At 63.9% G+C, this 223,309-nt stretch carries 230 protein-coding genes and 2 tRNA genes (2 of these 232 running past the window's edge); 115 read left to right on the forward strand and 117 right to left on the reverse strand.

The window, feature by feature from the left end; genetic code table 11:
* The 4 genes from radA to htpX all read right to left on the reverse strand — a co-directional run.
* Positions 1-525, reverse strand: partial view of a DNA repair and recombination protein RadA gene (gene radA / locus G9C82_RS08335; protein ID WP_007187908.1) — the 5' end (the start) only. 525 nt of this gene lie to the left of the window's left edge; 525 of the gene's 1,050 nt are visible here — the first part of the coding sequence; the start codon lies at positions 523-525; its stop codon lies beyond the left edge, outside the window.
* A gap of 141 nt (positions 526-666) precedes the next feature.
* A complete protein-coding gene (locus tag G9C82_RS08340) occupies positions 667-1,125 on the reverse strand; it encodes a hypothetical protein (RefSeq protein ID WP_127013864.1) in 459 nt (152 codons plus the stop codon).
* Between the two features lies 1 nt (position 1,126).
* Positions 1,127-1,744, reverse strand: a complete 618-nt coding sequence (locus G9C82_RS08345) for a hypothetical protein (RefSeq protein WP_004960279.1) — start codon at positions 1,742-1,744, stop codon at positions 1,127-1,129.
* A 417-nt stretch (positions 1,745-2,161) separates the two neighbouring features.
* Complete coding sequence (gene htpX, locus G9C82_RS08350; RefSeq protein WP_007187906.1) at positions 2,162-3,040, reverse strand: zinc metalloprotease HtpX; 879 nt, start codon at positions 3,038-3,040, stop codon at positions 2,162-2,164.
* A 126-nt stretch (positions 3,041-3,166) separates the two neighbouring features.
* Between htpX and G9C82_RS08355 the strand changes: the two genes are divergently transcribed.
* The 3 genes from G9C82_RS08355 (at position 3,167) to G9C82_RS08365 (ending at position 6,373) form a co-directional block, all read left to right on the forward strand.
* Complete coding sequence (locus G9C82_RS08355; protein ID WP_127013865.1) at positions 3,167-4,060, forward strand: NAD(P)-dependent oxidoreductase; 894 nt, start codon at positions 3,167-3,169, stop codon at positions 4,058-4,060.
* An 86-nt stretch (positions 4,061-4,146) separates the two neighbouring features.
* A complete protein-coding gene (locus G9C82_RS08360; protein WP_127013866.1) occupies positions 4,147-5,286 on the forward strand; it encodes a 60S ribosomal export protein NMD3 in 1,140 nt (379 codons plus the stop codon).
* Positions 5,279-6,373: a class I SAM-dependent methyltransferase family protein gene (locus tag G9C82_RS08365; RefSeq protein WP_127013867.1), complete on the forward strand. Its 1,095-nt coding sequence runs from the start codon at positions 5,279-5,281 to the stop codon at positions 6,371-6,373. The genes G9C82_RS08360 and G9C82_RS08365 overlap by 8 nt, the downstream gene beginning before the upstream one ends.
* A gap of 173 nt (positions 6,374-6,546) precedes the next feature.
* Here the strand turns inward: G9C82_RS08365 and G9C82_RS08370 are convergent, their stop codons facing one another.
* Positions 6,547-8,274 carry an ATP-dependent DNA helicase gene (locus tag G9C82_RS08370; RefSeq protein WP_127013868.1) on the reverse strand — a complete coding sequence of 576 codons (1,728 nt, stop codon included), beginning with the start codon at positions 8,272-8,274 and terminating at the stop codon, positions 6,547-6,549.
* Positions 8,275-8,435: 161 nt separating this feature from the next.
* Here G9C82_RS08370 and G9C82_RS08375 point away from each other — a divergent pair, with 161 nt between their 5' ends.
* The gene (locus G9C82_RS08375) at positions 8,436-8,630 is read left to right on the forward strand and encodes a cold-shock protein (protein WP_004516469.1); all 195 of its coding nucleotides are present in this window, start codon (positions 8,436-8,438) and stop codon (positions 8,628-8,630) included.
* 108 nt (positions 8,631-8,738) lie between these two features.
* Here the strand turns inward: G9C82_RS08375 and G9C82_RS08380 are convergent, their stop codons facing one another.
* Positions 8,739-8,960, reverse strand: coding sequence for a hypothetical protein (locus G9C82_RS08380; RefSeq protein WP_007187901.1), 222 nt, complete (start codon positions 8,958-8,960; stop codon positions 8,739-8,741).
* Between the two features lie 109 nt (positions 8,961-9,069).
* Between G9C82_RS08380 and G9C82_RS08385 the strand changes: the two genes are divergently transcribed.
* The 3 genes from G9C82_RS08385 to G9C82_RS08395 all read left to right on the forward strand — a co-directional run bounded on the left by G9C82_RS08385 (position 9,070) and on the right by G9C82_RS08395 (position 11,801).
* Complete coding sequence (locus tag G9C82_RS08385) at positions 9,070-10,056, forward strand: SDR family oxidoreductase (protein WP_007187900.1); 987 nt, start codon at positions 9,070-9,072, stop codon at positions 10,054-10,056.
* A 75-nt stretch (positions 10,057-10,131) separates the two neighbouring features.
* Entirely contained in the window at positions 10,132-11,070 is a 939-nt protein-coding gene (locus G9C82_RS08390) for an NAD(P)H-binding protein (RefSeq protein ID WP_004960295.1), read from the forward strand.
* Positions 11,067-11,801 carry a hypothetical protein gene (locus G9C82_RS08395; protein ID WP_004960298.1) on the forward strand — a complete coding sequence of 245 codons (735 nt, stop codon included), beginning with the start codon at positions 11,067-11,069 and terminating at the stop codon, positions 11,799-11,801. Before G9C82_RS08390 ends, G9C82_RS08395 begins: the two co-directional genes overlap by 4 nt.
* Here the strand turns inward: G9C82_RS08395 and G9C82_RS08400 are convergent.
* A complete protein-coding gene (locus G9C82_RS08400; RefSeq protein ID WP_004960301.1) occupies positions 11,788-11,961 on the reverse strand; it encodes a DUF5786 family protein in 174 nt (57 codons plus the stop codon). The two genes, G9C82_RS08395 and G9C82_RS08400, sit on opposite strands and share 14 nt — an antisense overlap.
* Before the next feature lie 154 nt (positions 11,962-12,115).
* On the opposite strand from G9C82_RS08400, the gene G9C82_RS08405 reads away from it, so the two are divergent.
* The 4 genes from G9C82_RS08405 (at position 12,116) to G9C82_RS08420 (ending at position 16,590) form a co-directional block, all read left to right on the forward strand.
* A complete protein-coding gene (locus tag G9C82_RS08405; RefSeq protein WP_127013869.1) occupies positions 12,116-13,090 on the forward strand; it encodes a DUF5784 family protein in 975 nt (324 codons plus the stop codon).
* A 146-nt stretch (positions 13,091-13,236) separates the two neighbouring features.
* Complete coding sequence (locus G9C82_RS08410; RefSeq protein WP_127013870.1) at positions 13,237-14,232, forward strand: ATP-binding protein; 996 nt, start codon at positions 13,237-13,239, stop codon at positions 14,230-14,232.
* A 146-nt stretch (positions 14,233-14,378) separates the two neighbouring features.
* Positions 14,379-16,061, forward strand: a complete 1,683-nt coding sequence (thsA, locus tag G9C82_RS08415; RefSeq protein WP_004960308.1) for a thermosome subunit alpha — start codon at positions 14,379-14,381, stop codon at positions 16,059-16,061.
* A 304-nt stretch (positions 16,062-16,365) separates the two neighbouring features.
* Complete coding sequence (locus G9C82_RS08420) at positions 16,366-16,590, forward strand: hypothetical protein (protein WP_004960310.1); 225 nt, start codon at positions 16,366-16,368, stop codon at positions 16,588-16,590.
* Positions 16,591-16,598: 8 nt separating this feature from the next.
* Here G9C82_RS08420 and G9C82_RS08425 read toward each other — a convergent pair whose 3' ends face one another.
* The 5 genes from G9C82_RS08425 to G9C82_RS08445 are packed head-to-tail and all read right to left on the reverse strand — an operon-like array spanning position 16,599 to position 19,988.
* The gene (locus G9C82_RS08425; protein WP_004960312.1) at positions 16,599-17,057 is read right to left on the reverse strand and encodes a TIGR00725 family protein; all 459 of its coding nucleotides are present in this window, start codon (positions 17,055-17,057) and stop codon (positions 16,599-16,601) included.
* Between the two features lie 39 nt (positions 17,058-17,096).
* On the reverse strand, positions 17,097-18,530 hold the full coding sequence (phaC, locus tag G9C82_RS08430) for a poly(3-hydroxyalkanoate) polymerase subunit PhaC (protein WP_127013871.1): 1,434 nt from the start codon (positions 18,528-18,530) through the stop codon (positions 17,097-17,099).
* 2 nt (positions 18,531-18,532) lie between these two features.
* Positions 18,533-19,078: a poly(R)-hydroxyalkanoic acid synthase subunit PhaE gene (locus G9C82_RS08435; protein ID WP_004960317.1), complete on the reverse strand. Its 546-nt coding sequence runs from the start codon at positions 19,076-19,078 to the stop codon at positions 18,533-18,535.
* Between the two features lie 45 nt (positions 19,079-19,123).
* On the reverse strand, positions 19,124-19,681 hold the full coding sequence (locus G9C82_RS08440) for a hypothetical protein (RefSeq protein ID WP_007187894.1): 558 nt from the start codon (positions 19,679-19,681) through the stop codon (positions 19,124-19,126).
* A gap of 7 nt (positions 19,682-19,688) precedes the next feature.
* On the reverse strand, positions 19,689-19,988 hold the full coding sequence (locus G9C82_RS08445) for an AbrB/MazE/SpoVT family DNA-binding domain-containing protein (protein WP_004960320.1): 300 nt from the start codon (positions 19,986-19,988) through the stop codon (positions 19,689-19,691).
* A gap of 300 nt (positions 19,989-20,288) precedes the next feature.
* Here G9C82_RS08445 and G9C82_RS08450 point away from each other — a divergent pair, with 300 nt between their 5' ends.
* Positions 20,289-20,834 (forward strand): MaoC family dehydratase, encoded by a 546-nt coding sequence (locus tag G9C82_RS08450; RefSeq protein ID WP_004960322.1) that lies wholly within the window; start codon positions 20,289-20,291, stop codon positions 20,832-20,834.
* Here the strand turns inward: G9C82_RS08450 and G9C82_RS08455 are convergent, their stop codons facing one another.
* The 5 genes from G9C82_RS08455 to G9C82_RS08475 form a co-directional block, all read right to left on the reverse strand.
* Positions 20,835-21,677: an alpha/beta fold hydrolase gene (locus tag G9C82_RS08455; RefSeq protein ID WP_121303876.1), complete on the reverse strand. Its 843-nt coding sequence runs from the start codon at positions 21,675-21,677 to the stop codon at positions 20,835-20,837.
* A gap of 75 nt (positions 21,678-21,752) precedes the next feature.
* Entirely contained in the window at positions 21,753-23,057 is a 1,305-nt protein-coding gene (locus tag G9C82_RS08460; protein ID WP_127013872.1) for an NADH:flavin oxidoreductase, read from the reverse strand.
* Positions 23,054-23,341, reverse strand: coding sequence for a hypothetical protein (locus G9C82_RS08465; RefSeq protein WP_127013873.1), 288 nt, complete (start codon positions 23,339-23,341; stop codon positions 23,054-23,056). Before G9C82_RS08465 ends, G9C82_RS08460 begins: the two co-directional genes overlap by 4 nt.
* 38 nt (positions 23,342-23,379) lie before the next feature.
* A complete protein-coding gene (gene cgi121, locus G9C82_RS08470) occupies positions 23,380-23,907 on the reverse strand; it encodes a KEOPS complex subunit Cgi121 (protein WP_127013874.1) in 528 nt (175 codons plus the stop codon).
* Positions 23,907-26,306: an ATP-dependent DNA helicase gene (locus G9C82_RS08475; protein ID WP_011224485.1), complete on the reverse strand. Its 2,400-nt coding sequence runs from the start codon at positions 26,304-26,306 to the stop codon at positions 23,907-23,909. The genes cgi121 and G9C82_RS08475 overlap by 1 nt, the downstream gene beginning before the upstream one ends.
* Before the next feature lie 115 nt (positions 26,307-26,421).
* Here G9C82_RS08475 and G9C82_RS08480 point away from each other — a divergent pair, with 115 nt between their 5' ends.
* A complete protein-coding gene (locus tag G9C82_RS08480; RefSeq protein WP_004960333.1) occupies positions 26,422-26,667 on the forward strand; it encodes a ferredoxin in 246 nt (81 codons plus the stop codon).
* Here the strand turns inward: G9C82_RS08480 and G9C82_RS08485 are convergent.
* From G9C82_RS08485 to G9C82_RS08505, 5 genes are all read right to left on the reverse strand, one after another.
* On the reverse strand, positions 26,657-27,103 hold the full coding sequence (locus G9C82_RS08485) for a MaoC/PaaZ C-terminal domain-containing protein (RefSeq protein WP_007187889.1): 447 nt from the start codon (positions 27,101-27,103) through the stop codon (positions 26,657-26,659). The two genes, G9C82_RS08480 and G9C82_RS08485, sit on opposite strands and share 11 nt — an antisense overlap.
* 72 nt (positions 27,104-27,175) lie before the next feature.
* Entirely contained in the window at positions 27,176-27,982 is an 807-nt protein-coding gene (locus tag G9C82_RS08490; protein ID WP_004960342.1) for an ABC transporter permease, read from the reverse strand.
* Positions 27,976-28,818 carry an ABC transporter permease gene (locus tag G9C82_RS08495; RefSeq protein ID WP_004960347.1) on the reverse strand — a complete coding sequence of 281 codons (843 nt, stop codon included), beginning with the start codon at positions 28,816-28,818 and terminating at the stop codon, positions 27,976-27,978. Before G9C82_RS08495 ends, G9C82_RS08490 begins: the two co-directional genes overlap by 7 nt.
* Entirely contained in the window at positions 28,805-29,896 is a 1,092-nt protein-coding gene (locus tag G9C82_RS08500) for an ABC transporter ATP-binding protein (protein ID WP_127013875.1), read from the reverse strand. Before G9C82_RS08500 ends, G9C82_RS08495 begins: the two co-directional genes overlap by 14 nt.
* Positions 29,896-30,963, reverse strand: coding sequence for a PotD/PotF family extracellular solute-binding protein (locus G9C82_RS08505; protein WP_229380410.1), 1,068 nt, complete (start codon positions 30,961-30,963; stop codon positions 29,896-29,898). The genes G9C82_RS08500 and G9C82_RS08505 overlap by 1 nt, the downstream gene beginning before the upstream one ends.
* A 96-nt stretch (positions 30,964-31,059) precedes the next feature.
* Between G9C82_RS08505 and G9C82_RS08510 the strand changes: the two genes are divergently transcribed.
* Positions 31,060-32,526 (forward strand): MATE family efflux transporter, encoded by a 1,467-nt coding sequence (locus tag G9C82_RS08510; protein ID WP_127013876.1) that lies wholly within the window; start codon positions 31,060-31,062, stop codon positions 32,524-32,526.
* A gap of 24 nt (positions 32,527-32,550) precedes the next feature.
* On the opposite strand, the gene G9C82_RS08515 is transcribed toward G9C82_RS08510, so the two are convergent.
* Positions 32,551-32,937, reverse strand: a complete 387-nt coding sequence (locus G9C82_RS08515) for a Rid family hydrolase (RefSeq protein WP_004960360.1) — start codon at positions 32,935-32,937, stop codon at positions 32,551-32,553.
* A 167-nt stretch (positions 32,938-33,104) separates the two neighbouring features.
* On the opposite strand from G9C82_RS08515, the gene G9C82_RS08520 reads away from it, so the two are divergent.
* Positions 33,105-33,890, forward strand: a complete 786-nt coding sequence (locus G9C82_RS08520) for a hypothetical protein (protein WP_127013877.1) — start codon at positions 33,105-33,107, stop codon at positions 33,888-33,890.
* A gap of 6 nt (positions 33,891-33,896) precedes the next feature.
* On the opposite strand, the gene G9C82_RS08525 is transcribed toward G9C82_RS08520, so the two are convergent.
* From G9C82_RS08525 to G9C82_RS08535, 3 genes are all read right to left on the reverse strand, one after another.
* Entirely contained in the window at positions 33,897-34,754 is an 858-nt protein-coding gene (locus tag G9C82_RS08525; RefSeq protein ID WP_127013878.1) for a hypothetical protein, read from the reverse strand.
* A 168-nt stretch (positions 34,755-34,922) separates the two neighbouring features.
* Positions 34,923-36,050: an ORC1-type DNA replication protein gene (locus tag G9C82_RS08530; RefSeq protein WP_007187883.1), complete on the reverse strand. Its 1,128-nt coding sequence runs from the start codon at positions 36,048-36,050 to the stop codon at positions 34,923-34,925.
* A gap of 83 nt (positions 36,051-36,133) precedes the next feature.
* Positions 36,134-38,200 (reverse strand): helix-hairpin-helix domain-containing protein, encoded by a 2,067-nt coding sequence (locus G9C82_RS08535; protein ID WP_127013879.1) that lies wholly within the window; start codon positions 38,198-38,200, stop codon positions 36,134-36,136.
* Positions 38,201-38,341: 141 nt separating this feature from the next.
* Between G9C82_RS08535 and larE the strand changes: the two genes are divergently transcribed.
* Positions 38,342-39,214: an ATP-dependent sacrificial sulfur transferase LarE gene (gene larE, locus G9C82_RS08540; protein WP_007187881.1), complete on the forward strand. Its 873-nt coding sequence runs from the start codon at positions 38,342-38,344 to the stop codon at positions 39,212-39,214.
* A gap of 11 nt (positions 39,215-39,225) precedes the next feature.
* On the opposite strand, the gene G9C82_RS08545 is transcribed toward larE, so the two are convergent.
* The gene (locus tag G9C82_RS08545) at positions 39,226-39,855 is read right to left on the reverse strand and encodes a histidine phosphatase family protein (protein ID WP_049939064.1); all 630 of its coding nucleotides are present in this window, start codon (positions 39,853-39,855) and stop codon (positions 39,226-39,228) included.
* A gap of 1 nt (position 39,856) precedes the next feature.
* Positions 39,857-41,476, reverse strand: a complete 1,620-nt coding sequence (locus G9C82_RS08550) for a twin-arginine translocase subunit TatC (RefSeq protein WP_127013880.1) — start codon at positions 41,474-41,476, stop codon at positions 39,857-39,859.
* Between the two features lie 104 nt (positions 41,477-41,580).
* Here G9C82_RS08550 and G9C82_RS08555 point away from each other — a divergent pair, with 104 nt between their 5' ends.
* The 3 genes from G9C82_RS08555 (at position 41,581) to G9C82_RS08565 (ending at position 44,907) form a co-directional block, all read left to right on the forward strand.
* Positions 41,581-43,776: a twin-arginine translocase subunit TatC gene (locus tag G9C82_RS08555; RefSeq protein ID WP_127013881.1), complete on the forward strand. Its 2,196-nt coding sequence runs from the start codon at positions 41,581-41,583 to the stop codon at positions 43,774-43,776.
* A 266-nt stretch (positions 43,777-44,042) separates the two neighbouring features.
* Positions 44,043-44,219 carry a ribbon-helix-helix domain-containing protein gene (locus G9C82_RS08560; protein ID WP_004960391.1) on the forward strand — a complete coding sequence of 59 codons (177 nt, stop codon included), beginning with the start codon at positions 44,043-44,045 and terminating at the stop codon, positions 44,217-44,219.
* A complete protein-coding gene (locus tag G9C82_RS08565; RefSeq protein WP_127013882.1) occupies positions 44,209-44,907 on the forward strand; it encodes a queuosine precursor transporter in 699 nt (232 codons plus the stop codon). Before G9C82_RS08560 ends, G9C82_RS08565 begins: the two co-directional genes overlap by 11 nt.
* 17 nt (positions 44,908-44,924) lie before the next feature.
* Here the strand turns inward: G9C82_RS08565 and G9C82_RS08570 are convergent, their stop codons facing one another.
* A complete protein-coding gene (locus G9C82_RS08570; protein WP_011224472.1) occupies positions 44,925-45,716 on the reverse strand; it encodes a 23S rRNA (uridine(2552)-2'-O)-methyltransferase in 792 nt (263 codons plus the stop codon).
* 314 nt (positions 45,717-46,030) lie between these two features.
* On the opposite strand from G9C82_RS08570, the gene nirK reads away from it, so the two are divergent.
* The 4 genes from nirK (at position 46,031) to G9C82_RS08590 (ending at position 49,571) form a co-directional block, all read left to right on the forward strand.
* Positions 46,031-47,116 (forward strand): copper-containing nitrite reductase, encoded by a 1,086-nt coding sequence (gene nirK, locus G9C82_RS08575; protein ID WP_004960400.1) that lies wholly within the window; start codon positions 46,031-46,033, stop codon positions 47,114-47,116.
* Between the two features lie 160 nt (positions 47,117-47,276).
* Complete coding sequence (locus G9C82_RS08580) at positions 47,277-48,020, forward strand: DNA polymerase sliding clamp (RefSeq protein WP_007187874.1); 744 nt, start codon at positions 47,277-47,279, stop codon at positions 48,018-48,020.
* A gap of 6 nt (positions 48,021-48,026) precedes the next feature.
* The gene (locus G9C82_RS08585; protein ID WP_127013883.1) at positions 48,027-48,923 is read left to right on the forward strand and encodes an alpha/beta fold hydrolase; all 897 of its coding nucleotides are present in this window, start codon (positions 48,027-48,029) and stop codon (positions 48,921-48,923) included.
* Positions 48,924-48,959: 36 nt separating this feature from the next.
* A complete protein-coding gene (locus G9C82_RS08590) occupies positions 48,960-49,571 on the forward strand; it encodes a hypothetical protein (protein WP_011224468.1) in 612 nt (203 codons plus the stop codon).
* Positions 49,572-49,574: 3 nt separating this feature from the next.
* On the opposite strand, the gene G9C82_RS08595 is transcribed toward G9C82_RS08590, so the two are convergent.
* A complete protein-coding gene (locus G9C82_RS08595; RefSeq protein ID WP_127013884.1) occupies positions 49,575-50,504 on the reverse strand; it encodes a DUF4382 domain-containing protein in 930 nt (309 codons plus the stop codon).
* Between the two features lie 210 nt (positions 50,505-50,714).
* Here G9C82_RS08595 and hjc point away from each other — a divergent pair, with 210 nt between their 5' ends.
* The gene (gene hjc / locus G9C82_RS08600; RefSeq protein ID WP_127013885.1) at positions 50,715-51,233 is read left to right on the forward strand and encodes a Holliday junction resolvase Hjc; all 519 of its coding nucleotides are present in this window, start codon (positions 50,715-50,717) and stop codon (positions 51,231-51,233) included.
* Between the two features lie 18 nt (positions 51,234-51,251).
* On the opposite strand, the gene G9C82_RS08605 is transcribed toward hjc, so the two are convergent.
* On the reverse strand, positions 51,252-51,899 hold the full coding sequence (locus tag G9C82_RS08605) for an SWIM zinc finger family protein (protein ID WP_127013886.1): 648 nt from the start codon (positions 51,897-51,899) through the stop codon (positions 51,252-51,254).
* A gap of 129 nt (positions 51,900-52,028) precedes the next feature.
* On the opposite strand from G9C82_RS08605, the gene G9C82_RS08610 reads away from it, so the two are divergent.
* Complete coding sequence (locus tag G9C82_RS08610) at positions 52,029-52,238, forward strand: hypothetical protein (RefSeq protein ID WP_004960423.1); 210 nt, start codon at positions 52,029-52,031, stop codon at positions 52,236-52,238.
* Here the strand turns inward: G9C82_RS08610 and priL are convergent.
* Positions 52,235-53,311 (reverse strand): DNA primase regulatory subunit PriL, encoded by a 1,077-nt coding sequence (gene priL / locus G9C82_RS08615; protein WP_011224464.1) that lies wholly within the window; start codon positions 53,309-53,311, stop codon positions 52,235-52,237. The genes G9C82_RS08610 and priL overlap by 4 nt on opposite strands.
* Before the next feature lie 281 nt (positions 53,312-53,592).
* On the opposite strand from priL, the gene G9C82_RS08620 reads away from it, so the two are divergent.
* Positions 53,593-53,745 (forward strand): hypothetical protein, encoded by a 153-nt coding sequence (locus tag G9C82_RS08620; protein ID WP_164734751.1) that lies wholly within the window; start codon positions 53,593-53,595, stop codon positions 53,743-53,745.
* 139 nt (positions 53,746-53,884) lie between these two features.
* Here G9C82_RS08620 and G9C82_RS08625 read toward each other — a convergent pair whose 3' ends face one another.
* The 4 genes from G9C82_RS08625 to G9C82_RS08640 all read right to left on the reverse strand — a co-directional run bounded on the left by G9C82_RS08625 (position 53,885) and on the right by G9C82_RS08640 (position 58,359).
* On the reverse strand, positions 53,885-54,340 hold the full coding sequence (locus tag G9C82_RS08625) for a DapH/DapD/GlmU-related protein (RefSeq protein WP_127013887.1): 456 nt from the start codon (positions 54,338-54,340) through the stop codon (positions 53,885-53,887).
* A gap of 279 nt (positions 54,341-54,619) precedes the next feature.
* Entirely contained in the window at positions 54,620-55,897 is a 1,278-nt protein-coding gene (locus G9C82_RS08630; protein ID WP_127013888.1) for an adenosylhomocysteinase, read from the reverse strand.
* A gap of 44 nt (positions 55,898-55,941) precedes the next feature.
* Positions 55,942-56,922, reverse strand: coding sequence for a hypothetical protein (locus G9C82_RS08635; RefSeq protein ID WP_127013889.1), 981 nt, complete (start codon positions 56,920-56,922; stop codon positions 55,942-55,944).
* A gap of 138 nt (positions 56,923-57,060) precedes the next feature.
* Positions 57,061-58,359, reverse strand: coding sequence for an amidohydrolase (locus tag G9C82_RS08640; protein ID WP_127013890.1), 1,299 nt, complete (start codon positions 58,357-58,359; stop codon positions 57,061-57,063).
* 214 nt (positions 58,360-58,573) lie between these two features.
* Between G9C82_RS08640 and G9C82_RS08645 the strand changes: the two genes are divergently transcribed.
* Positions 58,574-59,716, forward strand: a complete 1,143-nt coding sequence (locus G9C82_RS08645) for an MFS transporter (protein WP_004960439.1) — start codon at positions 58,574-58,576, stop codon at positions 59,714-59,716.
* A 65-nt stretch (positions 59,717-59,781) separates the two neighbouring features.
* A complete protein-coding gene (gene hisG / locus G9C82_RS08650; RefSeq protein WP_004960442.1) occupies positions 59,782-60,630 on the forward strand; it encodes an ATP phosphoribosyltransferase in 849 nt (282 codons plus the stop codon).
* Positions 60,631-60,834: 204 nt separating this feature from the next.
* On the opposite strand, the gene G9C82_RS08655 is transcribed toward hisG, so the two are convergent.
* Positions 60,835-61,224, reverse strand: a complete 390-nt coding sequence (locus G9C82_RS08655; protein ID WP_127013891.1) for a hypothetical protein — start codon at positions 61,222-61,224, stop codon at positions 60,835-60,837.
* An 87-nt stretch (positions 61,225-61,311) separates the two neighbouring features.
* On the opposite strand from G9C82_RS08655, the gene G9C82_RS08660 reads away from it, so the two are divergent.
* Together G9C82_RS08660 and G9C82_RS08665 are read left to right on the forward strand one after the other, a co-directional pair.
* Entirely contained in the window at positions 61,312-62,343 is a 1,032-nt protein-coding gene (locus G9C82_RS08660; protein WP_127013892.1) for a TIGR01177 family methyltransferase, read from the forward strand.
* Positions 62,344-62,432: 89 nt separating this feature from the next.
* On the forward strand, positions 62,433-62,588 hold the full coding sequence (locus G9C82_RS08665; RefSeq protein ID WP_004960444.1) for a rubrerythrin-like domain-containing protein: 156 nt from the start codon (positions 62,433-62,435) through the stop codon (positions 62,586-62,588).
* Between the two features lie 22 nt (positions 62,589-62,610).
* On the opposite strand, the gene G9C82_RS08670 is transcribed toward G9C82_RS08665, so the two are convergent.
* From G9C82_RS08670 to G9C82_RS08690, 5 genes are read right to left on the reverse strand one after another with little or no spacing between them, the layout of a single operon-like run.
* A complete protein-coding gene (locus G9C82_RS08670) occupies positions 62,611-63,150 on the reverse strand; it encodes a GTP-dependent dephospho-CoA kinase family protein (RefSeq protein ID WP_121302114.1) in 540 nt (179 codons plus the stop codon).
* A 1-nt stretch (position 63,151) separates the two neighbouring features.
* Complete coding sequence (gene spt4 / locus G9C82_RS08675) at positions 63,152-63,349, reverse strand: transcription elongation factor subunit Spt4 (RefSeq protein WP_004960449.1); 198 nt, start codon at positions 63,347-63,349, stop codon at positions 63,152-63,154.
* Positions 63,349-63,927, reverse strand: a complete 579-nt coding sequence (locus tag G9C82_RS08680; RefSeq protein ID WP_004516007.1) for a DNA-directed RNA polymerase — start codon at positions 63,925-63,927, stop codon at positions 63,349-63,351. The genes spt4 and G9C82_RS08680 overlap by 1 nt, the downstream gene beginning before the upstream one ends.
* A 3-nt stretch (positions 63,928-63,930) precedes the next feature.
* Positions 63,931-64,308: a hypothetical protein gene (locus tag G9C82_RS08685; protein ID WP_004960452.1), complete on the reverse strand. Its 378-nt coding sequence runs from the start codon at positions 64,306-64,308 to the stop codon at positions 63,931-63,933.
* The gene (locus tag G9C82_RS08690) at positions 64,308-65,537 is read right to left on the reverse strand and encodes a translation initiation factor IF-2 subunit gamma (RefSeq protein ID WP_004960453.1); all 1,230 of its coding nucleotides are present in this window, start codon (positions 65,535-65,537) and stop codon (positions 64,308-64,310) included. Before G9C82_RS08690 ends, G9C82_RS08685 begins: the two co-directional genes overlap by 1 nt.
* 395 nt (positions 65,538-65,932) lie before the next feature.
* On the opposite strand from G9C82_RS08690, the gene G9C82_RS08695 reads away from it, so the two are divergent.
* From G9C82_RS08695 to G9C82_RS08710, 3 genes are all read left to right on the forward strand, one after another.
* Complete coding sequence (locus tag G9C82_RS08695; RefSeq protein ID WP_007187861.1) at positions 65,933-66,820, forward strand: helix-turn-helix domain-containing protein; 888 nt, start codon at positions 65,933-65,935, stop codon at positions 66,818-66,820.
* 138 nt (positions 66,821-66,958) lie between these two features.
* Entirely contained in the window at positions 66,959-67,135 is a 177-nt protein-coding gene (locus G9C82_RS08700; protein WP_174789912.1) for a hypothetical protein, read from the forward strand.
* A gap of 42 nt (positions 67,136-67,177) precedes the next feature.
* Positions 67,178-68,128, forward strand: a complete 951-nt coding sequence (locus G9C82_RS08710) for a DUF5787 family protein (RefSeq protein WP_127013894.1) — start codon at positions 67,178-67,180, stop codon at positions 68,126-68,128.
* 19 nt (positions 68,129-68,147) lie between these two features.
* On the opposite strand, the gene G9C82_RS08715 is transcribed toward G9C82_RS08710, so the two are convergent.
* From G9C82_RS08715 to G9C82_RS08730, 4 genes are all read right to left on the reverse strand, one after another.
* Positions 68,148-68,444 carry a hypothetical protein gene (locus tag G9C82_RS08715; RefSeq protein ID WP_004960466.1) on the reverse strand — a complete coding sequence of 99 codons (297 nt, stop codon included), beginning with the start codon at positions 68,442-68,444 and terminating at the stop codon, positions 68,148-68,150.
* 61 nt (positions 68,445-68,505) lie between these two features.
* A complete protein-coding gene (locus G9C82_RS08720) occupies positions 68,506-69,381 on the reverse strand; it encodes an MBL fold metallo-hydrolase (RefSeq protein WP_127013895.1) in 876 nt (291 codons plus the stop codon).
* Positions 69,382-69,425: 44 nt separating this feature from the next.
* Positions 69,426-69,701 carry a hypothetical protein gene (locus G9C82_RS08725; protein WP_004960471.1) on the reverse strand — a complete coding sequence of 92 codons (276 nt, stop codon included), beginning with the start codon at positions 69,699-69,701 and terminating at the stop codon, positions 69,426-69,428.
* An 82-nt stretch (positions 69,702-69,783) separates the two neighbouring features.
* On the reverse strand, positions 69,784-71,133 hold the full coding sequence (locus G9C82_RS08730; RefSeq protein ID WP_007187857.1) for an ATP-binding protein: 1,350 nt from the start codon (positions 71,131-71,133) through the stop codon (positions 69,784-69,786).
* 91 nt (positions 71,134-71,224) lie between these two features.
* On the opposite strand from G9C82_RS08730, the gene G9C82_RS08735 reads away from it, so the two are divergent.
* From G9C82_RS08735 to G9C82_RS08745, 3 genes are all read left to right on the forward strand, one after another.
* Complete coding sequence (locus G9C82_RS08735; RefSeq protein ID WP_127013896.1) at positions 71,225-72,832, forward strand: DUF1508 domain-containing protein; 1,608 nt, start codon at positions 71,225-71,227, stop codon at positions 72,830-72,832.
* 88 nt (positions 72,833-72,920) lie between these two features.
* Positions 72,921-73,391, forward strand: coding sequence for a pyridoxamine 5'-phosphate oxidase family protein (locus G9C82_RS08740; protein WP_127013897.1), 471 nt, complete (start codon positions 72,921-72,923; stop codon positions 73,389-73,391).
* 99 nt (positions 73,392-73,490) lie between these two features.
* Entirely contained in the window at positions 73,491-74,624 is a 1,134-nt protein-coding gene (locus G9C82_RS08745; RefSeq protein WP_007187854.1) for a thiolase family protein, read from the forward strand.
* Positions 74,625-74,763: 139 nt separating this feature from the next.
* Here the strand turns inward: G9C82_RS08745 and G9C82_RS08750 are convergent, their stop codons facing one another.
* Positions 74,764-75,231, reverse strand: a complete 468-nt coding sequence (locus tag G9C82_RS08750) for an NUDIX domain-containing protein (RefSeq protein ID WP_004960485.1) — start codon at positions 75,229-75,231, stop codon at positions 74,764-74,766.
* A 257-nt stretch (positions 75,232-75,488) separates the two neighbouring features.
* Between G9C82_RS08750 and G9C82_RS08755 the strand changes: the two genes are divergently transcribed.
* The gene (locus tag G9C82_RS08755; RefSeq protein ID WP_004960487.1) at positions 75,489-75,635 is read left to right on the forward strand and encodes a hypothetical protein; all 147 of its coding nucleotides are present in this window, start codon (positions 75,489-75,491) and stop codon (positions 75,633-75,635) included.
* A gap of 88 nt (positions 75,636-75,723) precedes the next feature.
* Entirely contained in the window at positions 75,724-76,176 is a 453-nt protein-coding gene (locus G9C82_RS08760; RefSeq protein WP_004960489.1) for a PaaI family thioesterase, read from the forward strand.
* On the opposite strand, the gene G9C82_RS08765 is transcribed toward G9C82_RS08760, so the two are convergent.
* Together G9C82_RS08765 and G9C82_RS08770 are read right to left on the reverse strand one after the other, a co-directional pair.
* Positions 76,173-78,077 (reverse strand): cation:proton antiporter, encoded by a 1,905-nt coding sequence (locus G9C82_RS08765; protein ID WP_004960491.1) that lies wholly within the window; start codon positions 78,075-78,077, stop codon positions 76,173-76,175. The two genes, G9C82_RS08760 and G9C82_RS08765, sit on opposite strands and share 4 nt — an antisense overlap.
* 111 nt (positions 78,078-78,188) lie before the next feature.
* On the reverse strand, positions 78,189-79,097 hold the full coding sequence (locus G9C82_RS08770) for an MBL fold metallo-hydrolase (RefSeq protein ID WP_127013898.1): 909 nt from the start codon (positions 79,095-79,097) through the stop codon (positions 78,189-78,191).
* 107 nt (positions 79,098-79,204) lie between these two features.
* Between G9C82_RS08770 and G9C82_RS08775 the strand changes: the two genes are divergently transcribed.
* The 3 genes from G9C82_RS08775 to G9C82_RS08785 all read left to right on the forward strand — a co-directional run bounded on the left by G9C82_RS08775 (position 79,205) and on the right by G9C82_RS08785 (position 81,933).
* Entirely contained in the window at positions 79,205-79,648 is a 444-nt protein-coding gene (locus G9C82_RS08775) for a universal stress protein (RefSeq protein ID WP_127013899.1), read from the forward strand.
* 80 nt (positions 79,649-79,728) lie between these two features.
* Entirely contained in the window at positions 79,729-81,111 is a 1,383-nt protein-coding gene (gene serS / locus G9C82_RS08780) for a serine--tRNA ligase (RefSeq protein ID WP_004960496.1), read from the forward strand.
* Positions 81,112-81,222: 111 nt separating this feature from the next.
* Positions 81,223-81,933, forward strand: a complete 711-nt coding sequence (locus G9C82_RS08785) for a class I SAM-dependent methyltransferase (protein ID WP_127013900.1) — start codon at positions 81,223-81,225, stop codon at positions 81,931-81,933.
* 27 nt (positions 81,934-81,960) lie between these two features.
* On the opposite strand, the gene G9C82_RS08790 is transcribed toward G9C82_RS08785, so the two are convergent.
* Complete coding sequence (locus G9C82_RS08790; protein ID WP_127013901.1) at positions 81,961-82,341, reverse strand: nuclear transport factor 2 family protein; 381 nt, start codon at positions 82,339-82,341, stop codon at positions 81,961-81,963.
* On the reverse strand, positions 82,338-84,020 hold the full coding sequence (locus tag G9C82_RS08795) for a redoxin domain-containing protein (protein ID WP_007187849.1): 1,683 nt from the start codon (positions 84,018-84,020) through the stop codon (positions 82,338-82,340). The genes G9C82_RS08790 and G9C82_RS08795 overlap by 4 nt, the downstream gene beginning before the upstream one ends.
* An 87-nt stretch (positions 84,021-84,107) precedes the next feature.
* Between G9C82_RS08795 and G9C82_RS08800 the strand changes: the two genes are divergently transcribed.
* Entirely contained in the window at positions 84,108-84,623 is a 516-nt protein-coding gene (locus G9C82_RS08800) for a DUF367 family protein (protein ID WP_049939057.1), read from the forward strand.
* Between the two features lie 169 nt (positions 84,624-84,792).
* Here the strand turns inward: G9C82_RS08800 and G9C82_RS08805 are convergent, their stop codons facing one another.
* Positions 84,793-85,866, reverse strand: coding sequence for a hypothetical protein (locus G9C82_RS08805; RefSeq protein WP_004960521.1), 1,074 nt, complete (start codon positions 85,864-85,866; stop codon positions 84,793-84,795).
* A gap of 137 nt (positions 85,867-86,003) precedes the next feature.
* Here G9C82_RS08805 and G9C82_RS08810 point away from each other — a divergent pair, with 137 nt between their 5' ends.
* Entirely contained in the window at positions 86,004-86,153 is a 150-nt protein-coding gene (locus tag G9C82_RS08810; protein WP_004960523.1) for a 50S ribosomal protein L40e, read from the forward strand.
* 50 nt (positions 86,154-86,203) lie between these two features.
* Here G9C82_RS08810 and G9C82_RS08815 read toward each other — a convergent pair whose 3' ends face one another.
* Positions 86,204-87,109: a hypothetical protein gene (locus tag G9C82_RS08815; protein ID WP_127013902.1), complete on the reverse strand. Its 906-nt coding sequence runs from the start codon at positions 87,107-87,109 to the stop codon at positions 86,204-86,206.
* Positions 87,110-87,159: 50 nt separating this feature from the next.
* Positions 87,160-87,771, reverse strand: a complete 612-nt coding sequence (locus G9C82_RS08820) for an MBL fold metallo-hydrolase (RefSeq protein ID WP_127013903.1) — start codon at positions 87,769-87,771, stop codon at positions 87,160-87,162.
* 159 nt (positions 87,772-87,930) lie between these two features.
* On the opposite strand from G9C82_RS08820, the gene G9C82_RS08825 reads away from it, so the two are divergent.
* The 4 genes from G9C82_RS08825 to G9C82_RS08840 all read left to right on the forward strand — a co-directional run bounded on the left by G9C82_RS08825 (position 87,931) and on the right by G9C82_RS08840 (position 89,998).
* Positions 87,931-88,116 (forward strand): DUF5786 family protein, encoded by a 186-nt coding sequence (locus tag G9C82_RS08825; protein ID WP_004515979.1) that lies wholly within the window; start codon positions 87,931-87,933, stop codon positions 88,114-88,116.
* Positions 88,113-88,664: a DUF99 family protein gene (locus G9C82_RS08830; protein WP_049939055.1), complete on the forward strand. Its 552-nt coding sequence runs from the start codon at positions 88,113-88,115 to the stop codon at positions 88,662-88,664. The genes G9C82_RS08825 and G9C82_RS08830 overlap by 4 nt, the downstream gene beginning before the upstream one ends.
* A gap of 226 nt (positions 88,665-88,890) precedes the next feature.
* Complete coding sequence (locus tag G9C82_RS08835) at positions 88,891-89,334, forward strand: RidA family protein (protein ID WP_004960539.1); 444 nt, start codon at positions 88,891-88,893, stop codon at positions 89,332-89,334.
* A gap of 76 nt (positions 89,335-89,410) precedes the next feature.
* The gene (locus G9C82_RS08840) at positions 89,411-89,998 is read left to right on the forward strand and encodes a uracil-DNA glycosylase family protein (protein WP_004960548.1); all 588 of its coding nucleotides are present in this window, start codon (positions 89,411-89,413) and stop codon (positions 89,996-89,998) included.
* Between the two features lie 25 nt (positions 89,999-90,023).
* Here G9C82_RS08840 and G9C82_RS08845 read toward each other — a convergent pair whose 3' ends face one another.
* The gene (locus tag G9C82_RS08845) at positions 90,024-90,389 is read right to left on the reverse strand and encodes a hypothetical protein (protein ID WP_004960550.1); all 366 of its coding nucleotides are present in this window, start codon (positions 90,387-90,389) and stop codon (positions 90,024-90,026) included.
* A 170-nt stretch (positions 90,390-90,559) separates the two neighbouring features.
* Here G9C82_RS08845 and hisH point away from each other — a divergent pair, with 170 nt between their 5' ends.
* From hisH to G9C82_RS08860, 3 genes are read left to right on the forward strand one after another with little or no spacing between them, the layout of a single operon-like run.
* On the forward strand, positions 90,560-91,258 hold the full coding sequence (gene hisH / locus G9C82_RS08850; RefSeq protein WP_004960553.1) for an imidazole glycerol phosphate synthase subunit HisH: 699 nt from the start codon (positions 90,560-90,562) through the stop codon (positions 91,256-91,258).
* A 23-nt stretch (positions 91,259-91,281) separates the two neighbouring features.
* A complete protein-coding gene (locus G9C82_RS08855) occupies positions 91,282-92,127 on the forward strand; it encodes an SDR family oxidoreductase (protein WP_127013904.1) in 846 nt (281 codons plus the stop codon).
* A complete protein-coding gene (locus G9C82_RS08860) occupies positions 92,124-92,858 on the forward strand; it encodes an acetoacetate decarboxylase family protein (protein ID WP_007187840.1) in 735 nt (244 codons plus the stop codon). The genes G9C82_RS08855 and G9C82_RS08860 overlap by 4 nt, the downstream gene beginning before the upstream one ends.
* 191 nt (positions 92,859-93,049) lie before the next feature.
* Here G9C82_RS08860 and G9C82_RS08865 read toward each other — a convergent pair whose 3' ends face one another.
* A complete protein-coding gene (locus G9C82_RS08865; protein WP_004960560.1) occupies positions 93,050-93,397 on the reverse strand; it encodes a hypothetical protein in 348 nt (115 codons plus the stop codon).
* Positions 93,398-93,537: 140 nt separating this feature from the next.
* Here G9C82_RS08865 and G9C82_RS08870 point away from each other — a divergent pair, with 140 nt between their 5' ends.
* The 4 genes from G9C82_RS08870 to G9C82_RS08885 all read left to right on the forward strand — a co-directional run bounded on the left by G9C82_RS08870 (position 93,538) and on the right by G9C82_RS08885 (position 97,583).
* Positions 93,538-95,220 (forward strand): histidine kinase N-terminal 7TM domain-containing protein, encoded by a 1,683-nt coding sequence (locus G9C82_RS08870; protein ID WP_127013905.1) that lies wholly within the window; start codon positions 93,538-93,540, stop codon positions 95,218-95,220.
* Positions 95,221-95,509: 289 nt separating this feature from the next.
* On the forward strand, positions 95,510-96,613 hold the full coding sequence (locus G9C82_RS08875) for a tRNA (guanine(26)-N(2))-dimethyltransferase (protein WP_127013906.1): 1,104 nt from the start codon (positions 95,510-95,512) through the stop codon (positions 96,611-96,613).
* 104 nt (positions 96,614-96,717) lie between these two features.
* Entirely contained in the window at positions 96,718-97,176 is a 459-nt protein-coding gene (locus tag G9C82_RS08880; RefSeq protein ID WP_127013907.1) for a hypothetical protein, read from the forward strand.
* On the forward strand, positions 97,173-97,583 hold the full coding sequence (locus tag G9C82_RS08885; RefSeq protein WP_174789915.1) for an SHOCT domain-containing protein: 411 nt from the start codon (positions 97,173-97,175) through the stop codon (positions 97,581-97,583). The genes G9C82_RS08880 and G9C82_RS08885 overlap by 4 nt, the downstream gene beginning before the upstream one ends.
* Positions 97,584-97,596: 13 nt before the next feature.
* Here the strand turns inward: G9C82_RS08885 and G9C82_RS08890 are convergent, their stop codons facing one another.
* Complete coding sequence (locus tag G9C82_RS08890) at positions 97,597-98,283, reverse strand: helix-turn-helix domain-containing protein (protein WP_241244094.1); 687 nt, start codon at positions 98,281-98,283, stop codon at positions 97,597-97,599.
* 75 nt (positions 98,284-98,358) lie between these two features.
* Positions 98,359-98,775: a hypothetical protein gene (locus G9C82_RS08895; RefSeq protein ID WP_127013908.1), complete on the reverse strand. Its 417-nt coding sequence runs from the start codon at positions 98,773-98,775 to the stop codon at positions 98,359-98,361.
* A gap of 94 nt (positions 98,776-98,869) precedes the next feature.
* On the opposite strand from G9C82_RS08895, the gene G9C82_RS08900 reads away from it, so the two are divergent.
* The 3 genes from G9C82_RS08900 (at position 98,870) to G9C82_RS08910 (ending at position 102,502) form a co-directional block, all read left to right on the forward strand.
* Complete coding sequence (locus tag G9C82_RS08900) at positions 98,870-100,306, forward strand: MATE family efflux transporter (RefSeq protein WP_127013909.1); 1,437 nt, start codon at positions 98,870-98,872, stop codon at positions 100,304-100,306.
* 70 nt (positions 100,307-100,376) lie between these two features.
* The gene (locus G9C82_RS08905; RefSeq protein ID WP_004960133.1) at positions 100,377-101,612 is read left to right on the forward strand and encodes a YihY/virulence factor BrkB family protein; all 1,236 of its coding nucleotides are present in this window, start codon (positions 100,377-100,379) and stop codon (positions 101,610-101,612) included.
* The gene (locus G9C82_RS08910; RefSeq protein ID WP_007187833.1) at positions 101,609-102,502 is read left to right on the forward strand and encodes a phosphatase PAP2 family protein; all 894 of its coding nucleotides are present in this window, start codon (positions 101,609-101,611) and stop codon (positions 102,500-102,502) included. The genes G9C82_RS08905 and G9C82_RS08910 overlap by 4 nt, the downstream gene beginning before the upstream one ends.
* A gap of 12 nt (positions 102,503-102,514) precedes the next feature.
* Here the strand turns inward: G9C82_RS08910 and glnA are convergent, their stop codons facing one another.
* Entirely contained in the window at positions 102,515-103,870 is a 1,356-nt protein-coding gene (gene glnA, locus G9C82_RS08915; protein WP_007187832.1) for a type I glutamate--ammonia ligase, read from the reverse strand.
* Positions 103,871-103,996: 126 nt separating this feature from the next.
* Here glnA and lrp point away from each other — a divergent pair, with 126 nt between their 5' ends.
* The 3 genes from lrp (at position 103,997) to G9C82_RS08930 (ending at position 106,676) form a co-directional block, all read left to right on the forward strand.
* Entirely contained in the window at positions 103,997-104,455 is a 459-nt protein-coding gene (gene lrp / locus G9C82_RS08920) for an HTH-type transcriptional regulator Lrp (RefSeq protein WP_004960124.1), read from the forward strand.
* A 140-nt stretch (positions 104,456-104,595) separates the two neighbouring features.
* Positions 104,596-105,192: a TetR/AcrR family transcriptional regulator gene (locus G9C82_RS08925; RefSeq protein ID WP_011224422.1), complete on the forward strand. Its 597-nt coding sequence runs from the start codon at positions 104,596-104,598 to the stop codon at positions 105,190-105,192.
* Positions 105,189-106,676 carry an MATE family efflux transporter gene (locus tag G9C82_RS08930; protein ID WP_004960120.1) on the forward strand — a complete coding sequence of 496 codons (1,488 nt, stop codon included), beginning with the start codon at positions 105,189-105,191 and terminating at the stop codon, positions 106,674-106,676. The genes G9C82_RS08925 and G9C82_RS08930 overlap by 4 nt, the downstream gene beginning before the upstream one ends.
* Positions 106,677-106,721: 45 nt before the next feature.
* Here G9C82_RS08930 and G9C82_RS08935 read toward each other — a convergent pair whose 3' ends face one another.
* The gene (locus G9C82_RS08935) at positions 106,722-107,264 is read right to left on the reverse strand and encodes a Rieske 2Fe-2S domain-containing protein (RefSeq protein ID WP_007187830.1); all 543 of its coding nucleotides are present in this window, start codon (positions 107,262-107,264) and stop codon (positions 106,722-106,724) included.
* Positions 107,265-107,361: 97 nt separating this feature from the next.
* Between G9C82_RS08935 and G9C82_RS08940 the strand changes: the two genes are divergently transcribed.
* Together G9C82_RS08940 and G9C82_RS08945 are read left to right on the forward strand one after the other, a co-directional pair.
* Entirely contained in the window at positions 107,362-107,661 is a 300-nt protein-coding gene (locus G9C82_RS08940) for a hypothetical protein (RefSeq protein ID WP_007187829.1), read from the forward strand.
* A gap of 167 nt (positions 107,662-107,828) precedes the next feature.
* The gene (locus tag G9C82_RS08945) at positions 107,829-108,413 is read left to right on the forward strand and encodes an NADPH-dependent FMN reductase (RefSeq protein WP_127013910.1); all 585 of its coding nucleotides are present in this window, start codon (positions 107,829-107,831) and stop codon (positions 108,411-108,413) included.
* 2 nt (positions 108,414-108,415) lie between these two features.
* Here the strand turns inward: G9C82_RS08945 and G9C82_RS08950 are convergent, their stop codons facing one another.
* Both G9C82_RS08950 and G9C82_RS08955 read right to left on the reverse strand, forming a co-directional pair.
* Positions 108,416-109,936, reverse strand: a complete 1,521-nt coding sequence (locus G9C82_RS08950) for a hypothetical protein (RefSeq protein WP_004960105.1) — start codon at positions 109,934-109,936, stop codon at positions 108,416-108,418.
* A 138-nt stretch (positions 109,937-110,074) separates the two neighbouring features.
* Entirely contained in the window at positions 110,075-110,569 is a 495-nt protein-coding gene (locus G9C82_RS08955; RefSeq protein WP_004960103.1) for a hypothetical protein, read from the reverse strand.
* A gap of 171 nt (positions 110,570-110,740) precedes the next feature.
* Between G9C82_RS08955 and G9C82_RS08960 the strand changes: the two genes are divergently transcribed.
* A complete protein-coding gene (locus tag G9C82_RS08960) occupies positions 110,741-111,601 on the forward strand; it encodes a transcription initiation factor IIB family protein (RefSeq protein ID WP_007187827.1) in 861 nt (286 codons plus the stop codon).
* On the opposite strand, the gene G9C82_RS08965 is transcribed toward G9C82_RS08960, so the two are convergent.
* The 6 genes from G9C82_RS08965 to G9C82_RS08990 form a co-directional block, all read right to left on the reverse strand.
* Positions 111,580-112,296: a P-loop NTPase gene (locus G9C82_RS08965; protein WP_127013911.1), complete on the reverse strand. Its 717-nt coding sequence runs from the start codon at positions 112,294-112,296 to the stop codon at positions 111,580-111,582. The two genes, G9C82_RS08960 and G9C82_RS08965, sit on opposite strands and share 22 nt — an antisense overlap.
* On the reverse strand, positions 112,293-113,060 hold the full coding sequence (locus G9C82_RS08970) for a hypothetical protein (RefSeq protein WP_127013912.1): 768 nt from the start codon (positions 113,058-113,060) through the stop codon (positions 112,293-112,295). Before G9C82_RS08970 ends, G9C82_RS08965 begins: the two co-directional genes overlap by 4 nt.
* Positions 113,061-113,093: 33 nt before the next feature.
* Positions 113,094-113,903: a hypothetical protein gene (locus G9C82_RS08975; RefSeq protein WP_127013913.1), complete on the reverse strand. Its 810-nt coding sequence runs from the start codon at positions 113,901-113,903 to the stop codon at positions 113,094-113,096.
* The gene (locus G9C82_RS08980; protein WP_127013915.1) at positions 113,900-114,235 is read right to left on the reverse strand and encodes a hypothetical protein; all 336 of its coding nucleotides are present in this window, start codon (positions 114,233-114,235) and stop codon (positions 113,900-113,902) included. The genes G9C82_RS08975 and G9C82_RS08980 overlap by 4 nt, the downstream gene beginning before the upstream one ends.
* Positions 114,236-114,401: 166 nt before the next feature.
* Positions 114,402-114,674, reverse strand: a complete 273-nt coding sequence (locus tag G9C82_RS08985; RefSeq protein WP_004960088.1) for a hypothetical protein — start codon at positions 114,672-114,674, stop codon at positions 114,402-114,404.
* A 1-nt stretch (position 114,675) separates the two neighbouring features.
* On the reverse strand, positions 114,676-118,203 hold the full coding sequence (locus G9C82_RS08990; RefSeq protein WP_127013916.1) for an LAGLIDADG family homing endonuclease: 3,528 nt from the start codon (positions 118,201-118,203) through the stop codon (positions 114,676-114,678).
* A gap of 156 nt (positions 118,204-118,359) precedes the next feature.
* Between G9C82_RS08990 and G9C82_RS08995 the strand changes: the two genes are divergently transcribed.
* Together G9C82_RS08995 and G9C82_RS09000 are read left to right on the forward strand one after the other, a co-directional pair.
* Entirely contained in the window at positions 118,360-119,502 is a 1,143-nt protein-coding gene (locus G9C82_RS08995; RefSeq protein ID WP_127013918.1) for a BMP family protein, read from the forward strand.
* Positions 119,502-121,832 carry a methyl-accepting chemotaxis protein gene (locus G9C82_RS09000; protein ID WP_127013919.1) on the forward strand — a complete coding sequence of 777 codons (2,331 nt, stop codon included), beginning with the start codon at positions 119,502-119,504 and terminating at the stop codon, positions 121,830-121,832. Before G9C82_RS08995 ends, G9C82_RS09000 begins: the two co-directional genes overlap by 1 nt.
* 222 nt (positions 121,833-122,054) lie before the next feature.
* On the opposite strand, the gene G9C82_RS09005 is transcribed toward G9C82_RS09000, so the two are convergent.
* Positions 122,055-122,127 (reverse strand) — tRNA-Pro (locus tag G9C82_RS09005).
* Between the two features lie 55 nt (positions 122,128-122,182).
* Positions 122,183-124,057, reverse strand: coding sequence for an SLC13 family permease (locus G9C82_RS09010; RefSeq protein ID WP_127014431.1), 1,875 nt, complete (start codon positions 124,055-124,057; stop codon positions 122,183-122,185).
* Between the two features lie 142 nt (positions 124,058-124,199).
* On the opposite strand from G9C82_RS09010, the gene G9C82_RS09015 reads away from it, so the two are divergent.
* Positions 124,200-124,373, forward strand: coding sequence for a hypothetical protein (locus G9C82_RS09015; RefSeq protein WP_164734752.1), 174 nt, complete (start codon positions 124,200-124,202; stop codon positions 124,371-124,373).
* A gap of 37 nt (positions 124,374-124,410) precedes the next feature.
* Here the strand turns inward: G9C82_RS09015 and G9C82_RS09020 are convergent, their stop codons facing one another.
* The 3 genes from G9C82_RS09020 to G9C82_RS09030 form a co-directional block, all read right to left on the reverse strand.
* Complete coding sequence (locus G9C82_RS09020; RefSeq protein WP_127013921.1) at positions 124,411-126,636, reverse strand: hypothetical protein; 2,226 nt, start codon at positions 126,634-126,636, stop codon at positions 124,411-124,413.
* Positions 126,637-126,715: 79 nt separating this feature from the next.
* Positions 126,716-128,761: a DEAD/DEAH box helicase gene (locus G9C82_RS09025; RefSeq protein ID WP_004960065.1), complete on the reverse strand. Its 2,046-nt coding sequence runs from the start codon at positions 128,759-128,761 to the stop codon at positions 126,716-126,718.
* A gap of 284 nt (positions 128,762-129,045) precedes the next feature.
* Entirely contained in the window at positions 129,046-129,411 is a 366-nt protein-coding gene (locus G9C82_RS09030; protein ID WP_127013922.1) for a cupin domain-containing protein, read from the reverse strand.
* A 100-nt stretch (positions 129,412-129,511) separates the two neighbouring features.
* On the opposite strand from G9C82_RS09030, the gene G9C82_RS09035 reads away from it, so the two are divergent.
* Positions 129,512-130,717, forward strand: coding sequence for a CBS domain-containing protein (locus G9C82_RS09035; RefSeq protein WP_127013923.1), 1,206 nt, complete (start codon positions 129,512-129,514; stop codon positions 130,715-130,717).
* 3 nt (positions 130,718-130,720) lie between these two features.
* Here the strand turns inward: G9C82_RS09035 and G9C82_RS09040 are convergent, their stop codons facing one another.
* The 3 genes from G9C82_RS09040 to G9C82_RS09050 all read right to left on the reverse strand — a co-directional run bounded on the left by G9C82_RS09040 (position 130,721) and on the right by G9C82_RS09050 (position 132,628).
* Positions 130,721-131,368: a phosphoribosyltransferase gene (locus G9C82_RS09040; protein ID WP_127013924.1), complete on the reverse strand. Its 648-nt coding sequence runs from the start codon at positions 131,366-131,368 to the stop codon at positions 130,721-130,723.
* An 89-nt stretch (positions 131,369-131,457) separates the two neighbouring features.
* On the reverse strand, positions 131,458-131,736 hold the full coding sequence (locus tag G9C82_RS09045; RefSeq protein WP_004960054.1) for a hypothetical protein: 279 nt from the start codon (positions 131,734-131,736) through the stop codon (positions 131,458-131,460).
* 43 nt (positions 131,737-131,779) lie between these two features.
* Positions 131,780-132,628: an HNH endonuclease gene (locus G9C82_RS09050; protein WP_004960052.1), complete on the reverse strand. Its 849-nt coding sequence runs from the start codon at positions 132,626-132,628 to the stop codon at positions 131,780-131,782.
* Between the two features lie 351 nt (positions 132,629-132,979).
* Between G9C82_RS09050 and G9C82_RS09055 the strand changes: the two genes are divergently transcribed.
* Positions 132,980-133,432, forward strand: coding sequence for a DUF5814 domain-containing protein (locus tag G9C82_RS09055; RefSeq protein WP_004590290.1), 453 nt, complete (start codon positions 132,980-132,982; stop codon positions 133,430-133,432).
* Here G9C82_RS09055 and G9C82_RS09060 read toward each other — a convergent pair.
* Positions 133,424-133,858, reverse strand: coding sequence for a CopG family transcriptional regulator (locus tag G9C82_RS09060; RefSeq protein ID WP_004515935.1), 435 nt, complete (start codon positions 133,856-133,858; stop codon positions 133,424-133,426). The two genes, G9C82_RS09055 and G9C82_RS09060, sit on opposite strands and share 9 nt — an antisense overlap.
* Before the next feature lie 133 nt (positions 133,859-133,991).
* On the opposite strand from G9C82_RS09060, the gene G9C82_RS09065 reads away from it, so the two are divergent.
* The gene (locus G9C82_RS09065; protein ID WP_007189593.1) at positions 133,992-134,420 is read left to right on the forward strand and encodes a VOC family protein; all 429 of its coding nucleotides are present in this window, start codon (positions 133,992-133,994) and stop codon (positions 134,418-134,420) included.
* A gap of 45 nt (positions 134,421-134,465) precedes the next feature.
* Here the strand turns inward: G9C82_RS09065 and G9C82_RS09070 are convergent, their stop codons facing one another.
* Positions 134,466-135,080 (reverse strand): RPA family protein, encoded by a 615-nt coding sequence (locus G9C82_RS09070; RefSeq protein ID WP_004960047.1) that lies wholly within the window; start codon positions 135,078-135,080, stop codon positions 134,466-134,468.
* The gene (locus tag G9C82_RS09075; RefSeq protein WP_004960045.1) at positions 135,081-136,025 is read right to left on the reverse strand and encodes a replication factor A; all 945 of its coding nucleotides are present in this window, start codon (positions 136,023-136,025) and stop codon (positions 135,081-135,083) included.
* A gap of 172 nt (positions 136,026-136,197) precedes the next feature.
* On the opposite strand from G9C82_RS09075, the gene G9C82_RS09080 reads away from it, so the two are divergent.
* On the forward strand, positions 136,198-136,482 hold the full coding sequence (locus G9C82_RS09080) for a hypothetical protein (RefSeq protein ID WP_004960042.1): 285 nt from the start codon (positions 136,198-136,200) through the stop codon (positions 136,480-136,482).
* An 82-nt stretch (positions 136,483-136,564) separates the two neighbouring features.
* Complete coding sequence (locus G9C82_RS09085) at positions 136,565-137,560, forward strand: mannose-1-phosphate guanylyltransferase (RefSeq protein WP_127013926.1); 996 nt, start codon at positions 136,565-136,567, stop codon at positions 137,558-137,560.
* 21 nt (positions 137,561-137,581) lie between these two features.
* On the opposite strand, the gene G9C82_RS09090 is transcribed toward G9C82_RS09085, so the two are convergent.
* Both G9C82_RS09090 and G9C82_RS09095 read right to left on the reverse strand, forming a co-directional pair.
* Positions 137,582-138,364, reverse strand: coding sequence for an SDR family oxidoreductase (locus G9C82_RS09090; protein WP_007189590.1), 783 nt, complete (start codon positions 138,362-138,364; stop codon positions 137,582-137,584).
* A gap of 63 nt (positions 138,365-138,427) precedes the next feature.
* The gene (locus G9C82_RS09095) at positions 138,428-138,880 is read right to left on the reverse strand and encodes a TRAM domain-containing protein (protein WP_127013928.1); all 453 of its coding nucleotides are present in this window, start codon (positions 138,878-138,880) and stop codon (positions 138,428-138,430) included.
* Between the two features lie 145 nt (positions 138,881-139,025).
* Between G9C82_RS09095 and G9C82_RS09100 the strand changes: the two genes are divergently transcribed.
* Both G9C82_RS09100 and G9C82_RS09105 read left to right on the forward strand, forming a co-directional pair.
* Entirely contained in the window at positions 139,026-140,474 is a 1,449-nt protein-coding gene (locus G9C82_RS09100) for a hypothetical protein (RefSeq protein ID WP_127013929.1), read from the forward strand.
* 125 nt (positions 140,475-140,599) lie between these two features.
* Entirely contained in the window at positions 140,600-140,962 is a 363-nt protein-coding gene (locus G9C82_RS09105) for a group 1 truncated hemoglobin (RefSeq protein ID WP_007189587.1), read from the forward strand.
* A 410-nt stretch (positions 140,963-141,372) separates the two neighbouring features.
* On the opposite strand, the gene G9C82_RS09110 is transcribed toward G9C82_RS09105, so the two are convergent.
* The 5 genes from G9C82_RS09110 to G9C82_RS09130 form a co-directional block, all read right to left on the reverse strand.
* Positions 141,373-141,477: transfer RNA gene (locus tag G9C82_RS09110), tRNA-Arg, on the reverse strand.
* A gap of 54 nt (positions 141,478-141,531) precedes the next feature.
* The gene (locus G9C82_RS09115) at positions 141,532-141,828 is read right to left on the reverse strand and encodes a hypothetical protein (RefSeq protein ID WP_011224395.1); all 297 of its coding nucleotides are present in this window, start codon (positions 141,826-141,828) and stop codon (positions 141,532-141,534) included.
* Positions 141,828-142,925, reverse strand: a complete 1,098-nt coding sequence (locus tag G9C82_RS09120) for a DUF373 family protein (protein ID WP_007189585.1) — start codon at positions 142,923-142,925, stop codon at positions 141,828-141,830. Before G9C82_RS09120 ends, G9C82_RS09115 begins: the two co-directional genes overlap by 1 nt.
* A 44-nt stretch (positions 142,926-142,969) precedes the next feature.
* Positions 142,970-143,470 (reverse strand): phosphate-starvation-inducible PsiE family protein, encoded by a 501-nt coding sequence (locus G9C82_RS09125; RefSeq protein WP_004960019.1) that lies wholly within the window; start codon positions 143,468-143,470, stop codon positions 142,970-142,972.
* A 37-nt stretch (positions 143,471-143,507) separates the two neighbouring features.
* The gene (locus G9C82_RS09130; protein WP_007189584.1) at positions 143,508-144,854 is read right to left on the reverse strand and encodes a tetracycline resistance MFS efflux pump; all 1,347 of its coding nucleotides are present in this window, start codon (positions 144,852-144,854) and stop codon (positions 143,508-143,510) included.
* 129 nt (positions 144,855-144,983) lie between these two features.
* Between G9C82_RS09130 and G9C82_RS09135 the strand changes: the two genes are divergently transcribed.
* Positions 144,984-146,012, forward strand: a complete 1,029-nt coding sequence (locus G9C82_RS09135; RefSeq protein ID WP_007189583.1) for a radical SAM protein — start codon at positions 144,984-144,986, stop codon at positions 146,010-146,012.
* Positions 146,013-146,113: 101 nt separating this feature from the next.
* Positions 146,114-146,953, forward strand: coding sequence for a DUF1109 domain-containing protein (locus G9C82_RS09140; protein WP_121302162.1), 840 nt, complete (start codon positions 146,114-146,116; stop codon positions 146,951-146,953).
* Here G9C82_RS09140 and G9C82_RS09145 read toward each other — a convergent pair.
* Positions 146,945-147,274: a zinc ribbon domain-containing protein gene (locus G9C82_RS09145; RefSeq protein ID WP_004960006.1), complete on the reverse strand. Its 330-nt coding sequence runs from the start codon at positions 147,272-147,274 to the stop codon at positions 146,945-146,947. The genes G9C82_RS09140 and G9C82_RS09145 overlap by 9 nt on opposite strands.
* Before the next feature lie 107 nt (positions 147,275-147,381).
* On the opposite strand from G9C82_RS09145, the gene G9C82_RS09150 reads away from it, so the two are divergent.
* Complete coding sequence (locus G9C82_RS09150) at positions 147,382-147,897, forward strand: CNNM domain-containing protein (protein WP_004960003.1); 516 nt, start codon at positions 147,382-147,384, stop codon at positions 147,895-147,897.
* 3 nt (positions 147,898-147,900) lie between these two features.
* Here the strand turns inward: G9C82_RS09150 and G9C82_RS09155 are convergent, their stop codons facing one another.
* Entirely contained in the window at positions 147,901-148,275 is a 375-nt protein-coding gene (locus G9C82_RS09155; protein WP_004960000.1) for a YccF domain-containing protein, read from the reverse strand.
* A gap of 269 nt (positions 148,276-148,544) precedes the next feature.
* On the opposite strand from G9C82_RS09155, the gene G9C82_RS09160 reads away from it, so the two are divergent.
* The gene (locus tag G9C82_RS09160) at positions 148,545-150,899 is read left to right on the forward strand and encodes a methyl-accepting chemotaxis protein (RefSeq protein WP_127013930.1); all 2,355 of its coding nucleotides are present in this window, start codon (positions 148,545-148,547) and stop codon (positions 150,897-150,899) included.
* A gap of 187 nt (positions 150,900-151,086) precedes the next feature.
* Here G9C82_RS09160 and G9C82_RS09165 read toward each other — a convergent pair whose 3' ends face one another.
* Together G9C82_RS09165 and G9C82_RS20890 are read right to left on the reverse strand one after the other, a co-directional pair.
* Positions 151,087-152,178 carry an aminopeptidase gene (locus G9C82_RS09165; RefSeq protein WP_007189579.1) on the reverse strand — a complete coding sequence of 364 codons (1,092 nt, stop codon included), beginning with the start codon at positions 152,176-152,178 and terminating at the stop codon, positions 151,087-151,089.
* 43 nt (positions 152,179-152,221) lie between these two features.
* Complete coding sequence (locus G9C82_RS20890) at positions 152,222-152,347, reverse strand: hypothetical protein (RefSeq protein ID WP_004959992.1); 126 nt, start codon at positions 152,345-152,347, stop codon at positions 152,222-152,224.
* 159 nt (positions 152,348-152,506) lie between these two features.
* Here G9C82_RS20890 and G9C82_RS09170 point away from each other — a divergent pair, with 159 nt between their 5' ends.
* On the forward strand, positions 152,507-153,190 hold the full coding sequence (locus G9C82_RS09170; protein WP_049919140.1) for a helix-turn-helix domain-containing protein: 684 nt from the start codon (positions 152,507-152,509) through the stop codon (positions 153,188-153,190).
* A 66-nt stretch (positions 153,191-153,256) separates the two neighbouring features.
* Here G9C82_RS09170 and G9C82_RS09175 read toward each other — a convergent pair whose 3' ends face one another.
* Entirely contained in the window at positions 153,257-153,766 is a 510-nt protein-coding gene (locus G9C82_RS09175) for a metallophosphoesterase (RefSeq protein WP_127013931.1), read from the reverse strand.
* A gap of 66 nt (positions 153,767-153,832) precedes the next feature.
* On the opposite strand from G9C82_RS09175, the gene G9C82_RS09180 reads away from it, so the two are divergent.
* Positions 153,833-154,804, forward strand: coding sequence for a cation diffusion facilitator family transporter (locus tag G9C82_RS09180; protein ID WP_004959986.1), 972 nt, complete (start codon positions 153,833-153,835; stop codon positions 154,802-154,804).
* Here G9C82_RS09180 and G9C82_RS09185 read toward each other — a convergent pair.
* Positions 154,783-155,535 (reverse strand): hypothetical protein, encoded by a 753-nt coding sequence (locus tag G9C82_RS09185; protein WP_004959983.1) that lies wholly within the window; start codon positions 155,533-155,535, stop codon positions 154,783-154,785. The genes G9C82_RS09180 and G9C82_RS09185 overlap by 22 nt on opposite strands.
* Positions 155,536-155,611: 76 nt before the next feature.
* Here G9C82_RS09185 and G9C82_RS09190 point away from each other — a divergent pair, with 76 nt between their 5' ends.
* Positions 155,612-157,789: an ATP-dependent DNA helicase gene (locus G9C82_RS09190; protein ID WP_127013932.1), complete on the forward strand. Its 2,178-nt coding sequence runs from the start codon at positions 155,612-155,614 to the stop codon at positions 157,787-157,789.
* A 57-nt stretch (positions 157,790-157,846) separates the two neighbouring features.
* On the opposite strand, the gene G9C82_RS09195 is transcribed toward G9C82_RS09190, so the two are convergent.
* The gene (locus G9C82_RS09195; protein WP_127013933.1) at positions 157,847-158,326 is read right to left on the reverse strand and encodes a cupin domain-containing protein; all 480 of its coding nucleotides are present in this window, start codon (positions 158,324-158,326) and stop codon (positions 157,847-157,849) included.
* A gap of 94 nt (positions 158,327-158,420) precedes the next feature.
* Here G9C82_RS09195 and serB point away from each other — a divergent pair, with 94 nt between their 5' ends.
* Entirely contained in the window at positions 158,421-159,053 is a 633-nt protein-coding gene (gene serB / locus G9C82_RS09200) for a phosphoserine phosphatase SerB (RefSeq protein ID WP_004959975.1), read from the forward strand.
* Between the two features lie 283 nt (positions 159,054-159,336).
* On the opposite strand, the gene G9C82_RS09205 is transcribed toward serB, so the two are convergent.
* A complete protein-coding gene (locus G9C82_RS09205) occupies positions 159,337-160,635 on the reverse strand; it encodes an O-acetylhomoserine aminocarboxypropyltransferase/cysteine synthase family protein (protein WP_127013934.1) in 1,299 nt (432 codons plus the stop codon).
* An 88-nt stretch (positions 160,636-160,723) separates the two neighbouring features.
* Here G9C82_RS09205 and G9C82_RS09210 point away from each other — a divergent pair, with 88 nt between their 5' ends.
* Complete coding sequence (locus G9C82_RS09210; protein ID WP_127013935.1) at positions 160,724-160,930, forward strand: hypothetical protein; 207 nt, start codon at positions 160,724-160,726, stop codon at positions 160,928-160,930.
* Between the two features lie 85 nt (positions 160,931-161,015).
* On the opposite strand, the gene G9C82_RS09215 is transcribed toward G9C82_RS09210, so the two are convergent.
* On the reverse strand, positions 161,016-162,584 hold the full coding sequence (locus G9C82_RS09215; protein ID WP_127013936.1) for a DNA-directed DNA polymerase II small subunit: 1,569 nt from the start codon (positions 162,582-162,584) through the stop codon (positions 161,016-161,018).
* An 88-nt stretch (positions 162,585-162,672) separates the two neighbouring features.
* Here G9C82_RS09215 and G9C82_RS09220 point away from each other — a divergent pair, with 88 nt between their 5' ends.
* A complete protein-coding gene (locus tag G9C82_RS09220) occupies positions 162,673-163,383 on the forward strand; it encodes a S26 family signal peptidase (protein ID WP_011224385.1) in 711 nt (236 codons plus the stop codon).
* 128 nt (positions 163,384-163,511) lie between these two features.
* Positions 163,512-164,165: a S26 family signal peptidase gene (locus G9C82_RS09225; RefSeq protein WP_004959962.1), complete on the forward strand. Its 654-nt coding sequence runs from the start codon at positions 163,512-163,514 to the stop codon at positions 164,163-164,165.
* A 69-nt stretch (positions 164,166-164,234) separates the two neighbouring features.
* Here G9C82_RS09225 and G9C82_RS09230 read toward each other — a convergent pair whose 3' ends face one another.
* A complete protein-coding gene (locus tag G9C82_RS09230; protein ID WP_004959959.1) occupies positions 164,235-165,809 on the reverse strand; it encodes a Cdc6/Cdc18 family protein in 1,575 nt (524 codons plus the stop codon).
* A 944-nt stretch (positions 165,810-166,753) separates the two neighbouring features.
* On the opposite strand from G9C82_RS09230, the gene G9C82_RS09235 reads away from it, so the two are divergent.
* The 4 genes from G9C82_RS09235 (at position 166,754) to G9C82_RS20895 (ending at position 168,728) form a co-directional block, all read left to right on the forward strand.
* Positions 166,754-167,395, forward strand: coding sequence for an Era-like GTP-binding protein (locus G9C82_RS09235; protein WP_004590329.1), 642 nt, complete (start codon positions 166,754-166,756; stop codon positions 167,393-167,395).
* A 4-nt stretch (positions 167,396-167,399) separates the two neighbouring features.
* Entirely contained in the window at positions 167,400-167,783 is a 384-nt protein-coding gene (locus G9C82_RS09240; RefSeq protein ID WP_004517591.1) for a DUF2073 domain-containing protein, read from the forward strand.
* The gene (locus tag G9C82_RS09245; RefSeq protein ID WP_127013937.1) at positions 167,783-168,469 is read left to right on the forward strand and encodes a Zn-ribbon containing protein; all 687 of its coding nucleotides are present in this window, start codon (positions 167,783-167,785) and stop codon (positions 168,467-168,469) included. The genes G9C82_RS09240 and G9C82_RS09245 overlap by 1 nt, the downstream gene beginning before the upstream one ends.
* A 133-nt stretch (positions 168,470-168,602) precedes the next feature.
* Positions 168,603-168,728: a hypothetical protein gene (locus tag G9C82_RS20895; protein ID WP_004959952.1), complete on the forward strand. Its 126-nt coding sequence runs from the start codon at positions 168,603-168,605 to the stop codon at positions 168,726-168,728.
* Positions 168,729-168,851: 123 nt separating this feature from the next.
* Here G9C82_RS20895 and mdh read toward each other — a convergent pair whose 3' ends face one another.
* Positions 168,852-169,766 (reverse strand): malate dehydrogenase, encoded by a 915-nt coding sequence (gene mdh, locus G9C82_RS09250; RefSeq protein WP_004959949.1) that lies wholly within the window; start codon positions 169,764-169,766, stop codon positions 168,852-168,854.
* A 127-nt stretch (positions 169,767-169,893) separates the two neighbouring features.
* Between mdh and G9C82_RS09255 the strand changes: the two genes are divergently transcribed.
* Positions 169,894-170,622 (forward strand): Sjogren's syndrome/scleroderma autoantigen 1 family protein, encoded by a 729-nt coding sequence (locus tag G9C82_RS09255; RefSeq protein WP_127013938.1) that lies wholly within the window; start codon positions 169,894-169,896, stop codon positions 170,620-170,622.
* On the opposite strand, the gene G9C82_RS09260 is transcribed toward G9C82_RS09255, so the two are convergent.
* The 4 genes from G9C82_RS09260 to G9C82_RS09275 form a co-directional block, all read right to left on the reverse strand.
* Positions 170,619-173,204 (reverse strand): DEAD/DEAH box helicase, encoded by a 2,586-nt coding sequence (locus G9C82_RS09260; protein WP_127013939.1) that lies wholly within the window; start codon positions 173,202-173,204, stop codon positions 170,619-170,621. The genes G9C82_RS09255 and G9C82_RS09260 overlap by 4 nt on opposite strands.
* A 66-nt stretch (positions 173,205-173,270) precedes the next feature.
* A complete protein-coding gene (locus G9C82_RS09265) occupies positions 173,271-173,870 on the reverse strand; it encodes a dolichol kinase (protein ID WP_127013940.1) in 600 nt (199 codons plus the stop codon).
* Positions 173,871-175,607: a glycine--tRNA ligase gene (gene glyS / locus G9C82_RS09270; protein WP_127013941.1), complete on the reverse strand. Its 1,737-nt coding sequence runs from the start codon at positions 175,605-175,607 to the stop codon at positions 173,871-173,873.
* Positions 175,604-176,449 (reverse strand): CBS domain-containing protein, encoded by an 846-nt coding sequence (locus tag G9C82_RS09275; protein ID WP_127013942.1) that lies wholly within the window; start codon positions 176,447-176,449, stop codon positions 175,604-175,606. The genes glyS and G9C82_RS09275 overlap by 4 nt, the downstream gene beginning before the upstream one ends.
* Positions 176,450-176,822: 373 nt before the next feature.
* Here G9C82_RS09275 and G9C82_RS09280 point away from each other — a divergent pair, with 373 nt between their 5' ends.
* Positions 176,823-176,990, forward strand: a complete 168-nt coding sequence (locus G9C82_RS09280; protein ID WP_164734753.1) for a hypothetical protein — start codon at positions 176,823-176,825, stop codon at positions 176,988-176,990.
* A gap of 145 nt (positions 176,991-177,135) precedes the next feature.
* A complete protein-coding gene (gene serA, locus G9C82_RS09285) occupies positions 177,136-178,722 on the forward strand; it encodes a phosphoglycerate dehydrogenase (protein ID WP_004959922.1) in 1,587 nt (528 codons plus the stop codon).
* 32 nt (positions 178,723-178,754) lie between these two features.
* On the opposite strand, the gene G9C82_RS09290 is transcribed toward serA, so the two are convergent.
* The 7 genes from G9C82_RS09290 to G9C82_RS09320 all read right to left on the reverse strand — a co-directional run bounded on the left by G9C82_RS09290 (position 178,755) and on the right by G9C82_RS09320 (position 187,841).
* Entirely contained in the window at positions 178,755-178,970 is a 216-nt protein-coding gene (locus tag G9C82_RS09290; RefSeq protein ID WP_127013943.1) for a hypothetical protein, read from the reverse strand.
* Positions 178,971-179,027: 57 nt separating this feature from the next.
* Entirely contained in the window at positions 179,028-180,074 is a 1,047-nt protein-coding gene (locus G9C82_RS09295; RefSeq protein ID WP_011224377.1) for a PAS domain-containing sensor histidine kinase, read from the reverse strand.
* Entirely contained in the window at positions 180,067-182,133 is a 2,067-nt protein-coding gene (locus tag G9C82_RS09300) for a PAS domain-containing sensor histidine kinase (protein WP_127013944.1), read from the reverse strand. The genes G9C82_RS09295 and G9C82_RS09300 overlap by 8 nt, the downstream gene beginning before the upstream one ends.
* A 168-nt stretch (positions 182,134-182,301) precedes the next feature.
* Positions 182,302-186,489, reverse strand: coding sequence for a DNA-directed DNA polymerase II large subunit (locus G9C82_RS09305; RefSeq protein ID WP_127013945.1), 4,188 nt, complete (start codon positions 186,487-186,489; stop codon positions 182,302-182,304).
* Position 186,490: 1 nt separating this feature from the next.
* Positions 186,491-186,913 carry a PPC domain-containing DNA-binding protein gene (locus tag G9C82_RS09310; protein ID WP_127013946.1) on the reverse strand — a complete coding sequence of 141 codons (423 nt, stop codon included), beginning with the start codon at positions 186,911-186,913 and terminating at the stop codon, positions 186,491-186,493.
* Positions 186,914-187,102: 189 nt separating this feature from the next.
* Entirely contained in the window at positions 187,103-187,612 is a 510-nt protein-coding gene (locus G9C82_RS09315) for a 2'-5' RNA ligase family protein (protein WP_127013947.1), read from the reverse strand.
* A 40-nt stretch (positions 187,613-187,652) separates the two neighbouring features.
* The gene (locus G9C82_RS09320; protein WP_007189558.1) at positions 187,653-187,841 is read right to left on the reverse strand and encodes a hypothetical protein; all 189 of its coding nucleotides are present in this window, start codon (positions 187,839-187,841) and stop codon (positions 187,653-187,655) included.
* 158 nt (positions 187,842-187,999) lie between these two features.
* Between G9C82_RS09320 and G9C82_RS09325 the strand changes: the two genes are divergently transcribed.
* From G9C82_RS09325 to argF, 11 genes are all read left to right on the forward strand, one after another.
* Entirely contained in the window at positions 188,000-189,094 is a 1,095-nt protein-coding gene (locus G9C82_RS09325) for a hypothetical protein (RefSeq protein WP_127013948.1), read from the forward strand.
* Between the two features lie 137 nt (positions 189,095-189,231).
* Positions 189,232-190,017 (forward strand): hypothetical protein, encoded by a 786-nt coding sequence (locus tag G9C82_RS09330; protein ID WP_174789917.1) that lies wholly within the window; start codon positions 189,232-189,234, stop codon positions 190,015-190,017.
* A 400-nt stretch (positions 190,018-190,417) separates the two neighbouring features.
* A complete protein-coding gene (locus G9C82_RS09335) occupies positions 190,418-191,677 on the forward strand; it encodes an argininosuccinate synthase (protein ID WP_004959895.1) in 1,260 nt (419 codons plus the stop codon).
* Positions 191,678-191,681: 4 nt separating this feature from the next.
* Positions 191,682-193,181, forward strand: coding sequence for an argininosuccinate lyase (argH, locus tag G9C82_RS09340; protein WP_004959891.1), 1,500 nt, complete (start codon positions 191,682-191,684; stop codon positions 193,179-193,181).
* A gap of 165 nt (positions 193,182-193,346) precedes the next feature.
* Positions 193,347-193,511 (forward strand): lysine biosynthesis protein LysW, encoded by a 165-nt coding sequence (gene lysW, locus G9C82_RS09345; RefSeq protein ID WP_004959888.1) that lies wholly within the window; start codon positions 193,347-193,349, stop codon positions 193,509-193,511.
* Positions 193,512-193,595: 84 nt separating this feature from the next.
* The gene (locus G9C82_RS09350; RefSeq protein WP_004959885.1) at positions 193,596-194,576 is read left to right on the forward strand and encodes a RimK family alpha-L-glutamate ligase; all 981 of its coding nucleotides are present in this window, start codon (positions 193,596-193,598) and stop codon (positions 194,574-194,576) included.
* A complete protein-coding gene (gene argC / locus G9C82_RS09355; RefSeq protein WP_127013949.1) occupies positions 194,573-195,610 on the forward strand; it encodes an N-acetyl-gamma-glutamyl-phosphate reductase in 1,038 nt (345 codons plus the stop codon). The genes G9C82_RS09350 and argC overlap by 4 nt, the downstream gene beginning before the upstream one ends.
* Positions 195,611-195,628: 18 nt before the next feature.
* A complete protein-coding gene (locus G9C82_RS09360; RefSeq protein WP_127013950.1) occupies positions 195,629-196,489 on the forward strand; it encodes an acetylglutamate/acetylaminoadipate kinase in 861 nt (286 codons plus the stop codon).
* Complete coding sequence (locus tag G9C82_RS09365; protein WP_004959876.1) at positions 196,486-197,613, forward strand: aspartate aminotransferase family protein; 1,128 nt, start codon at positions 196,486-196,488, stop codon at positions 197,611-197,613. Before G9C82_RS09360 ends, G9C82_RS09365 begins: the two co-directional genes overlap by 4 nt.
* Entirely contained in the window at positions 197,610-198,671 is a 1,062-nt protein-coding gene (locus G9C82_RS09370) for a [LysW]-lysine hydrolase (RefSeq protein WP_127013951.1), read from the forward strand. The genes G9C82_RS09365 and G9C82_RS09370 overlap by 4 nt, the downstream gene beginning before the upstream one ends.
* 1 nt (position 198,672) lies before the next feature.
* Positions 198,673-199,569, forward strand: a complete 897-nt coding sequence (gene argF / locus G9C82_RS09375; protein WP_127013952.1) for an ornithine carbamoyltransferase — start codon at positions 198,673-198,675, stop codon at positions 199,567-199,569.
* Positions 199,570-199,822: 253 nt separating this feature from the next.
* Here argF and G9C82_RS09380 read toward each other — a convergent pair whose 3' ends face one another.
* Entirely contained in the window at positions 199,823-200,566 is a 744-nt protein-coding gene (locus tag G9C82_RS09380) for an SDR family oxidoreductase (protein WP_011224365.1), read from the reverse strand.
* A 71-nt stretch (positions 200,567-200,637) separates the two neighbouring features.
* A complete protein-coding gene (locus G9C82_RS09385) occupies positions 200,638-201,615 on the reverse strand; it encodes an orotate phosphoribosyltransferase (protein ID WP_004959867.1) in 978 nt (325 codons plus the stop codon).
* A 386-nt stretch (positions 201,616-202,001) separates the two neighbouring features.
* On the opposite strand from G9C82_RS09385, the gene G9C82_RS09390 reads away from it, so the two are divergent.
* The 4 genes from G9C82_RS09390 (at position 202,002) to G9C82_RS09405 (ending at position 205,712) form a co-directional block, all read left to right on the forward strand.
* Positions 202,002-202,391: a helix-turn-helix domain-containing protein gene (locus tag G9C82_RS09390; RefSeq protein WP_011224364.1), complete on the forward strand. Its 390-nt coding sequence runs from the start codon at positions 202,002-202,004 to the stop codon at positions 202,389-202,391.
* Between the two features lie 65 nt (positions 202,392-202,456).
* Positions 202,457-203,848 (forward strand): threonine synthase, encoded by a 1,392-nt coding sequence (thrC, locus tag G9C82_RS09395; RefSeq protein ID WP_127013953.1) that lies wholly within the window; start codon positions 202,457-202,459, stop codon positions 203,846-203,848.
* 224 nt (positions 203,849-204,072) lie between these two features.
* Positions 204,073-204,747 (forward strand): DUF4166 domain-containing protein, encoded by a 675-nt coding sequence (locus tag G9C82_RS09400; RefSeq protein WP_127013954.1) that lies wholly within the window; start codon positions 204,073-204,075, stop codon positions 204,745-204,747.
* Positions 204,744-205,712 carry a YndJ family protein gene (locus G9C82_RS09405; RefSeq protein ID WP_127013955.1) on the forward strand — a complete coding sequence of 323 codons (969 nt, stop codon included), beginning with the start codon at positions 204,744-204,746 and terminating at the stop codon, positions 205,710-205,712. The genes G9C82_RS09400 and G9C82_RS09405 overlap by 4 nt, the downstream gene beginning before the upstream one ends.
* Before the next feature lie 6 nt (positions 205,713-205,718).
* On the opposite strand, the gene G9C82_RS09410 is transcribed toward G9C82_RS09405, so the two are convergent.
* A complete protein-coding gene (locus G9C82_RS09410) occupies positions 205,719-206,117 on the reverse strand; it encodes a hypothetical protein (protein WP_004959850.1) in 399 nt (132 codons plus the stop codon).
* 201 nt (positions 206,118-206,318) lie between these two features.
* Between G9C82_RS09410 and G9C82_RS09415 the strand changes: the two genes are divergently transcribed.
* Positions 206,319-207,494 (forward strand): aspartate kinase, encoded by a 1,176-nt coding sequence (locus G9C82_RS09415; protein ID WP_004959847.1) that lies wholly within the window; start codon positions 206,319-206,321, stop codon positions 207,492-207,494.
* A 14-nt stretch (positions 207,495-207,508) separates the two neighbouring features.
* Here the strand turns inward: G9C82_RS09415 and fer are convergent, their stop codons facing one another.
* The 3 genes from fer to G9C82_RS09430 all read right to left on the reverse strand — a co-directional run bounded on the left by fer (position 207,509) and on the right by G9C82_RS09430 (position 209,644).
* The gene (gene fer, locus G9C82_RS09420) at positions 207,509-208,165 is read right to left on the reverse strand and encodes a ferredoxin Fer (RefSeq protein WP_127013956.1); all 657 of its coding nucleotides are present in this window, start codon (positions 208,163-208,165) and stop codon (positions 207,509-207,511) included.
* A 90-nt stretch (positions 208,166-208,255) separates the two neighbouring features.
* On the reverse strand, positions 208,256-208,954 hold the full coding sequence (locus tag G9C82_RS09425) for a metallophosphoesterase (protein WP_127013957.1): 699 nt from the start codon (positions 208,952-208,954) through the stop codon (positions 208,256-208,258).
* Positions 208,955-209,035: 81 nt separating this feature from the next.
* On the reverse strand, positions 209,036-209,644 hold the full coding sequence (locus G9C82_RS09430) for an IMP cyclohydrolase (RefSeq protein WP_004959818.1): 609 nt from the start codon (positions 209,642-209,644) through the stop codon (positions 209,036-209,038).
* A gap of 531 nt (positions 209,645-210,175) precedes the next feature.
* Here G9C82_RS09430 and G9C82_RS09435 point away from each other — a divergent pair.
* Entirely contained in the window at positions 210,176-210,607 is a 432-nt protein-coding gene (locus tag G9C82_RS09435) for a universal stress protein (RefSeq protein WP_004959816.1), read from the forward strand.
* 26 nt (positions 210,608-210,633) lie between these two features.
* Here G9C82_RS09435 and G9C82_RS09440 read toward each other — a convergent pair whose 3' ends face one another.
* Positions 210,634-211,827, reverse strand: a complete 1,194-nt coding sequence (locus G9C82_RS09440; protein WP_127013958.1) for an inorganic phosphate transporter — start codon at positions 211,825-211,827, stop codon at positions 210,634-210,636.
* Positions 211,828-211,984: 157 nt separating this feature from the next.
* Here G9C82_RS09440 and G9C82_RS09445 point away from each other — a divergent pair, with 157 nt between their 5' ends.
* The 5 genes from G9C82_RS09445 to leuS all read left to right on the forward strand — a co-directional run bounded on the left by G9C82_RS09445 (position 211,985) and on the right by leuS (position 220,382).
* The gene (locus tag G9C82_RS09445; RefSeq protein WP_127013959.1) at positions 211,985-213,157 is read left to right on the forward strand and encodes a BMP family protein; all 1,173 of its coding nucleotides are present in this window, start codon (positions 211,985-211,987) and stop codon (positions 213,155-213,157) included.
* 166 nt (positions 213,158-213,323) lie between these two features.
* Positions 213,324-214,880: an ABC transporter ATP-binding protein gene (locus G9C82_RS09450; protein WP_127013960.1), complete on the forward strand. Its 1,557-nt coding sequence runs from the start codon at positions 213,324-213,326 to the stop codon at positions 214,878-214,880.
* Positions 214,877-216,157 carry an ABC transporter permease gene (locus G9C82_RS09455; protein WP_127013961.1) on the forward strand — a complete coding sequence of 427 codons (1,281 nt, stop codon included), beginning with the start codon at positions 214,877-214,879 and terminating at the stop codon, positions 216,155-216,157. Before G9C82_RS09450 ends, G9C82_RS09455 begins: the two co-directional genes overlap by 4 nt.
* A 10-nt stretch (positions 216,158-216,167) precedes the next feature.
* The gene (locus G9C82_RS09460; protein ID WP_004959804.1) at positions 216,168-217,214 is read left to right on the forward strand and encodes an ABC transporter permease; all 1,047 of its coding nucleotides are present in this window, start codon (positions 216,168-216,170) and stop codon (positions 217,212-217,214) included.
* Positions 217,215-217,703: 489 nt separating this feature from the next.
* Positions 217,704-220,382, forward strand: a complete 2,679-nt coding sequence (leuS, locus tag G9C82_RS09465) for a leucine--tRNA ligase (protein WP_127013962.1) — start codon at positions 217,704-217,706, stop codon at positions 220,380-220,382.
* On the opposite strand, the gene G9C82_RS09470 is transcribed toward leuS, so the two are convergent.
* Complete coding sequence (locus tag G9C82_RS09470; protein ID WP_127013963.1) at positions 220,383-220,832, reverse strand: DUF123 domain-containing protein; 450 nt, start codon at positions 220,830-220,832, stop codon at positions 220,383-220,385. It lies immediately after the preceding gene.
* Positions 220,833-220,838: 6 nt separating this feature from the next.
* Positions 220,839-221,129 carry a hypothetical protein gene (locus G9C82_RS09475; RefSeq protein ID WP_127013964.1) on the reverse strand — a complete coding sequence of 97 codons (291 nt, stop codon included), beginning with the start codon at positions 221,127-221,129 and terminating at the stop codon, positions 220,839-220,841.
* A 90-nt stretch (positions 221,130-221,219) separates the two neighbouring features.
* Here G9C82_RS09475 and G9C82_RS09480 point away from each other — a divergent pair, with 90 nt between their 5' ends.
* Together G9C82_RS09480 and G9C82_RS09485 are read left to right on the forward strand one after the other, a co-directional pair.
* Entirely contained in the window at positions 221,220-221,852 is a 633-nt protein-coding gene (locus G9C82_RS09480; RefSeq protein ID WP_049919138.1) for a rhomboid family intramembrane serine protease, read from the forward strand.
* Between the two features lie 98 nt (positions 221,853-221,950).
* Positions 221,951-223,309, forward strand: the 5' portion of a protein-coding gene (locus G9C82_RS09485; RefSeq protein WP_127013965.1) for a lamin tail domain-containing protein. It continues 93 nt past the right edge of the window; only the first 1,359 of its 1,452 coding nucleotides appear in the window; the start codon lies at positions 221,951-221,953; its stop codon lies beyond the right edge, outside the window.

The raw sequence follows: 223,309 nt of genomic DNA on the forward strand, positions 1-223,309 counted from the left end.
TTCGACAATGCCGTGGAGGACCATCGTATCTGCCAGTACCTCGTCGGCGAGGCCCTTGACCATCTGTTCGATACGCTCAGGTCGGAACGTGTCCTCGGAGTCGACGAAGATAGCGCTGCCCTCCAGCCCGCCGTGTTCGGCCGGAAGCTGGACGTTGACTGCGAGCTGGTGCGTTACCTGGGACTTCCCCGCGCCGAACTCACCGTAGACCTCGGTGATGGACTGGGTCTCGACGCCGCCGCCGAGCAGGTCGTCGACCTCGTCGACGCCCCAGGAGAGCTTCCCGATCTGCTCACGGCGTTCGAGCACCGTCGACCCGGTTTCGAAACCACCGATGTCGGCCGCTTCGCGGGCAGCCTGAATGATATCTGCCGCCGACGACTCGCCGATGTCGGCCGTATTCGACAGTTCGCCGGGGGAGGCGACTGCAATTCCCTGATAGGAGTCGTAGCCGTTGTCTTCGAGTTTCTCTGCTGTCGCCGGACCGACACCCGGCAGCTCTTCGAGGTCCTCACTTGCGGACATAGACATGCCTTGTGCGTCCGGGGGTATAAAGCCTCGTTAACACCAGAGTGAAAGTGAAAGTGTCGGACGGAAGCAGGACGCTTCGAGATGGTATCGGGAGTTTTAGATGGGAAGGAGGGTCGGTGGGCGGTGGAAACGGATTCAGGCCGGACCCGCTCGACCGAGATAGACGAGCAACAGCGTCCCCAGCAGAACGAGTACAGTCAGCACCGTCTCGGACACCGGCAGTATCCCGTCGCCGAACGTGCCGACGAGGAGGAGCGTAATCGCAGTCGTGCCGGAAATCGGCCTGGAGCGGATTGAGCGCCAAAACAGCCAGAGCGACCACCGGAGGCCGGCAAGCTGTGAGAGAATGTGTGTGGCAAGTGAGCGACTTGCGTCCGGGTTCTCGGCGGGTTCGAACGCGTCGAGGTCCCCGCGGGCGACTGTCACCACCTCGCCGGTGTGGACGCGACGGCCGGCCACGTCGCCGACCACCAGCAGCGTCACAGCGTCTTCGTCCGTACCGACGACGCGGTAGACACCGGCGGGAACGCGGCTGTCGCGGCCGGCCTCGGTCGGCCGGACGTGGTCACCGACAGCGACGCTGCCGTCGGTCATGTCACTCCCAGGGGTGGTAGCCGGGACGATCCGGCCACAGCGGATACCAGTACTCCTTGTCGTCCTCGACGGTGATTTCGTCGCTGAGGTTACTGTCCAGTTTGAACTCTGCGGAGGTGTTGCGCTCGTGGCTGTCGTGTGGGTCCGGCGCGAACGGGTAGTACGCGCCCCGGCGGAAGGAGTACACCCAGTAGACGGTCTGGTCGCTGCGCGCGTCCTCGAACGAGAACAGCGCCGCGAGCAGGCGGGAGCCGTAGCGCCGTTCGACGAGCGTGTCCGCCGCGAAGTGGATCGACGTGAGCAGGTCCTCGAAGTCGTTGTCGTGCAGCACGACCCACTGATAGCCGTGGTCGTCGGTCTCGAAGGTCGCCCGGGTGCCCGTCTCGACCATTCCGGCGTCGAGAATGGATTCGACCTCGTCGATAGCGTCCTGAAAGTCCGTACTGTCGACGTCGGCGAAACACAGCGCCGCCTCGCCGGTCGGTTCGTACCCCAGATCGGCCTCCATCGTGATATAGGCGGTACTCATCCCGAACAGGTCGTCCGGGTCGGCGTCCCGTGTCGCGTCGGCCTCGGCTTTCACCCCGAGGACGCTCTTGAGTCCGTCGAGCAGTCCCATATGCGAGCCCCTACGGGCCGGAGACCAAGGTGGTTTGTGTCTCGACTAGTTGCTGTGGTTGCGTACGAAGACAGGGACAACTGTTCTAACAGCCAGAAAGCCCCGAGTCGCTGGGCTACTGCGACTCGCTGCGCTCCTCACCACGTTGCGGTGCTTACGTCGCCTCGTACGCCCAGCGACTCGCCCCTTTCAGTCCCACCCGTTTCGGCTGCTCAATCAGCCACAGGAGGGACTGAAAGGGGCAGCTGGCTGAACGACGGCGGACGACGTAAGCACTGGAACGAACGGAGTGAGTGAAGCGCGCAGCGAGTCCCCCGAGTTCAGACAGCCGGGGCTTTCTGGCTCTGTATAGCTGTCACGGTGAGAATCCACACTATCGCGTAGACGACTGCCGGCAAATCAGATAATAAACAGACATTACCGACTTTCGAGTTCGCGTTCGAGGTCCTGCAGGCGGTCGATGCGCTTCTCGGTCGAGGGGTGAGTGCTGGCCAGACGGCCGATCCACCCGACGTTAATCGGGATGATGAAGAACGCGTTCATTTCAGCCTGGTCGCGCATATCCTCTTTGGGGACCTTGTCCATCCGACCGTCGATTTTCATCAGTGCGTTCGCAAGGGCGGCGGGCTTGCCGGTAATCATCGCGCCGCCGCGGTCGGCGGCATACTCGCGGTAGCGGCTGAGCGTCCGGATCAGGAGGAACGAGATGACCCAGACGACCAGCGAGATGAGGATGGCGACGATGACGGGCACCTGCTGGCCACCGCGCTCGCGGCCGCCGCTGAACAGCCAGCCCCACCGGACGATGAGGAAGGCGATAGTCGAGAGGAACGACGCGATGGTCATCACCATCACGTCGCGGTTCTTGATGTGGGCCAGTTCGTGGGCGATAACGCCCTCCAGTTCGTCCTGGTCGAGCGTGTCCATGATGCCCGTCGTCACGCAGACGGCCGAACTGCTCTTGGACCGGCCGGTGGCGAAGGCGTTGGGCACCCGCGAGTCGGCGACAGCGACCTTCGGCTTCGGGAGGTCGGCCTGCTGGGCGAGGCGGTCAACGGTCCGGTGAAGTTCCGGGTACTCCTCCGGTTCGACCGTCCGAGCCCCCATCGAATACAGGGCGAGTTTGTCGCTGAAGAAGAACTGCGCACCGAGGAACAGTCCCATGACAACCACGATGAGTGCGAGATTGCTGAAATACAGCGTGAGCGCTCCAAGGAAGACGATGTACAGCGCGAACAGCAGGAACATCGTCAGGGCCATCCGGCCACGGAGCCCCCAGTCTGTTTGCCACTCCATACCCTTGATAGACGGTCGACACTCTAAAACCTCGCTATCGTGAGAAAGTGCCACACGGCAGGGCCAGTGGACCGTCAGCGGGCCAACGGTCCACACGCATTTACTCTCCGGGCAACAATCGGATGCATGACCGACACAGTCGTCGTCACTGGCGGGCGCGGGCGGTCCGGGCGCTGGATTTGTGACCACCTCGCCGGCGAGTATCACGTCGTCTGCGTGGACCGTGACCACCCCGGCTGGGAGATTCCGACGCGGGAGTACATTGATTTCAAAGCCGTCGACGTGACTGAAGGAGTGGAGGTCCGGGACCTCTTCAGCGAAGTTGACCCAGACGCCGTCGTCCACTGGGCCGCGCTCCCAGCGCCGGAGCGTCACGCGGGCACGCGGGTGTTCGACACCAACGTTTCGGCGACGTACAACGTCATTGACGCCGCAGGCCGCGCTGGCGCAGATGTCGTCTGGGCGTCCTCCGAGAGCGCCTACGGGCTGGCCTTCGCCGAAGAGACGCCACTCCCGGCGTATCTCCCGATAGACGAATCCCATCCGACCGCGCCGGAGGACCCGTACGGCACGTCGAAGGTCGCCGGCGAAGAGGTGGCGAAGATGGTCACCCGGCGCGACGGCGTCGACGTTGCTTCGATACGGCCGTCGTGGATTCAGTACCCCGGCGAGTACAACTGCCGGGACGTGGCCACGGGCGACCTCGCCGACGGTGCGGGTAACTGCTGGTCGTATGTCGACGTGCGCGACGTGGCGACAGCCGTCGCGGCAGCGCTCGATGCCGACATCGGTGGGCACGAAGCGTTCAACGTCGCCGCCGCCGAGAACTACGTCGGTCGGCCGACGGCTGCCCTCGTGGAAGAGCAGTGGGGTGACCTTCCCGCGGAGTGTAAGCTGGACGACGACCAGTCAGCGCTCTCGACGGCAAAGGCCCAAGGGCTGTTGAACTGGGAACCCCGACACAGTTGGCGTGATGCCGTCGACGCCGATGTTGCAGCGCCAACTCTCACGGGCGAGTAATTGAGGGCAGTCCCGGGCCTGCCGGCGGCGGCCGGCCGCGGTGGCGGAACACACGGCTTAAACGGGTCAGTACAGTAAGACCGGTAATGAGCCGGTCGGGAGAGTTCTGTCCACGCTGCGGTGACGAGATACCAGAGGGCACTGACGAGCGCCCGGAGCTTGCGGGTGCCGGCGGTCAGCGCAACTCCGAGCACGTCCTCTGTGACGCCTGCTACTTCGAGGAGTTCGACCTGGTGGACGCCCCCGACACCATCCAGGTGCGGGTCTGTTCACGGTGTGGCGCGGTCCACAAGGGGAACCGCTGGGTCGACATCGGCGCGGAGGACTACACCGATATCGCCGTCGAGCAGGTTAGCGAGGCGCTCGGTATCCACGTCGACGCCCAGTCGGTTGCTTGGCAGGTCGCTCCCGAGCAACTCGACAAGAACAACATCCGGATGCACGCGGAGTTCTCCGGCGTCATCCGCGGGACGCCGGTCACCGAGGAGGTCACCGTCCCTGTTCGCATCTCCCGGCAGACGTGCAAGCGCTGTGGGAAAATCGCTGGCGGTTCCTTCGCCAGTATCGTGCAGGTGCGGGCCGACAGCCGCGACCCGACCGACGACGAGCGAGAGCGTGCTGAGGAAATCGCACAGGAGTACGTCGCCGCCCGCGAAGAGACCGGCGACCGCAACGCCTTCATCACCGAGACCAAGTCCGTCGATGACGGACTGGACATGAAAATCTCGACCAATCAGATGGGGCTGGGCATCGCCAAGCGAATCACCGCCCGACTCGGCGGCTCGTACTCCGACTCACGGCGTCTCATCTCCGAGGACGAGGACGGGCAGGAACTGTACCGGATGACCTACGCCGTCCGCCTGCCCCGCTACCGACAGGGCGAGGTCATCGACCCGGAGGACGGCGACGGGCCGGTGCTGGTCCGCTCGGTCCAAGGGAACCTCAAGGGCGTCCGTCTGGCGACCGGTGAGGACTACGAAGCGAGTTTCGAGGCGGGCGAAACGCCCGACGCCCGCCGGCTGGGGTTCCGTGAAGACGGACAGCAGACGACTCTCGTCGCAATCGAGGACGAGAGAGCCGTTCAGGTCCTCGACCCCGAAACCTTCGAGAGCAAGACCGTCCCCCGGCCGGACTATCTCGACATCGACGCCGACGAGGTGCCGGTGCTGAAAAGTCATGCGGGGTTGCACATTCTCCCTGCCGCCGACGCGGATACCGATGAGTGAGGACACGGAGACAGCGGACGACCAGCAGCTAGCTGTCGTTGTCCACAAACCCCGTTCGCAGGTTGCTATCGAGTCCCTGCGAGCGGAGGGCGTCTACGACGACACCAGAAGCGTCACCGAGTGGACCGCGGACAGCGTCGCAGTTCCGGTGACTGCCCCGCCACAGGAGACGCAGTTCCGGGAGGTCGTCCGGCAGGTCGGGAAGCGCCGCCTCCGAACGCTCGATGACCACCTCCGAGAGCGCGGCTGGACCGACGCAGAAATCGCCGCCGCCCCGAGTTCCTGGGCCGTGCTCGGCTCCGTCGTGCTCGTCGACATCGGCGACAGCCCCCGACCGGCGGAGGTCGGTGACGCCCTGCTGGCCCTCCACGGCGAGGCCGAGACGGTGCTGGCTCGCCACGGCATCTCCGGGGAACACCGCGAACCCAGTGTTGAGGTCATCGCCGGTGACGGCGACACAGAGACGGTCCACACCGAACACGGCACACGCTACGCGATGGACCTCGCGGAAGTGATGTTCTCGCCCGGCAACAAGGCCGAGCGGGCGCGGATGGGTGAAATCGTCAGCGAGGGGCGGGGGACCCGGCCCTCGGAAGGGGCGAGCGGTGAAGCCGCGAGCGAGGGCGGCGAGCGCGTACTGGATATGTTCGCCGGCATCGGCTACTTCACCCTCCCGATGGCCCGCGCCGGCGCGCACGTCACCGCCGTCGAGCGCAATCCCACGTCGTTTCGCTTTCTGGTCGAGAACGTCATGTTGAACGATGTGGACGAGCGGGTGCAGCCGTATCGGGCCGACTGTCGAGACGTTGTGCCGGGCTTCGCCAGTGAGGGACGCGCCGACCGGATCGTGATGGGCTACTACGAATCACACGAGTACCTCGATAGCGCGCTCGACGCGCTCACACCCGGCGGCGTCCTCCATATGCACGAAGCAACACCGAATTCGCTCGTGTTCGACCGCCCGATAGAACGGCTGGAAGCGGCCGCCGGCGAGGCCAACCGAGCCGTCGAAGTTCTGGACACTCGGCGCGTCAAGGAGTATAGCGAGGGCGTCGCCCACGTTGTCGTGGACGCTAAGATACAGTAGGGCGTTTTTACTCAAACAGTCCCGGCCAGAGCGGCGAGTACCACACACGGTCGTAACGCATAATTAGGCTAGTAGTCAAGAGGGGGCATGAACAGACAGCAGATTATCGCCATCATTCTCGTCGGCCTGATGGTCGGGTCGTCAGTGGTCTATGGATTAGCCTTCGCCTTCTTCTAATCCCACACATCCGAAAGCGGATGATTTCCGTTCCCGGACCGCGAGCGGGAGCGGTCGTGCCGGCGCTTCGTGCCCGAACTGAGCGCCGAGAGCGCCTGGTCCGGCGCAAACCGCGGCAAATCTGGCTGTGAAAGGCGGTCGACCTGCGCGCGGAACCAGTCGGGCATGTCGTGGTCAGCGCGCTCGAAGAGGTCAAGTAGCGACGTGTCCGCGAGGTAGGTCGCACCGTGGTCGTTGGGCGCGCGGACGACCCGGCCACAGGCCTGGATGACCGTCCGCAGTGCCGTCCGATAATACCAACCCCACTGGTCGTCTTCGAGCCGTCGGGCGACGCGAGAGTCGCGAGTGTTGGGGTAGGGGGCCTTGCACAGCACCTGCCAGCGACAGAGATCGCCTTCGAGGTCGAGGGCTTCTTCCATCTTCACTGAGAGGAACACGTCGGGGTTGTCGCTGCGCTTCCAAGCGGACAGCGCCCCGTCCCGACCTTCCTTGTCATGGGTGCGGACGCGAGCGCCGACGCCGAAGTCGTCAAGCAACTCCTTCAGTTGCTCCTGAATAGCATACGAGTGGCAGTGGATTAGCCCCTTCTCGTCCGTGTGCCGGGCCATGATACGCACGATAGTGCGAGCGATGTCTGGCAGCGTGTCGTCGCGGTGCTCGTAGGTCATTTTGCCCTGAGCGACGTCGTACAGTGGCCGGTTCTCGACGGGGAAGGTGTGTCCGACCTCCACGAGTGCGACGTTGCTTGGGTCAAGGCCGACGTTGGCACAGAACGCCTCCTTGTTGAGAATAGTCGCCGACAGCAGGGCGAAGCGGTTGCCCCGGTCCCAGACGGTGTGTTTGAGGTAGCGCTCCGGATTCATCGGCTTGATTGTCACCGGTGCGTGCTCGCCGTCGGCCTGGTCGACGACCCACGTGGTCGCGCTCTCGGTGTCGGTGTAGTCCTCGCGGAACCACCCGAGGTCCTGCCGGAGCGTGTTCAGCGAGTCCCGCTCGGCGACTTCCTCGCCGGTGAGTTCCGCCTTTTTTCGTAGTTCCTTCACGCGGCGTTCGGCGAGGTGTTCGACGCGCTCGGTGAAGGCGACAGCCTCGTCCAGCCCGTCGATGTCGGGCACGTCGATATCGTTCCACATCGGGATGGACTGCGGCGAGAGGTCGATGGTGGCGTACATCTCCGCCCATTCGCCCAGACCGTGGGCCTCGTCAATGACGACCACGTCGCGCTTGCCGAACACGTCGCTGCCGGCGGTCTGCATGAAATAGGCAAGCGTCATCGCAGCGATGCGCCGGTTCGAAGCGATGGCACGGTCAGAGAAGTACGGACAGCGGTGCTTGACCTGACAGTCGAACTTCCGTTCGCGCACGCACGGGGCCTGATTCACCGGCGTGTCAGTCTCACCGGGAAGGATGCAGTCGTAGTTGTTCTTCCCGCGGATGACACAGAGGTCCTCAAGCAGGGCGTCCTCGGCCACATCATCCAGTTGCGAGACCTGTGGCGTGGTGTAGTAGGCGTCGATGACCTGTTCGGCGGCGGCCTCGCCGGCGGTTCGAGCACACCCGGCGATGGCCCGGGCGAGCAACGATTTGCCGCTGCCGGTCGGGGCGCGAACGAGGACAACGTCCTTGCCGCGCTCGAAGGCCGCACGGATGTCAGCCAGAGCCTGCTTCTGGTTGCCCCGGTAAGACGGGGCTGGGAACTCGTCGGTAATCCGCGCGGGGCACACGCGAGAAAGCAACGGACGAGGCGGCCTAAACCTTTCCTGTCACCGGATGTGTGTCAGCAGCTACCCGAGATGACGGGAGTGGGTCGTGTTCACAGGCACACGGTCATGTCACCTGTACTCTCGGAACTCTTATACATATACCCCCTGTACGTATATTTGCAATGGCAAACGGTAAGGTTGATTTCTTCAACGACACAGGCGGTTACGGTTTCATCTCGACTGAGGACGCGGACGATGACGTTTTCTTCCACATGGAAGACGTTGGCGGCCCTGACCTCGAAGAAGGCGAGGAGATCGAATTCGACATCGAACAGGCCGACAAAGGCCCCCGCGCGACGAACGTCGTCCGCAACTAAGGCAGATTTCCGGTCGCCTTCGGGCGACCACATCTGACACTTTGTTTTATCAGACTACTCGAAAAGCGACGGCGCCCGGTTCGCAGTAACCCAGACAGGAAACAACGATCAGTTGTCAGTCTGTGCGGAGAGAGCGGCCACGTCCGCCGCAGTCACGTCCCGGTCGTCGGGCAGCCGGTCGATGCAGTCATAACAGAGGAAATGCTCCGTATCGTCGCCGAGTTCGAGGACGATGCCTTCGGTCGGTCTGGACTCCTGCGACCAGATGTTGGCGATGCCGCCAGCTATCGAAACGTTCGTATCGCACCCGTCGCAGGCTCTGGATGCCATTATCCGAATTTTACGCACTGTATACACTTCAAGGTAGCTGGCCCCTTCGAACAGTTCAGCCGAGTAACTCTCGGCATACTTTTGTCGTCCGATGGGCACCATCCAGATAATGCAAATACTGGTCACAGGGGGTGCCGGGTTCATCGGCGGTCACCTGGCACAGCGGTTCGCCGCCGACGGCCACGATGTCGTCGTGCTGGACAACCGCGACCCGTTCTACGATCTAGATATCAAACAACACAACGTCGATGCCGGACAGGAGGCCGCCCGGAACAGCGACGGGAGCTACGAGTTCATCGAGGGCGATGTACGTGACGCGGAGCTTGTCACAGATCTCGTCGCCGACGCCGACTACGTCTACCATCAGGCCGCCCAGGCCGGCGTCCGCCCAAGCGTCAAGAACCCCCGCAAGTACGACGAGGTCAACGTCGACGGCACGCTGAACCTCCTCGATGCCTGCCGCGACGAGGGCATCGAACGGTTCGTGATGGCTTCCTCTTCCTCCGTCTACGGGAAGCCACAGTACCTGCCCTACGACGAGCAACATCCCACGACACCCGTCTCGCCCTACGGCGCGTCGAAGCTCGCCGCCGAACGGTACGCCTGCGCCTACAGCGAAGTGTACGACCTCTCTACGGTAGCTCTTCGCTATTTCACCGTCTACGGCCCCCGGATGCGCCCGAACATGGCGATCTCGAACTTCGTCTCCCGGTGCCACAACGGCGAGCCCCCGGTCATCTACGGCGATGGCACGCAAACACGCGATTTCACCTACATCGAGGATATCATCGACGCGAACATGACGCTGCTGCACGAAGACGCCGCCGACGGGAAGGCCGTGAACATCGGGTCGACGGACAACATCGAGATCAAGACGCTCGCGACGGAGATCCGCGACCAGATCGACCCGGACCTCGATCTGGTCTACGAGGAACGCCACGACGCCGACGCCGAACACACCCACGCCGCGACCGACCGTGCCGAGGAACTGCTCGGCTACGACCCGGACCACACCATCCGGGAGGGCGTCGCGAAGTTCATCGACTGGTACCGCGACAACCGCGACTGGTACGAACCGCTCGTTCGACAGTCCTGAAACGAGCAAGCGGTCCGACACGGCTCCGAACAATCAGACGGCGGTTTTAACCCCGTTCCGTTCTGCAGGAAGGGTATGCATGTGCTCGTGACCGGTGCGACGGGGTTCGTCGGGAGCCATCTCGTCCCGGCGCTCCTCGCGGCCGGCCACAGCGTCCGGGCGCTCGTTCGCGATCCGAGCGAGTACGACCCACCCGACGGCGTCGACGTGGCGACAGGTGACCTGCTCGACGCGGGCAGTTTCGACGCCGGCCTTGACGGCGTCGACGCCGCGTACTACCTGGTCCATTCGATGCGTGCCGGGAGCGACTACGCCGAGCGGGACCGGCGGGCGGCGCGGAACTTCCGTCGGGCAGCTGACGAGGCCGGTGTCGACCGGGTCGTCTACCTCGGCGGCCTCGGCGAGGAGGACGAGACGCTGTCCGAGCACCTCCGGTCACGCCGTGAGGTCGAGTTTATTCTCCGGGAAGGAGCGTACGACCTGACGACGTTCCGGGCGGCCATCATCATCGGCGCGGGCTCGGCGAGCTTTCGGATGATACGCGAGCTAACGACGCGACTGCCCGTGATGCTGACACCGCGCTGGGTGCGGACAGACTGTCATCCGATCGCTATCGACGACGTCATCGCGTACCTGGTCGACGTGCTCGACAAGCCGGAAACAGCCGGCGAAACCTACGAGATCGGGGGGCCGGAGGTACTGACATACGCAGAGATCCTGAAGCGAACGGGCCGGCTCATGGGGTCCGGTGAGCCGACAATCGTGCCGATACCGGTGTTGACACCGAAGCTGTCGGCGTACTGGGTCGCCCTCATGACCGACGTGCCATCAAGCGTCGCCCGGCCGCTCATCCACGGGCTGAAGACGCCAGTGGTCGCAGACACCGAGGCTGCGCAGGCACAGTTCGCCGTTGCCCCGACATCGTTCGGGGATGCGGTCAAGCTAGCCCTCAGCGAGCCACGGAGTCGAAACGCAGCACGGGCGGCCGCAGCTACGGGTGGTGCGGGCAGATGAGCGGGGATAGCGCCCGTCCCGACTACGGCGAGACGTGGGTGTACGAGAGCATCATCGGCGCGCTGCCGGGAATCCGGCTGCCGACGTGGGCAGCGATGGCGATTCAGCTCCTCATCTTCGAGGTTGCCATCATCGCCCTGTCGTGGTACTACGAGGTCTGGAGCGCCGCAATCGCCGGCACGGTCGTCGTGTTCGTCGCCACCATCGGGAGCGCAGAGATGCTCCGCATTAGCACGCTCATCCGGCGTATCGACGTGCCGCCGACCTACCGTGCACTGCTGTTCGCCTCGAACGTCGAAGTCGTGTTGTCCGTCCTCGCATACATCGCGCTACTTACTCATCTGTTCGTCTTCGACCCACAGGTTAGCTCGATGCCGCTACTGGGCCGGCTGTTCGGGCCGGAGCCACCGGTACTGGTCGTGTATCTAACGCTGCTCATCCTCTGGGACGTGAGTTACCGCATCGGGACGGGCTGGTGGGCCAGCGTCACGGGCCTGTGGCGGTCGGCTCGGTACCGGTTCGACCCAGAGACGGCACGGGTGTTCATGCGGGCCGACTTAGAGATATGGGGCTTTGGCGTCCTCCAGCTCGTGCTCGTGCCGTTCGTGCTGGACCAGCCGGTGCTGCTCGCGGCGCTGGTCGGCCATGTGATAGCCGTGACTGCCGTGACAGCCGTCTCTGTCGGACTATTGCGCTACCGGTCGAGAACGACCGCAGTCAGTCGGAGTTAATCTGCTTGAACTGGTCGAGCAGCTCTTCTGTCGACTCGTCACCGTCGTAGTCGACGCTCCCGTGGTATGTACTCCGGTCGTCGTCTTCCGACAGTTCGACCTCGCTGTTCTTGCGCTCACGGCGTTCGTGTTCGTCGTCGTCGTACGCTCCCATCGACATAGGTTACCACGGTAAATCTTGGCTGCTAGTGATTATCAATGTAACGGTGGTTCCAGAAACCGTACCATACAGGCGACAGAGCAGTCGAGCAGGCCGAACGAGGGCGTTCCGATAGGGCGGAACGCCCAAGACCACTGACCGTCTACACGACCCTGTGGCTGGTCCCTTACGCCTGCGGCGGTCGAACGAGCGATGGAGCGAGAAGCGGGTCCGGACAGACCTGCTGTCACCGTTGCAGAACACCTTCGGTGCGACGATGAACGGTCCGTGGTTCGCTCCGCCAGAGGGGTGGGCTGCGCGCCGGCTGGAGATGGACAACGGCGACCTGGCGCTGTTTTGCTGGAACGGCCAGCGGGCGTACTGGGTCGGTAACACCGAAACCCCGGAGACGCTGTGGCGGACGGAGAAGTACACGTTCGACGAGGTCCCAGACGAAATCAGCGAGTGGGTCCAGCGTGAACTGTTCGCACAGTTGGAGGTCGAAGACCCGTGGCTCACCGAGTACGAGACGCTGGCGCACTTTTTCCTGCCTGTGTTCCTCTCGAAAGACGGCCGGGAGTCGACGCGGACGTTCTTCCGGGACCACGCCGGCGGCTTCCCGGACGCCGACCGGGCGGACGGGCTGGCGTTCTACGACGACTTCCTCGCGACCGGCGAACTCAACGACTACCGCTACACGATGGCGAGCAAACTCGGGACCAGCGAGGGCTTTGACCTCTCGCGGATGCGGGCGACGATGGGCGAGTTCAACGTCGCCAAACTGCTCGTCGATGCGGGCAACGACATCAGGCCCGAGGTCGAACTGGACTCCGGCCACTCCGTCGATTTCCGGGTCGAAGACACGCTCGTTGAGGTCACTCGCCCGCGGCCGCCGTCCCGACGGCAGGTCGACACTGCCGTCGGCGCGGTGAAGGCGTCCGGGGATGCGAAGACACGCGACCAGCTAGCGGCCCACCCCGGTGCGGTCCTCGTGGTGGACTGCAGTTCCTTCCCGGACGACGACTGGCGTCGGGTCTACGGCGAACAGCCAGACGTGGGGTACTCGCCGACTATCGTGTTCCGCGCTCGACCGGACGGCAACATGGAAGGATACGCCTACGGCTCGGTTCCGTTTCCACTGCCGTTCTAGGTAGGACGGACAGGTCACGTTATCTTCCTCGAAATTCGGGGCGTAACATATAACGCGCCGGACGGGTAAGGCTGAGAGAGATAGCCGTGGTGGACGACACAGAGCAACCGGGTTCTAGCGGCGCGGGACAGTCGGTCTCAGAGGTAATGGACCGCCTCGAATCGCTCCGGTCGGAAGAAGAAGAACGTGCCGAGAGCGCCGCTGCCGGCGTGCTACTGGACCAGCTACAGGAGGTCGAACAGCGGCTGCTGGCCTTTGGCGAGGCGCTGGGCGGCACGGCCGACACAGTGACAGACCTCCCGTTTACCGAGGAAGCCGGGCTGGACCATATGCCCGAACCGCTGTACGTCCGCCACGACACCGAGATGCTGAATCAGGTCACGTCCTGGCTCCTGCAGGACCAGCACATCGGGTTAGTGAGTCCCTACGGCACCGGAAAGACCGCCTTCCGAGAAATCGTGCTGCGGGACCTCTCGAAACACGAGGGCTTTGTCATCACGCATCTGGACAACCCACGCGAGACGACGCCCCGGAAACTCTACCAGACGGTTCTGACAGCCGCCTACGCCGCGGGCTACTCCATTGACCAGCGTAACTACTCGCAGGTTCGTGACGGAATTCCGTGGGCGACCGCTGAAGCGAAAGACGCTGTTCACGAAATCGTTCGTCGCGTGCGCGAGGACGGCAAGACGCTCTTACTGGTCGTCGACGAAATTGAAGTGCTTGAGGCGGACCTGCTGTCGCCGCTGCAGGTGGCCGGCGACGCCGGCGTTCGGCTGCTCCTCACCGGCACACCGGAAGGGAAACGGCGGGTGGCGGAGATTCGCGGGACACTCGACTCCCGGCTGCGATATTATGAGGGTATCGACCCGTTTTCGCCGGACGACGTAGCTGAGTACGCCGCCCGCTCGCTGGCGTACTTCCGAGACGAACCCTACGAGGGGCAGGCCCCGGACCTGTTCACCCGGGCCGCAATCGAAGACATCCACGAGCGGACCGATGGCAATCCCCGGGAAGTCCGCATCGAGTGTCGTGAACTGTTCACAAGGGCGGCGTTCGTCTGGTACCGGACCGGGCAGGACATCTCTCGCATCCAGATTACGCCGGAACTACGCCACCGTCGGTTCGGAATGGGCCGCTAAGCGGCAATAAACGGGTATATAAACCACCCACGTTACACGGTATCACACCGTCGAGTGTGGCGTGTAATAGGGCGATACACCGACGGCCACCGTGGCTTTTATATAGAAGCACATTCAATCATCGTTTGACTATGGCTCAACAGCAGATGGGCAACCAGCCCATGATTGTACTTTCCGAGGAGTCCCAGCGGACATCCGGAAAGGACGCGCAGTCGATGAACATCACGGCCGGGACGGCCGTCGCCGAGGCCGTTCGGACGACTCTGGGTCCGAAGGGCATGGACAAGATGCTCGTCGACAACTCGGGCTCGGTCGTCGTCACGAATGACGGCGTCACCATCCTCGACGAGATGGACATCGAGCACCCCGCCGCCAACATGATCGTCGAGGTCGCCCAGACCCAGGAAGACGAAGTGGGCGACGGCACGACCACGGCGGTTGTCATGGCCGGCGAACTCCTCTCGAAGGCCGAGGAACTTCTCGACCAGGACATCCACGCCAGCATCCTGGCCCAGGGGTACCGCCAGGCCGCCGAGAAAGCCAAGGAAATCCTCGAAGACAACGCCATCGACGTCGACGCCGACGACACGGAGACCCTCGAGAAGGTCGCCGCGACCGCGATGACCGGCAAGGGCGCGGAGTCCTCCAAGGACGTCCTCGCCGAACTCGTCGTCCGCGCCGCACAGTCCGTCGTCGACGACGACGGCAGCGTTGACACCGACAACATCCAGATCGAAACCGTCGTCGGCGGCGCAACCGATGAATCCGAACTCGTCGAAGGCGTCATCGTCGACAAGGAACGCGTCCACGACAACATGCCGTTCGCCGTTGAGGACGCCGACGTGGCCCTGCTCGACACGGCCATCGAGGTTCCGGAAACGGAGCTCGACACCGAAGTCAACGTCACTGACCCCGACCAGCTCCAGCAGTTCCTCGACCAGGAAGAGGAACAGCTCAAGGAAATGGTCGACCAGCTCGCCGAGGCCGGTGCTGACGTCGTCTTCTGCCAGAAGGGCATCGACGACATGGCCCAGCACTACCTCGCACAGGAAGGCATCCTCGCTGTTCGCCGCGCAAAGAAGTCCGACATCGAGGCGCTCTCGCGCTCGACCGGCGCGCGCATCATCTCGAACATCGACGACATCGAAGCCGACGACCTCGGCTTCGCCGGCTCCGTTGCCCAGAAGGACATCGCTGGCGACGAGCGCATCTTCGTCGAGGACGTCGAGGACGCCCGCGCTGTCACGATGATTCTCCGCGGCGGCACCGAACACGTCGTCGACGAAGTCGAGCGCGCCATCGAGGACTCGCTCGGCGTCGTCGCCGCCACGCTGGAGGACGGTAAGGTCCTACCCGGCGGCGGTGCCCCCGAGACGCAGCTCGCGCTCGGCCTGCGCGACCACGCTGACTCCGTCGGTGGGCGCGAACAGCTCGCCGTCGAGGCCTTCGCCGACGCCATCGACGTCATCCCGCGCACCCTCGCGGAGAACGCCGGTCTCGACCCGATCGACTCGCTGGTCGACCTCCGCAGCAAGCACGACGGTGGCGCAGTCACCTCCGGGCTTGACGCCTACACCGGTGAGGTCGTCGACATGGAAGACGACGGCGTCGTCGAGCCCCTCCGTGTCAAGACCCAGGCTGTCGAAAGCGCAACCGAAGCAGCCGTCATGATCCTCCGCATCGATGACGTCATCGCTGCTGGCGACCTCAAGGGTGGCCAGGGCGACGACGACGAGGACGAAGGCGGACCTGGCGGCCCAGGCGGCGCGCCCGGCGGAATGGGCGGCGGCATGGGCGGCATGGGCGGCGGTATGGGCGGCATGATGTAAGCCACCTTTTTGCGCAGGGGCCTCTGGCGCTTCGCGCCCTCAACCCCCGCGCAAAAACGTGGGCGAAAAAGGCGGAATCGCCGCTTTGCGGCGATTCCGAGAACCGCGGTCTTCGGCCGCGGATGCCTGCCTCGCCCGTCGACCTCGTGAAGAATCGGTGCGATTCTCTATTTTTGTTTTCAGTATAGGTGGATAACGACGCTATGACGATAGCGTAGCCGCGGTGAACGCCGTCTCGCCCCCAAGAATCCTACTATCACGAAGTAGACGCCACGGTCAAACCGACGTATCCCTTTGAGTCGGTATGGACCTGACACGGACCGAACGGCGGTTGCTGTGGGTCGGAACAGCACTAGCGGGCGCGCTTCATCTGCTCGTTCCGGGGCTGTTACTGTCGATAGCGCAGCTGGGCTATCGCTGGGTGCTGTCGGTGGAGTTCACGCCGCAGGACGGGGCCCGTCGTCGGGTCAGGCTGCTTGGCGTTGGGAACCTCATTGTTGCGGCGATACTGCGGCGGCTACTCGACTGAAACAGCGGCTACTGCACGGCAGACTCAACGTATGCGACAGCCTCGGCAGGGGTGTCGACGTGTTCGATAGCGTCGCCGACCGGGCTGTCGAGGCGGTGCGTTCCGAGCCCAGCGACCGGCCGGTCTATGTCGAGGGCGTGGCCGAGTTCCGAGAGCGTCCCGGTGCCGCCGTCGACCGCGATGACGGCCGCGCCGTTCATCACGACGAGAGCGTTGCGGGCGTTTCCGAGTCCCGTCGCAATGGCGGTCTGGACGTAGTCGTTTGCGGCGGCCCGGCGCTCGCCAGGGAGGATACCGACAGTGTGACCGCCGGCCTCGCTCGCGCCCCGACAGGCCGCCTCCATCACGCCGGTGAGGCCGCCACAGACGACATCGTGGCCGTGCTCACCGAGTCGTCGCCCAACCTCGCGTGCCTGCTGGTACTGTTCGTCAGTGACTGTCGAGCCGCCGATGACAGAAACGCGCATAGCTACTCGTGGAGCGGGAAACAGAAAAACAGCGCCGGATTACAGCTGGTCGAGCCAGTCCTGCGCGCGGGATTCGGTGGTCTCAGCGATATCGGCCAGTTCGGCCGCGTCGTAGTCAGCCAGGTCTGCAACGCTGTGGATGCCAGCGTCGTGCAGTCGGTCGGCGTAGGTCGGGCCGATACCAGAGACGCTGTCGACATCAGCTGATTCATCGTTTGCATCGTCTTCGTCCTCGGTAGCATCGCCATCGACGTCGTCAGTCGCGTCAACGTCGATGTCGGTGAGTTCCGACTGGTCCGCCGCGTCGTCTGCAGCCGCTTCGGGAGATTCGACCTCGATATCGACTTCCTCGCCCCCCGTGCTGCGCTCCGAGTACCACTCGGCGACCTCGGGCCAGAGGTCGGCGTGCGTCGACGACGAAACGGAGAGGCCGATGTGGCCCGTCGAGAACTCGATGGTGCGCGTGTCGTCGCTGGCGATGACATCGTTGAACGGCTTGGAGGCCTCCGGCGGGATGAGGTGGTCGTACTCACCCATGAGCTGGAGGACGGGCATATCGATGTTGTCCAGATCGACGTGCTTGCCGTCGAGTTCCAGTTCGTTCCGATAGAGTTTGTTGTCCTGATACACATCTTCGAGGAACTGAACGTAGGCCTCGCCGGCGACGTCGATACCGTCACCGAGCCACTGCTCCATCCGGCCGAAGTTCTCGACGAAGCCCTCGTTTTCCATGTTCTCCGCGAACCGGATGTACTTCGTGACGTAGTTCTCGACCGGGTCCATCAGCGCGAAGCCGATGTCGAGCATATCCGCGGGGACGTTGCCGAACGTGTCGACGACATCCTGCGGGGAGTAGTACTCCTCGGAGCCCCACTCTTCGAGGACGCCGCCAGTGTGGTCGAAGCACAGTCCGGCGGCCATCAGGCCCAGGGTGTTGACCTTCTCCTTGTGGAGTGCGGTGTACATCACCGACATCGTGCCGCCCATACAGTAGCCGAGGATGTTGATCGCGTCCTGCCCGGAGCGGTCGCGGACCACGTCGACGCAGTTGTCCATGTAGCGGTTAACGTAGTCATCGAGAGTGAGGTGCTGGTCAAGCCGCGACGGCTCGTTCCAGTCGATGAGATACACGTCGTGGCCCGCCTCAAGCAGGCGTCGGACGACTGACCGCTCCTCCTGCAGATCAAGGATGTACGGTCGGTTGATGAGCGCGTAAACGATGAGTATCGGAACGTCTTCCTTCTCCTCGTCCGGCACCTCAATGCCAGCGGCTTCGGGGTCGTAGTGGAGGAGTTCGAGCTTGTTCTCCTCGTAGACAACGTTACTGGGCGTCTGGCCGACGTCGACGGACTCCATCAGCTCCAGTCGCTCGTCGGCGACCTGACTGGTCTCAGCGGCGTCGGTCATGTTCTCCAGCGTCTTTCGCTGCCAGTTGAGCGCGGCCTCGAACGGATTGAAGGGGTTGCTGGACATGGTTATTCTTCTAAGTGTTCGAGAACGCGGTCAAGCTTCTGTTCGACCGCGTGCTGGCGGCGCTCAAGCTCGATGAGCCGCTCAGCGATTTCGTCGACGTCGTTGCGCGTTGGGAAGCCGAGCTGTTCCAGCGTGTCCTGGCTCAGGTCGTCCGCTTCCTGTTGCATCTCCATCATCGACTCGACGAGCTGGCCGTTGGCGGCCGCAAAGGCCGAGGTGCCCATGACGTGCTTGAACGCCTCGTTTGCGGACTGCAGCCAGATGTCACGGAACTCGGCCGGGTCGACGTCCTCGCCCTGTGCGGCGTCGGTCGAGCGTTCGACCATCTGCTCTGCGGCGTCCATCCACTCCTCGTAGGCGCGGTTGTAGCCGTCCATCCCGTCGGCAAGGTCATCCTGCTCCGGGATCGTATCTTCGACGGCATCAGCCCACGACTCCACGAAGGCCGCCTGCGCCTTCATGTTCTGCTCCATCGAGTCAGCGACCGCATTGTTCATCTCCTCAACCATCTCCGTCCATTCTTCCTGAATGTTGTTTGTATTACTCATAATAGTACCTCGGCGGCGGGCGCACAAAAAAACCGACTGTCGTATCTACGCTTCGACGTCGACAGCGTCGGCGGCTTCGGCCTGCACTTCCTCGACCTGCTCCTGAATCTCCTCGACCTGCTCCTGCACTTCTTCGAGTTGCTCGCCGAACTGCTCGGCGGCCTCGACGGACTGCGCCTCGAGTTCCTCGTGGGCCTCGACGAGCATATCGACCTGATCGTTGACGGCCGTGACGTACTCGTCGGTCATCTCGTCATAGGTGTCGACGCCCTCTTCGAGTTCAGTTTCCATGTTGTCGAAGACCTCGGCGTGGTTCTCGAGCAGGAAGTCGAACTGCTCGTCGACGGTCTCGCGGATCTGCTCGACAGTTTCGGTCATGCCGGGCATCGTCGACGCCATCGCGTCGAGGTAGCTGTGGAACGCGGTCTGCTGAAGCTCGACACCGCGGCGCTGCGCCGACTCCTGTGTGTCGAGGCTGTCGATAACCGCGCTGTTGACGTTTTGCTGGAAGGAAACGCTCTGTTCGAGCGCCTTCTGGCTCTGTTCAATCGTTGCGCGCTGCATCTCGAAGGCTGTCGTGACGGGGGTTGTGTAGTCTACCATTGTTGGGTTACTCGCTGTTGTTGTTAGTGACCGGGAGGACGACGGCTTGAACGATATCGCCTTCATCGATGCCCAGCGCCTCTCGCTCCGCATCGGGGATACTGATCCGACCCCCGCTTTGCACGCGGGTCTTGAACGTCGCCATCTGGCTCATAGCACCGAGCTGATTCATATCGAAACTCGGCATGCCACCGCTGGCGAACATCTGTTTCATCAGCTGCTGTTGCTGTTCCATCGCATTCTCGCTCGCCTGTTGCATCCCCTTGAACATCGGAGGCCACATCAGGCCATCATCCTCGTCGGCCATCGGTCATCTACATGTACTCTCCTCAACAATATAAACCTTCCGCAGAAAACCACTGAGTACCATTGAATGGTAGAGAATAGTATTAGCGGTTAAGGGGCGTCGATGGGCGTGCTACGCCCTGCAGCACCGATAACTGGAACCCCAAATACGCGTCTGACGCCCGTTAGACGGCGTTTACCGACAGCTGAAGCGAAACCAACACCAAGGTTTAATACTCCGACCAATAAATTACCAGAACAGATGAGTTCTGAATCGCCACGAAACCCGCTGTTAGACACATGGACTGAAACATCGTCACATATGTTCAACAGCGTCGTCGCAGCTAACCGGGCAGCGTTCGCCGCGTTCGGCGTCCAGCAGGAGGAGGAGAACGGCGTAACGCCCGCAGAACGTATCGAACCGGACGAAGACCTCCCGGAATGGCACGTCTCGATTTCTGAGGAGCACCCTGGCCGCCTCGGCGTCGGTGACCACGTCGATTTCACGAAAACGATCTCGGAGCACGACGTACAGCAGTTCGCCGCCGCGAGCGGCGACACGAACCCGCTCCATCTTGACGACGAGTTCGCGGAGCAGACGCGCTTCCGCGGCCGTATCGCCCACGGGACGCTCGTCGGAAGCCTCATCAGCGCAGCGCTGGCACGCCTGCCAGGGCTGACGATCTATCTCTCACAGGATCTGGAGTTCCACAACCCAGTCCGTATCGGCGACCGCCTCACCGCCGAATGTGAGATCGTCGAAGACCTCGGCGACGAACAGTACCGGCTGACCACGCGCGTCCTCGCAGACGACGAAGTTGTCATCGACGGCGAAGCGGTCGTCCTCATCGATGACCTGCCAGAGTAGTCAGCAGAACGCTCGAACGGCCCGGTTGAAACGGTCGGGATGTTCCCGCGGCGGACAGTGCCCGCAGTTCTCGAAGATTTTCAGCGTGCTGTCAGTGACTGTCCCAGCAGCCTGCTCGGACCATCGACGGGGGAGCAGTGGGTCGACGGCCCCGTGAATCAGCATCGTCGGCACGTCTAGTTCTGCTAACCGGTCGGAGTAGTCCGTCCGGAAGCCAGACCATCGGAACTCGCTGCGCTGCCAGCGCCGCATCGCCCGGACGGTCTGTCGGTCGACAGCGCTATCGACATCCTCAACCAGTTGCTGGGGCGGCTCACCGGGACCCATGCTTCGGAGGCTGTTCCGGATAGCTGATTGGGACGACCCCACGCCCTGCCAGAGCATATTGCCGAGTATCGGCGTCTGTAAGACACTGCTGGCCGCCGTTCGCCAGTAGGCGTCGGCACCCAGCCCGTAGCTGTCGACTAGCACCAGCCGTTCGACGGGGCCGCCGTCAAGCGCGTGGCCGAGCGCAACTGCGCCGCCCATCGAGAGGCCAGCTAGCGCGGGTTCCTCGATGGCGAGCGCGTCGAGAAACTCGGACAGCGTCTCAAGATAGTAGTCGGTCGTGTACGTGCGGTCAGGCTTGTCACTGTCGCCGTGGCCCGGCAGGTCAAGCGCATACACCGTTCGCTCCGGCGCGAGTGCGGGCAGCGCGTGTCGCCACGAGACGGTCGCGGCGTCCAGCCCGATACCGTGGAGAAACACCATCGGCGGCCCCTCGCCACCGGTCCGGTAGTGAATGTCAACGTCCTCGCCGTCGACGGACAGCTCGACGCGTTCGGACGAAATCCCTGTAGTCATCGGCACTCGTTCGGGACCGAGCGCGTATGAGCCTTTGTATCGGCTCAGTGACGGTGGCGGCAGTATCGGGGTCGGTCACTCAGTTCGCTCGTAGGCGCCATCCCGCCGGAGTCGGGCCTGCTCGCGGACGATAGCCGGCGTTCGACAGCGGCCCGGTTCGCCGGTGACCTGCGGGATGGTACAGTTGTTACAGCTCTCACACAGCGCGTCTGCGCCGTCGAGCAGGCGGGCGCCGAGTCGGGGTTCGGCGTAGAATGGGCGGGCCATCCCAACCGCGTCAGCGGCGGGGGCCGCTCCAGTCGCTCCGAGATACCGGTCACAGTCGGCACGCGTTCGAAGACCGCCCTCCAGCAGAACCGGTACGTCCACACGCTCGCGTACCGCTCGACAGAAGTCGGCGTTCCAGCCCGGGTCGCGGCTGAAACGGCGGGCTTGCAGGCGATTAAGCAACTGAACGGCACGCGCTCGTAGTCGGCCGCCGAAGACCGCTGCGTAGTCGTCCTGCAGGTCACTCGCGTCCCAGGCCCGGTCCGGAAACGCACCACGGACAATGCTCATGTCCCAGAACGGGGACACCTCGACCGGAACGAGACCATCATAGCCGATAGCCGCCGCTCGCGTCGCGATAGCTACGCCATCCCTCCGAGTGAGATGCCGTCGAACGAAACTCGGCGCAGCGGTCTCAGCTGGGACCTTCGTGACCAGCGGCACGTCGCCGGCGTGTTCCCGAACGGCGTCGTGGATTGCTTCGAGGAAGCGGACGCCGTCCCGGAACTGGTCGTTCCGACGGTTGTAAAACGGCGAGAGGAACTGCTGGATAAGGCTCATGTTCGCCGCAGAAAGGTGGATGCCGTCGTATCCCGCCTCGACGGCGTAGCCGGCACAGCGCCCGAACTGCTCGGCCAGGGCCCATACCTCCTCTGTCGAGAGCACATCTGGCTGGAGGGAAATCAGGCCAAGCCGGTCAAGCATCCGGAGCTGCCACGGCGGGCGGCTGACGGCGAGCTGGCGCTGGTCCGGATGCTGGCGGCGGTACTCGGCGTGCCACGTCCCCATACTCCGGAGGCCACCGTGGGCCAGTTGGAGGAAGATGCGACCGCCGTGGTCGTGAATCGTCCCGGTAAGCCGTTCGAGGCGCTCGACGAAGGCCGGGTCGTGGACCCGCGTCATGTTCGGCGCGGCACAGCCACCGCGGTCGGTGACGATGCTTGCCCCCTGGAAGAGAAGGCCGACACCGGAGGCTGCCGTCGGTTCAAGTTCGTCGATGAGTGTGTTGACGGCGGTCTCACCGTTACCTGCACACTCCAGTACCGGTGCGCGATACAGCCGGTTGGGAACCTCGACGCCACCGATAGACACCGGCGTCTCCAACGCAGTCACGACTGGTCGCGCTCGTCGAACGTCGCCTCGCTACGGGCGCTGTTCGGCGGTGTCACCTGCTGAATTGCCGCCCGGACTTCCGTCGGCGAGTCGAACTCGCCGTCGGTGCAGTGCTCGATTGCGGCCGAGAAGTCCTCGACGGGCGGGTCGGCGCTGCCGTATTCGTCTGCCAGTTCCTCCACGCGGACCGGATACGCGGCCGCACCGGTGGTGCGGTCGACCGTTGCCGCAACCCGACGGGCGCGCTCACTGGCCCGCTGCCGTGCCGTCCGCTGTGGGTCCATGTGTATAACTAACACATCCGTCGGCAAAAATACTGCCGTTACTTCTCGACCGGGAGCAACGCCACACGCTCCCGAACGGCGTCAGGAAGGTCACCGGCTGTCGCAGCGAGCTCAGTGTCCGTCACGTCGAAAAACGACCGGATGCGGTCGGGGTCGTACTCGCATAAGGTGGACATCGCGGTAAGCTCCTCACGAACGTCGTCTTCAGCTGCCTCAATACCGTTCTGTTCGCTTTTTCCTACGTGGGTATCTATCCGTTCGTGGTCGACAATGACCGCGACGACGGGACAGGCCCCCTCGCTGACGCCCATCTTCAGCGCGCGGTTGATCTGGCGGCGACCGGCCGCGTACAGCAGGATTTCAACACCGAAGTCCTCTGCGATGGCGTCGCTCCGGTCGTGAGCCCGGGTCGCAAGTTCGACAGCCAGTTGAAGATGGGCGCGGTCCACGACGTAGCGGGCGTCGAACGCCTGCACCGTGACGCCGTAGCGGTCACCGATTGCACTGAGCGTCTCGACGAAGGTGCCCACGTCGTCGATTTCAGCAGTGCCTTCGACGACCCGCATCAGAAATCACCCAGACTGGCCTGGTCGTCGTTGGCTGTCGATTCGGCGCTTGCGTCCCCGTCTGCACCATCGTTGAGGTCGACAGACACGTCGGGCGCGGGCTCGACGCCTTCCATCGACGGGTCACGGTGGCCGGCGTTTTCGAGGACGTTCTCGGCCGTCTTCCGGCGGCCTCGAAGCGCCGCCAGCACGACGGCTTTGTCCGCGTCCCGGAGCTGTGCGCGGTCGGTGATACCGGCCTGAAACAGCCGGCGGGCGCGCTTGCGGCCGACGCCGCGGACGCCGGCCAGGTCAACCAGTTCCTCGCGCACGCCGTGTTCGACGCGGATGCGGGCCTCGCTGATGGCGCGTGCGGCGTCCAGATCGACCTCGCTGGCCAGCGATTCGGCGGCCCCCAGCAGCCACTGGGCAGTTTCGACCTTCCCGCGGATGTCGCCCGGGCCGACGCCGTACCGGTCCGTGATGGTCGCCTCGTCGACCTCCGTGGCCCAGTCTTCGAGCAGGCGGGCGGTCTTCAGCGCCGAGAGCCAGTCCTCGAAGCGGCCCTCCTCGAACTCCGATGGCGTGGGACCGAGCAACTCTTCTTCGCGCTCGAACAGCTCCATCTCGTACTCCTCGCGGTCGCCCGAGCGGAGATACAGCTGGTACATATCCGGCGTCCGCGAGACGAGATGGTACAGGCCCAGCGCGGAGATATCGTCCGGGTCCCTGTCGGCGTCGCTCTCGTCAGCGTCCTCGGCCAGTTCACTAGCGGTCGTGAAGCCGCTGTTAGCCGGCGGCTCCGCTTGCGCGTCAGCCGGCGACCCGCTCGCCGACGTGCTGTCGCTTGCTCCCCGCTCCCAGTCGCGCAAGCCGTCGACGATTTCCGCGGCGCTCATCGGGTCCAGATAGAGCCGCGAGACGGTGTGGCCCAGCGAGGTAGCGTCGAGTTCGCCAGCTTCGATTTCTAAGAAGTCATTGCGCTGGAGGTACGTGAGCACGTCGTCGACGACGCGTTCGAGCTGGCCGCTGTCGTCGGTCTGGCTGGCGTACAGCGTCTGTTCGAGGAACTCGAGCAGTCCCTTGCGGGAGCGTGCGAAGCCAGAGGCGACCGTCGCGAGGATGTGAGTCCGCAGTGCCGGTTCGGCCGCGAGTTTCGACCGGACCGGCTCCGGGTCGGCCCAGACGTAGCGCTCGAACAGTTCGTCCACTTCGTCGTGGCTGGACGCGATGAGGACCGCCTCGCCGTAGGGGTCGAGCCCCGGGCGGCCAGCCCGCCCCATCATCTGATGGACTTCGAGCACGGACAGCGGGGCCATCCCACCCGCCGAGCCGTCGTAGCGCCGCCAGTCGCGGACCACAACGCGCCGGGAGGGCGTGTTGACGCCGGCCGCGAGCGTCGGCGTCGCACAGACGACCTTCACCAGCCGGTCTCGGAAGGCGTCCTCGACGAGTTCGCGGTGGCCCCGGGAGAGTCCGGCGTGGTGGAACGCCGCCCCGTCCGCGACGGCGTCCGCGAGGTCGTCGCTCGTCTCCGTGTCGCTCACATCCCGAATTTCCTCGGCAATGTCGGCCAGCTGGTCCCGTTCCTCGGTACTGAGGTGGGGCCGAACCGTGTTCGCTAGCCGGCCCGCTGCCGCCTCGGCGTTACGCCGGGAGTTGACAAACACCAGCGTCGACCCGTCGTCTTCCAGCGTATCGCGGACGATAGCCGCCGTCTGCTTCTCGTTGTTTTGTACCGAAAGCCGCTGTTGGCTCCCGTCTTCGAGGTGCAGCGCCTGCCCGTAGTGGACCCCCTTCTGGAGGTCGATAGGCCGCCAATCAGAGTCGACGAGCCCCGCATCGAGCCACGTCGCCAGCGCCTCGGCGTTGCCGATGGTCGCCGACAGCGCGACGGTCTGCAGGTCGGGGTTGAGCCGCCGGAGTTTCGCCAGCGTCACCTCCAGTGTCGGCCCTCGCTCCCCGTCGTCGACCAGATGGACCTCGTCGGTGACGACGCAGGTGAGGTCCTCTATCCAGGGGGCGTCGTTGCGGACCAGCGAGTCCACTTTCTCGCTGGTGGCGACAACGATGTCCTTGTCCGCGAGCCACCCACCCTCGGATTCGTAGTTCCCCGTCGAGACACCGATGTCGAGGCCGTACTGTTCGAACTCCTCAAAGTCGGCCTGCTTCTCGCTGGCCAGCGCTCGCAGTGGAACGATGTACAGCGCTTTCCCGCCGCGAGCAACCGATGAAAGCATCGCTAGCTCGGCGATGAGGGTCTTTCCGCTCGCCGTCGGAATCGACGCGACCAGATTCTCCCCCTCGGTGACGCCGGCCTCGACGGCCTCGGCCTGTGGCGGGTACAGCTCTTCGATGCCGTCGTCGCGCAGGTGGTCCGGGAGCCACTCGGGCACGCCCGGCAGGTCCGCAACGTCCATTACACCCCGCTTGGGTCCTGCCCCGATTTAAACTGTCGCACTGCAACCGCGTCGGTCCGCTGGCGCATCGAGCACCGAGGGGAACGCCTTTGCCCGCGAGCGGCCAACACAGGGTATGCGAGTCGAATATGACTATGACACCTGTATCGGGATGTTCCAGTGTGTCGCGGAGTGGGACGCCTTCGAGCGCGACGAGGACGCCGGCAAAGCGGTGCTGGCGGACAGTGAGGAACAGGACGAGGACGTGTTCGTCCGGGAGGTCCCAGACGACGCCGAACTGGACGCGAAGTTCGCGGCCCGGACCTGTCCGGTCGACGCCATCACGATCTACGATGACGACGGCGAACAGCTCATTCCCTGATTAGTCCTTCGACGGTCGCTTCAAGCACGACGGTTCCGGCGGGAGCACTATCTGCCGAGTTCGGGGCGGCTGTGTCAGCCTGACCAGAGTCATCGTCGCGATTGACTCGCCGGACAGCCACATCGCCCACAAGAGCGACGCCACCATCGGTATGCGGGTCAGCGCTCACAACTGTTAGTTCACAGACCAGCGTCTCACCGGTGTACACCGGGCGCTGGAACTGCAGGTCCATCCGCGAGGCAAGCACTTCGAGGTCGCCGCCGATACTGGTCAGCAGTGACGCGGTGAGCAACCCCTGAACCATCCGCCGGCCGTCCCCATCGGGTTCCGTGTGGCGGGGCTGGTCGTCTCCGGAGAGAGCGGCGAACTGGTCGACATCTTCGGGTCGAAACGTCCGAGTTTCGGTGAACGTCTCGCCGACTTCGATAGCTGGCATCACTTCGGCGCTCGGTGCTTGGTGACAAAAGCGTGCCGCCGGTTCGGGGAGCCGACTGGGGGCTGGAACCGCTCACACAGGACGGCGCAGCGTCGAAGCCACACCGGCCGCCACAGCGCTGACAACGATAACGAGCACGCTCGCCGCGTTCAGGAAGGCCGTGGCACCGATTCTGACCTTGCCGAATATCTCCAGCGGGACCGTCGTCACACTCGACCCGGCGAGGAAGAACGTGATGAGGAATTCGTTGAACGAGAGCGCGAACGCGAACAGTACACTCGCCATCAGTGCCGGCCACAACAGCGGGACTGTGATCGTCCGGAACACAGTCCGGTCGTCGGCACCGAGGTCGCGGGCTGCAGCCGAAAGACGGTCGTCTAGCTCCGCGTAGCGGGCGGCGATGAGAAACGTCGTGAACGGGAGTACCCAGAACAGATGGCCGAGGATGACCGGAAGGTAGCCGTAGCCGAGGCCGACGAGCGCACTGGCGCGCCCGATACCGAACGCAACAACAACTGTTGGAACGAACAGCGGCAGGGCGATAATCACGGCGATGCTTCGACGGGCAAGCTGAGGGAGCTGACTCCGAACGATCACGTATGCGCCGGCCAGCCCCAGCGCAGTCCCACCAGTAGCTGTGACGACGCCGATGCCGAGGCTCGTCAGTAGCGCCCGGATGAACCGTGTGTCAGTCAGAACTGCGGTGTACCACCGCAGCGAGAACGCGTCGATGGGAATCGTCGGCTGGCCGGCCGGTGAGAGCGACAGATACCCGATGACGAGAACAGGGGTGTACAGAAACACGAGCGTCAGCGCAACAACGATGCCCGGGAGCCGGCCAGCCCCGCGTTCAGCCAGCCGCGTGACGCGGCTCACCATTGTCGTAACTCCCGTCTGACTCGCGGCGAAAGCGCCCCGAGCCCGAGCGTTCCAAGCACCAGCAGCAGGAACACGAACGATAGCGCCGCCGCGAACCCGTAGTTCGTGTACTGCCGAAACGCCTGAACGACGAGCCGTGCAATCATGACGTTCCCGGGACTGCCGAGTATTTCCGGGGTCGCAAACGCCCCGGCGATGCGTGCGTAGACGATGAGCGTCGCCGCCGCCGCGCCGGGAAGCGTTCGCGGGAGCACGATGTCGAGAAACACCCGGACATCACTCGCGCCGAGGTCTCGTGCGGCCTCAATGAGCTGGTAATCGAGCCGCTCCATCGAGACATACATCGTCAAGACGACGTACGGAAGGTAGATGTACACGAACCCGATCCCCATCGAGATATTGTTGTACAGGAGGTCAAGGGACGAATCGAGGAGGCCTGTCCCGACGAGGATTCGGTTCACCACGCCGCCCCGGGCCAGAATCCACACCCAGGCGTAGTTGAGCACTACGTAATTGAGCCACAGCGGCAACGTCACTGAGACCAGCGCGATGAGCCGGTACCGGTCCGGACACCGGTGGGCAATCCAGTACGTAATCGGATACGCGACTGCGAGACAGACAGCAGTGACGCCGACACCGACGCCAATAGAGTACAGCAGTGCGCCGCGGTACAGGGGCGACAGCACCTCCGCGTAGTTCTCGCCGCCGAGGCCGGGGCCGATGCTCTCGACGAACAGCGTCAGGAGCGGAAACACGCCCAGTGCCAGTGCCAGTAAGAGCGGGCTGCCAGCGACGAGCCAGTCCCGGAGCCGACCGGGTGTGTTAGCGACGCTCATCTCTGACGAGAACAGCCCGGCTCACGCCCAGTTCGACGGTCTCGCCGACGCGGAACGGGAGGTCTGTGCCGCCGTCAGCGGATGGTGCGGTGTCCGGTGCCGCCGTGTTGCGTTCGCGTCGGACGACCAGTTCCGCACCGCTGCAATCGACGGTCGCTTCCTCGTAGAAGCCCTTGTACGCGACGTCGGTGACGGTGCCGGTCAGGTCGCCGCCGCCGAGCGTCACTGCTTCCGGTCGGACTGCGACCGTCACCGTGTCGCCCACGGCGTAGCTCGCTGCGTCTGCGTCGGCCCGAAGTGGTCCAGCACCGGTCTGGACAACAACGTCGGGACCCTCGCGGCGGATAACGTCGCCGTCTAGCAACGTGGCGTCACCGAGAAACGACGCGACGAACCGGGTCTGTGGGTCCGTGTATAGCTGGCGAGGCGGGCCAACGTTGACGATGCGTCCGTCCCGCATCACGGCGACTCTGTCGGACATACTCATCGCGCTCTCTTGATCGTGTGTGACGTACAGAAAGGTCGTGTCGCTGTCGCGCTGTATCCGGCGGAACTCCGCCTGCATATCTTCCCGAAGCGCCCGGTCGAGTGACGCAAGCGGTTCGTCAAGCAGCAGTATCGCCGGGTCGTTGACCAGCGCCCGGGCCAGTGCGACCCGCTGGCGCTGGCCGCCAGAGAGGTCAGACGGGTCACGGTCGCCGAATCCCGCCAGATTGACCAGTGCCAGAGCGTCCTCAACGCGCTGTCCGCGCTCCGGCTCTGTAACACCACTTCGGGCCAGCCCATAGCCGACGTTCTCCGCGACGCTCATATGGGGGAACAGGACGAGGTCCTGAAACACCATGTTCGTCGCTCGCTCGCGGGCGGGTCGGTCCGTCACGTCCTGTCCATTGAGCAGCACCTGTCCCGAGTCCGGCGTAAGGAGGCCAGCAAGCATCCGGAGCGTCGTCGTCTTGCCGCAGCCGGACGGTCCGATGAGCGAGAAAAACTCCCCCTGCTCGACAGTCAGCGAGATATCGTCGACGGCAGGCGCTCCGTCGAAGGTCTTGCCGAGACCGTCAACAGCGAGCGCATTCACTACAGATCAGCCTCCGTCTTTGCCCGGTTCCACGTCTCAGTGTACTGTTCAATGAGCGGCTGAGGTTTCGGTTCCTCGTAGATGAACTGGTCCGGGTCGTCGAGTCCGTACGCCGCCTTCTCGACGTCCTGTTCAGAGAATACCTGCTCGTTCGGGACGGCGATATTGCTCGGTTCCATCAGCGACTTGTAGCCCATCTGCGTGTGCCACTCCTGAATAAAGGTGTGTGCCAGCTCGGGGTTCTCCGCACCGTCTCGGATACAGTGCTGGATGAACCACGCTTTCGTTCCCTCAGAGGGGTAGACCCGTTCGACGGGAATACCGTCGGACTGCATCGACTGGATGACGTAGTTCCAGACCGGCTGGACACCGACCTCCTCACTGCGGAGCAGTTGTTCTGACTCGCCTCCGTTGTTCCAGAGCCCGGAAGTCAGTTCCAGTCGGTCGATGAGGTCGGTCCGGAGCGAATCGAAGTCCACGTCGTCGGCACGTGTCGGGTTGAGCGGCTCGCCTTTCGCGGCGTTTCGGTACAGGACCTGTAGCCGCGCGTCGTCGCGACCACCGACGACGCCGGCGAGCGGTTCGGTCCAGAGGTCAGCCAGCGCGGTGACGTCCTGCTCGACGATGTCAGTATTGACGGCGAGCGGCGTCTGGCCGAAGCTCCGGGGAATCCCGTACACTTCGCCGTCCTGTTCGAAGTAATCCGCTTTCAGGAAGTCGAACACGTCATCGTATGCCGGCACCTGGTCGAGGTCGAGCGGCTGGAGGTAGCCCTCTTCCATCGCCGGCGTCACCGCGTAGTTTCCAAGCGGCACCAGGTCGTAATCGGCTCGTCCGGCCCGCAACTGCGCGAGCGTTTCGGCCGACCCCTGTGCGGCCTGTCGCTCCACCGTCACCCCGTGGCGCTCCTCGAAGGCTTCGATGACGTCGTTACTGTAGACGTACCCCCAGTCGATCATCGTCAACGTCTGGTCCCCGAATCCGAGGCCTGTACACCCGGCAAGCCCGGCGGTGGCAGCAGCCCCGACACCGGTCAAAAACGACCGTCTAGAGGCGGATTGGTCCATAGCCATAGAAAGGGGTTTGCGTAGATAAGCGCTGTGTGCAATCCTACGGGGTATCGAAGTCGTAAGCTACGTTTGCCTGCTCGCCGTGGCACAACTGTGCTCGGCGACGCCCTCCGCCGGCTGGTACGCACCGTCCCGGTCGCGCTCTCCAGATTGGATGCTGTCGACCGGGACCGGGCCATTGAGGCGACGGACCTGGCCGCGCCGGTGATGGTCACGGGCGGCCTACGAATCCTGCTGCGGCTCGCGGACTTTCTGATGGTCGGTCTGGCACTTGGCGACGCCGCGCTGGCCGGTCTCGAACTGGGATTTCAGTACTACTTCGTGGGGTTCGGACTTGCACTCGCAGTCTCCTCTGGCACAATTAGCGTCGTCTCCCGCCTGCAGGGGAGCGGCCAGCCGGACCGGGCAAATCTAGCCGTCAAGCAGTCGCTGTGGCTTGCAATCGTGCTATCGTTGCCACTGACTGCTGTCGCGTGGGTGTATCCGACTGCGCTGCTCGACGTTCTCTCCGATGACCCGGCCGCAATACAGTACGGCGCGACGTATCTCGCGATTGTGATGCTGTCGATGGTGCCGCGGTTCTGGAGTATGGTCGCTGCTCGTGCCCTCGCGGGGAGCGCCGACACGCGGACGCCGATGTACGTCCGGTTGCTGACCGTGCCGACGAACGTCGTGCTCAACGGCGTGTTGATATTCGGCTTCGGACCGGTTGCACCGATGGGAATCGCGGGGGCTGCGTGGGGGACTGTCGCAGCGAACACGCTCGCTGCAGTCATCTTCTTCGGACTGTTGGCCTCCGGTCGGTACGCGACGGCGCTCCCGCTCGGTGGCAAGCAGTTCGACCTCGGCCTGCTGACCGAACTCGTCCGTGTTGCGCTCCCGCTGTCGGGAATGCGCCTGCTCCAGACGTTCGGTCGGTTCCCGTTTCTGTTCATTCTCGGCGTGCTCGGCACGCCGACGCTCGCGGCCTACGCCATCGGCCGCCGGGTCATGCTGCTCGCGCTGATGCCGGCGTGGGGCTATGCGACCGCTGCGTCGACGCTGGTCGGACAGTCGTTGGGCGCGGACGACCCGAAGGAAGCGACGGCGTACGGCTGGCAGTCGCTCGGTGTCGCACTCGCGGTCCAGTTGGCCGTCGCGCTGCTCCTCGTGGTGTTCGCCCGCCCCATTGTGTCCCTGTTCGGGACCGCCTACCCGGACTTGGCGGCGACGTTTGTTCGCGTCTTCGGACTGCTCGTCGCTGGCTTCTCGATGTCACGGACGATGCGCGGAAGCCTTCGGGGTGCTGGTGACACCCGGTGGCCGCTGTACGGGACCGTGCTTGCAAGCTACTGCTACCGCCTCCCGGTCGCCGCGCTCGCATTGCCGACGGCGTTCGTCATACCGATCCCCGTCATCGGCGTTTCGTTCTCTCCGGGGCTGGGACTCGGCCTGCCGGCTATCTTCGCCGCGCTGATCGGCGATTTCTACTTAAAAGCCGCTGTCAATGTCGGTCGGTTCCGCTCCGGGAAGTGGCGTGCCGTCGCCCGCCGCGCGGGTGTCGGCAGGACTGACAAGTAATCGCGGAGAGAGTCGCCCAGCGCCTTACTCGACTTCTGCGACGGCTTCGACCTCGACAGCGGCCTCTGGTGTGGCCAGCCCGCTCACTTCGACCATCGTCGCCACGGGACGAACGTCGCCGAAGAACTCGCTGTGGGCCTCGCCGACCCGTTCCTGATCGTCGATGTCGGTGACATACATCCGGGTCTGGACCACGTCCTCGATAGCGGCATCAAGGGCTGCCAGTGCGTCCGAAACAATACCGAAGGCGTGTTTCGTCTGTTCGTACGGGTCACCCGGCGCGACGACCTCCCCGCCGTCATCCGTTGCGATGGTGCCGGCGACACGGACGGTATCGCCAGTGCGTATCGCCCGCGAGTAGCCAACCTGCTGTTCCCAGGCGGTGCCCGTCGAAGTGCGTTCGCGGCGCATACTCGACACTCACTGTGGACCCCGAAAATCGTTTCTCAAGTTTTAATGTCTGGCCCGAGATACTCATTGGCATGAGCAAGGCCACAAAAATCGTCCTCGGAACAATCGGCGTGTCGGCACTACTGTCGGTCGGCATCATCATCAACCTCGTCCTGTTCTCGGCGTAGATGTTCACCGACCGTTCACTGACCGGCGATCTGCCGGCAGTACGTGCGGCCTACGCCCCCGAGACGCTCGTACTGAACTGCGACCGTGACTTCGAGACACTGGACCCTGCAGTCGCCGAGGAACTCCTGCTGGTGACCGACAGCCTCGACCAGATTTCCTACGACGGTGCGTGGCTCCCGACCACAGCGCCAGAGGTGCTACAGGAGTACATCGGGAATGACCTCACCATCGGGATGCCCGGCGACGGCGGCGTCGCCTGGACGCGCCAGACGGTTCCGCCCTGCGTGTTCGTCAAACCGCGGCTGGAGACCTCGCCGGACGACTTCGTCTCGTTTCTCGTCGCGGAGGCGCTCGTCGAGGTCAGCCTCGACGAACCCGAGCACTTTCTGGGCTTTTTCGGCGAACAGTACCCGGAGTTCGTGGCTGCCACAGAGGACCACCTCGATGCGAACGCCCGATACCAGCTCGCAGCGGCGGTGTACACGGCGTACCTCGGGCTCCAGACCCGTGCGGAGTTCGGCGACTGGGCCGACGACTATCCAGGTCTGTACGCGGCGTGGGACGACGCCGGCGAGCGCCTGCAACCCCGCCTCGAAGACCTCCCCAGCGAGATTGCACAGGGCCAGACGGAGTTCGCCGCGGCCGCCGAACTCGCCTGCAGCGGCGTCAAGCACGGCCTCGACCTGCCCGCGCCGTTTGCCGCACTCGACACCGAGGCCTATCTGGAGTACGGCGCTGACTACGCCGTCCAGTGGGCCGAGACGACGTTCGAGAAGATGGAGTGAGGCGTGCTATTTCGGCGGTTTAATCGTGAACGGGAACTCTACGTCGAGTTCCGGAATCTGGTATGTGAACTCGCCGGCCACTCTGAATGAGAGGTCTGCTTCGTCGAACTGCTCCCGGCCACCCTTCGGGATGTTCCCAGTGATGTCCCGTTCGAGTTCAATTCCTTCTAGCTCTTGATGATCGATGAATACTGTGTCCACGACGAGGCTCGAGTCCCTGTCACTCACATTCCGGATGTTGTACGTCAGGTCAAACTCCTTGTTTACCCTGATGGTCGTCGGTTTCTCGACCAGTTCAAGTTCGACATCCTCGGGACCCAGTGGCTTAACGACATCAAACTCGACGGACATTGGGTCACTGGTTGTCCCGTAGTTTGTGGCGTTGATGACCAGTTCTATCGTGTGGCTCCCGGTGGTCCAGTCATCTGTTTCGACCGCGAACCACCCCTGCCGTGAGATGAACTCCGATTCGTCCTGTACAACTCTGTCGACATCCATCGACGACTGGGTGATCTGGGTGCCGGCGTCGTCGTACACTGTTGCCTGAGCAATAGCCGATACGGCACCGTCTTTGATCGGGAGGTTGTATTCCATCCCGACAATAGCCTCGCCGCCAAGGCCAACGCCAGTAATACTCCGTGCCAGATCGGTGTACCGGCCCCGTTCTCGGATCAACCCTGCATCGGTGATGACTGCTTCCGGGTCAGGCTCCGGTGTCGGCGTCGGTGTCGGCGTGTCGGTGGCGGTTTCCGTCTCCGTCGCTGTCGAGTTCGTCTCGCCCTCACCGCTCCCTTCTCCCGTAGCACACCCGGCCAGCAGCGTGAGACCGCTCCCCAGGCTGGCAATATAATTTCGTTTTTTCATCGGTTCAAAATAGATAGTTAGATGTTGAATTATCTTTCGGAATAGTGCCTCTAACTCCTAGCAAAGAATCTATAACAGTCATAACCCCAGACAGAGTCCGGAAAGCTATCAGTTGTCTCCAAACAGGGGGCGGGTTTTCCACCGGCGTAAACAAACCAATACAGTGTCTTACAGCCGTTCCAGCACCGCGTCGGCGTCGTAGTTGAGCGTCAGTTCCCGTGAGCGGCCCCGGCCCTCTACGTTGGTGTAGTCAGCATCGATGATGTCGAGCTGGTCGAGCTTGTTGATGATCTCGGAGTACCGGGTGTAGCCCAGGTCCGTCTGCTCTGAGAAGGCGTCGTAGATGTCGCCGGCCTGCTGGCCGTCGTGAGCGGCGATGACCTCCACGAGCGCGGTCTCCGAGTCCGACAGCTCCCGCAGCCGGCGGGAGAGGTGAACGTATTTTGACTTGTCGTAGGCTGCCTCGACGTCCTCGGTTTCGACGGAACGGGAGGCGCGCATCTCGGCGTTCATCCCGGCCCGGCGCAGGAGGTCGATACCGACCCGGAGGTCCCCGCCCTGTTCTTCGGTCAGTTCGGCGACGCGGTCAAGCACCGTGGGGCCGACGACACCTTCGTTGAACCCCCGGTCGGCACGCTCGCCCAGGATATCTGCGATTTCGGCCTGTCCGTACGGGTTGAAATACACCTCCTCCGGGCGAAATACGGACTGAACGCGTGTATCGAGGGCGTCGATGGTATCCAGTTCGAGGTCCGAGGAGACACAGATGACGCCGATTTTCGCGCCCGAGTGAGCCTCGTGGGCGCGCAGCAGTGAGTACAGTGTGTCGCTGGCCTCGCTCTCGTAGAACAAGTAGTTCACGTCGTCCAGCGCGACGACGAGTACCTCGTCTTCCTCGACCAGTTTGTCGGTTATCTGGGAGAACAGCTTCTTGAACGAAATACCCGAGGACGGCGGCTCGTAGTCGAATATCTCGGCGAACAGGCGGGAAAAGACGGCATAGCGCGTCGAGTCCATCTGGCAGTTCACCCGGACAGTTTTGACATCCGTCTGGGCGGTGAGTTCGTCGAACAGAATCTGGACGGCCGTCGTCTTCCCCGTCCCGGGCGGTCCGCGGGCGATGACGTTGAGCGGGCGCGACCCCCGGACGGCCGGCCGGAGCGCGTACTTCAGCGTCTCCATCTGGGTATCCCGGTGTTTGAACGTCTCCGGGAGCCAGTCGATTTCGAAGACGTGTTCGTCCCGAAAGACGGACTCGTCCCAGCCGAGCATCCGGTCCTCGGGGTCGTCACTCATCACTTTCACCGAGCTTCGCGGCCCACTTAACCATTTGCCACAGCTTCACCCACAGTGACAGGTCAGTGCGTCTCGGGCAGTCGCTACTCGAACTTCCCGAGTAGATCACTGTAGAACCCATCGGCATCGTCGGCACCGTCGTCGGCGAGCTTCTCGACGATGAGTTCCGGCGTCGAGCGGGCGAGCTTCCCTTTGACCGGCGAGCGCTCAACCCGTAGTTCGCCGTCTTCCAGCCCCTTCGCCTCGATGCCGTCGATGCTGATATCGGTTTCGGCGGCCGCGCGGATGTCGCGTGCGAGGTGTGAGACGAAGATGGCCGTGGCCTGCCGTTCGCCCAGCGCTTCGAGGATGCCTGCCATAATCTTCGCGCTGGCTCCGGGCTCAGTGATCGATTCGAGTTCGTCGACCAGCACCATCACCGGTCGGTCGTCGGTCCCGGCCGCTGGGTCGTCCGAAGTCACCCCGCTGTCTCCATCCGTCTCGGCCCCCGCTGGCCCCGAACGGTAGTCGACATCCGCGACGAGGTCGCCGAACTCCCGCAACGTGGCCTCAAACGCGCCGGCATCCAGCGTCCCCTGGGTCTTGGCGTGGTAGTGGAGTTCGGAGACCCGGCCGACGCGGGCCGACTCCGCCGGAACGGGCAGGCCCATGTGGGCTAGGGTCGTTACCAGCGCCACGAGGTCCAGCGTCGATGTCTTGCCGCCGCTGTTGACCCCCGAGAGGACCGTCACACCCTCGACAGCGTAATCGACGGGCTCGACGACTTCGAAGGGGACATCCAGCAGCGGGGAGCGCCCGCCCTCGATGGCGACGCCCTCAGACTCGGTCAGCGCTGGCATCGTGCAATCGAAATCGTCGGCAAAGCGGGCAATCGCCAGCTCTACGTCGAGTTCCAGCGCGGCGTCGACCAGCGCCGCGGCGTCGTCGCGCATCTCGGCGAGGTCGTCGGCGAGTTCCCGCTTCCGGCGGGTCGCGCGCTGGTCGCGTGCGGCGGTCAGTTCCTCGCGGAGACGGGCAACGACATCCTCGCTGTGTTCGACGGGATAGGCGGGCTCGTCGGGGAACGCCCGGCGCGCCGTCGCCTCCATGTCCCGGAGCGCCAGCGCGTCGACGAGGTGGTCGCGGGCCTTCCCGACGGCGGCGGCGTACTCGTCGGCCAGTTCCCGCTGGAGCAGCGAGTCGACACCCGCGCCGCGCTCGACCAGCGACAGCAGGTCCGTCCCCTCGATGGTCACGTCCTGCTCCTCGATAGCCTCGCGGAGGTGGTCGTTGGCGACGCTCTCGGCTGTCGACACCGCCGCGTCGAGGTCGTCGACAGCAGTGGCGAGCCGGTCGAGTTCCTCGTCGCCGCTGACGCTGCCGTCCGCATCAAGCTGGGCAAGCGCCGACAGGAGCGTCTCAAGGTCACACGGCGCGTCGAGGTCGGCGACGCGGTGGACCTCGGCGGCGGCCCGTATCCGGTCGCGGTTGCGGGCGAAGAAGGTGAGCACGCGTTCTGGGACGACCGATTCGGGCTCTTCGAGCGCGTTTGGCTCCACCCGTACGTCGCCCTCGATATCGACGCCGGCGAAGGCCTCGTCCAGCGCGACGACCGTCGAGTACGAGCGGGCGAGTTCGGCCAGCTGGCGGGCGTCGTCGACGACCTCGACACTGACCTCCGGAATCGCGGCCTGCGCGTCGGCGTAGCGCTCGGCGTCGCGGGTCGCCAGACAGCGGTCCCGGACCCGCACGTCGCCGGGTTCAGCCAGCGGCTCAACGGCCGAGAGGGCGTCGAGAACTGCCGGGTCAGGCTTGCGGGTCATCGCCGACTCGGCGAACGAGCGGACTTCCTCGATACGGCTGCGGACGCCGCTGGGATAGATCGTCTCCAGTCGCTTCGCGGCGTAGTCGGTCACTGTCCGCTCGGTCAACAGGGCCAGTGCATCCTCGTGGATCTCTCGGGCGCGTTTCGTCGCGGTGAACCCACCGGAGTCGTCGTGTTCGGCCCGGATCGCACCGCGAGCGATGCGGGCGGCCCGGCCCTCGCTGATTCCCGGTGCGCGTGCGAGCGACGCCACGTCGCCGTCCCGAAGTGCCGCCTCCGGGTCGTCTAGTTCCCGGAGCGCCGCGGCTGTCTTCGCCCCGACGCCCGGAACCGATTCGAGCTCCATCTGCCCGCCCATTCGACGCCAGCGAGAAAAAACCCGTTGCCAGCGGCTCCGGCGGCGGAGTGGGCGGTCGACACCGCTCGGCCCGGCCAGCCGAACACCGAACGCGAAGGCGTTTTTGCGCTCCACCGAGAAAGAAATTCTATGTCTGCTGTTTCGGAGAAGCTAGCGGCCGCCCGCGAAGACCTCAAGTCGCGAGACGGCGTGCTTATCGCCTTCTCCGGTGGGGTCGATTCGAGTGTCGTCGCCGCACTGGCTTACGACGCCCTCGGCGACGACGCCATCGCCTGTACCGCCAAATCTGAAACCCTCCCCGCTGCCGAGCTGACGGACGCGACTCGCGTCGCCGAGGAGATCGGCATCCGTCACGAAATCGTGGAGTTCTCCGAGCTCGACAGCGAGGAGTTCATGCAGAACGACGACATGCGGTGTTACCACTGCCGGTCGATGCGGCTGGGGGCGATGTACGACCGCGCCCGCGAACTCGGCATCGACATCGTGTGTGACGGGACGAACGCCTCCGACACGGGCGAGGGCCACCGCCCTGGCCTGCGCGCCGTCGAGGAGCTGGACGCCTACTCCCCGCTGCTGGAACACGACATCGAGAAATCCGAGGTCCGGGAAATCGCCCGCGAGTACGACCTCTCGGTCGCCGACAAGCCCTCGATGGCGTGTCTCTCCTCGCGGATTCCGACCGGTCTCGAAGTCACGGAGGAGCGCCTCTCCCGCGTCGAGAAGGCCGAGCGACTCCTGCGGACGTGGGGCTTCGAGCAGTTCCGCGTGCGCGACCACGACGGCCTCGCCCGTATCGAGGTCGGCGAAGAAGAACTCGAAACCGCGCTCGACCCTGACTTCGTTCGCACCGCCCGTGATCACATCGAGGACTGCGGCTTCGACCACGTGACGCTTGACCTCCACGGGTACGAAACCGGCAGCGTAAGTCCGGAAACAGAAGAATCAGCCGAAGAAGACGTGGTCAGCAACGTTTTCGACGCGGACTATCCGTCCGTCGACTGAGCAAGCCGCTCTCAGTCCAGCAACGTCCGCCAGCCGGTCATCTCTTCGCTGACCAGTTCGGGACTGCCCGCATCCAATCGAATTTCATTGGCCGCGCAGTTCGGCTGTGAGCTTTTGGCCAGCGCCGCGTCCGGGTCCACATCGGTGAGTTTCGCCAGCAAGACCTTGATGACGCCGCCGTGGGTGACCACCAGCGTCGTTTCACCGGCGTCGGTGGTCGCGATTGCCCGGTCCCAGGCCGACTCGACCCGTCCGCGGAAGGTCGGGATGCCCTCGCCGCCTTCCGGGGCCGCATCGAGTGAGATGACGCTCGCGTCCCGGTCGTGGCCGGGAAACTCATCGAGCAGTTCCTCCGCGTACAGGCCCTGCATGGTTCCGAAGCCGCGCTCACGCCAGTCAGTCTCGAACTCAGGGTCGGGCAGGCCACCGTAGCCGTCGTTGGCTGCGGCGGCCGTCTCGCGGGTGCGTCGGAGGTCCGACGCGAAGACGCGGTCGACGCCGTAGCGCTCATCGAGCCACGTTCCGAGCGCCGTGGCCTGCTTCTGTCCCTGGTCGGTCAGCCGACTCGGGGCCCACCCCTGAATACGACCGTCGCGGTTCCACGTCGTCTCGCCGTGCCGGGCGACGAGGAGGGTCCCCATTTTATTCCTCCCGGCTTCGCCAGCGCGCGACGGCGATGGTCCCCTCGTAGAGGAGGACAAGGCCGGCGGCGACGGCGATGGCGGCGTTTCGCGGGAGGCTGAACTGGTTGATGAGGCGGAACAGCGTCGGGTCGGGGCTGCCGAGGTAGCCGACGACGATGGCGACGGCCCACACCGGCAGGCGGGCGGCCCGGAACCCGCGCCAGAGTTTGACCGAGCCGTAGTAGTTCTTGTTCGCGTACGCCAGCGCCTCGAACAGGACGATCATCCCGCCGCCGACAAGCATCGGCGTGGCGTTCCCGAGGCCGACGGCTGCAAGCGTCTCAGTAACTGTGGCTGGCAGTTGCTCGTAGTAGCCCGTCGGGACCGGCGCGGGGCTGAGGACGTAGCCGGCGATACCGGCGGTCAGCCACGCGACCGGGCGGCGCGCGGCGAGGTCGTCCGCCGTCGGGACCGGCGACGTGCTGCCGGTCCAGCGAAGGAGCAGCAGGGTGCCCTCGAACAGGCCGATCATCGTCACGGCGACCATGAGCGGGGCCATCCCGGTCGGGTCCGGGCTGAACAGGAACGCCACGGCAGCGAAGCCACCCCAGAAGTACAGCCGCCGGTCCTGCAGCCACTGGCGGGTCGTCACGCCCATCATCACTGCAAGCATCACGAACAGCGGAATCTGGAAGATGAGCGCGAACAGCCCCAACATCAGGATGATGAGGTTGAACGTCTCGCTCAGACCGAATGCGAGGTCGGCCGCACGGTCGGAGTAGGTAATGAAGTAATCGAACATCGCCCGCAACACGGCGAAGTACGCGAAGCCGACGCCGACAGCTGCGAGAACGAGGCTTGTCGGAACCGCGGCCAGATAGTAGCGTCGCTCGCGGGGGTACAGCCCCGGTCGCATGAACAGGTACGTCTGGTAGACGAACACCGGCAAGGCGACGATAAAGCCGACTAGCGAGGACACTTTCAGCCGCGCCAGAATCAGCGCGAGCGGGTTGTACACGTTCGGACAGTCCGCCCCTTCGACGACACTGCCATCGGCATTCGTCGCGACCTGACCGCATTGGCTTGCCGGGCCATCGAGGAAGGAGTACCACAGGAAGTTGATGAGTTCGTCGGAGTACGGCAGGGCGATAACGGCGACGACGGCCATCACGCCGACAACGACGAACAGCCGCATCGCCATCTCTTCGACGTGGTCGGCAAGGGGCATCTCCTCGTCGTCAGGGGCACCCTCGTCGACGAGATCATCGTCGGGGTCGTAGCTCGGTGCGTTTCCGCCCCCGGTCGTCGGCGCAGCACCGCCGGCACCAGCCGGTGACGGCGTCGACTTGCCCCAGTCGGTCGGGACATCTGCCGGGACAGCGGCGGCAACGTCCGACGCGTCCCGGTCGAACAGCCCGACGCTGGATTCGTCTTCGGTCGGCGCGGCGTGAGAGCCGACAGTGGCCTCGTTACCACCGGCCGGCGCTGGACCGGGGCCCGTCACGTCGTCCGTTTCCCGGTTGGCATCGGCTTCGGCCACGGGGTCGGTGGGGATTGACGACTCGTCGGATTCGTCGTCGGACGGTAGTGGCGGCTCATCGGGCCTGCGCCGCTCGTCATCTGCGTCACCGTCCTCCATCTGTCCCGGGCTTAGACGGTGGGTGTTGTAAACTTTCTTTTCGAGCAGTGGCCGTCACCGGGATGAATAAATTGATAACGCCCACTGGGCTAGGCACAGAGAAGATGGCGAGTGCTATCGACGAGGACACCGTCCAGACGGTCCAGAGCGGGCGCGCAACGCTCGGCGCGATGCTTCGCTCGGCGCAGGTGCACCTCCAAAAGGTGTTCATCGTCTTCGTCATCGGGATGATCGGCACGATCATGGGACTGCAGTACGGCGTCTGGGACACGCTGCGTGCCGATCTCCTGTACTCGCAGATGGACCTCACCACACAGGAGGCCACGAGCATCGTCGCGGTCACGCCGTTCGACGTCATCCTCCTGCAGGTGAAAATCGGAGCCGTCATCGGGATTCTCATGTCGTTGCCGCTGCTGATCTACTTCGGCCGCGACGGGCTCCGCCAGCGCGGCTGGTGGCCGGCCGAGCACATCCCGACCTGGAAGGGCGCGCTGTTTGTCACAATAAGCCTGGGCCTGTTTTTCGGCGGTGTCGCCTACGCCTACGAGCTGTTCTTCCCGCTGATGTTCAACTTCCTCGCCGGAGATGCCTTCAAAGCAGGCTTCACGCCACAGTACTCCATCGTCAAGTGGTTCCAGTTCGTCTTCCTGCTGGCCGTCTCCTTCGGGCTCGCCGCCCAGTTGCCGCTCGTGATGACGGTGCTTTCCTACACCGAAATCGTCCCCTACGAGACGTTCCGGGACAAGTGGCGCTACGCGGTGATGGGGATTTTCGCCTTCGGGGCGCTGTTCTCGCCGCCGGACCCCTTCACCCAGATCATGTGGGCCGCGCCGCTGTGTGGCCTCTACGGTATCAGCCTCGCGCTGGCGAAGCTCGCGATGCTGGTCCGTCGCTCCGGTGACCTCGTCAGTACCAGTGCCGTCGCCCGCGGGCACTGGAACACGATTCTCGGCGGTGCAGTGCTGGGCGGCGGTGTGGTGTACTACGTCTTGGCGACGCCAGCATTCCAGTACATCCAGCAGTTCGCCGAAGTATTCCCGTCCGACCGGCTCACTGGCGACATTCAGCCGCCAGCGCTGTTCGGGCTGCCGGTCGAGAGTACAGCAGTACTTCTCGCCGCCGTATTCGGTGTCATCGGTGCTGTTGCTGTTCTGTACTACCACGTTCTGACCGCACTGTCCGAGAAAGCCGGTCCCGGTCAGGTCGGCGACCCGACGGCCATCGACATCGAGGAACTCAACGCCTCGGCCGTCGAGGTCGCGCCCCCCGAAGTGTTCGAGGAGATGACCGAGGACGAGGCGCTTGCTCACGCCGACAGCGCTCTTGCGGACGACAACAAGGAGAAAGCTCAGGCCGTCCTCGACCGCTGGGACATGGCCCACCAGGACGACCCAGAGCCGGAGGGCGAGGGCGACGGTGCCGACGGGACCGCCGAAGCGGACGAGGAAGACGCAGGCGTGTTCACCTCGACGACCGCTGGCATGGTCGACGCCTTCACCGAGGACGAGACCACTGAAGACGAGATCGGCGGCTACTACTACGACATCCAGTTCATCCTCAGTGCGCTGGCTTCCCGGGCGTTCGTGATTCTGGGCATCTTCGGGGCGGTGCTCGCCGCCGCGTTCCTGTTCCTCTATCAGGGCGGCATCGGGTCGATACAGCGGACGTTCGTCAGCCGGCTCCCGCCGGAGATGGCCGCCGACGTGAGCATCGTCACGCTCCATCCCGTCGAGCACCTCGTGTTTATCGTCAAGTTCTCGACGATACTCGGCGCTGTCTCGGTCATCCCCGTGGTGCTGTACTTCGCGTGGCCGGCGATGCGTGAGCGCGGCCTCGTCATCGGGAACCGCAATATCCTCGGCATCTGGGGCGGGACGCTGTTCGCCGCACTCATCGGCGGAAGCCTGCTCGGGTTCCTCTACGTGGCCCCGACGACAATCTCCTGGATCGCCTACGACCAGCTGAACTCGAACATGGTCATCGCCTACCGGGTGAGCAACTTCGGTTGGCTCGTGTTCTTCCTCACCATCGGCATCGGCCTGCTGGCTGAGATTCCGGTGACGATGTTCCTCTTCCACAAGGGCGGCATCATCCCGTTCCGCCTGATGTACGAGCGCTGGCGGGAGGTCGTCATCGCTATCGTCGCCCTCTCGGCAATTCTCTCGCCCAGCGGCATCTTCACGATGTTTATCGTCGGCATTCCAACAGCGCTGGCGTACATGCTTGGGCTCGGCATCCTCTGGGTGTACACGCTGGGCGGCCGGCGGACGACGAACCGCCGAAGCGAACCGGCTGACTGATAGCTGTGTGCAGCGCCGAGTCGTGAACCTCGACGATTATCGCGCCGCGGTCGCAGTCGTGGAACGCGCAGTGCTACTCGTAACGACCTGAAATCCCGATAGCAGCCCCGCGAGACGCTCCTCTACTGGCCGAAATCTGGGCTTTTCCGCCATCCGGCCTGTCGTGAGTGCAGTAGCCCTCGTGGTGTCTGGAGATCGCCTGCGAGTCGATACGTCCGGTCAATAAACCACAGTGGCTAAGCTTATGCCCGGTATATTCCTCAGATATGCCCAAGATAAGCGTCGAAGTCCCGGCCGAACTGCTGGACGACATCGACAAGCACGTCGGCGAAGACGGGAAGTTCGTCAACCGGAGCGAGGCTATCCGCGCCTCGGTACGAAAGACACTTGACATGCTCGACGACATCGATAAACGCCAGGGACGACTCGACGATGACCAGTGAGCGGTCGGAGGCGGTGCGCGTCGGTCTCGTCGCGCTGTTCGTGACAGCGCTGGTCACCTCACAGGTGACGGCCTCGAAGCTACTCGCGTTCTCGCTGCCGTTCTCGCTCCCGCTTGCGGGGTCGACGCTCGTCCTGCCCGGGGCCGCGCTGGCGTACGCGCTGACGTTCTTCGCGTCCGACTGCTACGCCGAGCTGTACGGCCGCCGGGCCGCGACTGTCGTCGTCAACGTCGGCTTCGCGATGAACTTCGTCCTGCTGGCGCTGGTCTGGAGCACCATCTTCGCGCCCGGCCTCCCGCAGGCGGCCCAGCCGGTCGACCTCGCGGCGTTCCGAAACGTCCTCGGGGCCAGCACGGCCATCGTCGTCGCCAGCCTGTCGGCCTACCTCATAAGCCAAAACTGGGACGTGTTCGTCTTCCACTGGCTCAGAGACCAAACAGACGGCGAGAAGCTCTGGCTCCGTAACATCGGCTCGACAGCCACCAGCCAGCTTATCGATACGGTCATCTTCATCGGCGTCGGCTTCGTCCTGTTTCAGGGCGTCCCGCCGAGCGAGGCGCTGGCACTCATCGTCGGCCAGTACCTGCTAAAAGTCGCTATCGCCGTTCTCGACACGCCGTTCGTCTACGCTGTCGTCGGCTTTGCTCGGCGAAACAACGTCGTTACGACCCCGGCGAGCGCCGATTAAAAACGACTGGAAGCGGCTTATTCGACCGGTTCGGCGAACGCGTACCGTGGTTTCACGTCATCGATTCGGACCTCGACCGTTTCGCCGTCCTCGACGCCGCTGACGAACACAGTGAAGTTCTCGACCTTGGCGATACCGTCGCCCTCCTCACCGATATCCTCGATAGTGGCTTCGACGATGTCACCCTCGCGGACCGGCCCAGTCAGGCGGTGTTTCGCCACCAGATACAGCTCCGAGGAGGAGTCCCGCGAGGCGTCGGGACGGACCTCGCGGACGTACTCGAACTCCGGTTCGATGTCGGCGATGAGGTCATCGAGGTCCTGTCCGTCGAACACCTTCGCACAGAAGTCCCCGCCGGCGTCGAGCAGGTCCGTCGCGACCTCGAAGGCCTGCCGGACCAGATGGACCGACCGGGCGTGGTCGAGGTCGTACTGCCCGGTCATGTTCGGAGCCATGTCTGAGATGACAACGTCGACCGGGCCACCGCTACCGTCGCTTTCCCCGACGATCTCGCGGATCTCGTCTTTCGTGCTGTCCTCGGTCATGTCGCCGCGGACGTACTCGACGGTCGGTTCGGGGTCCTCCAAGTCGTCGATTGTCTGGCGGTCGACGCCGACAAGCGTCCCGCGTTCGCCGATGCGCTCGGCCGCGACCTGCATCCAGCCGCCGGGTGCAGCACCGAGGTCAACGACGGTCCGCCCCTCGCCGAGGAGGCCGGCCGTGTCGTCTAACTGCTGCAGTTTGTACGCCGACCGCGCGCGGTACCCTTCCTGCTTCGCTCTGTTGTAGTAGTCGTCTTTGCCCGACATGGTTACCACACACCGGGAGCGTCTCGACTGCCGAAATATGGCGAACTCGTATTCATAGTATCACGGAGACGGTCAGCGCTCAAATGGATGCCGACTCGAAGTTTCCGGCCGAGCTACTGCACGACAGTCGCTATTCGGTTGTCATATCTAGAAATTAAGATATGCTACCGGTTCTAGACGCCATGCTTTACCACCGACCCGAACACGTTCACTGTCGTTCTTACCGCGTAAGAACGCGTCTCAGCGGCTGAGATCTGCCGGCCCCATATATACAGGTCACGCACTGAGTCCAATCTGTAGGAAGTGACCTCCCCATGTCAACCATTCCGACGGCGACGCGGAGGCGGGTGTTAGAAGCCCTGGGCGTCGGCACGGCCGCACTCGCGGGCTGTGCCAGCGCACCAGGCGCAAAAGAGCAAGCGACCGAAGCGGAGACGACTCCACAGGAGCCAGCTATGAACGCCGCACAACAGACCGACGTCGACCGTATTGCCGCGGACCCGACCGCGATTCCAGACCCCATCGACCGGTCGGAGCCAAAGACCGTGTCGGTCGAGATGACCACCAAAGAGCAGGTCGCAGAGATCGAGCCGGGCGTCACCTACACGTACATGACGTTCGGCGACCAGATCCCCGGCCCGATGATCCGGGTTCGCCGGGGCGACACCGTCGAACTCACCATCACGAACGAGGAGGGGAACTCGATGCCCCACAACATCGACCTCCACGCCGTCCGCGGCCCCGGTGGCGGTGCTGAGGCGTCGATGGTCACGCCGGGCCAGACCAAGACGTTCCGGTTCAAGGCTACCTACCCCGGCGCGTTCATCTACCACTGTGCCGTCCCGAACCTCGATATGCACATCTCCTCGGGGATGTTCGGGATGATACTCGTCGAGCCGAAAGAGGGGCTCCCCGAAGTGGACCACGAGTTCTACTTCGGCCAGCACGAACTGTACACTACCGGCGACACCGGCGAGAAGGGGCACCACGACTTCGACATGGAGGCGATGGCGGCCGAAGAGCCGACGTACGTCCTGATGAACGGCGAAAAGTACGCCATCACGCCGGACCGACACGGTTCGCCGAGCATGTCGGTCGGCGACACCGCTCGCGTGTACTTCGTGACCGGCGGTCCGAACCTCGACTCCAGTTTCCACCCAATCGGGTCCGTCTGGGACGAGGTCTGGCAGCAGGGCTCTATCGCCGGACCGCCGAACAAGTACGTCCAGACCACGCCGGTCAAGCCGGGGTCCTGTGCCATCGCCACGCTCCACGCCGAGGTGCCTGGACCCATCAAACTGGTCGACCACGCGCTCTCCCGGGTCGCCCGCAAGGGCACGATGGCCATCATCAACCGCGAAGGGGCGGCAAACCCCGACGTGTTCGAACCGGAAGCCTGACCCGTTCAACGACGGAGCGCACCACACTGTCTGTTCCCGGTTGGGCTTGATTACGCACAATACGGGCCGCTGCCGACTGTCGTTCTCGTCCGCGGTCGCTCGCGCGCACGCGGTTTCAATGAGGGACTTTTTAATGGATGGGGGCATAGTCCGGTTCAAGATGTTCAACGCCATCGTGAGCGCAGACACGCTCCAGGCGACTCTCGACTCTGTGAGCGTGCTGGTGGACGAGTGCAAGATCCACCTCGAAGAAGACGGGCTGGAAATCCGGGCAGTCGACCCGGCAAACGTTGGAATGGTCGACCTGCGGCTCGACGCGGCGGCCTTCGAGTCCTACGAGACTGATGGTGGGCTCATCGGCGTCAACCTCTCCCGCCTCGAAGACATCGCCGGTATGGCCGACGCCGGCCAGCTCGTCCACCTCGATCTGGACGAAGAGACACGGAAGCTCCACATCTCTATCGACGGTCTCGAATACACCCTCGCGCTGATCGACCCCGACTCCATCCGTCAGGAGCCTGACCTCCCAGATCTGGACCTCTCGGCAAACATCGTCATCGAAGGGAAAGACATCGACCGGTCGGTCACCGCCGCGGACATGGTCAGCGACCACATCGCGCTGGGCGTCGACGCGACCGATGAACTGTTCTACGTCGACGCCGAGGGCGACACCGACGATGTCCACCTCGAGCTCACCCGCGACGACCTCATCGACCTCACGCCCGGGGACGCCCACTCCCTGTTCTCGCTGGATTACCTGAAGAACATGAACAAGGCCATCCCGAAAGACGCCGAGGTCGAGATGGAACTCGGTGAGGAGTTCCCCGTCAAGATGCACTTCAGCTTCGCTGAAGGCCAGGGCCGGGTCACGTATATGCTCGCGCCGCGCATCCAGAGCGAATAACGACGGATGGGGTCCGCGCCGCCGATTCCGGCCACCGACTGGCTGCCGAACGATTCCGAGACCGAGTCGCTCTCGCTCCCTGACGGTCGGCGGCTGGCCTACGCCACCTACGGCGACGCCGACGGCTATCCGGTCCTTTTCTGTCACGGTACCCCCGGATCACACGTCGCCGCACGGCTGCTCGCCGCGCCGGCTCGCGAGCGCGGCATCAACCTCATCGCTCCGGACCGGCCGGGCATCGGGAACTCCGAAGACGCAGCTGTTACGTTCGAGGACTGGCCGGACGACGCCGCGAACCTCCTGTCCCATCTCGATGTCGACACGGCCGGAGCCATCGGTTTTTCCGGCGGCGGCCCGTTCGCGCTGACCTGTCACCGACTGCCCGAGATACAGCGCGTTGCACTCCTGGGAAGCAGCGGCCCGCCGTCAGTCGGCGCGACAGGGCGCGTCCAGCAGTTTGTGGGAGCACTGTCCCGACACGCTCCGTGGGCGCTCGGGCGACTCTTCCGGCTGCAGCGATGGTTCGCCCTCCGCCGGGACCCGTCCTACGCCGTCGGGTTCGTCGCCGAGGAGACACCGGAAACGGATGCCCTGGCAGCCGACGAGGTGGCTCGGGTCGTCCGTGCGGATATGCTCACGTCGATGGCACGCGGTCCAAGCGGGATCATCCACGAGCAGCGACTCCTCTCACAGCCATGGCCGTTTGCCCTCGAAGACATTTCAGTGCCGGTTACTGTGTTTCAGGGGCAAAACGACGCCAACGTTGCCCCGGCGACGGGGACCGCCCTCGCACAGCAGCTTCCGGACGCCTCGCTCGAACGCGTCGACAGCGACCATCTCGGTACGTTGACAGCTGCTGGCGGCGACGCGCTGGCCGCCGCACAGCGTCGCACGCGCGTCTGACGTACCGTTTTGTGGGCCGGGTGCCAACGGGCCGGTATGGAGAACCTCGGGGACGCGTACAGCAACCGGCGCTGGGAGGGGCGCGACCCTCGCCGCGTCGTTGCCGGTGCGACCCTGGGGGGTGTCGGCGCGCTGGCAGTGGTTGTGGCGATACTGCTGGTGACGACCCCGCTGTCGGCAGTCGTCGGCGCAACTGAACCCCACGCCGCCGAGAAACTCGGCGGGACACTGGGTGGCCTTGGCATCCCCGCGATGTTTCTGAGTGTCGTCGCTGTGCTTCCCTCAAGCCGTCGTGAACAGAGTGGTGTCGCCGTCGGCGCGGTCCTCTGTCTGGTCGGAATCGGACTGTTTCAGGCCGCCTATCCATACAACTGGACGGTCGGCGAGCAGACACTGGCCTTTGAGACGACGATGGCGTACTTTATCGGGACGTGCGTGGCGTTCTGGTTCGTCTTCACGGCGATGGCAAGCTTCCGGCGTCGCAACGACCCGCACGGAACCGTGAAGCTGGAAATTTCGCACAAAGGCGAAACTAAGACTGTGGAGGTGTCCCCCAAGGAATACAGGCGCTACACGCAGGCGGTTCGCGGCGACGGCGGCACAACCGACGAGGTCATACAGGAACTTGAGTCGCGAATCGAAGACTGAGCGCTACTCGGCAGCCGTCGTTGTGCTGCCGCGCTGGTCCGACTCCGGCGTCGAGTCCCGGTCAGTTTCCTCGATTTCTGTTGTCTCGGCCTCGGTCTCTTCGTCGTCGGTATCGTCGCCGTCCGCCTCCGTCCCGTCAGCCTCGCCTTCCGCACCGTCGGTGCCGACTTCCTCTACAGCAACGTCCTTCCCGGCAACCCCGCTTTCCGAGATGACCGGCAGGAGGTTGTAGCCGCCGTTGCCCTTCTTGACGACGTTGATGTCGAAGACGAAGTCGACCGATTCGCCAGCGACAACTTCGAACGGCTTGGTGAGCTGGAGCTTCTCGCTCGGAATCTTTACATCGACCGACTCGCCGTCGACGACCCCATCAACGGATTCGGCGTACAGTTCGATCTTGCTGTAGCGGCCCGCTTCGAGTTCACCATCGAGGACGCCGATGGCTTTGTCCCCGACGACTTCGGTAAGGTCGACGGTTGCGCCGTCGAGGTCACGAACCTCGAAGCCGCTGTCGCCTCCGTCGGCTTCCTCGTCCTCGCCTTCGGCTTCGGTTTCATCCTCTGCGTCGTCATCATCCGCTGTCTCAGTCGCTTCGGCCGTCTCTGTCCCGGTTGCTTCTGCTGTGGCCGTTTCTGTGGATTCGGTCTCGGTCGCGTCGCCGCCTTCGTCCGTCTCCTCGTCGCCCTTCGCGTGGAAGATGCGGGCTCTGGAGAAGGATACGTCGAGCGAATCGAAGTCACCGATAGCCGCTGGCTGGTCGCTGATTAGCAACCGGAACGTCCCGACGGTTCCACCGTCGTTCGTCATCGTGTCCTCGTCGGTTGAGCCGCCGTCGCTGGTGCCGTCACCGCTGGTCCCGTCGGCGCTGCCTGGGTCGCTCGACCCGGAACAGCCTGCGAGGAGACCGACGCTGACGCCAGCGCCTGTCGTCATAAATCGTCGTCGCCTCATTGGCTCTCACCTGTGTGGTTGGTCGCCGTCGATACTGTCCGTGCTGTTACGTACGTATTCATTCCATAATCTGGGATGGTACTGGTGCGTATATGCCCCGCGATAGATCAAATCAGTGTACGCCTCTCTGAACGGAATGAACGGTCTGGCTGTATCTGAACGGTTTTACCCCCGACGCTCCACGACCTGATAATGGCAAACTCGAACGCGAAGGGCGACCGCCGCGAGCGCGAACTGGTCAACGCACTCGACGAGGCGGGCTTTGCGGTAATGCGCGCGCCAGCCAGCGGCAGCGCGACCGAGCGGGAACTGCCGGACGTGCTCTCGGGTGACGGCGAGACGTTCTACGCTATCGAGGCGAAATCCAGCGCCGGCGACCCCATCTATCTCACTGGTGAGGAGGTCGAGGCGCTGCTGTTTTTCGCCCGGAACTTCGGCGCGAAGCCGCGTATCGGCGTCCGGTTCGACCGCGAGGACTGGTACTTCTTCCACCCGGCAGACCTCCACACGACCGACGGCGGCAACTATCGGGTCAAGAAGGAGAAAGCCCTCTCCGACGGGACTGACTTCGATGAGTTCGTGGGCAACTCCGAGAAGGTCACGCTTGACGAGGTGGGCGACGACGGCCCCGACCAGAGCGTGCTGGACGTGCTGTCGGCCTTCGAGCGCGGCGATCTCAACAAAGAGGAAGCCGCAGCGATGCTGGAATAGCTGTTCACAGGCGTTTGATTACTGGGTCTCGCCGCCGACGAGTTCGGCGTCCTCGGCTCGGCGAAGTCGTGACAGCGGAAAGGCGTATTCTCGTGGCTCAGTCGCGCTGACGGCGTCGGAGAGATACGTCGCCAGTACCACGAGGTCGTCAGGCGGGTAGCCGTCGTTGGTGTCGTAGTCGGCGACTGTCCCGTCGGTCGCCTCGATGGTCCAGTCGTCGGCTGGCGTGTCGGTGACGGCCGTAACGACGAGGCTGTCGTCCGTCTCGTGGTCCCGCACGATATCGCCGGTTTCCAGTCGGCAGTTGCCACAGAGGTGTGGCGTTCCCGCGTCCGCGGCGACGAAGGTAACGGTGCCACAGGCGTCACAGACCGCCCGTTGCTTGCCGGGCGGTGCGACCCGCCGTGCGGTGATTTCGATGGCAACGCGCCGGAGGTGTTTGCAGTGCTCGCCGCGGATGCGGTTGTCCGGGCAGGAACAGGCGTGCTGTGCGATGTCGACGAGGTATGTGCTGTCGCTTTCCGTCGTCACGGCATACGTGCTGTCCGCTCGTGGGCGAACGGCCATGCGCTCGGTCCAGGCGCGGGCGGCCCGGTCCGGGAGGGAGCGGAGGTCCGGTGCAAGTGCGGTACTCTGCCGGTCGGCTGCTGGCTCGATGAGCGTCATAGGTGCGGACACGGCTGTATTTTCCAATGTGTCCAGTTGAAACGTAGGTGCTACACAGGCCTAAATGGCTCGGCCAGCGGGCTCCGGCGCTTCGATACCCTTTTTGCCGGCCCTGTGAAATCGCAGAGCATGGATACCGAGCGGGAGACGGTCCTGCAAATCGTCATCTCGGCGGTCGCCGTCGTGCTGTTCGTCGGCGCAACTGTTACCGCCTCACAGATGTATCTGAGTGGGTCAACCGTAGAGCCAACGGGCGGCTATGCACTCATCGGCGCAATTGGGCTGTTCGTCGTGTTTATGACCGCTGCTGGCCTCTGGCTCGAACGCCAGCAGTTCTAGGCGTCAGCTTCTTCCTCGCCCTCGTCCTCGCGCCAGTCAACCAGTTCCTCCTCGTCGGTGTCGTCTAACTTCTGTTCGTAGTAGCCCATCGGGTGAGAAATCGCCTCACAGAGGTCGTCCATGTTGACACAGTCGCCGTAGGACTGCATGGTCGAACACGCCGGCGTCGAGTATTCCGTCGGGCTGGTATCCCCGCGGATGTGGTCGACCTGATAGCGGGTCGCTTCCTCGCCGAAACCGGGGTTGACCTGGAACAGGTCGACAATTTCGTCCGTCGTCATTCCGATGCCGACGAGGAAGGTCGCAATAGCAAACCGGGAGTGGTGTTCGAGGTGTTCGCCCTTCTGCACCTGATCGAGGAGGGACTTCATGCAGGGCGGGAACAGTTCCGGAACGACAGTGTCGATCTCGCGGGTGAGTTCCAGTTCCGAGAGCACTTCCTCTAACTGCTCGACCTCCGCCGTCAGTTCGTCAGCGATCGCGTCCGGGACGGTGAACGGCAGGCCGTCAGTGACCCGATGGCGAATCGCTTGTTTTAACAGAACGTTCAGTTCCTCGGCGGTGACCCTGACCTCGCCGTCAGTCAGTGGCCGATTGACCAGCCGCCAGGAATCGCCCCGCTGGTCGGCCGCCAGGTCGAGATACGCGCCAACCTCGACGCGGTACCCGTCGCCAGCGTCGCTGACAGCGCTTGCAAGGTCGAACTCCCCTAGCAGTTCTGTTCGGTCCAGTGTCTCGCGCTGGGTCGATTTCAGCTCTGTCGTCGTCGCAAACTCCTCTGTGAACCGGTCGTAGGCCGCCTCAGCCTCAGCCTGTGCGTACTTCCGGGTGCAGATGTGGACGTCGACGAGCGACACCAGCACACGGGCGACCGGGTACGACAGCAGTTCGACGCGAGTCCGTCGATGTGGCTCCCCAACAGTCCCGTCTGTGATTGCCGATTCGACCCGCTCCAGCGCGCGCGCCGTGACCGTCTCGTCCGTGGCGACAATCTCGCCCAAATCCACCGCCGCGGCTTCGACGGCCTCCCGCGACCGCGCTAGAAAGGGGTAGCGTGCGTGGAGCGGTTCCATTGCCACCACCTTTCGGATGGGAGCGAATAAAATTGCCGTCACCGAGACGGTCGGTGTCGAATTCCCGACAGCGAGAGCGACCAGACCGGGGGGCTATACATATAGCCCAAGGCTGGACGCAGGTGAATACAGCTAGTAGATAGACGGATGCCCGCCACTCTCCAGTGTGCAAGTGTGGTAAGGACACGCGGGTCGGCGACGGCACTCGGTTCAGTCTGGGAACTGGACCGGTGCAGTCATTGCCGACGAGGTAACTGCCAAACGAGACGCGGAGCACACTGATGACGCACGAGCACGACACTAATTCACAAGGGGGCATTAGAGCGACATTCGAAGAGTACGACGTTGGCGTGGATACAGTCGCCCATATCGGCGACCCCGAGAACCCGTCTGCGTGGATTCAGTCGACGGTCTTTGTCGACGTAACCCAGTAGGACCAGTCGACGGTCGATCGGCGACACCAACGAAACAAGCTGTTTTGCGTCTGTATGGAGCGAGTATCCCCGCCCAGCCAATCGGTCGCGGTGGGCAACCCGTTTGCCGGGAAGTGGAGGCCGGTGTTTTGTGCCGACCTCAGAGAGATCGCTGTACCGTTTCCGTGGCACTCCGGACCATGGTCTCGGACGGAACGTCTTCGGTGACGGTGGTTCCGGCACCGACGACGGCGTTTTCGCCGACCGTGACACCCGGGAGGACCACCGCACCAGCGCCGACGAAAGCCCCGTTCTCGAGGGCGATTTCGTCGAACGTGTCGTTCTGGAACTCCATGCCCGCGTCGGTGAGGTCGTGGGTTACGCCGACGATAGAGGCGTTGGGCCCGATCTGAACGGACTCGCCGAGCGTTGCGTTCTCAACGTAGACGTTTGCGTTGATATCAGTCGGGCCGTGGATGGTCGCCTTCTTGATCGAGGCCCCCTCGTAAATCTGGACGCCGTCGTCTATGTCGGCGTCGTGGATTGTGACGTATTCTCGAATCTCGACGGTGCCCAGTGTCGCATTCTCAATCTGAGCGGTTTCGTGGACAGCCATACCGAGACATCAGCGCCGACACTAATCATCGTGGTGACGAAAACCAGATATTTTAGCCACAACGCAAGAAAGCCACCCGATCGGTTATTCCGTGTCAATTCCGTCGGTCGCCGCTCGCAGTTTGGCGACCTTTCGCTACGCTCGGGGTCACCCTACGTCTCACGGCTTCGCCGTTCGGCGTGTTAGTGGTTCTCGCTCCGCTCGAACCACTCTATGTCCGCCACGGGTCGCTTCGCTCCCCGTTCCGGTGCGAGATTCTTCGCACCGCTCAGAATCTCGCTATGTCCCGTGCTGCCAGGAATCCATGTACTCGGCCTGCGTATCGGTCAGGGAATCGAAGTCGACACCCTCGGCGTCAAGTTTGATTTCCGCGACCTCCTTGTCGAGTCGGTCCGGGACAGCGTGGACACCGGCCTCGTAGTCGTCGCCGTTTTCGACCAGTTCGCGGACACAGACGGCCTGCACGCCGAAGCTCTGGTCCATCACTTCGACAGGGTGGCCCAGTGCGATAGGCGTCGCAAGATTGACCAGTCGGCCCTCGGCAAGCACGTTCAGGCGGCGGCCGTCGGCCATCTCATAGGTCTGGACCCCGTCGCGGGCCTCGTAGGTGTCGACAGCGAGGTCGGACAGCGCATCGAGGTCGACTTCCACGTCGAAGTGACCGGCGTTGGCGAGCAAGACGCCGTCCTGCATCGCTTCGAAGTGCTCCTCGACAATGACGTCGCGGTTGCCGGTGGTCGTGATGAACACGTCACCCTCGGCGGCGGCCTCGGCCATCGGCTTGACCTCGTAGCCTTCCATGTGCGCTTCGAGCGCGCGGCGGGGCTCGACCTCGGTGACAATCACGTCGGCGTTCTGGCCGCTGGCTTTCTTCGCAACACCCTTGCCGCAGTCACCGTACCCGGAGACGACGACGGTCTTGCCGGCCCACGAGAGATTCGTCGTCATCGCAATCGAGGCCAGCGAGGATTCGCCGGTGCCGTGGACGTTGTCGAACAGGCGCTTCATCGGCGTGTCGTTGACAGCGAACACAGGATAGTCGAGTTCGCCGTCATCGTCCATCGCGCGCAGTCGGTGGACGCCGGTCGTCGTCTCCTCTGCCCCACCGATGATAGTGTCGATGAGTTCCGGATAGTCCTCGTGGATGGCCGCGACGAGGTCCATTCCGTCGTCGACGGTGATGGTCGGCTTGTGGCCGATGACAGCCTCGATAGCCTCGTAGTACTCCTCGTCGTCGACGCCGCGCTCGGCGTAGGAAGTGATGCCGTCGACGGCGTCGAGTGCGGCACTCACGTCGTCGTGCGTCGAGAGCGGGTTACAGCCGGTGATGGCGACTTCCGCGCCACCGACCGCGAGGATTTCCGCGAGAACAGCGGTCTTGGCTTCGACGTGCATTGCCATGCCGATGCGTTCGCCGGCAAAGGGCTGGTCGGCCTCGAACTGCTCGCGGAGCGCGGCGCAGATGGGCATATGCTGGATAGCCCAGTCCATCTTTCGGCGGCCGGAATCGCGAGCCTCGTCAAGGTCATCAAGTCGCTCCGAAATAGGCGTCGTCATGTCACAACAGAGGAAGAGAGTTCCTAAAACGCTACCGAAGCCGTTCAGTTACCGCGTTCGTCCGGCGGGCCGGCGTCGTCCGGTCGGCCGCGGTCGCCGTCGTCATCGTCGTCGCTATCGGTGTCGTCGTCAGCATCGTCGTCCTCGTCTTGCTCTTCCGTCTCGTCTTCCGGTTCCTCGGTTTCGTTCTCGTCGTCTTCAGTTTCGTTCTCCACGTCGTCGTCATCGCGGTCCTCGGGTGGCCCAGCGTCTTCGGGCGGACCACGACGGTCGTCGTCCGTCTCGTTTTCGTCGTCCGTTTCATTCTCCGCGTCATCGCTGCCCGGACCGCGGTCTTCGGGCGGTCCGGCGTCCTCGGGCGGGCCGCGGCGGTCGTCTGTCTCGTTTTCAGTCTCGTTCTCGTCGTCACCGAAGATGTCGGCCGGCGGACCCTGTCGTTCGCTGGGGTGGGTCTCGTTGTCGTCGGACTCGTTCTCACCAGTGACGTGTGCGGGCGGGCCAGCGTGGTCCGGCGCGTTGCCGGGGTTGTTCGCCGTCACGAAACTGGCCACGGCCGGGCCGATACCACCGGTCCGGTTCTCGTCGCTCAACAGGTCGTTCACGTAGGCTGACACTTCGAGTCCGAAGGTGTCGAACTCGGTCACGTTGGTAGCGTTCGGCGCGACAGTCAGGTCCGCCGTCGTCGTCGCAGTGTGATTGTCGGCCGTCGCCGTCACGTCGACCGTCACGTTCTGCTCGGGGGCGGGCAGTCCAACCGTCCCGTTGCTGTCGGTCGTGTAGTTTCCGGTCCCGGCGTAGGAGGTGTTGTCAGCCGTCTCCACGGCAACTGAGGCATTTTCGACGCCCGTCTCGTTCTGTGTGACCGATACCGTCGCGCTGCCGTCGTCAGCCTGTGAGACACCGACAGCGAGGGTGTTCCCTGCGTCGGTGTTACCGGCTGAGTCCGCAGCGGCCGCCAGTCCCGGACCGACGGCCAGCAATGTCAGTCCGACAGCGGCGTACAGTGCGAAGAGTTTGGTGCGCATCGTAGCCAATTGGTTCGCCGAGAGAGCGATAAACACCCCCTCTCGTTCAACCCGTTCAGGCCGTTTGCAGAGTCGACAACACCGACTGAGGAATAGTTATACAGTTTAAAGCCAGCTCTCAGCGTTTATTCCACCGGTTCAGTCACCGGCTCGTTCGACCAGCGAAGCCGCATGCTCGCTGGCCCGTTCGCGGACGGCCTGCTCGTCGAACACCTCGACAGTGCGGTCGCGCATGAGCACCTCGCCGTCACAGACCGTGTGGCGCACGTCGCTCCCGTGGACGGCGTAGGCAAGGTGCGAGACGAGGTCGTGGGCCGGCGTCAGGTGTGGGGCGTCGAGGTCGATGACGGCCAGGTCCGCGTTCGCGCCGGTCTCGATGCGGCCGCTGTCGAAGCCCAGCAGGGCCGCACCGTTTGCGGTCGCCATTTCGACGACAGTGCCAGCATCGACCGCGCTGGCGTCGTCGGCCGCGAGTTTGCCGATCATCGCCGCGTCGCGCATCTCGTCGAACATGTCGAGGTCGTTGTTCGAGGCCGCGCCGTCGGTTCCGATACCCACGGTAACGCCAGCGTCCAGCAGGTCCTGTACCGGGGCCATCCCGCTGGCGAGTTTCATGTTCGAGGCCGGGCAGTGAGCAACGCCGGTACCCGTCTCGGCCAGCAGGTCGATTTCACTGTCGTCGACGTGGACGCCGTGAGCCACGTACGTGTCGCCGTCGAGCAGGCCGATATCGTCGGCGTAGGCGAGCGGGCGCTGTCCGTGTTCGTCGACGATAGGCGTCACCTCATCGCGCGTCTCGTTGGCGTGCAGGTGGATCGAAAGGTCGTCCTCAAGCGCCTGTGGGACGAACTCGCGCAGGTACTCCTCGCCGACGGTCGTGAGCGAGTGCGGCTGGAACGTCGTCCGAACCCGTCCATCAGCCGCACCGTCGAGTTTCCGAGCAACGCCGAGGCTCTCTTCGAGGTCAGACCGCGCGGCCTCGTCATCCTTGCCGACGGTGACTGCAGTAAAGCCAAGCACTGCTCGCATCCCAGCCTGGTCGACTGCGTCCGCGATCTCCTCGACCTCGAAGTACATATCCGACAGCGCCGTCGTCCCCGACCGTATCATCTCGACCAGCCCGAGTTCCGCCCCGGCGCGGATGTCGTCGGCGGTCAGTTCCGCTTCGACGGGCCAGACGTCCTCCTGCAGCCAGGCGTCGAGGGGCTTGTCGTCAGCGAGGCCGCGAAGCAGTGTCATCGCGACGTGGGTGTGCGCGTTGACCAGACCGGGGATGACCAGCCCGTCGCTGGCGTCGAGTTCATCGTCGCCGTCCAGTGTGCCCGGGTCGTCGACAGCCACGATGTCGCCGCTGTCCTGTGAAACCAGTACGTCCGCACGCTCGACGGTCAGGTCAGGTCGGAGGACCTGTCCGCCGGTGACGAGAAGTTCGCTCATGGCGGTGGCTTCACAACCGCGGACCTTAGTTCGCCGGGTCCACGCCGCCGTCGTGTGGCGTGTTGCCACATCTATGGGCAGGTGTCGCAGTGACAGCAGTGCCTGTTCCGCAGGGGTCTTTCGGCTCCGGTGCGTTCAGGTGGGCAAGAGAATGGCGGCGGCAGAGCAACTCCGACAGCGGGTCAACGCCATGCGGCACGGAAGCCCAGCCCGAATGCTGCTTGCCGTTGCTGCCGGCTGGTTTCTCGTCCTCGGGATGCGGTTTGTGGTTCCTGCGGTCCTCCCGACGATACGCAAGGAATTCGTCATCTCGAACGCAGAGGCCGGGCTCGCGGTCACGGTGCTCTGGCTCACATACGCGGCGGTGCAGTTTCCGGCCGGGGTGCTGATCGACCGGATCGGGGAGCGGACACTACTGGTAGCCGCGGCGTTGCTGTCGGGCGTCGGGCTGCTGGGCTACTTCTTCGCGCCGGTGTTCTCGCTGTTCCTTATCGCAACGGGTGCGTTCGGGCTCGGGACGGGGCTGTACGGCCCGACCCGTGGGACCGCCCTCTCGCGGACATTTGATGCCCGCGAGGGGACCGCCTTCGGTGTCGTGATGGCGGCCGGCTCTCTCGGAGCGGCGGCACTACCCGCCATTGCCGCGTTCGTCACCACACGGTACGGGTGGCGGCTGGCACTTGCCAGCGCCGCCCCGCTGTTCATGCTTGTCGCCGGCGCGCTCTGGCTCTCGGTGTCAGACCGTCCGACCGGCGAGTCCGAACGGAGCCTCCGGCGGGACCTCCGAACGGTTCTCACCGGCCTTCGCAACCGCCGGCTCGTGCTGTCGGTTTCGGGCAAGACACTGATGCTGTTCGCCTTTCAGGCCGTGACAGCATTCCTCACCACGTATCTGGTCACGGTCCGGGGCCTCTCACAGGGAACCGCTGGGGCGCTTCTCTCGGTGCTGTTCGTCGGTGGCGCGCTCTCCCAGACAGTCACCGGCCGGCTCGCTGACCGATACGGAACGCCAAGTGTTCTGACCGCTGTCGCGCTCGTCAGTACCGTTCCACTCGTGCTCATTCCGTCCGTCCGCGGCGTCGTGCCGCTGGCCATCGTTTCCGGCGTCATCGGTGTTCGGATGAGTGTCGGCCCGCTGGCAAACGCCTACATCGTCGATACGCTACCTGACACCGCCGAAGGCACCGGCTGGGGCCTGCTCCGGACCGGCTTCTTCGCGATCAGCTCGCTGGGGTCGACGGCTGTCGGGCTGCTCGCCGACCAGAATCTGTTTGCGCTCGCGTTCTACGGTCTCGCTGGCCTGACACTGCTGGCTGCGGGTACCTTCGTTGTCCTCCCACGCCGGGACCGCCTGTGACGACTTCGCTCACAGACCCCGGCCTGAGGGGAAAGACAGTTGCCCCGCGGCCTGCCAGTAGACGTATGCGAATCGCCGTCCCCAACAAGGGCCGCCTGCACGAACCAAGCGAGGAACTGCTCGAACGGGCCGGCCTCCATCTGGTCGACGGGGCCGACCGCCAACTGCACGCCGATACTGTCGATCCGGACGTGACCGTCCTGTACGCCCGCGCCGCTGACATCCCCGAGTACGTCGCGGACGGTGCTGCCGACGTGGGTATCACCGGCCTCGACCAGGTCCGGGAGTCTGACACCGACGACCTCGTCGAACTCCGGGACCTCGATTTCGGCCGCTGTCGCCTCGTTCTTGCCGCGCCTGAAGAGAGCGACATCGAGACCGTCTATGACTTTGAGGACGGCCGCATCGCCACGGAGTTCCCTAAAATCACCCGCCGGTACTTCGACCGGGTCGACGTGGATGTCGACGTGACCGAGGTGTCCGGCGCGACGGAACTGACTCCCCACGTCGATATCGCCGACGGTATCGTCGATATCACCTCGACCGGGACCACGCTCCGGATGAACCGGCTGGCTGTCGTCGACGAGGTGCTCGAGAGCTCCGTCCGCCTGTTCGCTCGTGAAGACACCGCTGACAACGAGAAGGTGAAGCAGGTCGACACCGCACTTGGCTCAGTTCTCGCCGCCGACGACAAACGCTATCTGATGATGAACGCCCCCGAGGATGCCCTTGATGACGTGAAAGACGTGCTTCCGGGCATGGGCGGTCCGACCGTGATGGACATCGCCGGTTCCGACCAGCTCGCCGTCCACGCCGTCGTCGAGGAGCGTGCTGTCTTCGAGACCATTAGCTCGCTCAAGGACGTGGGCGCGAGCGATATCCTCGTGACGGAGATAGAGCGGCTGGTTGAATAGTACTTTTTTACGTCACCCCCTCTCCTCGCGCGCTTTATGAGCGCGCTGTGGGGAGCGGGTTCGCAAAAATCTACGCTACAAACGACCTCCGAGTCGCGGCCTGCGGCCGCGCTCGGAGTGAAACCGCGCCGAAGGCGCAGTATGCAAGCCGCGCTCCGCGCCCGCATTCGACAGACACTCCCACCACAGTCCCGGCTCGGAGGGTCAGAAGAATATGAAAATGTTGTTCAGCGCGAACCCAAGCACCGCCGCAAACGCCAGATGCAGCGCCACGAGCGGGGCCGTCGAGCGGGTCGACAACCGATAGGAGAGGCTGATGGCGATCCCGTCAGCGACGAGAGTGAGCAACAGGACGACAGCGACGCCGAGGTCCGCCGAGACGACGCCGGACTCGACGCCCCAACGCTGGAGGATGAGCGAGACGATTGCCGGCGCGAGGGCCGCCTTTGCGGCGAGTTGGCTCGGCACGTCGCCGATAAAGAACGTCGCAGCCAGGTGGAGGGTCAGAGCGTAAAAGAGCCAGGTGACGAGGACGGTCACGAGGACCGCGAGGATACCACCGCCGGTCAGGCTGGAGAACCCGGACTGGAGCATACTCGGGGTTCGTCGGCCGCTCGCTTGTGCGTTTTGTTCCCGGGCGCGACCGGCACGCTCATAGCCGCTCGCCCACACCGCTCGGGCGTGTACGTCCTCGAACTTGGCGGGCAGGACGACGCGTTCGCGCGGCGGGAAGCCGCAAGCGCCGCGAGCGCCGTCGACGTGCTCGCCCCCGGACTGGCGACGGCACGGGGTATCAGCGACCGCGTTCGCCACCTCGCGTTCACCCACCGGGCCTGTGACCTGATCGGAACCTCGGACCCGGACATCGAAAGCGCCGCCGCGTTGCTATCGGCTGCGACCATCGACCGCGAAGGGAGCGTCGCCGTGCGCGCGGTCGACGTGCGAGCGAGCACCGGTATCGACACGCAACAGGCCGAGCGGACGCTGGGCGGCGTGCTCACCGACCGCGGCTTCGCCGTCGACCTCGACAACCCCGACCACGTCCTCTACGCCTATCTCTCGGACCCCGACGGCGACGAGGAGGGCGGGACCGGCGAGGCCTGCTGTGCGCTGGGCTGGCTTACCGCCGAGAGCGTGCGGGACTTCGGGGGCCGCCAGCCGACGGACCGTCCGTTCTTCCAGCCCGGCAGCATGGACCCGCTCGAAGCCCGCGCGCTGGTCAATATCGCCGGAGCCGGCCCGGACGCAACGATACTGGACCCGATGTGTGGCACCGGTGGTCTCCTGCTGGAAGCGGGCCTGGTCGGGGCCGACGTGGTCGGCGGCGACGCACAGGAAAAGATGGTCTCGGGGACACGCAAGAACCTGGCCTACGCACTCGACGGCGACGGCCACCCTGAGCGAGCGTCGTACCCGGACCCGGGCGAGTGGGGGGTGTTCCGGTCCGACGCGTCCGCACTGCCAGTGGCCGACGACACCGTCGATGCCGTCGTCTTCGACGCCCCCTACGGTCGTCAGTCCCGTATTGAAGGTGACCTGGCCCCGCTCGTGTCCGGTGCGCTCGGCGAAGCCGCCCGCGTCGCAGGGCGGTGCGTCCTCGTCGCCGACCGCGACTGGCGCGAGGCCGCGACCGGCGCGGGCTGGGCCGTCACTGACTACTTCAAGCGACGCGTTCACCGCTCGCTGGTCAGGCACGTCCACGTTCTTGAGTGACCATACGTTCACTTTCTCTGGACAGGTGTTGTCTTTTGTTCGGGTATGAGCAAAGTTTATGCCGTGACAAATGCTAATGAGTCACAAGTATGCCAACGTGGTCAGACCCCGCCCCATGCGACGACGACGAACAGCTGTTTGAATGCCCGGACTGCGGGAAGCGTCTCTGTAGCGAGCGCTCGACGGTCTCCTGTGGCCGCTGTGAGACAGAAATGCAGAACCTCAGCGTCCCTCGGCCGGAATAAAATCAGTCCGCGTTTTTGCTAGTTAGTTCGACACGAGTGCAATCGCTCGCTCGGCGTCGCCGTCCATCCGCTCCAGCAGCGACCGGACCCGGTCCCGGGCTGTGTCGTCGCAGTCGGCCAGCACCATTCCCTCGTCCGGTTGGCCGTACACGACACTGGCACCAGCAGGCGCGGCAAGCACTGCAGGGAGCGTAGCGAGGTCCTCCTCGCCGTCGACATCCAGAAGTGTCGTCTCGTCGCTGTCGAGACCGTCTCTGAGTGCAGCAAGCAGGTCTGCGGTGAGTGTCGCAGCCGGGTTGTCGACTGAGAGCGTCCGGTCGAAGCCGTCGATTGCCGCTGCCACGTCCGCGTCGACGGCCGAGCGCTTGGTCCGTTCGTCGACTAGCGCGAGGTCGGGCGTCCGCCCGGCCTCGATGAGGTGGTACGTGACCATGTCGCCGACGGCGATGATGGGGTCACCGGCGTCGGCCAGCAGCGCCGCTGTATCAGTATAAATCCGTCCGAGCGGCTCTTTCAGCTCGTGCCGCAAGTCACTCGGGAGTTCGAGAACGACGTCGGACACGTTAGCGGACTTTCAGCGCGTACTTGCCCGGCTCGGTCACTTCCATCTCCTCAGCGATGTCTGACCGCTCCGGGTGCGCGATGACGACGTAGCCGGCCCAGTCCTCGGTCAGTGCGGTGCCGCCGCAGGCCTCACACTGGCTTTCGATCTCCGCGCTCTGGACGCGGTGACAGTCGCGACAGACGAGTCGGTCCGCCATCAGCTATCACCGGCTTCCGCCGTGCCTTCACGGCGCTCGCGCTCCTCCTGGAGCCAGCCGTGCTTGCCCAGGCCGACCTGTTTCGCCGTCAGGCCGATCTTGGAGTCGCGCGGGTTGCGCTCGTCGATACTCTTGGTGACGATACGCGCCCGGACGGCGTCACCGACGGTGAGCGTCCGGTTGGACTCGCGGGAGGCGAGTTGCTGGTTCTCCTCGTCGTAGGCCAGATACTCGTCGGAGATCTGGGAGACGTGGAGCAGACCGTCGACCGGCCCGATGCCGATGAAGGCCCCGAAGTTGACGACCTCGACGACCTCGCCGTCGACCACTTCCTGCATCTGTGGGTCGAACGTGAGGGCGTCGAACTCGGCCTCGTAGTAGACGCCGGGCTTGTTCGGCAGCACGGCACCGGTGCCGATGTCGTGGACCTCGATGACGGAGACGACGCTGCCGACGTCTTCGTCCATTCGTCCTTCGAGCTTCTCTTGCAGGAGCCGTTTGACCAGCCCCGGACTGACCTCCGCCAGAAAGCGTGGCGGGACTTCGACCGTATCGCGTAGGCGTACCCGTTTATACATGTGTTATGGTTGAGTGATACCCAGTTTGTTCCGGCCCCTTAAACTAATTACTGGAACGCCCGCGTCCAGCAGGCGTCGTTTGAGGGGCTTGTCGTTCGTGACCGCGTGTGTCGCATCGTCTGTCTGTGCCAGTTCGAGGACGGCGTCGTCCGCGTAGTCCGCCGTCGTCTCCCGAATCGCACACCGGTCGAGCAGGTCCTGCCCGACAGAGGCGGCCGTCGCTTCCGCGCCGGCCCCATCGGCCAGTTTCGCCAGTTCGTCGCGGACGGCAGCGGGCGCGACGTAGTCTGTCGCGTCCGGCAGCACCCTATCGAGTTCCTCGAACAGGCGTACGTTACATTCGACCGGCATCATCAGCGCGTTCGTGTCCAGCACGATCATCACCGCAGCGTGCCGACACCGATGAGCCGCCACCGAGCGCCGACACGGCGGTTGATCGCGATCTTCGAGCCCGACGCCGCACAGACCGGGCGCTTGAGCGCGACTTCACATTCGTCGTCGCGCGCGCTCGTGACCGACCCGACCGTGGTTGCGGTGCCGATAGTCAGCATGAGCGGTTCGCCGGTCGAGATTTCGTCGACCTCACCGCCATCGTCACCGACGATGCGTTCCAGCAGGTCCACGTCCATCGTGAACGTCTCGTGGACCGGCGGGAGGCTCCCGGGCGGCCCGGCGACCTGTCCGGCGAGCGCGTCGCCTTTGGTGATTGCGGGGTCGAGCCCGGTCCCGACGCCGAGCAGGCCACCCGGCGTGACCGTGTCCACGAAGTCGCCGCCGGACTGGAGCGAGCGGACCGTCGTCGTCACGGGCTGCCACTCCGTCTTGCCGCCTTCCTCGACCTCGCGGCCGGGACGGAGTTCGATCTCGTCGTCGGCGTCCAGTTGGCCGCCAACGAGCGACCCGCCAAGCACGCCGCCCATCAAGTCGTCCCAGGTCGTACCGGGACGGTTGATGTCGAACGAGCGTGCGACCATCATGCGGGCGTCCTCGTCCGGGTCCCGTTCCGGCGTCGGAATCTCAGACTGGACAGCCTCGATAAGCAGGTCGATGTTGGCCTCCTGACCCGCGCTGATGGGGACAACCGGTGCGCCTTCGGCGACGGTGCCCTCGACGAACTCCTGAATCTGCTCGTAGTTCTGCATCGCCCGCTCCTCGTCGACGAGGTCGACCTTGTTCTGGGCGATGACGATGTTGTCGATGCCGATGATATCGAGCGCGCTCAGGTGCTCCTCAGTCTGGGCCTGCGGGACGGGCTCGGTCGCCGAGATGACGAGGACGGCCCCGTCCATGATGGCCGCGCCGGACAGCATGGTTGCCATCAGCGTCTCGTGCCCGGGCGCGTCCACGAACGACACCGTCCGGAGGTGGTCGGTGTCGACGTCGTGGTCGTCGCAGTGCTCGTCGACAGTAAAGGCCTCCGGCTCCTCGGCCTCCGGGCAGCGACGGAACGTCGCGTCGGCGTAGCCGAGTCGAATAGAGATACCGCGCTTCATCTCCTCGGAGTGCTGGTCGGTCCATTCGCCGGACAATGCCTGTACGAGCGTCGTCTTTCCGTGGTCGACGTGCCCGACGAGTCCGATGTTCACCTCCGGTTGTTTGTTCGATGTCATTTCGAGAGTAATCTTGGTGGAGTTTCGCCGCGTGCAACTGATAAACCTACTGTTTGCGCCCCGCCGACCCCGGTTCAATCGCCGATTTGGTCCCTGCTGACCGCGGCAACGTCACCGGATTGCTCGGTATTGGCCCCGATATAGCGACGCGACCCCGTCACTGAGCGAGCAGCGGACTGTGCGAGTCGGGTGCTACGCCGGCTATCGCCATTGCGATACTGTCGGGGGCAGCAATCAGCCCATGCTGTCGCCCGTGACGAACCGGTCGAACCCTGCTCAGTGAGCGGGACTGAAACGCTGGAGCGATCATGTATCGTGGACATCTTCTGTCACCGATATTACGTAACTGTGTTTCTGTGAACGCTTTTGTTTATCCAGAAACAGGTCAACGTACGATGCGAGTCGATGAGTCCCCCGAAACGGATGCCGACATTGACCCGGCGACGGCGTTCTCGGTCATCGCAAGCGAGACGCGTCTGGACATTCTGGAGGCGCTGTGGCGCGCAGATGACCGACCAGTTCGCTTCTCGGAGCTGTTCGACGCCGTCGAGCTAGCCGACAGCGGGCAGTTCAACTATCACCTGCAGGAGCTCACCGGCCAGTTCGTCAGCCAGGGAGCCGACGGGTACGACCTCCGGTACGCCGGGGCGCAGGTCATCCGCGCGGTGCGGGCAGGAACGTTCACACGGACACCCGACATCGACCCGTTCCCGGTGACCGGGGCCTGTACGCGGTGTGGCGGCGGTCTGCTGGCCGAGTACGCCGACGAGCAGTTCGCCATCGACTGCGAGGACTGCGGGAAGGCCCACGGCGAGTACCCGTTCCCGCCGGGCGGTCTAGTCGACCGGACACCGGCGGAAGTCGCGACGGCCTTCGCCGAGCGGGTGCGACACCTCCACTGTCTGGCCGCCGACGGCGTCTGCCCGGACTGCGCCGGTCGGATGGGGACGGAGATATCCCGCGATGGCGACTGCTGTCTCGACGTGTCGGTCCGCGCCGAGTTCGTCTGCGAGCGGTGTCGCCACGAACTCTGTTCGCCTGTCGGGCTGACGCTACTCGATAACTCCCGCGTTGCAGCGTTCTACGACGACCACGGCGTCGACCTGTCGAGTCGGCCTTACTGGACGCTGCCCTGGTGTGTCGACGACCAGTACACCAGTGTCGAAGCCACCGACCCGTGGCGGCTCGCGGTCCAGATTCCGCTGGCCGAAGCGGAACTGACCGCCTATCTGGACGGCGACCTCCAGCCGGTCGAGTTCGAGCGACAGGACTGCGGGCACTGAGCCGACCTGTTGGTCCTGTGGGGGTACGCTGTTTTTCCGCTGACTGAAATCGTTTTCAGGAGATCCCCGATGCGCGCCTCCCGCAGAAATATCATTCAGATTATACTTATCGGCGTTCGGGACCATTGTTTCACTGTAATGTACCAGCCTGCGCCCTACGCCGACCCCGAGCTGTACAGGCCGACGTATCCATCCCTGACCGGCCGTTCCCTGCTGGGAGTGCTAACTGTCTACCTCGGCTTGCTGACGCTACTCTCACAGAGTCCGGTCCTCGCGCTGGCGGCGCTGATCTGTTTCTTCGTCGCCAGCCGGTAACCGAGCGCGGGGCTTTTGCCCGTCCCAGCCCTGCCTCCGGTCGTGCGGGAGTTCGACTTCGAACTGGCGCTGTGTGCCCATCTTGAGCGCGAGGGCCGTCTGGTGAGCCGGCAGCTCGGCGGCGCTGTCCACGGCCGGCGCGTCCTCGACACCGTCGTCGTTGAGCCGGGTCCTGAACTCGACGAGCGGGCGGCCATCACTCCCGAACGGCTGCCGACGGCGGCCATTGAAAGCGACGTTGGCCCAGGTCGGGCGCGGTACTGGAAGGACGCCTTCGACTGTCACCCCAACCGCGCCGAGCGGGCCGTCAAACTGGCCGCCGAGCGAGGGTTTTTCGAGCGGGAGCGTCGGGGTGGCCGGACATACGTCCGACAGACGACGCGATATCCCGACTGGTTCGGCGAAATCGTCGCCATCGAGAACAAGCCCGACCTGAGTCGCCCCGGCGATCTGGAATCACAGTTGCGGACCGACGTGTCGCTCGCGCTCGCCGACCGCGTCGTACTGGCGACGGCGTCCTACGTTACCGGGGCGCACCTCAACCGGATTCCCGAGGAAGTCGGCGTCTGGCGGTTCGACGCCGACAGCGGAACGATAGACGTCCGTCGAGAGGCGACACCACTGTCGACAGACGACGCCGGCGTCGAACTCCTTGCGGAGCGGCCGGTCCAGACGGACGTGCGGATGGTCGGCGCTTCGGAGAAGGCCCGCGCGCGTCGGCAACTGGCCGAGCGAGCGTACGGCAAGGGATGGCGGAGTTTCGACTACCCCGCATGTGAGCGCTGTTCACCCGACAGTGACGGAATTCCGTACTGCCAGTGGAAGGGCCGCGCTGTCCGCGAAAGCGACGACTGCGGCCCGGACTGCGGTGGGTACGAGGCAGCCGACCCGCCGGCCGTCGACGGCGACTCACTCCGGGCCGAGCGGACGCCGTGGCGGGCAGACCCCGACGGGCGCAGGCGTCGCCAGTCGGGACTGGACCGGTTCGGATAGCCACGAGAAGTTGTCACCGCTACCGGGTGTCGTCCGTCGAGGGGGTGTCATCGGGAGGGGAACCGCCGTCGCCAGCGGTCGGGCGGCCGTGCTGTTCGTAGTTGTCTTCGGTCACCGCCGGTGCTTCGGTAGCGACTTTGGCCGCGTGTTTCGTTCTGGCCTGATAGTTCGCCGCGGCCGCGATACCGACACAGGTGACCAGTCCCACCACCAGCACCCAGTCGATACTGCCCACGATACCCTGCTGGACGGCGATTGCGAGGACGCCGCCAGCCAGCGACAGCCCACCGACCTCCGCGATGCCGCGCCTGTCCATACAACGGCATTAGCTGCCATGGCCTATAATCTACGGTCCGTTTCACCCAGCCGAATCCGGGTCAGAGCGTAAACTGCTCGCCGTCGAGTCCGATGTCGTCGGCGAAGGCCCTGTCCGCGGGGACGTAGTGTGCGGTGTGGACGATACGGTAGTCGTCGGCCTCGATGTCGGCAGCGAAGTCCCGCGCGCCGGGCAGGGTCATGTGTTTCGTGCCAAAGGTCCGCGGCACGCCGTTTTCGTCGTGGTGCGTGCCGCCTTTCGGGTGGTATTCGCAGGCCTCCGGGTGAACGATGCCCTCGACGAGCGCGAGGTCGGCCCCGGTCAGCACGGATTTCGAGCGGTCGGGCACGTCATAACAGGTGTCCCCGGAAATCGACAGCACTGCACCGGTCTGTGGTTCCTCGATGCGCAGGCCGTAACACAAAAGCGGCGGGTGCGTGACCGGGACGAGCGTCACCTCGAAGCCGGCGACGGTGAACGGCTCGAGCGGCGTCTGTGCGTGGACCGATACCGTGTCAAGGTAGTCATAGCGGCTCCGGACGGCCTCAGCGACGCTCTCGTCAGTCACCGGGTCCGTCTCGTCGGCGGCGTGGACCGGCAGTTCGTCGAACAAACGGTAGGCATTGCCGAGGCCATCGAGGTGGTCAAAGTGAATGTGGGTAATGATAGCCGCGTCCGGCAGCGGGACCGACTCGCGGAGGAACTGGTGACGGAAGTCCGGACTCAGGTCGACCAGCAACGACTCGCCGGTTGCATCGTTCTCTACGGCGACGGAGAAGCGCGACCGTTCGACCCCGCCGGTAGGGTCGATGCCGCGCTCGCGAACACTGGCCCGGAGTTCCTCGTCAGGGTCGCGCGCCCGTTCGCACGTGTCACAGTCGCACTGGACAGTCGGCGTCCCCGTCGTGTCGCCGGTCCCAAGCAGCGTGACCTCCATTACCGGTCCTTCAGAGTGCGACCCGCCTAAGCCCCTCGCTTTCGTTACTGGCTATCGAACAGGTTCGCTGGGTCGATGCCCTGTCGCTCCATCGTCGCCACCAGCAGGGACTGGGCGCGTTCGTCGGCGAGGTCGTCGAACAGACACTCGAAGAATCCCTCAAGTAACTCCGGGCGGATGCGCAGGTCGACGTACTCGACTTGCTTCTCGGCGATAACCACGTCTACGTCCCACTCGCCTTCCTGCGGGTCAGTCATGCGAACGTCAACCCACGACTCGGCGGGGTCGTCTGTCTCGGTGAATACGCTGTCGTCAGCCATGGCTACCGAATGGTTCCTGCATTGATAAGTAAATCGCTCATACCGATAGCCAGAACGGGTACCTGAGCGAGTAAGCAATCGCTCAGTGGTCGTGATCGTGGTCGTGATCGCTGCCGCCGTCGCCGGAGAAGCCGCCGCTCCCGGCGACCAGCGCGTCGGCATCGCCGTCCATCATGTCCATGTTCTTGAGGTTGTCCCGCTCCTCGAAGTCGATGATGGCGTCTTCGAGGTCCTGTTGTGTGAGCGTCGTCCGCTCCTCGGTCAGAGCATTGAGCACGGCCTCACGGAGCACAAGCCGGAGGTCGCTGCCGGTCAGCCCCTCGGTGAGGTCGGCCAGTGTCTCCGGGTCGAAGTCGTCGATCTCCATCTGCTGGGTGACGATACGGAGGATGTCCGCGCGCATGCCGCTATCCGGCTTGGGGAAGTTGACGATTTCGTCGAAGCGCCGCCAGGCGGCGGCGTCGAGCTGGTCAGGGTGGTTCGTTGCGCCGATGAGCAACACCTCATCCTGAATAAGTGAAATCTCGTCGATGCTCTTGAGGAGGGTGTTGACGGCGCGCTTGATCGCGGCGTGTTCGTCGGAAGAGCGGGTCTTGGCGACGAAGTCGAACTCATCCATGAAGAGGATACACGGCGAGAGCCGCTTTGCGACCTCGAACACCTTCTCGACGTTCTTGGCCGTCTCGCCGAGGTACTGGCTGGTGATCATCGAGAGCTTCACTTCGACAAAGGGGAGGTCAAGGTCATGCGCCAGCGCGCGGGCGACGCTGGTCTTGCCGGTCCCCGGCGGGCCGACAAAGAGGAGTTTCCCGATCTCGCGCAGGCCGATCCGGGCAAGGTAGTCGCGGTGTTCGATGGCCTTGACGATCTTCTGGATCTCGTCTTCCTGGTCAGTGGTCAACACCAGGTCGGCAAGCGTCATTTCCACCTCTTCGGGGGCGCGCACATCGACCAGGTCGAGCATCTCCTCGTCGTCCTCGTCGTCGGTGTCGAACGCCTCCTCGAGTTTAGCGTCGATGAACGCGCGGTCGGCGCGCGACGGTCGGTTCTGTTGGCGGGCCCGCTCGTAGTCAGCGCCCTCGACCTGGTCCTCGAAGGCTTTCGCCAGGACCGGGTTGTCTTCGAGGTCCGAGGCGTCGACCCGTTCGAGGAACCACTCCTCGGCGAGGTCGCGGTCCGTCATGGAAATACTCCCCGAGAAATCGTCGCGGTCGGTGAACATCAGGCCGGAGATGGCCGCCCAGGGCCGCTCGACACCGGTGGCCTCGCTCGCGGTTGAGTTGGTGACCGACAGCGGCCGTTCGATCTCGCCGTCGCTCCAGAAGACGGACCGGTACGAGGCCGGCAGGTCGTCCGGCTCAAGGTCCCGCCGCTCGCTGTAAATAGTGGCCGTCAGCAGAAACTCAACGACATCCAGTTCCGGATTGCTCATTCCCACTGATGTTACCACGCAACCGGTATAAGTCACTCGAAGCCCCGATGGCCGACACCAAGGTAATATACCACCTCTGTGTGTTTCAAACATGGCAGCTGATAACACATTACTCGCAGTGTATCGGAGCCGCATCGGCGAGCCGACGACCGACGACGAGGCCTACGGGTACTGGCTGTTTGTCATCGGTATCGTACTCGGAATCGTCGGCCTGCTTCTGTTTTATTTGACAGCGTCGCGGAGCACGCCCCGACAGTTCGGCTATCTCCTCGGTGCGATTGGTCTCATCTCGCTGTTTGCGGGACCGACAATCAGACTGCCGCTGACACGACGTGGGCTGATACTCACATACCTCGGGGCTGTGGTCGGACTGGTCGCGATGGTGTGGTTCACCACGTTCTACCCCTCGAACTGGACCGGCCCGGAGGGGAACCCGGCAGTGACGCTGTATATCGTCGGCCTCGGACTGATGGCAGTCGGGGCGGTCGTCTCCCCGCTGCTGACCGGGCGGAAGGAAGCGTACGACGAGGCCGTGCGGACGGCGCAGGAAGCAACCGAAGTGGCCGAGCAAGCCACACAGGAGGCCGACCGGGCGTCCCGGGAAGCGACACAGCAGTCCCAGACCGCCGACCGAGCGACCCGCGAGCGCAACAGGCTGGCCGGGCAGTTAGCGACCAGCGAGGCCGCCCGCGAGGAACTGGCGACCGTGACCGAGGCTAGCGAGGCAGAACTCGCCGGGGCCCACGCCACCATCGCGGCTGCGATGGACAGCAAAGCGACGTTCGAACTGTACGAGGACAACGCCGGGAAGTACCGCTGGCGGCTCCGCCACCGAAACTCGAACGTCATCGCCGACAGCGCGCAGGGGTACTCCTCGCGCCAGAAGGCGATGCAGGGGCTCCGCAGTGTGCAGTCCAACGCCGCCGGCGGGGCCGTCGTCTTCTTCGAGGACGCCACGGAGGACGACACCGCCGAGGACGTGCCGGTCGTGCCGGCCCCCGAAAGCAATGCCGCGTTCGAACTGTTCGAGGATTCGGCCGGGGAGTTCCGCTGGCGCTTGCGCCACGACAACGGCAACATCCTCGCTGACAGCGGCGAGGGGTATGCCTCGAAGTCCAACGTTCGACGGGCGCTGCAGAGCGTCCGCGCACACGTCCCCGGCGCGGCTTACCTCAGGGTCGACTCCGTCGCCTACGAGGTGTACGCCGACGCCGCCGGAGAGTTCCGCTGGCGCTTGCTCCACCGCAACGGTAACATCCTCGCCGACAGCGGCGAAGGATACAGCTCCCGGTCGAACGCCCGGCGGGCGGCCCGTCGAGTCAGCGAACTCGCACCCGACTCCGCGGTCGATGACCGTTTCGAGGTGTATGAGGACGCTGCCGAGGAGTGGCGCTGGCGGCTGCGGGCCGACAACGGCGAACTCATCGCCGACAGCGGCGAGGGGTACGCGAACCGGTCGAAGGCGATGGACGCCGTCGAGCGGGTCCAGTCCTACGCCGCCGACGCCGACTTGCTGGCTATCGGGAGCGCGGCGTTCGAAGTGTACGAGGACAAAGGCGAGGAGTGGCGCTGGCGGCTCCGACACCGCAACGGCGAAATCATCGCTGACTCCGGCGAGGGGTACGCCGAACGCAACAAAGCCGTGGCCGCCATCGAGCGGATCAAGCGCCACGCTCCGGGTGCAACACAGGAGGAGTAGCGGTGACCGGGAATGTCCTGACGGGGAGTTCTCTGTATCGAGGAATAGCCGAATTAATTAAGCAGGTTTCGATCGAAGTTACACCTATATGACAATAGACACACTCGAGGCGGCCGGACTCACGCACATGGACGACAGCGACATTGCGGCGTTTCTGTCGAACCAGCGGGTCGGTGTGCTGGGGCTGCCGACCGAGAGCGGACCGTACATGATTCCACTGTCGTTCGGGTACGATGGTGACAGCTCGCTGTATTTCACCTTCATCGGTGGGTCGGCGAGTCGCAAGCAACGGTTGACCGAGGCGGCAGCGGACGCGACCGTGCTCGTGTACAAAGTCGAATCCATGTTCCATTGGGAGAGTGTCCTGCTACAGGGCGATATCGAAGCTGTGCCCGAATCCGAGTGGGCCGATCTTGCAGAGGTGCTTGACGGAGCGTGGCGGCCGGAGGTGTTTGAGGACGCAATCAAAGACGACGATGTCACCATCTACCGGTTCCACATCGACGAGCGGGAAGGGCTCAGACACGCCGGCCTCCCGCCGGGGTTCGAGCAGGAGTGAAACGGCTGCTCGACCGCGGTCAGGCCGTCGGCCGACAACGGTTCCCCCACTGTGTCGAGTTTGTCAGGATTTAACACAGGCCGAGACGTTCCGTTGTCCATGCCCACACCTGTCATCGTGGATGCAGTCAGAACGCCACAGGGAAAGGAGGACGGCGCACTCGCCGGCGTCCGGAGCGAAGACCTCTCTGTGCCGCTTATCAACCAGTTGCTCGCGTCGACCGGCGTCGAGGCCGAGGACGTCGACGACCTGCTGTGGGGCTGTGCCCAGCAGCGCGGGGAACAGGGCAACAACATGGCTCGCGTCATCGCGCTGTTGTCGGACCTCGGCGAGAGCGTCCCCGCATCGACGATCAACCGCTGGTGTGCGTCTTCCGCCGAAGCGCTGATGCGGGCCGCCGACGCCATCGCGGCCGGCCAGCGCGACGTGCTCATCGCCGGCGGTGTGGAGTCGATGTCCCGCGTGCAGATGGACGAAAACACCCACAACGTCCATCCGCGGCTGGCCGAGCAGTACAACATCGGCGAGCTCCAGATGGGGATGACCGCCGAAAAGGTCGCCAGCGAGATGGAGGTCGCTCGGCAGGAGCAAGACGAGTACGCGCTCCGGAGCCACCAGCGCGCCGCCGACGCGACGGAGTCCGGTCGCTTCGACGACGAAATCGTCCCGATCGAGACCGAGGACGGACAGCTCGACGCAGACGAGGGTATCCGCCCCGACACCACGCTCGAAAAGCTGTCCCAGCTACCGACGGTGTTCAAGTCGGACGGGACGGTCACGCCCGGCAACGCCTCGCAGGTTTCTGACGGTGCGGCGGGGCTGATGGTCACCTCCCGTGAGTTCGCGGAAGACCGCGGACTCGACGTGCTGGCGGAGATCGGCTCCCACGAAGTCGCCGGCGTCGACCCGACTGTGATGGGTATCGGCCCGGTCCCCGCGGTTCGCAAACTCACCGAACGAACAGACCGCGAGACGGACGATTACGACCTCGTGGAACTCAACGAGGCCTTCGCCTCCCAGTGTCTGTACTGCCAGCGCGAACTCGGCTTCGACGACGACATCTACAACGTCAACGGCGGCGCAATCGCCATCGGCCACCCGCTCGGGGCCTCTGGCGCGCGCCTTCCAGTGACGCTCGTCCACGAAATGAACCGCCGCGACGCGGAGCTGGGTCTGGCGACAGAGTGTGTCGGCTTCGGTCAGGGCGCGGCTATCGAGTTCCGACTGCCCTGAGCAGCCGCTGTCAGCGCGGTTTCAGTATTCTGCCCCAGCACGACGTTTGCGAATCCGTCGGTTTCGAGTCTGTTCTTATGAATCCGTCATTTGCGACCGCTGTGGCGCTTGCACGAGCGATATTTGAGAGAAGAAGTCGTTAATCGGCAGCCACATCGCCGGCTGTCGTCGCCTCAGCGGGACTCGTCAGGGAGTGGAGATAGTCGTCAAGATCAAGTGCGAAGGTGGCATCGGTCTGGAGGTCGACCCACGAGAACTCGAACTCTGCGCCGCGTTCCTCGCCCGTCCCGGTGACGGTGTGGACCCAGTGGTCCCGGGACTCGTGAACGGGGAGGTGGTAGAACGACCGCACGTACCGCTTCGGGGGCGACTCGCGGCGCGTCCAGACGTCGGTGGCGATGTGTTGCAGGCGCTCGAATGAAGCGAGACCGCTCTCCTCAACAGCCTCTCGCTGTACGGCGACCCGCGGTTTTTCCCCTGGTTCAACGGTTCCCTTCGGTATCTGTAGCCCGTCGTGCCCCGGCCCGTCGAACACCAGCAGTTCCGACCCGTTTCTGGTGATGTAGGCACAGGCTTTCTTGACGTACGTCGCCCGCTGTGGTTGCATGGCATCCGGTAGCTACGGCAAACATATAGTAGTACCCACATATCTGCCTAAAATCATATTAGGTCATCAGGGGGGCAAAGAGGGGTGCTGATAGGGAGCGGGGGCCGGTAGCAAGGCCGCTACAGTCTACCGGCATCCTCATTCTCGGTGTACGCGCTGCGATAGTGGCAGTTCGGGATTGTAGATGACTAGTCACTATAAATTAATTTTAGGTTTTATTGTAAGGGTTAAAGTAGTGTCAATAACACATACTTTGTATGGACGGTCACATCACACCGGAGGAGTGGGAGCGAATCGAAGCGTTCGCACAGAAACCGAGCTACTTGCGTCGTCCGGAGCATCTGCTCCCCGAAGAAGCCACGGGGGGCGACGAGAGCGTGGACGGAACAGTGGCAGGCGACTAACCGGGACGTGTCCTAAGAAACCGACCACGCCTGACCCGTTGTTGTGCGTTCTCGGAGGCTTATCAGACTCGATTCCGTTGGGATAGCCATGAGTCTCAAATCGATGTTCAACGACATCCCGTTTGTCAAGCAGTTAGGGATGGAAATAACGGCCGTCGACGATGGCTATGCGGCGGGCGAGCTCCCGCTAGAGGACGGCCACTCCTCGAACCCCGAATCGATAATCGCACATGGCGGCGTCACGTACTCGCTCGTCGACACCGTCGGCGGGGCGGCCGTCATCTCACAGTCCGGCACCGTCTCGCCAACGGTCGACATGCGGATCGATTACCTCGCGCCAGCGACCGCCGATTTACGGACTGAGGCGGAGGTGATCCGAAACGGCGGGAGCGTCTCAGTCGTCGATGCAGAAGTGTACGACACCGATGGCCATCACATCGCGAGCGCTCGCGGGACGTACAAAACTGACGGCGACCGCGGTGAGTCGCCGTGGACAGCAGGTGTCGACGAATCAGACGGTGCCCATCTTACCGACGACTAGTCGCCGCTGACCATCTTCATCCCGTCGCGCACGGACTCTCGACGGCCCAGCAGGGTCACCATGTCGCCTTCCTCAAGTATATAGTCTGCTGTGGGTACTTCGGCGTTTTCGTGGAGTTCCCCGCTGACGAGCGCGACCAGACAGGCGTCGGGCAGCATCGGCCCGACATCGCGGATCGGCTTCCCGATGAGTTCCTGGTTCTTGACCTCGACCTCCTGCACATCGCCGCTCCGACCGACATCGGTCATCCAGTGGGCGATAGCGGGGCGCTCGATCTGGTTGTCGATGGCCCAGGCCGTCGCCATCGCCGAGGAGATGGTGCGAACGCCGAGGTCCTCGAAGGCCTCAACATTGTCCGGATTGTTCGCGCGGGCGATGACCCGCTCGACGCCGAACTTCGAACTCGCTAGCTGTGACACCAGCAGGTTCGCGTCGTCGTCACCGGTCGCCGCGACGACGGTTTTGGCGTTTTCAGCCCCGGCCGACCGCAACGTGTCGGTGTCGGTGCCGTCGCCGATCTCGACGGCGTAGCCGTCGTTACGGGCTCGTTCGACGATCTCTTCCTCCTGCTCGATGATGACGACGTTTTCGCCCCGGTCTTCGAGGCGTGCGGCGAGCGCTCGGCCCACCTGTCCGCCGCCGACAATGATGACTCGCATTGGTATCACATCCAGTTTTTCCGCGATGTATCGCGCCAGTCCACCCTCAAACAGGGCGGTCGCAAAGATAACGAGAAAGACAGTGCCAAGCAGGATATCGGCCTGCGTCCCCAGCAGTTCAGCCTGTGCCCCAGTGACCTCCTCGGCCGCGGCGTTCAGTTCGACGGCAAACAGCGTGGCAACAGACGCCGGAATAATACCACGCGGCCCGACAAAGCTGACGAACAGCTTCTCGTTGGTGGTGAATCTGTCACCGACGGTCGAGACGAACACCAGCAACGGCCGGATGAACAAGGCGACGGCGAGGACGACGATGATGCCCGCTAGCCCGACATCAATGAGCGAGGCGGGTTCCAGTTGCGCCGCCAGTGCGATAAACACGAACGACAGCACCAGCAGCGTGATATCGCCTTTGAACTCCTCGATGTCTTCCTCGTACGGGTGGTCGACGTTCCCGAGCGCCATCCCCGCCGTGGCGGCGGCGGCAACACCGGCCTCGGTCGCTATCGTGTTCGCGCCTGCGTAGGCGATGAGCGCCCCGGCGAGCACGAGCAGTCGGGAGTTCCGCGGTGCGTCACCGGGCGAGAGGTCGACGTACTGGAGGAGGTAGTACAACACACCGGCGACGATGAGGCCGACGAGCAGGCCCGTTCCCAACCGGAGTGCGAACGCCCGCAACAGTCCCTCGCTCGACGCCACCGGATTGACCGTCTCGAAGATGACGACGGCGATGATAGCCGCGGTCACGTCGTTGACAATCCCCTCCGTCTCCAGCGCGGCGGCAACGCGGTCTCGAACCGGAACGACATCGAGGATTGGCGTGATGACGGTCGGCCCGGTCGCGACCAGCAGCGCACCGATCAGGAACGCGAGGTTCCAGGAGACGGCCGCGGAGCTGAACGCGAACTTAACGGCGATAGCGGTGCCCACGAGTGCGATAGCCGCACCGACGGTAACGAGTCTGAACGTCGCGGCCGGAGCCTCGCGTAGCCGGTCGAATCGGAGGTGATAGGCCCCCTCGAAAACGATGATTGCGACCGCTAAGCCGACGATTGCCGACAGCGCTCCACCGAAGGTGCCGTCACCGATGATGTTCAGTCCGGGCTGGCCGATGATGACACCGACCAGCAGGTAGAAGATGATACTAGGCACCCGCAGTCGTGCTGCGAGGACCTGTGCAAGAACACCGAGCCCGATGATACCGGCGACAAGCGGAATCAGTAGCCCCGAACTACCAGCCACAGTTGGCCTCCATCTGTCCAGCCTAACGCATCGCCCTCGTATAAACGCATTCACTCACCGGCACACGGGGGCTCCATTGGGACCGCAGTGTCAGGCCTCTGTGACGTTTGGCTATTCGTCCCGGTTATCGAGCGCCACGAGGACGCCGCGGACGTTCAGGCGCATCTCGGCGCGGCCCTTTCGCTCGCCCCAGGTATCGGTGTCGGCCCGCTCGACGAAGTAATCGATGACCGCCTCGTCGTCGTCCAGTTCCTCGCGTTTTCGCTCGACCTCGGCGACCCATTCAGGTAGTATCTCGGTGTATGTTTCCAGCTTATCGCCGGTTTCGACGGCACCGAAGTGGCCGAACATGAGGATGTCCGGGCCGAGGTCCTGTATCATCGCCACGTCGTCGAGCGCCTGGTCGAGCGTGAAGTTGACCGGCGGGGTCGTGACGTGCATCTCGTCGGTCGACGGGTTGTAGATGCCGGCGGCGTCGGCGGTGAACACACCGTCGATGGCAGGGTCGTAGAAGACGACCTGATGTGGCGCATGGCCCGGCGCGTGCAGAGTTTCGAGGGAGTGGTCACCTAGGTCGATCACGTCGCCGTCAGTTAGCGTCTCGATACGGTCTTCGGCGACCGGGATCGGCTTGCCGTAGAACTCGATCTGGTCACCGACGGCGTGTTTGGTCCCCTCCCAGAGCCGCTCGGGGTCGACGAGGTGGCGCTTGCCTGACTCGTGGACGTACACCGTCGCATTCGGGCAGTCCTCGGCGAGGTAGCCGGCTCCGCCGGCGTGGTCCAGATGAACGTGGGTCGCCGCGATGACTTCCAGATCCTCGGGCGCAATCCCGACCGACTCCATCGCCGAGAGGATGGTTTCGTGTCGCGCGCCGGTGCCGGTGTCGACCAGCGCCGGTCGCTCGGCGTCGATTATGTAGACGGGCCCGTACTCGGCGACGCCGTACATCCCGACGTCGACGTAGTGGACATCTATGCAGTCCCCGACCGTCACCTCGTGAACGTCACCGATTCCCATACACTCTCTCGTGACCGGCGGGGGCAAAACCGTTATGCTGTGGCTGTCGTGACAGTCAGGCAAAAGGAAGGGCAAAGCCATTTACCCGGAATCAGAAACACCACTGTATGTACGACGCCGTACTCGTTCCGACCGACGGTTCCGAGGGGTCCGCCACCGCGGCCGAACACGCCATCGACCTCGCACAGCGCCACGATGCGAGGCTGTACGCGCTGCACGTCCTCGAAACCGAGCAGGTAGTCGACCAGATTCCCGAGTTCGAGGACAGCAGCATCTTCGACCGCCTCGCCGACGCCGGGCAGCAGGCCGTCGATGACCTGCAGGCACAGGCCGAAGACGCCGGCATCGACACGGTGACAACGGCGGTCAAGCAGGGCGTTCCCCACGAGGAAGTCGTGGAATACGTTGAGCGCAACGACATCGACGTCGTCGTGATGGCGACGGAGGGGCGAACCGGGCCATCTCGGGAACTCATCGGCAGCGTCACCGAGTCGGTCGTTCGGGCCTCGCCGGTGCCGGTGCTGGCCGTCAAGGTCGGCGGCGAGGCATAGGGCGACGGAGGGGTCGCGGGCAGGGCCAGCCCCACCGCGGGACCGACACGACTAATTTCTGCCGTCGAGAACCGTCGGCCATGTTATCGAGACAGTTCGTCCGGGAGCACCCCGAGACGGTCCGTGACGCTATCGAGCGGAAGGGCGTCACGGGCGTCGACCTCGACGAAATCCTCGACATAGACGAGGAGTGGCGGGAACTGAAAGCCGAAGGCGACGGGCTCCGACAGGAGCGCAACGAGGTGTCGAGCAAGATCGGCGAGCTCAAGCAGGACGGCAAGGACGAAGAGGCCCAGGAGGCCATCGACCGCTCGCAGGAACTCAAAGACGAACTGCAGGATATCGAGGAGCGCGCCGACGAACTGGAGTCCCAGTTGGAAGAGGCGCTGCTAGAACTGCCGAACATTCCCCACGAGTCGGTCCCGACCGGCGATGGCGAGGCCGATAACGTCGAGCGCTACCGCGAAGGGTTCGACGACCTCCGGAACCTGCCCGACGAAGTGGTGCCCCACTACGACCTCGGCGAGGATCTGGACCTGCTTGACTTCGAGCGCGGTGCGAAAGTGTCCGGCGGCGGCTACCAGTTCGTCAAGGGCGAGGGGGCGCGCTTAGAGCACGCTCTCATCCAGTTCATGCTCGATGTCCACCGCGAGCAGGAGTACGTCGACGTGCTCCCGCCGATTCCCGTCAACTCCGATTCGATGGAAGGGACCGGCCAGCTCCCCAAATTTGACGAGGACGCCTACCGCGTCGGAGCCAGACAGGACGACGACTACGACAGCGATGACCTGTGGCTGCTCCCGACGGCGGAAGTGCCGGTCACCAACATGTACCGCGGCGAAATTTTACTTGATGACGACCTGCCGGTCAAACATCAGGCGTTCTCGCCGAACTTCCGCCGCGAGGCCGGCGAGCACGGGACCGAGACGCGGGGGTACGTCCGCGTCCACCAGTTCCACAAGGTGGAACTCGTCAACTTCGTCCGGCCCGAGAACAGCTACGACCGGCTTGAGAGCCTGCTTGACGAGGCCGCCGAAGTGCTCGACCGGCTCGAACTGCCCTACCGCGTGCTCGACATGTGTACCGGCGACATGGGCTTTACACAGGCGAAAAAGTACGACATCGAGGTGTGGGCACCCGGCGACGACATGGAGGACGGTCCCGACCGCGGCGGCCGCTGGCTCGAAGTCTCCTCGGTGTCGAACTTCGAGGACTTCCAGGCGCGCCGCGCCGGCCTGCGCTACCGCCCCGAACGCCACGAATCCGCCGACTACCTCCATACGCTGAACGGCTCCGGACTCGCCGTCCCGCGTGTCCTCGTCGCCATCATGGAGTACTACCAGAACGACGACGGAACCATCACCGTGCCCGAGCCGCTCCGCCCGTACATGGGCGGCCAGGAAGTCATCGAGGGCTCCGAGAAAATCGGCGAGAGCGCCGTCGGAGCCGGCGAGAAAGAGTAGGCCACCGCGGTCCGTTGCGCACGGCCGGTGTCCCGCTTTCCCGTATGCGGCGTGTTACACGGAACCATATTTCAATACAGTATTACATTCGTTCGCCGGCACCGTCGATATATGGCTGACGACGCCTTCGGCCGGATGGTGCTGGACTTTCACCGCGACGACCTCGCCGAGCCACCCCGCTATCGCCGCGACGACGACGATCTGACTGAAGCACATCTTTCGGGCTACTTCGAGCCGCCATCGGCGTGGCATCCCATCGAACAGAACCTGTTCTCGGCGGTGACGGGCCGTGTCCTCGACGCCGGCTGTGGCGTCGGCCGACACACGCTTCCACTACAGGAGCGCGGCCACAGCGTGCTGGCCATCGACCGGAGTCCGGGAGCCGTCGCGGTCGCCCGCGAGCGCGGCGTCACGCGTCCCGTGGTCGGCGACCTCCGACGGCCGCCGGGCAACGGATTCGAGACGGTCGTTGCCCTTGGCAAACAACTCGGCCTCGGCAGTTCGCTGGCCGACCTCCGGACGACGCTCACCGAACTGGCGGCGGTGACACAGCCCGGTGGCCGACTCGTCGCCGACATGGACACGCTCGACCGGGCAGAGCCGGAGACTGACGCGGCCCACCGCACCCAGCCCGGTGTCGCTTACCGGACCTTCCGCGTCGAGTACGACGGGCTGGCCGGCCCGTGGACCGACCTGTTGCTGGTCACTCCGTCGGAGTTCCGCGACGCGGTCAGCGAAACGCCGTGGACCATGGACACGCTCGTCGGGACCGAGACCGACGGGTCGATGTACGGCGTTCAGCTGTCGCTGCCCGGACAGTAAAATAGCAACGCCGCAAGCGGGCAAGCCTTAGCGCGTGTACGTCTCTATTCGCTCGATGTCGTCCCTGGCGAACGTGAACATATCGACGAACCCGACGATGCACTCGCCCTCAGCATCGAGCAAGCGGCCACGGGCGATGACTGCCGCCGTCGTCGCGTCGTCGCTGTCGGCCGGCTCAACCGCGCTGTCTTTCTGGCGACAGTAAAGGCCGTCGAGCGGATGCGTGGTGTCTGTCTGGGGTCGTTCCTCACGCATGAACTGTACGAACCGGTCCCGGCCTTCGATGGTCCGGTCGGGGCGGTCGTGGACGAACGACGGGGCGAGCAGCGAGGCCAACTGGTCGTAGTCGTCGCCGTCGATGGCGTCGTAGTAGGCCCGCGTCCGCTGACGGAGAGCAGGTCGCGTCACGGGCCTGGTTCGGGTTCGTCACCCGTGTCTCTATCGCTCTCCGCGTCGGATGTCTCGTCAGCCGCGTCCGGGACCGAATCGGCAGCTTGCTCGGGGTCGGCTGATTCTCCCGTGTCGCCGCCGTCACCGTCGGCCATCGGGTCGGCCAGATCCAGTTCGACTGCGTCGTCAGTCTCCGTCTCGGAGTCAGTGGCGGCGTCCGATGACGCGTCGGGGGTCGACTGCTCGCCGTCCGACGCGTCCTGTGTCGAGGTGTCGTCGTCCGCGCTGCCGACCGTGTCGGGAGGCTCTTCAACCATCGCGGTCGGGGCCTCGTCCAGCGGGTCCGTCGGCTCGTTTTCAGCTTCGCTGGCGGCCAGTTCGGCCTGAATCTCCTCGATATCAGCGTCGTCGACATCCGAAAGCTCACCCTCGCCGTCAGGCGTCGGTGCCGACTCCGGTGAGGCATCGTCAACCGACGAGGCATCGGGTTCCGCCGCTGTCGACTGGTCCGCGTGAGCGGTCGCGTCGTTGGTTGCGGTCGGCGGATTCGTTGACTGGGTAGCTGTCCCCGTCGTCGTCCCCTCGGCCGATTCTGCCGTCGGATCATCGGCTGTGTCTCGTATGTCGTCGGCCGCATCGGCGGCTTCAGATGACGGCGTCGACTCCAGCGACTCGGTAGCCGACGACGCCGTCTCCGTCAGCTCGTTGTCTGTCCGTTCGACTTCTGCGTCGATGTCTACGTCGAGCGAGGTATCCACAGCGGTCTCGTCCTGTGTGAGGAACGTCGGCCGGTCGTTGTCCGTCTCTTTTTTCAGTGTCTCCAGATCTGGCGGCCACGGACCGTCGGGGTCGGGTGGTTCCTTGTAGCCGCGGGCAGCTTCAAGCGGCCGCTCTGCGTCGTCCCGGAGTTGCTGGCCCTCGGCACCGTCCCCGCTAGAGTAGGCGCGAGCGGCCTGTGTGAGCCAGTCGCTGGCCTGCCACAGCGAGTTCGCCTTCGTCTTTGTGTCCTCGTAGATCGGTTTCAGGGACTCGTCGTCGACGAACCGGACAGCGGTGTCGAAGTGGTCTTCGGCGTCGGCGAACTCCTCGCGTGCCTGCTGGAAGTCGCCCTGTGCGACCATCCACTCCGACTCCCGGAAGGCCCCCATCGCCGACGTGAACGCGCGCCGTCCCTCAGTGTAGTGGGCGTGGCCGACGCGGTAGCGGGCGAACGCGGTGTCGTCGCCACCGGTGTCGGCGATAGCGTCCTTGATTTCCCCGACACGAGGGAGTTGCTGGAGGTTGTCGGTACTCCAGGCGTACTGCACGTCGCCGTCGTGGTCGATGACGACGACAGCGCGCTCGATCAGTTGCTGGCCGATATCGTCGATAAAGTCGAGTCCGTACTCACGGGCGACATCGTGGTCAGTGTCGGACAGGAGCGGGACTTTCAGGCCGTAGCGGTCGGCGAAGGCCCGGTGGCTATACACCGAATCCGGGCTGATGCCCAGGATCGTCACGTCCTTCTGCATCGTAAAGAGGTCGAGTTCGTCCAGATCACAGGACGTGTCGTCACAGGCCGGATTGAAATCCGCCGGATAGAACGCAAGGATGACCACGTCCTCGCCAAGATAGTCGGATAGTTCGACTCGCTGGCAGTCGCCATCGACGAGCGCCGGCAGTTCGAACAGTGGTGCCGCCGTCCCCTCTGAAAGCACACGTTGTACAACCAATTCCGGCTATAACAGTGTTTGCACAGTGTCACTGAACGAGTCGCTTTTATTCGCCAGCGTAGTAGCGCTGGTGTGGAACTGCACGTCCGGTACGAGGGTGACGACGACCCCGATAAATGTAGCGCACGGAAACTGGCCCGGATGGACGAGGCCGAACTCCACCGCGCGACGCGGTCGACGCCGCCCGGCATCGTGCTCAACCCCTTCGCCGAGCAGGCGCTGTCTCCGGCGGACCGACCGACCGCCGGCGACGGCGCTCGCCACAGCCGTCTGGTTGCACTCGACTGTTCCTGGGAGACCGCCGAACGGGAGGCGTTCGACCTCGAAGGGGTGCACCGCTCGCTCCCCTTCCTCGTCGCCGGCAACCCGGTCAACTACGGCACGGCCTTTCAGCTCAATACCGTCGAAGCCTTCGCGGGTGCGCTCGCCATTCTCGGGGAGCACGACCACGCCGAGCGGATTCTCTCGACGTTCTCCTGGGGCCACACGTTTCTGGAACTGAACGAGGAACCACTGGAACGGTACGCGAACTGCGAGGATTCGAGCGACGTCATCGACGTACAGGACGACTATCTCGCCGAGGAGTAGTCATCGGGGCGTTGCTGGCTTTTCGAGGAGCGGCGCATCACAGTGTGGACAGGCCCGCCGCGCATGTGCCTCCAGTACGTCGTCGATGCGTTCTCCGCAGGCTTGACATCGCATGACAATAGTTAGCTCTCCAACAATAATGTAGCTTCGGCTTCATATTTAAGGCCGCTTACGAGAAGCTGGTGCCGATACCGGCTGGCGCGTCGGGAGGGGTGAGCGGACTCGTCGGCAGGTCCGCGTCGGGGTCGGGGTCGTTATACCCGCCGGGCGCAACGTCGTTTGGCCCATCAGGATAGCACAGCGACGCTAGCGCCTGGATATGGTCGCGGCCGACACCGAGTTCGAACTGCCCGCCGCCGTACAGGTCGATACCGTGTGCCTCGCAGTAGTTGATAGTCGCAAGCACGGACTCGACGGTCCCGCAACGGGATGGTTTCATATTGAGCCACGCCGGTTCGAAGGGCAGCGACTCGATACTTTCAACGCCGGTGATAGGTACGTCCCAGGTGACACGGGCCTCCTGACCGTCGAAGATGGGTCGGGTCGTCTCGGTCAGGTCGGGGTCTTCAACCAGCGCGTCCGGGAGGCCGTCGACGACACGGCGGTAGAACTCCGGGTCGGCCGCGACATCGACATCTGTCCCCTCGTACAGCCCTTTCAGGTCCAGCACGCGAACGTCGTAGTCCGCCAGCTGGTCGACAAGGGCGTCACTCCAAGACGGCGTCGGGTCGAGTTTGAACGACAGGTCGCCGTAGCGCTCACACAGCATCGCCAATCTGTCAGCCGTCGGCGGCGTGTCGTCGTCGGCGTTCGAGAGCCGCGTCGAGACGACGAAGTTCACTGGGTCGTACTGTCGGCCGAGTGCTGCCCCGAGGTCCGTGTCATCCTGCTGCAGCGCCAGGTCAAGCGCCGCGCTCTCGAACCCCCAGCGGCGGTAGTGACGGAACCGCTTCTCGTCGGGGGGCTCGGGCCACAAATCGGTCGCTTCCAGCGTCGCCGAAAACGAATCAACGGTGTACTCGCCGGCCAGCGGGGAGTCCTCGCCCGGCAACGCATCGCTGTCCTGTAGCACGTCGTGGGCTTCGGCTGTGTACGTCACGTCCTCGCCGCTGCCGGTCTCACCCGCACCGGAAAGGTGGATGACCGTCGTCACTCGGTCGAATCCGCTGGAGGTCGCCCGTTCTCGACGCTCGAATGAACAGCTCTCGATGGTGACCGGTAGGTCTGCGACCTGATCGTACATACTCCGGCTTCGTCGCTCGGGCATCTAAAGCCGGCGACGACTGGGAGGTGTCTCCCTGTCTTTCACCGTCGTTCCACGCTGAATCGGTCCCGGACCGAAACTCAAAGCTTAAACGCGCGCACCGGGAATGACCGCGCATGGCTAGCTTCGAGACAGCGTCCGACCGACTCCTCAACAAGCAGATCTGCATGCGGTGTAACGCTCGGAACCCACAGCGCGCCCAGCAGTGCCGGAAATGTGGCTACGGCAACCTGCGTCCGAAGGCGAAAGAAACCCGCAGCGCCTGATTTTCGGGTCAGTTGCCACCGACATCCGGTGGCAGTTCGTCACCACTCGGCTACTGCCCAGTGGGTTCTTCATCCGCTGACTGCCGGTCGAGCGTCGCCATGCGAACCGACGCGTGTGAGACGAGAAGCTCCAGCAGCTTCTGGTCTTCTTCACCGACAGTCGTCTCGTCCGTCGTAACCGAGATGACGACTGTCGTCTCGTCTTCATCGTCCAGAACCACTGCCGACACGCAATCGGTGACTGACTCGGGGATGTCGACGGGGAACGGCCGGTCGTGAACGATGACCGCTCCCTGTTCCTGTGCCCGGACGGCCTGCGCGAACTCGGCGACGACGTCGACCGGAACGGTCCGAACCGTGTTCGCGAGCGCCACCGCATCGCCGTCCCTGAGCTGGATGACGGCTGTCTCCTCCATGTCGGTCATCGTGCCGAAGGCCTCAACAACGAAGGCAGCGACGCCGTCGACGCTGGGGGCGCTGGCGATGGCGCGCCCGTAGTTGTTCACGTCGGCCGCCTTCCCGGCGAAAGCCTCGACGCGGTCGCGCTCGGCCGCCAGTTCGCGGAGCCGACTGCGGCTCCGGGCGTCGTACAGGCCGACCAGAACGCCCGCCAGCGCGCCGACAGTAACGAGGTCAACCGTCAGGTACGACGCTCGGGCGAGTGAGCCAGAGGTCACGCGCTGACTGAACAACAGGAGCGCCGCCACGGCGGCGAACGTCACAGTTCCGCCGGCGGCCCACGCGGCCACTCGGGACGTGGCCCCCTCAAATGCCGTGTCGCGGGCGAGCCAGACGCCCGCGTACGTCACCGCGAGGCCCATCGCCACAAAGGGGAGCGCATCGACCGCGACCGCCACCGGAATCCGGGTCTGCTGGACCGCGTGAAATACCTGCATCGCGGCCAGTACGACGCCGGAGACTGCCAGAGCCGCCCCCGTCAGAAGTCGCTGGTTCATAGCGTCGAATATCGGCCCTATCACTAGAGCGTTGTGCCGGTTTCGAGTGGTCAGTCGTCGGGATACTTCGGCTCGCGGCGCTCGGCCCGTTCGAGGGCTCGCTCGACAACCTCGCGGACATCGCCGTGGAAGACGCCGCCGTGACCCGAGTACATGTGTTCGACGCCTGCCGGCATTCGGTCGAGAATACGCTCGATGCTCTCGATGAGGCGCTCGCGGGACTGGCCGGGGCGGTCCGTGCGGCCGAAGGAGCCGTCGTCGAACGCGCCGTCGTCGTGGACGACCACGTCGCCGGAGAACAGGGCTGACTCGGAGACGAGCGAGACGTGGTCATCGGCGTGGCCCGGCGTGTACACGACCTCACACTCTTCATCGCCAACGGTGAGCGTGTCGCCGTCAGCGAGTGCGTGGTCCCGGCGGGGATGGGAGCCGTAGGCGTACAGCGGCGCGTCGAAGGCGTCGAGGACGGTATCAAGTCGCTGGACGTGGTCGCCGTGCTGGTGGGTTAACACGACGGCATCGAGCGCGTCGACGTGCTCCCGAATGACGTCGACGACGCCGCGCATCGCACCAGCGTCGACGAGTGTCGTCTGCTCGCCGGTCGCGAGATAGGCGTTGCAGGTGAACGTCTCGGCTTCGGCGGTGACGTTGTGAACGTCCATACACGAAGCCTGTGGCGCGGCCCGCTTGAGTGTACTGTCCCGGCCGCCGGTCGCCACAGCAGTTCCGAGAGTGAGACCGAAGAACATCGTATTAACGCGCTAACACGCTGGAGTCGGCGAGTGATTTTTTACTGTGAACGTCATAGTTGTACACGTACCATGGGGTTCGGGAGCTACGACGAATCGGAACAAGACAATCAGGAGTACGACACAGACTTCGAGGACGAGGACGGCCTCGATGCTGAAGAAAACGCCCACGAGGGCGACATCGAGTACGAGTTCACCGCGTCGAACGACGAACTACTCGACAGACTGGAAGACATCAAAGACAACCAGAACACGTGAAAGCAGGGGCACGGGCCCTCGGCGTCGCGGAGTCGTACCGGGCGGAAACCAGTCAGTTTGCTGGCGCTGTCGTCCGCGCCAGTAGAGTGGCCGACGGCTTTGTTTTCAGTACTGCCACGGTCGGCGGGAGCGACGCGACCGAGACAGTGTGTGCGATGGTCGACCGACTGGACCGCGAGGACATCCGCTACCTGCTGGTGGCGGGTCTCGCGCCGGCGTGGTTCAACGTCCTCGACCTCCGCCGGATTCACGACCACACCGACCTGCCAGTCGTCTCAGTCACCTTCGAATCCTCGCCGGGGCTCGAGGGGGCCATTCGTGAGGCGTTCGACGATCCCAATGTCGTACAGGACCGGCTGGCGACCTACCGTGCCCAGCCGGAGCGCCGACCGGTGTCGGTGAACGACGAGACGGTGTACGTTCGGAGCGTCGGTATCGACGACAGCGCCGCCGCAGATGTCGTCCGGGCGTTCACGCCGGAAGGCGGCCGTCCGGAACCGCTCCGGGTGGCCCGACTGGCAGCGCGGGGACTGGCCGAGATGGAGTGAGTCGGACAGCGGTAGCGGCCGACCGGCGACGCTGTGACACTGGTCGTCAAGACAGTGGAACAGGCCAGAGTTATTGCTGTCAGGAGCCACAGCGAAAAGTTGTCTATTGCTAAGTCATATCTGCGGCCCGAAAGCATCCTGCTAGCTAGTACTGCCTCATCATTGTCTACAGTTAGTAATAGCTAAAGATATCCTGATTAGCTGGCACTGTGTTTGTACGAATACAATGGCAGAGAGCAAGACACAGGCGAGGAATGCTGTAGACCCCGCAGAAACGAACGAGCAGACGAATATCAACAGTAGCGTGACCCGGTCCGAGGGCGACCAGCCGACAGAGCACAGCGTGTACGGCAAGCGCCAGCAGGACAGCCAGCTCATATTCTTCGACGGGCAGGTTCCGGACGCGGACACGGCTCGCAACGGCGATGTGCAGGAACAGACGCTGGCCGCACTCGACCAGATTCGAGCGATGGCTGCCGAATCCGGTCTCGAACCGCGTGACCTGCTGCGGACGACGGTGTACCTCACGGAGATGGACCAGCTACCAGCGGTCAAGCAAGCGTACGCGGCGTTTTTCGACGGACAGCGACCGTCACGAAGCGTCGTCGGCGTTGCAAGCCTGCCAAACGACGCGGCGGTGCAGATCGAAGCAACCGGTGTAAAGCGGTAGTCACGGCCAGCGTCCGCGGTCGGGTGCCTGCCGGCGGACCGCTGCGTTTGAGAGCCTTCGGTGCAAACGACGCTGCATGGAGCAGATGGACGGCCTCGATGTCGTCGGCTGTGAGCGCTGTGATGACCTCTGTGGCTCGCGCTCGCGCATCGTCAACGGCGTCGGCCCCGCGGACGCGGACCTGTTGTTCGTCGGGGAAGCCCCCGGCGCGAACGAGGACGAACAGGGCGAGCCGTTCGTCGGCCGGAGCGGCGACGTGCTCGACGCTGGGTTACGCGATGCCGGCCTCGACCGCGGCGACGTGCGCATCACGAACTGCGTCCGCTGTCGCCCGCCGGACAACCGCGACCCCCGAAACGGTGAACTCGCGAACTGCCGCGACTATCTGGAGACGGAAATCGACCGTGTTGACCCCGAAGTCGTCGTGACGCTCGGGAAAGTGCCGGCCGAGCACCTGCTAGAGCGTGATGTCGCCGTCACCGGCGAAGCGGGCGACGTGTTCGACGTGGCTATCGCCGGCCAGCCACGGCGCGTTCTCGTCTCCGTTCACCCGGCGGCGACGCTGTACGACCCGAGCCAGAAAGAGACGTTCGAGGCGGCGCTGACGACTGCCGCGGAGTTTACCGACGCCCAGAGCGGCCAGTCACGACTCGGCGAGTTTTAAAAGTCGGATAGTGCGCTCGGAACCGCTAGTTCGCTGCGATGTCCATCGCTTCTGCTCTGGTATCAACCAGCGAAATGTCAACACCCGGAATCTCGCCGACCTGACTCTTGAGCGCCATTTTCTTGATCCCCTCGGAGACGATGACCCAGTCCGTGATACCGAACTCCTTGCCCGCTTCCGCGGCCTCCTGTGCTCGCGAGAACACGTCGTCGTTCAGTGACGCCTCCATCTGGAGATTTGAGATGTGCGTATCGACCGCCGGCTGTGAGGCGAGTTCTTCGAATCGTTCGTTGACTTTCGCAAACGTCTCATCCGTCATCTCCATCTCTTCGGGAAATTCAGCGATGAGAACGTTACCGTCGACGTACAGGACTTCTGTAAGGTCAATCATCAGCGGCTGTATGCGGTAGGTGGATAAAACTGGGCCGGCCTACTCTCAGCTTTGATACTCTTTCAGGACCGGACGTGTGAGCGGGGTCGAGACCGCCCGCTTGACAGTGGCGGTGCTGAAGGCTTGTTCGAACAGGAACTCACTTACCCCCCGTTCGCCTACGAGAAGGTATGAGTGTCAGACAGACGACTGCGGACGTGGTCGTCGTCGATTACGGACTGGGGAACCTCCGGAGCGTCACGCGCGGGCTCGAACGCGCCGGCGCGAATGTTTCGCTCTCGGAGGACCCCGCAGAGTTCGACGCGGCTGACGGCATCGTCCTGCCCGGCGTCGGAGCCTTCTCCGAAGGGATGGACAACGCTGGGCCGTTCCGCGAGGCGCTGGTCGAACAGGCCGAGGCCGGGAAGCCCCTGTTCGGAATCTGTCTCGGGATGCAGATGCTCCTGACGACGAGTGAGGAGGCCGACCACGAAGGACAGGGCGACGCCGAGGGGCTGGACCTCATTCCGGGGAAGAACGTCCGGTTCAGCCGCGACCAGACCGTGCCACACATGGGCTGGAACGAACTTGACGTGACGCGGGACCATCCCCTCGTCAAGGGCGTCGACAGCGTGGGGTCGAAGACCCCACGGGCAGATGGAACCGGTGGTTCCGTCGACGGCGAACACGCCTACTTCGTCCACTCCTACTACGCCGTTCCTGACGACGAGAGCGCGACGGTGGCGACGACGGACTACGGGACAGACTTCGCATCGATTGTTGCCAACGACGCCGGCAACGTCTTCGGGACGCAGTTCCACCCGGAGAAGTCGGGCGAAACCGGGCTTCGCATCCTCCGGAACTACGTCGACTACTGTCTCGACCACTGAGTTCTGGACTTGGGTTCGTTTGTATGTCTACAGGAGCTTCTGTTGTGCTGCTCACCGGCGCAGCGTCGGGTATCGGAGCGGCGACGGCGCAGGCGTTCGCCGACGACGGCTGGACCGTCTACGCGACGGATGTTCGGACCGAGTTTCCAGCGGATATCCGCGAGCGCTGTCGCTGTCTCGAACTCGATGTAACTGACAGCGAGCAGGTCGAGGCTGTCGTTGACCACATCATCGAGGAAGCGGGACGACTCGACTGTCTGGTGAACAACGCCGGGTACGGGGTCGCCGGCCCAGTCGAGGATGTTTCCAGCGACGACGTTCGCGAGCAGTTCGACGTGCTGGTCCACGGCCCACACCGACTCGCACAGGCAGTGCTGCCCGAGATGCGCGAACACGGCGGGCGCATCATCACCGTCTCAAGCGTCCTGGGCCACACCGCGTCGCCCGGACTCGGCGCGTATTCAGCCGGGAAAGCCGCCGTTGAATCGCTTTCTGACGCAGTTCGGATAGAGGTGGCCGGCGCGGACGACATCCATATCTCGCTCGTTGAACCGGCGTGGGTCGAGACGGGGTTCGCCGATGGCGCGCTGGAGAGCCTGCGTGATGCGGACCGGACGCCGACCTACGACCGGACGTACGACGCGCTGGAGGACGGCTGGGTCCTCACCGGCGGACCGCTGGCGACAACGCCAGAAGCCGTCGCGGCGACGGTACTCGCCGCAGCGACCGACGACCCGCCGAAGGCCCGCTATCCTGTCGGGGCCTTCGCCACGTTCGTCCGATGGACCCACTGGCTCCCGGCGCGACTGCAGGACCCGATACACCGTGGGTTCGGTCGGGCGAGCGCGCTTCTGGGGCGGTGGTTATGATACACCTGTCCGACGGCGACCGGGTTCGGCTCTCGACCGGCCACGAAGTGACGCTGCCGCTGGTCACCGAGGCGACGGTTGCCGGCGCGGTGCTCCCGGCGCGATACGACGTTGCCGAGTCGCTGCTGCCCGATGGACTGACACCGGTTCGAGTAACGGCCCGGCAGGCCGCAGTCGTGCTCCTCTGTGTCGAGTATCACCGTATCGGCGACGACGCGATGGCCCCCTACGACGAGTTCGCGGTGCTGATTGGCGCAACGGCGGACGAGTGGCAGCCACCACTGGTGCCACTGCTGACCCGCGATATCGGTGGCTACGTCTGGTCGCTCCCGGTGACAACTGAACCCGCTCGCGCCCTCGGCGACGAAATCTGGGGCTATCCGAAAACAGTCGCCAACATCAGCCACCACGACAACACGACCCGCCGCGAGACGACGGTCGTCGAGGACGGCGACCGCGTGGCGACGGTCAGCATCGACTGGCCCCGGACCTGGGAACACCGAGAGCAGATAGAGAGCTACGCGGTTCGGGAGGGACGACTGGAACGGACGCCGGTCGAGTTCCAGGGGAAACTAGGGGCTGCGCCGCTGAGCAGCCGCATCGACGTGGACCTGGGTGACCACGAACGGGCCGACACGCTCCGGTCCCTCGACCTCGGCTCCCGGTCCGTCCTTCGATTCTCACTGGAAGGACGGATTGCGTACGGGGCTGGGCGGTCAGTGGAGCGGTAGCGGGGGCAGTAGCAGGAGCGGAGCAGTGCGGTAGCAGTAGCAGAGCGGTGAGGAAGCCGTACCGCATAGCATACCGCGCGCCGACGGCGCGCGGTTTCACGCGAATCGCTCCGCGATTCGCGCCTTTTTCGCCCACGTTTTTGCCGCGAGAGGTGAGCGCTATGCGCTCACCCGAGCGGGAAAAAGGTAGTCTAGAGGAACTCCCGGACCTCAGAGTACCACATATCGTGCTCGTCAACGGCGTCGATAGCCTCGGCGATGCGGACCGCGATAGCGTGCCAGCAAAGCTGGTCGGGGTCGTCGGCGTCGAGGTTGTACTCGCTGTCGGCACAGGTGCAGCCGCCGTCCTCGACGATGTACTCGTCGTCATGGCCGACAACGACGGTGAAATCGCGGTACTGCTTGACGCGGCCCTCGCCGACGGCCTCGATAGCTTGATGACCGCGGTCATCGTGGACGGCGACGATAGCCGACACTGCATCGGGGGTCAGCTCACCGGCGGCTTCGAGGTCGGCCACCCACTCCTCGACATCAGTCACATCCGTGCTACGGAAAGGGGTGACAAAACGGCGTCGGCTTCAGCAGCCAGATTCCAGCTGGCTCGCCACCGGCGGCGAGAAGTTATCAATGCTTGTACTGTGCCCAGAAACATAAACACGGAGTACAGATTTATTCCGGCATGAACCTCGACCTCCCGTGGCTGGCGCTGGGCTCGTTTGCCTCGGGATTCGGGTCGCTGTACCTGCTGGCCCAGCTCCAGGCACACTGGGACAAGCCCGGCGCGCGGTGGTTCGTCGCGACCATCGTCACACAGACGGTCTGGTGTTTCAGCTACGGCGCGGCACTGCTGGTGTTCGACCCGGCACTGCGCCTCGCTCTGGAGATGGTATCCTGGCTGGGCATCATCTGGATTGGCTTCTGTTTTCTCTCGTTCGCGCTGGGATACACGGGCCGGACAAACGTCCTCGAAAGCGGCTGGTACCGTGGCGTGGCGGTGCTGCCGCTCGTCGAAACGGCGCTCGTCGTCACAAACCCACTCCATACTGTGGTCTGGCAGGGGTTCCGGGTCGTACCGGCTGCCGGCAGCGCGGGGGCCGACTACGCCGTCTTGCCGGTGGGACTGCTCACAATCATCGTCGCGATGCTGTTCGTCAGCTTCGGGACCCTGCTGGTGTTCGATACGGTCGTCAGCTACGGCCCGCTGTACCGGCGCGAGGCGCTGGCGGTCGGCTTGAGTCCGATACCGCCCGGGGCCGCGGTGTTGCTGTGGGCCGGCGGTATCGGGCCGGTTCCGGCAGTGAATCTGACGCCGCTCCTGTTTCTGCCCCACGTCGCGCTGGACCTGTACGCGTTCGTTCACAGCGATATGTTCGAGTTCCACCCGGCGACCCGGCGGGCCGGCGAGCGGGCAGCAATCCACGACATCGCCACGCCGGTCGCCATCGTCGACGAGCAAGGGCGCGTCGTGAATCTCAACCCCGCCGCCGAACAGATGCTCGCCGTCGACAAGCACGAGGCACTGACGGAGCCGCTGAACGGTTTTCTGGGCGGCGATGACATCGCAACCGACGGGGGGAGTTCGCGGGTGTCCATCGAGGCCGATGGTCGGCACCGCGAGTACAAGGTCCAACAGACGGCGCTCCGGGACGAGACGGGCACGCAACTGGGATACACCGTCGTCTTTCAGGACATCACCGACGAGATCCGGCGTGAACGCCGCCTCGAAGTGCTCAATCGCTTTCTCAGACACAACGTCCGCAACGAGAGTGTCGTCATCCAGGCTCGGTCGGAGTTGCTAGCGACGGAACTCGACGGCGACCACGCGGACTATGCGGCGACCATCGAGCAGTCTGTCGGTCGTCTGGTCGACTCCGGCCAGAAGGCTCGAACCCTTGCAGAAGCGGGTGCCGACGACGCAGGCCTCGAATCCGTCGTGCTGGCCGACCTCGCCGCCGAAGTCATCGACGCCGCCCGCGAGGAATACGGTGGCTCGGTCACGGTTGAGATACCCGACGACCTCCGGCTGACGACCCAGCCCGCCCTGCTGGAAATCCTGCTTACCAATCTCGTCGAGAACGCTCTCCAGCACGTTCCGGACGCCGTCGTAACCGTCACCGCCGCGGTCGAGGGCGACGATGTCGTGCTGACCGTCAGCGACAACGGCCCCGGGGTGCCGGACCACGAACTCGACGTACTGGAGCGGGGCCGCGAGACGGACCTGAACCACGGCAGCGGCATCGGCCTCTGGCTCGTCCGCTGGACCGCGACGACGCTGGAGGGCGACCTCGATTTCGACACGAGCGACGGAACGACGGTAACCGTTCGACTGCCCCGAGAGCGGACGGCCGCCGAAGCAAGATGAGTGTGGTAATCACGGGGACAGTCTGCCGACCGTGCTGAGTGCGACTGCACAGCCGGCATGCACAGTGCGATTACACTGCCAACACGGGTGGGACTGGAAGGGGCGAGGCGCTGGCGGACGGCGGGCGACGCAAGCACTGCACGAGCGACTGGAAGGAGCGAGGCAGCGCGCAGCGAGACCTCCGATGCCAGCGCCTCGGGGCTTTCTGGCTGTTCACGCCACCCTCAAGTACGGAAGCATCGACAGGCAGGTTCGAACGACTTAACGGCGCCCGCACGGACCGGAGAGTATGCGCGTCAGTGAGGGCCGGGTGACGGTCACGGTGCCGGAACAGCCGGAGGCGGGGAAGGGTGCGGACGTATTCTTCAACCCCGTACAGGAGCTGAACCGCGACATCACCGTGGCGGCGCTGCGGGCCTACCGAGAGCGAACCCCCCGCGTGTCGACGTATCTGGACGCCACCGCCGCCAGCGGTATCCGTGGCGTCCGCGCGGCGGCCAACGACTGGGAGACGACGCTGTGTGATATCGACGACGACGCAACGGCGCTGTGTGAACAGAACCTCGAACGCAACGACCTCGCGGCCTCGGTCCGGCGGTCGGACGCGAACGTGCTCATGCACTCCGAGGCGTTCGACGTAGTGGACGTGGACCCCTTCGGGACGCCGATTCCGTTCGCCGACGCGGCGGTGCAGGGGACCAAACACCTCCTCTGTGTGACGGCCACCGACACCGCGCCGCTGTGTGGCGCGCACTTCGAGAGCGGCGTCCGCTCGTATGGCGCGGTGCCACGAAATACCGAGTTCCACGCCGAGATGGGGATGCGCGTCCTTCTATCGGCGATGGTCCGCACCGCCGCCCGCTACGACATCGCTGCCCGACCGATTCTCAGCCACGCGACCAAGCACTACGCCCGGACCTATCTGGAGTTCGACCACGGCGCAAAAGTCGCCAACGACTGCATCGACGAACTCGGCTACGTCCACCACTGCCAGCACTGCCTCTGGCGCGACCACGATTACGGCCTCATCGCCGACCAGCCCGAGGACTGTCCGGTCTGTGAGAAGCACCTCCAGACGGCCGGTCCCATCTGGCTGGGTCGGACCTGTGACCCCGAGTTCATCAGCGCCGTTTCAGAGCAGGTGAGCGAAGAGATGGGCACCGCCGACGAAGCCAAAGAACTGCTGGCGACGCTCGGGGCCGAAATCGACACTCCGACCCACTATGACCAGCACCGCCTCTGCAAGCGCTGGGGGCGCGGCGCTGAAGCCATGGACGAGTTCATCGAGAAGCTCCGTGACGCTGGCTACGCGGCCTCCCGAACGCACTACGGCGGCACGACGTTCAAGACGGACGCCGACGTGGTAGAGATACGCGAGGCGACGGCAGACTGAGACCGCCGGGTGCTCGTTGACCGCCCGCGAACAGCGGTACCGGTACTAGCGGGATGCAACATGTTGCTGTAAGCGTCACCTCACTGTGTCCGTTCTGTGTACATATGGAACGGAACGAACACCGTTCGAACAGTCGCGTCGCAAGTACGGCTACCGTCCCGAGAAAGATGATTCTCGTGTTGTTCGTGCCGGCGCTATTCGGGGCCGCGCATCACGTCGACCACATCGTCCGCGGGAACCACGTGGGTTGGCCGCTGACCCCCGAAGTAAACGCGTTCACGCTCAGTCTCGCCGTCTACCCACTCCTGGCAATCGGCCTCGTCCTCACGGTAACCGGGCGGACCGGACTGCGGTACTGGCTCGGATTTTTTACGGCGAACAGCGTGGTGCTCGCGTCCGTCCACCTCGGTCCCTGGGCTATCGAACCACCGTCGGACATCATTGCACCGTACAGCGATCCGATGCTCGGCTACGGGGCCTTCGGGGTCCTGCTTGCACTCATCGCTGCTGTCGCCATCGGGGCAGCGTACACCGGGGTCCTCGTTCTTCGAGGTGGCCGATGAGCCAAACGCTGTCCCACGCGCGCCCCAAGCCGGTGAGCGCAGTCGTCTCAGCAGTCGTGACGGCGGCCACACTGCTCATTGCGTTCGGATTGCTGGCACTGGGCGTCGAGTCGTTCTGGCTGGTGTTCGTCGTCGGCTTTGGTGTGGTCCTCCCGGTGGCAGTGGGGGTGGTCGAATACAATCAAGACAGTGACACCCGCAATACGACCACCGACCGGGAGAGCGAGACAGAGTCGGCGCTGGCCACGCTTCGCCAGCGGTACGCTCGGGGCGAACTCTCAGAAGTTGAGTTCGAGCGGCGGCTTGAACAGCTTCTCGAAGCGCCGTCATCGCCGGCAGAACGCACACGTGAGACGGCTCACTGGACCGAGGAGCAACACGGTGTGTCCAGAGTGAGCGACCAGTAGTCGTCACTCACGGTTAGCGATTCTCCGGGGACTGCGAGGCCGCCGTGGTGAGAAACCACTTGACAATTCGCGTCTGTCCACGTCTGAGCACACGGCTCGCGGTCGACTTGTCGATATCGAGCGCCGACGCTAGGTCGGCGAGCGTGCAGTCGCGGGGCAACTCAAAGTAGCCCGCTCGGAGCGCAGCCATGAGGACGTCCCGCTGGCGCTCTGTCAGGAGTCCGGACGGATCTGTGCTGTGAACGAGCGACAGCAGCTCGTACTGCCTACCTGCGTCCTCAATCGCCGTCCGGAAGTGGTCGAACTCCGCACGGGACCCGGTGAGGTCGAACTCGTACCAGCCGTTCTCGGCAGTGACCGGGTACTCGATAGGGAGGCCGGACTCAGCGACGAACTCGTACAGGTCCGTGTCCGTCGTCTCGTACTTCGCGAGTACCCGATCGGCAGTGCGTTCCAGTTCCTCGTATGCGGTAACCGAGGGATGCGTCGCGATAGCGTCGCCGGCGGTCGCGGGGTCATCGGTAATTACCTCGCCGAGTTCGACCGCCCTCGTCGCGGCTCGAATACCGGAGAGCAACCGGAACGTGGCCTGCGGGTTCGCCTGTGAGACGTCAGCGATCCAGATGTCCTCTGGGAGGCGAATTCGAAGCCGAGCGGCAATCACGCCGACCGCCTCCGGCAAGATGTTGGCTGTGGCCACGGCATAGTGTCGCCAGTCGTACCACACAGCCGGACTGTGTAAATCCCGTGGCGAGCGTCGCCGTCGGCAATCGCCTCACCGACCGTTCGCCCGGCCGACGCTCTCTCGAACCGCGGAGACGAGGTCATAGCCCAGCAGATACACCGGGCGCAGGAAGTAGTTCGCCATCCCCGCGAGCCCAAGCAGCCCGCCGATAGCCTGCACCTCGCCGGGTGTGGCCGACAGGCGAACGAGCAGCGGCAGAGCCGTAACGAGCGGCGCGAGCCACAGCGACTGGACGACGCCGTCCAGATCGACACCGGCGACGGAACCGAATCGGTCCTCGTCAGGGCGGACGGCGTACAGCACAGCCGTCAGTACCAGCAGGCCCACGACAATCGGCAGGGACGCGCCGACCCCGGCGACGCCAAAGCCAATAGCCAGCGCGGCCGCGACGAGCAACAGGATCGTCACCTGCATCGTCCCGTTCCGGATGGCCGCTTCCGTATCCATATCCGGTCGTTGCGGCGGCGCTGTATAAACCCTGTGAGGGCGGCTCCCCTTTCTTAACGCCTTTCCTGTTCGACTGCAAAGGAGGGGCGAACACGTGCCCTCCACGTACAATCCAGTCCGTGGCGTCCTGCTGCTCGTCGGCAGCTTGCTCGCGCGGTTCGGGCTTGTCGAACGCGAGCGGGTCCGGCGAGCGACGGACCTGTCCTGGCCCCGGATCGTCACCGGACTCGCCCGGATGTCGAAGTCGACGGTCGACGTGGCGATGGTGGGGCTGGCGCTCGGACCGACCGCCATCGCCGGCGTCGGCTTCGCCGCGCCGTTCTGGGAACTGGTGTTCGCGCTGGGCGCAGGTGTTGCTGGTGGGACTATCGGCATGGTGTCACAGCGCTACGGGGCCGACGCCGGCGAGGAGCTAGCGGTCACCGTTACGACCAGCAGTGTCGTCGTGGTAGCGGCCACTGTCCCGTTCGCAGTGGTGTACTGGGTCCTTCCAGGCTTACTCGTCGATCTGGTTGGGACAGGGCCACAGGCAATCAGGTACGGTGTGCGGTACTTGCGCGTCGTCGCCCTCGGTGTGCCGTTTGCAGTGCTCAACCTCATCGGGAGCCGAGCACTCGTCGGGGCTGATGACGCATGGACGCCGATGCTGTTACGGGCCGGCGGTGCGGTCGGAAACATCGTGCTGAGCGCCGTCCTCATTTTCGTGGCTGACCTCGGTGTCGTCGGTGCGGCGCTCGGGACAGTCGTTGCGAACGTCCTCGTCACGGTCGGGTTCGCTGTCGGGCTGACTCGTGGACGACTCCCACTCGTCGGTACACTGCCGATACAGATACCGGTCACCCGGCCGTTCTTCGATAGCGGACTGGCTCGCGACCTCACGAGGACCGGGGCCCCGCTCGTAGGGGCCAACCTCGCACGGACCGGGGCGCAGTTCCCCCGGCTGTTCATCGTCGGCCTGTTCGGGCCCGGCGTCGTCTCGGCCTACGTCGTGGCACTCCGCGTCCGGGCGCTGCTTGATACGCCGAACTGGGGGCTGAGCCTCGCATCGAGTAGCCTCGTTGGGCAGGCACTCGGCGACGATGACGAGGCCGAGGCGACCATCTGGGCGGAGACAGTACTCCGGCTGAGTATCGGCGTGTACATCGTCGTCGCAGCAATGCTGCTCCCGTTCTCGCGGGGCATCGCCCGTCTGTTCGTTTCGGACCCCACAGTGCTCCCGCTGGTGACAGTGTTCGTCGCCGTTGCGTGTGCCAGTGTCGTGTTCCGTGGCGTCGACGGCGGCTCAGTCGGGCCGCTCCGTGCCAGCGGCGACACGCGCTGGCCGTTTTACTCACAGCTGGCCGGGATGTACCTGTTTGCCCTCCCACTGGCGTATCTCGGCTACGTCACGCCGCTTGGCAAACTCGCGCTATACGCCTCGCTCGTCGTCGAAACGGCGGTTCCCGCGGCGGTGACCTACTATCGGTTCCGGTCGGGGACGTGGCGGGTCGTGAGCCGGTCGTACCGGCCCGACGCAGCGCTCGACGACTGAGATAGCGTCGATGGCCGACTGACATCAGCCAGTCGACAGTATATTTGTGGCTCCACTCTGACGTGCTCGCGTGGACCGCACACGCGCTGTCTCCGTCGGTCGGGCTGTCATCCGAACCGTTCAGGAAGAGGAGGTCTCCTTTCTCGCCGCCGGCATCGCCTACTACATGTTCGTCTCGCTCCTGCCGCTGTTGTTGCTGACGCTGGTCGTCGGCACGCTGGCGGGCGGAGAAGCCTTCGCAGAGCGAATCGTGACGGCGGCGGGAGATGTGCTCACACCGGCGGCGTCGACACTGCTCGAAGACGCGCTGACCAGCGGGGCCGGTCGCGGTGGTGCGACTGTGCTCGGTGTCGGCGTGACGCTGTGGAGCGCGCTCAAGGTGTTTCGCGGACTGGATACGGCCTTCAGCCGCGTCTACGGGACGGACGGCCCCGACTCGATTGTCCGAGAAATCGTCGACGGGCTGGCCGCGCTAGGCGGCATCGGCATCGCACTGGTCGGGCTCGGTATCATCGGCGCGTTCGGGACGGTGCTCGGCGTACAGGTCGCGCTCGGCGGGCTCGCGCTCGTTCCCGTGCTGGCAGTCGCCTTCCTCCCGCTGTACTACCTCTTTCCCGACCAAGAGATGACACTGCGGGAGGCCGTTCCCGGCGCGGTGTTTGCCGGTGGTGGGTGGACACTGCTCGGGACGGGGTTCAACGTCTATGCGGCGCAGGCCGATTCCTATCAGGTGTATGGCGTCATCGGCGGGGTCCTGTTGCTCGTGACGTGGTTCTACTTCGCCGGACAGGTGCTCCTCGTGGGCGCGGCGGTCAACGCGGCGCTCGCGGACCGGCAACTACAACAGGTATCGCGCCGACGGTCCGGCAAAGCGATGAGTGAGGACGCTGACGAGACCGACACGCCCCCGCCAGCCGGAACCGGGCCGACCGGACGAGACACTGATACGCTGACAGACGAGGAACTACAGGAACTCCGCGAGGAGTTCGAGTCGTTCCGCGAGGACATCGAGGGCCGGACGCTCCACCGTGACGAGGTGCGGTCGGACCTCAAGCAGTACGTCCGCCGCCGGATGCGCCGCGGCCACGCCCGACAGTGGGGCCCCTACATCGTCTTGCTGTACGGCACGATCATGACCCTCGGCGCGTTCTACTACCTGAAGGGGCTCTGGGCCGTGCTGGCGATGCTGGTCATCTGGCTGTCGGTACTGGGCCTTTACGCTATCATGATTGCTGTCGGTGTGACGCTTACTGCCACCGGCCTCCCCGGACGGCTCGTTGACCGCGTGCGCGACTGGCGACAGTGATACGGGCTGTCGGCGTCACCGAGGTGCTGTCGGCGCTGCCCGGCGCAGTCGTCGTGCTGTTCTCTCTAATCACCCAGCTGGGTGATTTCTGGTTCACGTTTCTGGCCTGTGGCCTGCTGTACTGGCTCGGCCCGTGGACGCCAAAACTCGGGCAGGACCTCACTCGCGACCGGACGGCGATGCTGGTGGCACTGCTCGCCGTCGGCGTCGCGCTCGTCGTGTCACTGAAAGGCGTGTTCGCGCTGCCACGGCCGCCCGGGGCGGGCACGGCCACCCACGCCGAACTGCTCCCGGCGGCGCTGCGGGGCGTCTACGAGTCGATGGCGACCGGCGAAGGGTTTGGCTTCCCCAGTGGCCACGCCACCCTTTCGCTGCTCGTCTGGGGCGGTATCGCGTGGGCGCTCCGGGTCGGCACGCGCCGACAGCGCACCGCTGTCGCCGCGACAATCGTTGCCCTCATCGGGCTCTCCCGGCTAGTACTGGGCGTCCACTACCTCGCCGACATCGTCGCGGGCTTTGCCATCGCCGGGACAGCCCTCGTACTCGCCCTCAGCGCACTCAAAACGCCCGAGCGAGTATTCGGCTTCGCGGCCGTCATCGCCGTGGCAGGGCTGTTCGTCACCGGCGTTTCCCGCAATTCGGCCGGCGCGCTGGGTGTCGCTGTCGCGGGTGCCGTGGTCTGGGCGCTCTTAGGAGATTCAATCCCGGAACCGACCCGGCACGGTGTCGGTATCACAGCGCTGCTGGGCGTTGTCTCGGTTGGAACGTTGCTCGGGGTGACGTTCGGGTTAGACCCGACGCCGGGCGTCGTCACGTTACTTGCGGGGCTTGGGACCGGGGTCCTGCTAACGCTACCGCTGGCCGGTGAGCAACTCGCGAAAAAATACTGAAGCGGCGGCCGTTTAGAACTTCTCGAGGTAGCGGTCGAGTTCCCAGTCGGAGACGTCGACGAGGTACTCCTTGTGTTCCTGACGCTTGGCCTCGACGAAGTTCTCGAAGACGTGCTCGCCGAGCGCGTCGCTGATGACCTCGTCCTTTTCGAGTTCGTCGACGGCTTCGCCGAGGTTCTCCGGCAGCGTGGTGATGCCGTACTCCTCGCGTTTCTCCTCGTCGAAGTCGTAGATGTTCTCGCGGACCGGGTCCTCACATTCGAGGTCGCGCTCGACACCGTCGAGTCCGGCGTGGATGAGCGCCGCGAAGGCGAGGTACGGGTTACACGACGGGTCGGGGAAGCGAGCCTCGATACGGCTTGCGGCCGGCGTGCGGGCGGCCGGCTTGCGGATGAGCGCCGAGCGGTTCCGGTCGGACCAGGCGACGTAGACCGGAGCCTCGTAGCCCGGGACTAGACGCTTGTAGGAGTTCACGGTCGGGTTAGTGACCGCGGTGATGGCCGGTGCGTGTTCGAGGATACCGGCGGTGAAGCTCTTGGCCGTCTCGGAGAGGTTGAACTCGTCGTCGTCGTCGTGGAACGCGTTCTCGCCGTCCTCGGTGAACAGCGAGATGTGCGTGTGCATCCCGGAGCCGTTGATTTTCGGAATCGGCTTCGGCATGAACGTCGCGTGCAGGTCGTGCTCGGCCGCGATGGCGCGAACGACGGAGCGGAAGGTCGCGACGTTGTCGGCCGTGGTCAGGGCGTCGTCATAGGTGAAGTTGATTTCGTGCTGGCCCTGTGCGACCTCGTGGTGGGAGGCTTCGATGTCGAAGCCCATGTCTTCGAGGCCGTAGATGATGTCACGGCGCACGTCGGAGGCGAGGTCCTTCGGCGCGAGGTCGAAGTAGCCACCGGCGTCGTTGGTCTTGGTCGTCGCGCGGCCCTCTTCGTCTTCCTCGAACAGGAAGAACTCGGGCTCGGGGGCAGCGTTGACCGTATAGCCCATGTCCTCGGCGCGCTTGATGGCACGCTTCAGGACGCCACGCGGGTCGCCGGAGAACGGCTCGCCGGTCGAGGTGTCGATGACATCACAGATGAGACGGGCACTCGAACCGCCTTCGACGTTTTCTCTCCACGGCAGGACGGAGAACGTCGAGGGGTCCGGGTCCAGACGCATGTCGGACTCCTGAATCCGGACGAAGCCGTTGATAGAGGAGCCGTCGAAGTAGATACCCTCTGTGAACGCTTTCTCTGCCTGGTCGGCTGTAATCGAGACGTTCTTGATTGTGCCGAGGATGTCGGTAAACTGGAGCCGAAGGAAGTCGACGTTCTTCTCGTCGATTTCGTCGAGTACCTCCTGTGCCGCCTCTGAAAGTTCGCTTGTCATCTTTGGACACCCGATAGGAGCGGTGCTACTACTAAAACCCTGCTGATTTGCGCAAAGGTTTCGACGCTTTCGCTTACATTTGGACATTCGTAAAATTCTAATCCCTGGGGGGCGTCCGCCAATGTAATGACGTACGAAAATCTCGACCGTGAGCTAGTGAATGCACTTCTGGGTGACGGCCGTGCCAGCCTCCGAAGCCTCGGAGAGGACCTCGACGTATCGGTAACAACCGTCTCAAATCACCTCTCCGATCTTGAGGACGAGGGGATCATCAACGGGTACACCCCCAAGGTCGATTACGACAAGCTCGGCTACGACGTGACGGCAATCATCCAGCTCAAGGTGGAGGGGTCGTCGCTCCCGGCAGTCACCGAAGACCTCAAAGAACACAAGCAGATGATCTCCGTGTACGAGGTCACCGGCGACTACGACATCATCGCGGTCGGGAAGTTCACCGATACCGACGGCATGAACGCCCAGATAAAGGAACTCCTCACTGACCCGGACATCAGGGAGTCGAACACCTCCGTCGTACTCAACGCCGCAAGCGAACACGAACAGTTCGACCTCGACCTGAAGGAGTAGCGACTGGCCTTCTGCCGTCGTTCCGACCTCTCCCAGAGCGACGGCTCCCGCGAGTCTGAGCCCGATATAGCAGGGCATGCGAACCCACCCGCAGACGGTACCGACGAATACTTGACTGACCAGTCAGTTAGTAACACGTAATGGATGACGGCGATACGGCCGACGATATTATGGATGCGACCTACCGTGCGCTGTGTACGCACGGCTACGCGGATCTGACGATGCAGGACATCGCTGACGAGTCGGACAAGAGCAAGGCTGCCCTCCACTACCACTACGACAGCAAACACGACCTCCTCTGTGCGTTCCTCGAATACCTCTATGACGGGTTCGTCGACCGGATCGAGGACCCCGCCGGCGAGACCCCACACGAGCGCCTGCTTTCGCTCATCGATTCCGTGCTGGACAAGCCGGATGACGGGAGCGAAGAGTTCGGGACGGCGATTCTCGAAATCCGCGCCCACGCGCCATACGAACCTGGCTTTCGCGAGCGGCTCACGAAGTTCGACGATTACCTCGTCGACGAACTCGAAGTGATTCTCGAAGACGGTATCGCTGACGGGACGTTCAAATCGGACCTCGACGCCGATGAGACCGCCCAGTTCATCGTCACCGTGCTGACCGGGGCTGCGACCGAGCGCGTCACGACCGGACGCCCGGTCAAGTGTACCAGACGGATGCTCACCGAGTACGTCGAGACGCACCTTCTCGACGGACAGCAGGAGGTCACAGCGTGAGCGTCCGGCAGAAACTAGGCCGCTTGGGAGCGCGACTCGGGAACCTGTTCAAGGGGCAAGAGGAACTAGAACTGACAAGCGGCGACATCGGCAAGCCGCTGCTGTTTCTCTCCTTCCCCATCGTCATCACGAACCTGCTCCAGGTGGCGTACAACCTCGCCGACACGTTCTGGCTCGGCCAGTATTCCACGACAGCGCTTGCGGCAATCTCCTTTGCCTTCCCGATGATCTTCCTGCTCATCTCGCTCGGCATGGGACTGTCAGTGGCAGGCAGCGTGCTGGTCGCCCAGCACACCGGGGCCGAGGAGCACCGCGAGGCCGAGTACGCCGCCTCCCAGACCGTGACGTTCGCGCTGCTGGCCTCCGTGTTGCTCGGCACGGCCGGCTACTTCTTCGTCGAGGACTTTCTGTCGCTGCTGGGCGCATCCAACGAGGTGCTCCCGGGCGCGACAGGCTACCTACAGGTCGTTTCGCTCGGGCTGACGGCGATGTTCGGCTTCTTCGTGTTCATCTCACTGATGCGCGGGGCCGGGGACACCATCACGCCGATGCTGGTGATGTTCGGGACCGTCGTACTGAACATCGTCATCGACCCGTTCCTCATCTTCGGCTGGTGGGTGTTCCCCGAGATGGGTGTCGTCGGCGCGGCCGTCGCGACCATCTTCTCCCGCGGTGTGGCGCTAGTCGTCGGCATCGGTATCCTCCTGTCGGGGAGGCGCGGCGTGCGGATTCACCTCAGCGATATGGCCCCCGACCTGGAGTACCTCCGGAAACTGCTCAGGCTGGGCATCCCGGCCTCCGTTGAGGGGACTGGCCGCGCACTGTCGGTCAACGCCATGCTGTTCATCGTCGGGACGTTCTCCGTGACCGTCGTGGCAGCCTTCGGCGTCGGTATCCGCGTGTTCTCGCTGGTGTTCATGCCGGCCATCGCGATGGACCGCGGCGTCGAGACGATGACCGGCCAGAACCTCGGTGCCGAGCGGCCTGACCGCGCAGCGACGGCGAACCACTTCGCCGCAAAAGTCTCGTTTGCCATCCTCACCGTCCTCGGCGTGGTTACTATCTTCGCCGCCCCAGCCGTCGTGAGCGTGTTCAGCGACGACCCCGAGGTCGTCCGCATCGGGGCCGAGTTCCTCCAGTGGGTCGCCCCGACCTTCGGCTTCATCGGCATCGTTCGGGCCTACTCCGGCGGGTTCCGTGGGGCCGGCAAGACACTCACCGCAGCGGCGCTGGCAGTTACCATGCTGGGAATCATCCGCCTGCCGGTCGCCTGGGTCGCCTCCCGCCCGGTCTCGGTCCCGGCATGGCTCGGCCCGCAGGTCGTCGACCTCTTCGCGTACTCACTGGCCGAACAGGGCATCTGGCTGGCCTTCGCCGTCTCGAACGTCCTCGCGGCCGGCCTTGCAGCGGCCTGGTTCCTCCGAGGAACGTGGCGTGAGGCCGACCCGCGGAACAACAGCGAACCGGCCGTCGCCGACGACTGACGGCGCTGCTTATTGGGAGATAACCGAAAACAGTCTGACAGCGTGTCAGCGCCGGTCGGCCCGCTCGAAGCGCTCGTCGGTCAGGTACACGTCGCCGTCCCGAACCGAGACCTCGATACTGTCGAGAGCATCGCCAGCGCAGGGCCCATGCGTGCAGACGCCGTCGTCGGGTTCGAACTGCGCGCCGTGTTTGTGACACACCAGCTGGTCACCCCGTACAATCGCGCCCCGGCCCGGGTCCAGCGGGACCTCGGGCTGGTGGGGACAGGAGTTGCGCCAGGCGGCGACGGCATCGCCCGAACGGTGCAGGATGCAGTTGACACCGCGCCGACCGTCGCGCGCCTCGAAGACGAGCGTGCTGTCGGTGGGCACCGAATCGAGGTCGACGATACGGCGCGGCTCGTCACCGTCGTCGTTGTCGTCGGGTGACTGCTCGTCGTCACCGCTGGACTGCACATCGTCGCCAGTCCCAGAAAAGCTGAATCGGACGGTCGCGTCGCCGGCTTCGACCTCGCCGCCGTCGTCGTGGATGCGGACCGACTCCGACTCGTCGTCAGCGTCAACGGTCACATCCACGGGGTCGCTCATAGCAACCTGTCGGCGATTGACACACATATCGATGTCGAAGTCGTCCGCAGGGTGCCGATTGCAAAACGGAGTTATGTCAGCCCCTCAGAATATGAGTATGGACCGAGACGACGTTTCCGTCGAAGTGGAAGTCGAAGTAGAGATAGACACAGCGGAACTGGAAGCCGAAGTCGAAGACATGGCTGAGTTCGAGGCAGAACTAGAGGGCAAAGGCGTCGAAATCGAACTGGAAGCCGAAGTCGAGTTCGCTGAACACGACGAACACGAGGAGATGGATGAGACGGAGGAGGCCGAACACGAGGAGATGGACGAGGCAGACGCAGAAGCTGAGACGGCGGAGTCCGAAGCCGGCGGCGAGACGGACGAGACAGCGGGCGACGACGAAGACCAGGCGTAGTCACAGACAACGATAGCCGGGGTTGGCAGGGTATTCCGCAGTGAACGCGGGTGAAAATCGCAATGTCACAACGGATCGTCTGGCGACGTAGCCACCTATCAGAATACGTACTGAAATCCATTTCTCAGAATACTTACTGATAGGCGGCAGCTACGAACAGGCACACAATGCACGACACGCCACACGTTATCGGTGTCAGCGGCAGCCTTCGTGACGAGAGCGGAACCAGAATCGCCGTCCAGCACGCCCTCGATGCAGCAGCGGGGGCTGGCGCGACGGTTGCACACATCGACCTTCGAGAGTGGGACCTCCCGCTGTTCGACCCTGACGCGAGTGCGGCAGACTCCGGTGACGGCCCGGAACTCGCTGCCCGTGTCCGCGAGGCCGACGCGATGGTCCTCGGAACGCCCGTGTATCATGGCACAATCGCCTCACCGCTGAAGACGGCGCTCGACTACTGCAGTATCGAGGATGTCGAGGGGACGACCGTCGGCATCCTTGCAGTGGCCGGCGGCGGGTTCCCCACGCCGACGCTACAGCATCTTCGGGCCTCCGTCCTGGAGTTGAAGGGCTGGCCGCTCCCGCAAGATGTCGCCATCCCCGACTCGTGGGCCGCCTTCGAGGACGGCACCATCGCCGACGGAGACATCATAGAGCGTGTCGAAGAACTGGGCGCAAGCGTCGTCGCGTGCGCAGGGATTGCGGACCAACGCGAGGAGGCGGAACAGTCGGAACTAGCGACCGGGGACTGAGGTTACTCGAACCAGTCGACGAAACTCCCCTCCAGCAGGTTCCCCTCCTGATGGCGGATGTAGGTGGCCTGCATCCCCCAGATGGCTTCGGCCAGCGGGACGTTCTCCTCGACGCGGCGGCGGACGTAGTCGTGTTTCCAGCGTGCGGGCGTGAGCCGGCGGTCGACGCGCTCGCGCAACGGCCGGATGTATCCATGGGCCTCTTCCGCCGAGAGGCCCCGCTGTTCGAGCCCCTCGCGTGCGTGCTCGAACAGTTCACCGTATATCTCTTCGGTGCTGGTCGTCGTTGCTCCATCAGCGGTGATCCACTCGATTTTCGCCCGGAGTCCGTTCCGAGCGGCGGTGTAGAAGTTCTGCTTTGCCGTCTCCCAGTCCAGTGACTGGATTGGGTGTTCGAGTCGCGGTAGGCTCTCCATCAGGCCGGCAAAGACGGCTGCAAAACCAATCGCGTCGTCGACGGTCGGCTGTGCGGCCAGCGGGCGGAACTCGATGCGGGCGTTAGCCGCCGACCGGGTGGCTCCCTCAAACACCGGCCTGACCCACCGCCAGTAGGAGCCATGCTTGTGCCGGAGGTGAACGAAGTCGTCGTCGAAGCGGGTGCCCGACGGCAGGTCGACCGGGACGATGGTGTCGTCCGCGACGATGTCGTCGATGGCATCCTCAACGGTGTCGAAATCCGGTGGGAAACAGACCTTCGGTGGCGTCGAATCGCCATCGGGCGGATTGAGGACTGACTCGAAGACGCCGATGCGGTTCTCCATGTTCGCCCCCGCAACGATCTCCGGGTCGGGCGCGTCGTCGTACAGGTCCGGCGGGAAAAACGGCGAATTGACGCCAAGCGCCAGCAGCGGCGCAGCAATTCGGAGCGCGTAGCTGAAATACTCCGGCAGGTCCGGGGCGTGGGGAATCTGGTAGTGGGGTTGAATCGAAGTGATAAGTGATTCCGGCATCACCGTCTCGGCCTGCAGGGAGACGTGGGGTGCGTCAATTTCGAACGCCGAGGGGTAGTCCGTATTGGCCATCGTGTGATAGCGGACGGAGTCCGACATGTTCGTCCCAATGCGGACGCCGCTCTGTTCGACACAGTCACAGAGATACGTCTCGGCTGTCTCGCCGGCGGGCGGAACAGTCCACATACCGTCGGAGACGAGGCGGATGCCCTCGTTGCGTACCCGTTGCTGGGCCGGCATCAGCGACGCCTTCAGTTCGTTTCGCTGGGCCGCCAGTCCGTGGGTGTTCAGCGGCTGTGGGCTCGTCTGCATCTCGGCGTTGTGCAGGCCAAGCTCCTTCTCGAACCCGATGAGTTCAAGCAACTGGCGAGGAACCCGCTGGAGCGCGTCGGTTTGCTCATCAACAGCATACAGCTCCAGTTCCATACCAACGATCGCTTCCGTGTTGTCAAACGTCCCGTCACGAACAGCGGATTTGAGCGCCTGCGCCTCCTCGCGAGCGCGCTCATTGAACGCCTCGCTGTCCGTCGCAAGCACCTCTGCCACCCGGTCCGCCAGTTCCGAAGCCGACATATCTCCGGGTTTGCAGCCATGGGTGTTAAGCATGCCCCAGACAGGAGGTGGGGAGCGAGAGAGCAGTTGCGACACCGTCACAGCAGGTCGCCGACATCGCTCACCCCCGACCTCGCCGAGAAAGCTATTCACACACGCTCACAGCAGCTCGCCGACGTCGCTCATCGTCTCTCCTAACGGGTCCCGGTCCTCAGTTGTAAGCGCTCCCTCGACGGCGTCACGGGCCGCGGGCAGCGGGTCGTGCGTCTCGATGTACACAGCCAGGGCAAACTCCTGTTCAGTCACGTCAGCGAGTGCGATGGCGTCGCTGCGGGAGAGGTCTCCGGCAAGCCAATCGGCGATTATCTCACGGCCCTGTGGGCCGACCGGTGACACTTGCTCGCCGACGAGATGGAGCGTCTTTGCGGCCAGCACGGGCGCAACACCGGCGGCGCGGCCTGCATCGCCCACACTCCGACCGGCTGCGTAGGCCTCGACGACAGTTGCCGCTGCCGCCGCCGAACACGGGAGGTCGTCGGCAAACGGGGCCAGCCGCTCCGGGAGGGGCGCGTCCGTCTCGTCGACAGCAGCGACGCCGCGGTCACGCTGGCGGGTCGTGACCTCGACACCAGCGGCGATATCCGACAATGCCATTAAAAATTTACTTCTCTACATTGGAATTTAATGCTGTCGGTATCTCGATAGGCGCTGGTGTCAATCCCAGTTCCTACCTACCGGTTACCGGTAGGCAGTTTCGCCGAAAAGCGCCCGAAAACCCGCCGTTGCATCGGTTTTTTAACCCTCCATCCAGCCGTAGGTGGAAACATGAGTACGACGGTAACGCAATGTCCGGAGTGTAACGGGTCAGTCAAACAACAGGGCGTCGAATCGGTCTGTGGCAGCTGTGGGCTGGTCGTCGGCGAGGACGCCATCGACCCCGGCCCGGAGTGGCGGTCATTCGAGGATGACGACACCGACCGGGCACGCACGGGCGCGCCGCTGACGCGGTCGCGTCACGACCGCGGGCTCTCGACGAAGATCGGCCGGTCGACACGGCTGAAAGGGCGCAAGCGGCGGCAGTTTGCCCGCCTCCGGCGCGAGCACAACCGCGCCCAGATCAGCTCGAAACGCGAGCGAAACAAGGTGTACGCCTTCACCGAGATCCGACGTATCATCAGCTCAATGGCGCTTTCAGACGCGATTCGGGACCGGGCCTGTGTGCTGTTCGAATCCGCACAGAACGAGGATCTGCTGCAGGGACGGACGCTGGAAGGGTTTGCGGCCGCGGCCATCTACGCCACCTGCCGGACCGAAGGTGTTGCCCGGACCGTCGACGAACTCTGTACCGTCGCCAAGGCGACACAGGCGGAACTCCGCGCGGCCTACGACGCCCTGAACAGGGAGCTCGGGCTGCCGACCGGTCCGATTGACCCACGCGAGTACGTCCCTCGGTTCGCGACGACGCTGGACCTGCCGACGGCGGTCCGCCAGCGCGCGGAACAGCTCGTCGACGAGGCACAGGACCGCGGGCTGGTCAGCGGGCGCAATCCGGCGGGCGTCGCGGCGGCGTGTCTCTATACTGCGGCTCAGGAGCAGGACGTGGCACTTACGCAGGCCAAAGCGGCAGAGACAGCGGACGTAACGCCGGTCACGCTACGTGGGACCTACACCGAGCTACAGGAATAGACGGCGTCAGCGAGCGATTCAATCGAGCGCCGAGCCGACGTGTCCGGCGCTGTTTCTCGAAGCGGCTGTCCATGGGCCTGTGCCGTCGCTAGCGGCTCACTTTTCGGGATAGCGACGGCTGGCGCACCGAACCGGTCCGCGACAGCCCCGGTCGCGGGGTTCGGACCGGCACGGTTGAGGACGACCCGACAGAGTCCGGCGTCGAGTTCGCGGGCCAGCGCCCGGACCCGAAGCGCATCAGCGAGCGCCGCGTCCTCCGGCGTCGTGACGAGTACCGCAGCGTCGGCAGCAGCAAGGGGTAACCCCACGTCGGCGTGCATCCCCGCCGGCGAGTCCACAATGACCCAGCGATAGGTCCGCTCCAGCGCGGCGAATACATCTGTGAGCCCCCGCAAGTCGGCACTCCGAGCACCGGCCAGCGTTCGTCCGCATGGGACGAGAGTCACTGGACCGTCCTCCCGGACAGTTTCGTGCGGGTCGGCGCGGTCGGCAAGAACGTCGTGCAGGTCGGGACCACGACTGGACGGGAGGTCCGCCATCCCGAGGTCGCCGTCAACGACGACGCTCCCGGCGTTCGCGGTCGAGTGCGAATCCCTGCTGTCGGTCCGTTCGAGCGCGTCGAGTTCTGCCGCGAGATTGTACGCGACAGTCGACTTGCCGACACCGCCTTTCCCGCCGGTGACTGCCAGAATCATGCCAGGCGGGACAGGGTCTCAGTCGGCACCGTGGCAGCCGCTCGTCGGTCGGCGAGCCGCTCGGCCCGTCGGGCCAGCGCCCGGAGCATTTGCTCGTCGGTCTCGCCCCGTGCCGCGACCGTCCGGACGCCAGACAGGCCGTCTGCCGTGCGAACCGCAGCCGTCGCTGCTGACAGCGAATCCGCCTCGGCTAGCCGCTCAGCACGGTCGACCCGCCCAGCAACGGTTTCGAGCCACTGCGAAACTGCATCGGGGAGTTGCTGGTCCGGCTGGTGCCCGGCCGCAGTCCTCGGTTCGGCTGACGGTTGGCGTCCCGCTGGCTGCGGTTCGATGTCTTGTTCCGGCGTTGGACCGGGCGACCCAGCGCTCGCGGCTTCGGCTACGTGCACTGACTCAGCTGTTGGGACGGCAGCAGCAGGCGGCGACGGGTCACCCAGTTCTCTGAGAACGGCGTCCGCGGAGTCGAGTCGGTCGTCCGCTATCGTCGTATCAGGTGCCGGCTCGGTACTCACCAGCTCCGCCGGCTGTGCAGACGGTGGGGCTGGCGTCGCGTACCCGAGCGCCTGCGTTTCCGGTCTGAGGACCCCTTCGAACCCGTCCTCGGACCAACCGGCTGCAGGAACGCCCTGCGTTCTCGGCGGCCAGAGAGGGCCATCGAGACGGTTCCGGACAGTAATTCGAGTCGGTTCGGCGATGTTGCCGACAGTCGCTGTGACGAGCGTCACGCCGTCGACTCGCTCGGCGCGACAGTCGAAGGTAACCATAGGGGGCAGTGGCCCGACCTTCCAATTTAAAAGTCAGCAACGGACAACAGGAGCGTTGAGACAGTCTGACGCAGCCGCTGGCGTTCTGAACCGGTCCGTTTCGAGGACGACCGGTGCAGGCGTTTTGGCGACCCGGAGTACGGCCAGGGCAGCCGTTACTGGGTCGGCATGGAACGGGTCGTCCGGAACTGGCCCGGGAACGGCTTCGATGGCCCGAGCGAACGTATCAGCGCACCGGTCAACGAGGGTCGCTCGGGCGCTCCGCTGGAGGTTGGCCAGTTCGTCGGTAAGCCGACGCTGTTCCTCCAGCGTGTCCCGATAGGCGCGTGCCCGCTCCCGACGGAGTTCGCGTGTCTCTCTGGCGGCAGCCTGTCGAGTTTCCCGTTCGCTCAGTTCCGTCGCCGCGTCCCGGAGAGCGGCCTGTACCGCCCCGTCGTCCGCACCGACCGCCTGCCGAGCGGTAAGGCGACCGCGGTGGGTAGCGACCGCTTCCTGCAGGCCGTCGATGGTCGACTCCGGGACTGGGTCGATGGGGTCCGGCAGCTCCGGCGGCGAGCACTCAAGTTCGGCCAGCTGGGCGTGGCACTCTGTGATGGCGTCGTCCTGTGGCGTCTCGTATCCCCGTGACCGAGCGGCAGCCGCGAGTGCAGTCCGCGTTCGCAGTCCCATCGATGGATGGACGTGCCCTGCGTAGGCGTACACGGACGGTGGTTCCGGACAGGAAACGACCGGAACGGACTGCTGCCCGCGGATGCTTGCGGCGATGGTCCGACCGTCGACGTTTCGGGTGCGAAGGTCGACGACAGCGCCCGTGTACGTGGTTCCAGCGACGTGGAGCTTCACAGGTCAACGCCTCGGAGTTGGTCCGGGTCCGGGAGGTCACGCCCCGACGCGAACCGCTTGTATGGCGTCGCCGGTTCCTCGCGTGCCTCATACCGTTTGGCCGCCTCACGGATATGCTCCGGAGCATCTGTCGGCTCGAACGGTTCGACGTGCTCGATCTGCACGTCAAGGTCGTGTTTCTCGTGGAGCCGAAGCGCCTGAAAGGCCCCGAACTCTGTTCCGGCGAACATCGCTGCTCTCCCGAACTGCCGAACGACACAGTCTTCATGGGCACGACAGACGTTTCGCAGGTCTCTGCGTGCCGCCCGGGAGTACGTGACGACGAGTAGCACTGGGTAGACATTGCTATTATTACTATAAAATTTTACTGAATTGAATGGGATATAGACTGAATATATATGCTAGTCGGCAAGAAAGATAGGGGCAGGCGGACTCGGGAGTCAGTACTGTAGGGGAGGTGTGGAATGTGCCGACAGTACTCACGCTGCTCGAAAAGGTCTACTCGACGACTGTGACGGTGAATTCGCCGGCATCTGAGACGAGGTCCTGAACCCGCTCGCGGGCCGCTGTCTCAGACGGTGCGAGGACAACGAGACCATCCACGGTGGCTCCACCGTTTGCCCGATAGGCCTGCAGGTCGCCCTCGAACTCAGTCGCATAGGTCCGGAGCGTCCCACGAACGTCCCGTTCGAGGTCACTGAGAGACCGTGACCCTGCCTCGAACTCGGCCAGCGCCTCCTCGATGTTGCGGAGTGCGGAGATACGGTCCATATCAGGTTGTCCGAAGGTGATCCGTCCGAGGTTCGTACACCTCGCCTTTCTGTTTCAGCTTGTCAATCTCGTGTTCGGCCTTCGACTCGTCGATGCCGACCTCCTCGGCGCGTTCGATGACTACGTCGGCGGGTGCGCCCTCATCGTACTCGTCCTCGATGTCGGAAATGATGCCTTTGATGTTCTGGATGCGGTCGCGCTGAGTCTTCGACTGGCCGGTTTCGACCACGTCGGCGTCGAACTCGCCGGTTTCGGGGTCGACGCCGATCTCCTTCAGGCAGTAGTGAGCGATGTCGACCGCCCGGTCGGCGTCAGCTTCGTCGACGGTATCAGACAGCCGAATTCGAGCGGACGCCTCGGCAAGCCGGACCAGCGCCTCCAGTTTCCGGGCGGTGACCGGCACCGGTGCGTCCTCGTCCTGCCCCTTGAGCCGCAGGTCGACGTAGAAGTCTTCGATGCGCGATTTCGCCTCCTCGGTCATCGTCGGGAAGCAGTTGCGCTTCGCGTAGGCGACGTACTTCCGGAGAAGGTCCGGCTCGATAGTCGGCGCAACCTCTTCGGTGACGGTCCCAACCTCCTCCTCACTGAAATTCGACGTGGGATTTTCCGTCCGATGCGTGTGGAGTTCACCGGCGTAGTTGGTCTGGATAATGTGCTCGGCGAGGTTCCGGTCTTTTTCCTCGTCGGGCTTGTCCGTCACGGTGAAAATGAGGTCGAACCGGGAGATGAGTGCCGGTTCGAGGTCGATCTGCTCGCCGATAGGCTCGTACTGGTCGAAACGACCGTACTTCGGGTTAGCCGCGCCCAGCAGCGAACAGCGGGATTTGAGTGTCGCGTTGATTCCAGCCTTCGAGACGCTGATACGCTGCTGTTCCAGCGCTTCGTGCATCGCAGACCGATCTTCCGGAGACATCTTGTCGAGTTCGTCGATAGCGGCGATACCCTGGTCTGCGAGCACGAGCGCCCCCGCTTCCAGCGTCCACTGCTGGCCGTCGCCGAAGTCGTCACGAACGGCGGCTGCGGTAAGCCCCGCACTTGATGACCCTTTGCCGGAGGTGTAGACAGATCGGGGCGCAATATTCTCGATATATGACAGCATCTGTGAGTTATGCGAGACAACTCCGTTAGTGAGATAGTTGTGTGTCCCCTCGATTTCGAGGTCGTAGACCCACTTTTCATCGTGTTCGATGGGTTCTATCGATTCGATCCGGTCCCACGCGATGTCACCTTCGACGAGTGCAGCGAGTCCGTTCAGGTCTTGACGGAGTGACCCCGTTCCGCCGCCGTCGCTACGCGCAGTGTCGCTGATAGGTGTGTCATTGTTCATCTCAGCCAACCGCGTCTCGAAGGCATCGAGAACCGATTCGAGACTGTCACAGCTTGGGTTTCGGCGTCCCCGCTCGTAGTGTTGATACGTCGAACGCGGGAGGCCGCACTCGGATTGCGTCAGTCCAAGTGCTTCCCGGATGCGACGGAGTTCCGGACCCAGATTGGGGACAATATCAAGATTCGTATTTCCGTGGGTTCCCTCGGATTGCCGGCACGCTTCGGTCTTTCGCGCTGTGATGAATCCGATTTGTTCGGCGTAGTCGTGGAAAGACTGCCCGGAGATTCGAAGCCGGTAGCTGCCGTTGTTCCGGGGTTGGAGTTGTGCCGTGATTCCCTGTGTGACGAGCAGGGTTCGAACGTCTTCCAGCAGCGGTTTACTCATCGAAGCAACAGTAATCTCTCGCTGTGATGTCGAAACGTGTCCCTCTCCCTCGATATAGCCTCGAATAAATCCGGTGACAACGTTGTCGCTGGCTCGCATGATATCTTGCGGAACGCGTCTCTCCGTCGAGGACTGGAGCAACGTTTCGTCCAGAGATGCGAGGAAGCTCACGAACTCGCCGGCAGAACACAACAGTTCGCGGGCGGTCTTCCCCTCGTGTGAACTCCGTTCCGTAACGTTGAGGTTCAGTGTCTCCAGAACAGATTTCGCGTCATCGAGAACTTCGCGGTCGTTATTGGTTATCGAAACATACCCCGTGTTATCCGGACGTTGCTCGACGTACCCCTCGGCAACAATATAACCGATCAGACGGGCCAGTTCGGGTGTCCACTGCGGTGGAAGGTCAGGATCGATTCTGTTGTGGGCCTGTGATTGTCGGAACGTGACATCCAGTTCGTTACAGGCATTTGTGGAAACCTTCCGTGGAACGGCAACGTGTGTCCCGCTCTCTAATTCCTCGGCTTTCCTGGCCTGGAACCGGCCGTCAGATTGGACGAACAGTGGATGGGACGGGGTTACATCGAGTTCACGACCAGTCGCGGTTCGTATCCGATACAGTGTTTCCGGTGCCTCGCGCTTCCAAACCTTGGTCGCGTTTTGCGTGGCTACTGTTCCATCGGATTGGAGTGAGGGGACATCGAAATCAACAGTGTCCCACACGCCGTCGTCGACTGGTTTGGGATCATCTAAGTTCGATTCAACGACCTCTCGTATCGGCCGTTCGTGGCCGTCTGCGAGAGTTACCCGCGTGTCACCGTGGACGCATTTCCCCGTCCCCGGATCGCCTATCAGCAACATATGGAGGTCCCCACGTATTCGAGATCCGTCAGGTAGCTCCTTCGTTACGCCGGAGAAGAGCTGGAGCATCATCGCGAGCTTCTCTTTTTCGTAGCCGTAGATAGAGGGGGCGATGGCCCCGACCATCTTGTCGTAGATGTCGGGTTCGCTGGAGAGTTCGACGATTTCCGTCTTGTCAGCGTCGGTGATCTCCATGTCCTCGAACTGCTCGTCCTCGATTTCAACGCTGACGCCTTCCATGTAGATGTCGAACATCGGGGACTTTTCGTTGTCGTTGCCCCGCTGGTCGAGTTTGAGGATGCCGGTCACGCGGACGTGGTCGCCCGCGGTGACGTGGCCCGTGATATCGTCCTCGATGTTGATGTCGATGGACTGGGGCGTCTCGCCGCCGCGCAGTCCCTCGGGGGATTCCTGCACGCGGAGCTTCTGGGCGTCGATGAACTGGGACTGGTCGGTGTTGAGCCGGAACGGCCCCTGTCGTTCACAGCCCTGACAGTCGTGCGGTTCCTGAAAGTCACCGGCGGTCTGGGGGATACGCGTGAGCGTGCCACAGCGCTGGCACTCGAAGGCCGCCTCGATGACTTTCGGGCGTACATCGGTCGCTTTCCGGATGATACCACGGACGGCGACGAGGTTGCCGTGGTGTTCGTGGCGCAGGTCACGGATGTCCTCCGACTCGGGGAGGTTCCGGACGCGGACGTGAGCCTGGCCAAGCGAGACGTCGACCGGGAGGTCGTACAGTCGAAGGGCCTCCTCGGCGTACTCCTGAATCTGCTCTGGCTTGGTCCGGTAGTCGTCCGCCAGGTCCGGATCGAAGCGATAGAGGTCGTCCCAGTCGATATACAGCGATTTCTGGTCGTTCGGGTATTTCTGGGCGAGCTCACCGATTTCGTTGCGGTAGTAGTTGCGGTAGAACTCCTCGAAGCGGTCGATGAGTTCGGTGTTCTCGGCGGTCGCCATTTGAGTGGACAGTGGTTATGCCCACTGGCCTAAGAAGGTTCGCAAACCGGGGTGGAACTGAAATAAGGCGGCACGAGGACGGTATCAGTATCACTGTCGAGAATTGGGCCCCGTGGTTTTTGCTGGTATAGTTGATTCACTCAGAGTAGAATAATCGTGCGCAATCACAATATTACAAGACGTCAGCTCCTCGCCAGCGGCGGCGCGGCCGCGACCGCAGCACTCGCCGGCTGTGCGGGTGGTTTTGGAGGGACCGGACAGGGAGACGAGGGGGCCAGCGACAGCCAAGAAGCAACTGCCAGTGGCATCGACGAGAGCGATGCGGCGGCGACTGTCGGAATGGTGTACGCGCTGGGTGGGCTCGATGACCGCTCGTTCAACGATGCTGCGAACCGCGGCATTCAGCGCGCACGCCTCGATGACGGGGTCGAGTACACGAACCACGAGCCAACCAGTGTCGCCGGGTTCGGCGAAATACAGGCCGAACTGGCGAGTTCGACGAGTCCGTCATACGACCTGATCTGTTGTATCGGATTTCTGCAGGCTGAAGGGCTATCTGAGGCTGCATCGGAGTACACGGACCAGCAGTTCATGATCGTCGACTCTGTCGTGGATGCAGACAACGTGGCGAGTTACGTGTTCCGCGAACACGAGGGGTCGTTTCAGGCCGGGAACCTCGCTGGGCTGCTCACAACCAGAGATGTCGACCTCGGTGCGGGTGCGACGAACCCGGAAGAGACGACGGTCGGGTTTATCGGCGGCCTCGACCAGCCGCTCATCCACAAGTTCGAGGCCGGCTTCAGAGCCGGCGTCGAGTACGCTAACACAGACGTTGATGTCCTCGCCGAGTACCTCGGGAACTTCGACGACGTGCAGGGCGCTCGGGACATCGCAGCCGGGATGTACGACGATGGGGCGGACATCGTCTACCACGCGGCGGGTGGCGCAGGTGTCGGCATCTTCCAGGCCGCACAGGCCAGTGGCCGGTACGCAATCGGGGTGGACTCAGACCAGTCCCGGAGTAACCCTCGGTACGCGGATGTCGTACTCGCGAGCATGGTCAAGCGAGTGAACGTTGCGGTCTACGACGCGGCGACGGCGACGGTCGCGGACAACCTCCCCGCTGGTGAGGTTGTCTCGCTTGGGCTTGATAGTGATGGCGTCGGCGTCGTCTATGGCACCTCCCTCGAGCCGGCAATTCCCGACGATATCAGGGAGGCGCTGTCGACATCGCGGGAGCAAATCGCCGCCGGCGACATCGTCGTGCCCACTGAGCGCTCCAACACGGGTGGTGCCTGATGGCGGGCGGTCCGCTCGACGGACTGGCGAGCGCGCTTGATCGAGTCGCTCCCGAATTCATACGGCAGCGGTTCGCTGCGAAGTTTGCTGTTGCGTTCCTCGCCGTGTTGCTCGTCATCGCGGGCGCCGGCGCGTTCACGTTTCAGGCGACATCCACAGCAGTCGAGCAACAGACAACCGAACAGCTCGCCGAGACCAGCCAGCTGGAGGGGGACTCTATCGGCTCGTGGGTCGAACAGCAACGCACGCACACCCGGTCCATTTCGCAGGGTGAACCACTCCGGAGCGACCGGCGCGCTGCGGCGTACATCCTGCTGCAGGACCAGTTACTGCCTGACGACGTTGTCAGTATGCACCTCGTAAACGAATCCCGTGGCGAGGTAGTCGCCAGCACGGAACTCCCGCTAGAGGGACGGTCGCTGTCCGAACTTGACGCGCCGTGGACGGCCGCCGAAGTGCCGGAGGGGCCCGGCAACAACACACAGGTCTGGTCGAGTAGTCGGTCGTACCGCTCGCCGGTCCTCAACGACGAGCCCGTGATGGCGTTCGCGAGCTCGGTCCCGAAGCGTGACGGCTCGCACCTCGTCGTCGTCACGCGTATCCAGAGTCAGGTCGACCGGCTCAGCGATACGAATTCGACGAAGGAAACCACGATTCTGAACACCAACGACGAGACGGTACTGAACATCGACCGCAAGTTCGATGCTGCCACCCACAGTGAGAGCCTCGCGGCAATCCGCGACGCGAACGGCACTGCAGCCCCGGTGACAGCGGTGTCCGATGGTCGCGTGTACGCGTTCGCGCCCGTCCCGACCACGAACTGGGTCACAGTGACCAGTCTAGACACGGCACAGGCGTTCAGTGTCCGGGATACGGTCGGGCAGACGGTCGGACTGCTTGTCCTGCTGGCACTCGTTTCGTTGTCGGCTGTCGGCCTCGTGCTCGGGAAACGCACGGTCGACCCCCTGAAGCAGCTACGAGACCGTGCTGAACGCATCGAGGCCGGCGACTTCGATGTCGACCTCTCGACGAACCGCGCCGATGAAATCGGCCGGCTCTACGGGACGTTTGACGATATGCGGATCTCTCTGCAGAACCGCATTCAGGAAGCGGAGGATGCAGTTGAGGAAGCGAAGACGGCGCGGTCGGAGGCCGAGGAGCTCCGCACGGAAGCGGAGGACGCACGGGCTGAGGCGGAGGAAGCCAGCCAGCGGCTTCAGGAGCGCGCTACCGAGTACAGCGCGGTGATGCAGGAGATCGCTGACGGTGATCTCACGAAGCGACTCGACGAAGACGCGGAGGAGACGGCAATGCGAGAAGTCGCAGTGGAGTTCAACGCAATGCTCGACGGGCTCGAAGCCACCGTCAGTGAGGTCGCGGCGTTCGCCGACGAGGTCGCGGATGCCACAATCGAGGTCGCAACTGGGGCCGAAGAAATCGAGACGACGAGCCAGACCGTCAGTGACCGCATACAGGAGATCGCCGACGGCGCTATCAGACAGCACGACGACCTTGAGGAGGCTGCCGCCGAAATGGACGAGCTATCGGCGAGCATCGAGGAAGTCGCAGCGTCGTCGACGACGGTCGCAGAGACGGCCAGGGAAGCCGTCGACCGTGGCGAAACGGGCCGGGAAGCCGCCGAGTCAGCCATTGACGACATGGCGGAAATCGAGTCCCGCTCGGCAGACGCGGTCGACCAGATTCTCGCGCTACAGAAGCGGATGGACGACATCGGCGAGATTGTCGACTTCATCTCGGATATCGCCGAGCAGACGAATATGCTCGCCCTGAACGCCAACATCGAGGCCGCCCGTGCCGACAAAGACGGCGAGGGCTTCGCCGTTGTCGCCGACGAGGTCAAGAACCTCGCGGAGGAGACGAAACAGGCGGCCGCAGAGATAGAGGCCGAAATCGCGGCCGTGCAGACGGAGACCGACGAGACTGTCACGGACATCCGCGCGACCAGCGACCACATCGACACCGGTGTGAAGACTGTCCGCGAGGCTGCCGACGCGATAGCGGACACTGTCGACGCAATCGAGAACGCCAACGATGGGATTCAGGAGATTGCGGACGCCACCGAGGACCAGGCCGACGCAACGCAGAGCGTCGTCCACCGCGTCGACGGGGTGTCCGAGATCAGCCAGAACGTGACGGAAGACGCCGAGCAGGTATCGGCGGCCGCCGAAGAGCAGTCCGCGTCCGTCGCTGAAATCGCCCAGAGCGCGGACGAACTCCGCGACCGTGCCGACTCGCTGGCCGCGACCGTCGACGAGTTCGACACCAGTAGCAGGGAGGACGACCACAGCGATGTCGGAGGCCAGCGATAACACGCCACGCGTTCCGCCCCTGACGGGACTGGCGACTAGCGCGATGTGACATCGCGACGGCATCTTTTTGCAGTGTCGCCCGGGGAATCGGTACGGGCATAGTGGTGAGGACGGGCCGCGGCTACGAGTGGGAGTGGCGATGACAGCAAGGGGCTGGCAAGACAGGCTGCTAGAGAAGTAGCGGTAGACGCGGCAGAAAGGCCGCGTTCGTTATCGCAGGTATGGGATCGCCCAGATTTGAACTAGGGGCGCGGGCACCCAAGGCCCGAAGGTTACCAAGCTACCCCACGATCCCGTACTACTCTCTCGATTCGACAGCCTGTAAAGCGTTTCGTTGCGAGACGGCCATGTCACGCGGGAGCGAGGCCCCAGAAATATGCGATGCCAAGCGTCGTTGCGACGGCGAATACGGCCTGTAGCGGCGCACCAACCTTCAGATAGTCGGTGAATCGGTACCCACCGGGCCCATAGACAAGGAGGTTGGTCTGATAGCCAACCGGCGTCATGAACGCCGTCGAGGCAGCGAAGGTGACGGCGAGGACGAAGGCGAAGGCGTTGGCGTTCAGTTGCTGGGCGGTTTCGATGGCGACCGGGATCATCAGGACGACGGAGGCATTGTTCGAGATGATGTTCGTCAGCAGCGCCGTAACGAGATACATGAGTCCAAGGACAACAGCGAGGCCGCCCCCAGCGGTAAGGACGCTGCCAGCGCCCATGACGAACAGCTCCGCGAGCAAGTCAGCGCCGCCGGTCTCCTGTAGTGCGGTACCAAGCGGGATGACGCCGGCGAGCAGGAAGATGACATCCCACTGGACGGCGTCGTACAGCTCCGGGGGGCGGAGACAGCCAGTGAGCACCATCGCCAGCGCGCCGCCGAGCGCCGAGATGACGATGTGAACCGGCGTCAGCGCCGCGACGCCGACGACAGCAGCGACGATGCCGATAGCGACGGGAATCTTCGACCGCCGGAAATCCGGGCGTGCGACCTCCTGGGCGACGATGAAGTCGTTGTTACGGTTGAGACGGTCGATGCTTTCAGGAGTGGCCTGCACCAGAAGCGTATCGCCGATGCGGAGTGTAACGTGGTCCATTCGTTGGCGGTACAGCTCCTGCCCGTGGCGAAGCGCCAGCACTGTCGCGTCGTAGCGCTGGCGGAAGTTCGTGGAGACGAGTGTCTCGCCAATAAGCGAGGAGCCGGGGGCGACGACAACCTCAACGAGGTTTTTCCGCTCGTTTGCGGTTTCCAGTTCCGCGTCGTCGACCTCGACATCCGGAATGATGTCCAGCCCTTCGACATCGAGGAGGTCGACGAGCGTGTCTCGGTCCGTCCGAACGGCGAAGACATCACCGGCCCGAATGGATTTCTGGCCGAGCGGTTCGAGGAACGTGCGTTTCTCACGGACCAACTGGACGATGTCCACGTCGAACGCCGAAACTCTGAGCGCCTCGTCGACAGTCTGCCCGATGAGCGGGGAGTCTTCGCGAACGACGACCTCGGTGAGATACTCACCCATCTCGAACTCCTCGGTGAGGTCCTCTTCGACCGGAATCCGCGACGGGACCAGATAGCGCCCGACGGTAAGAAGATAAACCGTTCCGATGACGGTCACGATGATGCCGAGCTGGGTGAACTCGAACATACTGAACGGCTGGTCGATCAGTTCCGCCGAGAGCTGCGAGGCGAGGATGTTCGTCGACGTCCCAATGAGCGTCAGCATTCCGCCGAACATCGAAGCATAGGACAGCGGCAACAGTAGTTTCGACGGCGAGAGCTTGCCCTTGTGTGCGATGTCAGTGACCATCGGCAGGAGGATGGCAACGGCGGCAGTGTTGTTGATGAACCCGGAGATAGGCGCGACCAGCCCGACGGTCGCACTGAGCTGTTTCGTTTCGCTGTCTCCGGTCAGCGAGGCGATTTTCGCGCCGAGAATCTGGACGATCCCGGTCCGCTGGACGCCGTCCGAGAGGATGAACATCGCCAGCACCGTTATGGTCGCCGTCGAGGCGAAGCCAGAGAGCCCGCGGTCCAGCGGCGAAATCCCGTCACCGGCCTGGTGTAACACGTACACCGGCTCGGCAATGAGTCCGGCATCAGCCGCCAGAGTCGTTGCTGGCTCGGCCAGCATCAGCGCGACCATAACGGCAATAGCGGTCACATCGACGGGCAGCGCCTCCGTCGCAAACAGCACCAGCGCAGCGACAATGACCGCAAACACGAACAACATCCCCGGCGTGAGAGGTGGCAGCGACACGTCTGGCCCCTGCGCCGCCAGTGACAAAAGGATGGGTCGTTTGCGAGTGGCGACATCCTCACGCGACCCGGAACCGCAGCCGACGTTTATGCCTGTCCGGGCCGAACGTATCATAATGAGCCTTTTCAACGATATCGGTCGGAAAGTCGAGACGCTGAAGCAGGAAGTCGAAAAGGCGTCTGACGACGAGGCCACCCACCAGTGCAGCGAGTGTGAAACGCGCCTCTACACGGATCACGACGAGTGTCCCGACTGTGGGAGCACGGCTGTCCTCCCCCTGTCTGACTAGCAACAGCGGGGAAACGACGGACCGGGACTCACATCGCTCACCGTGCCGGCCCCTCACGACCAAGATCGTCGAGCAGGGCGTCGTAGCTCCGGCCAAACACCGCCTGTTTTCTGAGCGACGTTATCGCGACCTCGAAGACAGGGACTGCGAACTGCCCGGCCGGCCCACCGACGACGACGGCCGCTTCGTGGTCCGTCTCGTCGGTCCAGTCGCCATCGAGGTGCCGGACGAGGACTTCGCCGAAGTAGCCGCCGAGTTCTCGCACGACGCTGGTGAACGCGCGGTCGTCGAACGACGCGTCGCTCCCGAAGGTCGTCTCGGCGAAGCGCTCGTTGTCCCACTCGGCGTCGACTAGGTCGTCAAGCCGCGAAAGCGAGGCCGGCGAGAAATCGAGGTCGTGCTCGCCCCAGAAGTCAGCGAACTCGACAGCGGTGTCGGCGTGGTCCGCCCGGACCGTGCCGGATTCCCACGAGCGGGCCATCGAGCTAGCGGTCGAATCGCTGTCACTGGGTGCAGATAGGTCACTCTCGTCGGTGTCTGCTGTCGCAGCCGTCTCGTCAGCGGTTACGTCCTGTGACGCTGCGTGCTCGCTGGTATCGTTCGCCTTGACATCTGCGACAGGAGCCGATGTGTTGGGACTGTCATCAAACAGCTCCGTGGTGTCAGAGTCCGAAACGGCTGCCGGGGTATCATCGACCCTCGCGTCGGCGATGTCTGCAGGTGACTCATCAGCCGTCGTTTCGGCAGCCGCCTCTGCGTCTGGAACGGTATCTGACAACGCATCCGGCGAGCTATCGCGGGTCGGTTCGTCGTCCATCGATGTGTCGGACAATGTGTCGTCGGCTGTGCCCGTCGCTGCTTCGTCAGCGGCTGTGTCCGTCGCTGCTTCGTCGTCGGCTGTGTCAGTTGCCGCCCGCGCGGGCGTGGTGTCATCGGTTCCATCCTCATCGCGGGAGTCGACAGCCGAGCCTTCGGACGGTGTCTCGGCCGCTGGCGTTTCATCAGAGGAGTCCGCTGTGGCACTATCGAACGACGACTCCGCTTCATCGATATACGCAACCGGCTCGTCGGCTGCGGCCGCATCGGTCGTTGTTTCGACAGCATCAGTCGTATCAGCGGCCGGTTCATCCGCAGAATCATCGACGGCTGACTCCTCGGCCAGCGTTTCAACTGTTGGCTGCTCATCAGCAGTGTCATCAGCCAACCACTCTGTGGCGGTGTCATCTGCCGACCGCTCTAGGGCGGTATCATCCGCCGACCGCTCTGGGGCGGTGTCGTCAGCCGCCGGCCTGTCACTCGGATCGGCAATCGATTCTTCCTCGGTGGCTGCAGTGGCTGGCGGCTCGCTACCAGCAGCATCTGACACTGAATCAATTGTATCGGAATCTGCGCTCTCGTTGCTGTCGGGGTCGTCACTGCCCCGCAGTGGCTCGTTCTCCGGTTCGTCATCAACCGCACTGGCGACGGGCGTGGGGTCGGTGTCGTCCGACCGGTCATCAGCTTCCGACTCGGATTCGACCCGTTTGACGATGCGGGTCGGCTCCGTTTCGACAGCTTGAGACGGCTCAGAATCAGTGGTATCGCCGGCAGGTGCCTCACCTCGCTCGTCTGTCGCCGTCGGTTCGGGAGGGGCCTCGCGCTCGTCCGCCTGTGCATCACCAACACGGCTAACGATCCGCGTCGGCTCGGAGACGACGCTGTCGGCGTCGGTTTCATCTGCCTCCAAATCTGCCCGCCCATCACCGTCGGGAGTCTGTATGCTATCCAGTGCCAGTTCGGATTCCAGACGTGTCACGACAGCCGCAAACACCGGCTCGTCGCCGAACGAGCGGGCGGCCACGTCGAACACCGCGACGGTCACCTCGTCGTCCGGGCCGGAAACGGTAACGCCCCATCGGCCGTCGGACTGGACCCACTCGCCGTCGTACGCCCGCACGAGGAGTTCACCGAGATAGCTCCCGAACCGGACTGTGTTCTCGGTGTAGGTCGTCGTCCCCGCGGCGTCGCCGACGGTCTCGCCGCCGTAGCTCTCCTCGATGGCCGTATCGAGGCGGGCAAGCGCATCGGGGTCGAATGTCAGCGGGTCCGCGCCATCGACGACGTTCTCGGCGTACTCCCGGAACGTCGTCGGGTCGAGCGCCGCCGTGTCTAGGCGGTCCGGCCCATCGTCGGACGGCCCGTTATCCTTTGCCGTCCGCTCGTCCCCGTCGGTCGACGAGTCATCGCCACCGACGGCACGACGGATCCTATCGAACAGGCCCATGGACACCGGAAGTACGTGCCGCTACAAGAATGTACGCCGAAAGGATATTCAGCCGACAGGTTGGACGGGCGCGGACCGCTCAGTGCTCGTCGCGTAATTCCATGTCGGCGACGATTTCGTAGGGATGCTGTCCCTTGCGGATGCCGTCGAGCAACTGGAAAGACTCATCGGGCGCGAGGAAATGCCGGGTCACAGCCCGGCCAAGCGGCGTCGGCGAGAGGCCGTCGATAAACTCGTATTCGAGCAGTTTCCCCAGCGCGTGTTTCGTCGGCACCTCGCCGACCATCCGGTCGTTGAGCCGCTTGGCCTGCTTGCCGGCGACGGTGACGTTAGCCAGCGTCTCTTCGACGGCTGCGCCCTCGTCGTAGCGGGTGATGACCGGCTCCATCTCGCCTTTCAGCAGCTTGAACGCCACTTCGTCTTCGGTCATCTCCATGCTGTTGTGGTACGAACAATCAGGCTCGACCAGCATGTAGACGGTCCCCTTGTCGTGGTAGTCCGGGCGGCCGGCCCGGCCGAGCATCTGGCTGAACTCCTGGACTGTGAGCCATTCGATACCCATCGCCAGTGAGTCGAAGATGACCTGCGAGGCGGGGAAGTCGACTCCGGCAGCCAGCGCCGCCGTCGTCACGACCGCTGCGAGGTCCTGATCGGCGAACTGCCGCTCGACCCGCTGGCGCTTCCGGTTGTCCAGTCCGGCGTGGTACGGCGCAGAACTGTACTCCAGTTTGCGTGAAATCTGGTGACAGCGCCGCCGGGAGTTCGTGAAGATGATGGTCTGCCCGCGGTACCCCTTGCTGGATTTGTTGTCGAACGCCCGCTTGACGAGCTTCTTTTCGGTCTCGATCTTCTCGCGGCCGTCGGCGAACGTGACGTGGCGCTCGATTGGAACCGGTCGCTCCTCGAATTCGATGAGCGTCGCCCGGAGCTGGTCGGCCAGCTGTCCGGGGTTGCCGACCGTCGCCGAGAGATAGATCCACTGCGTGTCGCCGCTATCCGGTGCGCCACCGGACTCGCAGTAGTATTTGAGTCTGGAAATCAGCCCGTCGAGCCGGTGGCCCCGCTCGTCCTCCCCAAGCGTGTGGACCTCGTCGATGACGACGGTTCCAACAGTACCGAGGTCCTTGCCGGTCCGGAGCGCGTGGTCGATGCCCTCGTAGGTCCCGACGATAACGTCGGCTTCGGGGTCGAAGCGCCCGCCTTCGTCAGCAATGCGGCTCGCGCCAACGCGCAGCGACACGTCGACCATGTCGCCGTAGCGGTCCTGAAACTGCTCGTATTTCTGGTTCGCAAGGGCGACCAGCGGGACGAGAAACAGCATCGTCCCCTTGTTGTTCAGGACGCGGTCGATGCCGGCCATTTCGCCGATGAGCGTTTTCCCCGTCGCCGTCGCGCTCACGACGAGCTGGTCGCGGCCCTCCGTGGCCCCGTGCTCGACGGCGAGACTCTGGACCGGGAGCAGTGTATCGAACCGCGATTCGAGATGGTCCTGCATCCCGGGATGGAGGTCCAGCGAGTCGACGCGAACGGGGTCGACCTCGTCGACGGTGGCCGAGATCTCGTCGAACTTCGTCAGGTCCGGGTCCAGTTGGCCGGACAGGAGGTTCGTCACCCGGTCGAGGTCCTGTACTTCGAGCAGAAGCTCTTCGAGTCGGTCGCGGGCGTCGCCGCTGATGCTCCCTTTGAACGCGAGTTCGCGGTCGAGTTGCTGGCGAGCACACTCCGGACAGATGGTTTCGTCATCGGTCTCGATAGCAGTCTCGCTGGTAATCGGCGAGTAACGCCCGTCAGAGGCACAGAGCCGACAGGTCCGGACGACCTTGGCCTCGACCTGGTACGCGTCGAGCATCTCGCGGACGCGGTCGCGGGCGAGCGGCGCGGTCTGTTCTGAAATACGAATGCGAGCCGCACGGCGAGCGAGGTCGACGAACTGGTCGGGCGAGCGAAGCTCCTCGCTGGTCCCGTCCTTGACGCGGAGCCGACGCGGGCGGGGGCCGGCGTCGGTCTCTTTCAGTTCGAGGATTCCGTGGAAGAGCCGCTCGCCGTCCCGGTGGGCGGCGACGCGGAACTCCTCGCCGTGTTCGTGGAGGAACAGGGTCTCTACCTGTGCGGCCTGCTGTGACACAATTATCTAGTGGCGACTGCGCTACTTGAGCGGTTCGGACTAGCTGTGAGCGGGACGAATCACGCGGCTACGGTTTCGAACAGCCAGAAAGCCCCGAGCCGCTGGACTACTGCGACTCGCTGCGCTCCTCGGTCGTTGCACTCCCTGCGGTGCTTACGTCGTCTCGAACGCCCAGCGGCTCGCCCCTTTCGGTCCCACCCGGCCTGGATTGGGTAGTCGGCTCTGTGTTGGGCGCTCTGGTGCTCAGTTGTTGCTACGCCTGTGGTAGATGCACATGCTAGCAGTCACTCTTGCAGTTTGATTTCGTCATCGCCAGCGGGAACCGCACAGAGAAACGCGCCCGGTTCGTCGCCGTCGTTACGATACCAGTGGACAGCGCCAGCGGGGATATGGAGGCTGTCGCCCGCCCCGACGGCGTACTCCTCGCCCTCGATGCCGACGGTGTACCGGCCAGCAAGGACGTATTGCTCGTGTTCGATGTCGTTGGTGTGTTTCGGCACGCTGCCGCCGGGGGCGAGCGTGAAGCGACGGATTGCGAGGTTGCCGCCGCCGCTCTCCTCGCCGATGAGGACGCCCTTTTCAAGCCCGTCAGCTGCGTCGACGTCCTCGTACACAATGTCGTCCGCGCGGCGAATCAGTGGGTCGCTCATGTGCGGTCCATCGCGGGCTCGGCGCAAAGGCGTACCGGCGGCGGTGACCATGGCAGTCCCGCCAAGGGGGCTTAAGACCGTCCCGCGTCAACCTCCCGATATGCGCCGGTTTCGCATCGGAAGCGCGTTTGGAATCCCCATCCAGTTGGACCTGACGTTTCTCCTCGTGCTACCGCTGTTCGCCTGGATTATCGGGACACAGATCGAACAGACAACTGAGCTGTTGAACGGGACGCTGAACGCCGGGCTGGACGCGGCCGTCCTTACCGACGGCGCGCTCGTCTGGGTACTCGGCATCGGTGCGGCCCTCGGCCTGTTCACCGGCGTCGTCCTCCACGAACTCGGCCACTCCCTCGTCGCTATCCGCTATGGCTTCCCGATCGATTCCATCACGCTCTGGCTGTTCGGCGGCATCGCCCAACTCAGCGAGATGCCCGAAGACTGGAAACAGGAGCTGGTCATCGCCATCGCCGGCCCCATCGTCAGCATCGCCATCGGCGCTGTCTGTTTCGTCGCGTTCCAGATTCTCCCGAGCGGCGCGGGGACCATCGTCGAATCGACGCGGTTCATCCTCGGCTATCTCGCGCTGATGAATATCGCGCTGGCGGCGTTCAACATGCTGCCGGGGTTCCCGATGGACGGCGGCCGTGTCCTGCGTGCGCTGCTCGCCCGCCGGCGGTCCTACGCCCGAGCGACGACAATCGCCGCCGAAGTCGGGAAGATATTCGCCGTCTTTCTCGGCCTGTTTGGCATCTTCGTCCTCGGGAATATCTTCCTCGCCGGGCTGGCGTTCTTCATCTACATCGGGGCGGCGGGCGAGTCCCGCCAGACCTCGATGCGGGCCGCGTTCGAGGGCGTCACCGTCGCAGACGTGATGACCCCAGCGGACCACGTCACGACAGTCGCCGACGATATGTCTGTCCGGGAACTCATTCAGACGATGTTCAGGGAGCGCCACACCGGCTATCCGGTCAAGCGCAGCGGCGAGGTCGTCGGCCTCGTCACGCTCGAAGACGCCCGCGCCGTTCAGGAAGTCGAGCGCGAGGCCTACACCGTCGGCGACGTGATGACGACGGAAATCATCACAATCAGTCCGGAGACCGACGTGATGGACGCGCTGACCTCGCTGCAGCAGAACTCCGTTGGTCGCCTGCTCGTCACTGACGAGGACGGCTCCTTCGAGGGACTACTCACCAGGTCTGACATCATGACAGCACTTTCGATTATCAAATCAAGCAGCGACTACACCGCCATCGGCGAGTCAGAAACCGAGACCGTCCGGCCGGAATCAAGAATCGAGCGGTAGCGGTCACTCCTCGGCGAGATACGACATCGCCGCCTCGTCGGAGACCTGCTCGAACTGCTCGTAGTACTGGCCGACAGCGCGAAACGCCGACGGCCTTTCCAGACAGACCACTTCGTCGACCAGCGCTTCGAGGTCCGACATCGCCCGCGGCGAGGCCACCGGGACCGCGAGCACGAGTCGTTCGGGGTCCGCCTGTCGAATCTGCTCGATACAGGCCCGCGCCGTTGCCCCCGTCGCCACACCATCGTCGACGAGGCAGACTCGCTTCCCGGTAAGTGTCGGCGACGACTCCGAACTGCGGTAGCGCTGGGCCTTCTGTCGGGCGGCTTCCGCCATCTCCGCTCGTGTGCTCGCAACGTAGTCACGGGGTATCTCGCGTTGCTCGATGACATCGGTGTTGAGCCAGACCGCTCCGTCCGCGGCGACGGCGCCGATAGCGTACTCGGGGTTGTTCGGTGCGCCGATCTTCTTTGCGACCGCGATGTCTAGCGGCGCGTCCAGCGCGTCGGCGACGGGCCGCCCGATTGGCAGCCCACCGCGCGGAATTGCGAGGACGATGTCGACTGTGATGTCCCGCTCACGCAACGCCTCTCCCAGCCGCTGTCCAGCAGCCTGCCTGTTCTTGAACGTCGGGGAGCGGTTGCGTCCCATACTAGTTAGTTCGCTGTCGAGATGCAAATATTTCCGCATTCTGGCAGCGGCGAGATAGTCGAACGAGCCGATCCCGGCAAAGCCCCGCGTTAGTCGTCGGACAGCGCTGTGGCAACCGCTTCGAGTTCGCCCTTCCGGAAGGGCTGCTCCGCGTCCGCCGGGTCGTCGTCCTCCTGCGCTCCGATTTTCCAGAGAATACCCGCTCGCATCTGTGGCTTCGATGGGAGCCGGTCCGTGTCAATGTCGTACCCCACAGCCTCGCAGATCGCTGCCAGGGCTTCCTTGGTGAAAGCAGTCGAGACCGGCCGTTCGTACCGCCCAACAGCTTCACGAATCTCGTTTCGGAGTTCGTCGACAGTCGGTGACATACGCGTACTGGCGGCGGGCCGGATTGTGTAGATTCCGGTCCGATTACACCGTCGCGCCGCCAACAGCAGACGGGTCCCATCGGGGGATGCCGGCCCGCCAGCGCAGTTCCGCCCGCGAGACACGGCCGAACTCCGCCCGACGGTGACAGCTCGGACACAGCGAGACGACATTGTCAAGCGTGTGTGCGTCCCGAACGGCGAGCGCCCGCAGTGCGGCGAACAGACGGACTGGGACGATGTGGTGCACATCCGGGTTCCGCCCCAGTTCGTCGGCATTAGTCCCACACAATACGCACGCGTGGTCGTCCCGTGCTAAAGCCTGCTCGCGTACTGCCCGCCATCCCGGCCCGTAGTCGCCGACGCCACCGCCGCGCCAGTTCGGATGGCCGTCACCAGTGAACGCCTCGGAGAGCCACGCGGCGTGGCAGTCGCGGCTGCAAAGGACGACTTCACCAGTCACGTCGCTGGGATATCGCTCGACGGGGCTATCACAGATAGAACAGTCAAGCTTGAGCTTTCCACCACTCCAGTTCGGGTTGTCAGCCCCGGAAATCTGTCGCGTGTGTCGCCACTCGGCGTCCTCGACACAGTCCGGACAGTAACACCCCTCCTTCTCGGATGGGTAGTACTCGAAAGTCGTGCCGCAGTTGTCACAGGAAGTCTCCTCTTTTGCATCGGAGTAGTTCGGGTTGTCAGCCCCAGAAAAGGAGACTGCAGCGTCGCGGCACTCGCCAGAGCAGTAGCGTTTCTCGTATTCAGAATGAAATGTATCCGAGCAACGATCACACTCCCGGTTTGGCAGGCGTTCGCCGTGCGTGCTGCTGTGGTGAACCCCGAGGCCGCGTTTAGAGTCGAACGTCCGGTTACATGAGGGACAATCGTGGATTACCATTGAAAAATAGCACTCCCTGACACTTCATAAAGAACCGGGATCAAAATGAAAATGAAAACCTACGAAACGCTGAAAGTATCGAAATAAGCGGGTAAAAGGTCTAAGTCCGGGCGCGGGAATTGAACCCGCCTCTTAGCCACCACAAGGCTAAAGGATGCCACTACCCCAGCCCGGACACGCTATTGAAGCAACTATAGATATTCCGCTGGAACAGAAATACGTTACGAATCTGGAAACCAGTGAGTCGTGAGAGCGCGTGACAGCGGTGGCACAGCGGTTCGGGGTTGGCTTCGAAACCCATCAAGTGCTTCGAGACGCTTTTACACAGGCGACACGTATGGAAGGGCACGCGTGGCCATCACGGACAAGATTTACGTCAAGAACCACCAGCAACTCGCCTCCCAGCTAGAGACGAGTTTCCCGAAAGGGGCGTTCAAGGGGGCGACGCTGGACATCCTCTTTCAGGGCGAGGGGCTGGCAAAACTCGACGAAGCCTCCAGAGAGCGGGTTCTGGATTTCGCGGAGGATTTCCTGGACTGTGACTGTGAGGCCAACCCCCACTGTGGCTGTGCTGAGCGGAAGTTCATTTCGTACCTGCTGGAACTGCGCGAGCAGGGGATGGGGCCGGACGCAATCGTCGACGTGATGAGCGATGACTACATGCTGTATGCCTATCCGGGCGACGTGCTGTCTTTCCTCGATAACTCCGTCAGAACGTTAGAAGCCGTGGAAACTCTGGCCGACGTCGATGGGCGCGACGACGTGGCCGAAGACGTACAACAGAAGCGTCAGCGGTTACTCTAGGTCGTCGAAGCTGCCGATGCGATAGGAGGCGTCCTCCTCTTCGCCCTGGTCGAGGTCTTCGAGGTGAATGACCTCGTCTTGGTCCATCTCGTCGAGTTGCTGGCGGAGTTTGGTGACGTAACGCTTGTGTTCTTCCAGTTGTTCGCGGAGATGTTCGGCTTCGAGTTCGAGTCGCTCGTGCTCACGGACGAAGCTCTTCGGAACTTCGACTTTCGGCGGGAAGCTCTCGGTACTGGTCTCGGTTGCGTCGTCCTCGAACTCGTGTTCCGGCGCGACCTTCACCTGACCGTCGTGGGAAACAAGCGTGTCGACGTAGTCACGAAAAACTGCGGACAGCGAGATATCGCGCTCCTCGGCGATTTCGCGGAGGGTTTCGAATTTGTCCTCGCTGACGCGAAAGGAGATAGTCTTGTTTTTGTTGCCCATAGTTATGTACTGTTTTAGCAGCAACGTATTTAATCGTTTGTCAGACGCTACCGGACCGGTCCCTTGGTGGCCGGCTTTGACGACAGTCGAACCGCTGTGATTTAACCGCCGGCCGACCTCGGTATCGGCAAAGATGGCGACAGACATCGACGCAACTGGCCACCACTTCGGTATCATCGTCAGCAATCTGGACCGCGCGGTCGAGTTCTACCGGGACGTGCTGGGGCTTGACGTAGTGACTCGCTTTTCCGTCGGTGACGAGGCGTTTGGAGCCGCTGTCGACATTGAGGGAGCCAGCGCCGAACTGGTCCACCTCGACGCCGGCAACGTGCGTCTGGAACTGGCGACCTACGAACCCGAGGGCGAGGAAATGCCCGACCCCGACCTCAATCGCCCGGGGGCGACCCATCCCGGTCTGGAAGTCGACGACCTCGACGCCGTCGCCGACCGCTTGCCCGACGACGTTGAGACGCTCAGCGGCCCGCAAACGACCGAAAGCGGGACGACTATCATGTTCGTCGTCGACCCAGAGGGGAACCGAATCGAGCTACTGGAGCCGTAGCAGCGGACCACTCACCAGCAGCAAAAATAGACGACTGCGCCGCGGTCAGTCCGCGCTGGCTTCGGCCTGCTCGTCCTGCAGACTCTCCAGCGCGCCGACGACCGACTGCCGATAGTTCTCGATTGACAGTTGGTCGTATTCCTCGTCAGCCATCGAGATATACTCGTCAGTGGCCGGGTCCTCCATGTCGGCTTCCTTGTACCGCTTGACCCGGTCAAGCGTTCGCTCGGCCGTTTCGACGACCCAGCGGTCCCGCGTCGCTTCGTCGACCTTCGAGATGGACTCGGGGCGAATCGAGACGTTCACTTCGCCCTCGTCGGTCTCGTAGGTGCGTGGCTTGCCGACGACAGCGACGTAGGCCGGCGGTTCCAGTTCGCGCAGCATCGACGCCGCGTCGGGCTGGTACTGCCCGGCGTACATGAAGAACGTGTCGCCGTTGGGGTCGACGACTCGTCCCTGCCAGTACTCGCTGTCCTCGCCAACATCCTCGGTCTCGGTGAGGGTGCCGACCAGGAACACGCGGTTGGCGCGCTGGCCGGTCGGCAAGAGGACGTACACCGGCGCGCGGTCGTCGTCGGATTCCTTGAACGTGTAGCTTGCGTCGTTGAACTCGCGTGCGAAGACGCGCCGTGCGACCTCGCGGGTGGGTGTACTCGCCATTTAGATCGACCTCGCTTTGATGAGAATCTCGTCTGCATCCACGGCCCCGGTCAGTCGCTCCTGCTCGTCGGCGAGCAAGTAGCGGCCAAACGTCGGACCGCGGACGCGGTAATACCGGCCGAGGATTTTCTGTCGCATCTCGTCGGCGACAACGGTGGTGTCGAGCGCGTCCATCGCCATCTCCTTCGCCTCTTCGAGGGCGATACCGGTCAACTCCTCGGTCGCGTCCTCGTCGAAGATGACCTCGGTGACCTCCTCGCCGTCGTCGAGGACGCCCTTGATTCGGAGGTCGAACTCGCCTTCAACCTCGCCGTGTTCGCTACAGCGGCCGTTCTGGAGGACGCGCGTGCAGTCGTCCTCCGGACAGCGCTTGATGAGCCCGGAGCCCGACTGGATGTCAACCAGCGCGCCGTCGGCCTCGACGCTGTCGTCGCCGACCTCAATTGCCTCGTCGAGTTCCTCGATAGTGGTCGTCCGGTTGAGCTTCACCGAAAAGCGACCCTGGTACTCGTCGGTAACGACGTTGCGCAGGGCGTAGGACTTGCCTTCTTCGAGCGACGGAAGGTCGGACTTCGACCACTTCGTGAACTTGATCGTGCCCGTTTCATCGCCCAGCAAGCCGACCTGCGCAACGGCGTCGGCGCGTGGCTCCCAGAGTTCGACGACCGTCGCGCGGACATCGACCCACTCCTCGGGGGCGTCGACGTCAGCGACGTTCACCTGCTCGTTGCCGCCGCCATCGCCGCCACCTAGCTGGTCGCGGTCCATACCAGCCTCGTCAAGGTACGTGTTGACGACGCTCCGGCGGGCCTCACTGATGGGGACCTGATAATCGTTCACCAGCGTATCGAGACGTTCGACAACGTCGTCGACGTCGATCTCTAGCTGGTCGGAAAACTGCTCGTGTATCTCTGTCGCGTGGGTACGCAAATCTGACTCAGTCATTGGCTTTCACTGTCTCCGCCTGGTTTTCGTTGGGAGACAATCGACGGTTGGTCGCCTTTGGTTATAAATACTCGCCCAGCGGAGTGAAAGTGAATGTGGATATCGGACCCCCGGAGTCACGTCGTGCGAGCCACGCGAGAAGATTGATTTGTGGCCGGACACAACGGTCAGTATGGCCGACGACGACCGACTCGCACGGTTCATCCGGGATACCTTGCGGTCGGCCGAGCAGCAACTCTCCGATGCGAAGAAGGCCTACAAGAACGGCAAGCGGTCGGCAGAAGCCGGCCTGCCCAGAGATGAGGAAGGACGGGCCCGAATCGTCTGTCGCCGCCACGCCGAGTACCGCGCGGTGTCGATGGACGAGCAACGGCGGCCAGTGTGCTACGACGCAGAGAGTCCGGACTGTCAGGGCTGTGTCGAAGACATCAGGGACGGGACGATAGAAACGTGGTAACTCGCTGACGGCAGTGGGTTCGGGTGGTCTCCGCCTCGGTCGCCAGTACAACATTTTAGCACTGGCTGGGCAAAGCCCGAGTATGGAGCGACCAATCGTCGCGCTCGTTCTGGCCGGCGGCACCGGCACGCGCCTGTATCCGGCGAGTCGGAGCGACCGCCCCAAACAGTTTCTCTCCTTCGGGGAAGACGAATCGCTACTCGCCGAGACTGTCAGTCGGGTCGGGTTCGCCGACGAGACCTACGTGCTGACTCGGGACTCGTTCGCCGACGGGGTCCGGGAGCACGTCCCGAATGCAGCAGTGTTGACCGAACCGGAACCGAAAGACACCGGGCCGGCACTGGCGTATGCGGCCCACCGCATCCGCGAGCAGGTCGGCGACTGTGTTCTGCTGTGTCTGCCGAGCGACCACCGGATTTCGGGGCCGTTCGAGACGGTCGCACGGACGGCCGCGCGGGTCGCAGTGGAAACCGAGGGGCTCGTCACCGTCGGTATCGAACCGGACCGGCCGGCGACCGGCTACGGCTACATCAAGCCCGGACCGTCCGAGAACGGCTTCGTGCCGGTCGAAACGTTCCACGAGAAACCCGACCGGGAGACCGCGACGGAGTACGTCCGGGAGGGATTCTACTGGAACGCTGGCCTGTTCGCGTGGACGCCGACGGCTCTCCTGTCCGCCGCGTCGTCGTCACCGCTTGCACCCATGGTCGAGCGACTCGACGACGGGGACCACGACGACGCCTTTGCCGCTGTTGACCCGGTGAGCATCGATTACGCTGTGCTCGAAGACGCGGAAGACGCCTTTGTCGTTCCGGCGGCGCTTGACTGGGACGACCTGGGGTCGTGGGATGCCTTCGAGCGCGTCCTCGACGGCCAAGATGGAAACGCGGTGCTGGGTGAGGCAGTTAGTATAGACGCCGACGGGAACGTGCTGGCGAGCGACGGCCACATCAGCGCCGTCGGCGTCGAAGACCTCGTCGTGGCGTCATTCGACGACCGGACGCTCGTGGTCCCGAAAGAGGAGGCCCAGCGGGTCCGAGAGGTGGTCGGGGAACTGCGCGACGACGGGCGGTTCTGAGCGGCCCGGCGGCCGGAACTGTTAGCTCTGCATCGCCCCGCCGTCGACGGGCAGGGCCGTTCCAGTGACGTATGAGGACCGGGGCGAGGAGAGGAAGGCGACGACATCCCCGAGCTCTTCCGGTCGGCCGACACGCTGCAGCGGGGCATCGGCCCAAGATTTGATGCCCTCTTCGTAGGAGTCGTACTCGCCACGCTCGACGGCTGCTTCGACGAGTTCCTCGATACGTGGTGTCTCGTGTGCGCCGGGGAGGACGGCGTTGACGCGGACTTCCGGCGCAAACTCGTTAGCCTGTGTCTTCATCAGGCCGATAACAGCGCGGCGGACAGCGTTCGAGAGCACCAGGTCGTCAATGGCTTCCCGGACAGAACGGGAGGTGATATTGACGATGGTGCCGGCATCGGAGTCCCTGAGATGTGGGTAGGCGGCCCGGGTGGTCCAGACGACACTCATCACGAGCAGGTCGTAGGCGCTGTACCACTCTCGCTCGGTCGTCTCCATGAACGGTCCGGGGGCCGGACCGCCAGCGCTGGTGACGACGTGGTCGAGGCCGCCGAAGCTGTCGACAGTTTCCTTGACGAGTGCCTCGATCTGGTCGGGGTCAGTAATATCGGCCTCGACGGCCAGTACGTCGCCGTCGCCGACCGCTTCGAGCCGGTTCCGTGCCTCGTCGACGTGTTCCGGCGTCCGGCCACAGACCGCTACGTTGGCACCGTCCGCAGCGAGGGCTTCGGCGCTCGCAAGTCCGAGTCCGCTCGTTGCGGCGGTACACAGCGCTGCGTTGCCATCGAGTTCGAGGTCCATATCTACAGGAAGGACCGACTGGCTCAAAGAAGTCCCGCTCGCAAACTGTCCAACCGGTGTGTCCTAGCTGCCCCAGAAGTTGTCCCGACTCCCGAGACGCCGGCCGTCATCATCAGCACTGTCGTCCGTCTCGTCAGCGTCGGCGTCGTTTTCTTCGGCTTCAGACTCGGAGGGGTCCTCGTCCATCTCCAGTCGCTCGACTTCCTCAGCCCGGGCGTGGTTCGAGTGAACGTTCGTCACCTTGACCAGCGAGCGAGCCGGGGGCAGGACGCCGTCAACCATGATGATGAAGCCGTCCTCGGTCCGACCGACACCGGCACCGCTCTCATGGATGTCCTCAACGTCGACAGTGACTTCCTCGCCCATCTTGACCGGCTGGCTCTTGAGCTCCGAGATCGGCTGGTTGTAGTGATTGCACCACTCGGCGCCGCCACGGTCGCCGTAGTGGGTACAGCCCATCCCCTGAATTCGTTCGGTGAATTCGGGACAGTCGTCTGCGAGCGGACAATCGGCCATATCAGGGGATAACGTGGCCGCTGGCAAAACGCTTGCGACCCCGTGTCCGAGGCGCACAGCCTGTTATTACGTTTGAGATTTTCACCGGCACACACTTTACCGCCACTCGCTGGTTGTCGCGTAGCACTCGGCAACACCCAGAGCTATGAGAACGCAGCTGTTTGCAGGACTGGTCTGTCTCCTTCTGGTTTGCACGTCTCCGGTCGCCCTCGGTATCGAATCCGGGCCACCAGCGCAGGGCAGTGCCGACCACGACAGGTCGATTGCTGTTCAGTACACACTCGACAGAGAGCCGAACAAGACCGGCCGGGTTCGGGTAACCGCGACGATTGAGCGACCACGGCACGTCACCGGACTGTCGGTACGGACGCCGGGGGAGGCGACAGTCCTCCAAGCCGACGGACTCCAGTCCGATGGCGACCGCTGGCGTGTCAGCGGTGATACTGAGAGAGCACGACTGACCTACACCGTGCCGGTCGGACTCTCGACAACGTTCGGCCAGCGGACCGCTGACACCCACAACTGGACGCTGCTTGCCAGACAGGAGGTGTCACTGCGTGCCCGCTGGCGTTGGCACGTCGGGCCGCGGCCCACGTGGAACGAGTCGCTCGCACTCGCACCCGGGCAAAGCGGTGTCGCCGGGCGTACGGCCGCCTACATCGGCCCCCACGAGACAGAAACCAGAACGGTCGATGGCGACCGAATCACGCTCGTTGTCCCGGCGGATGCGGACTTGCGACCCAACCGTACCGCCGCGCTTGACTCAATCAGCCATGCGAAGCGTGCCTCGACCGCCGGAACGGACCACGACCACATCCGCGTGTTTGTCGCGCCGAACGAACTCGCATCGGGCGGGTACACCCCGTCGAACGGCGAGTCGGACGTCATCGTCAACGCCGGCGAACCCGTCCGCTCCCCGGTCAACGTCTGGGTCCACGAGTACCGCCACACCCGACAGACGTTCGAGACGGCACCGGCGATGGACTGGCTCAGTGAGGGCAGCGCGGACTACCACACCGCGGCCCTCACCTACAGCACGGGCGGCATCGATGCAGACCAGTTCCATGAGCGGGTGACGACCGAGCGCCACGAAACCGCCGATCTGACACAGCCCGACACATGGGCGGGACCGGGCGCACAGTACCACAAGGGAACACGTGTCGTCGCGGCCATTGACGCCCATCTCCGGCAAGCGACCGATGGCACCCGGACGTTCGAAGCGGTCCTCGACAGGCTGACCCGACACGACGACCGCATCACTCTCGCGCTGTTCGCCGAGACGGTGTCGGCTGTCGCCGGAGATGAACTCAATGCGTTTGTTCGACAGGCTGTCACTGGCACCGCGCCGTCGGTCCCGGTCGAGGTGCTCACTGACCGCGACCTGCGGCGAAGCGGCGCAGCAGATACGACCGGCCGGCGGACGAATTTCGCGCCGTCGGGCGATAGCAGTGCGACCACAGCGACCACCGCCGGCGACGGTCCCAGACGCGTCGTCGATACCACGCGGCCCGTCACGGACCGCCACGGGGAGTGGACCGTGCTTGGGACGCTCGGCCTGCTGTCTCTGTTGCTGGTTCGTCGTCAACGACTGTAGCGCGTCCATAATCGCCCGCTTTGAGAGTGTCGCCGCAGGCATCACGTCCGAGCAGCAGCGCGACGGTCGATGCCAAATCTGTTTTTCCACAACAATCATGCCGACTGCGTACCTGTCACTCGACAATGGCATCACAGTCTATTTTCGAGCGGATCGGCGGTCGCGACGCGGTCGACGCGGTGGTCTCGGATTTCTACGACCGCGTACTCGACGACCCGCTGCTCGAACCGTACTTCGAGGAAACCGACATGGACCAGCTCCGCAGCCACCAGACTCAGTTCATCAGCACCGTTGCCGGCGGCCCGGTCGACTACGACGGCGACGATATGCAAACCGCCCACGAGGGCATGGGGATCACCGAAGACGCGTTTGCCAGCGTTGCGACCCACCTCGAAGCCGCGCTCCGGGCGAACGGCGTCCCCGACGACGACGTCGAAGCGATTCTCACCGAGGTCGCCGCAATGAAAGACGATATCGTTGAGGCGTAGCCGGCCGCCGTGGGTCAGACACGGGCCCACATAGTGTTGGAGTCGGAGGCTGAAGCTGATTATGCAGCGAAACACAGTGTTGCTGTCGTCCTGTCCCAGCAAATGGGGACCATGACAGTGCAGGGATTTTACCCAGATGTTCAAAACAGTAGCTGGGTGTGAAAATGTCACTGTTACATACGTGTTGCCGGGGAATCCGTGCGTGTGGAGGGGACGAAACCAGTGCCATCCCCCCAAGTCGGGTTGCCATGCCTCTGACAAGTCATGCAAACTGACGCGGTACTGGTAGTCGTGTTCCCTTCACTGTAATACTGCAAAGGGCGGGTCGCAGAGTTCGTCTCGGCGGGAATTGGCTCTGCTAGAACGGACAGCAGGTGGTGTCGGCACTTCTTATTTTCAGTTACAGATAACGGGCACGGTGGGATTCGAACCCACGACCGTCGGATGTCTTCCCCCGATGGCAGCGCCAGCGGAGATAGAAGTCCGACGCTCTATCCGGACTGAGCTACGTGCCCTCGATATCGTGTATTTCCGGCGGTGACAAAAGAAATGCGGAACACGGTCGCCGGTCAGTGATCGGGATCGAGGTCTTCTTCGACGTCGTCGGCCGTCGTGATAGCGTTCACGTTGCCAGTCTGAACCGCAGTCAGGCCATCCAAGTCACAGAGGGCGTCGATTTCGTCCTGTGTCGTCGAGACCAGCAGGTCGTCGAACTGGAGGTGGCGCTCGACGGTCGCGCCGGCGGCCTCCGCAGCGGCGGCGACGCGCTCAGGGTCAGCATCGTCAGCCGTTTCGAGAACCAGATCGACGGGCTCGCCGTCGAGTGGGTCCGCGCGCAGACTCTCGACGGCACGGGAGACGTACATTACTCGGATGAGGGACCGCCGGGGCCTTGATTGTGCTGTTCGGCGCGGTCGAAGCGGGCCTCCGCAACAGCGAAGCCTAAGGTACTGACCAGCCCGAGCAGCGTCCCACCAGTGAGCATTATCGCGAGGTATTCCAAGTCCTGCACCCCGAGGAAAAAGGCGCTGACAGCGTGTAACACGAGGGCGATCGAGAGGACGTAGAAGGGAGCGTTGAGATACCGCCAGCGGAAGCTCCCGTCGAGGTACTCGTCGGTCACGCGGCCGAGGCTGGAAGTGATGCCGGCGGCGGCGAACCACTGAATCGCGCCGGAGACCAGCGACGCGATGACTTCGAGGGCGTCGGGGTCCGTCTGGCGTTCGAGTTCCTGAACGCCGCTGACGCCGCCGATAGCGAGCAGTGCGGCCGCGACGACATAAGTGATGATCGTGACGCGACCGGCGTACAGTCCGGCGGTCGTTCGCTCGACCGCTTCGTCCAGTATCTTCTCAGCGCCGAGGCCCCGTGCGAGGATGTAGAGCCCAAGCAAGCCGGAGATAACACCCAGCGCGGAACCGGGGTACCCCAGCGCTTCGACGGCGATTGTCAGCGGGTAAATCAGCAGGAGGATGCCCAGCGGAACCAGTATCGTCCCGCGGGTCTCCGGGTCGTCGAGCACCTGCTTGATGGTGTAGTACATCGATTCGAGGTTCTGGGCCTGTCGGACGACGACGCGACGAACGCCGTCGATTTGGACCCGCGAGCGGATAACGGGGACCACCGACTCGTCCTGTGCGCCGTCGGTGACCAGCAGCGCCCGCACGTCCTCGCTGGCCGCCAGTGACGCGAGAACGGTATCGACCTCCTCGCCGACTGCCCGGTTAGCGGCGACATCGCTTCCGTCGACGCCGGTGACGGCTGCGACTTCGACCGGCTCGTCGGTGATGTCGTCATAGATGTGGACGCCCTCGAACAGGACGTTCACATCGGAGTCTTCCGGGTCGTTCGAGGCCAGCGCCACGGCTGCGTCTACGACGGCATCGCGCCCGATGACTGGCGTGTCGATGCCGGTCTTGCGGCCGAGGTCGTCGTCGAGGTCGATACACAGCACCAGCAGCATCTATCGGCGCTACGCCGCCTGTGTTTAACTTCTTTCGGGACCGCTCACCCTGATTCCGGGAGCCTGTCTCGGGTCCGACGCTCGACGAGCAGCAGCGCCGCGAGCCCGAGGATGATGAGCGTGTAGGCTGCGGCGGCGGTGAGCGCGGCCTGTTCGGAGCTGTACTCACCGGTGCGGAAAATGATAGCTTTCCGGACCATCGCGATGACGCCCGTGTAGATAACCAGACGGACGATGCGGCGCGTTTCGCTTTCCTGCGTGTACGCGACGACGGTCTGGTACACCTCGACGATAATGAACAGGAGGAGCGCCGTGTCGATGAAACCGACGACGACTAGCGGGTCGGTGATATCGCCACGAAGCGCGCTCTGGAATATCTGGAGCGTCAGGTCGAAGACGCCGATAGCAAAGAGGAGAACCAGCACTAGCGCCGCGATGACCTCGACGTACCGGATGAGCGACTCGCTGACCCCCAGCACTCTATCGTCGAACGACTCCGCTTCCGGCAGTGGCCCGCCCACGGGGTCAGCATCCTCGTCATCCATACGCACAGAACGGGCCCCAGCCAGTTCAAAGCGGTCCCTATCTGGCGTGGCCCGGGTCCGCCGGCCGGGGTTCGTAGGCGTCCGGCGTCGCCCCCAGTCCAGCGACGAGCCACAGGACAGGGAGCAACAGGACGCTACCGACGACGAACGGTGACCAGTAGCCGACGGCGAAGTACAGCCCACCCATGACAGGCGGACCGACGGTCCGGGCGAGGCTACCGGCGCCCTGCGTGATACCGAAGGCGCTCCCCTGAAGGGCGGCGCTGGCTCGCTGGGAGACGAGCGCCGTCAGCGTCACCGAGAGGATACCGTTGCCAAGCGGCAGCAATGTCAACACGAGCAAGAGGCCGAGCAGGTCAGCGGTGAGAAACGGGGCAACTGCAGTCAGGTCGGGAAGGGTCGAACCGAGGAGCCGCGAGGCCGGAATGGCACCGACACCGACGACGAGCAGGCCGGTCCCGAACAGCGAGAGCCGGACCGGGCTGTAGCGGGCCGAAAGCCGGCCGACCAGCACTCCCTGCGTGATGACCGCGAGGACGCCGATGTAGGTCAACAGGAGCGCGCTCTGAGCAGCCGTGTAGCCGTAGATATCGGCGACGTAGGGAACGAACATCACCTGCACGCCCGAGAAGGCAAAAGAGACGAGGAAAAAGGCCGCCAGCAGCGGTCTGAGACCGGGGGTCGCTACCGCTGTGCGGAGCTGGGCAATCGACGAGGTGCGTTCAGTGGTGGTTTCGGCCGCGGACTCTGAGACGGTCCTGGACTCGGGGAGAAAGAGCAGGGCGACGAGCACACCGGCAAGACTCGCGGCCGCGGCAGCGAAGCTCGGAAGCGAGAACCGGGTGATGGGTACAGCCGCCGGCAACAGCCCATCGACGGCTGCGACCGTGGCATCGAAGCTCAGCACCGCACCGATGCCGGGGCCGAAAATGAAGCCGAGGCCGAACGCGGCCCCGATGAACCCCAGGGCGGCGGCCCGCCGCTCCGGCGGCGTCACGTCGGCGACATACGCCTGGGCCGTCGAGAGGTTGCCCCCCATCGCGCCGGCCAGTAGCCGGGACAGGAACAGGAGCCACAGCGCGTCGGCCAGCCCGAACACCGTCCACGCAACCACGGAGCCACACAGCGACACCACCAGCACCGGACGGCGGCCGACACGGTCCGACAGCGACCCCAGAAGCGGCGCGAAGACGAACTGCATCGCGGAGTACGAGGCTGCGAGCAATCCGATAACGAACTCCGTCCCGCCGGGGAACGTCCGCGTGTAGTACGGGAGGATAGGGATGATGATACCGAAGCCCAGCAGGTCCAGAAAGACGACGAAGAAGACGACCGCGAGGCCACGGCGGCGGGACCCGGTAATCGTGGTCCCGGTGTCTGTCATACCAGCCCCTGCGTCAGGTAGCCGGATAAGAGCGCCGGGCGAGTACAGCGCAGGGCAGCCCGTGCCTCCCTATCACACGCCGAACGCGATGCGCACGCTTTTTCCCGCTGGGAGCGGTGGCTAGAGACAATGATTTCCGAGGGCTGCGAACAGTGCGCCAAAGGCGGCAAAATGGTGCTGTTCGTCTACGGCTACTGCGACCAGCGAGACTGCTTCTACTGTCCCCTCGGGGAAAACCGCAAGAACGTCACCCAGATGTACGCCAACGAGCGCCCCATCGAGGACGATGCGGACGTTATCGAGGAAGCCAAGCGCATGAGCGCGCTGGGCACCTCAATCACGGGTGGCGAACCTCAGGAAGTGCTTGACCGGACCTGTCACTATCTGGAACTGCTGAAAGACGAGTTCGGCGAGGATCACCACACGCACCTCTACACCGGTATCCCCGGCGGCCGCGAGAATATGCGCCGCCTCTCGGAAGCCGGTCTCGACGAGATTCGCTTCCACCCGCCACTGGAGCAGTGGGGCGACCTCCACGGCACCGAGTGGGAAGATATCCTCTACATCGCCCGCGAAGAAGGACTGACGCCGGCCTTCGAAATCCCCGGCATTCGCGCCGAGGAGGAGTTCCTCGAATTCCTCGACGAGGGCGCGGCCGACTTCTGTAACATCAACGAGTTCGAGATGTCCGACGGGAACTACCGTCGGATGCAGGAGGAGGGCTTCGAACTGAAAGAGGACCACATGAGCGCCGTCGAGGGGTCCCACGATATTCTGGAAAAGATGGGCGACCACGAGAAGGTGTACTTCTGTACGAGCGTGTTCAAGGACGCCGCCCAGCACCGCTCGCGGCTCAAGCGAATGGCCCGCAACATCCGCCGTCCGTTCGACGACGTGACCGACGACGGGACGCTCGTCTACGGGAAGGCGTGGACCTCCGAAGCCCGTCTGGAAACCCTCGGCGTCCCCGAGGAGTACTACACCGTCAAATCCGAGCACGTCGAACTCGCCTGGTGGCTGCTGGAGGAGATGGTCGAGGAGGGCGATGTCGAGAAGGGCGAAATCGTCGAGCAGTACCCGACCTACGACGGGACGGTCGTCGAGCGGACACCGCTGTCGAACGGTGCTGACGCCGGACGAGCGACAGCCGACGACTAGCGACCCGGTTCTGTTTGGCTTCTCGATTACTGCGAGTCCCAGGCCTGCACTGTCCAGCCGTGGCTTTATTTGTCAGCTAAGAGAAACGCCGGTGACCCTCCATGCGCTTTGCTATCGACAGCGGCAAGCTCCTGTATGCACTTGGCGTCCTGTTCGCCGCGGCAGCGCTCCTGTATTTCGTCCGCGATGTCGTGTTCAATCTCTCGATAACGGTAAAAGCGGCGCTGCTGTTGCTGGGGTTTATTGCGCTGTTCGTTGCGGGTGTGGCCCTCGAGCGGGACGTGCTAGATGTCGTCGCCTTCGCTCTCAGTGGCGTGACCTACGTCGTGTTCGTCGGCTACGTCGTCGTTCGGTATTCGCCGGGCGAGACGGGGACGTTCCTGTTGCTCGCCGCGTCCGCGGGGCTGTTCGTCGGGCTCGGCTACGCGCTCCGGGCAGGGATTCCGACACCGTCGCGGCGAACGGCGGCAGCCGCCCTCGGCGGCCTCCTCATTGTGAGCGCCGTCCTCGTGGGAGCCGACGCGCTCAGCGGCGGGGTGACCTACGATGTGCAGACAAACGAGTCTGTCACCGTGTCGGTCCCGGAAACAAGGCAGGGAGGTGGCGGGTACCCACCCGTCAGCAGGCAGATCGGAACGGTTACCGCTTCGAACCCGTCACCGTTCCTGCGGGCACTCAACCCCCCGAGCGTCTCAAGCTGTCTCGTCGGACCTGCCGAGAACCCCCGGGAGGACGTGTGGGTGGATGTGGATAGAGACTGGGACGAAGATACGCTCGCCGGGTCGACCACGAAGTCCTACGCAATTACGGGCGAGTTCAGACTGGACACGAACCGCACTGGACAGGTAACGTTCGCCATCGAGCGAGGCAGCGACTGCAGCGTCGTGCGGTCCGAGCCGACGATAGCGATTCAGATCGACGGAGACGACTCGTTAGACTGACTCATCTAGTTCTGTGAGACACGACTGACAGTAGCTGGCGTCTTGTACGTTCGGCGTGCCACAGGTGCTACAGGTCACGACCGACATCTTTGTTTCAGACAGCGGTGACGACTCATCAGCAAGGAGCGTATCGGTCGACCAGTCAGGACCAGCGGACGGCTGGTCCCGCATCTCGGCGCGCTGGTGGGCCTGCTGAATGAGTTCGTCGTCACGCATCGCTTCGAGGCCGCGCCACAGCCCCAGAAACAACAGCGTCGGTGCGACAATGACGAACAGGCCAGCGATGACGCGCAGTGCCAGTTCCACCTGGCCAAGTGGCATACGATAACAATGGGCTGGAACGTAGAGTATCCTTCGCCGCATCCGTCGGCTCACGGGCCCTCAGGCAGCGTCGACGCCTTCTTGCCTCGGCTGGCTGAAGACGGGATATGAGTGGTCCTATCGTGGCAATCAGTGGCGGGCTTGCGGTGGTCTTGCTTCTCGGATTGAGTGCGTTCTTTTCCAGTTCGGAGATAGCAGTGTTCTCGCTACAGAAAGACTGGATAGCACAACAGGCGGCAACGGGGGAGCGACGGGCGCAGGTGCTACAGGAGCTGTACGACAATCCACATCGCCTGCTAGTGACGTTGCTGGTCGGCAACAACATCGTCAACATCGCAATTTCGAGCATCATCACCGTCCTCGTGGCGAGCTATCTCTCACCGGGGCCGGCGGTCGTCGCAACCACAGTCGTCACCAGCTTTCTCATCCTGATTTTCGGCGAGATCGTGCCAAAGGCGTTCGGCCTCGGCAACGCACAGGAGTGGGCCCTGACCGTCGCACCGCCGGTCCGGGTCGTTGAGCGCGTGCTCTCCCCACTTATCACCCTGTTTGACGGCATCACCACGCGCATAAACGCTCTCATCACCGTCGAAACAGACATCGAGAAGCCGTATCTGGACTGACGGTCAGTACTGGTACAGCGAAACGACGAACGGGAGCCTGTTGTACATCCAGATCGCCAGCGGCAGGCCGACGATTGTCAGCGAGAGCGCGTACGCGACACCAGTCCAGACCCCACTGGCCCACCAGCCGACGAAAACGAACCAGACTGCGCGGATGAGCAGAGAGTGCTGTGAGCCGCCGTCACTCTCCGTGACGAGTCGGTCGCGTCGCTTGAGCGTCAGCACCAGCGGCACCTTGTTTATCATCTTGATGCCGAACGGGAGGCCGATGATTGTGACGTTCAGGAACCAGGCGACCGAGAGCCAGATGCCAGTCACCCACCAGCCGACGAGCAGGAACCACACCGCCCGAACGAGCAGGGACCGCTGTTCGCTCATATCGACACTACCGTACCTGCCGGCATAAGTCTCCGGTTGGAAGCGAGACGGCCGTGCCAGCAACGGATGGCAGGGATAGTATCACACCAGAGTGTTGAATTTGATAATGGATGGGTGGCTATCGATGTCGAATTGTCGGACCGGTGATTCTGAAGGTAACTCTTAGACGTTTCATTGCCTGAATTCATCCATACTGTTCGTATATACCTTTGTCAGTACTTCTATATATCTCGTAGTTTTTTGTACGATAACTGGAAATCGCCGAACGAATGGTGAGCCGAGATTTCCGTCCCCGAGTCGCCCACCTCGTCCCGGCCGCTGTGCGAGGGAGCTTCGTCCGGAAGTTCGTGGCCGCGGTGCTGGTGGCGGTCCTGGTTGCCGGAGGAATCGGAGCGGTGTTCTACACTGACACGACGCGAACGCTCGACCAGCGCGTAGAGGCACAGGTCGTCTCGACCGCCGAGTTACAGGCTGACGGCCTCGATAACTGGGTTGACGGCTTCCGGCGGCAGGCCCGCACGCTCTCGTCGGTCAAAGAGTTCCAGAACGGGCAACCGGGCGTCATCAGGGACTACCTCTTGCTCGAATCGGACGACCTCACGTCCGAGTTCGTGGCCGTCCACTACGTCCAAGCTTCCGACGGCACGGTAGAAGCGAGCACCGCAAGCGGCGTCAGCGGGGAGACGCTGGCATCCCTCGGCGTTCCGTGGGGGTCGGAAATGACAGCCATCGACGACGAGACCGACACGCCGGGGAGTGTTGTCGTTCCGGCGGAGCCCTACCGGTCGCCGGTGACAAACGACAGCGTCCTGGCATTCGTCAGCTCCGCACCACAGAACACAGAACACGTCGTCGTCGTCGAGGCAAACCTCTCCGCCCGCACCGAATCGTTCCGCGGGTCGCTGGCCGACAGCGAGACGACGATTCTCGGATCGGAGGGCGCGGCCGTCGTCGGTAAAAGCGTGCCAGAGGAGACTGCCACTACGGTCACGAACGGGGGTGCCAATGGCTTTACCCAGTCATCGGAGACGGTATACGGGTACGCGAGCCTCGATAGTGTTCGGTGGACAGTCGTAACGCAGGTGCCGGCGTCGAGCGCCTATGCCCTCCGGAACCAGATCGCCACCAGCCTTGTCCTGACGCTCGTGTCCGCAGTGGTGGTCCTCGGCGGCGTGACCATCGCGATGAGCAGGCGCTCGGCGACAGCCCTCTCGGAGCTCGCCGAGACAGCCGACGAGATGCGAGCCGGTGGCCTCGACGTGACGCTCGAAACATCCCGGTCCGACGAGATCGGCCGGCTGTTCGACGCCTTCGACGAGATGAGGCAGTCGCTCCGCGAGCAAATCGCTGACGCGGAGGCGGCCAGAGAAAATGCCGAATCCGCCAGAAACGAGGCTGAATCGGCGAAAAGAGAGGCCGAAGCGGCTCGTGAGGCCGCAGAGGAACTCAGCGAGAGCCTCCAGAACCGCGCCAAGGACTACGCCGAGGTCATGGCCGCCTGTGCCGATGGGGACCTGACGGCGCGGATGTCGTCCGACACGGACGCCGAGTCGATGGCCCGGATCGCAACAGCCTACAACGACCTGCTCGACGAGTGGGAAGACACCATCCGCGAGGTCCGGTCGTTCAGCGAGGCCGTCGACACCGCGAGCGAGACGGTCTCGGAGAACGTCGACGCGGTTCAGGACCGCAGCACCAGCGTGAAATCCTCGGCCGCAGAGATGGCCGACGGGGCAGAGACACAGTCGGAGAAACTCGAAACCGTCTGGAAGGAGCTGGAGGACCTCTCGGCGACCGTCGAAGAGGTGTCTACCGCCGCCGACACAGTCAGGAATCGGGCTGATGAAGCCCTCAGTCGGTCACAGAGCGGGCGAACGGCCGCCAAGCGGGCGGCGACGGCTCTCGACGATATCGAGCGGTCGACCGACGAGACCGTCGCACAAGTCGAAGAACTGGACGCGCTGATGGGAGAGATCGAGTCCGTCACCAACCTCATCACCGATATCGCAGACCAGACGACGATGCTCGCGCTGAACGCCAACATCGAGGCCGCCCGTGCCGGGAACGGAGGCGATGGCGACGGCTTTGCAGTCGTCGCCGATGAGGTGAAGGCGCTCGCCGACGAGACGGTGGCAGCGACTGCTGACATCGAAACCGCTATCGACGAGATGCGTCAGCAGGTCGAGCGCACCGTCGACGAGATGCACGCCACCCAGTCGAAAGTCGACACTGGAACCGAGACCGTCGGCGACGCCCTCGATGCGTTCGACGACATCGTCGGCGATATCGAGGACGCGACCAGCGGGATGCGAGAGATCGACCGTGCGACCGATGAGCAGGCCGAGTCGACACAGGAGGTCGTCTCGATGGTCGAGACAGTTGGCGACATTAGCGACGACACGGCTGTCGAAGCGGCCGCCGTCGCCGACGCGGCGACCGAGCAGGTTGTGGCCGTCGACGACGTCGAATCCTCCGTCGCGCAACTCTCCGGCCGTGCCACCGACCTCGGGCAGTTGCTGGAAACGTTCACCGTCGACGAACCCGGGACTATCGACAGCGGGACTGAGGTGTTCGAGATGGCGGTCGAGGACCGCACAGGAGCAGAGTCAACAGGGGACGACTGAGCGATCAACGTCCAGCAGACGACGTTCGCGGTCGGTACTCAGTCCTCAAACCCGTCCTCGAAGATGAACGTCCCGTTTCGCTGGACGACCTGCACCGACCTTTTTTAGCGTCGGGTCGCCGCTGGCGACCGCTCCTTGAAAAACGTCGATGAAAAGGCCGACCGCTCACTTTGTTCGCGGTCGGTACTTAGTCCTCAAACCCGTCCTCGAAGATGAACGTCCCGTTTCGCTGGACGACTTCGCCGTCAACTTCGATGAACGAGTCCTCGCTCATGTCGACAATCATGTCCACGTGGACGGCCGACTCGTTCTGTTCGTTGTCCTCGCCAACTGTCTCGTCGTAGGCTCGTCCTACTGCCATATGAACGGTATCGCCCATCTTTTCATCGAACAGCATATTGTAGGAGAACTGGTCGATATCCCGGTTCATTCCGATACCCAGTTCGCCGAGTCGGCTCGCACCGTCGTCAGTTGACAGCACCTCTGTCAGAAGGTCCTCGTTCTTGCCGGCGCTGTGCTCGACGACTTCACCGTCCTCGAACCGGAGGAAGACATCAGTCACTTCCCGGCCCTGATGGTACAGCGGCTTGTCGAACAACACCTCGCCCTCGACGCTGTCAGGGACTGGCGCAGTGAACACCTCGCCACCGGGAAGGTTCTTCTCGCCGTAGTCATTGAGCGTCTCGTTACCGGTGACAGACATCGTCACGTCCGTTGTCTCCCCGGAAACGATGCGGACCTCATCGGCAGGATCGAGTATCTCGACCATCTGTGCCTGATGCTCGCGGACAGCGTCCCAGTCTTTGAGGACGGCGTCCCAGACGAAGTTCTCGTACCCCTCCGTAGAGGTCTGTGCGAGCTGGGCGTTGGCGGGCGCGGGGTACTGTGTGAGACACCAGGTCTTCGAGAGGCGTTCGTTCAGGAGCGGCTGCTGTGACTGCTGATAGGCGGCTGTTGTTTCGGGGTCGACGTCGCTGGTCTCGGTGACGTTGTCGCTACCCTTGATCGCGATATACGCGTCCATCTCTTCGTACAGCGCCTCGATGTGGCTCGGCGTCTCGAACTCGTCCCGGTTTCGGAGGTACGCGCGGCGGAACCGCTCGCCGAGGCGGTCCTGTACGACGAGCGGGTTCGCGCCGCGGTCGGCGGCAAACTCGTGGAGCGCAGTAACGAGATCCGCAGCCTGCGGGTGGGCGTCGATAACGAGGTTGTCGCCTTCGCTCAGATCGATAGAGTGGTCGACGATGACTTCCGCGTGTTCGCGAATACGTGGGTCCATACAGATAGGCACCACCGACGGCCCCTAACCGTTACCCTCCCGGCTACTTCTTCTTGCTCTGCTGGAACCCTTCTTTGAATCCCTGAAAGGTCCGGCGGAGCATCAGATACATGAAGAAGAAAAACAGGAGCACAGCAGCGAGGAGTGCGTAAGTGAGCAGGTCAGCCATACCGGCGGTTGTCGAGCCGACATCAAAGTCCTTTCGGGAGTCCCGCCTTCGGGCGTCTACCCGTCGATATTGGAGGGTAAAATACGGGTTTGACCGATAGCTACAACGACCACTGTGCTTTGGCAAAGACTCATAATCCCATAGAACATACAGATGATCATGTCGTTGCTGCCCTCTCGGGACCCGGCGACCCCGGACGCCGAACCCCGAGTTATCGGTGTCGACAGTGATGATGCGGACGACGTGCTGTCGGCACTCTCGGCAGAGACCGCGCGCAACTTACTGTCAGAGCTAAACAAGGAGCCAGCACCGCCGTCGGAGCTGGCTGACCGGGTCGATACGTCGCTGCAAAACGCACAGTACCATCTGAAGAAGCTCAAAAACGCCGGTGCGGTCGAGGTTGTCGATACGGCGTACTCCGAGAAGGGGCGGGAAATGGACGTGTTCGCGCCGGCCAACCAGCCACTCGTCATCTGTGCCGGTGATGAGCAGGAGACATCGGGGCTTCGGGCGGCGCTGGCGAACATTATCGGCGGCCTCGCAATCATCGGCTTCGCCAGCCTGCTGGTCCAGCAGGTGTTCGGGAGTGGGGTTGGATCGCTGCTCGGCGGCCCGACGGTGTCGTCCGGCAGTGCGGACACTGGGACCCGAGACCCGAGTTTTTACCCCGGGAACACGACCGTGACCGACGGGGGCTTCGAGGCCACCGCGGGCGCACTCGATACCGCCGCACAGGGCGGTGCCGAGGCCGCCGCCGCTGCGATTCCGCCGGGGGTGGCGTTCTTCGCCGGCGGCGCGTTCGTCATTGCCGGCATGGCGGCGCTGTGGTACATGCGACAATAGCCGCTTGCGACCGTTTTGCTCCGTTATATGAAGTCGACCCCGACCAGAAGCGTCCCTGCAACACGTTTACCGCTCGACGATGGTCGTCGAAATCGGCGTCCCGTCCGGGGAGCGAAGGCGGACGCGTACGTCACCGGCCATCACATCCAGTTCCGCGTGGGCCGGCTGGTATCGCCGCGGGTCGGCGTAGCTGCCCGGATTGACGAGCGTCCAGCCGCCGAAGTCGGTCAGGACAGGCTTGTGTGAGTGACCGACGACGACGATATCGGCGTTTTCCTGCCGAGCCAACATTCCGAGGGCGGTTTCGGTGTGTTCGTGCCCGTGCACAACAACGATCGTCAGTCCTTCCCAAGAGACGGTCGCAACGTCGGAAAGGCGGGCCCTGACTGCCGGTCTGTCGTTGTTTCCGACAACGCCGGTGAGTTCGTCGGATTCGGCGTCGATGGCATCAAGCACCTGCTCGGTCATGAAATCGCCCGCGTGGAGAACGTGGTCGGCTTCGCGGACGGCGTCAAGCGTCCGACCTGTCAGCCGATGGTCGTCTGTTCCGTGCGTGTCTGAGATAGCAGTGAGCATACTGCCGGTAGTGGAGCCAGGTATAAATCCAGAAGCATTTTGCGTCATGAATGTGACGGAAAAATAATGGCAGGGAGCAAGTCAGTCGTCATCGCTGCACTGATAGCCAACGGCGCGATTGCGATTCTGAAGTTCTTCGGCTTTCTTTTGACGGGGAGTGCCGCGATGTTGTCAGAAACGTACCATAGCATCTCTGACACCGGGAATCAGGTGTTCCTGCTTATCGGGATTCGGTTCAGCGAGCGGGAGCGCGACCGTCGCCATCCCTTTGGCTACGGCAAGGCACAGTTCTTCTACAGCTTTCTCGTCTCCGTGTTCCTGTTCGGCATCGCTGGGTGGGAGAGCGCGAAACACGGCTATAACCAACTGACTGCCGGCGGCCATGGTGGCGGCGGACACGCCGGCGAGGCGGTCGAGTTCCTGTTTTTTTCCTTCCAGCCCCCGGCGTGGCTGGACCCGCTGTGGGTCAACTATACTGTCCTCATCGGTGCGTTCGTGTTCGAAACGTACGCGCTGATTAAGGCCCGCGCCGAGATGAAACGACAGATCGACCGGAACAACTGGTCGGGGTACCGCGAGGCCTTCCGCAAGACCAGCGACGTGACAACGCTGACCGCGCTGACTGAGGACACCATCGCGCTCGCGGGGATCGTCATCGCACTGGTCGGGTTGGTCCTCGAACAGATGACCGGTAACCCCTTTTTCGACCGGGTCTCCGCACTACTCATCGGGATTATGCTGATGGGCTTCGCCCTGGCGCTGGCCTGGGAGAACAAGCGCCTCCTGCTGGGAGAAAGCCTCCCGACGGACGAGGAACAGCGCCTCCGTGACATCGTCATGCAGAACGAACACGTGGACGAAGTCATCGGCTTCCGGACAGTCTATTTCGGGCCGAACGAGGTCATCGTCTTCGCAGACCTGCAGTTCGACCCGGCGCTGGACACGGAAGCAATCGATGACGAGATAACGACTCTTGAATCCGCGATGCAGGACACTAACGGCGATATCAGGAAAGTCTACATCGAGCCGGAGCTGTAAGGGTCGCTCTCTGCAAGCCACCACGGAATCGGGACGCGCTCAATATCGGTCGTGACCGTCATCGTCGTGTCGATATCCGGGCGGTCCGGTCGTCGTTCGGTGTGTTCGACGTACCTGATTACCCCCTGCCGGTCGACATACAGCCGCGACCGTCCGATTTCGGACCCGTTCTCGGTGGTCGGTGTCTCAGCTGTGTTCGTCATGGCAAGAACAGCGACAGGCCGTCCGTTCCACCGGACGGAGTCCACCTGCCGATACGCAGTATCCGACAGAAGCTGTCGGAGCAGGTCAGTCCCGGCCGGCGAGGCGAGCAAGGACGTGTTCGGTGTCGCGTCTCTGGTGGCGTACGGCGTATCGGGGTCGTCGCGGACATTGGTGTACACCGTCCGGTTGGCGAGAACCACGTCATTGGATATCGGTCCGAACCGCCGCCGGACGCGCCGAATCTCCCGCTCCCGGTCTATCCAGACGTCGAGCGTGTTCTGTGGCCCCGCCTGTTCGACATGGCGGTGAAAGCTCCGGGACGCCAACGCCTGTTCATGACGGTCCAGTAGGCGGGCCACGTCGACCGTCCCGTCGCTGGTCGGGACCGCCACCGTCGCCTCCGGCGAATCAGTGGGGACAGGCGCTGGCGTCACCGGGTCGCTGTCGTCCGCCGTCGGGCTGGCCGGAAAGAAGCCGGAACAGCCCGCGATCAGCGCGATACCGACGGCGAGCGTGACGCGCCACATACCTCTCTGGAGGGGCGCTCGCGGCAAGTAGCTGTGGGGGCGAACCCTTTTGCCGGTGAACGGCCAAGCGGGGCACGTGGCAACGACGGACGACAGCTACATGCGGTTTTTCCCCTTCGAAGAGCCGTACGGCCATCAGCAGGAGGCGATGGGAACGATATACGACGCGCTCGAAGAGGGCCGTGACGTGCTGTTCGAAGGAGCCTGCGGGACCGGGAAGACGCTCGCGTCGCTGGTCCCCGCGCTAGAACACGCCCGCGAGACGGGCAAGACCGTCGTCATCACGACGAACGTTCACCAGCAGATGCGCCAGTTCGTCGAGGACGCCAGAGCAATTACCGACCAGGAGCGCCTGCGAGCGGTCGTCTTCCGGGGCAAAGGGTCGATGTGTCACATCGACGTAGACTACGAGGAGTGCCAGGCGCTGCGGGACACGACCCGTGACCTGGTCGAGGTCGAGAGCGATATCGCCGAACTCGAACAGCGCGAGGGAGAACTCCTTTCTGACGGGCAGGCTGGCAGTAGCGAGGCGATGGAGGCCCGCAACGCCGTTGTCGAGGAACTCCGGGACCTGCAGGACGAGCGCGAGGAAATCGAAACCGAGCGCTCGACCTGTGACCACTACTATCGGAACCTCACTGTCGACACCAGCGAGTTCTATTCTTGGCTGTTCGACGACGTTCGGACGCCCGACGACGTGTACGAGTACGCCCACCAGCAAGGGCTGTGTGGCTACGAACTACTGAAAGAAGGAATGGACGGCGTCGACCTCGTCGTCTGTAACTACCATCACCTGCTGGACCCGACCATCCGCGAACAGTTCTTCCACTGGATCGGGCGCGACCCCGAAGACATCATCGCCGTCTTCGACGAGGCCCACAACGTCGAGTCGGCCGCCCGTGACCACGCCCGGCGGACGCTTACCGAGAACACGCTCGACCAGGCGCTGGATGAACTCGACAACGAGGAGGACGCCCGGACCGACGCCGCAGCCAACGTCATCGAGACGTTCCGGGATGCACTGGTCGAGGCCTACGAAGATTCCTTCGGGTTCGGCGGCCGCGAGGCCGTCGACGAACACTGGGACGATATCACCATCGCCAACGACGACCGGAAAGACGACCTGACACTCGCCTTCCTGCAGGGGTACACCGGCCCCGGCTTCCACGAGGAGCTGGACCACGCGCTGGCCCTCGGCCGGGACCTCGACGCCCGCTATCAAGAGGCGTTCAAAGAAGGGGACCTCGATACCAGAAAGGAGTGTCAGACCCTGCAGGCCGCCGGCTTCATTTCTGACTGGCTCGATGAGACGGACGAGACCGGCCAGTACCCCGTCGTCAGCGTTCGCCGGGACGAGTCGACCGACGAGGTGTATGGCCGCGCAGAGCTGTACACCTGTATTCCCGAAGAAGTCACCCGCGACCTGTTCGAGGACCTGCACGCGGCAGTGCTGATGAGCGCCACGCTCCGGCCCTTCGACGTGACCGAGAACGTCGTCGGCGTCGAGGACCCGGTGACGATGGCCTACGGCGCGCAGTTCCCCGAGGAGCGCCGTCGGACTTACGCCGTCGACGGCCCCGCGCTGTTTTCCAGCGAACGTGACGACCCACAGACCCAGCAACGCATTGCGCGCACGCTCGAAGACATCGTTCGCTTCACGCCCGGGAACACGCTCGTGTTCTGTCCCTCTTACAGCGAGGCCGAACGCTACCACGACATGACCGCCGTGAGTGCGACCCGGTATCTGGACGAGCCGGGAACCCAGGCCCGTGACCTCCGGGAGGCCTTTACCGACGGCGACGACGGCGTCCTCTACACCTCGCTGTGGGGGACACTGGGCGAGGGCGTGAGCTACGACGGCGACGATGCCCGAACCGTCGTGGTTGTCGGCGTCCCGTACCCGCACCTCGACGACCGGATGGACGCCGTACAGGACGCCTACGACGTGGCCTTCGGCGACGACGAGGACGACGCGGGCTGGCGCTACGCCGTCGAGATTCCGACAATTCGCAAGACAAGGCAGGCCCTCGGGCGCGTGGTCCGCTCGCCGGACGACTTCGGGGCGCGCATTCTGCTCGACAAGCGATACACCGAAGCCGCCGAGATGGAGATGCACGATTACGCCGTCCGCGGGACCTTTCCACCGGGGGAACGCCGAGAGATGGTCGATATCGGGCCCGAGAAGCTCAAGTTCGCGATGCTGAACTTCTATCAGGACATGGACGCCTACGACGGACCGCCGCCGAAGCCCTGAGACGGGTGGAAATAACTGTTACAGTTGGTTCTAACGCTCGGTTACGACTACGAGCCGCTAGAGGTCCGGTTCAACTTCGGTGCCACAGTCAGGGCAGACAAGCAGGAAACCCTCGTCAGCTGGTTCCAGCGCGAGGACATCGCTGTCACAGTCAGGGCAGGGCTGTGCAACGCGGCCTTCTGTCGAGTTCATGGGCGCACCGAGTGCCAACGCGACCACCCGGTCGTCGCTTTCGTTCCGGCCCTGCTGATACTCTCCGGGCGCGAACCGGACGACTTCGTCGGGACCAACGGTGACCATCTCACTTTCACCGGCGGGGTCAGTCCGGTGTTCGAAGGTGGCGGTGCCCGCAACGACGTAGAACACTTCTTCTTGATCGAGGTGTGCGTGTAATCCGCCCGAGAAGGCCTCGCCAGGGTCCAGAACATACCGGTTGATTGCGACGTCCGTCGTTCCCAGCGGGTCCGCAAGCCCACGCCGGTCAACGTCGCCACCCATCGCCTGTGGTTCGATTTCGTCGACGGAGACGTGCTCCATACGGGGACAGTAGCAGGGAATACACAAAAATAAACCCCAGTTGGTCGGCTGGAAACCGGATAGTTTGAAACCCTCCACGCGAAACGGACGGGTAATGCTAGTCGCCTTCGACTTCGACGGGACACTCTCCGATTCGGAGATGACAGTCCTGCTCGGGAGCCAGAACGGGACGGCCGAGGACATGGCCGACATCACCGAGCGCGCGATGAACAACGAAATCGAGTACGCCGAAAGCCTCCGTCAGCGGTGTGCGTTGTTGGAGGACCTCCCGGACGAGCAGGCCCAAGCGGCCTTCGACGAGGTCGCCCTGCGCCCCGGCGCGGCGGAAGTCATCGAAGCCTTGCGGAACGCCGGCGTCTACGTCGCTATCCTTACCGGCGGGTTCGAGCGCGGCGTGGAAGCTGCACTCGAAACGGAGGGGGTCGAGGTCGACGCCATCGTCGCCAACCGACTGCCAGTGGAAGACGGAAAGCTGACCGGCGAAGTTCGCGGACCGCTCATCTCCGGCACCAAAGACGACGCAATGGAGGTCGTGACCGCCGTTACTGGAGAAGACCGGGACACGACTGTCGCCGTCGGCGACGGGGCCAATGACCTGCCGATGCTCGAAGTCGCGAATCTGGCTATCGGCTTCGACCCGAAACCGGCCGTCGCACCGTCGTGTGACACGTCGGTCGAGACAATGGACGAACTGTACGACCTGCTGGAAGCCGAAGAAATCCTGTAGCGACACCTTCGTGTTCGGACATAGAAGTCGCTACTAAGTATTCTCATCGTTATACGACGGTTGAAAGGTTGAACGAGGGAGTGGCACGCTCCCCACGGATGCGAGCAGTCGTTGTCGGACCAATGACAGAGTATGGTTGAGCGTGAACCGACGCGTGCTCGCTATCGGCGACGGTTCATTGAATACATTAGCCTCTCCCGTAATAAGCCTAATGAACAGGTGAATTATTGCAGAACAGTGGTACGCACGTCCAGAAACGCTCCGCAAAATACAGTATCTTTGGTTAGTTGGTCGCCCGGCCGATAGCCTGATCGAGGTCAGCTTTGATGTCCTCGACAGACTCGGTACCGACGGAGAGACGGACCATGTCGTTGGTGACGCCGGCGGCGGCCTTTTCCTCGTCAGTGAGTTGCTGGTGGGTGGTCGAGGCCGGATGGATGATGAGCGTCTTCGCGTCGCCGACGTTTGCCAGCAGAGAGGCGATTTCCGTCGATTCGACGGTCGTTCGGGCGGCGTCGTAGCCCGCGTCGAGGCCGAACGTTATCATGCCGCCGTAGCCGCCGTCAAGGTACTTGCTGGCGGTGTCGTGCGTTTCGTGGTCTTCGAGGCCAGGGTAGGTGACCCACGAGACTTCGGGGTGGTCCGCGAGGAACTCGGCGACGCCCATCGCATTGTCGCAGTGGCGGTCCATCCGTGCGGGCAGCGTCTCCAGACCCTGCATCGTCTGCCAGGCATCGAAGGGGGACTGCTGGCAGCCCAGATCGCGGAGACCGCGGGCGATGGCGGCATAGGTGAAGGCCGCGTCCTCGAATCGCTCGCGGAAGTTGACGCCGTGGTAGGCTGGGTTGTCGCCGGCGATTTCGGGGTACTTGTCGGCGTGTTCCTCCCACGGGAAAGAGCCACCGTCGACGAGAACGCCGCCGACGGTGGTGCCGTGGCCGTGAATCCACTTCGTCGTGGAGTTCCAGACGAGGTCGGCCCCGTGTTCGATTGGGTTGCAGAGATACGGTGTTGCGAAGGTGTTGTCGACGAAGAAGGGGACGCCGTGGTCGTGGGCGATTTCGGCGAGGCGCTCGAAGTCCGGTGTGACCAGCGACGGGTTGCCGATGGTCTCACAGTGGACGTAGGCCGTGTTCTCGTCGATAGCCTCGGCGTAGGCATCGTAGTCGAGCGTGTCGACGAACCGCGTCTCGACACCGTTGCGCGGCGCGGTGTGGGTGTAGTAGGTGTAGGTGCCGCCGTACAGCGACGACGCCGTGACGACGTTGTCGCCGACGTCCGCGAGCAGGAAGGTTGCGAGGTTCAGCGACGCCATCCCGGAGGCGGTGGCGACCGCGCCGACGCCGCCCTCCAGCGCCGCCAGCCGCTCCTGTAGCATGCCGACGGTGGGGTTCATCAGCCGCGAGTAGATGTGGCCCGGCTTTTCCAGTGCGAACTGCTTTGCCGCGTCTTCGGCGTCTTCGAAGACGTATGAGGTGGTCTGATACAGTGGCGGCGCGCGAGAACGGGCCTCGGCGTCTGGCTCTTCCTGTCCGACGTGCAGCGCGTCGGTTTCGAATCCGTGGTCTTGGTCGTCACTCATACACCCCGCTTCCACCGGACGGGTCTTAATAACAGCCACACCGGTCAGCCCCGCCACTGCTACGAGATACCGGTGATTCTTCGCACTAATGCCGAATGGGTTCGGCCATGGGTCGACAGGGTACAATCTGAGCGGTGCTGTCGAGACAACGTACAAACAGGCGGACGGCCGGGAGCGAGTGGTGCGACAACTGTCGCACCCGAAGCGACCCGGGGAAGGGCAGGCCTGCGGTCGTGCCGGGCGGTTAGCATACCGGTCGCCTGGCGACCGGTTTCACCGGACGCGAACGGAGTGAGCGTCCGGCCTTTTTCGCCCACGTTTTTGTACGGGGGTTGAGCGCTCGGCCCCGGCGAGCGCGAGGCCCCCGTGGAAAAAGGTGGTTAGGTAAACTTCCGGACCGTCATCGAGAGCGTATCAAGGTCCAAAATCGGTGCGAAACCGGCGTCAGGGTCGATGTTGACACTTTTCTGGAATTCAGTCTGGGCCTGCCAGCAGCCGGAGTTCAGCGCAACAACATTGTGGTACTCGCCCCAGCCGAGCTTGTGGACGTGGCCGGTGTGGAACACGTCGGGCACCTCCTCCATCACCAGATAATCGCGGTCCTCGGGGGCGAGTCGGGTGTGGCCGCCGTACTGCGGCGCGACGTGGCGCTTCTTCAGGAGCTGGTACATCGCCCTGTGTGGTTCCTCGTAGCTGGCTTCCTCGTCCGGGAGTTCGGCGATGACCTCGTCGAGCGAGACGCCGTGGTACATCAGCACTGTGACGCCCTCGACAGTGACCAGCGAGGGGTTAGAGTGGACCTGCGCGTCGTGGGCACTCATGATGTCCCGGAGTTCCTCGTCGAAGCCGGGCTGGGGCTCGGCCAGCCGAACGGCGTCGTGGTTGCCCGGAATCATCCGGATTTCCATGTCCGCCGGGACTTCCTTGAGGTACTCCGAGAACGCGCGGTACTGGTCGTAGATGTCGATGATGTCCAGTTCCTTGTCCTGCTCGGGATAGATGCCGACGCCTTCGACCATGTCGCCGGCGATGAGCAGGTATTCGACGTGCTCGGCCTCCGGCGTGTGGAGCCAGTCCGTGAAGCGGTGCCAGGCGTCCTCCATGAACTCCTGGCTGCCGACGTGGACATCGGAGATGAGCGCCGCCTGAACGTGACGGTCAGCGGTCGAGGGGCTGTGCGTTCGGGGCACATCCGGGAAATACAGCGAGTCCACGAACAGGATGCCAGCATCGTCGGCCAGCGTCCCCTCAACGGCGATAACCTCGTCCATGAGCAACTGCTGGACGAGGTCGGCGATAGGGCGGTCTTTCATCACCAGGCAGGGGAATGTCCCGTTCGTGTCTTCCAGTTCGACCAGCCAGTGACCGCTGGCTGTCGAGCGGATGTCAGAGACCATGCCGATCAGCGCCGCGTCGCTGCCACCGCCCATGTTCTCGATGGCGTCGGTCGGCCGGTGGTTCACTCTGCCGCGCAGTTTGCCCGCCAGTTTCTCGTAGCGGTCCCGGAACACCGCGACGAAGTCCGAGTACTCCCCGGTCCCAGTGGACTGGCCGGTCATATCGTTTGCGACGTCGATAGCTCGGAGGGATGTGTCCACATCCCGTGACCCCCCCGTTTCAGGTGGAGCGGACGCACCCGGTTCGGTCGACGAGGCTGCGTCAGTTCCAGTTGAAACGGAGGGGTGTGATTGAGTCGGAGCGCCGGTTGTTTCGTTTCCGCGGTCTGGTTCGGTATTTGACGTTCCCTCACCATTTTCTATCGCTTCAACCACAGATTCGACGTGGTCGGTTGTCAGCTTCAGCGCTTCATCAGGGAGGGTTTCGAGTGCGCGTTCCAGCGTCGTCGACGGGTCCCGCGTGTCAGCGATCCGAGTCACTGCCTCACGTTCCGCGTTGTAGCCGCGGCTCGCGAGTTCGCTGACGATGCGTGCCGGCGTCTCCAGAGGCACGTTCCACACTCCGTGTCTGTGGGCAAAAGGATAGCGGACCGACAGCCGTCACAAGATTGATACCCCGCTGTCGGCAATCCGAGGTAGGATGGGCCGGGACGAATCGACCAACAGCACGCCTTCAGGCGGGACAGACGAGTCTGTGGACGCCAGCCCTTCGTTTCGTTTTGGCCTGTACGTCCGTGACATCGGGACGAGTGTCGGGGCAGTCCTGCTTGTCGGCGGGTTCCTGTTTGCCGTCAGTGGGGTGTGGCCGCCGCTCGTCGCCATCGAAAGCGGAAGCATGGAGCCACACATCGACACCGGCGATATGGTCTTTGTCATGGACGCAGAACGCTTCTCGGGGCAGGAGGACCGTCACGGCGTTGTAACGGCAGCGGCCGGAGCCGAAACCGGGTATCAGACCTTTCAACAGCCCGGTGACGTCATCGTCTTCGAACCCAACGGTAACGAGCAGCGAACGCCGATCATCCACCGGTCGATGCTGTGGGTTGATGCCGGTGAGAACTGGTACGACCGCGCGAACCGAGAGTACGTCGGGAACGCGGACAGTTGCGACGAGCTTCGGAACTGTCCGGCGCCGCATGCTGGCTTTATCACGAAAGGTGACAACAAAGTGACCAACAGTAAATACGATCAGGTCACCGGAGCGAGTACCGTTGTCCGGCCGGAGTGGGTCATTGGAACCGGGATCTTCCGGATCCCACGTCTCGGGTACGTTCGGGTCCAACCGTCCCAGCTATGGCACACATCAGTGTCGATGCCGGTCGGAGATGTTTCAGCGCCGGCGGCGAGCTGACCAAATCGGACGGTAGTGTTCGGTCCAACAACAGAAAGTTGATTGGCCGCCTCCGAGTATTCGTGGTACGAATGGCCGGGTCAGACCATCGGTCGTCGGACGGAGACGAAACCGAGAGGCCGGGAGGGATGATGTACGTGACCGATATCGTCAGTAGCGCCGGCTCAGTCCTGCTTGTCGGGGTGTTACTGTTCGCCGTTAGTGGTGTGTGGCCCCCACTCGTCGCTATCGAAAGCCCAAGCATGGACCCCCATATCAAGGAAGGAGACCTCGTGTTCGTGATGGAAGAGGACCGGTTCTCCGGCCCGGGTGACCACGAGGGTGTCGTCACCGCAGCGAACGACGACAGCTATCGAGCGTTCCAGCGTCCGGGCGACGTTATCGTATACGAACCCGACGGCAACAGTCGACAGACGCCGATCATCCACCGGGCGATGCTGTGGGTTGAAGCGGACGAGAACTGGTACGACCGGGCGAACCAAGACTACATCGGGAGTGCGGACAGCTGTGACGAGCTCACCTCCTGTCCGGCCGACCACGCCGGCTTCATCACCAAGGGTGACAACAACGGCCGGTACGACCAGGTCGGTTCCAGCCCCATCAGCGAACCAGTCAAGCCCGGGTGGGTCGTCGGGACCGCAGAGATGCGAGTTCCATTGCTGGGGCAGGTCCGACTCCAGTGGAACCAGGCCGGCGCGACTGATGTGGGAGCGAACGAAACAGGACTAGCGGTGACAAACGAAGCAGAGACGGCAGCCGTGAACGCGACGGCATCCGGGTAGCTCGTCTCACTCAAAGGGGACTGTTTCACCTGGAACAGCGAGTACTATGGAGATCGTAAAACACGCAGATTAGTTGTCGAACCGGGCCTGAACGAACGGCTGGACATCGTCGATATCGCCGAGTCGCGAATCAGACAGAAGCACCGCCTCCGTCTCTTCGGTTGGAACTGACAGCGAGATTTCTTTCGTCCGGCCGTAGCGGCCCTTCGAGACGACGACAGCGTTGACGATGCCGAGCATATCCAGTTCGGAGATGAGGTCAGTGACGCGGCGCTGTGTCAGAATATCGGCGTCGATCTCTTCACAGAGGTTCTTGTAAATATTGAACACCTCGCCGGTGTTGATGTTGTGGACACCGTTCTTTTCGAGGAGGATGATAGCGAAGAGGACAATCTTCGACTGCGTTGGGAGCGTCCGGACGACCTCCACAACACGGTCGAGTTCGATCTTCTCCTGAGCCTGACGAACGTGGTCTTCGAGGACGTTGTCCGTCTGGTCCCGTTCAGCAAGTTCGCCGGCCGTCCGAAGGAGATCAAGCGCGCGGCGCGCGTCGCCGTGTTCCTGTGCGGCGAAGGCCGCACACAGCGGGATAACATCCTCGGTGAGCGCGTCGCCTTTGAACGCGACGTCCGAGCGTGCCTGAAGAATGTCCCGAAGCTGGTTCGCGTCGTAGGGCGGGAAGACGATTTCCTCTTCGCCGAGACTTGACTTGACCCGAGGGTCGAGGAAATCGGTGAACTTCAGGTCGTTCGAGATGCCCATAATCGAGACGCGAGAGTTCTCCAGTTCGGAGTTCATCCGGGAGAGGTTATACAGGGTGTCGTCGCCGCTTTTCTCGACGAGTTTGTCAATTTCGTCGAGCATGATGACGACCACGCGCTCGTGATAGTCGACGGCGTCGAAAAAGGAGCTGTAGACACGGTCCGTCGGCCACCCCGTCATCGGAACTTCCTCGAACTCCGACTTGTCAGCTTCCAACGATTCGATTTCGGCTTCGACATTGTCGAGGGAGCCAAACGCCGTCTCTTCGAGTGCAGCCGTGTTCTCGCGTGCCTGTGATTGAAGCTCCTCGAGTTCGGCGATGCGGTCGTCGATGAGCTGGGCGTTCTTGTCGATGAACTTGTTCGCGAGCTGCGCCAGCACGCGGTACTGGGTGTCGGTCACCTCGCAGTTGATATACTCGACTTCACAGGGGACCTCGTATTTTTGTGAGGTCGTTTCGAGTTCCTCGCTGACGAACTTCGCGGACGCGGTTTTCCCCGTCCCCGTCTTGCCATAGATGAGGATGTTCGACGGTGTATCACCGCGCAAGGCAGTGACGAGAATCGTCGCCATGTTGTTGATCTGCTCCTCGCGGTGGGGAAGTTTGTGCGGCGTGTACGAGGGGCGAAGGACCTCCTTGTTCTCGAAAATGGGTTCCCCTTCGAGAAGGTCATCGAACAGGCCACGGGACGCCTCGTCGGAGGGGTCGTCAGACCCAGCATCAAGATTGTCAAGAATAACATCATCGAGATCTGACGGCCCGGTCGATGTCCCAGGGTCCGTTTCGGCGTCGAGTTGTCCGTCGGACCCGTCAGCATCGTTCGACGTCTCTGTTGTCGACGGATCGGATGCCGGGGCCGGATTGTTGCTTTCGTCAGTCATAGTCGATCAAGAGGGTCCCCTTCGTTTCGTGTGGAGCGAGTTGGAGACACCGGAACAGAGAGAGCGAGGAGTGCGTCAGTACCGTTATTAGTGAGCATCAGCGCTCTCCGGTGCGTCCAGTTGAACCACATGAACCGTACCGTGAATCGATATTAAATATTTCGGTACACCACCCATGAAAGATATATGTTGTTATATTGATTGTTTCTGTCGGGTGGGTACTGTTGTCCTAAAGAGGACTATAGCTTCAGTCTCACCGAGGTCGGATGGACATGATGCAGCGGGAGAGTGATTGGATAGGAACGGGAGCGGTGGCGCAGTTCCAAGAGCGAGTACGCTGTATGAATATGCGCAGGGTGCATCATAAACCGGCACTTGCAGCGGAAACCGACTGCAACAGGCCAACCCCCCCACCCCTTCGTTTCCGGTGGAACAGGAAACAGGCCCGGGGGGAGGGGGTGGGGAGGACGATGGTGTCTTCTAGAAAGGGGAAAGACTTAATACGATATCATATAAACCAAAGCCGCACTAGATAAAACAAATAGCTAGTAGGGGTCAGTGTACAGTTTTCTAGTGTCTAGGCCGCTCTAGCTAGTGAAGTCACGAATCGCGCTGCTCTGAACAACTGGTGCACTCCCGATTCGACCGGCGATTCTCCCACCCCTCCCCAGGGGTGCATGGCGTTCCACTTGAAACGAAGGGGTGGGGGGCTAGGATGGGGCACCCAAATCTAAATTGTCTGGTTTCGGATGACCGGACTCCACCCGAACAACTCCCCGCCAACCGTTCCACACCCGTAGCAACGCCCGCACGCTGGTCTATGCCATGATATGCCTCCTCATGTCAAAAAGAAAACTCATGTCTGACGTAGGCTTAAGTGAATACGCCTATCTTTTACGGGCAGAGCCGCCATACCGGACGACTCCGGGCGGCGGGAGGATAGGATGGGATTGTTAACAAACCTCAAAGATAGCATTTCACGTGCGGCATCGACACTGTTCTCCGAAGAGGATCCGAAGCGTATCGGAATCTACGGCCCGCCGAACGCCGGCAAGACGACGTTGGCGAACCGCATTGCACGAGACTGGACCGGCGACGCCGTCGGCCCGGAGAGTCACGTTCCCCACGAGACTCGTCGTGCGCGCCGAAAGGAGAACGTTGAAATCGAACGCGACGGGAAGAAAGTGACAATCGATATCGTCGACACGCCGGGCGTGACGACGAAAGTCGATTACACCGAGTTCCTCGAACACGACATGGAGAAAGACGACGCCGTTCGTCGCTCCCGCGAAGCGACTGAGGGCGTCGCCGAAGCGATGCACTGGCTCCGCGAGGACGTCGACGGCGTCATTTACGTGCTAGACTCCGCGACGGACCCGTTCACGCAGGTCAACACCATGCTCATCGGCATCATCGAGAGTCAGGACCTGCCGGTGTTGATACTCGCGAACAAAATCGACCTGGAGGAGTCCTCCGTCCAGCGCATCCGAAACGCCTACCCCCAGCACGAGACCATTCCGCTGTCCGCGCTCGAAGGGGACAACATGGACGAGGTCTACGACAAAATCGCGGAGTACTTCGGGTGATATAATGGCAGAAGTCAAAGACCCAGACGACGGCGTCCAGATCGACCTCATCAGCGGCGAACGGATGGCGGGGCTGGCCTCGATGGAGAAGATTCGAATGATTCTCGACGGGGTTCGTGACGGTAACATCGTCATCCTCGAAGAGGGACTCTCCCCCGACGAGGAGTCCCGACTTATCGAAGTGACGATGACCGAAATCAGCCCCGATGAGTTCAACGGCATCGAGATAGAGACCTATCCAAAGTCCGAGGCTGCCGACGCCAGCATCCTCGACCGGCTGATGGGCAAACAGTCGACCCAGAAGCTGACGGTCATCGGGCCGGCGAACCAGATAGAGACGCTCCACAAGGACGAAACGCTCATCAGCGCCCTCGTCTCTCGGAAATAATGCCCCATCAGTGCACGGACTGTGGCCGTGGCTTCGACGACGGGTCGAAGGAGATGCTCTCGGGCTGTCCCAACTGCGGCGGGAACAAGTTCCAGTATCAGCCCGAGGGGGCCGACATCTCCGAGACGCCGGATGCGGAGCCACCGGAACCACCGGGACCTGACAGCACTGTCGCCCGTACCGTCGGCAAGACCGCCGCCTCGGTGCGCGACTTCGTCAGTGGCTCCACTACGGACGGGGACCGTCCCGCCGAGCAGTCCCATCTCGACGCCGACCGGTCGGCTGATGCACAGCCGAGTGACCCATCCCACACGCCCGGCTCGCCGTCGACCGAACCCGACCGTGCGTCTGCGGCTGAGGATTCAGCCCAGGCCAGTGCCCGCGGTGATATTGTCGAGCCAGACGAACTCCCATCCGACGCGCCGTCTGCGTCTGAATCTGAACACCAGTTCCGCCCTGTCGGTGCAGACCCCGACCCACCGGCGGAACCAGACCGGGAGGACCGTCCCGATCTGGAGGAACTGCGCGCGGAACTCAACGACCAGTTCGAGTCGATCAAGGTACTGGAACCCGGCCAGTACGAACTGAACCTGATGGAACTGTACGACCGCGAGGAGTACATCATCGCACTGCAGGAAGACGGGCACTACTCCATTCAGGTCCCGGAAACCATCCGCTCCGAGTGATTGTCACGCTCTTCTCGGCGCTTTTTGTGATTCGCCAATCCCGGATTACCCCGTAGAACCGCTGCATACAGCATTATGTATCAATGCGGGCACAACCATTATATAATATGCCGTGGATGCTTCGGATAACGCCATGAACCACCGAGAACTCTCGACATCGGACTCACACCTCGAAGAGTGGGCATCACTCCTCGGTGCTGATATCGATGACGACGGACGCGATAGCGACTTGCTTGACGAGCAGGACGAGCCCGCGTAACGGCCACTGTTTGTCAGAGAGCGCTCCTCGCAGTGACAGCCGCGTCTTCACACCGCTGGCGAGGCAAAATAATATTCGGGACGAGTGCCGTCCCGGACCCTGCCGACCGCGAGTAATATCTGGTTACGAGATTTTGTCGTACTGGTCCGAGAGCTTCTCGGCAGCGTCGGCCATCAGGTCCTGCTCGTAGTCGTCAAGATCCCACTCGACGATCTCTTCGACGCCGTTGCTCCCGAGACGGACCGGGACACCGAAGGCAGTGTCCTCGTGCCCGAACTCACCCTCTAGCTTGACCGAAGCCGGCAGTACTTCACCGGTGTCGTGGAGGATGGCTTCGACCATATGTGCGACACCGCGGGCTGGCCCCCACTCGGTCGCGCCCTTGCGCTCGATGACGTCCATCGCCGATTCCTGCAGGTCGCCGAGCAGCTGCTCTTTCTCGTCCCCGCTGAATTCGGGGTCGGTGCCGTCAACGCGGACCTTCGAGAACACGGGAACCTGTGCGTCGCCGTGTTCCCCGAGGATCGTTCCTTCGACGTTCTGAACCGGGGCGTCGAACTCCTCGCTCAGGACGTAACGGAACCGCGCGGAGTCCAGTCGGCCGCCGAAGCCGATGACCTGCTCGCGCGAGCGGTCGCCGGCTTCGTAGAGGTGGCGGTTGAGCAGGTCGACGGGGTTCGAGGTGGTCAGCGAGATGTAGTCGTCGTTGTGTTCGTCCAGTGAGGACTGGATGTCCTCCATGATGGGCGCGTTGTCGCCCGCGAGGTCGATACGTGTCTGGCCGGGCTGGCGAGGAATCCCGGCCGTGATGACTACCACGTCTGAGCCGGCAGTATCCTCGTAGCCGCCCTGGCGGACGCGCGTGTTCGAATCGTAGGCGATGCCGTGGTTCGTGTCAGCGGCCTGCCCGACCGTGTCGTCTTCCTTGTCCGGGATGTCCACGAAGACGACCTCGTCAGCGATGTCACGGAGCGCGATGTTGTACCCTGCGGCTGCGCCGACCGTTCCGGCTGCGCCGACTACGCTTACCTTTGTCATACCATTCGCAAAGGCTCGGGCGCGAACGTTAAACGTGTCGAAACCCCAATTCCGACGGATATCGTTCAGGCGGTATCGACATCTCGCACCCGTAAACTGTTTTCAGCCCCGTGGCGTTGTGACTCGTATGAGCGACTTCGACAAGGAAGCCGAACGCGAGAAACTCCGCGAGAAGTTCGAGCAAGAGGAGGACAACCGGGCGGCGACCGAGCAAATGAGCGAACTCCTGTTGAAGGGCGCGACGATGACGAACGCCCACTGCAGCGAGTGTGGCGACCCCATCTTCCGCCACGACGGTCAGGAGTTCTGCCCCACCTGCCAGAAGCCGGTCGCTCGCGATACACAGGCCAGCGGGGCGGACCCGTCGGATGCTGACGAACAGGAGGGCCAGACCGACGACGGTGACCAGATCGAGGTTGCCGACCCCAGCGACGAGGCCCGCGTCCAGTTCGGCGATGGTGACGAGGCGGCTGCGAGTGCGCCGGACACGACGGACGACTCGACCGCTCCACCTGAAGCGGGGGGTGCTCAGTCGACTCGGCAGTCCGACCACTCGGAGCCAGCGTCACAGACTGCTCGAACAGGTGTTTCGTCGGAGCCTAGCGGCCAGACTTCGAACGGCCAGCCGCGTGGGACACCGTCACAGAACCCCCCCGTTTCCGCTCGACAGCCAACGCCATCCGAAGGCGGGACCGGTGACGTTGCGGCAAATCTGGATGCGGCGTCTGCGTTACTGGCTGAAACAGTTCACCGCTTCGCCGAGCGCGCCGCGGCGACCGAGAACCCACGCGAGGCCCGCGAGCATCTGCAGGCGGCCCGAGAAGCGGCGGAAGCGCTGGATGCAGCGCGGTTCTAGGGTTCGTAGTCGCTGGCGATGACTTCCCGAATCCGGTCGGCTGTTACATCGCCGATGCCGGATACCTCCAGCAGGTCGTCTTTGTCGGCGGTCATCACCGCTTCGACGCTCCCGAAGGACTCCAGTAGCGTGCGCGCGGTCACCGGTCCGACTTCGGCGATTGCGGCCACGACGTACTCCTGTTGTTCGGGCAGCGTCTTCGACTGTTTCTCGCCGTGGACGCTCACCTCGCGGTCGGCGGTCTCCTGCTCCCGCCCGGCGATGACTTCCAGCAGGTCGGCGGTCTCGTCCTCGTCGCTGGTCCGCAACACGCTCGCGCCGAAATCGACCGCCAGCGACGCGAGCGCGCCCTGAATCGCCTTGTGGTGGACGTTGCGCGCGCCGAAGAGGTCCTCCCCCTCGATGACGACGACGGGCCGACCGTAGTTGCGCGTGGCGTCCCCGACCTGTTCGAACATCGACCGGTCGCCGCCGGTCAGCGTGTCCATGAAGTCAGCGACGGTCTTGCGCTCGACGACCACGCGGTCCGAGAGAACGTAGTCGCCGACGGCCAGCGTTTCGAGTCGGGTCTCGATACCGTCCCGCGTCGAGAGGTCCCGGGCGATGTTCGAGTCGAGTTCGCGCTGGTCGGCGACGATTTCGACGGGGTCGTCCTCGTTGTCGCGGCCGGCGGTGGCGACCGTTCCTTCATCGTCCCCTGTTCCGGCGTTCCCCTCCTCGTCCGCCGTCCCGGTGCTCTCTCCACCGTCCGCTGTCGCGGTGTCCCCCTCGTCGACCGACGCCGCTTCGCTGTCGCCTTCGGCCGCTCCCGCATCGGCATCGGCCGCTTCCGACCGGTCGTCCGCGAAGGCGTCCAGGCCAGCCTGACCGTCACTGCCATCGTCATCCTCGGCTGACTTGTTAGCTCCGCTACCCCTCCCGTTTCCAGTGGAACCACCGCTCTGTCTAGTGGTTTCACCGTCGCCAGTTCCACTCGAAGCGGTCCCCTTGGTGTCCTCGTACTCGTCGAGACCGGTCTGGTCGAGGCGGGCCTCCAGTTCGCCGGCGACGCTTTTGAGTTCGTTCAGCTCGCGTTTCATCCGCTTCTGGTCGTTGCGGGCCTTCCAGAAGTACGCCTCGTCGCGGGTGTCCTCGGCCAGCAGGACGACGACGCGGCCCTCGGCCTGTCGGCCGGTCCGACCCTTCCGCTGGATGGCCCGAATCGCGGTCGGGACCGGCTCGTAGAACAGCACCAGATCCACCTCCGGCACGTCCAGCCCCTCCTCGGCGACGGAGGTGGAGACGAGTACCTCGAACTCGCCGTCCCGGAACCGGTCAAGGGTCTCCTGTTGCTGGCTCTGTGTCATCCCTTCGCTCCCGTCGGTGTCGCTCTGGCCGACGAACTTCTGGGTCGTGAAGTGATCCGAGAGAAAGTCAACGAGTGTCTCAGCTGTATCGCGGGATTCCGTGAAGACGATGACACGCTCGCCGTTCTCGATACCGAGCGTCTCCGCGAGCAACATCCGGGTCTGGCGGAATTTCGGATGCAGGTCGTCGTAGTCGCTGGCCTTCCGCATCGCCTCGCGGACTTTCGGCTCGCTGACGAGGCGCTGGTCGGCCTTCGACGCGCCCGAGGAGCGGGCGGCCTCCTTCAGCCGCTCGAAGTACCGCCGCAGGGACTCGACGCTCTGGGTCTCGACGTACGTGACGGCGGTCCGGAGCTTGCGGACCTCCGCGAGAAAGCTCATCCCCTGGTACCCCTCGCTCTGGTCGTTGTTCATCAGGTCCCGAAGCTGGCCCTGAATCTGCTGGATTTCTCGTTCGGAGATGTCCGCCGAGGACTTGTTCGTGACGCCGAGTTCTTTCAACTGCGACAGGCGGTCTTTGATGACTTCGTTGATTGCGTCGCGGATTTCCACGACGATATCGGGCAGTTCGATGCGGTTCCAGTCGACGCTGGTGTCGTGGGTGTACTCGGCCACGTCGGCGTCGTTTTCGGTCATCACGGCCACCTCGGACAGACCGAGGTTCTCGCACACTTCGAGTATTGCCTCCTCGTCGTCGCCGGGGGAGGCGCTCATCCCCGTCACCAGCGGGTTCTCGGCGTCGGCGTGGTAGCGGTCGGCGATGTAGTTGTAGGCGTAGTCGCCGGTCGCCCGGTGGCACTCGTCGAAGGTGCAGTGGGTCACGTCGGCGAGGGAGATGCGGTTGCCGACGAGGTCGTTCTCGACGACCTGCGGCGTCGCGATGACGATACGGGCGTCCTCCCAGAGGGCAGCCCGGTCGTCGGGTCGGACCTCACCGGTGAACACGACCACATCTTGGTCGTCCAGTTCCAGCGCTTCGCGGTAGAACTCGGCGTGTTGCTGGACCAGCGGCTTCGTCGGGGCCAGCATGAGCGCTTTCCCGCCGACGGCGTCGAGTCGCTCAGCAGTCACCAGCAGCGAGACGGTCGTCTTGCCCAGTCCGGTCGGCAGACAGACGAGCGTGTGGTCTCCGCTCGCCGTCGCCGCCAGTTCAGTCTGGTAGCGGCGGTTCTCCAGGAACTCCGGCGTCACCAGCGGGCGCTCGACGTGCTCGCCACCGGCGTCGGTGGTCGCCATTACCCACGCGTTCGTCCCGCCAGTGGTTAAGGGTTCAGATACCGCGGTGAAAGTAAACAGCGAGGATTACAGGCCGATTCCGGGCAGGTACTGGACGCCGACCCACATCGCCAGTGCGCCGAGCACCGGAATCGAGAAGTTGTCGTCGATGACGTAGCCGGCGACTTGTGGCTTGACCCCGTCGGCGAACGTCGCCGCGACGCCACCAAGGATGGCCGCGGCGGGGGGCACAAAAGGCGCGGCGAGCAGTGTGCAGACGCCAAACATCACCAGCAGGACCCAGGCCTGTTTGATGTTGCTGGCATCGCTGGAACCCAGTAGCCCGCTGATGGGGTCGCCGACGGCAAGCATCAGCATCGCTGGGACGGCAATCGTCTCGGTCATACTTGGGAGTTCGACGGCGAAGGCGACGATGGCGATCCCGACGATGTACAGCGCGTAGCCGGCGGGGTTGTCCTGCTCGTACTCCCGGGTGAGCCGGTCGTACACCACCCAGTCCAGCCCGGTCGTCAGCCGCACCGCTTCGAGCACACACACGACGACCAGCGCCACGGCCAGGAATCCCTGGACGACGCGCCACGTAAGCAGGTCCGGCCGGAGCAGATGCGCGAGCGGGACCGTCGCACCGGTGACGTGGACGAGCCGCCGGGAGACCTCGTCGGCCATCTACAGGTCGGCGAAGGTGAGCTCGCCACTTGCCAGCCGTTCGAGCCGGTCGGCGAGCCCGTCGATGGGAAGGCGCTTCTGCTCGGTCGTGTCGCGTTCGCGCACCGTAACCTCGCGGTCTTCGAGGCTCTCGTAGTCCACAGTCACGCAGTAGGGCGTCCCCACTTCGTCCTGTCGGCGGTAGCGCCGCCCGATGGCCCCGGAGTCGTCGTAGGTGACCGAGAGACCGGCGGCCCGGAGGTCGTCGGCGATATCGGTGGCGAGGTCAGCCATCCCGTCTTTGTCCATCAGCGGGAAGACGCCAACTGTCGTCGGGGCCTGCTCCGGCGGGAGGTCGAGGTAGGTTCGCTCCTCGCCGTCGACCTCGTCTGTCTTGTAGGAATGTGCGAGGACGGTGTAGATGATCCGGCCCACGCCGAACGAGGGTTCGACGACGTGTGGGCGGATGTGTTCGCCGTTCTCGGTAACCTCGTCGACGCTGAAGTTCGTCTTGTCGACGGGGATGGTGTGGGACTCGCCGTCGACCTCGACAGTAACCTCGTCAGCATCGAAGGCGTCCGGGTTCCGCTCGGCTAGCGCTTCGAGTGCGTCGGCGACCGCGCCGGCTGACCCACCGAACTCCGGCCCGAGGTAGCTCATGTCAGGGTCGACGGTGGCGCGCTCGACAGTAATCGGCTCGTCGTACTGCTTGAACACCGTGTAGTCCTCGCCGGAGTGTTCGGCGTGTTTCGAGAGGTCGTAGTCGCCCCGGTAGGCGAAGCCGGTGATCTCGATCCAGTCGCCGTCGACCTCGCTCTCGGCGTCCCAGCAGTCGGAGGCGTAGTGGGCCCGTTCCCCGGCGAGGTGCTGGCGGTAGCGGAATCGGTCCATATCCACGCCGATGCGCTCGTACCACTCTCTGGAGACGCCCAGATAGTAGGCGACCCACTCGCTCTCGACGACGCCCTCGTCGACGGCCTCGCGGACCGTAAGTTCGCGCTGGCCGCCGTCCTCGGACTGCTGTGCCGCGGCGGAGTACAGCGGCAGCGTCACGTCCGCCACGTCAGCCAGCGGCGGCTCGTCCTCCTCGGGGTCGATGAAGTGCTCCAGTTCGGCCTGCGTGAACTCCCGGACGCGGACCAGCGACTTCCGCGGGGAGATCTCGTTCCGGTAGGCTTTCCCGATCTGGGCGACGCCGAAGGGAAGCTGATTCCGGGCGTACTCGGAGAGTTGCGGGAATTCCACGAAGATGCCCTGTGCAGTCTCCGGGCGGAGATAGCCCGGCGACGACGACCCCGGCCCGATGTTGGTTTCGAACATCAGGTTGAAATTGTCGACCGGCTGGTCGGCCAGGGACGCGTGACAGGAGGGACATTCGACCCCGTGCTCGGCAATGAGGTCCATCACTTCCTCGTTGGGGAGGGATTCGGCTTCCTCGATGTCCGTGTTGTCCTCGACGAGGTGGTCCGCGCGGTGGGTCGCGCCGCACTCGCCGCACTCGACGATCATGTCGTCGAAGCCGTCGAGGTGTCCTGACGCTTCAAAGACGGGTTCAGGCATCACGTCGGGAGCGGAGATCTCTTGATGGCCTTCCTTGACGACGTAGCGGTCCCGCCAGGCGTCCTCGATGTTCGATTTCAGGGCAGCGCCCTGTGGCCCGTAGGTCCAGAAGCCCGCCGCGCCGCCGTAGGCGCTCGATGAGGGGAAGTAGAAGCCGCGACGCTTGGCCAGCTCGGTGAGGCGTTCGCCTTCGCTCATAGGCCTCGCAGCAGGTCGATGTCCCGTACGATGCCGGTGAGTTCGTCACCAGACAGCAGCGGGATCTGCTCGATGTCGTGTTCGATCATCAGCTGTGCCGCCTCCTCGGCGGTGCGACGCTTGTTCACTGTTACGACATCGCCGGTCATGAACTCGCGGACGGATTCGGCCGGAAGTTCGACGTTGCGGGTGGGCATGTACCGTCCGCCGACGGCTTTGATGCCTTCCCAGGCCCAGTCGTCGTCCTGATTGGCGATGGAGTCGCCGGTGTCGTCCTCGCCCTCGACAACGCGGGCGACCGCGATGATGTCGACCTCTGTGAGCATCCCCGACATGTCGCCGTCATCGCCGAGCACGACGCCGTAGGGGACGTTCGCGTGGGAGAGCTCCCGTTCGGCAACGGTCAGCGGCGTATCCTCGTACACGCAGTTGATGTCTCGGTTGGCGAGGTCGCCGACGATCTGGTCGCCGTCGACGTCGCCGTTGGCGATGGACCGAATCACGTCGGTCACTGTGATGATTCCTTTGAGCTGGCCGTCGACGATGGGGAGGCGTCGCTCGCCGTCCTCGACCATCACCTGTGCGGCGGCCTCGATAGATGTGTCCCCGCTGATCGCCGGGACTTCCTCGACAAGCAGGGCCAGCTGGTCCTCGTCGGGGCTCTCGATGAGCGCATCGCGTGAAATAATCCCTCTGAACTCCTCGCCCTCGTCGGTTTCCTTGATAACCGGGACCGACGAGAAGGCCTGCTCCTGGAGGTACTCCAGTGCGTCATCACGGGTGCCAGGCACGGTGACCGTGACGACCTCCGAGCGTGGCGTCATAGCGTCTGCGACGTTCATACTGCCAGAACTTCCTTCCCGCATCTACTAAGTCCTTAACATCCGTCCGTTTTCGATATTTAGGTGGCACGCTCGGCGGCCATCGGCTATCGCCGACGACCGTGCAGGCGGCATCTCGGAAACCGAGAGCCCGTACTGCCTCGAGAACAACTACGTCTTCTGCCATATCGGCGTCTCGTATCTGTGTTTGAACAGAATACAGGATACAGGTGCTGATGGTTGATGTATAAGGCCCTCTGTGTATCGGCTCATGCACTGCTTTATCCCAATATTGACAGGAGTCGAACTATTGTCAGACAGCTGGACCTGAGTCATACTGTCCCCCTCTATGGGTTTCGCTAAATTTTTATAGGGTTGTTACATATTATCATGCATGGAGTCGGATACTGTCGTTCCGGTCGAGATGGCTGCGGACGGAGACATCATGGCGTCCGTCGAAGAGGGTCCAACGGACCAGTTTATCCTCGCTGACGTGACCCGAGACGACGCCTATCTCACAACCCCGCTCGCAGACGCTGCCTCGCTCCCGGCCTGGCGATAGGTGTTGTCTGTCGGTTCGTTTTTTCAGTGGCTCTGCCCGAGACGGTACTGCGTTAGCGGCGTTGCTGCTCCCCACCGAGTCCCCGTACGCATTTGCGCGGACGGAGAAAACAAGCGTTATGCCGCCCCAGTAAGTTCGATTCGGTATGAAGGTACTCGTTACGGACCCTATCGCTGACGCCGGTCTCACGCGACTCCGTGAGGCGGGCCACGATGTCGAAACAGCCTACGAGGTCGAGGGCGACGCACTCCTCGATGCGGTGGCCGACGCGAACGCGCTCATCGTCCGCTCGGGCACCGAAGTCACTGAAGAAGTGTTTGCGGCCGCGCCCGACCTCATCATCGTCGGCCGAGCCGGCATCGGCGTGGACAACATCGACATCGACGCCGCCACCGACCACGGCGTCATCGTTGCTAACGCCCCCGAAGGCAACGTCCGTGCCGCTGCAGAACACTCTGTCGCAATGGCGTTTGCCACTGCCCGGTCCATCCCACAGGCCCACGACCGCCTGAAAAGCGGCGAATGGGCCAAAGGCGAGTTCCTCGGCACGGAAGTCAACAACAAGACGCTCGGCGTCGTCGGCTTCGGCCGCGTCGGCCAGCAGGTCGCCAAACGGCTGGGCGGCCTCGGCATGGATATCGTCACGTTCGACCCCTACATCAGTCAGGAGCGCGCCGACCAGTTCGGCGCGGAACTGGTCGATGATCTTGAGGACTGCCTCGCCAAGTCCGACTTCATCACGATCCACACGCCACTGACCCCCGAGACCGAGAACATGATCGGCGAGGACGAACTCGCCCTGCTCGACGGCGGCTACGTCGTCAACTGTGCCCGCGGCGGCATCATCGACGAGCCGGCCCTTGCCGAAGCCGTTGAGGACGGCGTTCTGAAAGGCGCTGCACTGGACGTGTTCGGCGAGGAACCGCTGCCAGACGACAGCCCACTCCTCGATGTCGATGACATCATTGTCACGCCCCATCTGGGCGCGTCGACGGAGGCCGCACAGGAGAACGTCGCCACCTCCACGGCCGACCAGATTATCGCTGCGGCCAACGGCCAGCCCGTTGCCAACGCTCTGAACGCGCCGTCGCTGGACGAGGCGACGTTCAAACAGGTCGGACCGTACCTCGACCTCGCCGACACTGCCGGTCGCATCGCGGTCCAGCTGTTCGGCGGCCACATGTCCGAAGTGCAGGTCACCTACGCTGGTGACATCGCTGAGGAAGACGTAGAGTACGTCACCGCCAGCGCGCTGAAGGGTGTGTTCGCGCCCTCGGACCTGCAAGTCAACGCCGTCAACGCCCCGCAGATAGCCAAGGACCGTGGCATCGACGTGACTGAGTCCAAAACCCGAACCTCCGAAGACTACCAGAGCCTCATCACCGTCACCGTCTCCGACGGCGAGGAATCCGTCTCCGTCTGTGGGACCCAGTTCGGCGGCGAGGAGCCCCGAATCGTCCGTATCGACGACCACCGTATCGAGGCCGTCCCCCACGGACACATGCTGGTCGTCCGCAACCGCGACGAGCCCGGCACTATCGGATTCATCGGGACCGTGCTGGGCGAGGCTGACATCAACATCGCCGGGATGTTCAACGGCCGCGAGACCATCGGCGGGGAGGCCCTGTCCGTCTACAACCTCGATGAACAACCGCCACAGGACATCATCGAGCGACTCAACGACGATAGCCGCATCATCGAAACGACCTACGTCGAACTCGGCGACGAGTAACACAGCGGAATTTTCTGACAGCCAGTTCCGGGTTATTCCCCGTGGAGAAGGCGCTCGTACCGGTCGACGACGGCCTGCCGATGTTCGCGTTCCTGTTCGAGCGCGGTTTCCAGCGTGGCCACCTGTGAGCGCAACAGCGCGATCTGTATCTGATAGATCGTACTGGGTGTCTGTCGGGGCGACAGTAACGGGGTCCCCGACCGGTCCCCGGAGTCGAACGACGGCGCTGAATCGCGGGACGAGGCCATACCCGAGACAGGAGCGCCACGGGCAAAAACACCCGTCGGACGGCTGTCACGCGCTCGTCAGTCGCCCTGAGAGGTCCGGCGTCGGTCGTTGTCGCCGACACCGAACTCCGCAGCGAGCGGAATCTGGAGCGTGAGCGTCGTTCGCCCGTCGTGCCTGTCGTAGGCGAGTTCTCCGCCGTGACAGTCCAGTATCCACTTCGTCAGCCACAGTCCCAGTCCGGTGCTGTGTCTGAGCTGCGTTATCGGCCTGTCGCCGAACAACACCGCCCGCTCGTGTTCGGGCAATCCCGGGCCGTTGTCGCTGACTTCGACCACCGCCACCGTCCGCTCGCACCGCACCGTGACTGACAGCTCCGGCTCTCCGTCGGTGTGTTTGATTCCGTTTTCCACGAGCTGTGTCAGCGCTATTTCAAGCCGGTCGTCGACGGCGACGGTCACCGTCTCGGAGTCCTCGACAGCGAGGTCAACTGTCGCGGCGTCGTACCGGTCGAGGACTGACCGCACGCTCTCGACGAGGTCGGTCCGTGACGCCGTCGTCGCGGCCGCGCCCATCACGTACTCTATCTTCCCGGCCATCTCGCTCAGTTCGGCCAGTTCGCTTGCCGCCGTCGCCATCAGGGATGCCTGCGCCCCGAGGTCGCCCGACAGCTCCGCCGCCAGCGTCTCTGTCCCGTCGAGCAGCGGCACGAGCTTGTTCCTGAGGTTGTGCCGTAGCACACGGTGGAGCACCTGATGGTGTTGCTCTCGCCGTTGTCTCTCGGTCAGGTCAGTGTATATCGTCAGCGCTCGGTTCGCTGTCGTCGGAACGACTCGACAGGACAACTGCCGGGGGCCCTCGACTGTCTGTCCCGTGACGGTGCCCTGCTGTGGGTGGGGGTCGCCTGGCGCTCCGTCGGACGCTTTCCAGCCGTCCCGTTCGATTCCCAGGACGTGCTCGGTCAGTGGTTCCCCGCGTATTTGCTCGCTGTCGACACCGAACAGTTCGACGAACGCCGGATTTACCGCCCGGATTATCGGCTTGTCGTCGATGAACTTGACCTCGGCGACAGCATCGTCGGTGTGCTCGAACAGCGCCCTGAAGCGCGTGGCATCCGGATCACTCATCCCTGTACTGGGTGGCGGCGACGAACTCAAAGCGGGCACCGCCGGTCCCGCTTTCGGTTACGGACACGTCCCAGTCGTGTGCGCTCGCGATTTCCCCGACGATTGTCAGGCCGAGCCCCGTCCCGTCGGCACTCGTCGTGTAGCCGTTGTCGAAGATGCTGTTTCGCTCCTCCTCCGGGATGCCGACCCCGTCGTCGGCGACGTAAAACCCGCTGTCGAGTGGTCCGACCCGGATGATCGACGCCTGCCCGTGTGTGACGGCGTTGCGAAACAGGTTTTCGAAGAGGTGTTTGAGGCGGGCGTCGTCCCCGGAAACAACGAGGCTGTCCGCCTCGACGACCAGTTCCGTGTCACAGGAACTCACGTGGGTCCAACAGGAACGCGCGACCGCACCGAGGTCGACCGGTGACGGGTCTTCGACGCGGTTCCCCTGCCGTGTCAGCGTCAACACGCCCTCGATGACTTCTTCCATCCGCTCGTGGGCCTGCCGCAGCCGGTCGACCCCGGCAGTGCTGTCGTCGAGCTGGCTCAGCGTCCCCTTGGCGACCTGTAGCGGGTTCCGAAGGTCGTGTGAAACGGTGCTTGCGAACTGTTCGAGCCGGTCGTTCTCCCGCTGTAGCTCCCGCTCTTTTTGCAGGCGTTGCAGGGCGACTTCCGCGTTGCTCGCAATAATCTGGACGAGGTTCAGGTCGGTCTCATCGAACGCATCCGGGTCCGTCTGTCCCACGCTGATGATGCCGTACTCGCTGATTGGGACGTACAGCCACGAGACGACCGGCTCAAGCGCTGTGCCGCCGTCGTGGTCACGGATATCCGTGTAGACGCTTGCCTGCTGTTCCTCGAAGGCTTCGCCGGGGAACCCCTCGCCGACGTCGTATGTCGGCCGCTCCGCTAGCAACTCCTCGGCCTTGTCGTTGACGTGCACAGGCTGGAGTTGCCCGTCCCGATGGACGCGGATCACGTTGATGCGGAACTCCAGAATCGATTCGATGGCCGCGCCGACTTCGGCGGCAACCGTCGACGGGCTGTCAGCGCCGAGCAGGTCCCGTGTCGCCTCGTGTAGCGCCTCTATTTTCTCCTCACGCTGCCGCTTTTGGGTGATATCCGTGTTGATAGCGACGTAGCCGCGCGGCTCGCCGCCGCGTGGAAGCGGCGCAATCGTCTGCTCGATGACGTAGCGCTCACCGTCGGGGCGCTCGTTCACCAGTTCACCCCGCCAGACATCGCCAGCATCGATGGTGTCCCACAGGCGCTCGTAGAAGGCGTCGTCGTGTTCACCCGAATTGAGGACCCGCGGCGTGTGACCGATAACCTCCGATTCGGCGTACCCGGTCAGCTCCTCGAACGCCGGATTGACGTACTCGATAACCCCGTCTCGGTCGGTGAACACGACGGCATGGCCAGCGCTCTCGACTGCCTCCCGGAACTTCCAGGGACTGATATCCACGCTTTCCAGACGGCTCCCGCCGGTCTCTCCGCCGTCGGCCCGCGGTGCCTGCCGCTCGTCAGTAGCGCCCCGTATCAGGTCGAGGTGGGTAGAGAGGATATCGGCGTCAATCCGCTCAATCTCACACAGAACCTCCGGCCTTGCAAGTTCGCGGAGTCGCCGACGTGCGTCGTGGACCGCCCGACTCTGTTCGAGTTCGCTGCCTGACTGGGCCGAATCAAGCACGTGTACTTTTCGCGTCAGTGATATCGCCTCCCGGAGGTCACCGTCCGAGAGCCCCATCGCCCGCTCGACTGCCTGCCCGAGCGCCGCCCCGTCGACCGGTTTCCGAAGGTAATCGGTACACGGGAGCGACAGGAGTTCCAGCGTCGGCTCCGCCCCGGTCACGACGAGCACGCAGTACGACCCACCGATGTCTCGTACCGTCTGTTTCAGTTCTGGAAACGCCATCCCCGGCCGTCCGTGGTCGTAGACGACGACCTCCGACCGAGCAAACGAGGGGGCGATGTCGTCCACTGTCTCGGCCAGTGTGTAGCTGTATGCTGGGTTGAGGCCCCTTTCATACACCTGACGGTCGACTGAATCGTCGATGACCAGCACGTCTCGGTCCATCTCTTGCCTCGCCTTCTATCAGGATTCATCATATATCCCGCTCGGATTGCAAGGAGCTGAGAACGCGGTTCGAATTTAAATGCCACCCCGAACGCGGACGCGCCCGCTGACACACGCCGCCCGATGGGCGGACCCGGTCGGGCGTCCCGAAGGCGGTCCCGGGACGGCTCACATGAAGTCCGCGATACCTGACTGCTTGTTGTGGTCGTTCTCGAACACCGACTCGATTTTCCGTTCCAGTATCTTGAGCCGCTGTTTCGTGTAGTCGCGGGCACCGAACTCGTCGGCGACGCGGATGGCTGTGTCGATGTACTTGTTGACCGACCCCTCGTGGACGGTGAGGTTGACGCGGCCGCCACACTCCCGGCAGTCGCCGGTCAGGGGCGCACGGCGGAACGACTCCCCGCAGTCGAGACACCGGACCTCCTGTCTGGAGAAGGCCCGGAGGTTGCCGATGAGGTCCGGCAGGAAGTGGTACTCGATGATTCGTTCGGCCACATCGCTCTCGACGACGGCCCGCAGCTTCCGGGAAATCTCCAGCTGGGCGTCCATCTTGTCCTCCATCGAGCCGAGCGTCTTGTACGCCGAGAGGTCCGGCCCGGCAGCGATGTTCGCCGTGTCGTGCGTATGCCGGAACTCGGTGTACTCGCGGTCGGTCCCCAGCGTCTCCTCGGCGATTTTCATCACGTCCTCGACCTCGGTCGGGTCTTTCATCTCGCGGGTTGCCTCGTAGAACTCCCTGGGATAGGCGTCCATGATGTCCATGTTGTGGGCCTCGTCGTCGATTTCGCTGGGGTCGATACGCGAGGACATCACCAAGGGTGCGTCCATCTGGCCGCCACGCTGGTTCGGGAGGTACGACTTCGAGAAGTTCAGCAGGCCGTCCATCAGGAGCATCACGCAGTCCTCATCGCCGTCGCACTGGCCGACGTAGGTCCCTTCGACGGCAACCCGGTGCGTGTCGGCGACTGTGAGACAGTAGACGTGGTCGACATCGCTTTCGACGTACTCGACAGCCTCAACGGTGTCTGTCGGGGCTGCGCCGTCGGTAGCCGCCGTCGAGGCCTCGCCGCGTGCCGTCATCGTCGTCGTCTCGCCGCCGTCGTAGGCAGGGAGGTCGTCGCCGGCGGCTAAATCGCTGGCCGGGACCTCCTCGATTCCATCGGGACCGGCCCGGAGCATCGTGTGGTCGGGCGTGACACGGAGCGTCCGGTCGCCGACGGTTACTTCCACGAGGTGGTCCGGCGCGGGGTGTTTCGAGACGGCGTCGACGGGCTGGCGACAGGGGCCGTTTTCACCAAGTGATGACACCGTGAGGTCGCCGTCTAGCTCCTGTACGAGCGTTCCGAAGTCGTCCTCTTGGGGGTCGTCCAGTCGACTTTCGACCAGTTCCTCGATGGTGCCGTATTCCCAGTCGTCGTTCTCGTCCTCGTACCACAGCCGGGTGTCCGGATGGAAGCAGTTCCGTCGCTTGGCGGCGTGGAAGTACGGGTGCGCGTAGCCGACGGCGGCGGAGGTGAAGCCGACCACACGGCCGACCGTCGCCGCGCTGGTGTGGGGGGCCATTCCGAACACGAGTTCGCCGACGAGGTCTTCGCGGTCGTCGAACTCGTAGAACCGCTCCAGCCCATAGTACTGTTCCAAGAGGTCGTCGACGAACCGGGCGGTCTGGAGCATGTGCTCGGCCGCGCCGTCCGAGAGGACGATATCCTGAACCTTTAGCTCGACCAGCTGGTCCTCGTGGGTCAGCGGGTCGCCGTGGATGTCCTCTGTGTAGCCCAGTCCCCGGAGTCGCTCGGCAGAGACATCCAGTTCTGAGGCTCGGACCGCCGTCACCGGCAAGTCGGTCATATCGTAGCGGACGGTGCCGTCCTTGAACGCCGACACGTCGTGTTTCGCCCGGAGGACGCCCTTCTCCATCGGCTCCGGGACTTTCTCCTCGGAGGTGAGCCCCTTGACCGCTTTCAGTTGTTCGAAGGCCGTTTCGCGCTCACCGACATTCTGCAGGGCGTCCCGATACGCTTCCTGCAGGTCGAGCACTTTGTACTGGGTCGGTGAGGCGAGTGTCTCACAGCGCCCACACTCCGCGCGGCCGGACTCGTCGCGCTCGACCTCGGCTTCACAGTCGGGACAGACGTACACTGGCTCGGTGGTTCCGCTGCATTCGGCACAGTTCGCCTGGTGGGTCTCGGTCCCGCAGTCAGGACAGCGCCGCCGGGCTACTTCGACTTCGACCTGGCCGGGCGTATCGCTCATGTCGTCGGCGTGTTTCGTCGCCTTGGCCACGTCTCGCTGTGCCCCGCCGGCCTCGCCGATGGGGCTGAGCGTGTGGACGGCCGGCGAGAGGTCCCGCCGCTCGGATTTCTCGGGGCGACCCATTCGGTTGCCGATGCGGGTCGGGGCGCGCTCCCGAACCTGAAATGGCGCAACCTCGTTTATCGCCTTGATGGCGTTCTGGCCGTCTTCTCGCTCGGCATCCTCGGCAACGCCGATTGCGTCGAGCGACTCGCTCTCACCGTAGGTTCGCGCGTGCTCGGAGAGGTCTTCTCGCGCCCAGTCCCGCTCCAGCGACCGGGAGAACCCAAGCGTCCGAACCAGCGGCACCCAGTCGGTGACCGTAATCGTCTCCTCGTCCTGCGTGTGCCCGATGAGAAGGTGTTCGAGCGTCTGTTGGACGGCATCGCTCCGTGGCAGGACGAGCACGCCGTCGTCGCTGTGCGCATCGCCTGCTGTGCCGTCCATCTCCGGGTCGGCGTACGCACCGTCAGCCTGTGCGACCTGTGCGTCCTCGACGGCGTCGGCGAGCGCACACACCTGTTCGATGCTCACGTCGTGCCAGAGGTAGGTGTATTTCGGGTGCAGCGGGGCGTCGTAGTCGGTCGCCCACTCGATGGCTTCCTCGGCGCTCGGGTCGGCGAGGTCGATGTGGGGCGAGTCCTGCATCGCCTGCACGTCCGCGCCGGCGGCCGCGAGGTCTTGCTCCCACCACTCGACGGTGTAGGAGGCCGGCGCGAGCGGATGGTTGTTCTCGACGAACTCGCCGTAGTTGACCAGATACTCCCCCAGGTCGAGTATCTTCTCGACGCCGTTGCGCACCTCCAGGGCCTCCTCGGCGTCGTCGATGCGGCGCACGTCCCCGTTGGCCAGGCGGACGGTCGGCCCCTCGATGGTGTCGACCGGCACGACGCCGGCGGCTTTCCCCGGCCGCTCGGTCTTGATCTGAGTCCCCGTCGCGAGGAAGTCGTCGACGAGGTGCATCGTTGCCGGGTGGACGCCGGCGGTCGCAAAGCCGTGGTTGCGTGACCGGCCGTAGCGAAGCCGGAACCCGCCCGCTTTCGACGGGTGGGAAAACACCGGGCGGCCGGCGATGAGGTCCCGGAGGTATTTGTCGGCGGGTTCGACGCGTGGCGGTCCCGCCTGCTCGTCAGCCTCGTCCCCGCCGTCGTCGTCCGCGCCGTCGCCACCGTCGTCGCCGTTCGCGTCTTCTGCGCCGTCCCCCTCGTCGGCTTCGTCCTTGCCGATGGTCCCGTCGATGAGGTCCTGCAGCCACGGCCAGTCGACCTCGTCTAGGTTCCGGGTGTAGCGCTGTATCTTCGGCGCTTTCAGCGCAATCCCTTCGGCCAGTACCAGACACATCCCGCCACGCGGGGAGTTCGAGTCGACGCGTTCGAGGTCCCGATAGCCCGACACCTCCTCGTCGCCGGTCGCCTCGCCGTCGAGCATGATGGGCATGTGCTCGGCGATGAACTTCGTCTCCTTTTCTTTTGGCGAGTACTGGAGGCCGGTGTCCTTGTCGTAGAGGTCGATCTCTTCGGCGTAGCGGCCGATCTCGTCGTCGCGGGCCTTGTACTGGTCGATGCCAAGCAGTGCGCGGGCGTAGTCGGCGACCAGCACTGAGAGCGCCTGTGCGGTCCCGCCGGCCGAGCGGATCGGGCCAGCGTAGTAGACGTTGATGAACTCCGTGCCGTCGTCGTTTTCCAGCAGTTCCACGCGGTCGATACCCTCGATTGGGGCGGCAACGACACCCTCGGTCAGCAGGGCAACAGCAGTCCGGACCGCACCCTCGACTTTCCCCTCGCGGCTGTCGTAGTCGCCGACAGTCCCCTCGACGAAGTCCTCGACCAGTTCCAGTGCGGCTTCTTCGCGGGACATCTGTCCTTCCAGTTCCCGCACTCGCTCGGCAACGCCGTCGATGCCGAGGATGTTCTCGACCCGGTCGGCCATGTCACGGGCGGTCGGAATCTCGACTTCGGGCTTTGGGTCGCCACCGCGCTCTTTGGCCCGCTCGGCGACGTCGAAGGCGGCTTCGAGCTGGGTTTCGAGCGTTTCGAAGTACTGTTCGTCGGCCTCCCGCATCTTAGATATTCCAGAGGTCCAGGTCGGTCGGCTCGTCGTGCTCCCGCTGGAGTTCCGTATCGAACCCGCGGACGTACAGTTCACCCGCCCAGACGGTGCCGGCGTTCAGATGGCCGGCGACCGCCTCGCCGTCGGGCCGTGAGAGGACGGCGTGCGTATGTGCGAACCGCTCCCCGTCCAGATGCGAGATGTTGCCCATGCAGGCGGCGACCTCGAGCGGTTCGTCGAAGGTCAGCGAGTCGTACTCGGTCCGGTCCTGGTCGTAGAACATGAGTTCCGCGTCCTGCACTGCCCCAAGCCCGTAAAAAAAGCCGGCGTCGATGCCCTGTTCGTCCGCGAAGACCTCGATCTGCGCGCGCCAGTCCCCACCGTGCTCCAGTCGGCAGACGAACTCGGACGTACTGTCGACTTCGCGGTAATCCATATCTGTAGTGGATGGTAGGCCGCTCCAAAAGCATTGCTTTCGGTCCAACCGTTTATATCCGAAGCCGAGACCACGGCCGCTGTGACGTAACCATAGCCCGGCGCGAATAGCAGTTGTGCGGCACCACCGCGCCGGAACCGACGCGTGCCGCCTGTTCGCCACTGTGCCGGGACAGACAACTGAGCAGCGCTACGCCGGCAACGACACCTGGCTGACCGGCTGGTTTCGGTCGGCGTCATAAAAGGCGAGTTCGTCGACGGTCCACCGAATCGGTTCGATGTCTCGCTCGACCAGCCGTGCGGCTGCGTCCAAGTCCCCGCCGCGGGCGACGGTCACGTGCGGGACGTACGCGTCGCCTTCCATTTCGTCGACCGGGTCGACCCGCTCGCAGAGCCGCTCGTGCAAGGCAACCAGTCCGGGGCTCTCGACGGCGAGATACACCACCGGCGATGGCCCGGTCACGGCCGTTTCGAACTGCTCGACGCCTGCAATCTTCGCCTCGAACGCCGGTTGGCCGCGAAGCGCCTCCCGACCCTGTGCTTCCAGTCGAGCGTAGGCCGCATGGTCGCCACCGCCCAGCCGCTTGGCGACCAGCGTGTGCTCGCCCCGGCCTCGTCGCTGTGCGAGCGGCAGGTCCGCCGCAAGGTCGGCCGCCAGCGACGTGACTGCTGACGGGAGCGGGACGTTGATGCTGTACACAGTGAGCGGGTCGCTTGCTGTCGGGAAAAAGAGCGCGGTCCTACAGCCGGTCAAGCAGCCACAGGACGATGAGGACGACCAGAACCACGCCGAGTATCGGCTGGAGCGGCCCCAGAAGCCAGCCTAACAGTCCCAGAACCCCACCGATAATTTCGAGCACCAACCAGACGACAATGAGGACGAGGACAATCTTCAGCAGGGTGTCCACGTCGAGTTTCGCTCTGTCCATGCTCGACAGGACTCCCTCACGTGGCAAACCCCTTGTGGCCACAGCGGCCGGTGATTCAGGCCCCGGCAGAGATGCGGCATGTGATGTAAGGCCGCAGCGTATCAGTTCACACAATCGGCAATAAACGATATACCTGCTGAGAAGGTAGCCGCGGTAGGATGGGCCGGAGCGCTGGAACGCTGGTAGTCGTATTCGTCGCAGTAGCACTGCTTGTACCGACAGCGACCGGGGCCGGTTTCGGTAGCCTCGGCCAGCAGTCTGTCGATGCAGACGTGGTCGTGATGACCGCTGACGTGGGACCAGATGGGGCCGCCGACTGGACGGTCGCCTACCGCATCCGGTTAGACGACGACAACGCCACGCAGGCCTTCGAGGACCTGCGAGCGGATATCCAGGCAAACCCTGCAGCGTACACGGACCGCTTCGAGAGCCGGATGCAACGCACTGCCGGGGCCGCGGAGAACGCGACCGGCCGCGAGATGGCTATCGAGAACGTCACTGTGAGCGCGCGCGAAGACACGTTCGGCCAGACGTACGGCGTTATCACCTACCGGTTCCAGTGGACAAACTTCGCCGGCGTCTCCGATGACCGCCTCGAAATCGGCGACGCGCTCTCGGGGCTGTTTCTGGACAGCGAGACCTCACTGACTGTCCGCTGGCCGGCAGGCTATCAGGCCGACTCCGTCGCGCCACAGGCCGACGAACGGAAGAACGACTCTGTCACCTGGCGGGGCCAACAGACGTTCGGGGAATCGGAGCCACGAGTGGTTGTCACTTCGGGGGACAGCGCTGGCGGTGACAGCGGGTCGAACGGCCTCCTCGTTGGCGGACTCCTCGCGCTGGTCGGCATCGCCGCCGGAGCGTATGCCCTTCGACGGTACGGTGTCCTTGGCGGCGGTGAGTCGGCCGAACCACCGGCGTCGATGGTCGAATCTGACGATTCAAACACGGAGGCCCCCGCCGGCACGGACGCCGACGCTGGCGCACCGCCGGCCGAACTCCTGAGCAACGAGGAGCAGGTCCTGCAACTGCTTGACTCGAACGGCGGGCGGCTCAAACAACAGCAGGTGGCCGGCGAACTCGACTGGACCGACGCCAAGACGAGTCAGGTCATTGGCGGCTTGCGCGACGAGGACAAGGTCGAAACGTTCCGCATCGGACGGGAGAACGTGGTGACACTGCCGGACACTGACGTGACTGGTGGCAACGGCGGCGAGGGCGACGGAACCGACAGCGACGGCGAAACACAGTAATAAAGACACCGACCGTTCACCGGAACCTGTCAGTTGGTTCGAGCGCAGTATTGCGGTTTTAATCCGGCTTAATCGGCGCTAACCCGGCATCACTGACGCCTATTTATAGGGTCTTGGATGGACAAGTACTGGATAGAATGAGACGAGCCACCCCGGTATTGCTGGCGCTGCTGCTCGTGGTGAGCACGCTCGCCGCAGTGCCCGCCGCAACGATGGCACAGGAAACGGAAGCGGTGACCGAACAGGCCAACGAGAACCCGACGGCCCCCGGCGCACAGCTGGCAGGCGTCGTCAGCGTGCAAGAAGCTGAACTGGACGGTGAGGTCCAGTCACGGACCTTCGGGGTCCGCATCGCACAGGCGAACACTGACGCTGCGAAGGCATCCGTCGTCGCCGAGCAGGTGAACGACTCCGAGGCCCGACTTGACGAACTCCAACAGCGAAAGCAAGCGCTGGAGCAAGCCCGAGAGAACGGCTCGATGAGTGAGGGCGAGTACCGGGCGAAGGCCGCCCAGCTCCACGCGGAGACGAGGAACGTTCAGCGACTGGCTACCGAGACGAACGAAACCGCCAGTCAGCTCCCCACTGAAGTGCTAGAAAAGAAGGGGATCAATGCGACGGCGATCAAGACCCTTTCACAGCGCGCGAGCGAACTGAGCGGACCGGAAGTCGCCGCTATCGCACAGGGTATCGCCGGCCCGAACGTCGGGCAGCAGGCTCGACCTGAGGTTGCCGGTGACCGCGGCAGTGATGCGGCGAACCGAACCGAAGTGGGTGACCGCCCGGGGGCCGGGCCGGAGCGGACCCCGGCGGGTGAACGGACGGACGTTGCCGACGCTACGCCAGCCAACGAGACGGCCACCAATGGCGAGGAAACCGAGTCGCCGGGTGGCGGGTCCGACACTGTCGATGCTGGCCAATAGCCAGACCGAAAACGAATACACCGTTTAACGCTCGTCACACGCCAGTCTGTTGTCGATGCTGGTCGCTATGGGCGACGCGATGGCTGCTGATGACCGGTGTTTGTTGTCCATACACACGGCACTGTGAACACGGAAACTATTAGTACCCGAGTCACACAGCAGAAAGTACATGATGCGGACCCCTCTTTCCACGATACTCGCTGCGGACAGCGAGGGGTCCCTCCGTTTCTCCCCACGACGACGACGACCGGGCCGTTTCTAGGCCCACTACTACTTACTCTTCAATTGACAGGTTCGCTTCGTCGCTAGACGCCGTCGTCGTCGGTTCGATGGGATACTCGATCCATTGTTTGATCGAGAAACCGACAGGCACACCACGGAACCAATCCAGAACACATCCATGCCAGAAGGAAACGGAACCGTCGCGCTCGCCTTCTCGGGCGGGCTCGACACGACAGTTTGCGTATCGCTGCTGAAAGAAGAGTACGGCTACAACGAGGTCATCGGCGTTACCGTCGACGTTGGCCAGCCCGACTACGAGTTCGAGGAGGCCGAGGAGACCGCCGAGGCACTGGGCGTCGAACAGCACGTCGTCGACGCCACCGAGGAGTTCGCGGACCTCTGTATGGAGGCCGTCAAGGCCAACGCCGACTATCAGGGCTACCCGCTCGGAACCGCCCTCGCGCGCCCGGTCATCGCCAAAGCCATTCTCTCGGTCGCCGAAGATGAGGGCTGTTCGGCCGTCGCACACGGCTGTACCGGCAAGGGCAACGACCAACTCCGCTTCGAGTCCGTCTGGCGCGACTCCGACCTCGATGTCATCGCACCGGTCCGCGAACTCGGGCTGACCCGCGAGTGGGAGAACGAGTACGCCGCGGAGAAGGGCCTGCCCGTCGAGGGCGGCGACGGCGGTCGCTACTCGATCGACACGAACCTCTGGAGCCGCTCCATCGAGGGCTCCGAACTCGAAGACCCGAGCACAATCCCGTCCGACGACATCTACAAGTGGACGGACAACCCCTCGGACAAGGATGCCGAACTCGTCGAGGTCGAATTTGAAGACGGCGTTCCCGTTGCCGTTGACGGCGAGGAACTCGGCGGGGTCGAACTCATCGAACAACTCAACGAGCAGGCGGGTGCCCACGGTATCGGTCGCACGGACATGATGGAGGACCGCATGCTCGGGCTGAAAGTCCGCGAGAACTACGAACACCCCGCAGCGACGGTACTTCTGACGGCCCACGAGGCGCTTGAAGGACTGGTGCTCACACAAGAAGAACGCCAGTTCAAGGCTCAGGTCGATCAGGAGTGGTCCCAGAAGGCCTATCAGGGCCTCGTCGACGCGCCGCTGACGGGCGCACTCGAAGCGTTCATCGACGACACCAACGAGCGCGTCACCGGCACTGTGACGGTGAAACTCGAAGGCGGCCACTGCCGCCCGGTCTCGCGCGAGTCCGACTACGCCGTCTACAGCGAGTCGGCGGCCTCGTTCAACGAGGAGGATGTCTCCGGCGGTATCACCCAGCAGGACGCGACCGGCGTCGCGAAGTACCACGGCTTCCAGTCCCGCCTCGCGAACAAGATTCTGGACGACGCGAAGAAAGGGGCCGCCGTGACAGACGGCAGCGGCGACGCCGCAAGCGAGGACACGGAGGAGTAAGCGAATGAGCGACGGCGAGGACCACGAGACGGCAAACGCTGACGACCGCGACGAGACGGTCGTCCGCCGGGACCGCTTCGCGGGCGGGCCCGCCCGGTCGTTCCTCTCCTCGCTGTCCGACGACCAGCGCATCTTCGCGGCCGACCTCGCGGTCGACCGCGCCCACCTCGTGATGCTGGCTGAACAGGAGATAATCGACCGCGAGACGGCCGGCGAGGTACTGGCCGCGCTGGCGGACGTGGAAGATGCCGGTCACGGGGCGCTCCCCGACGGCGAAGACGTGCACGAGGCCATCGAGAGCGCCGTCATCGAGCGTGTCGGGCAGTCGGGCGGGAAGATGCACACCGCCCGCTCGCGCAACGACGAAGTGGCGGCCTGTATCCGTTATCGTCTGCGCGAGGACATTTTGGCCCTCGTTGAGACCGTCATCGGTGCCCGCGAGCAACTCATCGAGGTGGCTCGTGCCGAGCGCGAAACGGTGATGCCGGGCTACACGCATCTCCAGCCCGCTCAGCCAACGACGGTCGCTCACTGGGTCCTGTCCTACGAGCAGGCACTCCAGCGCGACACTGGGCGCCTGCTGGATGCCTACGAGCGCGTCAACCAGAACCCGCTGGGGTCGGCAGCCTTCGCTGGGACGCCCTTCGACGTGGACCGCGAGCGCACGGCGGCACTGCTCGGGTTCGACTCGGTGGCGGAGAACTCGATGGACGCCTCGGCGACGCGTGATTTCCTCGTCGAGACGACCAGCGCTGTCGCCACGTTGGCGACGACTCTGTCGGGGCTGGCCGAAGATGTTGTCGTGATGGCGAGCAAGAGTCACGTCGACCTTGACGACGACTACGCGTCCACGTCCTCGATCATGCCCCAGAAGAAGAACCCCGACACGCTGGAACTGGTCCGTGGACGCACGGGCGACGCCGTCGGCGGGCTGAACGGCCTGCTGACTAACCTGAAGGGCCAGCCTCGCGCGTACAACCGCGACCTGCAGCGCGCCGGTCGCCACGCTTGGGACGCCATCGACAGCGTCACCGAGAGCGTGGCAGTCGCCGCGGGCGCGGTCGCAACCGCTGACTGGCCTGCCGAGACGCTCGAAGCCGCAGCCACTGATGGCTTTGCGACGGCGACTGGCGTGGCGGACTTGCTGGCGATGGCCGGTGTGCCGTTCCGCACGGCCCACGAGGTCGTTGCCGAGGCCGCCGCCGGTCTGGGGTCCGAGGAAGACGCGCCCGACTACGAGGCACTGTCGGCCGTCGCCGAGGACGTGCTGGGCGAGCCTCTGTCAGCCTACGTCGACCGCGACGCGCTGGAGGACGCACTTGACCCAGCGGAAAGTGTCGCGATGCGGGACTCTCGCGGTGGCCCGGCCCCCGACGCCGTCGCCGAGCAGGTGTCGGTAGCCGAAGACGCACTCGCCGCCGACAGCGAGGCACTGACTGACCGCTGGCAAGCGGTTTCACAGGCGGCTGACCGCCGCCAGACGGAGGTGGACCGATATGTCTGACCGACCACCGTCCCCTCGCGGGACAATTATACCATACTTCTGATACACGATTCGGAAACGTGGCGGATTTGGAGCTTTGATACGATTAGAAGGCATTATATATTGTTAAACTATTCTGATATGTTCGAAGGCTTTAAGTGGATCCCTGTCACAGGATGAACTACAATGGCAGAATGCATCGAGTGTGGGGCGGACGTGTCCCTGCACGACAACCTCGAAGTCGGAGAGATCGTTGACTGTGCCACCTGCGGTGCCGAACTGGAAGTCGTTGGCGCCGACCCTGTCGAGCTCGACAGCGCACCCGAGCTCGAAGAGGACTGGGGTGAGTGAGGTGTTCGCGGTGGCGCGGCGCTCGGCGCCGTACGTGACCGTGGCGCTCGACGCTGCGAGCCGCGAACCCACGGAGGACTCAGTATGAAAGTCGGACTCCTCTACTCGCGCATCCGCCGGGACGAGAAGCTGCTCCTGTCGGAACTGCGCGAGCGCGACCACGAGATCGAGAAAATAGACGTTCGCAAACAGCAGTTCAATATCCACGAGGCCCCCGAGGCCTTCGAGGATCTGGACATCGTCGTCGACCGCTGTCTGGCGACCAGTCGTAGCGTGTACGCGACGAAGTTCGCGGAGGCCTACGGCGTGCCGGTCGTCAACGGTCCCGAGGTCGCCGACACCTGTGCGGACAAGGTCAACAACAGCCTCGCGTTAGAGGCCGCGGGCGTGCCGACGCCCAACACCGACGTGGCGTTCACGAAGGACGCCGCGCTGGAATCCATCGAGAAGTTCGGCTACCCCTGCGTCCTCAAACCCGTTGTCGGCTCGTGGGGTCGCCTGATGGCGAAGATCGACTCCCGCTCGGCCGCTGAGGCTATCCTCGAACACAAGGAGACACTTGGCCACTACGAGCACAAGATCTTCTACGTACAGGAGTTCGTGGAAAAGCCCGGCCGCGACATGCGCGTGCTGGCTGTCGACGGCGAGCCCATCGCGGCGATGGTCCGCTCCTCGGACCACTGGCTCACCAACGCTGCCAAGGGCGCTGAGACCAACGAGTTCGAACTCGACGACCGCGCACTGGAACTAGTCGAGAAGGCTTCCGACGCGGTCGGGGGCGGGCTGCTCGGTATCGACCTGATGGAGGTTGGGGTGTCGCAAAGCGACACCCAAGACGCGAGCGGCGAGAGCGAGGCGCAACGCGCCTCGAATGCGAACGGCGACAGCCGTGAGCAAGGCGAGCCGCGAGCGCGTGAGTTCGAGGACTACACGGTCCACGAGGTCAACCACACTGTCGAATTCAAGGCCTTGAACGAGGTCACCGACGTGGACGTACCCGCGAAGGTTGTCGACTGGCTCGAACAGAAGGCGGCGACCGAGACCGACGCCGAGGTGACAGCATGACGTACACGGCAAGCGTCGTCGGCGGCTCCGGCTTCACCGGCGGGGAACTGCTTCGCCTGCTTGACGGCCATCCCGAGTTCGAACTGGCACAGGCGACCAGCCGCTCGAAGGAGAACAAGACTATCGGGCACTCGCACCCGAACCTTCGGCACTCGGACCTACGCTTTAGTTCGCCGGAAGATCTGGAGTCGGTCGACGTGCTGTTCGCTGCGACGCCCCACGGCGTCTCGATGGAGCAGATAGACGCGTTTCAGGAGGCCGCCGGCACAGTCGTCGACCTCTCGGCGGACTTCCGCCTCGAGAGCGAGGCCCAGTACGACGAGTGGTACGACGGGCATTCGCGCCCGGAACTGCTCGAACAGAGCGAGTACGCGCTGCCGGAGCTCAACCGCGACAACCTCGAAGGCGCGGACCTCATCGCCTCCGGCGGCTGTAACGCTACGGCGACAATCCTTGGCCTGCTCCCGCTGTTCGAGGCCGACATCCTCTCCGGTGACGAGCAGATCGTCGTCGACGTGAAGGTCGGGTCAAGCGAGGGCGGAGCCGGCGGCGGCGAGGCCTCCAGCCACCCCGAGCGCTCGGGCGTCGTCCGTCCGTACGCGCCGACGGGACACCGCCACGAGGCCGAGATCCAGCAGTTCCTCGGCATCGACGTGTCCTTCACCGTCCACGCGGTGGACATGATCCGCGGCGCGAGCGCGACCTGTCACGTCTTCCCCGAGGGGCCTGTTTCGAAAGGCGACCTCTGGGGAGCCTACCGCGGCGAGTACGAGGACGAACCCTTCGTTGAACTCGTCGCCGGCGGCGGTGGCGTCTACCGCTACCCCGAACCCAAGTCGGTCGCGGGGACGAACCGCGCCGAGGTCGGCTTCGAACTCGACCCCGGCAACAAACGACTGGTCGTGTTTTCGGCCATCGACAACATGATGAAAGGGTCGGCGGGGCAGGCCGTCCACGCGGCCAACGTCGCCCTCGGCATCGAAGAGACGGCGGGGCTGGAGTTTCAGGGGCTCCACCCCGTCGGCGCACCGTAACCCCTGACCTGAGTTCTTATGACAGTCGTTATCAAAGTCGGTGGCGCTCGCGCGGTCGACCCTGCGGGGGCGCTTGCGGACGTGGCATCGTTAGTGGCCGATGGTGAGCAGGTCGTCGTGGTTCACGGCGGCTCCACCAAAGTCGACGAGACGCTCGAACGGCTTGGCGTCGAGCCTGAATACGTCGAGACACCGTCGGGCGTCGTCGGCCGGTTCACCGACGAGACCACGATGGAGGTGTTCGAGATGGCCTTCGGGCATCTGAACACCCAGCTCGTCGCCGGCCTCCAGAGCGAGGGCGTCGATGCGGTCGGGCTCACCGGCGTCGACGGCAAACTGCTCTACGGACCGCGGAAGTCCGCAGTGCGGGTCGTCGAGGACGGGAAGAAGAAGATTCGCCGCGGCGACCACTCGGGCACGATCAAGCAGGTCAACGGTGACCTGCTGGAGACCTTGCTCGGCGATGGGTACACGCCGGTGGCTGGGCCACCCATGGCGGGAGACGATGACGGTGAGGTAATTCCAGTGAATACCGACGCCGATCGCTCGGCGGCGGCCATCGCCGGCGAACTCGATGCGCAGTTGGTGCTCCTCACTGATGTCGAGGGCGTTTACGCAGACCCCGATAACCCGTCGACGCTCATCGAATCGGTCGAGACGGCAAGCGACTGGGACGCTCTTGAAGACGCTGCAGAGGGATTCATGGGCCGGAAAATCATGGCCGCCGAGGAGGCGCTCGACGGCGGCGCATCGGAGGTCGTGGTGTCAGACGCCAACGCCGAGTCACCGATTCTCTCGGCGCTTGACGGCGGCGGAACCCACGTTCACGCGAGCGCACTCGAACAGGACACAGACCAGACAGCGACGGAGGAACAATGAGCGGATTCGTTTTCAACGAGAAACCTATCCAGATCGAACGTGGCGACGGTGCCTACGTCTACGACGACAGCGGCACAGAGTATCTAGACATGGGCGCATCCTACGCCTGTGTCCCGCTGGGCCACAAGCACCCGGCGGTCCACAGCGCCGTCAGCGAACAGCTAGAGAAGATAACGTACGTTCAGGCGTCCTATCCGAACGCCGAACGGACGGCGCTGTACGACCTGCTCGCCAAGACCGCACCGGACCCGATTGACAAGACCTGGCTCTGTAACTCCGGGACCGAGGCCAACGAGGCCGCACTGAAGTTCGCCCGGTCGGCGACGGGGAACTCCAAAATCGTCGCGACGATGCAGGGCTTTCACGGCCGGACGATGGGCGCGCTGGCGACCACGTGGAAAAACAAGTACAAGAAACCCTACGAGCCGCTCATCGGCGATGTTGAGTTCGTCCCCTACGACGACAGCGAGGCGCTTGAGGAAGCCGTCGACGAGGACACCGCCGCGTTCATCGTCGAACCTGTTCAGGGTGAAGGCGGTATCAATCCTACCTCGGACGGCTACCTCGAAGACGCACGGGAGATTACCGAAGACGCCGGGGCAGCACTCATCTTCGATGAGGTCCAGACCGGGATGGGACGGACCGGTGCGCTGTGGAACTCCCAGCGCGCCGCCGTCGCGCCGGACATGATAACCGCGGCGAAGGGCCTCGGAAATGGTCTCCCTATCGGCGCGACGCTGTGCCGGGACTGGATCGCCGAGGACTACGGCTCCCATGCCTCGACGTTCTCCGGCGGGCCGGTCATCTCGGCGGCTGCCGGCGCAACAGTCTCGACCATCATCGAGGACTCGGTGCCCGGCAACGCCGCCGTTATCGGCGATTACCTCCTGACTGAACTGGAGGCAGCTATCGGTGACGACGTGCGGGACATCCGCGGCGAGGGGCTGATGATCGGCGTTGAGGTCGGCCGCGGCGCGAACGCGGCGCTGAAAAAGCTTGCATTGAACCATCAGGTGCTCGCGCTGCCGGCCGGCCGCACGGTTATCCGCCTGCTCCCGCCTCTGACCATTGATAAGGACCACGCTGACGCCGTCGTTGACGCGATGGCGGAGGTGGTGGAATGAGCGAAGCCGCGAGCCGCGAGGCTGACACCGAGGCACGTGACCTGCTCGAAGCTGTCGTCCGCATCCCGTCTGTCTCGCGGAACGAGACGGAGGCGGCCGAACGGTTAGTCGAGTTCTTCGAGGCCCACGGCCGCGAGGCGTGGCTCGATGAAGTTGGCAACGTCCGCGCGCCCGCAGATGACGGCGTCTTGCTCACCTCTCACATCGACACTGTCCCGGGCGACATCCCGGTTCGCGTCGAGGAGGACGATGAGGGTGACGTGCTCTGGGGCCGCGGCAGCGTCGACGCGAAAGGGCCGCTGTGTGCGATGGCCGTCGCCGCCGTCCGCACCGGCGCTTCGTTCGTCGGCGTCGTCGGCGAGGAGGTCGATTCGAAAGGTGCTCGATTCCTCGTCGAGGACCGCGAGTCGGAACCCGGTGCCGTCATCAATGGCGAGCCCTCCGGCTGGGAGGGCATCACGCTTGGCTATCGCGGCCTGCTGGCCGGGACCTATGTCGCCACCAGCGAGTCCGGCCACTCCTCCCGCCCGGAGAACAACGCCATTCAGGACGCTATCGACTGGTGGTCGTCGGTCGACGACGAGTTCGCTACCGACGAGTGGCACCCCGTCTTCGAGCGCGTCACCTGCAAGCCAGTTGAGTTCAACGGCGGGACATCGAGCGACGGACTGAGCGTCGAAGCGACGATGGATGTCCAGCTTCGCGTCCCGCCGGAGTACAGCACCGGCGAAATCCGCGAAATCGCCGACGGGTTTCTGGAGAACGGCACGGTCAACTGGGACGACAAGGTCGAACCGGTGATGCAGAGCCCCCGAACTAGCGCCGCCCGGGCGTTCCGGGCCGCCATCCGGCAGCAGGGTGGCGAGCCCACGCTGCTTCGCAAGACTGGCACCAGCGACATGAACGTCTACGCGAAGGCGTGGGACTGTCCGATGGTGACATACGGGCCTGGCGACTCGGACCTCGACCACGCACCGAACGAGCACCTCCCGCTCGACGAATACGACCGCTCCGTCGCGGTGCTCGAAACCGCGACCGAACGCCTGCTGGAGGACTGAGATGGATATACTCGACGTCGACGACCTCACGACCGACGAACTGGTGACCGTCCTCGACCGCGCCGCGGCCATCAAGGCCGACCACGGCGAGGGGAGCACGAGTGACCTGCTCGACCAGCAGACACTCGGGATGATATTCGAGAAGCCGTCGACGCGGACCCGGGTTTCCTTCGAGACGGGGATGACGCAACTGGGCGGCCACGCCGTCTTTCTCGGCCCCGACGACATCCATCTGGGCCACGGCGAACCGGTGAAAGACACCGCCCGTGCGCTCGGGCGCTACGTCGATTTCATCATGGCCCGCGTGTTCGACCACGCGGACGCCGAGGAACTGGCCGAATACGCCGACGTTCCGGTCATCAACGGGCTGACCGACGACGCCCACCCTTGCCAGACGCTCGCCGACCTGCTGACCATCCGTGAGCAGTTCGGCGACTTTGATGACGTTTCCGTGGCGTGGGTCGGCGACGGTAACAACGTCTGCCAGTCGTTCGTCATCGGCGCAGCGATGGTCGGCCTCGACCTCACCGTCGCCACGCCGGAGGGCTACGGCATCTCTGATGATGTGGCCGACCGCGCCGCCGGCTTCGGTAACGCGCCTGAGACGACCCACGACCCAGAGGCCGCCGTGGCTGGCGCGGACGTGGTGTACTCCGATGTGTGGGTCAGCATGGGCCAGGAGGATAAACGCGACCAGAAACTCGCGGACTTCGAGGGGTTCCAGATCACGCCGGACCTGCTTGGGGACCGGCCGTTCATGCACTGCCTGCCCGCCCACCGCGGCGAGGAGGTCACCGACGCTGCCATCGAATCGGAGAACGCTGTCGTCTGGAATCAGGCGGAGAATCGCCTGCACGCCCAGAAGGGACTGCTCGTGTGGCTGTCCGAGCAGGCGTAGTAATCGGCCGGCCCGAAGATTTAGAGTGGTTAGCCGGGCGGAAGCGGTCTGTGGCGATGCCACTGTACCGTGCGCCGACGGCCCGCGGTTTCACGCGAATCGCGGAGCGATTCGCGCCTTTTTCGCCCACGTTCACAAGAGCGAAGCTCTTGTGCAGCCCATCAGAAGTCTCCGACTTCTGAGGACGTTTTTGCGCGGGGGTTGAGCGCTCGCCAGCGGCGAGCGCGATGCCCCCGTGGAAAAAGGTGGTAGGCTAGAAGTGGCTAAATTTGTCCCGGCGGAACACGTCGATGCTGTTGATGGTGGTCGGTGGCTCCTGTCGCATGGCGAAGGCGATAGCGTCGGCTACCTCTTCGGGCTCGGTCACCTCGCCCGGCTCGAACCGCTCGTTGAACGCCGTTCCGTCCTCGGAGTTGAACTCCGACCGGACCTCTGAAGGATTGACAACCGTGACGCCGATGTCGTCGTCACCGACCTGGCCGGCGAGGCTATGTGCGAAGCCACGGAGCCACCACTTCGTCGCGGCGTAGACGGGGTTGAACGGCCGGGGATACTGCCCGGCGAAGCTACCGACGAACACCAGCGACCCGGCCCCGTCCCGGAGATAGGAGAGCGACTCGCGGGCGGTGTAGAACGCGCCGTCGACGTTGACGTCCATCATCGTCCGGTACTGCTCGTCTGACAGCGTCTCAACGTCCGACCCGCGGCCGACCCCGGCGTTGACGACAACGCCGTCAAGTGAGCCGAACGCTTCGACGGTCGATTCGATAGCGGCCGTGACCTGTGCCCGGTCGCTGACGTCGGCTGGCACGACGTGGGTACCGACGGTGTGGTTGTCGGTGATTTCGTCGGCCAGTTCAGTGAGTCGGTCTTCCCGGCGGGCAACTAACGCCACGTCAGCCCCGTCGCGGGCCAGCTTCCGGGCGGTCGCCGCGCCGATACCCGAACTCGCTCCGGTGACGAGTACAGTTGTCTCTGCGAGTGGTCCCGAATCCATGGTCGGACCCACGGGCGTCTCGTGGTTAGCGTTTGGGCCCACCGGAGGCCGTGGCAGGTGACCGCTGCAAATCAGAGAAACACCGACGAAGCCCGCTTGACGAAGTCGACGGGGTCCGACCTGAACTGTTCGACGTATCTGAGCGGGTCGGATTTGACGGCTTCAATAGACATCTGGCCGTTTCTGGTGACGCGGTTCAGATACCCCTGCTGGAGCATCCGGTTTTGCTCCTTGCTGTAGACGGGTTTGTTCGTCTGCATAGCGATCGTCCGCGCCTGAGAGTGTGAGCTTTCGACGAACAGTTTGGCGTCCGAGGACTGGTACACCGTGGCCTTGTACTCGCCGTGGTTGCCTGCGGCGACCCGCGTGGCTTTGTCCGGGTACTGCATCATCACCAGTTCGTCGTACTCGATCCCGTGTTCCTCAAGCCAGGCGGCAGTCTCGCTGCGGTACTTCTCCAGCCGACAGGTGACGATCTTCCCGATTTCCACCGAGGGAACACAGATCGGATCGACAGTCGAAATAAACTCCCGGTATTTCGGCCCGTCGTCGTTCTCTTTGGGTGTCGGGTCGCGACAGAGGATGCCATCCAGGTCGACACAGGAGTCCTCGAGGAAGTCGTGGTGCATCATGTTCCACTCGAATACCCTCGGGAACGCCAGGGTCTGGGCGTACGTATCGACGAACTGCTCGGAGCCCTCGTCCACGTACACAGCGCCGTAGTACACGTCTGCGGACAGATCAAACCCGCCAATCGTCGACTGCGCCTCGGTCATTTCGCTTCCGGTGTAGACGGTGTCGTCGACCACCAGTATCTTCGAGAACTCCGAGAGGTCGAACTCACCATCATACCGCTCCCCCGTCTGCAGGAGTCTGCCCTCCCGCAACCCGTCGATATCTGTCATCGGGAGATTGAGATGCAGTGAGAGTAAGTTTGACACTAACATGCCACTTCTGGGTATTCCGACGATCAGATCCAGGCCGTCTGGTAGATCGACGATCCACTCCTGCGTATCAGCACTGAGATGGTCGAAACTCCTGTAATTCATTGGTTTCTGGGATCGGGAAGTATTAGCATCCTCATCGTAGCTCGAACACCACGACGGGACATGCGCTTACTTCTTTTTAACTGACACCCGTCGATGAGTGTTAATACTTCTTATCTGTAACTATATAGTATAGTCTTTTGAGGGTGATTGTAAATTGAGACAACAACAATTCCGTCTCGGGGAACTCTCCACCTGAAACGGCACCCTTTTTGCTAGCATTGACAACGTTCCTCACAGCACCAGTTGCTGCTGGTGTCCGGCTAGTTTGTAGTCCACCCTGAAACAGTAGACGATTTGATATGTCCGAAATCGGGCAGCACCGACACCAGAGCGGTGAGGTTGAGGTAACGACCCAGTTTATCCGGGTCGGAAGTATACAGGTGGGTATGTCTGTCAACTCATCTCCGGACCAGTTCCACGAGCTGATGGTCGACGACGAACCGAATCTCTCGGATGTGATGGCCTGTGTGTTCGGCGTTCAGGAACACGAGGTACGGACGTATCAGACATTGCTCGAAACACCTGCAAGCACTGTCGAGGAACTCGCTGACGAACTTGGTCGGGATCGCTCGAACGTCAACCGGTCGCTATCGACGCTTCGCGAGAAGGGGCTTGCGACGCGGAAACGGCGGTTGCTCGACGGCGGCGGCCACGTGTACCAGTACACCGCGACACCGCTGTCGGAGGCCCGCGAACTGATGCACGAGACCCTCGACGAGTGGACTGTCGCGGTCCATCACCGTATCGACGAGTTCGACGCCAGGCCCAGCGAGTGATAGCTGCCGCGCCGTGAACGCTGGCAGTATAGCCGACAACCGTCCGACTTTTGCCCACTGGGAGCATGGTCCCGACAATGGCTGACCTGCAACTCACCGACGACGTGCCGCCGGTTGCCGATGACGGCGTCTGGCTGGCCTGTATCGAGTGTGGTGAGACGTTCGCTCCCTTCGACGAGATTCGCTACACCTGCGACCATTGCGACGGCCTGCTCGAGGTCCGCTACGATGACCTGCCGACCTTCGACGAGTTCGAAGGCTCGGGGGTCTGGCGGTACAACGCTGCCCTGCCCTTCGAAGAGGGTGTCACGCTCCCCGAGGGTGACACGCCACTGCACGAGATGCCCCGCCTGAAAGACGACATCGGCGTCGACGCGCTCCGCGTGAAACACGAGGGGATGAACCCCACTGGCTCGTTCAAGGACCGCGGCATGACCGTCGGTGTCCGGGTCGCCCAAGAGGTCGGCGTCGACCGACTGGCCTGTGCCTCGACGGGCAACACCTCCGCTGCGCTTGCGGCCTATGGTGCCCGCGGCGGGATGGAGACGCTCGTGCTCCTGCCTGCCGGGAAGGTTGCAGCCGGCAAAATCGCTCAGGCAAGTCTCCACCGCGCGCGCATTCTCGAAGTCGACGGCAACTTCGATCAGTGTCTCGACATCGTGCAGGACCTCGCCGCCCGCGGCGAGGCCTACCTCCTGAACTCGCTGAACCCCTTCCGTCTGGAGGGCCAGAAGACCATCGGGCTGGAAATCATGGAGGAGTTCTACGCCGACAACGGCGAGTACCCGGACCGAATCGTCCTGCCGGTCGGCAACGCCGGCAACACCGCGGCGCTGTACAAGTGCTTCCGCGAACTCGTCAAGGCCGGCGCAATCACCGAAGAGCAGGTGCCCAAACTCACCGGCGTGCAGGCAGAGGGTGCCGCTCCGATGGTCGAGGCTATCGAGAATGGATACGAGGACACCCGCCGCTGGGATGACGTCGAGACCCGCGCGACCGCCATCCGCATCGGCAATCCGGTCAACGCGCCGAAGGCGCTGCCGGGCATCCGTGAGACCGGCGGCACCGCTGTCGCTGTCTCCGACGAGGAAATCACCGAAGCGCAGCGCGACATCGCCGGGGAAGGCGTCGGCGTCGAACCGGCGTCCGCCGCCTCCGTCGCTGGCCTCCGGAAACTCCGGCGCAAGGGCGAGGTTGATAGCGATGAGTCGGTCGTCTGCCTGACCACGGGCCACCTGCTCAAAGACCCCGAAGCGGCCGCAGAGGCCGGGAACGAGCCGGAGCCGGTCGCTAACAGCACCGAGGCCGTGCTGGACCTCATCGAAGAACCGTCGTCAGTCACTGAGACGATTCGGCGACAGGCGTCGAAGGCCGCCGACGCGCCGCTGGTCCCGGCGCTGGTCGCCAGCGGTCTCGGTGTCGCGTATCTCTACCGCAAACTCCGCTCGAAGAAGTAACGTCGGCGAACGGGCCGCCAACGGCGAGGCCCTGCCCGACTTTCTGGTCGAAAACTGACTGCGCTGGCTCTTTACTCAGTATTTTCCGTCTTCTACCCAGTAGAAATATCCATCTTCCCCGGGAACAGCCAACCAATGGACGCACAGACGCGAAGTGCAGTACGACTGAGCGCTGCCGTCGAACCGTCGATTGCGTTGCGGATGCCACCAGCGCGGGTGAGACTGTGACGGGCGTCTACGAGCGGGCGCTGGGCGAGGCCGCGGCCGACCTCCACCCGAAGGTCCGTGACCGGTACAGCCTCGCCCCGGACGACGGGACGGTCTGTGTCGGTCGCGGCGAGATGGATATTACCCGCGGGACGCTGGTCCTCCCGGCGCTGTACGCGATGACGACCCAGAATATGCTGTTCCCTGAAGCCGGCGAGGACGTGCCGTTTTCGGTGACGACGGTGGCCTACACGACGGACGGCGGTCACGAGGCGATGACGACCCGCCGCGCCTTCGACTTTGGCGACACCACCCGCCTGTTCGACTCGCTGACCGTCTGGGACGCCGAGGCCGAGCGACTGCTCGATTTCCTCGGGACACAGGGCCGGGTCGCCAGCGAACTCCACCCGCGGGTCGAGGACGGCGCGCTCGTGGTCGCTGGCGGCCGCCAGTGGGCTCGTCTGGGCGACCGCTATGTGCCCTTGCCGGGGCCGCTGGCCGCCGATGTCGAGGTACGTGACCGCTACGACGAGGATGATGAACGCTACCACGTCACCGCGACCGTCGAGAACGACCTCGTGGGCCACATGCTCGGCTATCGGGGGACGTTCACGCAGGACCAGACTGCCAGCGACGGGACGCCCGACGACCTCCGAATCGTCCGCGGACTCGACCGGCTCCCGCCGCGATGAGCGACCGCGCCGCTGGGCCCCGGCAGCCAGCACTCGCCACCGTCGCCAAGCCGTCTATCCGGGGCATCGCCGTGGCGGACCTGAGCGCGGTGTTTGGAGCGGTGGTCTGGCTGGCGATGACGGTCACTGGCGAACTGGACGCTATCGAACGGGCGCTCGCACTCGCGCCGCTCGTGCTGGTCCCGCTCGCCCTCCGAACGGCGGTGAGCGGAGCGTTCGAGGCACCTGTCAGTCGGCTCACGACCACAGCCATCTGGCTCCAGCCGGTCGGCGCACTCCTGTTTGCGGTATCGCTGGTCATTCCGTCACCAGCACTGCTGGCCGCCGCGCTCGCAACGCCGTGGCTTGCGGTCACCGGCCTCCTCGGACTCGCGGCGTTCGTTCGGACTCGGGGCGGCCTAGTGTTCCCAGAGACCGCTATCGATGCTGGCTTCGCCTACGTCTCGGTTGGCGCGGTCGCACTCCTGCTGGCCCATCTCGACCTGACGCTCTGGTTCGACCGCGTCATCATCCGACTCACAGCGGTCCACTTCCACTACGCCGGGTTCGTCCTCCCGGTCGCGGTGGGACTGACCGGCCGACACCTCGGTGACCGCTCGCGGGGATTCCGCACCGTTGCGGGTGTCATCCTCGTCGGCCCGGCACTCATCGCGGTCGGTATCGCCTTCTCACCGCTGGTGGAGGTCGTCGCAGTGAGTCTCTTCACTGTCGCCGTCGCGGCCTTCGGCGGTGTAGTCCTGCATCGTGTCGTCCCTGCCTGCTCTAGACCGCAGGGGCTCTTGCTCGGCATCGCGGCGGTCGCGCTTCCAGTTTCAATGGCGCTCGCGCTCGGCTACGGGGTGTCGACGTTCACCGGCCGCTCGCTGGGGCTGACGATATCGACGATGGTTGCGCTCCATGGTTCGCTCAACGCCTTCGGGTTCGGGCTGTGTGCGACGCTCGGCTGGCGGCTTTCGGCCCCCTGACGCCGGTCAGTGTTCCGCCCGCTCCGGCTCTAAGCGGTACCGCGTCGTCTCCTGCCCGTCGAACCGGGGACCGTTTCCAGTGGAGGTGAACCCGACCGCCTCAACAGCGGTCCGGACTTGCGATTCGTCCTCCGGGAGCAGTAGTTCGACCGTCATGTGTTCCCGGCGCGCGAACTCGATAGGGTCGGTCAGGAGTTCCTCACAGGCGTCGCTCGACCCGGCCAGTTGCGTCACGTGGACGGTCCCACGTTCGGCGTCGAAACTCACGAACCCCACAATGCTGTCGTCTTCCTCGGCCACGCGGACAGTGCGGTCGTGGACGAGGTTTCGCATCACGTCCGGCGGCCCGTCAGCGAGGGCGGCCAGTCGCTCGGCGTCATCCTCGATAGCGTCGCGGATATCCATACATGTGCGTGGGAACCCCACGCAAATAAACGGTGTGTCGGACGCTCCGGACTGTGCCCGCCTTCGCAGCAACAGGGCTTCGCACGACGGAATCTGCCGGTCGCTGTCGACAGTGAGACGCGGTCACAGATGAACACAGTTATCCCGAGCGACGGATAACGCGAGGGCAATGGTTCACGTACACACGGACACGGTGGTAGCATGCGCGTAGTCGCCAAATTCGGCGGGACGAGCCTCGGTAGCGGCGACCGCATCAACCGGGCCGCGGACTCGATTGCCGCTGCCGTCCAGCAGGGCCACGAGGTCGCGGTCGTCGCCTCGGCGATGGGCAACACGACCGACGAACTGCTCGAAGAAATCAACTACGACGCCGACTCCGCGGACCGTGCGGAAATCGTTTCCATGGGCGAACGGACATCTGTCCGGATGCTCAAGGGTGCACTCGCCGCCCGCGGTATCGAGGCGGTCTTTCTTGAACCCGGCAGCGAGGACTGGCCGATCATCACCGACGAGTACGGTGAAGTCGACGTTGAGGAGACACAGAAGCGCGCCCATGCGCTCGCCGGCCAACTCAAGGATGTCGTCCCGGTCATCACCGGCTTCCTGGCACAAGACTATCAGGGCAACGTGACGACGCTTGGCCGTGGCGGCTCCGACACGAGCGCCGTGATGATGGGCGACTACATGGACGCCGACGAAGTCGTCATCGTCACCGACGTTGAAGGCGTCATGACCGGGGACCCGCGCGTCGTCGAAGGCGCTCGGAACGTCGGCAAAATCTCCGTCGACGAGCTCCGTTCGCTGTCCTTCCGCGGGGCCGAGGTGGTCGCGCCGTCGGCGCTGTCGTACAAGAGTGAGGACCTCGGTGTTCGCGTCGTCCACTACCAGCACGGCGACCTGCTCGCCGGTGGTACCTCCATCGAGGGCGAGTTCCAGAACCTCATCGACCTGCAGGAACAGCCAATCGCCTGCGTCACCGTTGCCGGCCGCGCTATCCGGAACAGCCCGGGCATCCTCGCGGACCTGTCAGGCGCTATTGCGGACGAGGAGATCAACATCGAGGCCAACTCATCGGGGATGGACTCGTTGACGTTCTACGTCGACGAAGATGACGCCGAGGAGGCCGAAGCGCTGCTTCACGCCCGCATCGTTGACGACGAGACGCTTTCGTCGGTCACCGTTGAAGACGAGATCGCCGTTATCCGCGTCACCGGCGGCGATCCGAGTCAGTCGGCGCTCGCGCATCAGGTCGTTGCACCGTTGGCCGACGCCCACATCCACCTCTATGACGTGATTACGTCTGCGACGTCGGTCTCCGTGTTCGTCCCGTGGGAGGACCGCGAACAGGCTCTCTCACTCGTTCAGGACGTGTTCTAACGGCCGGGGACTTGTTAATCGGTTGAGGAAGCCTGCTCGAACCGGCTCGCGGGCAGCAGTAATTCGCTGACTTCGGGGAGGTGTTTCAGGTTGTAGACGATTTTCGCGTCGTCAGACACCGGTGCAGCGATACACGACAGGCGAATCCCCTTCTCGGTGAGTTCGGGTGGGAGGATGTGGCTCGCCGGCGACGGCATCTCGCCGTCGACGACCGCCACCGCACAGTTCGTACACGCGCCGCCGCGGCAGGCAAAGGGCCACGCAAAGCCGTTTTTCTCCGCCGCTTCCAGCAGCGTGTCGTTCGGGTCGACGTAGAACCGTCCGAAATCAGTCGATTGCAGGTTCGCGTCGGCGGCTTTCGCAAACAGGTCCTCGTCTTCGAGTGCCCAGCCGTGGTCCTCAAGCACCTCGAAGTTGAGAAACTCTACCATCGGGTCGCCCGGTTCCGGCGGGGCCTCTTCGGCTTCGGGCTCCGCTGTCTCCTCGGGAAGCGGGTCCCCGGGCTCGTATCCGTTCTGCAGTCGCTCGTAGGCCGTTTTGACCGTCTGGAACTCGGCCGCCGACCCGCCCTGGTCGGGGTGTGCTTCTTTTACCCGCTCGCGGTACGCGTCGACGATCTCCCCGTCGTCGGCGTCCGGTGTAATTCCGAGGACCTCAAATGGGGACTCCACGCCATACAGTAGCGGTCACGGACATAAATTCTCTCGTCCCGCTGCAGTATCTGCAGGCTGCCGCCGACGGACGACGTGCCGTTCCTATGGCTACCGGCCCTGGGTCAACCGGAAGCCGATTTGCCGCGGCAGGTCAGCGTCCTCTACCGCGTCAATGACTGCGCTCGTGTCGTAGGCCACGCGGTGCTCCTCGACAGTTAGGTCCGCGAGGTCGAGCACGGCGTAGGCGGCCCGGTGGTCCCTGTCGCGGGGCTGGCCCACGCTGCCGGGGTTCATCACGATACCGTCCCCGTACACTTCGTGGTGCTGATGGTGCGTGTGGCCCATCACGAGCACGTCCTCGTCGCCCAGCAGGTCCGGGCCGAACTCTTCGGGGTACGTGTAGTGGTCCGGGTCGTCCGGGTGGCCGTGGACGAGTTTCACCCGATCATCATAGACGTGGCGCTCATCGGGCAGTGCCGCCAGCCACTCGATTTGCTCGTCGGACAACTGTTCGGTAGCGTGTTCGATGCCGGCCTGTGCCATCCCGTTGAACGCGAACGGCGTTTCGGCGGCGACGGCCCGGTCGTGGTTGCCCATCACTGTCGGGACTTCTTCGGTCGGCCAGGAAGCGTCCGCAGGGAGCGCGTCGGTGTGCCCCCGCATCGCGTCGACACAGTCGGCGTGCCAGGGGTTGTAGCCGACCACGTCCCCCGCACAGACCAGCCCGTCAACTGGCGGCATATCTGCAAGCACCGCCGTGAGCGCCACCCGATTGCCGTGGATATCAGAGAGGATGCCGAGTTTCATTGTTCGTGTCTATCCCCTGTGGGGTCTTGAGTGTCGGTCCTAGCTCAGTATCTGTGTCCGCCATCGTTCGCGGTCATCCGCTCACTCCCCGTTGTACACTGCTACATCGAACTCGCCCGCCGACCCCGCGACGCCGGCCGAACAGACGGCGTGCTCGTACTCGTGGTCGTACACTTCGCGGGCCACATCGCTGGCGTCGGTCGCGGCCAGGTCGAACGCCGTCGGACTGTTCTCCTCGTAGGTCGCCACCAGCGTCGGCTCGGTGACTTCCTCGACCAGTAGCGCGTCCCGGCGGACGGTCCCGATGACTGCGCCCGGGCCGTCGGCGTTCGTCGTCGGGTCCGCCGCGTCGACACCGACGATACCGGCGACCCGCGGCGTGTCGTAGTCGTCCTTCTCGAAGTCGAGCGACAGGAGCGGCTCCGCGATAGCGTCCCGCGCCGGATAGCCCAGTTCGAGCTTTTCGGCGATGGGGTCGACGTGGGAGCCGTTGCCGACGACCGCGCCGCGCTCGGTGACGCGGACGCCGTTGTAGGAGATGTATGGGTTGTCCGTCTCCGGCGCGTCTGGCGTCGGCTCGACGGTCACTGTCCCGTCGCGCTGGACTGCCTGGCGGTTGGGGAACGAGCGCGAGGAGACACGGTACGCACCGACCTCGGGACTGACGACGACAAATCGTCCAACGTACATACGCGAGTGTGCACAGCACCCCGAAAAAGCGCTGTCGATGTCTTGCCGTCTAGCGTAGGCATGACGCTATTGTTCTCCTGGCGGTGTTGTGTGGGCTGCTGACACGCTTCATGTCCGACCGAATCGCGCAACGCTTACAAAGGGGCACCCGATACTGTAGAGTGCACACAGTCCATTGGGGTAGAGGCCAATCCTGAAGCCTTCTGGGGGCTTCGACCCTGGTTCGAATCCAGGATGGACTATTTCTGTGGCGAGCAAACTCGCGAGCCACGAAATCGTAGTTACTGATTCGGGCCCTGCCAGTCGCGCACAGCGAAGCGAGCACGTCTGGTTCTGGTTCGAATCCAGGATGGACTATTCTTGTCGCGAACAACCCGTGAGCGACAGCGTCGTGATTAGTGGACTCGAGCCTTGGAAGACGAGCGAAGCGAGTCTTCCACTGGTTCGAACTCATGTGGGACGGGCTTGACACACATCTGGCAAGCACCGACTGGCCCCTGACTACTTGTAGCCGCCTCCCAGAGAGAACATATGACACCGACACACGTCCTCGTCCCGCTGGACGGGTCACCGCTGGCTGACGAGGCGCTGACGTACGCGCTGGAGACGTTCGACTGCCGGATTACAGTTCTGAACGTCGTTGCGCCGCTCGATACGGGGATGAGCGAAGGCGGGGTGCTCGAACCGGACGCGGACCGCCAAGCGGCCGCCGACGAGCGGGCCACGAAGCTCGTTGACCGGGCGTCACAGCAGGCCAGTGAGGCCGGCCAACAGGTCGAAACGGCTGTCGAGACCGGTGACCCGGCCGAGACGATTCTGGACTACGTCGAGGCGGTCGACGTGGATCAGGTGGTGATGGGTGGCCACGGCGGAACGCGAAACGAGATTGCCCGGCGGTTGCTGGGGACCGTTGCGACGGCGGTCGTCAGCGAAGCGCCGGTGACGGTAACGGTCGTCCGGTAGCGCGTGGCTGGCCGCCCCTACTCTTCTCAGACCTGGCTGCCGAGGGCCGCTTCCAGCACCTGATACACGCCGAAGCCAATGACGACGCTTGTGACGAGCGTGATAAGCCAGAACCCGACAGTTACACCGATTTTCCGGCGCGAGACGCCGGCGGAGCCACCGGCCAGGCCGCCGCCGATGACCCCGGAGATGATGATGTTGTTGAACGAAATGGGGATGCCGAGCGCGATGGCGGCCTGTGCGATGATGAACCCGGGGACCAGCGCAGCGATTGAGCGCCGGACGCCGAGTTGCGCGTACTCACGGGAGGTGGCCTGTAGCAGGCGGGGTGCGCCCATCCACGCGCCACCGAGGATACCCACTGCGCCGAGCGCCAGCAATACGAACCCGGGCAGGCCGAGTTCGGCGCGGTAGAGGTTCTCCAGCGGGCCGGTTGCGAGGCCGACCTGACTCCCGCCGCTAGAGAAGGCGACGACGCTGCCGAGAACGACGAGAAAGGTCTTGATACCCTTATCGACGGAGGCCTGGGTCTGTCGGCGGATGTAGTAGAAGCTCCCCGCGGCGACCAGCAGCGTCGTGGCGACGGCGGCGATATCCGTGCCAGCGACCATCGCGGCAAAGCCGGCCAGCGAGCCCTGGTCGGTGCCGGCGGGTGAGGGGATGATGCTCAACTGAACGTTCGCAACGATGCCGCCGACAACGCCGGCCAGCAGCGGGACGCCGACGGTTTCGGGGATGTCGTCTCGGCGCAACACCGTCGCGGTGAGATAGGCCAGGCTCCCCGAGACTGGCGGGACGAGCAGCCAGAATACAGCGATGCGGCGGTAGGTGTCAAACACCGGCTGGCCGCCGAGCGAGAGGCCAACACCGACCATCGCGCCCGTCGTCGCGAACGCCGCCGGGACGGGGTAGCCCGAGTAGATGCCAAACGCCATGAATCCGGTCGCGGTCAACAGCCCGGCGACGGCTGCGAGCGATGTGATCGTGGCGCCGTCGATAAGGCCGGCCCCGACCGTTTCCGAAATGCTCCCGCCCTGGGTCAGTGCCCCCATCGCGGCGAGGATGCCGATCAGGAAGGCGGCGCGCATCGTCGAAATGGCGTTCGCACCGATAGCCGGGGCGAATGGGGGTGAGTTGCTGTTCGCACCGAGGGTCCAGGCTGTCACCAGACCGGTGATCGTCGCGAGGGCGACCAGCGCCCAGAAGACGACGGTCGTCACCGCCTGCTGAGCCCCGCTGGTGTCTGCCAGTTATTGCTGTGTGAACGCGACCAGACTGTCATTGGCAGCCGTTCACACCCAGTACATAAAATGTCCGCGGCGTCGGTATCGAACGGTGATCGGTCCGCCTTGCCATGATTTGTCGCCGATGTGGCTAATGTGCGACACCGAAGTCTTTAACGCCTATCGACACCGCTGGTGGGACATGTCACAGCGAAGGCGCACGTTCATCAGTAGTGTTGGTACCGCAACCGCAATCGGGTTAGCTGGCTGCCTCGGTGGCGATGGCGGCGACGGCAGCGGCGGCGACGGCGGGGACACCGACAGCGATGGCGGGGACGGTGGCGACGGCGACAGCGGTCCGGCCGCTCGCATCGGAATGGTGTATGCGACGGGTGGGCTCGGTGACGGGTCGTTCAACGACCAGGCCCAGACCGGAGCTATCCGGGCAGCAGACGAGCTCAACATCGAATACGATGAGTCGCAGCCGGAAGCGGTACAGGACTTCGGCAGCCTTCAGCAACAGTACGCACAGTCCTCGAACCCGAACTACGATCTTATCTGCTGTATCGGCTTCCTGCAGGCGGACGCCCTCACGGAGAACGCCGAACAGTACCCCGAGCAGGACTTCATGATCGTTGACTCCGTCGTTGACGCGGACAACGTCGGCTCGTACGTGTTCGGTGAGCATCAGGGCTCGTTCCTCATTGGACTGATGGCCGCGAAGCTGTCCACTCAGGACTTCTCGGCTGGAGCCGGATCCACGCAGGGTGACTCCGCGAGCGTCGGTTTCGTCGGCGGTGTCGAGGGTGACCTCATCGGTCGCTTCGAGGCCGGCTACAAAGCCGGCGTCAAGCACGCGGAGGAGGACGTCGAGGTACAGTCGGCCTACGTCGGCGATTTCAACGACCCTTCCGGCGGACAGGAGGCGGCCCTCTCGATGTACGAATCCGGCGCGGACATCGTCTTCCACGCGGCCGGCAACACCGGGACTGGCGTGTTCCGGGCGGCCCAGGAGGCGGGGCGCTTCGCCGTCGGTGTCGACCGCGACCAGTCGGTCACGAAAGAGAACTTCAGCGATATCATTCTCGCGAGTATGGTCAAGCGGGTCGACAACGCTGTCTACGCCGCCATTGAGTCGACGACAAACGATAACTTCGATGGCGGCGCTGTGAACACGCTCGGCCTCGAACAGAACGGCGTCGAAGCGGTGTACGGCCAGCAACTCGGCTCGGAAATCCCACAGAGCGTCAAAGACGAGGTCTCTGAAGTTCGCCAGAGCATCATCGACGGCGACATCAGCGTGCCGACTGACCCCGACAACGCCTGAGGCGGATTGCTGGAGCGATTTGCCGGCCCATTCCGGCCTTGCGGTCGGAACCTTCTGGACATAATATACAACAGCGCCACCGCGGCCACACACGCAGTTGCCGCAGATTTTTGCCAGACATGTGGAACCGTGAAGTTAAAACAACGGGACGGTAACGGCTCAGAGTATGGAACAGGCCGTCCACCTCGATGGAATTACAAAGCGGTTTCCGGGGGTAGTCGCGAATGACGATGTCGATCTGGCGGTCGAGAAGGGGACGGTTCACGCACTGCTCGGCGAGAACGGTGCGGGCAAAACCACCCTGATGAACGTCCTCTACGGGCTCTACCAGCCCACCGAGGGGACGGTCAACGTGCACGGCGAGACACAGCAGTTCGACTCGCCGCGCGACGCCATCGACGAAGGTGTCGGCATGATCCACCAGCACTTCATGCTGGTCGATCCGATGACCGTCACCGAGAACATCACGCTTGGGAACGAGCCCCGCAAGTGGCTTGGACTCACAGTTGACAGCGAACAGTCCCGAAAACAGGTCCGTGAACTGTCTGAGCGGTACGGGTTCGACGTGGACCCCGACGCCAGAATCGAAGATGTCGGTGTCGGCGTCCAGCAGCGCGTCGAGATTCTCAAAGCGCTCTACCGCGGCGCGGATGTTCTGATTCTGGACGAACCGACGGCAGTGCTCACACCACAGGAAGTTGAAGACCTCTTTCGCGTGCTCGAGGAGCTGACTGACCAGGGGAAGACGATTATCTTCATCACGCACAAGCTCGGCGAGGCGATGGAGGCTGCTGACGAAATCACTGTTCTGCGAGAGGGGAAAAACGTCGGGACAGTGCCGGCCGACGACATCACTCGGGAAGAACTGGCCGAGATGATGGTCGGTCGGGAGGTACTGCTGGACCTTGACCGGGACCCAGCCGAGCCAGGCCGGTCTATCCTTGAGGTTTCGGACCTCGTCATGGAGGACGACCGGGGCGTCCGCGCGGTCGACGGGATCTCGCTTGACGTCCGGGCCGGTGAGGTGCTCGGTATCGCTGGCGTCGATGGAAACGGCCAGTCGGAACTGGTCGAGGCGATTACCGGGCTCCAGATGCCTGATGAGGGGACAATCATGTACGACGGCGTCGACCGGACCACCGACAGCCGTCGGGAGCGAATCGAGTCCGGGCTGGCCTACATCCCGGAAGACCGACAGGAGCGTGGACTGGTGATGGACTTCGACCTCGTCGAAAACGGCCTGCTTGGGAGCCAGCACGCGGCCGACTACACCTCGAATGGACGCATCGACTGGAACCACACGCGCGACCACGCGGAGGAGATTATCGAAGAATACGACGTTCGGCCACCGGACGCCAACGCCCACGCGAAGTCCCTCTCCGGCGGGAACCAGCAGAAGTTCGTTGTCGGTCGGGAGTTCGCTCGGGACCCGCGTCTCGTCGTTGCCTCCCACCCCACTCGCGGTGTGGATGTGGGGTCGATGGAGTTCATCCACGACCAGATCAACGCGCTCCGAGAAGCGGGCCGAGCCGTGTTGCTCATCTCCTCGAACCTCGATGAGGTCCAGTCCCTTTCGGACCGCCTCGCCGTCGTCTACGAGGGTGAGATCGTCGACATCGTGGATCCAGAGCGCGTGACCGAAGAACAGCTCGGGCTGTTGATGGCCGGGCAGCAACCTGACGCCGTCCCGACCATCGCGGCGAACGGGGAGGGCCACCAATGAGCGATGGTGGCCCGTCGCAGAACGGGGACGACCCGCCGACACCGGACTCGGACGACCGGTGGTCACAGTACCGCCAGCGACTCATCAGGCTGGGCCAGACCTCAGTCGGCGAGCGGATTCTCATCGCTGTCTCGGCGCTATTGCTCTCTCTCGTCGTTGGGACGGTTATTGTCACTGCCGCGGGACTGCTGGCGACGTGTCGGTCGCCGGTCCTCACGTTCGGTTCCACGACGCTGTGTTACGACCCGTTCTACGTGTTCAACCGGCTGTTCCTCGGCGCGCTGGGCGATCCCTTCGCCGGCGGCTGGTCGCCGCTGAACGCACAGTTCGCGGCGACGCTACGCGAGACGACGATACTGGTGTTTACCGGGCTTTCGGTAGCCTTAGCGTTCCGTGCGGGCATCTTCAACATCGGGACACAGGGCCAGCTTATCATCGGTGCACTGGCGGCCGCACTGACGGTGCTGTGGGCCGGCTCGCTGGTCTCCGGAACAATCGCCCTCGTTCTGTTCATCCCGCTCGGGCTGCTCGCCGGCGCAATCGGTGGCGGCCTCTACGGTGCGATACCCGGCGCGCTGAAGGCCTACGCCGACGCGAACGAGGTTATTACCACGATCATGCTCAACTTCGTCGCGGTCCGGGTAACGCTGTATCTCGTCCGGAACCACTTCGCCGACCCGACGAGTCAGGCGACACAGACCCCGACCCTACCCGTTGAGGGACAGTTCCCCTCGATCCTGTTTGACCCGCGGACGGATTTCTCGCTGCTCGCACTCCTGATAGCACTCGCGTTTGTCGGCGGCGTCTACTACCTGCTCGAACACACGGCCTTTGGCTATGACCTGCGGACCGCCGGTATCCAGCCCGCGGCCGCGGAGTACGGTGGCGTCGACTCTGCCCGGACCATCCTGACCTCGCTCACGCTGTCGGGCGCACTGGGCGGCATCGGCGGGGCCGTATTCGTGATGATGACCCTTGGAAAGTTCCAGACTGGGATTCCGAGCTACGGTTTCGACGGGATCACCGTCTCTATCCTCGCCGGCAACAACCCGATCGGGGCCGTCTTCGCCGCGCTGCTCTTTGGCGTCCTCAAGTCCGGCTCGAACGTGGTGGCGTTCGCGACCGACGTGCCGCCACAGCTTGTCGGCGTCCTCCGTGGACTGATCATCCTGTTCGTCGCGATGCCGGAGTTCTTCCGTATCATCGGCCGGCGGCTCGCAGCACGCGAGCCAGACAGTCCGGCCACCACGACCGCGGGAGGTGGTGCTGATGACTAACGACAGTGCTATGGATCGACTCCGCTCGGCTTCGAGTCGGGTCCTCATCGCCGCCGCAGCGTTCCTCACACTGGCTGTACTTGCCGGGTTCGGGCTCTTCGCGCCGGCGTCGACGCCCGGACAGATATTCTGGGTTCTGGCCTCGAAATCGACGCTGTCATCGACACTGCGGCTCTCGGTTCCGATCGTGCTGGCCGCGCTGGGCGGCATCTTCGCCGAGAAGAGTGGGATCATCAATATCGGGCTGGAAGGGCTGCTCATCATCTCCGCCTTCGCAGCCATCTTCGGAGCCGACGCCACCGGTTCGCTGTGGCTCGGGTTCCTCATCGGCATTGTTGCGTCGACGCTCCTCGCGGGCGTGTTCGCCGTTGTCTGCATCGAGTTCCGCGCCGATCAGATTATCGCTGGGCTGGCGGTCTGGCTCATCGCACTCGGACTTGCGCCGTTCGCCTCGCAGGTGTTCTACGGCGGGCCAAACACCAGCAGCGTCGGGACTTTCGACACAATAACCGTTCCGACGCTGGCCGAGATCCCGTTCTTCGGCGCGCTGTTTGACGCCTCGCCCGCGGTCTACATCATGTTCCTCGCCGTGGCGGCGTCGTGGTACGTCCTGAACCGAACCACGTTCGGCCGCTGGGTCCGGGCCGCCGGCGAGAACCCGAAGGCGCTTGACACCGCCGGCGTTGATGTGTCTCGCGTCCGCTACGCCGCCGTGCTCCTCTCCGGTGTCTTCTCCGGCATGGGTGGGGCCGCGTTGGCGATCAACATCGGTCAGTTCACCGGGAACGGCCCGACGATGGTCAACGGCAAGGGATTCATCGCCATCGTCGCGTATCTGTTCGGCAACTACAATCCGGTCGGCGCGCTGCTATCGACCACGCTGTTTGCCGGCCTTGACGCCGTCCAGTTGCGTCTCCAGACGGCCGATGTCATCGCCGTCCCCGATTCGCTGGTCCAGACGATTCCGTTCGTCGCCGTCATCGTCGTGCTCGCTCTGGTGGGCAAGACCCGCCTGCCGGAAGCCGCCGGTGACCACTACGAGTCCGGCGAGGAATGAGCTAGACACAACCTTCTCTGGACTTGTTTCTGCCCGCAGCTGTTGATCGAATGCGAACAGCCAGAAAGCCCCTGCCGTCTCGGCTCCCGCGACTCGCTGTCGTCCGAAAACCGGAGATTTTCGTGATCACGAGAGAGCTTCGCTCTCTCGAACGACGCTCCGGTAGGTGCTTGCGTCGTCGGGGTTCGCCGAGACGGCAGCCCCTTTCAGTCCCACCCGTAGATGGTTGCCCAAACTATGCTGGGTGGGACTGAAAGGGGCGGCTGGCTGAACGACGGCGGACGAAGCAAGGACCGCAACGCAGTGAGGACCGCAGCGAGGCCCCCGAGTTCAGCCAGGGCGAGAGCTTCGCTCTCGCGGGCAATCGGACGCTGCGCGTCCGATGACAGCCGGGGCTTTCTGGCTGTACACAACCACTGTCTCACTACGACTCGCCACCTTTTCTAGCCGAACACTGATGTGCGCGGCAAGCACAGGACGAGATAGCAAATGTCGCGCCGATATGACCACGCTCGGGTTCAGGAGTACTGGCAGCAGGCCTGGGAGCGAGAGGGCGTTTTCGAATGCCCGACCGACGCTACGGACCCGACGTACGTGCTGGGAATGTTTCCCTACACCTCCGGCTCGTTGCATATGGGACACATCAGAAACTACGCCATTACCGACGCCTACGCCCGGTATCGGCGGATGGCCGGTGACGAGGTGCTTCACCCGATGGGGTGGGACGCCTTCGGCCTGCCGGCGGAGAACGCGGCCTACAAACGGGACACTGACCCCGAATCCTGGACCCGAACCTGTATCGACCAGATGAAAGACGACCTCCGGGAGATGGGCTTTGGCTACGACTGGTCCCGGGAAATCACTACCTGCGACCCCGACTACTACCAGTGGAACCAGTGGCTGTTCACCCAGTTCTACGATGAGGGGCTGGTCGACTACGGCGCGGCGACGGTGAACTGGTGTCCGGACTGTGAGACAGTGCTTGCTGACGCGCAGGTCGAAACGCCGCCGGAAGCCGATGAAGGCGAAACGACTGCTGGCACTGGCCACAGCCACACCCACGGTGGCGGTGTCTGCTGGCGCTGTGGAACGGACGTCGAGCAGCGAGACCTCGACCAGTGGTTCTTCGCCATCACCGACTACGCCGAGGAGCTGTATCACGGACTGGACGATCTGGAGGGGTGGCCCGACGGCGTTCGGGACAGCCAGCGCAACTGGATCGGTCGACAAGAAGGTGCTCGCGTCGCCTTCTCAGTCGGTCACGACGACCACGGGACCGTTGAGGCGTTCACGACGCGGCTCGACACGGTATATGGCGCGACATATCTGGCGCTGTCGCCGGGCCACGACCTCGCGCGAGCGCTGGCCGAGACGGACGACGCCGTCGCCGACTACGTGGAATCAGTGGCGAGCACGGATGACGCCGGGATGAGCGGCGTCGAGACGGACCTCACCGCGACCCACCCCTACACCGGCGAGGAACTGCCGGTGTACGTTGCCGCGTACGTGCTTGACGACGTGGGCACGGGTGCGGTGATGGGCGTGCCGGCTCACAACGAACAGGACCACGCCTTCGCCGACGAACACGACCTGCCCGTCGAGCAGGCTGTCGAACCGGTCGACGGCAGCGGAACGGACCTGCCACACGCACCCTACACCGGCGACGGGATGCTCATGGACAGTGGCGAGTACGACGGCCTCGCCAGTTCCGCCGCCCGCGAGCGCCTGCGCGAGCACGAGGCCGCCGAGTCCGCGGTGACCTACCGCCTGCGGGACTGGCTCATCTCGCGGCAGCGCTACTGGGGGACGCCGATCCCCATCGTCCACTGCGACGACTGCGGTCACGTTCCGGTCCCCGAGGAGGACCTCCCGGTGGAACTGCCCGACTACGTCCAGACGACGGGGAACCCACTCGACGCCGCAGAGGAGTGGAAACAGACGAGCTGTCCCGACTGCGGGGCCGACGCGGTGCGGGAGACGGACACGATGGACACGTTTGTCGACTCCTCGTGGTACTTCCTCAGGTATCTCTCGCCGCACTTCGCGGACGCGCCCTTCGACCAGAAAACCGCCGACGAGTGGCTCCCGGTCGACGTGTACGTCGGCGGCGAGGAACACGCAGTGCTGCACCTCCTCTATATACGCTTTTTCACCCGCGCGCTGTCGGACATCGGCCTGCTGGACCGGGAAGAACCGGTCGAGCGACTCATCAATCAGGGGACGGTGCTTCACAGCGGCGAGAAGATGTCCAAATCGAAGGGCAACGACATCGCGCCCCACGAGTACGGGGCCGAGACGACGCGGCTGTTTGTCCTCTCGGCGGCCCACCCCTCGCAGGACTTCGAGTGGACCGTGAAGGACGTCTCCACGGCCTACGACTTCCAGCAGACGCTGTATCGCCTTGTCACGGAATACACCGACCGAACGGAGACACGGACCGAGAGCACCGACCACGACACGTACTTAGAGCGGGAAATCGACCGGACTATCGCGGCCGTTACCGAGGAGTACGACCGCTTTCGCTTCCATCGCGTTATCGGCGAGATACAGCGCTTCGCCCGCCTACTGGGGCGCTACGCGGGCTACGACCGTCCCTACCAGTTCGCCTACAGCCGCGGCTTGCGTGTGCTCGCTGGCCTAGTTGCCCCGATCGCGCCGTTCCTCGCCGAGGAGATGTGGCAGCTGCTCGACGAGGACGGCCTCGTCGCCGAGAGCCGGTGGCCCGAACCGCTCCGTGACGTGGACGATTACCGCATCGAGCGGCAGGTCGTCCGGCGGACGCTCGACGACGTGCGCGAAATCACGGAGGTCGTCGACATCGACGAACCGAACGAGATCGAACTCGTCGTCGCCGCCGACTGGAAGTACCGCGCCTACGAAATCGCCCGCGAGTCTGACCCCGACGACGCCATCGTCGGCGAAATCATGGCCGACGAGGGTATCAAGCAGCACGGCGACACGGCCGCCGATTTCGCCGACCGGTTGGCCGACCGCGGGGCAGGGCTCGAACCGATTATCAACGGCGAGCGCGAACTCGACACGCTCCAGCAGGCCGCGTGGCTGTTCGAAGACGAGTTCGGCTGTGACGTCGTCGTCCGGCGGGCCGCACCCGACGACGACCTCGCGGCAAAAGCGCGACCGAACAAGCCCGCGATTCACATCTCCTGACTACTCTGTCGCGGCTGTTGTCTCCTCTTGAGCGGCCTCGTGGGCAGCAGTCACCGCGCCGACAAGTTTCTCCTGCTGTTCGTGGTGTATCAGGTGTGAGTGACAGTCACATTCAGAACAGCCGAAGGCGTCGATACGGTCGAACCCCGCCGCTGTCGGTCCGTCGACCCGCTTGGCGACGGCGCATTCGATATCGGCTTCGGTCGTGACGACCCGGGCGATGGTCGTCGCCGCGTCGCCGAGCAGATAGTCGATGTGCCAGTGCCGGGTGTCGTTGTCGCCTTCGGCGACGGCGCGGTGGCGGTCGATGCGCCCGAAGCCGCCGCTGCCCAGCGCACTCCCGGTGTAGGCGTACCAGCCCGCCGGGAACTCGATTTCGCCCAGCGCGCCGACCTCGATTGGCCTGCTGGTGTCCCGTTCGAGAACCAGCGTGTAGGTTCCGCCAGGCATGTCCCCTCAGGTCCCGATATCGGGGTCAGCGGCGAGTTCGCCGAACCCGTCGATACGGAACGGCCGGGAGTCGGTGCAGTCCTCATTTTCAGCGGCGAGTTCGCCGATGACCCAGTTGAACTGGCGGTCGAACCCGTCGTAAGGCGCGTCCGCGAGCAGGTCGGTGACGCGGTCGCTCGTCAGATCCTCGTCGTACTCCTCGGCGAAGTCGGCGATGTTCTCGGCGGCCGTCTGTGCGATTTCGTCATCGGTCTCGTCTGCGAACGCCGTGGTGAGGGCGTCGGTCAGTTCGGACATACGCGACATAACGCGACGATGCCACCTATGCGTTCTGAAACGGAGGGCTGTCCGAGCGTTTCTTGTGTTGAGAGCGACAATATCGGCACAATGAAGCCGTTGCGACAAAGCCCAACCGTGGTCACGCTGGCGGTCATCGGTGCTGTGTTCCTCGCACAGCAGGCCGTCGGCGTGGTGACCGCCCCGCGGAGCCTGTTCGCCCTCTCGCCCCCGCTGTTCAGTCGTCCCTGGACACTCGTCACCAGCGTGTACGCACATGCTGGCCTGTCGCATCTCATCGCAAACGCCGTCGGAGTGGCGCTCGCCGGTGTCGTCCTCGAACGCCGGACGTCGCCGCTCCGATTCCACGCCTTCTTCCTCTCGACCGGCGCACTCGCCGGCGTCTCGCAGGTCTCGATTGCCAGCCTTGTCGGCCCGCTCGTTCCTGGGATGGTCAGCCACGTCTCCGTCCTCGGGGCCAGCGGCGCGGTGTTTGCGCTCTTTGGCTATCTGCTCGCCGCAAACCGCCTGACTGACACTGTCATCGGTGGGTTCGAACTCGCGCCGCGCGTCCAGTTGGCGCTGGCCGGCGGCGTCGCCGCGGCGATCACGCTCGCGACCGCGAACCCCGGCGTCGCGCTCATCGCACACTTCACCGGCCTTTTGTTGGGGTTCCTCGCCGGGCGCGTCCACCTGCTGCGACCGACGGACTCGCCACAGACGCCCGAGACCGCGAACTACTGACCGGCGTGCCGTCGTTCTGAGCTAGCGACGATATGCCCTGTCCCGTGGCACGTAGTTGGTAAGTGGTACCAAATAACTCGGCCACGTAGACAGACGGAATGGTACGGAGTCCCCGTGTCGAGTCCTTGGCAGTCGCGGCGCTACTGGTGCTTGCCGGCTGTGGCGGGTTCGTGGCAAACGGCGTGGACGGCGGTGCGGACCTGTCAACCGCCACGGAGACGGCGACCCCGCCGACTGCAACGCCGGACGCCGGTTCCCCGGCCGCGGCGAACGGGACGCTAGAGGTCCACTTCATCAACGTCGGCCAGTCGGTGGCGACCCTGCTGGTCAGCCCAGACAACGAGACGATGCTCATCGACTCCGGGGACTTCACCGACGACGGCGAGTACGTCCTCCAGTACCTCGACCGGCAGGGCATCGACCGCATAGACCACTTCGTCGTCTCGCACAACGACGCCGACCACATCGGCGGCAATGCGGCCGTTATCAGGCGCTACGAGACCGAGAAAAACGGCGTCGGTGCGGTGTACGACCCCGGTATCGCCGCGAGCACGCAGACCTACGAGCGGTACCTCGACGCCGTCGAAGTCCACAACCTAACGCTGTACGAGACGCGCGAGGGCGACCGGATTCCGTTTTCCGGCGTCGAGACGACCGTGCTCGGCCCGCCGGAGCCGTATCTGGAAAACGCGGCGCGAAACGAGAACAGCATCGTCCTCCGAATCGAGCACGGCGAGACGAGCTTTCTCTTTACCGGCGATGCGGAGGACGACCAGGAGGCGTATCTCGTCGATACCTACGGAGCGGCGCTCAGGGCCACCGTACTAAAAGCCGGCCACCACGGCAGCGCGTCAAGCACGAGCGGGCCGCTACTCGACGCCGTCGACCCCCGGACCGTGGTGGTCTCAAGCGCCTACGATTCGCAGTACGGCCATCCGAACAACGAGACGCTCCAGCGCCTTGCGGCGCGTTCGGTTCCGGCATACTGGACCGCAACCCACGGGGACACCGTCTTGACTAGCAACGGGACCGCTGTGACCGTCAGCACGCAGCGGGCAGCGCCGACCGACCCGCTGTCACTCCGCACCGGGGACCCGATTGCGCCGGGTGCGACCGAACCGGTTACCCCGAGAGCGACCTACCTGCCCCGCTCGTCCCCGCGGACTGATACACCGGGCCCAACCGCAACTGACGGTGGAACGCCCGCCGAGAACACAAGTGGCGACCTGATTATCGACCGGGTGCGCGCCGATGCGGCGGGCGACGACCGCGACAATCTCAACGACGAGTACGTCGTGTTTCGGAACGCGGGCGCGGAGCCGCTGGAAATGGGCGGCTGGACGGTCAGCGATGACGCCGACCACAGCTACACCGTCCCCGACGGATTCATTCTCGGCCCGGACGAAACCGTGACGCTGCACACCGGCAGCGGCACCGACACGGACACCGACCTTTAC

The sequence above is a fragment of the Haloarcula sp. R1-2 genome (assembly GCF_011627385.1).
Classification (GTDB): Archaea; Halobacteriota; Halobacteria; order Halobacteriales; family Haloarculaceae; genus Haloarcula; species Haloarcula marismortui.

Bases quoted from the DNA above. Each gene is read 5' to 3' on its own strand.
- G9C82_RS09240 (WP_004517591.1), top strand. From the start codon at position 167,400: ATGGCAGAAGTCAAAGACCCAGACGACGGCGTCCAGATCGACCTCATC.
- G9C82_RS09010 (WP_127014431.1), bottom strand. From the start codon at position 124,057: ATGTTGTTCGTGTTTGCGGTCATTGTCGCTGCGCTGGTGCTGTTTGCG.
- G9C82_RS09160 (WP_127013930.1), top strand. From the start codon at position 148,545: ATGGTGAGCCGAGATTTCCGTCCCCGAGTCGCCCACCTCGTCCCGGCC.
- G9C82_RS09015 (WP_164734752.1), top strand. From the start codon at position 124,200: ATGAGCCTTTTCAACGATATCGGTCGGAAAGTCGAGACGCTGAAGCAG.
- G9C82_RS08455 (WP_121303876.1), bottom strand. From the start codon at position 21,677: ATGACTACAGGGATTTCGTCCGAACGCGTCGAGCTGTCCGTCGACGGC.
- G9C82_RS08840 (WP_004960548.1), top strand. From the start codon at position 89,411: ATGGAGCAGATGGACGGCCTCGATGTCGTCGGCTGTGAGCGCTGTGAT.
- G9C82_RS08440 (WP_007187894.1), bottom strand. From the start codon at position 19,681: ATGGTAGACTACACAACCCCCGTCACGACAGCCTTCGAGATGCAGCGC.
- G9C82_RS08360 (WP_127013866.1), top strand. From the start codon at position 4,147: ATGAGCCGGTCGGGAGAGTTCTGTCCACGCTGCGGTGACGAGATACCA.
- G9C82_RS09260 (WP_127013939.1), bottom strand. From the start codon at position 173,204: ATGGCGACCACCGACGCCGGTGGCGAGCACGTCGAGCGCCCGCTGGTG.
- G9C82_RS09185 (WP_004959983.1), bottom strand. From the start codon at position 155,535: ATGTGGCGCGTCACGCTCGCCGTCGGTATCGCGCTGATCGCGGGCTGT.
- G9C82_RS09030 (WP_127013922.1), bottom strand. From the start codon at position 129,411: ATGAGCGACCCACTGATTCGCCGCGCGGACGACATTGTGTACGAGGAC.
- G9C82_RS08580 (WP_007187874.1), top strand. From the start codon at position 47,277: ATGTTCAACGCCATCGTGAGCGCAGACACGCTCCAGGCGACTCTCGAC.
- G9C82_RS08895 (WP_127013908.1), bottom strand. From the start codon at position 98,775: ATGGATACGGAAGCGGCCATCCGGAACGGGACGATGCAGGTGACGATC.
- G9C82_RS09020 (WP_127013921.1), bottom strand. From the start codon at position 126,636: ATGGGCCTGTTCGATAGGATCCGTCGTGCCGTCGGTGGCGATGACTCG.
- G9C82_RS09080 (WP_004960042.1), top strand. From the start codon at position 136,198: ATGGCCGACGACGACCGACTCGCACGGTTCATCCGGGATACCTTGCGG.
- G9C82_RS08365 (WP_127013867.1), top strand. From the start codon at position 5,279: ATGAGTGAGGACACGGAGACAGCGGACGACCAGCAGCTAGCTGTCGTT.
- argF (WP_127013952.1), top strand. From the start codon at position 198,673: ATGGATATACTCGACGTCGACGACCTCACGACCGACGAACTGGTGACC.
- G9C82_RS09280 (WP_164734753.1), top strand. From the start codon at position 176,823: ATGGAGTCGGATACTGTCGTTCCGGTCGAGATGGCTGCGGACGGAGAC.
- G9C82_RS09430 (WP_004959818.1), bottom strand. From the start codon at position 209,644: ATGTACGTTGGACGATTTGTCGTCGTCAGTCCCGAGGTCGGTGCGTAC.
- G9C82_RS08425 (WP_004960312.1), bottom strand. From the start codon at position 17,057: ATGCGCGTTTCTGTCATCGGCGGCTCGACAGTCACTGACGAACAGTAC.
- G9C82_RS09245 (WP_127013937.1), top strand. From the start codon at position 167,783: ATGCCCCATCAGTGCACGGACTGTGGCCGTGGCTTCGACGACGGGTCG.
- G9C82_RS09155 (WP_004960000.1), bottom strand. From the start codon at position 148,275: ATGAGCGAACAGCGGTCCCTGCTCGTTCGGGCGGTGTGGTTCCTGCTC.
- G9C82_RS09300 (WP_127013944.1), bottom strand. From the start codon at position 182,133: ATGGACCGAGACGTGCTGGTCATCGACGATTCAGTCGACCGTCAGGTG.
- G9C82_RS09170 (WP_049919140.1), top strand. From the start codon at position 152,507: ATGTCGTTGCTGCCCTCTCGGGACCCGGCGACCCCGGACGCCGAACCC.
- G9C82_RS08740 (WP_127013897.1), top strand. From the start codon at position 72,921: ATGACAATAGACACACTCGAGGCGGCCGGACTCACGCACATGGACGAC.
- cgi121 (WP_127013874.1), bottom strand. From the start codon at position 23,907: ATGCGGGTCGTCGAAGGCACTGCTGAAATCGACGACGTGGGCACCTTC.
- G9C82_RS08870 (WP_127013905.1), top strand. From the start codon at position 93,538: ATGAACCTCGACCTCCCGTGGCTGGCGCTGGGCTCGTTTGCCTCGGGA.
- G9C82_RS09380 (WP_011224365.1), bottom strand. From the start codon at position 200,566: ATGGATTCGGGACCACTCGCAGAGACAACTGTACTCGTCACCGGAGCG.
- lrp (WP_004960124.1), top strand. From the start codon at position 103,997: ATGACGTACGAAAATCTCGACCGTGAGCTAGTGAATGCACTTCTGGGT.
- G9C82_RS09050 (WP_004960052.1), bottom strand. From the start codon at position 132,628: ATGGTAATCCACGATTGTCCCTCATGTAACCGGACGTTCGACTCTAAA.
- G9C82_RS08725 (WP_004960471.1), bottom strand. From the start codon at position 69,701: ATGGCTGACGACAGCGTATTCACCGAGACAGACGACCCCGCCGAGTCG.
- G9C82_RS08745 (WP_007187854.1), top strand. From the start codon at position 73,491: ATGCCCACACCTGTCATCGTGGATGCAGTCAGAACGCCACAGGGAAAG.
- nirK (WP_004960400.1), top strand. From the start codon at position 46,031: ATGTCAACCATTCCGACGGCGACGCGGAGGCGGGTGTTAGAAGCCCTG.
- G9C82_RS08630 (WP_127013888.1), bottom strand. From the start codon at position 55,897: ATGACGACGCCTATTTCGGAGCGACTTGATGACCTTGACGAGGCTCGC.
- argH (WP_004959891.1), top strand. From the start codon at position 191,682: ATGAGCGACGGCGAGGACCACGAGACGGCAAACGCTGACGACCGCGAC.
- thsA (WP_004960308.1), top strand. From the start codon at position 14,379: ATGGGCAACCAGCCCATGATTGTACTTTCCGAGGAGTCCCAGCGGACA.
- hisG (WP_004960442.1), top strand. From the start codon at position 59,782: ATGCGAATCGCCGTCCCCAACAAGGGCCGCCTGCACGAACCAAGCGAG.
- G9C82_RS09130 (WP_007189584.1), bottom strand. From the start codon at position 144,854: ATGACAGACACCGGGACCACGATTACCGGGTCCCGCCGCCGTGGCCTC.
- G9C82_RS08875 (WP_127013906.1), top strand. From the start codon at position 95,510: ATGCGCGTCAGTGAGGGCCGGGTGACGGTCACGGTGCCGGAACAGCCG.
- hjc (WP_127013885.1), top strand. From the start codon at position 50,715: ATGGCAAACTCGAACGCGAAGGGCGACCGCCGCGAGCGCGAACTGGTC.
- G9C82_RS08495 (WP_004960347.1), bottom strand. From the start codon at position 28,818: ATGAGCGTCGCTAACACACCCGGTCGGCTCCGGGACTGGCTCGTCGCT.
- G9C82_RS08395 (WP_004960298.1), top strand. From the start codon at position 11,067: ATGAGCGGGGATAGCGCCCGTCCCGACTACGGCGAGACGTGGGTGTAC.
- G9C82_RS08845 (WP_004960550.1), bottom strand. From the start codon at position 90,389: ATGATTGACCTTACAGAAGTCCTGTACGTCGACGGTAACGTTCTCATC.
- larE (WP_007187881.1), top strand. From the start codon at position 38,342: ATGTCTGCTGTTTCGGAGAAGCTAGCGGCCGCCCGCGAAGACCTCAAG.
- G9C82_RS08950 (WP_004960105.1), bottom strand. From the start codon at position 109,936: ATGTCGGCTTCGGAACTGGCGGACCGGGTGGCAGAGGTGCTTGCGACG.
- G9C82_RS09390 (WP_011224364.1), top strand. From the start codon at position 202,002: ATGTCTGTCAACTCATCTCCGGACCAGTTCCACGAGCTGATGGTCGAC.
- G9C82_RS09045 (WP_004960054.1), bottom strand. From the start codon at position 131,736: ATGTCACCGACTGTCGACGAACTCCGAAACGAGATTCGTGAAGCTGTT.
- G9C82_RS08385 (WP_007187900.1), top strand. From the start codon at position 9,070: ATGCAAATACTGGTCACAGGGGGTGCCGGGTTCATCGGCGGTCACCTG.
- G9C82_RS09415 (WP_004959847.1), top strand. From the start codon at position 206,319: ATGCGCGTAGTCGCCAAATTCGGCGGGACGAGCCTCGGTAGCGGCGAC.
- G9C82_RS09210 (WP_127013935.1), top strand. From the start codon at position 160,724: ATGCCGAATGGGTTCGGCCATGGGTCGACAGGGTACAATCTGAGCGGT.
- G9C82_RS09255 (WP_127013938.1), top strand. From the start codon at position 169,894: ATGAGCGACTTCGACAAGGAAGCCGAACGCGAGAAACTCCGCGAGAAG.
- G9C82_RS09350 (WP_004959885.1), top strand. From the start codon at position 193,596: ATGAAAGTCGGACTCCTCTACTCGCGCATCCGCCGGGACGAGAAGCTG.
- G9C82_RS08380 (WP_007187901.1), bottom strand. From the start codon at position 8,960: ATGGCATCCAGAGCCTGCGACGGGTGCGATACGAACGTTTCGATAGCT.
- G9C82_RS08410 (WP_127013870.1), top strand. From the start codon at position 13,237: ATGGACCGCCTCGAATCGCTCCGGTCGGAAGAAGAAGAACGTGCCGAG.
- G9C82_RS20890 (WP_004959992.1), bottom strand. From the start codon at position 152,347: ATGGCTGACCTGCTCACTTACGCACTCCTCGCTGCTGTGCTCCTGTTT.
- G9C82_RS08720 (WP_127013895.1), bottom strand. From the start codon at position 69,381: ATGGAGGTCACGCTGCTTGGGACCGGCGACACGACGGGGACGCCGACT.
- G9C82_RS08885 (WP_174789915.1), top strand. From the start codon at position 97,173: ATGAGCCAAACGCTGTCCCACGCGCGCCCCAAGCCGGTGAGCGCAGTC.
- G9C82_RS08535 (WP_127013879.1), bottom strand. From the start codon at position 38,200: ATGGAGCTCGAATCGGTTCCGGGCGTCGGGGCGAAGACAGCCGCGGCG.
- G9C82_RS09180 (WP_004959986.1), top strand. From the start codon at position 153,833: ATGGCAGGGAGCAAGTCAGTCGTCATCGCTGCACTGATAGCCAACGGC.
- G9C82_RS08490 (WP_004960342.1), bottom strand. From the start codon at position 27,982: ATGGTGAGCCGCGTCACGCGGCTGGCTGAACGCGGGGCTGGCCGGCTC.
- G9C82_RS09195 (WP_127013933.1), bottom strand. From the start codon at position 158,326: ATGGAGCACGTCTCCGTCGACGAAATCGAACCACAGGCGATGGGTGGC.
- G9C82_RS09150 (WP_004960003.1), top strand. From the start codon at position 147,382: ATGAGTGGTCCTATCGTGGCAATCAGTGGCGGGCTTGCGGTGGTCTTG.
- G9C82_RS09100 (WP_127013929.1), top strand. From the start codon at position 139,026: ATGAGAACGCAGCTGTTTGCAGGACTGGTCTGTCTCCTTCTGGTTTGC.
- G9C82_RS09140 (WP_121302162.1), top strand. From the start codon at position 146,114: ATGCGCTTTGCTATCGACAGCGGCAAGCTCCTGTATGCACTTGGCGTC.
- G9C82_RS09295 (WP_011224377.1), bottom strand. From the start codon at position 180,074: ATGAGTGATCCGGATGCCACGCGCTTCAGGGCGCTGTTCGAGCACACC.
- G9C82_RS09370 (WP_127013951.1), top strand. From the start codon at position 197,610: ATGAGCGAAGCCGCGAGCCGCGAGGCTGACACCGAGGCACGTGACCTG.
- G9C82_RS08420 (WP_004960310.1), top strand. From the start codon at position 16,366: ATGGACCTGACACGGACCGAACGGCGGTTGCTGTGGGTCGGAACAGCA.
- G9C82_RS09040 (WP_127013924.1), bottom strand. From the start codon at position 131,368: ATGGGACGCAACCGCTCCCCGACGTTCAAGAACAGGCAGGCTGCTGGA.
- priL (WP_011224464.1), bottom strand. From the start codon at position 53,311: ATGGAACCGCTCCACGCACGCTACCCCTTTCTAGCGCGGTCGCGGGAG.
- G9C82_RS09115 (WP_011224395.1), bottom strand. From the start codon at position 141,828: ATGTACGTCTCCCGTGCCGTCGAGAGTCTGCGCGCGGACCCACTCGAC.
- G9C82_RS09065 (WP_007189593.1), top strand. From the start codon at position 133,992: ATGGCGACAGACATCGACGCAACTGGCCACCACTTCGGTATCATCGTC.
- spt4 (WP_004960449.1), bottom strand. From the start codon at position 63,349: ATGGCGGACCGACTCGTCTGTCGCGACTGTCACCGCGTCCAGAGCGCG.
- G9C82_RS08940 (WP_007187829.1), top strand. From the start codon at position 107,362: ATGGACCGAGACGACGTTTCCGTCGAAGTGGAAGTCGAAGTAGAGATA.
- G9C82_RS08690 (WP_004960453.1), bottom strand. From the start codon at position 65,537: ATGACATCGAACAAACAACCGGAGGTGAACATCGGACTCGTCGGGCAC.
- G9C82_RS08390 (WP_004960295.1), top strand. From the start codon at position 10,132: ATGCATGTGCTCGTGACCGGTGCGACGGGGTTCGTCGGGAGCCATCTC.
- G9C82_RS08755 (WP_004960487.1), top strand. From the start codon at position 75,489: ATGGACGGTCACATCACACCGGAGGAGTGGGAGCGAATCGAAGCGTTC.
- htpX (WP_007187906.1), bottom strand. From the start codon at position 3,040: ATGGAGTGGCAAACAGACTGGGGGCTCCGTGGCCGGATGGCCCTGACG.
- G9C82_RS08605 (WP_127013886.1), bottom strand. From the start codon at position 51,899: ATGACGCTCATCGAGCCAGCAGCCGACCGGCAGAGTACCGCACTTGCA.
- G9C82_RS09335 (WP_004959895.1), top strand. From the start codon at position 190,418: ATGCCAGAAGGAAACGGAACCGTCGCGCTCGCCTTCTCGGGCGGGCTC.
- G9C82_RS09235 (WP_004590329.1), top strand. From the start codon at position 166,754: ATGGGATTGTTAACAAACCTCAAAGATAGCATTTCACGTGCGGCATCG.
- G9C82_RS09075 (WP_004960045.1), bottom strand. From the start codon at position 136,025: ATGACTGAGTCAGATTTGCGTACCCACGCGACAGAGATACACGAGCAG.
- G9C82_RS08810 (WP_004960523.1), top strand. From the start codon at position 86,004: ATGGCTAGCTTCGAGACAGCGTCCGACCGACTCCTCAACAAGCAGATC.
- G9C82_RS09325 (WP_127013948.1), top strand. From the start codon at position 188,000: ATGGGCCGGAGCGCTGGAACGCTGGTAGTCGTATTCGTCGCAGTAGCA.
- serA (WP_004959922.1), top strand. From the start codon at position 177,136: ATGAAGGTACTCGTTACGGACCCTATCGCTGACGCCGGTCTCACGCGA.
- G9C82_RS09205 (WP_127013934.1), bottom strand. From the start codon at position 160,635: ATGAGTGACGACCAAGACCACGGATTCGAAACCGACGCGCTGCACGTC.
- G9C82_RS09410 (WP_004959850.1), bottom strand. From the start codon at position 206,117: ATGGATATCCGCGACGCTATCGAGGATGACGCCGAGCGACTGGCCGCC.
- G9C82_RS08695 (WP_007187861.1), top strand. From the start codon at position 65,933: ATGCGAGTCGATGAGTCCCCCGAAACGGATGCCGACATTGACCCGGCG.
- hisH (WP_004960553.1), top strand. From the start codon at position 90,560: ATGAGTGTCAGACAGACGACTGCGGACGTGGTCGTCGTCGATTACGGA.
- G9C82_RS08435 (WP_004960317.1), bottom strand. From the start codon at position 19,078: ATGAGTAATACAAACAACATTCAGGAAGAATGGACGGAGATGGTTGAG.
- G9C82_RS09445 (WP_127013959.1), top strand. From the start codon at position 211,985: ATGTGCGACACCGAAGTCTTTAACGCCTATCGACACCGCTGGTGGGAC.
- G9C82_RS08750 (WP_004960485.1), bottom strand. From the start codon at position 75,231: ATGCAACCACAGCGGGCGACGTACGTCAAGAAAGCCTGTGCCTACATC.
- G9C82_RS08595 (WP_127013884.1), bottom strand. From the start codon at position 50,504: ATGACGACAGGCGCTGGCGTCAGCGTCGGTCTCCTCGCAGGCTGTTCC.
- G9C82_RS09220 (WP_011224385.1), top strand. From the start codon at position 162,673: ATGGGCCGGGACGAATCGACCAACAGCACGCCTTCAGGCGGGACAGAC.
- G9C82_RS08445 (WP_004960320.1), bottom strand. From the start codon at position 19,988: ATGGCCGACGAGGATGATGGCCTGATGTGGCCTCCGATGTTCAAGGGG.
- G9C82_RS08480 (WP_004960333.1), top strand. From the start codon at position 26,422: ATGCGAGTCGAATATGACTATGACACCTGTATCGGGATGTTCCAGTGT.
- G9C82_RS09405 (WP_127013955.1), top strand. From the start codon at position 204,744: ATGAGCGACCGCGCCGCTGGGCCCCGGCAGCCAGCACTCGCCACCGTC.
- G9C82_RS09105 (WP_007189587.1), top strand. From the start codon at position 140,600: ATGGCATCACAGTCTATTTTCGAGCGGATCGGCGGTCGCGACGCGGTC.
- G9C82_RS08685 (WP_004960452.1), bottom strand. From the start codon at position 64,308: ATGATCGTGCTGGACACGAACGCGCTGATGATGCCGGTCGAATGTAAC.
- G9C82_RS08820 (WP_127013903.1), bottom strand. From the start codon at position 87,771: ATGGACGTTCACAACGTCACCGCCGAAGCCGAGACGTTCACCTGCAAC.
- G9C82_RS08520 (WP_127013877.1), top strand. From the start codon at position 33,105: ATGTTCACCGACCGTTCACTGACCGGCGATCTGCCGGCAGTACGTGCG.
- G9C82_RS08475 (WP_011224485.1), bottom strand. From the start codon at position 26,306: ATGGACGTTGCGGACCTGCCGGGCGTGCCCGAGTGGCTCCCGGACCAC.
- G9C82_RS09360 (WP_127013950.1), top strand. From the start codon at position 195,629: ATGACAGTCGTTATCAAAGTCGGTGGCGCTCGCGCGGTCGACCCTGCG.
- G9C82_RS08925 (WP_011224422.1), top strand. From the start codon at position 104,596: ATGGATGACGGCGATACGGCCGACGATATTATGGATGCGACCTACCGT.
- G9C82_RS09085 (WP_127013926.1), top strand. From the start codon at position 136,565: ATGGAGCGACCAATCGTCGCGCTCGTTCTGGCCGGCGGCACCGGCACG.
- G9C82_RS08770 (WP_127013898.1), bottom strand. From the start codon at position 79,097: ATGGGAATCGGTGACGTTCACGAGGTGACGGTCGGGGACTGCATAGAT.
- thrC (WP_127013953.1), top strand. From the start codon at position 202,457: ATGGTCCCGACAATGGCTGACCTGCAACTCACCGACGACGTGCCGCCG.
- G9C82_RS08945 (WP_127013910.1), top strand. From the start codon at position 107,829: ATGCACGACACGCCACACGTTATCGGTGTCAGCGGCAGCCTTCGTGAC.
- G9C82_RS08785 (WP_127013900.1), top strand. From the start codon at position 81,223: ATGGCTGACGACGCCTTCGGCCGGATGGTGCTGGACTTTCACCGCGAC.
- G9C82_RS08730 (WP_007187857.1), bottom strand. From the start codon at position 71,133: ATGAGCAATCCGGAACTGGATGTCGTTGAGTTTCTGCTGACGGCCACT.
- G9C82_RS08345 (WP_004960279.1), bottom strand. From the start codon at position 1,744: ATGGGACTGCTCGACGGACTCAAGAGCGTCCTCGGGGTGAAAGCCGAG.
- G9C82_RS09480 (WP_049919138.1), top strand. From the start codon at position 221,220: ATGAAGCCGTTGCGACAAAGCCCAACCGTGGTCACGCTGGCGGTCATC.
- G9C82_RS08960 (WP_007187827.1), top strand. From the start codon at position 110,741: ATGAGTACGACGGTAACGCAATGTCCGGAGTGTAACGGGTCAGTCAAA.
- G9C82_RS09425 (WP_127013957.1), bottom strand. From the start codon at position 208,954: ATGAAACTCGGCATCCTCTCTGATATCCACGGCAATCGGGTGGCGCTC.
- G9C82_RS08640 (WP_127013890.1), bottom strand. From the start codon at position 58,359: ATGAGCGAACTTCTCGTCACCGGCGGACAGGTCCTCCGACCTGACCTG.
- serS (WP_004960496.1), top strand. From the start codon at position 79,729: ATGTTATCGAGACAGTTCGTCCGGGAGCACCCCGAGACGGTCCGTGAC.
- mdh (WP_004959949.1), bottom strand. From the start codon at position 169,766: ATGACAAAGGTAAGCGTAGTCGGCGCAGCCGGAACGGTCGGCGCAGCC.
- G9C82_RS09460 (WP_004959804.1), top strand. From the start codon at position 216,168: ATGGATCGACTCCGCTCGGCTTCGAGTCGGGTCCTCATCGCCGCCGCA.
- G9C82_RS08735 (WP_127013896.1), top strand. From the start codon at position 71,225: ATGGCAGCTGATAACACATTACTCGCAGTGTATCGGAGCCGCATCGGC.
- G9C82_RS08525 (WP_127013878.1), bottom strand. From the start codon at position 34,754: ATGAAAAAACGAAATTATATTGCCAGCCTGGGGAGCGGTCTCACGCTG.
- G9C82_RS09455 (WP_127013961.1), top strand. From the start codon at position 214,877: ATGAGCGATGGTGGCCCGTCGCAGAACGGGGACGACCCGCCGACACCG.
- G9C82_RS09000 (WP_127013919.1), top strand. From the start codon at position 119,502: ATGGCGGGCGGTCCGCTCGACGGACTGGCGAGCGCGCTTGATCGAGTC.
- G9C82_RS08565 (WP_127013882.1), top strand. From the start codon at position 44,209: ATGACCAGTGAGCGGTCGGAGGCGGTGCGCGTCGGTCTCGTCGCGCTG.
- G9C82_RS08610 (WP_004960423.1), top strand. From the start codon at position 52,029: ATGGATACCGAGCGGGAGACGGTCCTGCAAATCGTCATCTCGGCGGTC.
- G9C82_RS09090 (WP_007189590.1), bottom strand. From the start codon at position 138,364: ATGGACCTCGAACTCGATGGCAACGCAGCGCTGTGTACCGCCGCAACG.
- G9C82_RS08560 (WP_004960391.1), top strand. From the start codon at position 44,043: ATGCCCAAGATAAGCGTCGAAGTCCCGGCCGAACTGCTGGACGACATC.
- G9C82_RS08965 (WP_127013911.1), bottom strand. From the start codon at position 112,296: ATGATTCTGGCAGTCACCGGCGGGAAAGGCGGTGTCGGCAAGTCGACT.
- G9C82_RS09135 (WP_007189583.1), top strand. From the start codon at position 144,984: ATGATTTCCGAGGGCTGCGAACAGTGCGCCAAAGGCGGCAAAATGGTG.
- G9C82_RS08505 (WP_229380410.1), bottom strand. From the start codon at position 30,963: ATGGACCAATCCGCCTCTAGACGGTCGTTTTTGACCGGTGTCGGGGCT.
- G9C82_RS09230 (WP_004959959.1), bottom strand. From the start codon at position 165,809: ATGACTGACGAAAGCAACAATCCGGCCCCGGCATCCGATCCGTCGACA.
- G9C82_RS09070 (WP_004960047.1), bottom strand. From the start codon at position 135,080: ATGGCGAGTACACCCACCCGCGAGGTCGCACGGCGCGTCTTCGCACGC.
- G9C82_RS08635 (WP_127013889.1), bottom strand. From the start codon at position 56,922: ATGCGCACCAAACTCTTCGCACTGTACGCCGCTGTCGGACTGACATTG.
- glnA (WP_007187832.1), bottom strand. From the start codon at position 103,870: ATGACAAGCGAACTTTCAGAGGCGGCACAGGAGGTACTCGACGAAATC.
- G9C82_RS08835 (WP_004960539.1), top strand. From the start codon at position 88,891: ATGGCAGAGAGCAAGACACAGGCGAGGAATGCTGTAGACCCCGCAGAA.
- G9C82_RS09290 (WP_127013943.1), bottom strand. From the start codon at position 178,970: ATGGCCTCGTCCCGCGATTCAGCGCCGTCGTTCGACTCCGGGGACCGG.
- leuS (WP_127013962.1), top strand. From the start codon at position 217,704: ATGTCGCGCCGATATGACCACGCTCGGGTTCAGGAGTACTGGCAGCAG.
- G9C82_RS08555 (WP_127013881.1), top strand. From the start codon at position 41,581: ATGGCGAGTGCTATCGACGAGGACACCGTCCAGACGGTCCAGAGCGGG.
- G9C82_RS09175 (WP_127013931.1), bottom strand. From the start codon at position 153,766: ATGCTCACTGCTATCTCAGACACGCACGGAACAGACGACCATCGGCTG.
- G9C82_RS08825 (WP_004515979.1), top strand. From the start codon at position 87,931: ATGGGGTTCGGGAGCTACGACGAATCGGAACAAGACAATCAGGAGTAC.
- G9C82_RS08815 (WP_127013902.1), bottom strand. From the start codon at position 87,109: ATGAACCAGCGACTTCTGACGGGGGCGGCTCTGGCAGTCTCCGGCGTC.
- G9C82_RS09365 (WP_004959876.1), top strand. From the start codon at position 196,486: ATGAGCGGATTCGTTTTCAACGAGAAACCTATCCAGATCGAACGTGGC.
- G9C82_RS08355 (WP_127013865.1), top strand. From the start codon at position 3,167: ATGACCGACACAGTCGTCGTCACTGGCGGGCGCGGGCGGTCCGGGCGC.
- lysW (WP_004959888.1), top strand. From the start codon at position 193,347: ATGGCAGAATGCATCGAGTGTGGGGCGGACGTGTCCCTGCACGACAAC.
- G9C82_RS09470 (WP_127013963.1), bottom strand. From the start codon at position 220,832: ATGCCTGGCGGAACCTACACGCTGGTTCTCGAACGGGACACCAGCAGG.
- G9C82_RS09035 (WP_127013923.1), top strand. From the start codon at position 129,512: ATGCGCCGGTTTCGCATCGGAAGCGCGTTTGGAATCCCCATCCAGTTG.
- G9C82_RS09450 (WP_127013960.1), top strand. From the start codon at position 213,324: ATGGAACAGGCCGTCCACCTCGATGGAATTACAAAGCGGTTTCCGGGG.
- G9C82_RS09305 (WP_127013945.1), bottom strand. From the start codon at position 186,489: ATGCGGGAGGCCGACGAACAGTACTTCGAAACGCTCGAAACCCAGCTC.
- G9C82_RS08990 (WP_127013916.1), bottom strand. From the start codon at position 118,203: ATGGCGACCGCCGAGAACACCGAACTCATCGACCGCTTCGAGGAGTTC.
- G9C82_RS09165 (WP_007189579.1), bottom strand. From the start codon at position 152,178: ATGGACCCACGTATTCGCGAACACGCGGAAGTCATCGTCGACCACTCT.
- G9C82_RS08375 (WP_004516469.1), top strand. From the start codon at position 8,436: ATGGCAAACGGTAAGGTTGATTTCTTCAACGACACAGGCGGTTACGGT.
- G9C82_RS08775 (WP_127013899.1), top strand. From the start codon at position 79,205: ATGTACGACGCCGTACTCGTTCCGACCGACGGTTCCGAGGGGTCCGCC.
- serB (WP_004959975.1), top strand. From the start codon at position 158,421: ATGCTAGTCGCCTTCGACTTCGACGGGACACTCTCCGATTCGGAGATG.
- G9C82_RS08585 (WP_127013883.1), top strand. From the start codon at position 48,027: ATGGGGTCCGCGCCGCCGATTCCGGCCACCGACTGGCTGCCGAACGAT.
- G9C82_RS09095 (WP_127013928.1), bottom strand. From the start codon at position 138,880: ATGGCCGATTGTCCGCTCGCAGACGACTGTCCCGAATTCACCGAACGA.
- G9C82_RS08955 (WP_004960103.1), bottom strand. From the start codon at position 110,569: ATGGCATTGTCGGATATCGCCGCTGGTGTCGAGGTCACGACCCGCCAG.
- G9C82_RS08485 (WP_007187889.1), bottom strand. From the start codon at position 27,103: ATGCCAGCTATCGAAGTCGGCGAGACGTTCACCGAAACTCGGACGTTT.
- G9C82_RS08805 (WP_004960521.1), bottom strand. From the start codon at position 85,866: ATGTACGATCAGGTCGCAGACCTACCGGTCACCATCGAGAGCTGTTCA.
- G9C82_RS08545 (WP_049939064.1), bottom strand. From the start codon at position 39,855: ATGGGGACCCTCCTCGTCGCCCGGCACGGCGAGACGACGTGGAACCGC.
- G9C82_RS09225 (WP_004959962.1), top strand. From the start codon at position 163,512: ATGATGTACGTGACCGATATCGTCAGTAGCGCCGGCTCAGTCCTGCTT.
- G9C82_RS08760 (WP_004960489.1), top strand. From the start codon at position 75,724: ATGAGTCTCAAATCGATGTTCAACGACATCCCGTTTGTCAAGCAGTTA.
- G9C82_RS08970 (WP_127013912.1), bottom strand. From the start codon at position 113,060: ATGGTTACCTTCGACTGTCGCGCCGAGCGAGTCGACGGCGTGACGCTC.
- G9C82_RS08400 (WP_004960301.1), bottom strand. From the start codon at position 11,961: ATGTCGATGGGAGCGTACGACGACGACGAACACGAACGCCGTGAGCGC.
- G9C82_RS09060 (WP_004515935.1), bottom strand. From the start codon at position 133,858: ATGGGCAACAAAAACAAGACTATCTCCTTTCGCGTCAGCGAGGACAAA.
- G9C82_RS08515 (WP_004960360.1), bottom strand. From the start codon at position 32,937: ATGCGCCGCGAACGCACTTCGACGGGCACCGCCTGGGAACAGCAGGTT.
- G9C82_RS08340 (WP_127013864.1), bottom strand. From the start codon at position 1,125: ATGACCGACGGCAGCGTCGCTGTCGGTGACCACGTCCGGCCGACCGAG.
- G9C82_RS08625 (WP_127013887.1), bottom strand. From the start codon at position 54,340: ATGGCTGTCCACGAAACCGCTCAGATTGAGAATGCGACACTGGGCACC.
- G9C82_RS08680 (WP_004516007.1), bottom strand. From the start codon at position 63,927: ATGTATAAACGGGTACGCCTACGCGATACGGTCGAAGTCCCGCCACGC.
- G9C82_RS09385 (WP_004959867.1), bottom strand. From the start codon at position 201,615: ATGAATTACAGGAGTTTCGACCATCTCAGTGCTGATACGCAGGAGTGG.
- G9C82_RS08700 (WP_174789912.1), top strand. From the start codon at position 66,959: ATGTACCAGCCTGCGCCCTACGCCGACCCCGAGCTGTACAGGCCGACG.
- G9C82_RS08860 (WP_007187840.1), top strand. From the start codon at position 92,124: ATGATACACCTGTCCGACGGCGACCGGGTTCGGCTCTCGACCGGCCAC.
- G9C82_RS08465 (WP_127013873.1), bottom strand. From the start codon at position 23,341: ATGGACCCACAGCGGACGGCACGGCAGCGGGCCAGTGAGCGCGCCCGT.
- phaC (WP_127013871.1), bottom strand. From the start codon at position 18,530: ATGTCCAGCAACCCCTTCAATCCGTTCGAGGCCGCGCTCAACTGGCAG.
- G9C82_RS09320 (WP_007189558.1), bottom strand. From the start codon at position 187,841: ATGGACAGAGCGAAACTCGACGTGGACACCCTGCTGAAGATTGTCCTC.
- G9C82_RS08620 (WP_164734751.1), top strand. From the start codon at position 53,593: ATGACGCACGAGCACGACACTAATTCACAAGGGGGCATTAGAGCGACA.
- G9C82_RS08590 (WP_011224468.1), top strand. From the start codon at position 48,960: ATGGAGAACCTCGGGGACGCGTACAGCAACCGGCGCTGGGAGGGGCGC.
- G9C82_RS09265 (WP_127013940.1), bottom strand. From the start codon at position 173,870: ATGGCCGACGAGGTCTCCCGGCGGCTCGTCCACGTCACCGGTGCGACG.
- G9C82_RS09145 (WP_004960006.1), bottom strand. From the start codon at position 147,274: ATGCCACTTGGCCAGGTGGAACTGGCACTGCGCGTCATCGCTGGCCTG.
- G9C82_RS08645 (WP_004960439.1), top strand. From the start codon at position 58,574: ATGCTGCTTGCCGTTGCTGCCGGCTGGTTTCTCGTCCTCGGGATGCGG.
- G9C82_RS09275 (WP_127013942.1), bottom strand. From the start codon at position 176,449: ATGAACGTCGCAGACGCTATGACGCCACGCTCGGAGGTCGTCACGGTC.
- G9C82_RS08655 (WP_127013891.1), bottom strand. From the start codon at position 61,224: ATGCTCCAGTCCGGGTTCTCCAGCCTGACCGGCGGTGGTATCCTCGCG.
- argC (WP_127013949.1), top strand. From the start codon at position 194,573: ATGACGTACACGGCAAGCGTCGTCGGCGGCTCCGGCTTCACCGGCGGG.
- glyS (WP_127013941.1), bottom strand. From the start codon at position 175,607: ATGAGCGAAGGCGAACGCCTCACCGAGCTGGCCAAGCGTCGCGGCTTC.
- G9C82_RS09475 (WP_127013964.1), bottom strand. From the start codon at position 221,129: ATGTCCGAACTGACCGACGCCCTCACCACGGCGTTCGCAGACGAGACC.
- G9C82_RS08715 (WP_004960466.1), bottom strand. From the start codon at position 68,444: ATGGACAGGCGCGGCATCGCGGAGGTCGGTGGGCTGTCGCTGGCTGGC.
- G9C82_RS08855 (WP_127013904.1), top strand. From the start codon at position 91,282: ATGTCTACAGGAGCTTCTGTTGTGCTGCTCACCGGCGCAGCGTCGGGT.
- G9C82_RS08530 (WP_007187883.1), bottom strand. From the start codon at position 36,050: ATGAGTGACGACCCCGAGGACCGGATGCTCGGCTGGGACGAGTCCGTC.
- G9C82_RS08570 (WP_011224472.1), bottom strand. From the start codon at position 45,716: ATGTCGGGCAAAGACGACTACTACAACAGAGCGAAGCAGGAAGGGTAC.
- G9C82_RS08450 (WP_004960322.1), top strand. From the start codon at position 20,289: ATGTTCAACAGCGTCGTCGCAGCTAACCGGGCAGCGTTCGCCGCGTTC.
- G9C82_RS08665 (WP_004960444.1), top strand. From the start codon at position 62,433: ATGCCAACGTGGTCAGACCCCGCCCCATGCGACGACGACGAACAGCTG.
- G9C82_RS08880 (WP_127013907.1), top strand. From the start codon at position 96,718: ATGGAACGGAACGAACACCGTTCGAACAGTCGCGTCGCAAGTACGGCT.
- G9C82_RS09120 (WP_007189585.1), bottom strand. From the start codon at position 142,925: ATGCTGCTGGTGCTGTGTATCGACCTCGACGACGACCTCGGCCGCAAG.
- G9C82_RS09435 (WP_004959816.1), top strand. From the start codon at position 210,176: ATGACACCGACACACGTCCTCGTCCCGCTGGACGGGTCACCGCTGGCT.
- G9C82_RS08985 (WP_004960088.1), bottom strand. From the start codon at position 114,674: ATGGACCGTATCTCCGCACTCCGCAACATCGAGGAGGCGCTGGCCGAG.
- G9C82_RS09125 (WP_004960019.1), bottom strand. From the start codon at position 143,470: ATGGATGACGAGGATGCTGACCCCGTGGGCGGGCCACTGCCGGAAGCG.
- G9C82_RS08935 (WP_007187830.1), bottom strand. From the start codon at position 107,264: ATGAGCGACCCCGTGGATGTGACCGTTGACGCTGACGACGAGTCGGAG.
- G9C82_RS09330 (WP_174789917.1), top strand. From the start codon at position 189,232: ATGAGACGAGCCACCCCGGTATTGCTGGCGCTGCTGCTCGTGGTGAGC.
- G9C82_RS20895 (WP_004959952.1), top strand. From the start codon at position 168,603: ATGAACCACCGAGAACTCTCGACATCGGACTCACACCTCGAAGAGTGG.
- G9C82_RS09310 (WP_127013946.1), bottom strand. From the start codon at position 186,913: ATGGATTACCGCGAAGTCGACAGTACGTCCGAGTTCGTCTGCCGACTG.
- G9C82_RS08550 (WP_127013880.1), bottom strand. From the start codon at position 41,476: ATGGAGGACGGTGACGCAGATGACGAGCGGCGCAGGCCCGATGAGCCG.